The organism is Streptomyces sp. NPDC048671 (assembly GCF_055587045.1).
The window spans coordinates 227,998-413,984 of record NZ_JBVJHB010000006.1 but is presented as its reverse complement, the minus strand read 5'-3'; the positions used below and the strand labels follow the sequence as shown (position 1 = coordinate 413,984).

Below are 185,987 nucleotides of genomic sequence, written 5' to 3'. Positions count from 1 at the left end.
CCACCGGGGACGAGTACGTCTTCTGAGACCACCGGGGACGAGTACGTCTTCTGAGACCACCGGGGACGAGTACGTCTTCTGAGACCACCGGGGACGAGTACGTCTTCTGAGACCACCGGGGACGACTGAACTCTGCTTCGTACACTTTCTGCATGCCGCAGAAGTCCTCCGACCCCCGTCGCACCGCGATGCTCGCCGAGCTCTCGGTCGTGTCGCGCCGCTACATGGCCGCGTACGCCCTGTTCAACCAGGCCGTCGCCGACCGGCTGCGGCTCCACCCCACCGATCTCCAGTGCCTCAACCTGCTCAGCCTGGAGGCGGCTCCCGTCACCACGGGGCGGATCGCGGAGCTGACCGGGCTCACCACGGGGTCCGCGACCCGGCTGGTCGACCGGCTGGAGCGGGCCGGTTACGTCACGCGCGCCCGGGACACGGTGGACCGGCGGCGGGTGCTCGTCGCGACGGTGCCCGCGCGGATGGCGGAGTTCGGGGCGGTCTGGGAGCAGCTGAACGGCGGCTGGGCGGCCATGTTCGATGCCTACGGCGACGACGAGGTCGCGCTGCTCATCGCCCATATGCGGCGGACCGTGGAGCTGAGCGCGGTGCAGATCGCGGGGCTGCGGGAGGGCGACAGCGGGCCGGGGTGAGAACGGGACCGGGTGAGGGCGACAGCGGGCCGGAGGTGAGAACGGGATCGGGTGAGGTTTGGGTGCCGCGTCGCGCTCAGTCGCCGGACGGGTCCGGGGGCCCGGCGGGGGAGCCGCCGAAGTCGCGGACCGCTTCGGTGACGATCGCCTCCAGCCGGGCGTGGTGGGCGCCGCGCCAGTACACCCGGTCGCACTCCGTGCACTGCGCGAAGACGTCGTACGAGCGCTGCGTGCCGTCCTCAAGGCGTGCGCCCACGGTGTCCTTGTCGGCCGCCGCCAGCCGTCCGTTGCACGCGGTGCACCGGCTCCACGGGGCGAGTACGGGCGCGAACCGCTCCAGTACGTCTCGCAGTTGCTCCTCGGGCCGGTCGCTGTAGACGTACGCCCCCGCCCAGATCTCCCGCCGGTGGAGCAGCCCCCGGTCCCGGGAGAGCAGGACGCGCCGCTCCTGCGCCGAGCGCGTGGCCAGTGCGGGGTCGCCGATGTCCTCGTACTCGTAGGCGGCGTCCACGCCGAGCAGCCGCAGCCGTCGCGCGAGGGTGCCGAGGTGGACGTCGAGGAGGAAGCGCAGGGGCGCGCCCGGCACCTGCTGCGGGCGCCGCACCGCGTGGACGTCGACCACTTCGCCCGCGACGGGAATGTGTGACACCGGGACCGGGCGGCCGTCGACGAGGAGTTGTCCGGCCTCGGTGAGCGGGACCCCGAGCGACTCGACGACATGGCCGAGGGTGGACGAGCCGTCGGTGGTCACGGCCGTCCGCCCGCTGCGGCGTTCGTGGGCGACGAAGAGCCTTAGTTCAGGGGCGACTTCGAGGTGGATCTGCGGTCCGTTCACCTGGTCAGGATGCCATTGGGCCGGGTGCGTGGGCCACGGGTTTCGGCCGGGGCGGGGGTGCGGTGGGTGCCGGTGGCTGCCGTGCGGCTCAGGCGCGGAAGGCGGCGGCGTGCTCTGTGGCCCAGGCGCCGAACGTGCGAGCCGGGCGGCCGGTGAGCTTCTCTGTGTCGCCGGTGACCTCGGCCGGTGAACCGTCGGTGGTGGCCCAGTAGCTGAGCAGCCCCTCGGCGATCTCCGCCGGTACGAAGGGGGAGACGGACTCCTTCCAGGCGTCCCGGCTCACGGCGTTGACGGTCACGGGGGTGCCGGAGGACGCGGCCAGCAGCTCGACCTGCTCGGTGGCGGTGAGCGACTCGGGGCCGGTCAGGTGGTACGCCGCGCCCTGGAACCGGGTGTCGGTGAGAACGGTCAGGGCCGCCTCCGCGATATCGGTCTCGTCGATCGGGCTGGTCTGGCTGAGGGGGTAGGGCAGGTCCACCGGGTGCCCGCTCCGGAAGGCGCCCGACCACTGGTACGCGTTGCCCGCGAAGGCGCCGGGCCGCAGGAGCGTCGCGGTGAGGGGCGAGGCGGTCAGGGCCTCTTCCACCGCGTGGTGCGAGGCGGCGATCGGGTTGGTGGCGGCATCCGGGGTGAGTACCGCGCTGGACGAGAGCAGCACGATGTGCCCGACCCCGGCGGCCCGTGCGGCGGCGAGGAAGTCGTCGACGCGGGAGGGCTCGGCGTACAGGAAGACGGAGTCGACGCCTTCCAGCGCGGCCGCGAAGGTCGCCGGGTCCCCGAGATCGCAGGCCGCGGCCGGGATGCCGGCCGGGAGCGAGAGCTCGGCGGGGTTGCGGGACGCGGCACGGACTGCGTGGCCGCCGCGGTGCAGGAGCGAGACGAGCGTGGAGCCGACGCGGCCGCGGCATCCGGTGACGAGCGTGAGCATGGCGGTGGGTCTCCTCGGTGTCTGGCTGTGGTGCGCATAAACTGCGCGACGCAGCTGAATATCCAGGAGGCGGGCCCGGCCGTCAAACGCTTTGCGCGCGGGGCGCGAGCGCCGCGGCCGGGTCAGCGGTCAGTAATCCGAGTGGAGGCCCGGTTGGAGGTCCAGCCGCCAGTCGTTCGTCAGCAGCGGATGGCCCGGCGGGTACTCGACCTCGCACTCGCCGAGCAGGGTGAACCCCGCCTTGCGGCACACCCCGTTCGACGCGCCGTTGGCCACGGACGGGTATGCGTGCAGATAGCGGTGCCGGTGCTCGGCGCGCGCCTGCTCGGCCACGGCCGCGGTCGCGGCGGACGCGATGCCCCGCCCCTGGAACCCCGCGAGAACGGCCCACCCCGTCTCGTACACCTCCTGGCCCCGCCAGGTGCGCTCCCAGAACCCGATGGTGCCCACGGCCTCGTCCTCGCCGGTCAGCGCGATGCGGAACATCCTGCCCCGGCCCGTCCGGTCCGCGCTCAGCGTCACGTAGCGGCCGTGACGCCCTATGAGCTGCTCCTCCGACTCGGGGCCGCCCAGATGGCCCATCAGCTCCGGTGCGTTGGCACGGCGGAGCAGCTCCAGGTCGCTCTTTGACCAGGGCTCGATCCGTACGGACGATGCTGTGGTGCGCTCCATGCCAGAACTGTAGGACGGGGCACTGACAGTCAGCGGGAGTTCGGCGGGCAGCCCTGGCCGGTAAGCGGCCGGTAAGTGGCCGGTGAACAGGCGGTCAGTGGGCGGGTCAGCGGCCGGTCAGCGCGGTCGGCGGCACGCCCACCGTCGCCGTGAAGTCCCTGATCAGGTGCGCCTGGTCGCTGTAGCCGAGATCCGCGGCGAGCGCCGCCCAGTCCACGTCCGGCTCCGATTCGGCGCGTTCCAGCGCCTCGTGGATGCGATAGCGGAGGATGACCCACTTGGGGCCCACACCGACGTACGTGGCGAACAGCCGCTGGAGCGAGCGCACCGACACCCCCTCGGCACGGGCGAGTCCGCTGACGCGGCGGACCGTGCGGTCGGTGCGGATCAGCTCGGCCAGGGCCATCGCCCGGTCGGCCTGCGGATCCGGTTCGGGGCCGAGCGCCAGCAGGTACGCGTCGAGCGCCGCGATCCGCTCGTCCTCCGGGCCGGGGTCCAGGACGGCGGACGGCGCGGCGGGCGGCACGAACACCTCGGCCGCCGGAACCCGGCGCCCCGTCCACTCCGCCACCGGCCGGTCCGGTGCGAACGGGTGGAAGCCACCGGGCCGGAACTGCACCCCGCAGACCCGCCCGCGCCCCTCCAGCTTCTGGGTGAACAGCTCCAGGCCGATGCCCGAGACCTCGGCGAATCCGGCCTCGTCGTCGCCGCAGCCCGCGTACCGCTCGAAGACCAGGTTGACGCTGGGGTGGGGGACCAGGTGGGAGGTGTAGGGCTCGGGCAGATCCCAGTCGATCAGCCAGTAGTGCTCCAGGTACGGACGCAGCGCGGGGGCGGGTTCGCGCCGCCGGAACCGTACGTTCGTGAACAGTTCGGAGGCGTCGACGATGCCGCGGGTGTCACGCCGGGGACCTCGGTGGCCAGCCATGACGGCCGATCCTATGCCGCGGCCGACCCCGTGTCCGCCTGTCCGGTCCGCCTGTCGCGTCCGCAGGTCCGGTCCGCTGTCGTATCCGCAGGTCCGGTCCGCTGTCGTGTTTCTTCAAGACCCGGGCCGCCGCCGCGCGCATGGTCGAACCATGAAGAAGATCAGTGAATTGCTGGATGCGGCGGCCGGCGGCGCGCTGCCCGTGGTCCGTGGGATCGACGACAGCCGGCTGGGCGGTCCCACACCTTGCGCGCAGTACGACGTCCGCGCCCTGGTCAGCCACCTCACCCAGGTGGTCGTCAACTTCACGGCCCTGGCGTTCCGGCAGGACGTGGAGTTCGGTGAGGCCCCGGACGCGGTCACCGGGGACTGGCGCGACCGCTTCGGCGAGCAGACGGCCGCGCTGGTCGAAGCGTGGGCCCGGCCCGGCGCGGAGGACGGGACCGCGGGTTCCATGGGGTTCCCGGCCCGGACCGTCGGCCACATGGTGCTCGTCGACCTGACCGTCCACGTGTGGGACCTGGCCCGCGCGACCGGTCAGGAATTCGTGCCGGACCCGGACGTGGTGAACGAGCTCGCCCCGGCCATGGCCGCGATGGCGCCGAAGGCCCGGGAGGCGAAGATGTTCGGCGAGCCGTTCCCCGTACCGGAGGGGGCTAGCCCCTTCGTGCGGGTGCTGGCACTGACCGGTCGCGACCCTGGCTGGCAGCCGCCCCTGGGGTGACGCCCGTGGCCGGAAAGCGTGCGCCCGGCGTACTCGGTCCGTCGTACAGCGCGCCGACGGACTCGTACGCGCTGTCCACGATCCTCTCGGCGTCCACCAGCATCGCGCGCTCGGCGAGCCGGGCCGCCTGATGGGTGTACGGGGACGGCGGCGCCGGGTGCCGGCGCCGCCACCAGCTCTCACCCGCGGCGTAGATGCCGCCGGCGAAGACCAGCACGGGGATGGACAGGGCAAGCAGAGTGTCGCCCATGGCAGGCCTCCCTCAGGTTCCGTGCCTCCTGCATCGGCAGGTTCGACAGGTCAGCTGAAGATCACTCTTCGGCCAATGAATGGCCGGATAGGACTGGCCGAGAGGCGCCCGCCGTGCAGGCGGGCGTCCGGGGGCGAACGGGCCGGGCCGTGTGTTCTGCACGGTGACCGCGACGAGCAGGTGAATAATAGCTCCGGTTTGTCCTTTGGAGTCCGATACGCATAGATTCCTGTCGCGCTGCCTGCGAACTGCGAACTGCGAGCCCTCGAAGCACAGTTGAGCGACGACGCGATCCCTCACCCATCGGCTGGGAGGACCCGCCCACATGTCCGGAACCGTCAACCGGTGGACCGCCGCGCTGCGCAGAGGCTGGCAGGACGGCACGCTGTGGCCGTGGTGCCTGGCGGCCCTCGCGGCGGCCTGCGGATACGCCGTGGCCACCGTCTTTCACCCCGGGTACCTCAGTGCGGACAGCAACACCCAGCTGTGGCAGGCGCTGGGGGACGAACCGGTGAACGACTGGCATCCACCCGTGATGGCACTCGCGTGGCGGCTGCTCATCCGGATCACGGGGGACTTCTCGGCCATGGCCGCCCTCCAGGCCGCCGTGCTGTGGGGGACGCTGTGGGTCCTGGCCCGGCTGGTGTGGAAGAAGACCGGCAGCCGCGCGCTCTCCCTCGCGGTGCTGGCCGTCGGCTTCGCGCCGCACATCATGAACCTCACGGGAGTGGTGTGGAAGGACGTGCACCTCGCGTACGCGCTCCTCGCGGTCTTCGCGATCGCGCTCACCGTGCGTGACCTGCCACGGGACCGGACCAGGACCCGCTGGGCCCTGCTGGTGCTGGGCACGCTGTTCCTCGTGTACGCCGCCCTCGTGCGGAAGAACGGTATCCCCGCCGCGATCCCGGTCTTCGCCCTGCTGGTCCTCGCGGCATGGCCCGCCCCGGGCCGACGCCGCTGGCTGGCCGCCACCGGTGTCTTCACCGTGGCCGTGATCGCCGGCAGCGCCGGGGTGTCCGCCGTCACGGCCCCCTTGGCCACCCGGGTGTACGCGGTGATCCCGGTGGACGATCTCGCCCATGTGCTCACCCCGGCCCAGATGCGCACCGCCGCCGAACAGGCCGGCGCGAGCGCGGACTTGCGCGACCGCCTGGTCACCACCGCCACCACCTGCCAGAAGTGGCACATCACCTCCGACGCGTACCTCCAGTGCTTCCCCCGCGACCGGCCCTTCGACGTGACGTATCTGGACCGGCACGCCGACGTCGTCGTCCGGATGTGGATGCGGCAGATGCCACGGCACTGGAAGGGCTACGCCGAGTACCGGGGCCGGGTCTTCACCAAGCTGCTCTTCCAGAGCAACCAGGTCTTCTGGAACGGCACCCACGTCAATGCCGGCGCCCGGCTGCACCCCGAGGTACGCAAGGAGCCGCTGAACGACACGCTGAGATTCGCCCTGCAGAACTACGTGACCGGCTTCGCCCGCGACCTGCCGATGCTGTTCCAGGGCTGGTTCTGGCTGGCCGTCTCGCTGGTCCTCGTGCTGCGCCGCCGGTGGCCCGGCCCCTACGCCCGCGAACTCCGGCTCATCGGGGCCAGCTCACTCCTGTACATCCTCGCCTACCTGCCCACGGCGCCCGAGTCCAACTACCGTTACGTGTACTGGCCCGCGCTCTCCGGGACCGTCGCCCTCACCCTCGTCGCGACCGCCTTCGCGGCCCGTCGCCGCGCGGCGACCGACGTTTCCGACGGTACCGCCGGCACCTCCGGCACCGCCGACGAGCCGGACACCCGTCCCGCCGTGCTGCCGGCCGCCGTGCCCAGCCCGGTCAGGGCCGCACGTCCTGAGACGGCGGCAAGCATCCCGAACAGCAGCGGGCATCCGCCGTACTCGTGACATGACGTTCCTCCTGACGCGGAACGGAAGCGCCCCGGCCGGGGGTGGCCGGGGCGCGGTGGTTCAGGACCCGCAGCACCCGCCGGACGCCGTGTCCTCGGCGGCCGCGGCCGGGTCGTCGAAGAGTCCGGCGCCGCCGCAGACCCCGGTTTCGGGGAGGGCGAGTTCGACGCGGTCGGCGGCTTCGGTGTCGCCGGCGAGGGCGGCGGTGACGGAGCGGACCTGCTCGTAGCCGGTCATGGCGAGGAAGGTCGGGGCGCGGCCGTAGGACTTCATGCCGACCAGGTAGACGCCCTGCTCGGGATGGGACAGCTCGCGGTGACCGTGCGGGTAGACGGTGCCGCAGGAGTGCTGGTTCGGGTCGATGAGCGGGGCGAGCTCCACCGGCGCCTGTAGGCGCTCGTCCAGGGCGAGGCGGAGCTCCGACAGGAACGACAGGTCGGGGCGCAGGCCCGTCAGGACGATGACTTCGTCCACCGGGTCCAGGCGCCGGCCGTCCTCACCGACGAGAACCAGGCGGTCGTCGTCGGCGGGCTCGATGACCTCGGTACGGAAGCCGGTGACCGCATCGGCGTGTCCGTTGTCGACGGCGGCCTTGGCGGCCAGGCCCAGGGCGCCGCGGGCGGGAAGCTGATCGGCGGAGCCGCCCCCGAAGGTGGAGCCGCTGATGCCGCGGCGCAGGATCCACACGGAGTGGGTGCCGGGCTCCTCCTTCGCGACGTCGGCGAGGGCGGCGAGGGCGGTGAAGGCGGAGGCGCCCGAGCCGATGACGGCAGTGCGCCTGCCCGCGTACCGGGCACGGACGGCCGGGTCCTTGAGGTCGGGAACGCGGTAGGAGACGCGGGCGGACGCGGCGTGCTCGCCCAGGGCGGGGAGCCCGTCGGCACCGATCGGGCCGGGGGTTGACCAGGTACCGGACGCGTCGATCACGGCCCGGCCCAGAATCCGCTCCTCGCCGCCGCCGGCGAGCGCGACGCGGACGGTGAAGGGCTGCTGCTCCCGGTCCGCGTCCACGATCCGGTCCCGGCCCAGGCGGGAGACCCCGGTGACGGTGGCGCCGTAGCGGACCCTGTCCCCGAGGGCGTCGGCGAGCGGCTGGAGGTACCGCCCGGCCCAGTCGCCGCCCGTGGGGCAGGTGTCCGCGTCGGGCTCGGCCCAGCCGGTCGGTGCCAGGAGCTTCCTGGCGGCCGGGTCGGTCAGTTCGCCCCAGGTGGAGAACAGCCGCACGTGCGACCAGCCCCGCACCGCGGTTGCGGCCGACGGGCCGGCCTCCAGGACCAGCGGTTCGATGCCCCGCTCGACGAGATGGGCGGCGGCCGCCAGCCCGGCGGGGCCGGCGCCGATGACGACGACCGGGAGATCTGCGGTGATGGTCATGGCGGTGATGTCCTCCAGGGTGGCTGACCGTTTCCGGCCGCTGCTTCGATGGCTGTCTATGCAGGAAGCTTGCAGGCGGTATCGATGGGTGTCAACATAGACACATGTCGAAGTCAGAGGTCGTGGAGCTGCCGGACCTGGATCCCGGGACGGTGGTGCTGTGCTGCCCGCCGATCACCGCGGGGGAGCTGTCGCAGGGCGACGCGGAGAAGATGGCCGTGATGTTCAAGGCGCTGTCCGACCCGGTGCGGCTGCGCCTGTTCTCCAAGATCGCCTCCCATCCGGGCGGCGAGGCGTGCGTGTGCGACATCTCCGACGTCGGCGTCTCCCAGCCGACCGTGTCCCACCACCTGAAGAAGCTGCGCGAGGCCGGTCTGCTGACCTCCGAGCGGCGCGGGACCTGGGTCTACTACAAGGTCGCCCCGCCCGTCGTGGCGGCCATGTCCGCCATGCTCGACCTGCGCCCCTGACCCCGGGCCGGTGCCCGCGCCCCGGCCCGTCGCCGTCCCCGCCTACCCGCCGGAAGTGGGCCGGGCGGTGAACGGGCAGTCCGTGGCGCCGCTCGTAGCGCGGCCGTCGAGGCAGTGCGTCAGGCGTCCCTTCCCGGGGTGTCGAGGGCGTCGAAGGCTGCGGGGGCCGCGGAGGCGAACTTCCTGCGCCAGGCCAGCGCCACGTACACCAGCCCGATCAGGACGGGGACCTCGATGAGCGGGCCGACCACGCCGGACAGCGCCTGGCCGGAGGTGACGCCGAAGGTCGCGATGGCGACGGCGATGGCCAGTTCGAAGTTGTTGCCCGCCGCCGTGAAGGCCAGGGTCGCCGTGCGGTCGTAGGCGAGCCCGAGTGCCTTGCCGAGCAGGAAGGAGCCGAAGAACATGATCGCGAAGTACACCAGCAGCGGGAGTGCGATGCGTACGACGTCCAGCGGCTGCGAGGTGATCGTCTTCCCCTGGAGGGCGAAGAGGACGACGATCGTGAACAGCAGTCCGTACAACGCCCAGGGGCCGATCCTCGGCAGGAACTTCGCCTCGTAGGACTCACGGCCCATCCTCTGCTCGCCGATGCGGCGGGTGAGGAAGCCGGCGAGCAGCGGGACGCCGAGGAAGACGATGACGTTGAGGGCGATGTGCCACACGGGGACGTCGAGGCCCTGTCCGTCACCGAGACCGAGCCACTGGGGCAGCAGGTCCAGGTAGAACCAGCCCAGCACACCGAAGACCAGGACCTGGAAGACCGAGTTCAGGGCGACGAGGACGGCGGCGGCCTCGCGGTCGCCGCAGGCGAGGTCGTTCCAGATGATGACCATGGCGATGCAGCGGGCGAGGCCCACGATGATCAGTCCGGTGCGGTACTCGGGGAGGTCCGGCAGGAAGATCCACGCGAGGGCGAACATGACGGCGGGCCCGACGAGCCAGTTGATGACCAGCGAGGACACCATCAGCCTGCGGTCGCCGGTGACGCTGTCGAGCTTGTCGTAGCGGACCTTGGCCAGCACCGGGTACATCATGACGAGCAGGCCGAGCGCGATCGGCAGGGAGATCCCGCCGACCTCGATCCTCGCCAGCGTGTCGTTCATCCCGGGGACCATCCGCCCCAGCCCCAGGCCAACGGCCATGGCGAGCAGGATCCACACGGCGAGGTAGCGGTCGAGGGTGGAGAGCTTCCGGACGATCGAGTCGTCCCCGCCGCCGACCGGAGCGGGGGAGGCGGCGGGCTCGGTGGTGGTCACGGGCAGGCCCGCTTGCTCCCGGCTGCGGTACGGGCGGACTCGGCCAGCGCCGCGAACTGCGCCGAGAGGCCGGCGAGGACCTCGGGGCGCAGCTTGTAGTAGGTGAAGCGGCCGCACGGCTCCGTCTCCACCACGCCTGCCTCGCGCAGGACCTTCATGTGGTTGGACAGGTTGGTCTGCTTCGCCCCGGTCTCCTCGACCAGGTGCGTCGTACAGAGCGTCTCGCGCGCCAGCAGGGTCACGATCCGGAGGCGGAGCGGATCGCCCAGCACCCGGATCAGATCAGTGTCTACTGAAGTCAGCATGCACTGACACTCTCACATCATTGTCTACTGATGTCAGTGCAGGCTGAAGTCATTGATGACTGATCTCGCGGTGCGCCGAGAGGGCGATCATCATGGGAAGGGGTCCGAAAACCCCACCCATCCCCCAGAAAGCCCCAGGTCAGGGCCACACCAGGCAGTAAGCCTGATGCCCCGCGTCGTGCAGCCGGTGGCTGAAGTCCTGCCACTCGTGCAGCAGCTGGTAGACGTTGTACGCGTCACGCGGGCCGCCGCGGTCCGGGACGGTGGACCAGATGAAGGCGGCGGCACCCACCGACTCCTCGCCGACACCGCGCAGCGGGTCCACGACCGTCATCGGGAGCCTGACCACCGCGTAGTCGGGGTGCAGGACGACCAGTTCCAGCGGCGGGACCTTGTGTAGGGGTATGCCCTGTATGCCGGTGAGGACCATCGCGGCCACCGTCTCCGGCTTGATCTTGCTGAACATGCCGCCCATGCCCAGCTCGTCACCGCCGAGCTCCTCCGGGCGCATGGAAATGGGCACACGTGCGGCAGTGGCCCCGTCGGGAGCCCCGAAATACTTGTAGGTCACCCCCACCCGGCCACTACTCCTGCTTTCGGCTCCGCCGCCCACCTGCGCACCACCGGCCTGTATACCCTGCCTGCGCTCGGCCTCGCGCCGGTGCCGACCCCGCCGGGCAGGCTCGGGCCCCAGGTCGTCGGTCCCTTCGCCCACTCCGCCACCGCGATGCATATCTCATCCACCCGACTACTAACTAGGAGACACAGCCCCCGCCGCGCAACCCGATCATCGTGTCAGTGACCTCCCCCACGGGCGTGCGGTGAAACACCCGTCCGCAAGACCGTCCGTGGCTCTGACACCATGGCATGTGTGAGCTTTCCCTATGACGCCCCAGTTTCGCAGACGCTTTTCGACCGCGCGTCCCTCGTGACGCCCGGCGGCGTGAACTCTCCCGTACGTGCCTTCCGGGCCGTGGGCGGTACGCCCCGCTTCATGGTGTCCGGTACCGGTCCGTACCTCACCGATGCCGACGGGCGTGAGTACGTCGACCTCGTGTGCTCGTGGGGGCCGATGATTCTCGGCCATTCCCACCCCGAGGTCATCGCCGCAGTTCAGGAGGCTGTCGCACGCGGCACCTCGTTCGGTACGCCCGGTGAGGGCGAGGTCGCGCTCGCCGAGGAGATCGTCGCCCGGGTCGAGCCGGTGGAGCAGGTACGGCTCGTGTCGTCCGGCACCGAGGCGACCATGTCCGCGATCCGCCTCGCCCGAGGCTTCACCGGCCGGGCGAAGATCGTGAAGTTCGCCGGGTGCTACCACGGTCACGTCGACGCGCTGCTCGCCGCCGCCGGGTCCGGGGTGGCGACCTTCGGGCTGCCGGACACGCCGGGGGTCACCGGCGCCCAGGCCGGCGACACGATCGTGGTGCCGTACAACGACCTGGAAGCCGTGCGGGCCGCGTTCGCCGCGCGGCCCGGCGAGATCGCCTGTGTGATCACCGAGGCCTCGCCGGGCAACATGGGCGTCGTGCCGCCGCTGGACGGTTTCAACGCCGGGCTCAAGGAGATCTGCGCCGCCAACGGCGCGCTGTACATCTCCGACGAGGTCATGACCGGGTTCCGTACGTCGAAGGCCGGCTGGTTCGGCATCGACGGGGTACGGCCCGACCTGATGACCTTCGGCAAGGTGATGGGCGGCGGCTTCCCGGCCGCGGCCTTCGGCGGGCGCGCCGACGTGATGGCGCACCTGGCCCCGGCCGGCCCGGTCTACCAGGCCGGCACCCTCTCCGGGAACCCGGTCGCGACCGCCGCCGGTCTCGCCCAGCTGCGCCTGCTGGACGACGCCGCGTACGCGAAGGTCGACGCGGTGTCCGCGGAGATCCGGGGGCTGGTGAGCGGGGCCCTGGCCAAGGAGGGCGTCGCGCACACCGTGCAGGCGGCGAGCAACATGTTCTCCGTCTTCTTCACGGACCGGCCGGTCCGGAACTACGAGGACGCCAAGCAGCAGGAAGCCTTCCGCTTCACCTCGTTCTTCCACTCGATGCTGGCGCAGGGCGTCTATCTGCCGCCGTCGGCGTTCGAGTCGTGGTTCGTCTCCACCGCCCACGACACCCGGGCCGTCGAGCGGATCGCCGCCGCGCTGCCCGCCGCCGCCCGCGCCGCATCGGAGGCCACCGCATGAGCGAGAACAACAGCAGCAGTAGCGAGAACAACGGCAGTAGTAGCAGTAGCGAGAACAGCAACAGCAACGGCAGCGGGGCGGGGCGCAAGGACATCACCGTCGTCCACCTGATGCGCCACGGAGAGGTGCACAACCCGGACGGAGTCCTGTACGGGCGCCGCCCCGGCTACCACCTCTCCGAGCTCGGCCGGCAGATGGCCGACCGGGTCGCCGAGCACCTGGAGAAGCGCGACATCACGCATGTCGTCGCCTCCCCGCTGGAGCGGGCCCAGGAGACGGCGACGCCGATCGCCAAGACGCACGGACTGGACCTCGCCACCGACGGGCGGCTCATCGAGGCGGCCAACGTCTTCGAGGGCAAGACCTTCGGCGTCGGCGACGGGGCGCTGCGCAAGCCGGACAACTGGAAGCACCTGACGAACCCGTTCCGGCCGTCGTGGGGTGAGCCGTACATCGAGCAGGTCGTACGGATGATGGGCGCCCTGGACGCGGCGCGGGACGCGGCCCGCGGGCACGAGGCGGTGTGCGTCAGCCATCAGCTGCCGATCTGGATCGTGCGGAGCTTCGTGGAGCGGCGGCGGCTGTGGCACGACCCGCGCAAGCGGCAGTGCACGCTCGCCTCGCTGACCAGCTTCACCTACCAGGGCGACAAGATCGTGTCGGTCGGGTACTCGGAGCCGGCCCGGGATCTGGTGCCGGTGCATCTGCTCGCGGGGGCGAAGCCGGTGAAGGGGGCGTCGAAGGGGGTCGGCGCGTAGCCGGCCCCTGGGCCGGGGGCCCTGGGATCTCCAGGGTTGCCCGGCGGGCCTGATCCGGTTGGGCCGACCGGGCGGAGCTCGACCGTCCAGGGTTTCGGCATGCCCGTTCACCGTTCGCAGATCCTAGGTCTTGTGTTCGGTCATGGCTGGGGGCTGGTTACGTAAAGAATTGTGTGCTATTTCAGGGAACCCTCGTGTTGCTTCGCCCATCTAAGCCTTTGGCAGTTTGTATGGACTTGAGGCAAAACGACCGCAGATGGGAACCGCATGCGTGACATCAGCCGAAGGGGTTTGCTCGGAGCCGGACTTGGGGCCGCGGCCGCCATCGGGGTGGCGGGCTGCAGTTCGTCCGACTCCTCCGACACCGGCCGGGCGGGTCCGGGCAAGGGCGAGAAGGGTGCCGACGGGACCGCCAAGGGGACCGGGCCCGCGAAGAAGGACGTCAGGTCCATCGGGGACGGTTCCACCGCCGACACAGGAAAGCAGCCGCACCAGCCGCCCGCGCCGGTCCCGCTCGAACCCGGTCAGAAGCCGCCGCAGTTCGTGATCTTTTCCTGGGACGGCGCCGGCGAGGTCGGCAACGGCCTCTTCCCGCGCTTTCTGAAACTCGCCAAGGAACACAACGCGGGGATGACCTTCTTCCTCTCCGGGCTCTACCTCCTGCCCGAGTCGAAGAAAACGCTCTACCGCCCGCCCAACAACCCCGTCGGCGCCTCCGACATCGGTTATCTCACCGACGAACACCTCAAGGCGACGCTGACGAACGTACGCCAGGCCTGGTACGACGGTCATGAGATCGGCACCCACTTCAACGGGCATTTCTGCGCCGGTTCCGGATCCGTCGAGAACTGGTCCTCCTCCCAGTGGCAGAGCGAAATCGACCAGGCGATCTCCTTCGTCACCGAATGGCGCACCAACACCGGCTGGACCGACCAGGATCCACTGCCCTTCGACTACCGCAAGGAACTCATCGGCGGCCGCGCCCCCTGTCTGCTCGGACAGGACAATCTGCTGCCCACGGCGAAGAAGCTCGGCTGGCGCTACGACGCCAGCTCGCCCGGCGGCACCCAGGTCTGGCCCAAGAAGCGCATGGACGTCTGGGACCTGCCACTCCAGGGCATGCCGTTCCCCGGCCACACCTTCGAGGTCCTCTCGATGGACTACAACATCCTGGCCAACCAGTCGAAGAATTCGACCAAGGGAATGCCGTCCCGGTATCCGGGCTGGCGCGAACAGGCCACCCAGTCGTACATCAGCGGATTCAAGCGCGCGTACGAGACGAACCGCGCCCCGTTCTACATCGGAAACCACTTCGAGGAGTGGAACGGCGGCATCTACATGGATGCGGTCGAGGACGCGCTCAAGCACATCGCGGGGAAGCCGGATGTGCGTCTCGTCTCATTCCGGCAGTTCGTCGACTGGCTCGATGTCCAGGACCCGGCGGTGCTCGCGAAGCTCCGTACACTGGAGGTCGGACAGGCCCCCGCAGGCGGCTGGAACGCGTTCTTTAAACAAGCCTGACAACGGGCTTTACGGGCACCGAGGGGGGTGCCCAAGATCCCCGAAACCGCCATGCGAAACTTTTCACATGAGCCAAGGCCGCGCATCCCGACGCCGCTTCACCCTGCTCGCCGCTCCCGCGGCGGCCGCCGCGCTCGCACTGACGCTGAGCGCGTGCGGCACGGGCAACGAGACCAGTGGCGGCGGCGACACGAACTTCGTGACGGGCAACGGCGGAATCTCCACCGCGGCCAAGGGCGAGCGGACCGACGCCCCGAAGCTCGACGGCGAGAGCCTGGACGGCAAGCCCCTCGACCTCGCGGACTACAAGGGCAAGATCATCGTCCTCAACGCCTGGGGCTCGTGGTGCGCCCCCTGCAGACTGGAAGCGAAGTACTTCGCCAAGGTGGCCAAGGCCACCGAGGACCAGGGCGTCCAGTTCGTCGGGGTCAACACCCGCGACCCGGAGCGGAACCAGGCCGTCAGCTTCGAGAAGGACTTCGGGGTCACCTACCCGAGCTTCTACGACCCGACCGGCAAGCTCCTGCTGCGCTTCCCCAAGGGAACGTTCAAGCTGCAGTCCATCCCGTCGACCGTCGTCATCGACCGGAACGGGAAGCTGGCCGCCCGCTTCGTGGGCCCGCTCGACGACACCCGGCTGCGCGAGATGCTCGACCCCCTGATCGCGGAGAAGTGACCAGGTGATCGCCCTCGCCGCCATGCAGAACGAGACCGTCCTGAGCGGGGCCCTGCTGGCCGCCCTGCCCATCGCCCTGCTGGGCGGGCTCGTGTCCTTCTTCTCGCCCTGCGTCCTGCCGCTCGTCCCCGGCTACCTCAGTTACGTCACCGGGGTCAGCGGCGCCGATCTGGCCGAGGCCCGACGCGGGCGCATGGTCGCGGGCGCCTCGCTCTTCGTGGTCGGCTTCACCGCCGTGTTCGTCTCCGGCGGCGCGCTCTTCGGCTACTTCGGCGACACACTCCAGGAGAACAGCGGCCCGCTCACCAAGGTCCTCGGTGTGCTGATGATCCTCATGGGGGTCTTCTTCATGGGCCTGATGCCGTGGATGACCCAGCGCGAGTTCCGCATCCACAAGAAGCCGGTGACCGGCCTGGTGGGTGCCCCGCTGCTCGGCGCGCTCTTCGGGATCGGCTGGACGCCCTGCCTCGGCCCGACACTGAGCTCGGTGAGCATCCTGGCGATGGACCAGGGCACCGCCGGACGCGGAGCGATACTGACCGTCGCCTACTGCCTCGGCCTCGGCATCCCCTTCGTGCTCGCGGCCGTCGCCTTCCGCAAGGCACTCGGCGCGTTCGGCTGGGTCAAGCGCCACTACTCCTGGGTCATGCGCATCGGCGGCGGCATGATGATCGTGACCGGGCTGCTCCTGCTGACCGGCGTATGGGGCAGCATGATGCAGGAATTGCAGGGCTGGTCGTCCGGCTTCACGGTGGGGATCTGAGTTCCGATGAGCAACACCAAGTCCAACCCCTCCCAGGAGCGCGAGCACCGCGACGAGCGGGAGGTACGCGCCGAGCGGGACCGGGAGACCGCCCGTGAACTCGGCGCCGCGGGCTCCCAGCTCTCCACCGCCCCGCGCGAGGAGACCCTGGCGAACCTCCCCACCATGGGGATCATCGGCTGGGCGCGCTGGTTCTGGCGCCAGCTCACCTCCATGCGGGTCGCCCTGATCCTGCTCTTCATGCTGTCGCTCGGCGCCATTCCCGGCTCGCTGATCCCCCAGAACAGCGTCGACGAGCTCAAGGTGCAGACCTTCAAGGACCTGCACACCACCGTCACGCCGATCTACGAGAAGCTCCAGTTCTTCGACGTCTACAGCTCGGTGTGGTTCTCCGCGATCTACATCCTGCTGTTCATCTCGCTCATCGGCTGCATCGTGCCGCGCACCGGCACGTTCATCGGCCAGCTGCGCAGCCGCCCCCCGGGCGCCCCCAAGCGCCTGACCCGGCTGCCCGCGTACACCACCTGGCGCACCGAGGCCGAGCCCGAGCAGGTCCGCGAGGCCGCGCTCGGGATGATGCGCAAGCGCCGTTACCGGGCCCATGTCGACGGGGACGCGGTCGCCGCCGAGAAGGGCTATCTGCGCGAGGCCGGGAACCTGATGTTCCACATCGCGCTGATCGTGATGCTGGTGGCCTTCGCCTGGGGGCAGCTCTTCAAGTCGGAGGGCGCCAAGCTGATCGTCGAGGGCGACGGGTTCTCCAACACGATCACCCAGTACGACAACTTCAAGTCGGGCTCGCTCTTCGACAACGACTCGCTCGCCCCCTTCAGCTTCACCCTCGACGACTTCATCGGCACGTACGAGCGCAGCGGCCCGCAGATCGGCACGCCCCGCACCTACGAGGCGCACGTGACGTACTCGAAGGGCGCCTACGGCAAGCCCGAGAAGTCCGTCATCAAGGTCAACGACCCCCTCGTCGTCGACGGCACGAAGGTCTATCTCAACGCCCACGGCTACGCACCCGTCGTCTCCGTCAAGGACGGCAGGGGCAAGGAGGTCTACAAGGCCGCCGTGCCGCTGCTGCCCATGGACAACAACGTCACGTCGAGCGGTGCCATCAAGGTGCTGGACGGCTACCGCGACAAGAACGGCAAGACGGACCAACTGGGCTTCCAGGCGTTCTTCGTGCCGACCTTCGCGGGCAACGGCAAGGGCACGATGTTCTCGCAGTTCCCGGCCGCCGACATGCCGGTTCTCGCGCTCAACGGTTTCCACGGCTCGATCGGCGTCAACTCCGGGCTGGCGCAGAACGTGTACCAGCTGAACACGTCGAAGATGAAGGAGTTCAAGAACTCCGAGGGCAAGCAGCTCAAGAAGCGGCTGCTCGTCGGCGAGACGATGAAGCTGCCCGACGGCGCCGGCTCCATCACCTTCGAGGGCCTCCAGGAATGGGCCAGCTTCCAGATCTCGGAGCAGCCCGCGAGTGGCTGGGCGCTCACCGGGGCCATCGGCGCGATCGCTGGTCTCGCCGGTTCCCTCTTCATCCAGCGGCGCCGGGTCTGGGTCCGGGCCGTACGCGGCGGCGACGGCGTCACCGTCGTCGAAATGGCGGGGCTCGGCCGCAGCGAGTCCGCGAAGCTTCCCGAGGAGCTGGCCGATCTCGCGGTCACGCTCAACGCCGTGGCGCCCACAGCGCCCGGCCCTGACACCGATCCCGATCCCGATCCGGACCCCGACGTCGTCGACGCGTCCTCCGTAGAACCTTCCGAAGGGGCTGAGAAGTGACTCTCGCCGCCGCAACCAACGAGAATCTGGCACACACCAGCAATGTGCTGATCTATTCCTCGATGGCCGTCTACACGCTGGCCTTCTTCGCGCACATCGCGGAGTGGGTGTTCGGCAGCCGCAGCAAGGTCGGCCGCACCGCCGCCGCGCTGACCACCGAGGAAGCCGCCGCGCCGGCGGTGAAGGTCGAGGTCGCGCAGAAGGCCGGGGGCACCGCCGTACTGGACCGGCCGAAGATCATCACCCGGTCCGCCGCCGGATCCCGCGACGTCCCGGACGGCCCCGGAGCGGCCGGCGGCACGTTCAAGGGCGACCTCTACGGGCGGATGGCGGTCTCCATGACCGTGCTCGCCTTCCTCGTCCAGGCAAGCGGGGTCGTCGCCCGAGCCCTGTCCGTGCGGCGTGCCCCCTGGGGCAACATGTACGAGTTCTCCATCACCTTCTCCGTGGTGGCGGTCGGCGCGTACCTGACCCTGCTGGTGCTGAAGAAGAACGTCCGCTGGATGGGGCTGATCCTGGTCACCGCCGTCCTGCTGGACCTCGGCCTCGCGACCACGGTGCTCTACACCTCCAGTGACCAGCTGGTGCCCGCGCTGCACTCGTACTGGCTGTGGATCCACGTCTCCACCGCCATCATCTGCGGCGCCGTGTTCTTCATCGGCGGCATCGGCACCCTGATCTACCTCTTCCGCGACAGCTACGAGAACAAGCTGGCCAACGGGGGCCGTCCGGGCGCGTTCGCCGAGTCCGTGCTCTCCCGGATGCCGTCCGCGTCGAGCCTCGACAAGTTCTCGTACCGGATCAACGCCGCGGTCTTCCCGCTGTGGACGTTCACGATCATCGCGGGCGCGATCTGGGCGGGCGACGCCTGGGGCCGTTACTGGGGCTGGGACCCCAAGGAGGTCTGGTCCTTCATCACCTGGGTCGCGTACGCCTGCTACCTGCACGCCCGCGCCACCGCCGGCTGGAAGGGCCGCAAGGCCGCGTACCTGGCGCTGATCGCCTTCGGCTGCTGGATCTTCAACTACTACGGCGTGAACATCTTCGTCACCGGCAAGCACTCCTACGCCGGCGTCTGAGGCCACCGGGGGGCTTCCGCGCCACGGGTGCGGAACGCTCCCTGCCGGGTCACGCTGGAACCATGACCGATGCGACGACCACGATCGAGCCCGGTACCAGCGAGACCCATGGTGACCTGCACGTTCTGCGGTTCACCCTCCGGCTGCCCCACCCCGTTCCTGGGGTGTGGGCAGCCGTCGCCAGTTCCGGGGGACTGCCGGACTGGCTGGCCGCCGCCGATCCGTTCGAAGCGCGCGTCGGCGGGGCGGTCACGCTGCACTGGCTGAACACCGCACCGGACGGGCAGGCCACGGTCGCCTCCGGCACCGTCACCGCATGGGACGTGGAGCGGATCGCCGAGTACACGGTGGACGGCCTCCACGGCCGGATGCGCTTCCACCTGGAACCACCGCGCGGCGACCACGTGCTGCTGCGGTTCACCAACGAGTTCCGCGGTGACGACGCCCTGCGGCTCGACTGCCTCGCCGGGTGGCACGACCACTTCGGCTACCTCGTGGACGCGCTCGCGGGCCGGCCCGCCGACTGGACGAAATGGACGCCGGTGCGGTGGGCGGGGCTGCGGGAGGAGTACGCGGCACGGGGGTGAGCGAAGCGCTCACCCCGGAAGAGCGCACAGCGCCGCTGCCCCTGCTCGACCGGCTGGGGCAGCTGCTGTACGCGTGATCCGCCGTACGTTACGAAGCGGGCGGCGCCGACTCCTCCGGACCCGCCCCGCTGTCACGCCGCTTGAGCTCGTCCTCCCGGCGGCGCAGGTCCGCCTCCCAGTCCTCGAGACGGGAGTCGTCCTTCTTGTCCTTCTTGCCCTCGTCCTTCAGTGACTTGAGGAAGTCGGGATTGTCGTCCGGCGCCACCCACTGGGTGCGCCGGTGGCCGCGCCACTCGCCGGGCGCACGGCCCCCGGCGGGCATCTCGCGCACCTTGCCCGCGGCCAGCCACACGATCGGGCCGACGATCCAGAACAGCAGGATGATGAAGACCCAGGCGATCTTCGGCAGGTGCTTGGCCTCGTCCTCCGGGGTGTTCAGGCAGTCGATGAACGCGAAGATCGTCAGCGCCAGCGGCAGGAGATAGATCAGGGCCCGGAGCATGGTGGAAGAGTCCCCCCGAAGAGAGTTGGCGGGGCATGTGCCCCGACCTGGTGACGAGGCCCAAGGGTAGCGGGTGTCGTTTACGTCCCACGGCGAGCGGGCGGCAATCGTCATCCCGGGCGTCGAACGCCTTCGCCCAGGCAGTCGGCGAATGCCGCCCCGTTGACCCATTCATCCGCTTCTCAGTGACAATCGACATACGATCCAAAGGCCAGAACGCCGGTCTTGGTGTGATTGATTGGTCAGCACGGCTTGCTTTCTGTGATCCGTTCCGCCTGGGTGTTCCCAACCCGGGCGTCCGAGCCCAACGGGATTACAGGAAGGGAATCGCGTCATGGATGCCACGGTGACCGACTTCCACTACGGCGCGGTGACTCCCGTCGCCGCCTATCTGATGGCCTGTCTGGGGTCCGCACTGGGCCTGCGCTGCACCGTGCGGTCCATGCGCCGGGGGTCGCGCCGCCAGAAGAACGGCTGGCTCTCCCTGGCCGCGGTGTCCCTCGGCTGCGGAATCTGGACCATGCACTTCATCGCGATGATGGGGTTTCGCGCCGACGGTTCGGACATCTCGTACGACACCCGGCTGACCCTGCTGAGCCTCGCGGTCGCCGTCGCCGTCACCGCCCTGGGAGTGTTCCTCGTCGGGCACCTGGGATCGGGAGCGAAGGTCCTGGCGACGGCCGGACTGCTCATGGGCCTGGGGGTCGCGGCCATGCACTACATCGGAATGTCCGCGATGCAGGTGCACGGCGGTATGCGCTACGACACGATGACCGTGGCCCTGTCCGTGCTGATCGCCGTGGTCGCCGCCACCGCGGCCCTGTGGGCGGCGGTCACCGTCCGGAACCTGTGGTCGAGCCTCGGGGCCAGCCTCGTCATGGGCGTCGCCGTCAGCGGCATGCACTACACCGGCATGGCCGCTGTGAGCGTCCATGTCGACCCCACGGGCGCCACGTCCGTCCAGTCCTCGATCGACCAGCTCTCCTTCCTGCTCGCCATGATCGCCGGACCGGTGGTCATGCTCATCGTCGCGGCGACCATCGTGATGTTCGACCCCGACCTGGTGCTCGGAGACGAAGCGCGTCCCGCGTCCCGCCGACACGCGGCGCGCTCGTCGACGCCGACCGCCACCGGGCAGCGGGGACCGCACGGGCAGTACTACGAGGACACCCGGCCGGAATCACGCTGAACCCGGCCGGCGCCCATCGCGGCGGGCAGGCGGGCAGGCCCTGAGACCTGCCCGCCTGCGCGTTGCCCCCTTCTCCCGGTCTCCCGGGAAGGGGGCAACGGCGTTGACGGCTGCGGAACCCCGCGCGGGGAGCGTCCCGCGCGCACCCGGGCGCCCGGGTGCCACCCCATAGGGAAACCCCTCGGCATTGGCCCGGTGCCTGGCAGCCGTGCACACCGGTTCTCCACACTCGTGCGTCGGCACCGTTCCGGCCAGGAGCGGTGCTCTCAAGCCCCCGCACCTGCCGGCCGCCCTCCCCACCACCCCGCAGTTCAGCGGCCGGCTCCCCGCACGAGGTGAAAGGAATCCCCCGGTCCCATGTACACACGAAGAACCGCACGGCTCCTGACGGCCGCACTGGCATGTGTGTCCGCTTCCGCCATCGCCCTCCCCGGGGCGTCGGCCGCTCCGGCTCCCCCCTCGCCCTCACCGTCCGCCGGCCCCCACGCGTTCGCCGCGGCCCCGTACACCACCAGCCCGTCGGCCCTCGTCCGCAAGGGCGTCGAGGCCGACGCGAAGAAGGCGCTGGCGGCCCACGGGAGCGCCGCGCACCGGACCGGCTCGGACACCTTCTCGGTCAGGAACCTGGTCGTCGACCGGGACGGCTCCGCCTCCGTGCGGTTCGACCGGAAGTACAAGGGCCTGCCGGCCTACGGCGCCGACGTCATCGTGCACCTGAAGAAGGACGGCACGTACGAGTCGCTGACCACCGGGTCGAGCACCTCCGCCGCGGTGTCCACCGAACCCGAACTGACCGCCTCCCGTGCCACCCAGGCGTCGAAGAAGGCCTTCTCGGGCTCCATCGACTCGGTATCCACGCCCCGGCTCGCCGTACAGATGGACGGCGACGACGCGATCCTGGTGTGGGAGACCGTGGTCAGCGGGGTGGGCGAGGACCAGACGCCGAGCCGGCTGCACGTCCTGGTGGACGCGCGCTCCGGCAAGGTCGTACGCACCAGCGACGAGGTGAGCACCTTCGCGGCCTCGGGCGACACCCACCCGGCCGGGCCGGCCGCCACCGCGAAGCCCGCGGACACCGCGAAGGCCGCCGCCACCGCGGGCACCGGCCGGTCGCTCTACAGCGGACAGGTCTCCCTCGACGTCACGCCGTCCGGCGGCGGTTACTCCATGCAGGACCCGTCGCACGGCAACGGCTACACGACCAACCTCAACCACGCCACCAGCGGTACCGGCAGCATCTACACGAGTTCGAGCGGGAGCTTCGGCAACGGGTCCACCAGCGACCCCGCGTCGGCCGGCGCCGACGCCCACTACGGCGCCGCGATGACGTACGACTACTTCAAGAGCGCCCACGGCCGCAACGGCATCTTCGGCGACGGACGGGGCGTGCCCTCGCGGACCCACTACGGCAACGCGTACGTGAACGCCTTCTGGGACGGCAGCCAGATGACGTACGGGGACGGCCAGGGCAACCAGCGCCCGCTGGTCGAACTCGACGTCGCCGGACACGAGATGGCCCACGGCGTGAGCGGCGCGCTCACCGGCTGGGACGAGACCGGTGAGACCGGCGGCATGAACGAGGGCACCAGCGACATCTTCGGCACGCTGGTCGAGTTCTACGCCAACAGCCCGGTGGACACGCCCGACTACACCATGGGCGAGCTCATCAACATCAGCGGCAACAACCAGCCGCTGCGCTGGATGAACCAGCCGTCGCTCGACGGCGCGTCGCCCGACTGCTGGAACAGCAGCAACGGCAGCCTCGACCCGCACTACTCCATGGGCCCCCTGAACCACTGGTTCTTCCTCGCCGCGGTCGGCAGTGGCAACCACGGCTACGGCAACAGCCCGACCTGTGACAACTCCACCGTCACCGGCATCGGCAACGACAAGGTCGGCAAGATCTGGTACAAGGCGCTGGCGTCCTACGCCAACAGCAGGGAGAACTACCACCAGGCCCGCATCGACTCGCTGAAGGCGGCGGCCGACCTCTACGGCGCCCACTGCACCGAGTACAACACCATCGCCGCGGCCTGGGCCGCGGTCAGCGTCACCGGCGCCGACCCGGTCCCCGGCACCTGCGACGGCCAGCCGGGCTCTCCCGCGGTGACCAACCCGGGCAACCAGACGGGCACCGTCGGCACCGCGGTCTCCCTGCAGATCCAGGCGAGCGACCCCGGCGGCCAGGCCCTCACCTACAGCGCGACCGGCCTGCCCGCGGGACTGGCGATCAGCTCCTCCACCGGTCGCATCACCGGCACGCCGACGACCGCCGGCACCGCGTCCGTGACCGTCACGGCGAAGAACACCGGCAACGCCACCGGCACGGCCGCCTTCACCTGGACCGTCACCGGCGGTGGCACACCGCCGGAGGGCTGCGGCAACCTGCCGGCCTGGACCGCGACCACCAGTTACGCACCCGGTGACCAGGTCTCCTACAACGGTCACACCTGGGCATCACAGTGGTACTCGACCGGCGCCGAACCGGACGCCCCGGGATCCTGGGCGGTCTGGACGGACCAGGGAGCCTGCTAGTACCTCCCGCAGTACCCCTCCCGGCACCAGCCCCTGATGCCGGAAGGACCGGCACCGTCCTGACCCGGTGACCACCGGTCACGGCGCGCACCGCCGCGCCGTGACCGGCCGGCCCGTGTCCGGACGAACGGGTGGACCGGGCGGGAAGCGTTGACCTCCGTCCCGGACGGTCCTACATTCGGCGACACCTATGGCCACCAGGGCGGGGTCGTCATGGGCAGGTTCCCGCTCCGCGCCGGTGCAGGGACAAGGCTGCGCGCGGAGGAGCCCCGATGACCGAGCCGTCCACCCTGCCGGACCCGTTCCCGGCGGGAACCCGGACTTCCCGTCCCCGCACCGCCCGCCCCCGCACCGCCGGGAGGGACGCCCTGCGCGAAACGGCCCGCGCCCACCTGGAGGGCGGGGACGGCGTCCTGCTCACCGGTCCCGCGGGCATCGGCCGGAGCACCACGGTGTCCCAGCTCGTGGAGGAGTTCGGGGCGCGCGGGCACCGGGTCCTGAGGTGTTCGCCGTCCTCGTCCGACCGGGACAGCCCCTTCCTCGGCCTCATCGACCTGCTGGCCACCGTCGGCGACGACACGCTCGCCGTCCTGGACACCCGGGAACGGGCCGTGCTCGAAGGCGCCCTCCTGCGCGCTACGCCCCACCCCGGGGCCGACCCCACCACCGGCCGTGACGCGCTCGTCCTGCGCTTCGCCGTACGCAAGGTGTTCGCCGCGCTGGGCGGAGCCGGCCCGCTGCTGCTGGCCGTCGACGACGTGCAGTGGCTCGACGAGCCGACAGCACGGGTTCTCATGTTCCTCGCCAGGCGCGCCGGTCCAGGGCCGGCCGTGCTCGCCGCCCTGCGCATGCCCGCCACGGACGACGACGCCGGTGCCGGGCCGGACCACCTGGCGGACCGGCTCCCGGAGAGGGGGAGCGCGGCGGCCCAGGAGATGTGCACGCAGCCCGTACACGTGGTGCCGGTGCCGCCCCTGACCGTCCGCGAAGCCGCCGAGGTGCTCGACGCGCACGGCATGCGTGGTGAGCCGCCCTGGCCGCAGCAGCTCATCGCGCGCCTGCACCGGGCCGGCGGCGGGAACCCCCGCACGATCCTGGAACTCGGCTCCGCCCTCGACGAACGGACCGGCACCGGCGCGGCCCTGCCCGACTCCGCGGAGCCCCTGCCCGTCCCCGACTCCCTGCGCCGGCCGATCCTCGGCCGGCTGGACGCCCTGCCGGTCAGGGCCCAGCAGGTGCTGCTCACCGCGAGCGCCGCGCTCCGTCCCACGGTGGAACTGCTGCGGCGGGCGGGCTGCCGCCACGCGTCGGCCGATGTCGACACCTGCGTACGCCGGGGCGTCCTCCAGGCGCCGGACGACGGGACGATCAGATTCCTGGACCCCCTGACGCCGATGGTGGTGCTGGCGCGGACCCCGTACGCGCTCCGGGTGGACGCCCACCGGGCCCTGGCCGACGCGACCGACGACGCGGTCGAGCGCGCGCACCATCTCGCCCGGCTGACGGCCGGCCCGGACTCCGCGGTGGCGGCCCGGCTCGTCGAGGCCGCGTCGGCGGCCCGTCGCCGCGGCGCGCCGGGAACCGCGGCCCGCTTCGGGCGGCTGGCAGCGCAGTACACGCCGGCCGACGGGGGCAGCACCGGCATCCACCGCCGGCTCACCGCGGCGGAGGACGGGCTCGACGCGGGAGACTTCGGCTTCGCCCGGCAGCTCGCCTACGAGGTGCTGGAGGACGCCGACCGGCCGGCCGACCGCGTGCGGGCCTGGAACGTGGTCGTCGACTCGTCGGGCCAGGCCATGTCCGAGGTCGCGGACGTCCTTCCCGAGGCGGTACGCGACGCGGGGCGGGACCCCGGGCTGCTGGCCCAGCTCCACTACCGCATGAGCTGGCACGCCTGGATGGTGGGCGGATCGGCGGCCCGCGCCCGCGACCACGCCGCCCGCGCCGCCGGGCTCGCCGCACGGGCGGGCGACCGGCGGACCGAACTGCTGGCGCTGACCCAGCAGGCGTCCCTGGAACTCTTCCTGGGGCTGCCCGAAGCGGAGTCGACGCTCGTCTCCGCTCTCGCGCCGCCCCACGACCCGTACGTGATGAGCCACCACAACGGGCCCATCTACCTGAAGCACCGGTTCCATCTGGTGCACGACCAGCTGGACGAGGCCAGGGCCGAGCTGCGCACGCTCGTGTACACCCTGCGCCAGCGCGGGTCGGCGGACTGTCTGAGCCAGTGCCTGATCGGCCTCGCCCAGCTGGAGATCCAACGCGGCCGCTGCCGGCAGGCACTGACCATGGCCCGCCAGAGCCTGCGCATCGCCGAGCAGTCCGGGCTGAGCCAGGGGCCCGCCTGGTACGCGGTCGCCCTCGCCGAGACCGCGGGCGGAAGCCTGAGCCAGGCCCTGGCCGCGGCCGAGGCGGCCAGGCGCCACAGCGAGGACGACGACGACCGGCTCTTCCTCCCGCGAGCGCTGCACGCCGAGGGGCGGATCAGGCTGTTCAGCGGCCAGAGCGCCCTGGCGGCCCAACTGCTGCGGCAGACCGGGGAGATGGAGAGCGCCCAGGGGCAGGGGGACCCGGCGACCCGCCGCTGGCACGCCGATCTCGCGGAGGCCCTGGCCCGCAGCGGAGCGACGGACGAGGCGGAAGCGGTCATCGACCGGGCCCGGTCGCAGGCCGTCCGGCTCGGCCGGGCCGGTGTCCTCGCCACCCTGGACAGGGCGGCGGCGGCCGTCAGCGAGGAGTGCGGCCGGCTCGCTCAGGCGGCCGCGGGGTTCGAGGGGGCCGCGACGCGCCTGCGTGCGGCCGGCTACGCGCTGGAGGAGGCCCGCACCGCGGTGGCGCTGGGCAGGGTCCGCCGTCGCCTCGGAGACGAGGACGCGGCCCATGCGGCCTTCTCGCAGGCGTTGCGCGTCTTCACCGCGGCGGGCGCCAGGGCGTGGGTCGCCACCGTCCGGGCCGAGCGGGACCGGGCCGAGGACAGCCTGATGCACCTCTTCAAGGGCAACTTCTGGGCCGAGTGCCTCAGTTCGACCGAGCGCAGCGTGGTCACGCGCGTCGCCCAGGGGGCCACCAACCGCGAGATCGCCGTCGGGCTGAAGCTCAGCGTGAAGACGGTGGAGGCGGCGCTCACCCGCGCCTACCGCAAGCTGGGCGCGAAGTCGCGGGTCGAGATCACCCGCATCGTCATGGCGCGTCCGGCCGGGTGACGGCGCCGGCCGCGACGCGTCCGGCCGTCGCGGGTGAGGCCGTACGGGCGCACCCGGGAAAGCAGTCAGGTGCGGGCCAACTGGCGTAAGCGGCAAGGGGTATGACAGAACGGCGCCTCGGCGGGACACCATGCGATTCGGGGTGGCTCGTTCTCTTGACGGAGGCCCGGCCGTGAGTATGGTCTAGACCTAAGGTGAGCCCCGGTCGCCCAGTTCGCAACCGACGGCGCGCGAAGGGATTGCGGGCGGCGTCCCCCTCGCCACCGGCCCTGCCCGCATGTTCTACGCGCCCAGCACTTCACCGTGTCACGAGACCGTACCGGTGCGGGCGCGCTCCCGACGCTGCCGTTCCCCTCGGCAGCTCCCAGTCAAGGAGTTGGCATGAACGCTAAGCGAAGACTGGCCGTCGTGATCGGTATGGGGGTCGCCCCCCTCCTCGCGATCGCCCTCCCCGCCACCACCGCCAGTGCGCACGGATACGTCTCCTCGCCCCCGAGCCGCCAGGCCCAGTGCGCCGAGGGCGTGGTCGACTGCGGCCCCATCAAGTACGAGCCGCAGAGCGTCGAGGGACCGAAGGGACTGCAGAGCTGCAGCGGCGGCAACGCGGACTACGCCGAGCTCAATGACGACTCCAAGAACTGGAAGGCCACCCCGGTGGGCAGCTCGGCCGCCTTCTCCTGGCGCCTGACCGCCCGGCACGCCACGAGCAGCTGGCAGTACTTCGTCGGGGGTACGAAGGTGGCGCAGTTCAACGACGGCGGCGCCCAGCCCGGCGCCACGGTGACCCACCAGGTGGACTTCGGCGGCATCACCGGCCGGCAGAAGGTGCTCGCCGTCTGGAACATCTCCGACACGGCCAACGCGTTCTACGCCTGCATAGACGTGCAGATCGGCGGCGGCGGAGGCGGGGACGACGGCGGGGACGACGGCGGGGAGCCGGGCGACTGCGTGGCGTCGGCCTGGGACGCCGGGAGGGTCTACAACGGCGGCGACACCGCCTCCTGGAACGACCACACCTGGCGCGCCAAGTGGTGGGTGCAGGGCGAGCAGCCCGGCACCACCGGCGAGTGGGGCGTCTGGGAGGACCTCGGCGTCTGCTGACGGCGGGCCGCCTGAGCGGACACACGCGGCCGCCTCCGCGCGGGAGTGACCCTCCCGTGCGGGGGCGGCCCTGGTGCGAGCCGGGGCCGGGGGAGGCCCGGTGTGGGGGGAGCCCTGACGGCTGACGCCAGGGAGGATGACAAACTTGTCCCATGGCTTACGACGATCTTCGATCCCTCCTCCGGGCTCTGGAGCGCGAGGGCGAGCTCAAGCGCATCAAGGCCGAGGTCGACCCCTACCTGGAGGTCGGTGAGATCGTCGACCGGGTGAACAAGGCCGGCGGGCCCGCGCTGCTCTTCGAGAACGTCAAGGGCTCCTCGATGCCCCTGGCCATGAACGTGTTCGGCACCGACAAACGGCTGCTCAAGGCGCTCGGGCTGAAGTCCTACTCCGAGATCAGCGACAAGATCGGCGGGCTGCTCAAGCCGGAGCTGCCGCACGGCTTCGTCGGGGTCCGGGAGGCCTTCGGCAAGCTCGGGACGATGGTCCACGTACCGCCGAAGAAGGTGAAGGCGGAGAACGCGCCCGTGCAGGAGGTCGTCCTCACCGGCGACGACGTGGACCTGGACCTGCTGCCCGCGCTGTTCACCTGGCCCAAGGACGGCGGCTCGTTCTTCAACCTGGGGCTCACGCACACCAAGCACCCCGAGACCGGCGTACGGAACCTGGGGCTCTACCGGCTCCAGCGCCACGACCGGCGCACCATCGGGATGCACTGGCAGATCCACAAGGACAGCCGCAACCACTACCAGGTCGCCGCCAGGCGCGGCGAGCGGCTGCCGGTCGCCATCGCCTTCGGGGCGCCGCCCGCGGTGACGTACGCCTCCACCGCGCCGCTGCCCGGAGACATCGACGAGTACCTGTTCGCCGGGTTCATCCAGGGCAAGCGCATCGAGATGGTCGACTGCAAGACCGTCCCGCTCCAAGTCCCGGCCAACGCCGAGGTCGTCATCGAGGGCTGGCTGGAGCCCGGCCAGACGCTGCCCGAGGGGCCGTTCGGCGACCACACCGGCTTCTACACGCCGCAGGAACCGTTCCCCGCGCTGACGATCGACTGCGTGACGATGCGCAGGCGTCCGCTGCTCCAGTCGATCGTGGTAGGCCGGCCGCCGACCGAGGACGGGCCGCTGGGGCGGGCCACCGAGCGGTTCTTCCTGCCGCTGCTCAAGATCATCGTGCCGGACATCGTGGACTACCACCTGCCCGAGTCCGGCGGTTTCCACAACTGTGCGATCGTCTCGATCGACAAGAAGTACCCGAAGCACGCCCAGAAGGTGATGAGCGCCATCTGGGGCGCGCACATGATGTCGCTGACCAAGCTGATCGTCGTGGTGGACTCCGACTGCGACGTCCACGATCTGCACGAGGTGTCCTGGCGGGCGCTCGGCAACACGGACTACGCGCGGGACCTGACCGTCGCCGAAGGGCCCGTCGACCATCTCGACCATGCCTCCTACCAGCAGTTCTGGGGCGGCAAGGCCGGGATCGACGCGACGAGGAAGTGGCCCGAGGAGGGCTACACCCGGGACGGGGGCTGGCCGGACATGGTCGAGTCCGACCCGGACACGGCGGCGAAGGTCGACCGCCGGTGGAAGGAATACGGACTGTGAGCGCCGCCGAAGCGACCCTGGGCTCCGGCCCCGCGCAACCGAGCAGCAAGGTCAAGGCGTTCCTGCGGCTCGTGATGATCGAGCACTCGGTCTTCGCGCTGCCCTTCGCGTTCATCGCCGCCCTGACCGCGATGTTCCGGGACGACGAGTCGATCCACTGGGTCACCCTGCTGCTCGTCACCGTCGCCATGGTCGGGCTGCGCACCTTCGCGATGGCCGCGAACCGGATCATCGACCGGGAGATCGACGCCCGTAACCCCCGTACCGCCGGGCGTGAGCTGGTGACGGGTGCGGTGTCGGTGCGCTCGGCGTGGACGGGGGCGCTCGTCGCCCTCGTCGTCTTCCTCGGTGCGGCGGCGCTGCTCAACCCGCTCTGTCTGGCGCTCGCGCCGCTCGCGGTGATCCCGATGGTCGTCTATCCGTACGGGAAGCGGTTCACGCACTACCCGCACGCGATCCTGGGGATCGCCCAGGCCATGGGGCCGGTCGGTGCCTGGCTGGCGGTGACCGGGAGCTGGTCGTGGGACGCGGTGATCCTGGGTCTCGCCGTCGGCATCTGGATCGGCGGTTTCGACCTGATCTTCGCCTGCCAGGACGTGCAGGCGGACCGGGCCCACGGGGTGTTCTCGGTCCCGGCCCGGTTCGGCGTGCCGGCCGCGCTCTGGGGCGCGCGGGTCTGCCACGTGGTGACGACGGGCCTGCTGGCCTGGTTCGGACTGGCCACCGGGGCGGGGCTCTTCTACTGGATCGGCATGGTGGTCGTCGCCGTGGCCTTCGTGTACGAGCACCGGGTGGTGCGGCCGCACGATCTGTCGCGGCTGAACCGGGCGTTCTTCTCGGTGAACGGGTTCATCGGAATCGCCCTGTTCGCGTGTGCGCTGCTGGACCTGCTGGTGCGGGGCCTGACGGTCTGAGCGGCCGGGCGCCGCGGCGCAGGGTGAACGCGGCCACCGCTCCGCCGATCAGGCCGAAGAGGTGGCCCTGCCAGCTGACGCCCGGGTCGGTCGGCAGGACGCCCTGGAGCAGCGAGCCGTACACCGCGGCGACGACCACGCCGACGACCACGTCCAGCGGGCGGCGGTCCACGAAGCCGCGGACCAGCAGATAGCCGAAGAGGCCGAAGACCACGCCCGAAGCGCCGAGCGTGACCGTGTTCGCCGGGGCGGTGAGCCAGACGCCGAGGCCGCCGATCACGATCACGGTGAGCACCACGCCGGCGAAGCGGCGAAGGCCGCCCAGCGCGGCGATGAAGCCCAGTACCAGCAGTGGGACGCTGTTCGACGCGACGTGCGCCCAGCCGCTGTGCAGAAAGGCGGCGGGCACGATGTCGAGCAGCTCGCCCGGCTCGCGCGGGCTGATCCCGTGGCTGTCCAGGCTGTGGCCCGTCGCGAGGTCGATGCCCTCCAGCACCCAGAGCAGCCCGACCCAGCCCAGCATGGCCGCGCCCGCCATGAGGGCACGGGCTCCGGTCGTCGTGCGCATGGCGTTCATGGAACACACCCCCCTCATCCGTCGGAACGTACGGAGCCCCTGGCTGGGTTCCGGGTGGCGGGTGCCGGATAGGCTCGGTTCTGTGGATTCCGGGATTTCAGTGAGTCAGCAGCAGCGACAGCCTTGGATTGTCGGGGTTTCGGGCGCTTCGGGCACACCATTCGCCGCTGCGGTGCTGCGGGGTCTGCTCGCCGCGGGGGAGAGCGTGGACCTGGTGGTGAGCCGGGCGTCGCGGCTGACCCTGCTGGACGAGACCGGGATCGCCTTCCGCGACGCGCACTGGCAGGAGGACCTGCGCGGCTGGCTGGCGCGGGGCGCGGACGGGAAGCCGCACACCTTCGAGGCGGATGTGTCCGGTGTACGGCACTGGGCGGCCGGTGATCTGGCCGCCGGGCCGTCCTCGGGGTCGTACCCGGTGAAGGGGATGCTGATCGTCCCGGCCTCGACGGCGTGTGTGGCCGGGGTGGCGCTCGGGCTCTCGAAGGATCTGTTGCAGCGGGCCGCGAGCGTGACGCTCAAGGAGCGGCGGAAGCTGGTCGTCGCGGTGCGCGAGACCCCGCTCAACGGGCAGACGCTGAAGCATCTGGTGACCCTGGACGAGGCGGGCGCGGTCGTGCTGCCCGCCTCTCCGGCGTTCTACGCGGGTGCGACGCATATCCAGGATCTGGTGGATTTCGTCGCGGGGCGGGTGCTGGACGCGGCAGGGGTGCCGCATCGGCTGTACCGCCGCTGGGAGGGAGAGCTCGGTGGCGGCTCCCGTGGCTGATCCGGGTGGGGTCAGCGCTTCTTGGGTGCGCGCGGGGTGCGGGCCCGGTCGATCCGGTGGGCGGCGGCGGGCTGATGGGCACGCGAGCGGTTGGCCAGGTCCTGTAGCTCGCGCATCCGGGCGTAGGCCATCTCGATCGTGTACACGGTGTTTTCACTCCTGAAGATTCGAAAGCATTTTTTGGATGTTCGGGAAGATTTGCAGGCCGTGAAGCCTGCATGCCTTAGATTCTACACGTAGACTTGCGATACTGCTGAATAATGGAAGGTTCCAGTCACATGGACGCGGTGGACAGGCAGCTCATCCAGGCCCTCAGGGAGAACGGCAGGGCCTCGTACGCCGAGCTGGGCCGGCTCGTGGGGCTCTCCGGGCCAAGCGTCACCGACCGCATCAACCGGCTGGAGACCGCCGGTGTGATCACCGGCTACCGCGCCACCGTCGACGCGGCCTCGCTCGGGCTCGGGGTCACGGCCCTGATCGGCATCTCGCTCTCCGACGCCGCGGACCACGAGGACGTCGCGCACCGGCTGAAGGACCTCGCCGAGATCGAGGACGCCTGGTTCATCGCGGGCGCCGACTCCTACATGCTCAAGGTGCGCGTCGGTGACGTGGACGGCCTGGAGAAGACCATCCGCCGGCTCAGCGGCACCAGGGGCGTCTCGCGGACCCGTACCACCGTCGTGCTGTCCACCAAGTGGGAGAACCGGGTCGGTGAACTGCCCGAGGAGGGCTGACGGGGCGGGCCGACGGGGAGGGCCGAGGGGGTCCCCGGGCCGCTCCGGGCGGGGGAGTACGGTGAGCGAAGTCTGTTACGTAGAGAAATGGGAGGCGCCCTAGTGGACGCGGGACTCAAGCGCGAGCTGGAGCAGAAGGTCCGGGCCGGCGAGCGGCTGACCCGCGAGGACGGGATCGCGCTCTACGAGTCCGACGACCTGGCGTGGCTCGGCGGTCTGGCCCATGAGGTGCGTACGCGCAAGAACGGTGACGTCGTCCACTTCAACGTCAACCGCCACCTCAACATGACCAACGTGTGCACCGCGTCGTGCGCGTACTGCTCGTTCCAGCGCAAGCCGGGCGAGAAGGACGCGTACACGATGCGCATCGAGGAGGCCGTCCGCCTCGCGAAGGCGATGCAGGGCGAGAACCTCACCGAGCTGCACATCGTCAACGGGCTGCACCCCACCCTGCCGTGGCGCTACTACCCGCGTTCGCTGAGCGCGCTGAAGGAAGCGCTGCCCGAGGTCTCCCTCAAGGCGTTCACCGCCACCGAGATCCACCACTTCGAGACCATCTCCGGGCTCTCCGCCTCCGAGATCCTCGACGAGCTGATCGAGGCCGGTCTGGAGTCGCTGACCGGCGGCGGCGCGGAGATCTTCGACTGGGAGGTCCGTCAGCACATCGTCGACCACGCCACCCACTGGGAGGACTGGTCGCGGATCCACCGGCTCGCGCACGAGAAGGGTCTCAAGACCCCGGCGACGATGCTGTACGGGCACATCGAGGAGCCCCGTCACCGCGTCGACCACGTGCTGCGGCTGCGTGAGCTCCAGGACGAGACCGGCGGCTTCCAGGTCTTCATCCCGCTGCGCTACCAGCACGACTTCGTGGACATGAAGGACGGCAAGATCCGCAACAAGCTCCAGGCGCGGACGACGATGGCGACCGGCGCGGAGGCGCTCAAGACCTTCGCGGTCTCCCGGCTGCTCTTCGACAACGTCCCGCACGTCAAGGTCTTCTGGGTGATGCACGGCGTGCAGACCGCTCAGCTCGCGCTCCAGCACGGCGCGGACGACATGGACGGCTCGGTCGTCGAGTACAAGATCACGCACGACGCGGACAACTACGGCACGCCCAACAAGCTGGGCCGTGAGGATCTGCTCGACCTGATCCGCGACGCGGGCTTCCGGCCCGTCGAGCGCAACACCCGGTACGAGATCCTCCGCGAGTACCCGGGCCCTGACGCGGATCGGCGCGAGTCGCCGCAGCCCATGCGGGTCTGACCCGGCGCGCGCTCCGAGCGCGCGCAGCGCTGTACGAAAGCTCCGGCCCGCCGTCCCCGGCCGGAGCTTTCTCGCGTTTCGGACGGGGTTTGAGGGCGGAGCTCGTAATGGTTAATCTGCCTCTATGGCACTTACTTTCGAGCTGGACCCCACCTTCGACCGGCCCCTGCGGGACGGCATCGCCGCGCTCTGGGCCGATGTCTCCAACGCGGGCGGCGCGGTGGGCTTCGTACCGCCCGTCACGGTCGAGGACGTCCGGCCCGATCTGGTCAAGCACCTCATCGCCATGGCCGAGGACCGCGCCCGGCTGCTCGTCGGCTTCGACGAGGAGGGCGCCGTCGCGGCCACGGCCTTCCTCACCCGCAACACGCACCGGCTGATGGCGCACTGGGTCTGGCTCTACACGGTGATGGTCCACCCCCGTCACCAGGGCCGCGGATACGGGCGCGCCCTGATGGCCGCCACCGCCGACGCCGCGCGCACCATCGGGGGCGTCGAGGCCATCCGGCTCACCTGCCGGGGCGGTACGGGCGCCGACCGGTTCTACGCCTCCTGCGGCTACAAGGAGGTCGGGCGGGTGCCGGGGGCGATCCGGGTGGCCGACGGGGACGACCGCGACGACATCATCATGCTGCTGCCGCTCGGCTGAGAAGGGCCGGCCGGGGCCCCGGCGGTGAGGAGTCCGGAGCCTTTCACGGAGCCCTCCGAACTGATCGATTATGGGGCATGCTTCACTGGACGGGCAGGACTGTCACGTAGAGAGAAGGCGAGCTGTGTCCGCTGCAAAGCCGAGCGCAATGATCCGGTACACCGCGATGCGTCTCAGTATCTTCGTCGGCTGCTTCGCGCTCGCCGCCGTGGCCGTCAACTTCGGGCTGCTGCCCTCCGGGGCGGGGGGCTCGAACATCATCTGGGTCATCCTGCTCGCCCTCGTGCTCTCCGCGCCGCTCAGCTACGTGCTGCTGCGCAAGCAACGCGACGAGATGTCCGAGCAGATCATCTCCACGGTCGACCGGACCAAGGCACGCCTTGAGGAGAACCGGACCCGCGAGGACAGCGTCACCCAGTGAGTGCCGGGGTAAGGGAAATGTAAGCTCCCTCACACCCGCCCCCTTCTTTTCGAAACCCCAGCGCCGGAGCCATCGCTCCTGTACTGGGGTTTTCGCGTTCTCCGGGCCGGTTGGGGGCCGTTCGCCCGGGATCCTGCCCCAAAGAAGACCTTTGAGGTTCTCAAAGTTCAAGTGTTAACGTGTTCGACATGACGACAGCTGTGCGCCTTCGAGCTGCCGCGAGCAACCCGCTCGTGGCGCGCCTGCACGTCGATCTCTGCCGCTGTATGTCCGCGGTCTGTTGCCGCAAGGTCTGAACGGCATCATGCAGCGGCGTCGCTCCTGACGCGGGCGCCGCAACCCCTGTCCCCCGCACGCAGTCCCCGTGCGCCCCGATGCGTCACTTCTGGAGTGTTCCGTGTCCGCGAACCCCGCGTCCACCACGACCGATGAGCCCTCCGGCTCCGGTTTCCGCATACCCAAGGTCCCGTTCTGGGCGCAGATCGTCGCCGGTCTCGTCCTCGGCGTCCTGCTCGGCTGGCTCGCCCGCAGCCAGGACATCGACTGGCTCTACACCACGCTCGACAAGGTCGGCCACATCTTCATCCAGCTGCTGAAGCTGGCCGTCGCGCCCCTCGTCTTCTTCGCGATCCTGGTGTCGATCACCAACCTGCGCAAGGTCAACAACGCCGCCCGGCTGGCCGGCCGCACCGTCCTCTGGTTCATGATCACCTCGCTGATCGCGGTCGCCATCGGCCTCGCGATCGGCCTGATCACCAACCCGGGCACCGGCACCGGCCTCACGCCGAAGGACGGCAAGCTCTCCGAGACCAAGGGCTCCTGGCTCGACTTCCTGACCGGCATCATCCCGGACAACGTCATCACGCCGTTCACCGAGCTGAACGTCCTTCAGATCGTCTTCATGGCCGCCGTCGCGGGCATCGCCGCGATCCAGCTCGGAGACAGGGCCAAGCCGATCCTCACCCTCAGCGAGTCGATCCTGGAGCTCCTCCAGAAGGCCCTGTGGTGGGTCATCCGCCTCGCCCCCATCGGCACCATCGGCCTCATCGGCTACGCGATCGCCGACTACGGCTGGGACCTGCTCGGCAAGTACGCGACGTTCACCGCCGACGTCTACATCGGCTGCGCCCTGGTGATGTTCGGCGTCTACCCGCTGCTCCTCGCCACCGTCGCCAAGGTCAGCCCGCTCCAGTTCTTCAAGGGCGCCTGGCCCGCGATCCAGCTGGGCTTCGTCTCGCGCTCCTCGGTCGGCACCATGCCGGTCACCCAGCAGGTCACCGAGCGCCTCGGCGTCCCGAAGGAGTACGCCTCCTTCGCCGTCCCGTTCGGTGCGACGACCAAGATGGACGGCTGCGCCGCGATCTACCCGGCGCTGGCCGCGATCTTCATCGCCCAGATCTTCGACGTCCAGCTGGGTGTCGGTGACTACATCCTGATCGCGTTCGTCTCGGTGATCGGCTCCGCGGCCACCGCCGGCCTCACCGGCGCCACGGTCATGCTGACCCTCACCCTGTCGACGCTCGGCCTCCCACTGGAGGGCGTCGGCCTGCTGATGGCCATCGACCCGATCCTGGACATGATGCGGACGGCGACGAACGTCGCGGGCCAGGCGCTGGTCCCGGTGCTCGTGTCGGCCCGCGAGAAGATCCTCGACCACGACGCGTACAACTCGGCCTCGGGCTCCCTGGTCGACGACGCCGAGGTCCGCGACAACGAGCCGGCGAAGGTGCCCGTCCCCGCCTGATCCCCCGGAGTCACGCGGCCTCCTCCCGGTTCTTCGGAGGCTTCCGATTCCCGCGGCTGTGCCCCGTACCCTCACGCCTGGGTACGGGGCACAGCCGTTTTGCGAATGCGTCGTTCACCGGCCACCCCGGCGTCGCGGAACCCGGTCCGCACCACGGGGCCGGGCCCCGCGCCGTACTCTTGCCGGGGAGTAGTGCAGCGGGGGCGGGAGGAAGTCGACGTGGGTGCTGTGAAGGGCAAACGGATGCCGCGTGCCGTGCGCGAGCAGCAGATGATGGACGCCGCGGTGCGGACCTTCGGGCAGCGCGGCTACCGGGCCGCCTCGATGGACGAGATCGCCGAGTTGGCCGGGGTGTCCAAGCCGTTGGTGTATTTGTACCTGAATTCCAAGGACGAGCTGTTCACCGCGTGCATCCGGCGCGAGGCGCAGGCGCTGCTGGCGGCGGTGCGGGCGGGGGCGGAGCCGGGCCTGCCCGCCGACCGGCAACTGTGGTCCGGGCTGCGGGCGTTCTTCACGCACACCGCGCAGAACCCGGACGGCTGGGCGGTGTTGTACCGGCAGGCGCGTACGCACGGGGAACCGTTCGCCACCGAGGTGAGCGTGATGCGCGACGAGGTCGTTGCGTTCGTGACGGGTCTGATCGGGGCCGCGGCGCGCGAGGCGCACCACGATCCGGCGCTCCCCGACCGTGATGTGGCGGGTCTCGCACAGGCGTTGGTGGGTGCCGCGGAGTCGCTCGCCGGCTGGGCGAACGAGACTCCTGGCGTCTCGGCCAAGGAGGCCGCGGCCACCTTGATGAACTTCTCCTGGGCCGGTCTGGAGAACCTCATGCACGGCCGTACCTGGCAGCCTCCGGAGCTGTCCGCGCCGTCGTCCCGGTGAGGTGGACGCGGTTGCCGCCGCGCAGCTGGAAGCCGGTGCCGTCGGACGCGTAGGTGACGGTGCCGGGCAGCAGGACGGGTGCCTTGAAGTCGGCCCGCACGGTGTGGATCAGGTGCGGCTGCGGGGCCTCGGCGAGGCAGCGGGCCACGGTCCACATGCCGTGCGCGATGGCCCGCGGAAAGCCGAACAGCCTGGCCGTCAGCGGGTACAGGTGGATGGGGTTGCGGTCGCCCGACGCGGCTCCGTAGCGCCGGCCCAGGTCGGCCGGCAGCCGCCACTCGGCGACGGCGGGCAGCGCCATGGATTCCCCGGCGGGTGCGGCCGTGGCGGGTTCCGGGGTACCCGGGTGCGTCGCGTGACGGGACAGATAGCCGCTGCGGGACTCCCACACCAGCTCGCCCGACAGCCGCGCCTCGGTGACCACGGTGACCTCCGTGCCGCGCCGGTGCGGCGTCAACGCAGCGGCGTACACGGCCAGTTCGAGTGCGTCCGTGGGGTGTGGCATGTGGTGCGCGGTGATCTCGATCCAGGTGTGGACGAGTCCGGTGACCGGCAGCGGGAAGCGCCGCCGGGTCATCAGCCGCATCGCGAGCGGGAAGGCCAGGACGTGGGGGTAGGTGACCGGCAGGGCGCCCGAGTCGCTGAAGCCGCAGATCCTGCGGTACGCGGCCAGCGGTCCGGGGGCGACGGCTGCCGCCGGGCGGGTCGGACGGTCGGCCGGCAGCGTGGCGTCCGGCCGGCCGGGCCGTTTGAACGGGGAGGTGGCGGCTCCGCGCGCCAGCGACAGGATCAGGCTCGGCACCGGGTCACGCCCCCAGCAGGCTCTGGCCGCAGACCCGGACGATCTGGCCGTTGACGGCGCTCGACGCGGGCTGGGCGAACCAGGCGGTCGTCTCGGCCACATCGACCGGGAGTCCGCCCTGCGAGAGGGAGTTCATCCGGCGGCCCGCCTCGCGGATGAGGAGCGGGACGGCGGCGGTCATCTTCGTCTCGATGAAGCCGGGGGCGACCGCGTTGACCGTGACGCCGTGATCGGCGGCGGCGCGCGGGGCGAGCGAGCGGACCAGGCCGATGATCCCGGCCTTGCCGGCCGCGTAGTTGGTCTGGCCGTTGTTGCCGGCGATGCCCGCGATGGAGGCGGTGGCGACGATCCGGCCGCCGCGGTTGACGGTGCCGCTCTTCAGCAGCGCGTCCGTGGTGCGCAGCACGCTGTCGAGGTTGACGTCGATGACCGAGGCCCAGCGGTCGGCGGCCATGTTGGCGAGTCGCCGGTCACGGGTGATGCCGGCGTTGTGGACGAGGATGTCGAGGCCGTCCGGGGCGGCGTCGGAGATCAGGGCCGCCGCGTCGTCGGCGGTGATGTCCAGCGGCAGCGCGGTGGCGCCGAGCCGCTCGGCGGTGCGCACCAGGTCCTCGCGGGCCTGCGGGATGTCCAGGCAGATGACGTGGGCGCCGTCCCGGGCCAGCACCGAGGCGACCGAGGCGCCGATGCCGCGGGCCGCGCCGGTGACCAGCGCGGTGCGCCCGGCGAGCGGGGCGGCCCAGTCGGCGACCGGGCCGGGGGCGGCCGAGGTCACCTCGATGACCTGGCCGCTGATGTACGCGGACCGGGGCGACAGCAGGAAGCGCAGGGTGGATTCGGCACCGGCGACCGCGCCGGGCGCGAGGCGCACCAGCTGCACGGTGGAGCCCTTGCCGATCTCCTTGCCGAGTGAGCGCACGAAGCCTTCGAGGGCCTGCTGAGCCGCGGCCTGGTGGTGGTCGTCCGGGGACGGGCGCACTCCGAGGACGACGACGCGGCCGCCCGGTGCGAGGGAACGGACGACGGGGTGCAGCGCGGCGTGCACGTCCCCGAGCCCGGCGGCGCTGTGGACGGCCGTGGCGTCCAGGACGATCGCGGCGGGCCGGTCGGCGCTCGCCGTCACCTCCAGGCCGGTCGCGGCGAGGAGCGCGCCCAGCTCGTCGGTGACGGTGGAGTCCCCGGCGGTGAGGTGGAGGACGGGGCCGGTCAGCGACGGGGTCGCGGGCGACCAGCGGCGCAGCGGTGCGGGCTGCGGCAGGCCGATTCTCCGGGTCAGGAATCGGCCGGTTGCTGTGCCGGTGAAGTGCAGATAGCGGTCGGCCATTGTCCAGACTCCCTGCTCGGTCTTAGATTTACTCAAGAGTAAGGTTACTTAAGAGTCAGGAGTTGGTCGAGATGAGTTGGTCGAGTTGATCCCCCTCGCACTCCCGCGGCCCCGCAGGGTCGCGGTCATCGGCGGCAGCCGTATCCCCTTCGCACGCTCGGACGGGCCCTACGCGCAGGCCTCCAACCAGCAGATGCTGACCGCCGCACTGGACGGTCTGGTCGAGCGGTTCGGGCTCCAGGGGCAGCGGGTCGGCGAGTTCGTCGCGGGCGCGGTCCTCAAGCACAGCCGGGACTTCAACCTGGCCCGCGAGACCGTGCTCGGCTCACGGCTCGACCCGCGCACCCCCGCGTACGACATCCAGCAGGCCTGCGGCACCGGCCTCCAGGCCGTCATCGCCGCCGCCGGCAAGATCATGCTCGGTACGGTCGACTCCGCGGTCGCGGGCGGCGCGGACACCACGAGCGACGCGCCCCTCGGCGTCAACGACGAACTGCGCAGGCTCCTGCTGTCGGCCCGGCGGGCGAAGTCGGCGGGGGGCCGGGTCAAGGCGTTCGCGGGGGTACGTCCCCGGCATCTCGTCCCGGACATCCCGCGCAACGCCGAACCCCGCACCGGCCTCTCGATGGGCGACCACGCGGCGGTCACCGCCCGGCAGTGGGACATCGCCCGCGCGGACCAGGACCTGCTCGCCGCCACCAGCCACCAGCGCCTCGCCGCCGCGTACGAGCGGGGGTTCCTGGACGACCTCGTCGTCCCGTACCTCGGCCTGGACCGCGACCAGAACCTGCGCCCCGGCTCCACGGTGGAGAAACTCGCCACGCTGAAGCCGGTGTTCGGCGCGGACCACCCGGACGCGACGATGACCGCGGGCAACTCCACCCCGCTCACCGACGGCGCCGCGACGGTACTGCTGGCGAGCGAGGAGTGGGCGGAGCGGCACGGGCTGGAACCACTGGCCTACCTCTCCCTCCACGAGACCGCGGCCGTCGACTACGTGGGCGGTGCGGACGGTCTGCTGATGGCGCCCGCGTACGCCGTGCCGAGGCTGCTGGAGCGGGCCGGTCTCACGGTCGAGGACTTCGACCTCTTCGAGGTCCACGAGGCCTTCGCCTCCCAGGTGCTCGCCACGCTGGCCGCCTGGGAGAAGGCGGGGCTCGCCCCGGTCGACCGGGAGAAGCTCAACGTGGCGGGCTCCTCACTGGCCACCGGGCACCCGTTCGCCGCGACGGGCGCCCGGATCGTCGCCACCCTCGCCAAGCTCCTCGCGGAGCGGGGCACCCCGGGACGCGGGCTGATCTCGATCTGCGCGGCCGGCGGCCAGGGCGTCACGGCGATCCTGGAACGCGCCTGACCCGTACACGTAGACACGTCCCGACCCGTTCCGACCCCGCCCGACCCCGATGCCCGAGGAGCCGCACGTGTCCACGCCACCCGCCACACCCACCGCGCCCGTCCTGGTCGAGCCCGCCAAGGTCAGGGCGGCCGACGGCAGCGTCCAGCAGGTCTCCGTGCCGGCGTTCGCCCCGCCCGTCCGCCGCGGCTCGCTCGCCGAGATCCCCTTCGACAACGCCCGCGAGGCACCCGCCGACGCCGTCCTCAGCCGCAAGCAGCCCGACGGCAGCTGGCAGGACGTGACGGCGGCGGACTTCGCGGGCGAGGTGCTCGCCGTCGCCAAGGGCCTCATCGCGGAAGGGCTGCGGGGCGGCGACCGCATCGCGATCATGGCCCGTACGACGTACGAGTGGACGCTGCTCGACTTCGCGGCCTGGGCCGCCGGTCTGGTCACCGTCCCCATCTACCCGACCTCCTCCGCCTTCCAGGCCCGCTGGATACTCCAGGACTCGGGCGCGGTCGCCTGCGCCGTCGAGACGGCCGAACAGAGCCGCGTCATCAGCCAGGAACGCAAGCAGCTCGGCGACCTCGCCCACCTCTGGCAGTTGGACACGGGCGTGCTGGGCCGGCTGAAGAAGAGCGGCCGGGACATCCCCGACGACGCCGTCGCGGCCCGGCGCGCCACGCTGGAACCGGAGACCCCCGCCACCCTCATCTACACCTCGGGCACCACCGGCCGCCCCAAGGGCTGTGTGCTGAGCCACGGCAACTTCTTCGCCGAGGTCGACAACGCCATCGAGCTGCTGCACCCGGTCTTCAAATCGGTCAGCAAGTACCCCGCGTCCACCCTGCTGTTCCTGCCGCTGTCGCACGTCTTCGGGCGGATGGTCGCGATCGGCTGCCTGCGCGCCCGGGTCCGCCTGGGCCACGCCCCGTCCATCCGGACGGAGGACCTGCTCGCCGATCTGGCCGGGTTCAGACCGTCGTTCCTGCTGGCCATCCCGTACGTACTGGAGAAGGTGTACAACACCGGCCGGGCCACCGCCGAGAAGATGGGCCGCGCCTCGTCCTTCGACCGGGCCGCCCGGATCGCCCAGCGGTACGGGCAGGCCGTCGAGGCCGCCGAACACGGCACCGGACCCGGACCCGGACTGGGGCTGCGGGCGGCCCGCGCGCTCTACGACCCGCTGGTCTACCGCCGCATCCGGGCGGCGCTCGGCGGCCAGGTCCGGTACGCGATCTGCGGCGGCTCCCCACTGGGCAGCCGGCTCGCCGCCTTCTACGCGGGCGCCGGCATCGAGATCTTCGAGGGCTACGGCCTGACGGAGACCACCGCGGCCGCCACCGTGACCCCGCCCCTCAGACCGCGTCTGGGCACGGTCGGCTGGCCGATGCCGGGCAGCGCCGTCCGCATCGCGCCGGACGGCGAGGTGCTGCTCAGCGGCGGCCAGGTGTTCCAGGGCTACTGGGACACCGAACGCGGCGAGGCCGTTCCCGCGCTGGACGGCGGCTGGTTCGCCACCGGCGACCTGGGCGCGCTCGACGAGGACGGCTACCTCACGATCACCGGCCGCAAGAAGGACATCATCATCACGTCCGGCGGCAAGAACGTCACCCCGGCCCCGCTGGAGGACTGGCTGCGCGCCCATCCGCTGGTCAGCCAGTGCATGGTGGTCGGCGACAACCGCTCGTTCATCACCGCCCTGATCACCCTGGAGCCGGACGGGCTGTCCCACTGGCGCCGGATGAAGAAGAAGGAGGACGTCCCGGTGCGCGAACTCGTCCACGACGAGGAACTGCACACCGCGCTGCAACGCGCGGTCGACGAGGCCAACCGGCTGGTCTCGCGCGCCGAGTCGATCCGCAAGTTCACCGTCCTGCCGGTGGACTTCACCGAGGAGGGCGGCCACCTGACGCCGTCGCTGAAGCTGAAGCGGGACGCGATCACACGGGACTTCGAGGCGGAGATCGAGGAGCTGTACCGGAAGTAGGGCGGGCCCGCGCCCGGACGGGGAGCCTGCGCTCTCCGCCCTGGGCGGGGGCTCCCGGGCGGGGGTCCTGTGACGGGTATGACGTGGACGCCGCCCGCCCGGCCCGCATCGCCGACACTGGGGTGGTGCTGATCGTCGATGCCGTCCTGGAAACCGCCGACGCGGCGAACGCGGTGCCCTGGCCCGTGACCGCCCTGCCGCCCTACACCTTCCTGGCCCTCTCGGGCCGCATGCCGGAGTCCGACGTCGGCGCCGCGATGGCGCTGCTCACCGACTGGTTCGCGACGGATCCCGACGACAGAGGCCGCGTACCGGACGCCGCCGAGCGCGTGCGACGGCTGATCGCCTGCGACCGGGTCGTGGCCTCGGGAGGTCTGCGCGTCCGGGACGCGGCGACCGGCGTGACGGTGAACCCGGGGTGCTGCTGCGGTCTGGAGGACTGGCGCGAGTGGCTCCGGCTGCTGGACGGCGATCCGGTGTACCTCGGGCACGATCCGACGCCGAGGGTCGAACTCGACGGCCAGGTCGTCCGCGTATGGCCCGACGGCGGCGACGACGCGGAGCGTCCCGAGGGGCAGCCGGTCCGGCTGCCCCTGTCCGGCCTGCCCGGCGTGCTGGATTTGGTCCGCAGGGATCTGCTGGGGTTCCGCGCTCTCGCCGCCGGCTGGGCGGGCCGTCACGTCCCCTCGCAGGCGGCCGAGCTCATCGCCAGGCTCGATGCGGACCTGGAGATCGGTGCTCCGCTGACGACCTCCTGAGCCCCTTCTCCCCGACCACCCCTTGCCTGATGATGCGTCAGGTACGACGATGACTCCGCTCGCAATATGACGAGCCGTCAGATTCGTGCCAGGGGAAGGAGGCCGTTCGGTGCCGATACTGCCCGCCGGACCGCTGTCGTACGGGATGCAGCTCCCGATCCAGTCGCAGAGCGCCATCTACGCGGAGCCGTGGGAGGCCGGGGCCACGCCTTCGGACCTCGTCGAGATCGCCCGCACCGCCGACCGTTCCGGGTTCGCCTATCTGGCGAGCTGTGACCATGTCGCCATCCCCCGCCGGCTCGCGGAGGGGATGAGTACCGTCTGGTACGACCCGGTGGCCACGCTCGGCTTCCTCGCCGGGGTCACCGAGCGCGTGCTGCTGATGAGCCATGTCGCCGTCGTCGGGCTGCGGCATCCGCTGGCCACCGCCAAGCAGTACGCGACCCTCGACCACCTCAGCGGCGGCCGGCTGATCCTCGGGGTCGGGGCTGGGCATGTGCGCGAGGAGTTCGACGCGCTCGGGGTCGACTTCGACGGGCGGGGCGCCGTGCTCGACGAGACCGTCGACGCGCTGAGGGCCGCGCTCGGGCCGCAGGAGTACCCGGAGTTCGCGGGGGAGCGGTTCTCCTTCAGCGGGCTCGGCCAGCTGCCCCGGCCCGCCCAGGAGCGGGTTCCGATCTGGGTGGGCGGCTCCTCGCCCGCCGCGGTGCGCAGGGCCGCCGTGCGGGGGGACGGCTGGCTGCCGCAGGGTGATCCGCGAGGGAAGCTGCCGGAGCAGATCGCCCGGCTGCACGCCCTGCGGGAGGCGGCAGGGGTGGAGGAGCCGGTCGTCGTCGGGGCCATCACCGAGCCGCTGTACGTGGGCGAGCCGGACTGGTCCGTGGGGCGGCGCACCCTCAGCGGGAAGCCGGAGGCGCTCGCGGAGTCGCTGCGGGAGTACGCGGCGATGGGCGTGCACCAGATCCAGGTGCGGTTCCGCAGCCGCAGCAGGGCCGAACTGACCGATCAGATGGCGGCGTTCGCCGCCGATGTCGCACCTCACCTCGACAGGTAGGAGTCAGGCCATGGGAAAGCTGGACGGGCGGACCGTGCTGATCAGCGGCGCGGCGCGCGGGCAGGGCGAGCAGGAGGCGCGGCTCTTCGCCGCCGAGGGCGCGCGGGTGGTGATCGCCGATGTGCTCGACGAGCAGGGCGAGGCGCTCGCGAAGGAGCTGGGGCAGGAGACCGCGCTGTTCGTGCACCTGGACGTGAGCCGGGAGGCGGACTGGCAGGCGGCGGTCGCCGCGGCGAAGGGTGCCTTCGGGCGGATCGACGGGCTGGTCAACAACGCGGGGATCCTGCGGTTCAACGAGCTGGTGGCCACGCCGCTGGAGGAGTTCCAGCAGGTGGTCCAGGTCAATCAGGTGGGGGCCTTCCTGGGGATCAAGACCGTGGCGCCGGAGATCGAGGCCGCGGGGGGCGGGACCATCGTCAACACGGCCTCGTACACCGGGCTGACCGGTATGGCGTTCGTGGGCGCGTACGCCGCGACCAAGCACGCGGTGCTCGGTCTGACCAAGGTGGCGGCGGTGGAGCTGGCGGCGAAGGGCATCCGGGTCAACGCCGTCTGCCCCGGCGCCGTGGACACCGCGATGACCAATCCCGCGGCGCTCGACCCGTCCGCGGACCCCGAGGAGTCGAAGGCCGCGGTGGACCAGCTCTACCGCAAGCTCGTCCCGCTCGGGCGGATCGGCCGGCCCGAGGAGGTCGCCGCGCTCGCGCTCTTCCTGACCTCGGACGACTCCTCGTACATCACCGGGCAGCCGTTCGTCATCGACGGCGGGTGGCTGGCCGGGGTCAGTCTGTTCTGACCGCGCCGCCCCGCCATCTCACCTGACGGAGCGTCAGGTATTGACGGGTCGGGGTGTCGGTGGAACAGTCGGACGCATCAGAATCTGACGGTGTGTCAGAAAAGATTGAGGACGGTGAACCCCCTTGGAATTCGGGCTCTTTGTACAGGGGTATGTGCCCGCCGCGCGGGCCAAGGCGGACCCCGGGGCAGAGCACAAGGCGCTGATCGAGGAGACCGAGTACGTCATCCAGGCGGACAAGTCCGGCTTCAAGTACGCCTGGGCCTCCGAGCACCACTTCCTGGAGGAGTACTCGCACATCTCGGCCAACGACGTGTACCTGGGCTACCTCGCCCACGCCACCGACCGCATCCACCTCGGGTCCGGCATCTTCAACCCGCTCGCCCCGGTCAACCACCCGGTGAAGGTGGCCGAGAAGGTCGCCATGATGGACCACCTCTCCGAGGGGCGCTTCGAATTCGGCACCGGGCGCGGGGCGGGCAGCCACGAGATCCTCGGGTTCATGCCGGGCATCACCGACATGAACCACACCAAGGACCTCTGGGAGGAGACCATCGGGGAGTTCCCCAAGATGTGGCTCCAGGACGAGTACGTCGGCTTCCAGGGCAAGAGCTGGTCGCTGCCGCCGCGCAAGATCCTGCCCAAGCCGTACGGGAAGTCGCACCCGGCGATGTGGTACGCGGCCGGCTCGCCGTCCTCGTACGCCATGGCGGGCAAGAAGGGGCTCGGCGTGCTGGGCTTCAGCGTGCAGAAGGTCTCCGACATGGAGTGGGTCGTCGAGTCCTACAAGACGGCCGTCAAGGACGCCGAGCCGATCGGTGACTTCGTCAACGACAACGTCATGGTCACCTCGACGGCGATCTGCGCCGAGACCCACAAGAAGGCCGTCGAGATCGCGGTGGGCGGCGGGCTGAACTACCTCCAGTCGCTGCTGTTCCGCTACCACGACACGTTCCCCCGCCCGGAGGGCATCCCGGAGTGGCCGGAGCTGCTGCCGGAGTACTCCGAGGAGATCATCGAACTCCTCATCGCCGAGGAGCTGATGATCTGCGGCGATCCGGACGAGGTGCTGGCCCAGTGCCGGCGGTGGGAGCGGGCGGGCGCGGACCAGCTGAGCTTCGGGATGCCGATCGGGATCAGCCGGGAGGACACGCTGAACTCGATCAAGCTGATCGGCGAGCACGTGATCCCGGAGATCGACACGGACCCGGTCCACCGGACCACCCGGTTCCGCGACGCGGCGTAGGCCGCGGGGGCTCTGCCCCCGTAACCCCGCTCCTCGATCTCCGGAGGGGCCCGGTTTCGCGGGCGGCGTCTTCCCGGACCGCCGCCCCGCGAGCCGGGGTGCGTACCGCGGCCGTACGCACCCCGGCGCACATCCACGTTTGGCACATCACGGAAGGGACCCCTCATGCTCGACCACCTCATCCGCGGAGCGACCGTCGTGGACGGCACCGGCGGACCCTCCTACCGTGCGGACATCGGTATCCGCGACGGCCGTATCGCCGTCATCGCGGAACCCGGCACGGCCCCCGGGCCCGCCGCGACCACCGAGGACGCCACCGGTCTCGTGCTCGCGCCCGGTTTCGTCGACCCGCACACCCACTACGACGCGCAGCTCTTCTGGGACCCGTACGCCACCCCGTCGATGAACCACGGCGTGACCACCGTCGCCGGCGGCAACTGCGGGTTCACCCTCGCCCCGCTCCACCCGGACCGGCCCGAGGACGCCGACTACACCCGGCGCATGATGTCGCGGGTCGAGGGCATGGCGCTCAAGGCGCTGGAGGAGGGCGTCGACTGGACCTGGTCCAGCTTCCGCGAGTACCTCGACGCGCTCGACGGGCGGATCGCCGTCAACGCCGGGTTCATGGTCGGGCACTGCGCGCTGCGCCGGCACGTCATGGGCGCCGACGCGGTCGGCGGACAGCCCACCCCGGCCCAACTGGACGCCATGCTGGCCCTGTTCCACGACGCGATGGACGCCGGGGCGTGGGGCCTGTCCACCACCCAGTCCTCCACCCACGCCGACGGCGACGGGCAGCCGGTCGCCTCCCGGCACGCGCGCCCCGAGGAACTCCTCGCACTCTCCCGCGCGGTCGGCGAGCACGAGGGCACCCAGATCGAGGCGATCGTCGCGGGCTGCCTCGACCAGTTCTCCGACGAGGAGATCGACCTCTTCGTCGACATGACCGCGGCCGCCGGACGCCCGCTCAACTGGAACGTCCTGACCATCGACGCCGCCGTCCCCGAGCGGGTCCCGCGCCAGCTGGTCCCCAGTGAGCGCGCCCGCCGCGCGGGCGGCCGGATCGTCGCGCTCACGATGCCGATCCTGACCCCGATGAACATGTCGCTCGGCACGTTCTGCGCCCTCAACCTGATTCCCGGCTGGGGCGACATCCTGTCCCTGCCCGTCCCCGAGCGCATCGAACGGCTCCGCGACGCGGACACCAGGACCGAGATGCTGCGCCGCGCCAACAGCAAGGAGGCCGGTGTGTTCCGCCGCCTCGCGAACTTCGGCCGGTACGTCATCGGGGACACCTACAGCGAGGCCAACGAGGGCCTCGGCGGCCGGGTCGTCAACGACATCGCCGCCGAGCGAGGGCAGGACCCCTTCCACTGCCTCGTCGAGATATGCGCGGCCGACGAGCTGCGTACGGTGCTGTGGCCGATGCCCACCGACAACGACCCCGACTCCTGGGCGCTGCGGCAGCGGACCTGGGAGCACGAGGACGTCATGCTCGGCGGCTCCGACGCCGGCGCCCACCTGGACCGGATGTGCGGCGCCCCGTACACCACACGCTTCATCGGCGACTGCCTGCGCGGCCGGAAGCTCGTCCCCCTCGAAGCGGCCGTGAAGATGCTCACGGACGACCCCGCGCGCCTCTTCGGCCTGCGCGACCGCGGCCGCATCGCGGAGGGCTTCCACGCCGACCTCGTACTCTTCGACCCCGAACGCATCGACGCGGGCCCCGCCACCCTCGTCCACGACCTGCCCGGCGACAGCCCCCGGCTCGACTCCAAGGCCCTCGGCATCGTGTCGGTCCGCGTCAACGGGGTGGAGACGCTGCGCGACGACAAGGTGACCGGCGCGGTCCCCGGCACGGTCCTGCGCTCCGGACGCGACACCCGGACGGTGAGCACGCAATGACCACCCCCCAGCGCCTCTTCATCGGCGGCGAGTGGACCGAGCCGGCGAGCGGCCACTACGAGGTGATCAACCCGGCCACCGAGGACGTCGTCGGCCTCGCCCCCGAGGCGAGCCGCGCGCAGGTGTACGAGGCGGCCGCGGCGGCCCGTGAGGCCTTCTCCACCTGGTCCCGGACCCGCCCCGAGGAACGCGCCGCGATCCTCGACCGCGCCGCCGACCTGATGCAACGCGACTTCACGGCCAACGCCGCCCTGGCCCAGGCGGAGAGCGGCGCCACCACCGGCACCGCCCGCGGGATGCAGGTGGCCGTCGGCGCCGCCCGGTTCCGGCGGTACGCGAAGGGCGCGCTGGAACCGGTGGAGGAGGCGGTCCCGCCGCAGATCAACGAGGCCGGGCCGATGGGCCGGGCCGGAATCTTCGGGGCGCTCGCCGTCCGCCAGCCGGTGGGCGTCGTCACCTGCATCACCTCGTACAACAACCCCTGGGCCAACCCGGCCGGCAAGATCGCCCCCGCGCTCGCGATGGGCAACACGGTCGTCGTGAAGCCCGCCCCGCAGGACCCGCTCTCCGTCTACCGGATGGCCGAGGCACTCGCGGAGGCGGGCGTACCGGCGGGCGTCGTCAACGTCATCAGCGGTGCGGGCGCCGAGGCGGGCGAGGCCGCCGTGGACTCGCCCGACGTCGACATGGTCAGCTTCACCGGCTCCACCACGGTCGGGCAGCGCATCGCGGAGGTGTGCGGCCGGTCCATGAAACGGCAGCTGATGGAGCTGGGCGGCAAGGGCGCCGCCGTGGTGCTCGACGACGCCGACCTCGACTCGGCGGTGGCCGGCATCGGCACCACGTTCTCCTTCTACAGCGGTCAGATCTGTACGGCTCCGACCCGCGTCCTGGTCCAACGGGCCGCCCACGACGCCCTGATCGAGAAGCTCGCGGGGTACGCCGGGTATCTGACGGTCGGCGATCCGACGGCCAAGGGCACGGTGGTCGGCCCGGTCGTCTCCGCCGCCCACCGCGACCGCGTCGAGTCGTACGTCGAACTGGGCCGCAAGGAAGGGGCCCGGATCGTCACGGGCGGCGAACGCCCCGACCCGACCGGCCGCGGCTTCTACGTCGCGCCCACGCTGCTGGCCGACTGCACACCGGACATGCGGGTCGTGCGGGAGGAGATCTTCGGCCCGGTCGTGGTGGTCGTCCCCTTCGACGACGAGGAGGAGGGCATCGCGCTCGCCAACGACAGCGACTACGGGCTGATCGACTACGTCTGGTCCGGCGATGTCGCCCGCGCCTTCCGCGTCGCCCGCAGGCTGCGGGCGGGCGGGGTCGGCGTGAACACCATCGGCCGGAACATGGAGGCCCCGTTCGGCGGGTTCAAGCGGAGCGGTGTCGGCCGCGATGTCGGCTCGTACGCCCTGCACGCGTACAGCGAACTCCAGGCGATCGTCTGGCCGGGCTGAGGCGGAGGGCGGGGAGGGGCCGGGCCGTTGAACCACAGGGCTCAGGCGGGCGGGGTCTCGTGGACGGCCTCGAAACGGGACCACACGACCTTTCCGTACGGGGCGCGGTCCTCCACTCCCCAGTCGTCGGCGAGCGCCCCGACGATGCACAGTCCGCGCCCCGTGGTGTCCGTGTCGGAGGCGGGGCGCACCCATGGGCGGGACTCGGGGGAGGCGTCGCGGCTGTCGTGGACCTCCAGGCGTACGCCGTTCTCGTCGGCACAGAGGCGCACCAGGAAGCCGTGACCGCGTCGGGTGCCGTGGCCCAGGGCGTTGGTGGCCAACTCCGAGACGCACAGGCGGATGTCTTCGGCCGGCTCGCCGGTGACGTCCCACGACGCCAGGGTGGCGAGCACGAACCGGCGGGCCTGGCCGACCGACCGACGCCTGGCGTCGAAGTACTTGTGCAGCGCTTTCGTCATGGCACACCTCGTTCATGGAGACCGACAGCCGGCCCCTCCGGAGACCCGGGAGAGGCGGCCCCTTGAGCCTGGTCTCTCCGGCCGTGCCTTGGAATCAACCGCTGTTCCACTTCTGTCCCACTTCCGCCCCTCCTCCCGCTACGGCCGTGCTTCCATGACCACGGGAGAGGAGCGAGATGTGGAGACCGTGCACCACTGGACCGGCCTGGAAGCCAGAGCTCTGCGGCTGGCCCTGCGCAAGAGTGTCCGGGGCTTCGCCGAGCACCTGGGGGTCGCGGTCAACACCGTCTCCAAATGGGAGAAGCTGCTGGGCGGTACGACGCCGCAGGCCGACAGTCAGGCCATGCTCGACACCGTGCTCGCCCGCGCGGACGCCGCCGCCACGGAGCGTTTCGTGCACCGGCTGGGTGAACAGGGGGCCGCGTCGCGCAACCTCGGTCCTGCGGCGCCGAACGTCGCGGAGTACGAGACGTGGGCGGAGGACCTGGAACGCGCGGCAGTCTGCCTGAGCCGCCAGGACTTCTGCTTCGCGGGCACGTTGATCGACCGTTGGCTGCGCCGTGTCCCACCGCGCGATCTGGACGACAGGGGGCTGTACCTCTACGCGCGGTCGCTCACGCTCAACGGTGACATGCGACGGCTGCAGGGCACGGTCCGCGACCTCCTCACCGCGTCCTCGCTCTACGGCGAGGCGCACAGCATGTTCGTCACGCTGGGCGTCCCGCGCCGGGCAGCTCAGCTCGAACTCTCGCTCGCCGTCGTCGCCGAGATGTCGGGCCGGCTCGCGCCCGCTGCCTCCCGGTACGAATCGCTCGCCGCTGACGAGCGGCTGAACCGACGCGACCGGGTGCGGGCCCGGCTCTGGATCGGCACCGCGCTGGCGAAACAGGGCCGCAATCACTCGGCCATCGAGCTCATGCACGTGGCCGCGCGGGACTTCTACGATTTAGTGGAGCCCGAGGACTGGGCAGTGTCCCAGCAGAAACTCGCCCTCGCCCATCGCGGTGCGGGAGACCTCACAGGCGCGCTGCGCCACATCGCGGCCGCCCGATCCGCGGGACTTCCGAGTTCTCCTCTGGAGCACGTACAACTCGACACCGCGCAGGCACACATCCTGCTGTCCGATCCCGCGACGGCGGACGAGGGCCGGGCAGGCCTTGCCCGAGCCGCTGTCACCGCAGGCAGGCACGGGCTCAAACACCAACTGCGCAGCATCACCAGCATCAGCGACAGCGAGGACCACGCATGAACCCGATCACCGACGTCGACCGGGATGACGCCCGGAGACTGTGGGACTTCAACCTCATGCACCATCCTGTCCGCCCCGTCTCGGCCGCCGTGGCCCTGGGCGGCTGCGACCTCGGCGTCGTCAGTGCCGTGGCGGGGCTCTACCGTGCGCGCCTCTTTCCCACAGTGGTCTTCACCGGAGGCATCACACCCGCTACCCGTGGACGCTTCCCGCACGGCGAGGCCGTTCACTTCCGGGCGGAAGCGCTCGCCCTGGGGATGCCGGATCAGGCGATCCTGCTGGAGACCCGGGCAACCAATACCGGGCAGAACATCAACTTCGCCCGCGAAGTACTGGAGGACACGGGCCAGGAGCTGCTCTCCGTCCTGCTGGTGTCCATGCCCTACATGCAGCGGCGGGCGTACGCCACCTGCCGTCAACAGTGGCCCGAGGTGGAACCCGTCTGTGCCTCGGAGACGTTGACCTTCGACGAGTACGCCAAGGCACAGGACGACGAAGCCGAGTTCATCGCCATGATGATGGGCGACACCCACCGCGTCATGGAGTACCCGCGTCGAGGCTTCGCCATCGAGCAGGAGGTTCCGGAGCATGTCCGCGACTCCTTTGAGCGGCTACGTGAACGAGGCTACGACGCCTGGCTGCTCCACGACTGACCGCCCACCCGAGCCAGGGAAGGGCGGCCTCTGCGCCATCCACCAGCCCAACCTCTTCCCTCGGCTCTCGACCCTTGCCAAGCTTTACGCGGCGGACTGCTGGGTCGTCCTGGACGACGTGCAGTTCGCTCGCCGCGACTACCAGCACCGAGCCCGTCTCGGCTCGCTCCCGGACCCGCGGCAACGACAGTGGCTCACGCTTCCGACGCACCTGCCGCACGGTCGGCCGACACTCATCCACGAGGCTCGGCTCGTCGACCCCGCGAAGTCACGGCGGAAGGTGGCCCTGCTCCTTGAGCAGTACTACGGGTCGAGCCCGTACTGGCCCTGCTTCCGCGAAGCGCTGCAACCACTTCTCGAACTCATGCAGGAGACAGATCACGCAGACGTGATTGCCGAGACGTCCACGCGGTTGCTCCTCGATCTGCTCGACTGGCGCGGCCGCGTGGTCCGCAGCAGCACGCTCCCCTCGCGCTCCGGGCGTTCGGAGAGACTCGCCGACCTCGCGGACGCGACCGGGGCGGCCACGTATCTGTGCGGGACCGGCGGAATGCGCTACCTGCGACCCGAGGTGTTCCGGCAACGCGCCATCAAGGTGGCGTCCTTCCGTACCCCGACCGGTGGCGGGCCGTGGAGCGGCGCCCGTGAGATCAGTTCTCTGTGGGCCTTGATGACCTACGGCCCCGGCAAGGTCTCCTCGTACCTGCGCGTCTGAGCGTCGGCACGGCAGCGGTCCTTGTCCAGGTCGTCGAGGGGCTTCCGGAGGCAGCTCCCGGGGTCCCTGCCCGATTCGTTCCCACGACCTGCCGCGCGTGAGGCGCCAGGAAAGTATCTCGGCATCAAGTATCTTGACATCGAGAATAACCCCCGGCAGGCTTTCCCGGGTCCATCGGTCTGTTCATGTCGAGGTATCCGGGGGTGGGTGGTGCGACGCACCAGGAGGAGCGAGGGCGAGCGGGCAGCCACGCGCGGGCCGGGGCTCCTGGCCCAGTTGCGTAATCCGCCGGGCGGCCGGAACGCCCGGAGTGGCGGGCATCGTCGGTTCGCCGCTGGCCGGACGGCTGGCCGGCCGCTTCCCGCTGCGGCCGCTGCTGATCGGCTGCCATCTGCTCCGGCTGGTGACCCTGACCCTGGTGCTCATGTGCTCGGGCTTCGAGGCGCTGCTGCCCGTCGTCGCCGTCACCTACCTGGGGGACCGGGCGGCGAAGACGCTGGAGATGCTGTTCGCCACCCGCGCGGCGGGCGAACGGCGCGTGGCCTACCAGGCGTTGTCCCGCAGCGCGGCCAACGCGGGCTACGGGGTCGGCGCCGGGATCGCGGCCATCGGGCTGGCCGTGGGCACCACGGACGCCTACCGCGCCCTGATCCTCGGCAACGCGCTGTCCTTCGCCGTCGCCGCGGTGCTGGTGTGGCGCACGGGCGAGCTGCGGGAGACGACGACGGTCGAGGTGGCGCGGGCGACGGGGGTCGCGGTCGCCGGGGCCGCGTCGCCGGAGGCCGTCACGGTGCGCGACTCCGCCCGGCCGAGGAGCCCTTGGCGGGACCGGGGCTATCTCCGGTTCGTCCTGCTCGACATCCCGATGAACCTCGACGACTCCGTGCTGGGCGTCGGCCTGCCGCTGTGGCTGGTGAACCGCACGTCCGCGCCGCACGCCCTCGTACCGGCCTTCCTGGTCATCAACACCGTGCTGGTCGTGGTGCTGCAACTGGCCGTGTCGAAGCGGGCCGAGGGCCCGCGCCGGACGGTCCGGACGCTGCTGCTGTACGGCGGCCTGATGTTCGTGTGCTGCGCGCTCCTGGCCGGGGCCACCCGGTGCGGGACCTGGACGGCCGCGGCGGTCCTGCTCGCCGCGGCGGTGCTGGTCACCCTGGCGGAGCTGATGCGGTCGGTGAGCTCGTGGGAGCTGGCCGTCCTGCTGGCGCCCCCGGACGCGAGGGCCGCCTACCTCGGGGTCGCGGGCATGTCGCAGTCCATCCAGAAGTCCGCCGGGCCCCCGCTGCTGACCGGCGTGGTGATGGCCGCGGGGCCGGCGGGGTGGCTGGTGCTCGGCACGGCGGTCGCGGGGCTGGCGGTGGTGCAACGACGCGGCTGCGCGCAGCGGTTCCGTACCCTCGCCGCATCCGCCCCGGCCCTGGACGCGGGCGCGGCGCCGCCCCGGGCGGTGGCCGAGAAGTGCAGCAACGGTGCCCCCTGACCGCCCCGGAAGCCCATTGGCCGGCCGGGCGCGACGCGCTATCAATGGGAGGGACCGATGGCTGGAGGCACCGTGCCGGAGCACGAGCAGGAACGCCGCACCACCCGCGCCCACCGTCCACGACCGCAGGACCACGCGTCGGACCGCCCTCCCGGCCCGGTCGCGGCACCGGGATCCGCGGCGGAGATGGCGGTGTTGCAGCGGACCGTGGGCAACGCGGCCGTCGCACGTATGGTCGCGGACCGCCCCGTACAGAGATCGGCGGTGCACGACGTGCTGGGCACGGCGGGCCGCCCGCTCGAACAGCCGGTGCGCGAGGACATGGAGGCCAGGTTCGGCACGGACTTCTCCGACGTCCGGCTGCACAACGACGCCACCGCCCAGCGCTCCGCCGCCGAGATCGGTGCCCGCGCGTACACGTCCGGGAACCACATCGTCCTGGGCGGCGCGAAGACCGACGAGCACACGCTCGCCCACGAACTGACCCACGTGGTCCAGCAGCGTTCGGGCCCCGTGGCGGGCACGGACGACGGGACCGGGCTGAAGGTCTCGGACCCCTCCGACCGCTTCGAGCGGGCGGCGGAGGCCAACGCGCACCGCGTGATGGCCGGACCGCATCAGCACGACACCGACCACGCCGGGGTGCAGCGCAGCAGCGTGACCTCGGCACGGGACCACGCCGTGCAGCGGGCCCCGGCTGTCGGCGGGCCCGCACCGACTCTCGGCACGACCCGGTCCGGTGGGGACGAGGAAGGGCTCTGCGGCAACTTCTCCCGGAGGCGGGACTGGGTGATCGGCAACCCGCGGCAGGGGGTGATCATTCAGCAGGTGACCAGGCGCTTTGCCGTGGAGCGTCATACCGGCCAGGGCTGGTCCCCGATCCCTGGACCGGCGCTGGACGCCTACGTGCAGAACGGCGGGACGGTCAACGGGGGCGAACGCCAGTACTGGGAGCTGTGGCAGGTCAACGCGGACGGCACGGTCAGCGACGGTGGCGACGACACCTTCGGCATGACCTCGCTGATCGAGAGCGCGAGCCAGATCCACAACACCACCCGGGGTTCCTACACCATCAGCGGCGAGGCGTACTTCTTCGCCACGGACCAGACCCCGACGGCCATGGGGTTCCAGCCCGACGGGGCGGTCTCGGCGGGCGGTCTGTACAGCCGTACCACCGATCCGCGGTCGGATCTGGCCGCCCTCAACCTGACCCCGGCGGCCGGACCGCTCGGGTACACCGCTCACGTCACCTGGGACAGCACGGACCTGCGGACCCCTACAGCGGCTGCCAGGCCCAGGACCACCGTCTACACCCCGAGGGCGGCGTGGTCCAGGGTCGAGGAGAGCACGGCCTGATCCGCGAGCCCGCCAGGAGCTGTCCCTGCTGATCCGCGAGCCCGGCGCGATCCGGCCGGAAAGGCCCTACCCCGCCAGGAACACCGGATTGGTCAGCGCCGCCGGCGCTCCGGGCAGCCCCGGCAGCGCGGCAGGGTGCCGGACCTCGGCCCGCACGTACGTGGCGTACGCGGGCGTCGTACGCCACTCCACCGTCCCCGTACCCGACTTCGGGAGCGCCGAGGTGAACAGCGTCCCTTGGTCGGTGACGAAATGCGCGGTGCAGTCCGGGGCCCCGGTGACCTCCAGCCGTACGGTGACGGGGGCGTCGTCCCTCTCGGTCCGCAGCCGCTCACCGATCCCGGCATGGTGCCCCCGCCCGTCCGAGACACCGAAGGACAGGCTGACGGCGGACGACTCGGCGATGTAGGAGCGACCGGCGCGGATGCCCGCCACGATCGCCCCGCGCGACAGGTCGTCGGCCAGGACGACGGTCTGCGGGAGCCCGATCCGGTCCGGCTCCCGGTGCGCGTCGCTGTTGCCCATGGCCGGAATCCACGGCGTCGACGAACGGGTCGCTGCCACAAGGGAGTTGTCCCACTCGGCCAGGGCGAACTCGTCCTGCGGGGTGTACGCCCCGTTCCACACCTCCACCGCGTCCGCCTCGCCCAGGCCGAACTTCCAGTGGCAGCCGATGCAGGTGGCGTGCGGATGGGCGGGCACGACCAGGCCGCCGGCCCGGCGGACGGCCTTCGCGTAGCGCCCGAACCGGTTGTCCCGGGCCCGGTAGCGCCAGTCGACGAACGTCCCCGGGTCGGTGGCGAGCGCGATCACGTGCCCGTTGCGGGTGGTGACCTCCACACCCGTGAGGACCAGCAGATCGTCGCCCCACAGCCCTTCCCACGCACCGTGCGCGGACGTGGTGTTGTGCTCACTGCTGTTGATGAAGTCGAGCCCGGCGGCGCGGGCCGCGGCCGCGATCCCGGCCGGGGTCCGCTTGCCGTCCGAGTGGACGGAGTGCAGGTGGCAGTCCCCGCGGTACCAGGCGCGCCCGCGCCCCTTCGCGCGCTCCGGCGGATACACGGGCCGCCAAGTGGGCTCGGTGGGCCCGGTGCGCAGGGTGACCGTCACCTCGTACGGCAGCCCCTCCGGGGCGACGGTGTACGGGCCGAGGGCGATGTGCCAGGTCCCGGCCAGGACCGGCCCCGCGAGATAGCCGGGGGTCGCCGCGTCGGCCCGGATGAAGAAGCTGCCGCGCGCGCCGCCGGACCACCCCCGGAACCCCGGCCCGCCCAGCTCCGTGCCGCGCTCGTCGAAGATGCCGATGTCCAGGGCGTTGCCCTGCGTCCCGGCCGGGACGGGCGTCTTCTCGTACGTGTACGAGACCGCGATCTCGGCGACCCCGCGCGGGACGTCGACCGGCAGATACACGTAGTCGGGCGACCCGGCAGGCAGGACGCCCCGCACGGTGCGGGTCCGGAGGCCGCCCTCGTCGGCGGCGGCGAGGCTCACGGTTCCCCACGTTAGGGCGGTGGCGGCCGCCCCGACGAGAAGGCCACGCCTGGCGATCGGGCGGTGTGCGGGACGCGGTACGGGACGCGGTGCGAGAACCGGTTCGGGCATCGGTGCGGGCATGGGCGCTCGGGCCCGGCCGGTCGTCGAGCCCGGCCGCCGGCGTCGCCCGGTCGGTACTGTGGCCGCCGGCCTCGCCGGCACCCACGACCCGCTCCCGCGCGGGGCGGGGCGGAAGGAGAAATGATGGGCGATCAGACCGGGATTCCCGCACGCCTGGTGCCGCTCCTGGACCAGTTCGACTTCGGCTGCGCGCGCCTGCTCGGCCGTATCGACGGGCCGGTGGTGGACAGCGGCAACGGAGTGGAGGTCGAAGCCACCCCGATGACCGACGCGGAGTACCTCTGGGAGCCGGTGCCCGGCTGCTGGTCGGTCCGCCGCCGGGCGGACGGGCCGGGAGCCCGCGCCACCCTGCTGGTGGGGGCGGGCGACTGGGGCCGGGACTCGGCGGACTCGCCGCACCCCGTGCCGCCGCCCCTCACCACCATCGCCTGGAGGCTGGCGCACCTCAGCGAGATGCTGGCCGTCCGCGCCGACCACGCCAACGGCACCCACGCCCTCACCAAGGACGACTACCGGGCAGGCCCCGACGCCGCCGGGGCCATCGCGGGCTTCTCGGCCGCCGCCGCGGCCTGGCGCCAAGCACTGCTCGCCGCCGACGAAACCGCGCTCGACAGGGTCGGCCACTGCACCTACCCGCACGGCAGCGACCCGGAGGAGCCGTTCATCGACGTCATCTGGTGGGTGAACCAGGAACTTCTGCACCACGGAGCCGAGATCGCCCTGCTCCGCGACCTCTACCGGGACGGGCTGTTCGCGGCCGGGACTGCCGGGACTGCCGGGCCGGCCGCGAGGAACCACGACGGTTGACCTCCCCCCGGAGGCGCCGAACGCTCGGTTTTGCGCACCGGACGGCATACGTTTGGGCGGTCACCCGACAACGACGGAGGTGTCCTCGCATGCGGATCGCCACAACGATCTTCCTCACCGACGAGACGATCACACCGGTACGGCTCGCGCACCAGCTCGAGCAGCGGGGATTCTCCGGGCTCTACCTCCCGGAGCACACCCACATCCCGGTGAGCAGGCGGACCCCGTACCCGGCGGGCGGCGAACTGCCGCCCGAGTACGGCCGCACCCTGGACCCCTTCGTGGCGCTCGGGCAGGCCGCCGCGGTCACCGAGCGCCTGGCGCTCGGCACCGGCATCACCCTGATCGCCCAGCACGACCCGATCGACCTCGCCAAGCAGATCGCCACCCTCGACCACCTCTCCGGCGGCCGCTTCACCCTGGGGCTCGGCTTCGGCTGGAACGTCGAGGAGGCCGCCGACCACGGCGTGGACTGGCGCACCCGCCGCGACCTCGGCCGGGACCGCATGGCGCTGATGCGCGCCCTGTGGACCGATGAACCGACGGCGTACGAGGGAGAGTTCGGCTCGGTGCAGGCCAGCCACGCCTACCCGAAGCCGTTCCAGCAGCCCCGCGGCCCGGTCGTCGGACCGCGCACCCTGATCGGCGGTGCGGCCGGACCGAAACTGTTCGCGCACATCGCGGAGTACGCGGACGGCTGGCTCCCCATCGGCGGCCGGGGCCTGACGGAGTCGGTGCCGCAGCTCCGTACCGCCTGGGAATCGGCGGGCCGCGACCCGAAGGACCTCCAGGTGGTCCCGTACGCGGTCCTGCCGGACGCGGGCAAGCTGGCGCACTACGCGGACCTGGGCATCGAGGAGGTCGTGCTCCAACTGCCCCCGGCGGGCGAGGCGGAAGTGCTGCGGACGCTGGACGCGTACGCGGAATACCTCTGAAGCGGCTCGCCTCACGACAGGCCGTGGGGCCGGTGGAAACCGGGTGGAGTGCCGTCGGCCGCGGTGATGGAATGACGCGATGCGACATGATGCGTCAGCGGCGGCCGTGGAGCGTGGGCAGTACCCGGACGCGGTGACCCCCTGGGAGGACCCGGCCTGGCGGGAGGCCGCCCTCGGCTGGGCGGAGCACGGCCTCGCCGCCCACGGCCTGCGCACGACGAGACGGCTCGCGGTGCGGCTGCGGCCGTGGTCGGTGCTGGTACGGATGACGGCCGAGGACGAACCCGACGTGTGGTTCAAGGCGGGCCCCGCAGGCCCCGCCGGTGGCGCCTTCGAGGCGGGACTGGCCGAGGCGCTGGCCCGCTGGGTCCCCGGTCACGTACTGAAGCCGCTCGCCGTGGACGCCGCCCGCGGCTGGTCGCTCCTCCCGCACGGCGGCACGCTCTTCCGGGACGCGCTCCGCCAGGACTCCTCCGGCGAACGGGCGTGGGAGGAACCGCTGCGCCAGTACGCGGCCGTGCAACGCGCGCTCGGCCCCCGAGCCGGGGAGATGGTCCGACTCGGCGTCCCCGACGCCCGGACGGCGGTACTCCCCAGCACCTTCGACCGGCTCGTAGAGGAGAACGCCGCCCTGGACCCCGCCACCCGCACGGCACTGCGCGAACTGCGCCCCCGCTTCCAGGGCTGGTGCGACGAACTCGCGGCGACCGGCATCCCCGACTCGCTCGACCACTGCGACCTGCACGACGGACAGTTCTTCGCCCCCGGACCGGGCCGCTTCACCTTCTTCGACTGGGGAGACGCCGCGGTCTCCCACCCCTTCTGCAGCCTGCTCGTCCCGCTGCGCACGGCAGCCGCACGGTACGGGCCGCAGGCACTGCCGAGACTGCGTGACGCCTACCTGGACCCGTGGACGGACACCGGCCTCACCCCTGCTGAACTGCGCCGCGCGGTGAGCCTGGCCTGCCGCCTGGGCGCCGTGGGCAGGGCGTGCTCCTGGGGCCGGCTCTTCCCCGGGACGGGTGAGACGCCGGGGGCCGCGGAGGGCGCGCGGTGGCTGCGCGAGCTGCTCGCGGAGCCGGTGCTCCGCTGAGGGCTGTCCCGCGCCTCACTCCGCGCGCATCAGCAGATGGCCCCGGCGGAACCGCTCCCCGTCGAGGGGCTCGCGCAGCATCCGGCCGACCTCGACGAACCCGGCCTCGCGGGCCAGTCCGGCGAGTTCGTCGATCGGCCACCGGTAGGCCGTCGTCACCTTGTGGTCGAACGCCTCCACCGGCCCGCCCCCGGCCTCGAAGAAGGCGAACAGGAGGACGCCGCCCGGAGGCAGGAGGCGGCGGAACTCGGTGAAGTACGGGGGCAGTTCCTTCGGCGGGGTGTGGATGACCGAATACCAGGACACGATGCCGCCCAGCTCGCCGTCGGCCAGGTCCAGCGCGTCCATCGAGCCGACCTCGAACCGCAGGTCCGGGAACGCCTCGCGGGCGAGGCCGATCATCACCGGTGACAGGTCGATGCCGAAAACGTCCAGCCCCAGGCCGCGCAGGTGCGCCGTGAGGTGTCCGGGCCCGCATCCCAGCTCTGCGACCGGCCCGGCACCGGCCGTCCGCGCGAGCTCGGCGAAGGCGGCGAGCAGCGCGCGGTCCAGCGGGACGACGTCGAGGCTGTCACGGGCGAAGTCGGCGTAGACGACGGCCATGGCGTCGTAGGCATCCGCCGTCGCGCGGAGGTATGCGGGGGATTCGGTCATGGGGAATGACCCTAGGACGTTCTCCGCTGTCCCGCCCGTGGAAAGAAGTGGAAAGAAGTGGAAAGAGGAGGAGAGGGAGGGAGAGGGGAAGCCCGCGCCGGCGAGTGCGGTGCCGCGCGGCCGGCAGGGGAAGAATGCGGCTTTCGGGCGTCTGGTGAAGCTTGTCGTGACTTGCCGGAAGTTACGGAACGGGCCGTCAGGTCATCGCTACACGTCGTGTGATGTGACCAAAATAAGTACCCCGTGTGCAGAGATTATTCCTGCCCCGATTGAACTGATTACGAGATGGTCACTATGGTTGGGCCTCGAACCTTCGCACGGTTGATCACCCATCCGGGGTGGCAGCGAAGGAACCGCCGATTCCGTGACATGCACGGAGCCGGGGATTCCCGTCCCCCCATAGCCCGGTAGGCGGCTCGAGGAAGAAGGAGCTCGCCTTCGTGGCGTCCCACCGTCGTCCCAAGAACCCGAGCCGCGCCCGTGTGACCGTGCTCACCGCGACCGCCGCCGCGGCCGTGGCCCTGACCTCCCAGGCCGCTCACGCCGACCCCAAGCCGACCAAGAGCGAGGTCAAGGCGGAGGTCGACAAGCTCTACCACGAGGCAGAGGTGGCCAGCGAGCAGTACAGCGGGGCCAAGGAGAAGCAGGAGAAGCTCGAAAAGCAGGTCGGCGCGCTGCAGGACAAGGTGGCGCGTGGCCAGCAGGAGCTCAACACCCTGCGCTCCGGCCTCGGTTCGCTCGCCGCAGCCCAGTACCGCTCCGGCGGCATCGACCCCTCCGTGCAGCTCTTCCTCGCCTCGGACCCGGACAGCTTCCTCGACCAGGCCTCCGCGCTGGACCAGCTCACGGCCAGGCAGGCCGATGCGCTGACGAAGATCCAGGGCAAGCAGCGGACCCTCGCGCAGCAGCGCAAGGAGGCCCAGAACAAGCTGAACGACCTCGCGGACGTCCGCAAGACGCTCGGTGAGAAGAAGAAGAAGCAGCAGGGCAAGCTCGCCGAGGCGCAGAAGGTGCTCAACACCCTGACCGCCGCCGAGCGCCAGAAGATACGCGACGACGACGCACGCGCCAGCACGGACGCCAGCAACAAGGCGCGAGCCAGCCGCGGCACCGGTGACCGCGTCGAACTCGGCAACGAGGTCCCCGCGTCCGCACTCGGCGCCGCAGCCCTCCAGGCCGCCAACTCGCGCGTGGGCATGCCGTATCAGGCGACCGCCACCGGCCCCAACTCCTTCGACTGCTCGGGCCTGACCCAGTGGGCGTACGCCCAGGCCGGTGCTCAGATCACCCGCACCACGTACACCCAGATCAACCAGGGCACCCGCATCTCGCAGAGCCAGCTGAAGCCGGGCGACCTGGTCTTCTTCAACGGCAACACGCACGTGGGGCTCTACGCGGGCAACAACACCGTGCTGCACGCCCCGTATCCGGGCGCCTTCGTCCGTTACGAGTCGATGAGCACCATCGGATCCATCGTGGGCGCGGTGCGCATCTGATCACGCGTTGACGGGCGAACTTCCGCGCCCCGCAATGACTTACCTGCCCGCCGGCGACCACAGGTCACCGGCGGGCAGTCGCGTCCGGGCGGCGAGCCCGTGCGGCCGGCTTCACGCCGGCGGGACCGGGCGCTGCTAGCTTGCCGACGTGGACCCTTTCTCACGCTCTTGGACAGCACTGCTCGCGGCGGTGGCCGGACTCCCCGACGAGGACTTCGCGAGGCCGTCCGGCTGCGCCGGGTGGCTTGTGCGGGACCTGGTGTGCCATCTGGTCATCGACGCCCAGGACGTCCTGATCACCCTCGCCACCCCCGCCGCGACGGAACCGACCCGGAACGCGGCGACGTACTGGGACGTCACCGCGACGCCGCCGACCGGCGAGGACCCGCTCGACGCGCTGACCGTCCGGCTGGCCGCCGCGTACGAGGAGCCGGGGTTGCTCAGGTTCCACCTCGACGACGTCGGCTCCGCGGCGGGCCGTGCGGCCGGACTCGCCGGTCCGGGCCTGCGGGTCGGTACCCGCGACGAGGTGCTCACGGTGGCCGACTACCTCTCCGCGTACGTCCTGGAAAGCACGCTCCACCACCTCGACCTGATCGCCCACCTCCCGGAAGCGGCGCAGCCGCCCGCGGAGGGCCTGGCCCGGTCGCGCGAGCTTCTGGACGCGATCGCCGGTACGTCGTTTCCGTCGTCGCTATCCGACAGGGACGCCCTGCTCATCGGCACCGGACGACGCGCCCCGACGAAGTCGGAGAAGGCGGAACTGGGCGAACTCACCGCCAGGCTGCCCCTGTTCCTCGGCTGACCGGCCGGCTCCGCCCTTTCGCTACCGCCCTCTCACCACCGTCCTCTCACCACCGTCCTCTCGCTACCGCCGTCGCGTGACGCGGGCCGGTCGAGGGGAGCAGCGCCTTTCCGGGCGGGGCCGTGCTGCCCGGTTGACCGGAAAGCCCCCTGGACCGTGGAATACCGGTGCCCGTCCCGGTTCCGGGGCGGCACCGAGCGGAGGATGCGTATGTACGACGTCAGCGGCTTCGGCTTCAGCGATATCTCACCGACCACGCTCGCGGACATTCTCGGGCGCGGCCAGGTCATGGACATCGGCATCCGCCCGCTGTGGCCGTCGAAGCAGCGGGTCGCCGGGCCGGCGTTCACCGTGCGGTGCCCTCCGGGGGACAACCTCATGCTGCACGCGGCCATTCATCGCGCCGAGCCCGGATCGGTCATCGTCGTCGAGGCCGGGGACGTGGACTACGCGCTGGCCGGCGGGAACGTGTGCGCCGTCGCGCAGCGCCGGGGGATCGCGGCGTTCGTGACGGACGGGGTGATCAGGGACCTCGCAGAGGTGCGGGAGCTGGGCTTCCCCGTGTTCGCCCGGGGCGTCATCCCCGTGCCGGGGACCAAGAAGGCCGTGACGCCGCTCAACGGGCCCGTGCGGTGCGGCGGGGTGACCGTACATGCCGGGGACATCGTGGTCGCGGACGAGGAGGGCGTCGTCGTCACGCCGGGGGCCCGGCAGGAGAACGTACTGCTCGACGCCCGTGCGAAGGCGGCCAGGGAAGCGGCCGAGACCCTCGACGCGTGGGAGGCGGCGCACCGCGCCCGTATCGACGAGATTCTCGCCGCCAACGGCTACGAGGGCTGACGGGCCAGGGGGAGGGGGCCCGGCCTCCGGTGGGTGGACCGTCGCGCTACCCCCGTACGGCCCGAGAGGCGTCACATGGGCTTGATGGTGGAGAGCTGGGCCAGCAGCAGGGTCAGCCGGTAGGCCTCCGCGAAGTCGCCGGCCGTGAAGGCGACCGTGCGGCCGCCCCCGGCGCGTGAGACGCCCGGCACGAGCAGGGCCAGATCGACCGAGGACCCGCTGTAGAGGTCGACCTCCACCGCGATCGGCCCGTCGAGCGTCAGCGGGGAGACCTGGGCGCGCCGCGTCACCGCCTCGGCGGCCGCCCGGCGCAGCCGCTCCCGGGCCTCCTCGGGGTGCAGGGCGATGGAGGCACCCTGGCCGAGTGCCTGTTTGACCGCGACGGTGGCCGCCGAGGGAATCAGGTCGAGCAGTTCGGCGCAGGCGGCGTCGTCGCCACTCAGCAGGACCACCGGCACGCCGAGGTGCCCGGCCATGGCGGCGTTGAGGCCGGTCTCGCCCATGGACCGCCCGGCCACCCGCACGTCCAGGATCTCGCCGTTCATGGTGTGCGCCAGCACGGCGGGGCCGCCGCCGGACCGTGCGTGGTAGCCGATCAGCAGCACGGCGTCGGTGTCCTCGTCGAGTCCGCCGAGCATGCCCAGCGGGCGCGGCTTGCCGCGTACCAGGTGTGCCCGGCGGTCGAGTTCCTCCGGCAGCAGATTGCGGAACGGGCCGTGCGCGTCGGCGACCAGCACCGTCGCGGTGGGCTCGGCGTCCAGGACCCCGGCGATCACGGCGTTCGCCTCGGCCGTCATCAACGCCCTGCTGCGCGCGTAGTCGTAACCGTCGGGGCGCGTCTCGGTGGAATGCACGATCCCCGAGATGCCCTCCATGTCGACTGAGATCAGAACCTTCATGGGACAGGGAGTCTAAGGGCTGTCCCGGAGTCCGGTCCGTGAGGAGCCACGGGCTGCCGGCCGTGCGAACGGCCTCATTCCGGTCGCGGGCTGTCAGTGCTCTTTCGGCTACAGAGCCCGCAGGGCCCTCGGGCGGGGCGGGTCCGGCACCTTGTCCAGGAGGGCCGGGAGGTCCGTCAGCGCGTTGAGGCGGAAGTCCGCGGTGTCCACGACATCGGGGTGGTCCGCCCACCAGTACCCGCACGCACCCCGCCGGATGTGCGCGGCGAGCAGCCCGCACGACTTGGCCGGGAACAGATCGTTCGCCGGGTGGTCGCCCACGTACAGCGTCGACCCCGGTTCCGCCCCGGACACCTCCAGCACCCGGGCGAAGAACTCGGGATCCGGCTTGGACACGCCCCACTCGTCCGAGGACACGACGAGATCCGCGGGCAGGTCCAGCGCCCGCAGGAGTTCGCCCGCCCGCACCGTCCCGTTGCCCGCGACCACCACCCGTACGCCCAGCGCGCGCAGCTCCGCCAGCGCCGGCCGTACGTCCGGGTAGAGGTCCGACTCGGCCAGGTGCTCGCCGCGCCCGGCCGCCGTCCGGGCGAGCGAGGCCTCGTTGATGTCCATGTCGGGGCGCAGGATGCTCAGCGCGTCGGCGCTGTCCCGCCCCTGGGCGACCGCGGCCCCGACCAGCGCACTCAGCGTGTGCGGCGGGACGCCGAGCCAGTTGGCCCAGGAGGCCCAGTAGCGGTCGTCGCGGATGAGTGTCTCGCCGATGTCGAAGACGATCGTTTCCATCACCGTGCCGACCCTACGGGGCGCGGACCGCTGCGCGGCCGAGGCGCCAGGGGCGGGCGCGACCTGCGGCAGATCCGGCGCCGGGCGCGTGCGGCCTGTGGCGGACGGGATGCCGGGGGCGGGTGCGACGTGCGGGAGATCCGGCCGGTCACCGGCCGGCTACTCGCTCGTATGCTCGGTTCATGACCGATCCTCAGCGCGGACGCCCCACCACCAATTCCATGCGACGTGCCCTCAGGCGTGCCCGTGACGGTGTCGCCCTCGATGTGACCGAGGCCGCCGTCCTGCTCCAGGCGCGCGGCGACGATCTGACGGATCTCGCCGCCTCCGCGGCCCGGGTGCGGGACGCGGGCCTGGAGGACGCGGGCCGGCCGGGTGTCATCACGTACTCCCGCAAGGTCTTCATCCCACTCACCCGGCTCTGCCGCGACAAGTGCCACTACTGCACCTTCGTCACCGTGCCCGGCAAGCTCCGGCGCGAGGGCCACGGCATGTTCCTGTCGCCCGACGAGGTCCTCGACATCGCCCGCGAGGGTGCCGCGGCGGGCTGCAAGGAAGCGCTGTTCACGCTGGGCGACCGGCCCGAGGACCGCTGGCCGGAGGCGCGGGAGTGGCTGGAGGCCGAGGGGTACGACGACACCCTCGCGTACGTCCGCGCCATGGCGATCCGCGTACTGGAGGAGACCGGCCTCCTCCCGCACCTCAACCCCGGCGTGCTGACCTGGACCGACCTCCAGCGTCTCAAGCCGGTAGCGCCCTCCATGGGCATGATGCTGGAGACGACCGCGACCCGCCTGTGGTCCGAGCCGGGCGGCCCGCACCACGGCTCACCGGACAAGGAACCGGCCGTACGGCTGCGCGTCCTGGAGGACGCCGGGCGCTCCAACGTCCCGTTCACCACCGGCATCCTCATCGGCATCGGCGAGTCCTGCGAGGAGCGCGCCGACTCCCTCTTCGAGCTGCGCAAGACCGCCCGTGCCTACCACGGCATCCAGGAAGTCATCGTCCAGAACTTCCGCGCCAAGCCCGACACCGCGATGCGCGGGATGCCGGACGCGGAGCTGGAGGAGCTGGCCGCGGCCGTCGCCGTCGCCCGTCACATCCTCGGCCCGTCCGCCCGCATCCAGGCCCCGCCGAACCTCGTCGACGCCGAGTACGCGCTGCTCATCGGCGCGGGGATCGACGACTGGGGCGGGGTCTCGCCGCTCACGCCCGACCATGTGAACCCCGAGCGCCCCTGGCCGCACATCGACGAGCTGGCGGCCAGGACCGCCGAGAGCGGCTTCGCGCTGCGCGAACGGCTCACCGTCTACCCGGAGTTCATCCAGCGCGGCGAACCCTGGCTCGACCCCCGCCTGCTCCCGCACGTCCGTGCGCTCGCCGACCCGGAGACCGGGCTCGCCAAGGAGGGGGCGATGCCCGTCGGGCTGCCCTGGCAGGAGCCCGACGAGGGCTTCAACGCCTCCGGCCGCACCGATCTGCACCACACCATCGACACCGAGGGCCGCACCACCGACCGCCGCGACGACTTCGACGAGGTGTACGGGGACTGGGAGGCGCTCCGCGAGGCCGCGGCCCCCGGCATGGTCCCGTCCCGCATCGACGGCGACGTGAAGTCCGCCCTGAGCCAGGCCGCCGACGACCCGACGAAGCTCACCGACGACCAGGCCCTCGTCCTGCTGCACGCGGACGGTCCGGCGCTCGACGAGCTGTGCCGGATCGCGGACGCCCTGCGCCGGGACGTGGTCGGTGACGACGTCACGTACATCGTCACGCGCAACATCAACTTCACCAACGTCTGCTACACCGGCTGCCGTTTCTGCGCCTTCGCCCAGCGGCGCACGGACGCCGACGCGTACACCCTCTCCCTGGACCAGGTCGCGGACCGGGCGGCGCAGGCGTGGGACGTCGGCGCGGTCGAGGTCTGCATGCAGGGCGGCATCCACCCGGACCTGCCGGGAACGGCGTACTTCGACATCGCGCGGGCCGTGAAGGAACGCGTGCCGGGCATGCACGTCCACGCGTTCTCACCGATGGAGGTCGTCAACGGCGCGACCCGCACCGGCATGTCCATCCGCGACTGGCTGGTCGCGGCGAAGAAGGCCGGGCTCGACTCGATCCCCGGCACCGCCGCCGAGATCCTGGACGACGAGGTCCGCTGGGTCCTCACCAAGGGCAAGCTGCCCACGGCGACCTGGCTGGAGGTCATCAGGACCGCCCACGAGGTGGGCCTGCGCTCCTCGTCCACGATGATGTACGGCCATGTCGACCAGCCCCGCCACTGGCTGGGCCACCTGCGGACGCTGGCCGCCCTCCAGCAGGAGACCGGCGGCCTCACCGAGTTCGTGACCCTGCCCTTCATCCACACCAACGCGCCCGTCTACCTGGCCGGCATCGCCCGCCCCGGCCCGACCGACCGCGACAACCGGGCCGTCACCGCGATGGCCCGACTCCTCCTCCACCCGCACATCACCAACATCCAGACCAGCTGGGTGAAGCTGGGCACGGAGGGCGCGGCCGAGATGCTCCGCTCGGGCGCGAACGACCTGGGCGGCACGCTGATGGAGGAGACCATCTCCCGGATGGCGGGGTCGAGTTACGGCTCGTACCGGTCCGTCCAGGACCTGGTGGCCATCGCGGAGCTCGCGGGCCGTCCGGCGAAGCCGCGTACGACGCTGTACGGAGAGGTGCCCGAGGAGCGGGTCACGGCGGCCGCCGCCTCGGACGGCCACCTGCCCGAGCTGCTGCCGGTGCTGCCTTAGGCCGAATCGGCGGGATGGCGGGATGACGGTAGGGCGGGATGGCGGGGGACCGTCGGTCGGACCGCTCGGAACTGGCTCGGTCCGCCGCCTCGCCACCGCCCCCAGGGCTCCGCGCCCGTCGCCTTCCGGGCGGTGAATGGCGCTGCCAGACTGGGGAGATGTCCGCAACGACCGACCCGCGCCGGCTGTCGCTCCAGCAGATCGCCGAGGCCCACCTCAGCGCCGCCTTCGTTGGGCGTACGGCCGAACTCGACCTGTTCCGGGGCAACTTCGACGTACCGCCGGAGGATCCCCGGCACCGTTTCGTGTTCCACGTGCACGGCCATGCCGGGGTCGGCAAGACCTCGCTCGTACGGCAGTGGGGGCGCGGGGCCGACGCGCGCGGGGCGTTGACCGCGTGGGTCGACGAGACGGCCGAGTCCGTACCCGAGGTACTGGCTTCGGTGGCCGCGCAGTTCGCCGGCCGGCGGCAGCCGCTGAAGGCGCTGGACCGGCTCCTCGGCGTCCACCAGCGGGCCCTGCACGCCACCGCCGGGGAGTCCGGGGACGGGGAGCCCTCGCCCGGCGCACTGGCCGCCGCACAGGCCGGGCTGCTCGCGGCGGGCACCGTCCCGGTGGTCGGCGCGCTGGCGGGGGGCATCGATCCGGCCGCGGTGGCGCGGGGCGCGGGCGGGCTGCGGGCGGTGCTCGGGGGCCGGGCGCGGCAGCGGGAGGAGGCCAGGCTGCTCGCGGAACCGGTGCGGACCCTCACGCCCGTGTTCGTCACCGAACTGGCCCGGATCGCGGACACCGTGCCCTGGATCGTGCTCTTCTGCGACACGTACGAGCGCGCAGCCCCGCTGCTGGACGGCTGGCTGACGGACCTGCTCACACCACGGCGATACGGCGAACTCCCCGCCAACCTCGTCCTGGTCCTCGCGGGCCGGAGCCGCCTCGACCCCGTGCACTGGGCGGCCCACTCCCGGCTGACCGCGGACGTCGCGCTGGCCCCGTTCACGGAGCCGGAGTCCCGCCGGCTGCTCCACGGGCAGGGCGTGGTGGACGAGCACGTCGTACGCGAGGTGCTGCGGCTCTCCGGCGGGCTGCCCGTCCTCGTCTCCACGCTCGCGGCCAATCCGGGCGCGGCCGGGGACGCGAGCGCGACGGCCGTGGAGCGGTTCCTCTCCGGGGAGACCGATCCGGAACGCCGCGCCGCTGCCCTCGCCTGCGCGCTGCCCCGGCGCCTGGACAGGGACCTGGTGGCGGTGGCCGTACCGGACGGCGGACCCGGGCTCCACGACTGGCTGATCGAGCTGCCGTTCGTCGCGGGGCGGCACTCCGGGCGGGCCGGGTACCACGAGGTGGTCCGCGCCCCGATGCTGCGGCTCCAGCGCCTGGCGTCCCCGCGGACGTGGTGCGCGGCCCACGACCGCCTCGCCGACGCCTTCGCCGCCCGCCGGGACGCGGCGGCCGAGGGCGGCGACCCGGACCGGCTGTGGACCGAGGACGCCTGGCGCGACGTGGCCCTGGACGCGCTGTACCACCGGCTGTGCGCGCACCCCCGCGCCGCGCTCCCCGAGGCCCTGCGCGCCGGGACCGACGCCTGCCGGCAGGACCCGGTCGCCGCCCGGCACTGGGCGCGCACCCTCGCGGAGGCCGGTGAGGACACCGACAGTGCCGTGCTGCGCGACTGGGGCCGGGACCTGCTGACCGCTCTCACCGACCACGCGCCCCGCGCCACCGCCGCGTTCGGGCTGCTGCTGACCCGCGCCGGGCTCGACGACACCGGCAGGGCGGCCGTCCTGGTGGCGCGGGGCTGGGACCACTTCCGGGCGGTCGAGTCGGACGCGGCGCTCGCCGACCACGGACGGGCCCTCGCGCTCGACCCCCGGAGCGCGCGGGCACATCAGGGGCGGGCGGTCGTGCTGCGGGCCATGGGCGCGTACGAAGAGGCCCTGGCCGACCTGGACCGGGCCGACGGGATCGCCCCCGACCAGGCCTGGGCGGTGCGCGAACGCGGGGAGACCTACCGCCGGATGGGCCGCGCGCGGGAGGCGCTGGCCGCCCTGGACCGGGCACACGTCCTGGACCCGGCCGACCCGGTGACCCTCGCCAGCCGGGGGCTCGTACGTGAACGGCTCGGGAACCCCGAGGGCGCCCTCGACGACTTCGACCGGGCCATCGCCCTGTGGCCCGAGTACCACTGGGCTCTGGTGCGGCGCGCGCATCTGCGCTCCGTGCGCGGGGACCCGGCCGGGGCCCTGGCCGACCTGGACCGCGCGGCGGAACTGGCGCCCCGGGCCGCGGGGATCGCGGGGGAGCGGGGCGATGTGTACCGGACCGCCGGCCGGTTCGAGGAGGCCGTCGCGGAGTACGGACGGGCGCTGGCCCTCGACCCGGACTACGCCTGGGCGCACGGCAGCCGGGCTATGGCGTACGAGGCGCTGGGCCGCCGGGACGAGGCGCTGGACGACCTGGACCGGGCGCTGGCCCTCGACCCGCAGTACGCGTGGGCCCGGCAGCAGCGGGAACGGCTCGCGGGGGATGGGGGAGGCCATCCGGACGCGCCCTGAGGAGGGGTCCTGAAAGCCGGTGCCGGGCTGCGGGCCCGTCGAGCCACCCGGTTTCCCATCCGCTTCCCACCCGGCTTCCTTCCCACCCACCTTCCCATCCACTTGCCCAGCAAGGTATCTTGCATCGCATGGAACCAGGTGATTCGGCCAAGCAGGCTCGGGCAGCCGCCCAACTGCGCAAGGGGGTCCTGGAGTACTGCGTACTCGCCCTGATGCGGGACCGCCCCCGCTACGGCGTGGAACTCCTCCGCGCCCTGGAGGACTCCGGCGCCCTCGCCACCAGCCAGGGCACGGTCTACCCGCTGCTCTCGCGGCTCCGCCGCGACGACCTGGTCACCACCACCTGGCAGGAATCCGTCTCCGGGCCACCCCGTCGCTACTACGCGCTCACCGACAGCGGCCGGGCCGCGCTCGACGAGTTCACCCGTGTCTGGCCCGGCTTCCGCAATGCCGTCGATGCCTTCCTGACCACCCCGCACCCCCCCACCGGAGACCTCGCATGAAGACCTCTGCCGACCCCGTACGCGACTATCTCTCGGCCGTCGAGCGCGAGGGCTCCGCGCTTCCGGCCGACCGTCGCCAGGAACTCATCGCCGACCTCACCGAGCACATCGAGGTGACGCGGACCGAGCGCCCCGGCACCGCGATCGGCGAGATACTCGCGGAGCTGGGCGACCCCCGCACGATCGCGGCGACGGCGCTGGCCGAGGCGGGCGCCGGGTCCGCCGGGGCCCCGGTCCGGAGCGGTGCCGGCGCACCCGTCCGGCGCGGCAAGGTGCACCCCCTGGTCCCGCTCCTGATGCTCACCCTCTCGCTGCCCTTCATGATGGTCTTCCCCGACCTCCCCGGGCCGCTGTTCGGCGTTCTGTTCCGCATCACCGGCGCGGTGCTCCTGTGCACCTCGGTGCACTGGGTCGCCGTCCAGAAGACCACCGGCGTCCTGCTGACCGCCGTCCTGCCGAGCGCCGTCATCGCCACCTGGAACCTGACGGACGGCCCGTCCGGCACCCCGGCCCTCGTGGCCAACCTGGTGACGCTCGCCCTGCTGGCCGGCACGTCGGCATGGCTCTGGCGGGTCCGCCGCGCCTGAGAAGCCGTCTCCGGTGCCGTGGCCGTGGGGGTACGGGGGGATGCGGGGCCGCCGCCCCCCGTACCCCCCCACGGCCACGGCACCGGCAAGAGGCTCCCTCAGCCGAACCGCTCGTGGTCGGCCAGTACCGCGTCGATCACCCGCAGTTCGCCGGCGGCCCGCCCGGGGTCCGTACCGACGTATCCCGTCAGGTTCAGCAGCGCCTTCCACAGCGCCCACCCGCGAGCCCGCGCCCAGGTGCCGGCGTCCTGGCCGGCCCTGTGCCGGAACGCCTCCCGGCTGTCGCCGGAGAACATCCCCCACGCGATCACCAGATCACAGGCGGGGTCGCCGATCCCCGACGTACCGAAGTCGATGACAGCCGTCAGTTCGCCGTCGGCGACGAGCAGGTTGCCGGGGGCGATGTCGCCGTGGAACCACACCGGTTCCCCGCGCCACGGCGCGGCGAGCGCCGCCTCCCAGACGGTGCGGGCCCGGTCCGTGTCCACGTGGCCCTTCAGCGCGGTCAGACAGCGCCGGGTCTCCTCGTCGTAGTGGGCGGGCGAGGCGCCCCGGTACCAGCTGTGCTCCCCGGCGAGCGGCCCGCCGGACGCGTCGCAGCGCTGGAGGGCGAGGAGGAAGTCCGCCACGGAGAGCGCGAACCGGGGAAGGTCGTCGACGCGGTCGAGGCCTGCCGTCTCGCCGCGCAGCCAGCGGCGGACCGACCACGGATAGGGATAGCCCTCGCCCGGAGCGCCCAGAGCCAGCACCGGGGGCACGGCGACCGGCAGTGACGGGGCGAGGCGCGGCAGCCAGTGGTGCTCCTTCGTCACCGCGGGGACGTAACCGGCGGCCGTGGGCAGGCGCACCGTCATCGCGTCGCCGAGGCGGTACGTCCGGTTGTCCCAGCCGTCGACCTCCACCGGTGTCACCGGCAGCCCCCTCCAGTGCGGGAACTGGGCGTCGATCAGGCGCTGCACGAGCGCGGCGTCGATTCCGGCGCGGCCGTCGGGGTGGGGGGATGCCATCCGGCGATCATCGCGCCGGTGGCCGGGCCGCGCAACGAGATATCGGCGGTGCGGTGGTGCGCGGATACGGGGGGAATCCCCGGAGAATGCCGCGCAAAACTGAACCGAACCCCCACTTCGTACATACGGTTCCGCCCCCTTGGGCGCGTGGTCGTTCGATTACAGTGCTGCGCAGTTACCGCACAGTCACCGCGCGGTCGCACATGGGCGGACCGAGGGGGAGGGGCACGGTGAGCACAGGGACCACAGCTGTCTGGGGCCGTGCCGAACAGCAGGACTTCCGCAGCCGGGTACGCGGCGCGCTGCTGGGCGGCGCCATCGGTGACGCGCTCGGCGCGGGCGTCAGCGGGCTCTCGCTGGAGGAGATCCGCGAGGCCCACGGCGCCGACGCCGTCACCGACTTCGTCCCCGCGCACGGCGGACGCGGCTGTGTCACCGCCGTCACCCAGCTCAACCTGTTCACGGTGGACGGGCTGATCCGCGCCCAGGTCCGCCGCGACACCGGCGCCTGGCACCCGCCCACCGACGTGCACCGGGCGCATCTGCGGTGGGCCGCCACCCAGCACGACTGGGGGCCCGACGAACGCCGCAAGGACAACGGCTGGCTCGCCGGGCAGGAATGGCTCTACACCCGCCGCGCCCCCACCCGGGAATGCCTGAACGGCTTCGGCGACACCACCATGGGCACCCTCGACCGGCCCAAGAACCCCGACGCACACGACTCGGCAGCGCTCACCCGCTCCGCGCCCTTCGGGCTGCTGGTCGGCTGGGAGCCCCAACTCGTCCTCCAGCTGGCCGTCGAGTGCGCAGCCCAGACCCACGGCCACCCCACCGCCCTGCTCTCCTCGGGCGCCCTCGCCGTGATGGTGCACGGGCTGGCGCGCGGCGAGACGCTGGACGGCTCCGTGCAGCACGCCCTCGCCCTGCTCGCCGGGCGTCCGGGCCACGAACCCGTCACCGAGGCGCTCCAGCAGGCCCTCGGCACCGTCCGGCAGGGGATACCCGGCCCCGCCCTCATCGAGTCCCTGGGTGCCACGGACTCCGCGGAGGAGGTGCTCGCGGTGGCCGTGTACTGCGCGCTGGTGGGCGAGGACGTCCGGCACGGCTTGCGGCTGGCCGTGAACCACGGCGGGCCGTCCTCGGCGACCGGAGCCCTGTGCGGGGCGCTGCTCGGCGCGCTGCACGGCGAGACCGCGCTGCCGCCGGCCTGGCTCGCCGAACTGGAGGGCCGGGCGACACTGCTCGAACTCGCCGACGACTTCGCCATGGAGATGACCCAGGGCCCCGCCCTGCACAGCCCGGCGGCCGTCGCGGCGGGCTGGCTGGCGCGCTACCCGCGCGGCTGAACGCCGGGGAGCCCGCCGGGGAGCCCGCCGGGGTCCGGCCGCGTACGCCCGTCAAGCGGTGGGGGCGGGTTACGGGACGCCGCCGCATCCCGTAACCCGCCCCCACCGCACCGTCAGTCGGTCACGCCCTTCGCGCCCTGCACGCCCTCGGCCTCCCTCGTGCCCTCGGTGGCCTCCACGTTCCCGGGGCCGCCCTGCGCCGGTACGGTCGCGCCGATGCCGGGACCGTCACCGTCCGAGTTGATCTGCTCGATGATCGCGTCGCGCTCCGGGGTGTCCTCCGGCTTGATGAAGCCGATGACGATGTAGAGCACCAGCGAGATCGCCAGCGGCAGTGCCACCTGGTACTGCAACGCCACGTCCGTCTTCACCGAACCGTCGAAGTTGTAGTTGGTGAAGTAGAACGCCAGCAGACCCGCCGCCCAGCTGGTGAGCGCCGCGGTCGGTCCCGACTTACGGAAGCGCCGCAGCAGGCCCAGCATGAACGGGATCGCGATCGGACCCATCAGACCGGCGACCCACTTGATGACGACGGAAATGATGTCCTTGAACGTCGGCGAGTTGATCTGCGTCGCGAGCGCCATCGACAGCCCCAGGAAGCCGAGCGTGGAGAGCCGCGCGGCCAGCAGCCCGGCCCGGCTGCTCCAGTTGCGGGCCGCCTTGGAGAAGACCGGGGCGATGTCGCGGGTGAAGACCGCCGAGATGGCGTTGGCGTCCGAGGAGCACATGGCCATCGTGTGCGAGAAGAAGCCGACGACGACCAGGCCCAGCAGACCGTGCGGCAGCAGCTGTTCGGTCATCAGCGCGTAGCTGTCGGAGGCGTCCGGCTTCTGCGCGTGGACCAGCAGCGGTGCGCACCACATCGGGAAGAACAGGACCGTCGGCCAGACCAGCCACAGGACGGCGGAGAGCCGGGCCGAGCGGGTCGCGGAGGCGGCGGAGTCCGTGGCCATGTAGCGCTGGGCCTGGTTCCACATGCCGCCGTTGTACTCGAAGGTCTTGATGAACAGGTACGCCAGCAGGAAGGTCACGGTGTACGGACCGGCCGTCGGGTCCGTGTGGCCCTCGGGCAGCTTGTCCCAGACCGTCCACAGGGTGCTGAAGCCGTCCAGCTTGCTCATCGCGGTGACCAGCATCGCCACCCCGGCGAACAGCTGGATGATGAACTGCCCCAGCTCGGTGAGCGCGTCGGCCCACAGACCGCCGACCGTGCAGTAGACGGCCGTGATGATGCCGGTGATGAAGATGCCCTGGGTCAGGCTGATGCCGGTGAAGACGGAGAGCAGGGTGGCGATGGCGGCCCACTTGGCGCCGACGTCCACGATCTTCAGCAGCAGACCGGACCAGGCGAGCGCCTGCTGGGTCTGGATGTTGTAGCGGTTCTTCAGGTATTCGAGCGGCGAGGCGACGTGCAGCCGCGAGCGCAGCCTGTTGAGCCGGGGGGCGAAGAGCTTGGCGCCGAGCCCGACACCGATGGCGATCGGCAGCGACCACGTCACGAAGGACGTGACTCCGTACTGGTAGGCGATACCGGCGTAGCCGGTGAACATCACGGCGCTGTAGCCGGACATGTGGTGCGAGATGCCGGACAGCCACCACGGCATCTTGCCGCCGGCCGTGAAGAAGTCGCTGACGTTGTCGACACGCTTGTGGGACCAGAGCCCGATCGCGATCATCACGCCGAAGTAGCCGATGAGCACGACCCAGTCGAGACTGTTCATGTGTCCCCTCCGGGGGTCCGCCTTGTGAACGGGTACGCACTTCGCCAGTACGGCCGCTCAGCGGGGCCCCCGTGCGGGAGCGGGGACATCGGGGATTGAACCGCCTGTGCGGTCCCCCGGTCAAGGTCCCCTCCGGTCAGAAATGTGAACGTGGATCAGCAAGCCGAACGATTTTAGGCGTTCTTGACCCACGAAGGCGTTGTCGTGAACGTGACGACGGCCACACCATGAGCAGGCACTTCGTCAGGCTGTGCAGAGAACGACGGAACCACAGAACGTCGGAACGACAGAACGACGGATCGAGAAGACCGAGGACACGTCCAGGAGCGCCGAGAGCACAGAAAGACCGCACGGGATGCGGGTCCCGTGCGGCCGAGAAGGAGGAGAACTGACTCTGCCCGACCGCCTGTTGAAGTCGGTGTCCGTTCCGCCTCCGGGCGGGTCGGTGCCTCGGCGCCTCAGCGCATCAGCTCGCCGGCGTTGACCAGCAGGGACTGCCCGGTGATCGCCCGCGCCCGGTCGGAGGCCAGGAACACCACGGCCTCCGCCACATCGCCGTCCGTGGCCAGCTCCGGAAGCGCCATGCGCTCGGAGAGCCTGCCCAGCACCTCGGCCTCGGGCACCCCCTCGGTGTGGGCCGTGAACTGTACGTAGGCCTGCACAGGCGGTCCCCACATCCAGCCCGGCAGCACCGTGTTCACCCGGATCCGGTGCGGCCCGAACTCCTGGGCCATGGAGTACATCGCGGAGGTGAGCGCGCCCTTGGAGGCCGCGTACGCCGCCTGTCGCACCTGGGACGGCGCGGCCACCGCGGACTGCGTGCCGATGACGACGACCGATCCGCCCCGCTCCTTCAGGGCGGGCAGGCAGGCGCGCGTCATCCGCAGGGTGCCGAGCAGATTGACGTCGATGACCGACTTCCAGGTGTCGAGGTCGGCGTCCTCGACGCCCCCGAAGTAGCTGTCCCAGGCGGCGACATGGACCACCGCGTCGACCCGCCCGAACCGCTCGACGGCCAGCGCCGCGAGCGCATCGCACTGCGCCTCGTCGGTGATGTCGGTGGGCAGGTGCGCGGTGTGGAGCCCCTCGGGATCGATCTCGGCGGCCGACTTGGCGAGATTGGCCGCGGTGCGCGCCCCGAGGACCGCGTTGCCGCCGTCCCGTACGACGGTGGAGGCGATCCGGTGCCCGAGCCCGGCGCCCACTCCGGAAACGATGACGGTCTTCCCCGCGAGCAACATCGGCGCCTCCCGGCTCTGGCAGTTCTTCTGACGGGGCGTCAGAGTAGGTGCCTCCGGCGGAGTACGGAAGGGGAACGGCATGAGCGAGGAAACACGGGACGAGGCGGCGCGGGGCGAGGCAGCGCGGGACAGCGGGACGCGGAGCGACACCTACGCCGAACTGGCCGCGCTGGGACCGTACGGGGTCCGCCCCGGCCACGCGCTGATCACCATGGTGGAACCGCACCCGGGCCACGAGTACGCGTACAACCGCTGGTACGAGGACGACCACTACTACGCGGGCGCGATGGCGATGCCCTGGATGGCGGCGGGGCGGCGCTGGGTGGCCACCCGGGAACTCCAGGGGCTGCGGTACCCGGAGAAGTCCGCGATCGCGACGCCGGTCGGTGCCGGCTGCTACCTGTCCACGTACTGGGTGACGGAGGGGCGCTACGACGACCACATGAAGTGGACCGTGGGGATCAACAAGCGGCTGAACCGGGACGGCCGGGTCTACCAGGACCGCACCCATGTCTTCACGGCGTTCCAGGACCACGAGGCGACGGTCTACCGGGACGGCGCCGCGGGACCCCGTGACTTCCACGCCCTCGACCACCCGTACCGCGGGCTGGTCCTGGAGGTAATCGACGCCGAAGGGCCCGAGCAGCGGGCCGAGTTGCTGGAGTGGCTGCGCTCACGGCACCTGCCGAAGCGGCTGAGCGGGTCGCCCGCGGCGATGGTGACGGTGTTCCGTCCCACCCCGTTGCCGGGCGACCGGATGACGTATGTGAAGCAGGTCGAGGGCGTCGACACCCGGCTGACCCTGCTCTGGTTCCTCCAGGAGGATCCGAGGGAATGCTGGGACGAGCATTTCACCGGGCTCGACGTGTCGGTGGCGGAATCAGGCCTGGGGCGGGTGGGGCTGGTGGCGCCGTTCATTCCGACCGTGCCGGGCACGGACCGTTACGTGGATCAGCTGCGCTGACGCCGCTGCCGATCGCGGGTGAGGTCGATACTCCCTCCGGGCCCCCGGTCTCGCGGGGAGCCCCCTCGGCCAGGACGGCGAACCGGGCGAGAGGGCTTCCGGCAGCACCTGAATCGGTGCGGCGACAATGCGTGGGAATTCATCGGTCAGGCGTCGACGGCGCCCTTGGCGACATCGCGCACGAACGTGTTCCAGGCGCCCGGGACGAAACCGATCGAAGGACCTTCGGGGACCTTCGAGTCACGTACGGCAATCGCCTGTACGAGAGGGGACCTGACTTCGACGCAGGCGCCGTTGCCCCCGGAATACGACGACTTCGTCCACTTGTCCGTAGCACCCTGACGAATGGCCATGTTCACTCCGGTTCAGAGAGTTGTGTGAGTGGTGCCAACGATGTGTTGTTGGCGTGATCGACGCTACTCGCCAAGCTCCCCGAGTGAAGGGGCCGTTCACTCGACCGGATGGCATATACCATGCGGGTCTTCCATTACGAGGTGGCGACGGTGTACCGTGCCGCCGCCCCACCCGTAACATCACTTCTTTTCTCGCATTCCGGACTTCGCGGGCTGGCTGGTTTAAGCGCCCGTTCGGCCGTGTCTCACGCCGGCTTGAGGCGCGTGTACTCCTTCACGATCTCGTCGATGAAATGCCGGGTCTGCTCCACATTCAGGGACTGCGCCCGCAGATGCTCGTACATGACGCTGTACCGCTGCACGTCGTTCGCCTTCTCCAGATAGAGGTCGCTGGTGACTCCCTCGATGTAGACGACGCTGGAATCCGCGGCATCCGGGAATTCCAGGATGGCGTACTGCCCGTTGATTCCCGGGTGGGCACCCATCTCGAACGGCAGCACCTGGACGGTCACGTGCGGCAGGTGCGACAGCTCCACCAGGCGCTCCAACTGCTCGATCATCACCTGCTTGCCGCCGACCATCCGGCGCAGCGCGGCCTCGTCGATCACGGCCCACAGCCGCAGCGGGTGCTCCGGGGCGTTGATCCGGTCCTGGCGGCGCGAACGGACGCTGACGCGCTTGTCGATGTCGGTCTGCGGCGCCTCCGGCAGCGCGCCGTTGATCAGCGCCTCGGCGTACTGCCGGGTCTGCAGCAGGCCCGGGATCACCTGGGGTTCGTACACCCGCAGCGACTCGGCGTCGGTCTCCAGACCGATGTAGACGCTGTACGGGATGTCGCCGAAGGCATGCCACCAGCCCTGCTGGCGGGAGTCCTTGGCCATCTGCATGAGCGAGTCGACGATCCGGTGGTCCTCGACCTCGTACACCCCGCAGAGATCGCGGACATCGCGTTGGCTGATGGAGCGGCGGCCGTTCTCCAGGCGGCTGATCTTCGACTGCGAGACCAGCAGGCGCTCTGCCACCTCCTCGGCCGTCATGCCCTTGATCTCGCGCAGTCGGCGCAATTCCTGACCCAACCGTCGTCGTCTGACGGTGGGATTGACGTTGGGCGGCACGGAAACGGCACCTCCGGCTATGTAGCTGTGCGTATCTACTGCTCAGCAGATTGCCACCCGCGCCCCCGGCCGCGCTGGGAAATGGCCACACGCAGCGGCGCGGGGCAGCCGGTGGTACCGGCTGCCCCGCGCTTGGTGCGGCTCCCGGACCGGGTCTTTGGGGACGTCGGTGCGGCGGTATTCGGTTGTTGCCGTGATGCGTTGTTGCGGTGCTGCGGTGTGTGGATGGTGCGGATGATGCCTCGGCGTCCGTGCCGCCCTAGTGGGCCGCGGTGTGCGCCATGCTGTCGCGGCGTGACTGCGACTGCCCTTGCGGTTGCAACGGCACGCCGGCCGCCTGATTGCGGCGCGGTTGTGCGACCGCCCCGTTCTGGACGTCCATCACGGCATGCGCCACGAGACCGCCCATCGGGTCGTGTCTGATCAGGTCCCGGAGCCGGGAGCGCGAAGAGCGCCCCTCGTTCCCGGGGTACAGGTGCTTGCCGAGTCCGACCGCGTGGGCCAGTGCGGCGAGCGCCGCGGTCCGCGGGTCCGGCGGTACGCCGGTGCGGATCGCACTGTCCAGCCGGGCCTTGATGTCCCGGCTGATTGCCGTGTCCGTCGCCTGGTAGCGAGTCGTCGGCAGCACTCCGCACATCTGGCCCGCCACGGCATGCACCATGCCGCACCGCTCCAGATGAGCGAGGTAGATCTGGCGAAGCCCCAGTCGGGGTCCGCCTATCCAGTGGACGGCCCGGACCGGGCTGCCGCGTCTGCGCAGCAGTTCCAGTGCGGAGTCCAGAGTCGGATCTCCTGTCGGCCGTGGCATCACCACGGCGATACGATCCCCGTCAGGGGCTATCCGTCCTGCCAGGGCCAGCTCTACAAGCTGGGCTCCGGCGAGGCCGAGGTCGAGCGACTGCGGCTGCGCTGTGGTACCCGTGGTCGGGTCCAGAGCGAGCAACAGAAGCTCCTCCGGAATTGTTCTGCGGCTCCTGCCCATCCATGCCTCCCCGCGTGGATGAGTGACAGGGTGACCCCTCTCACATCTGTCTGTCGAGGGTGCCTGGGTGCTTTGTACTGGAACCAGTAGGTATGTCGTTCTCGTCTAGCAGCCCAACCGAGGGTTCACACGGGACACTGGTAGATGGTTCGGACAGCGCGGGGATGTCCCCGTGCCGCATGGAGGAGGCATCGGTGGCGGGCGAGTCCCCCGACAAGTCGGAGCAGCAGAAGTCGTCGGGAACGGCTCGGAGCGAGCACGATCCGCGGCTCGCGGTGTTCCGCGAACCCGACTCCCCGGCGGAGTCCGGCGGCAGGGCGGACACGGCGACGGCCGTTTTCAGCACGCGGCGGTCCGAGTCGGAGGCCGAAGACGAGCCCGCGGCCGTGAAGGCTGGGCCCGTGGCCGCGAAGGAGACCCCTGAAGGCTCTGAGAGCCCGGTGGAGGCCCCTGGGGCCGAGCCGGGTGCCACGGAGGCGACCGGGGAGCCCGAGGAGCCTGCGGAGGGCGTCGAGCCCGCTGGGGCGACCGGCACGGCGGAGGCCGCTGCGGTGGATCCGGCGGACGAGCCGGACGAGCCGGAGAGCGCGGCTGCCGACCCCGGGGCGGGGGATGCGCGGCTGCGTGCGGCCGTTGCCGCCTGGGTGACGACGGACGACGGTGACGCGCCGGAGGGCGAGGCCGGTGACGGCCGGGCTGCCGACGAGCGGTCCGACGACGCCCCGTCCGACGACGAGCCGGAGCCTGTGGCGGAAGCCGAGGAGCCGGCCGGGCGCTCGGATGCGACCGCGGAGAGCGAGGCCCGTGTGCCCCGCACCCGCGAGGAATCCGGCGCGGATTCCAGTCCGGAGCCCAACGAGGACTCCGAGCGGCGGGCAGAAGAGAAGCCTGACGAGAAGTCCGAAGCGAAGCCCGAAGAGAAGCCCGAAGAGAAGCCGGGCGGGAAGTCCGACGAAGAATCGAAGTCCGACGGAAAATCCGAGCGGCGGCCTGACACGAAGGGCGACGAGGAGTCCGACAAGGCGTCTGACGAGGAGGCCGACGAGAAGGCCCCCGTCGGCGAAGGTGCGCAGGTCACCGGCGCGGAGCGCGGGATCGACCAGGCGACCGCCGTCTTCAAGGCGCCCCGGCTGCCCCGCGTCGATCAGCCGACGACCGCGCTGAAGATCACACCGCCGTCCACCGGGAAGCCGAAGCCCGGGTCCGGTCCGGATTCCGCCCGGAAGTCCGAGCCCGAGTCCCCCGCCGAGCGGACCAGCAAGTTCGTACCGCTGCGCGCCGACGACGTACGGCCGGCCCGCGCGCCGCGCGGCCCCGAGGCCCCCGCGCCGGAGTCCGGCACCGGCCGGTCCGGGCCGGACTCCGGTCCCTCATGGGCCGCTCAGCTGCCGCCCGACGCGTCGCTCAGCGGCGCCGAGCGGACCCGGCAGCAGCCGATGCCGCCCCGACCGCCGCTCGACCTGCTGGCCGAGCTGACGAACACCCCGCCGCCGCCGGAGACCACGGTCCGCACGGCCGTGCGGAGGGTCAAGATCTGGACGCCGCTGGTCCTTCTGCTGCTGATCGCGTTTGCGATCGCGCAGATGGTGCGGCCGCTGCCCGATCCCGCGCTCGTGATGTCGGCGAAGCCGACGTACACCTTCAAGGGCGCCGGCCTGAAGCTCGACTGGCCCGCGCAGGGGCAGTCGGCGGTCAGCGTGGACGGTGTCGGTTCGCTCGGTTCGGCGGGAGCGCAGAAGCCGGCGCCGATCGCCAGTGTCGCCAAGATCATGACGGCGTACGTGATCCTCCAGGGTCACCCCCTCGCCGGCAAGGAGCAGGGCGAGAAGATCACCGTCGACCAGCAGGCCGAGGACGAGTCCAAGGCCGAGGACGAGTCCAAGGTGCCGATCACCGAGGGGCAGCAGTTCACGGAGAGGCAGATGCTGCAGCTCCTGATGATCCCCTCGGGCAACAACGTGGCCCGGCTCCTCGCCCGCTGGGACGCCTCCTCCGAGGCCGCCTTCGTCTCGAAGATGAATGACGCGGCCAAGAAGCTCGGCATGAGCCACACCACGTACACGGACCCGAGCGGTTTGAAGAAGACGACCGTCTCCACCGCCGACGATCAGCTCAAGCTGGCCGCCGCCGTCATGAAGAACGAGGTGTTCCAGGGGATCGTCGACACCCCGCAGATCAAGGTCGACGGCATCGACACGACGATCTACAACAACAACACCATCCTGCTCGAGCCGGGTGTGAGCGGTATCAAGACCGGTTCCTCCACCCCGGCCGGCGGCAATCTGGTCTGGTCGGCCAACACCGTCGTGGACGGCAAGAAGCTGTGGATCTACGGCGCCGTCATGGGGCAGCAGGCAGGCACGGGTCAGCCGTACGACAGCCTTGTGATGTCGCTGACCAACAGCCTCAAGCTGATCAAGGGCGCACAGGAGGCCGTGACGTCCGCCAAGGTGGTCCGCAAGGGCGATGTCGTCGGGTATGTGGATGACGGATTCGGTGGCCAGACGCCGCTGGTCGCGACCGCCGACCTGAAGGCGAAGGGCTGGCCGGGCCTGGACGTGAAGCTCTCCGTGGCGGGCAACGGCAAGGAGATCTCGCGCACCATGACGGCAGGCACCAAGGTCGGGGTGGTGACCGTGGGAACGGGCAGCGCCAAGGTCAGTGCTCCCGTTGCCCTTCAGCAGGATCTGTCGGAACCGGGCCTCGGCCAGAAGCTGACCCGTATCAGCTGATCCATTTGATCCATATCGGCGAGCCGCAGCAGCCGACCCGCAGCAGCCGATGCGGGTCGGCTTCCGTCCAAACCGCCGAACGTCCAAACCGCCGAGCGTCCGAGCGTCCGAGCGTCCGAGTGCCCGAATATCCGAATGTCCGAATGTCCGAAGGCGACGTGCTCATGGCGCCCCCGAGGCCCTTTCCGGACGGCCTCAGAAGCTGCGTGCTAGCGTCCCAGAAGCAACGCGTGTATCCCGGAACGCGTTTTCTGGCAATTGACGCCCACGCTGCGAGCGAGTCGGCGGATTCACCGCGTCCGGGGAGGGACGGGGAGAGTCGCAGTGACCACTGCTGAGCCGACACGGGCGAAGCGCGACGAGGACGGGGTACGGGGCCCGGACGGCGAATCCGCGCCGGAAGGCGCCGGCCGGCTCGACGCGTTCAAGCGGGGCTGCGTTCGTCATCCGGTCCTGCTGACGACCGCGGTGGCCGCGGCGGTCCACATTCTCTGGTTCTTCTTCTTCGCGAACAGCGGCGGCGACATCGCGGCCCAGGACGCCTGGGCCGAGTTCGTGGGCCAGCACCCCGGTACCGCGTACAACCTGGCCTGGTACGGGGGCATGCACCCCGTCTCGTACAGCGTCGTGTCGCCGTATCTGATGTCGGTGCTCGGTGTCCGTACGACGATGATGATCGCCGGTACGGTCTCGGCGGGGCTGACCGCGCTGATCCTGGTCAGGGTGCGGGCCGTCCGCAATCCGATCGCCTGCGCGATGGCCGGCGTCTTCGCGTACCTGTGCAACGCGCTGTCGGGCCGGGTGACGTTCGGGCTCGGCATGATGTTCGCGCTCGGTGCGGTGGCGGCGGTGTTCTGCTGGCCGCACCGCTGGCGGTACAAGCGGTGGGCGAAGGCGGTCGTGGCCGCGCCCCTCGCCGGACTCGCGACGGCCGGCAGTCCCGTGGCGGGGCTCTTCCTCGGTGTGGTCGCCGCCGCCCTGTTCCTGAACAAGCGCCGCCCCGGGGCGTACGCGCTGGGGCTGGCTCCCGTCGTGGTGGTGGCGCTGTCCGCGTGGCTGTTCCCGTTCTCCGGTACCCAGCCGATGTCGATCGCGACGCTGTCCCTGCCGTTCGTCTTCGCGGCCCTGGTCTTCCTCCTGGTGCCGCGTGACTGGCGGACGGTACGGACCGCGGCCGCGGTGTACGGCATAGGGACGCTGCTGACGTATGTGGTGGACTCGCAGATCGGCTCGAACGTGTCGCGGATGGCGATGCTGTTCGCCGGCGTGGTGCTGCTGGCCGCCCTGCCGTACGCGGAGCCCCGCTCCCGGCGGTGGTACGCGCTGGTCCTCGCGTTCGTCGGGCTGAACTTCTGGATCGGGTTCAAGGGCGTCGACGACATCGTCCGGACCGCGCCCACCGCGTCCTGGACACGCGAGCTGGCTCCGCTGGTCAACCAGCTCCAGAAGGTCGGCGCCGAGCGGGGCCGGGTCGAGGTGGTCCCCCCGAGCAGCCACCGGGAGGCGTCCGCGCTGGCCCCGCTGGTGAACCTGGCCCGCGGCTGGAACCGGCAGGCCGACATGGAGCGCAACCCGATCTTCTACGACGACACCCTGGACTCCATCAACTACCGGCAGTGGCTCGACCGCTGGGCCGTGCACTACGTAGTGCTGCCGCAGGGCTCCCCGGACTCCAGCGGCGCGGTGCAGGAGGCCGAGCTGGTCAGCAAGGGGCAGCCGTACCTCAAGCCCATCTGGTCCGACTCCAACTGGCGGCTCTACTCCGTGGACAGCCCGGTGCCCCTGGCCGACCCGCCGGCGACGGTGGACGAGGCCGGTGCCGGTGAGCTGACCATCCATGTGAAGAAGGCGGGCCGGGTGCTGATCCGTATCCCGTACTCGCGCTGGCTCGCCGTGGTCGACGAGGAGGGCCGGAACGTGGAGCGGCCCCAGGAGACCGAGGAGTCCAAGCAGCGTGAGGACAAGGACCTCCCCAAGGACTTCGTCAACAAGAACGGCTGCCTGATCAAGCTGGACGAGGACCAGTACGGCGACGAGTGGACGGAACTGCTGGCACCGCGCCCCGGCGTGTACCGGCTCGGCGCGCCCTACCACCTTCCGCCGGGGACGCCGTGCCCGGACGAACTGCGCTGACGCCGGAGAGGGACGGGACACCGGCGTCGCCATCGCGTCGCCCTCGCATCTCCATAGCGTCGCTATCGCGTCGACATCCGACGTGGCAAGTATTTTCCACACTGGAAAGTCAATGCCATGATGGGACCTGTCGGCAGCCGTCGGGCTGCTCGTGTGCTCTCAGGAAGGATTCGGTGTGCTCATGACGTCGCAGAAGAACAAGTCCGCGCCCCTGGAGGGTGAGGACGGGCCGGCGGCGCACGCCGAGGACGCGCTGAAGGGCGTGGAGACGGCCAGGGAGCGGGCCCGCCTCAAGTCCGGGCTGGTTCCGGCGTGGTACGGCCCGGCCGTGGCGGTGACTCTGGTACTGCCGAGCGCGGTGCAGGCCTGGAGCCGGGGCAGGGGCGGCTGGACGACGGCGGCGGCGCTGCTCGTGTCGCTCCTGGGGCTCGCCGCCGTGTTCGCGCTCGTTCGGGGCGCGCGGCGGGGCACGGGGGTACTGGTCACGCGGCCCTTGTCCGCGCGCCTGCGCCGGGGTCGGATCGCACTTCCCGCTGTCCTCGCGGCGGGCCTTCTGGCGGGAGGGTGCTGCTGGGTGTCGGGGGCCGGGGAGGCCACGACCCGGATCACGGCGTTCGCCGTATGGGGGCTCGGCGTGTGGGGTGTGTGCATCGCCCGTAACGCGGCGATCGACCGGGCGCTACGGGAACTCGCGTGAGGGGCGATCCGCCAGGACGGGAGCGGGCCGCCCTGGACGAGACCATCCACCATCCGACCCGGCTGGCCGTGGTCGCCTTCCTCTCCGCGTGCGACGAGGCGGAGTTCGCCACCGTTCGTGAGGGCTGCCAGGTTTCCGACTCGGTTCTCAGCAAGACGGCGTCGGCACTGGAGGCCGCCGGCTACCTGAACGTCCGCAAGGGGCACGTGGGCAAGCGTCCTCGGACCTGGCTGTCTCTGACGCCCGCCGGCCGACAGGCCCTGGCCGGGCACATCGCGGCGCTCCAGGACATCGTGGCCACGGCCCGGAGCGCGGGCGCGGGGACCGGGGCGGCGGCCGCCCCGGCGGCCATCGACGCCGCACCGGACCGCCCGGCGCCGCTGATGTGAGCGGGCTACGCCTTCACGGCCTGCGATGTTGACGCCCGGAACCGCATCGAGGCAGACACCAGGTCAGGGGCCGGGTCAGGGGCCGGGTCAGACACCAGGCCAGGCACCAGGTGAGGGGCCGGGTCAGGGACTGGGTCAGGGGCTGGGGATCTCCTCGACGCGGTGACGGTTGAGCAGGAACCGGGGCAGGTGTGGCTGGACGGGATCGACGGGGAACCCGTAGTCGAAGGCGAGGCTCGCAATCGCCAGCGGCCCCAGGGCCACCTGGGCACGCGGTGCCGTCGACTCGCCCCAGTAGAGGCCGTGTTCCGTCAGGGCTTCGCCGAGTGTCTTGGCGAACGTGTCGTGGTCCCGGGCGATGAGGCGGTGGAAGAGCGCGATCGGCTGGTAGTCGATCGAGTTCACGAACTCCATCGGTGCGCGGGTCACGGCGTCGGGTCCGGACGCCTCCATGGTGGCGAGGAGTTTCTCCACCACCTCGTCCATGGAGACGCTTTCGGAGAAGTAGGCCTGGAGGGTGTCGATCCAGTGCGGCACGTACGCGTCGACGGAGTCGTCCTGCCGCAGCGTCTCCAGCGGTACCTGGCAGAGCCGGTGGATCCGGTTCCTCTCCCGGCACGCGATCGCCAGGTAGAGGGCGTCGAGCCAGGCACGGGCGTCCGCGGGCGGTGCGGCGGGGGTGGCCGGCACCTGCGGAACGAGGTCGTCGCCGAGTCGGCAGTCCTGCGGCCGCCCACCGGTGAACAGGGCGGAGCCGAGCTGTACGGCGGTGGCCCAGGCGTCCCACGTACCGATCCGATCCACCTCGGGATCGGTGGCGCACCGGGAAAGGGCGTGCGCGACGGCGGTGGCGAAGGCGTCGCCGAGGCCGGCGTTTCCCGGGTCCTGGGAGAGACCCGCTATCGACTCGGCCGTGGCGCGGGCGAGCCCGTCGAGGTCGGGAGCGGGCGCCTCCGCGGTGGCACGGGTGGCGAGCCGGCCGGCACGGTCGAGGCGCACCAGGCTCTTCATCAGGCCGAGCAGCTCAGGCGGCGGCTGGATGGACAGGGAGCGGGTTTCCTCGTCGAACACAGTGAGCGGCTTCAGGCCGCCCCGGTGCCACCAGTAGACCCGCGGGGACAGGGCGCCCGGCCCGTCCTCGAAAGCGCCCAGCGCGTAGCTGGCGAGGACGTTGACGGCGTCGACGACTGTGCCGTCGGCGATCGGGTGGTACACGAGGTTGTGGCGGCTCGGCATGACGACAAGGGCCCCGGCGTGCGGAAGCGACTCACCAGTGACCCGCCCGACCGCCGCCGACAGGAACAGGGCCTGGCTGCCGACGAAGTGCGAGTCTCCGTAGAAGGAGTGCAGGATCGTCCCCTCGATGGGGATCTCCTCGTGTGTGACGGGGACACGCATCAGATTCCCGTACGCGGCCTGCCCCAGCTCCTGAAGGCCGACGCGCTCCACGTCCCGGTCGGTGAGGATCCGTACGTCGGTGGGCCGGTCGAGGGCGTAGACGAAGACGAGGTCGTCGGCCACCAGCCGCGCATAGCGCAGGGAGCCGGCGACCTCAGGGGGGATCGAGTCGGTGGGCAGCAGCCGTGCGTACGTACCGCGCAGCAGTTCGCCGGTGTCGGGAGTGTGGTCCGTGTTCATTGCCCTGACTCTACGAAAACGGCGCGCGGCCGGGTGACGCGACCCGCCCTCCGATTCAGCCCCGCCGGGAACCCAAGTGGACGCGCGGGTACGCCCCTTGGGCCCTTGGGCCAGGAAGATCCTCGGCATGTAAACGTCCGCACATTCACAGGTGAGCTGAAAATGAGCAATGGCTATCTACTGGTACCGAACGGGTTGGGAGCCGTCTGACGCCGAGGTACTCGTGCGGTCCCTTGCCTTCGTGATCGACCGGCTGGGCACAGCCGAGGGCGTTGACTGGGACGCGGTCGTCACCCTTGGAGCAGCCAAACTGGACGGTCGGCCGGACACCCTCGCGCTGCGACCTGAAGCCGTGGCACGAATCCCTGAACTTTCCGGGGCGGAGCACCGGAAAGAACTGCCGCTTCACGTCTTTGGACGGTCTTTGAACGACCCGCCTTCTCCGCCCGACGGGGCCAAGCCGTCGCGGCCCGGCCGCTCTCCGGACCGGGGTCGTTCCTTCGGCGAGTCCGCGGCGCGACGGAATCACCGCCTGCGCAGCCGCAGCCTCCGTCGCACCAGCACGCCGGCTCCCGCGAGGACCACGCAGCCGACGACCACGCTGACAACTACGACACCGACACTTGCCTTCGGTCCGGAGCCGGCCTCGTCGGGCACCGGCCCGAACAGGTCGAAGGTACGCGTGTTGTTCGTGGCGTCGGGATCGGCGTGGTCCATCTCGGCGTCGCCGGGCTTGAGTGCGGCCTTCGCCTCTCCGCTCCCCATGCCCTCGCCCTTGCGTACCTCGTCACCGCGCGGCACTCCCCCGGTCGTAGTTGATGAGGAGGTGCTTCTCACGGTCGGGACCCCCGGATCCCGTACGACAGGCCCGTTACGCCCGAGCCCTCGCCGCGGTGCGGCACGAATACGGCGGCCGTATCGCGCCGATCGGCGAACGGGGGGCGGCCGCCTCCCTCGCCATCCACAAGACGCTCAAGGCCACCGGCGCCAGCATCGATCCGCCGGACGCACTGATCGCCGCCACCGCGAACGCCCACAGAGCGAGCGGGCGGGGAACAGAACTACCGGCTGACTCACTGTACGAAGCTTCGTGCCGGACAGTCCGCTCATGCATCGCGCACGCACGGTGCCAGTGCCCTGGAGGCGGTGCGTGCGTTTCGCCGACTTGGCCGACGACGCTGTGCAGGACACCGGGGCAGGCGGAGTCCAGGAGGCTGGAGCGCACGGCCCCGGGGGTGGTTGTCCGCTGTCGTCCAATCGAGGCGCTTGGCAGCGAACCCAGTCACTCGGCTTCTGTGGCAGGTGACCGGCTCGCGACGCTGCCCGTGTTGATCCACCTGCCGCAGCAGCAGGAGTTTTCCAGGCCGCGGGTGCCGCCGCCGTGGCGCAGGGCATTGATGACGAGCTCCGAGACAACAAGGGCCACTGTGTCGGCTTGCCTCAACCGCGCTGGCCGGCGGCTGTGGTGTTCGCGGCATCGAGCTGGCGTAACGGCCCTGGTCAGCGGGGGCGAGCCGGCTGGAGCGGGACCACCGCGCACCCGGTCGGTGGCCAAGACTGACTATCTCTCAACCTGACCCACGGAAATCTATGTCGGCCAGAGTAGACATTGGGTGGTGGTGTGGCTATGGTTTCTCTCGTAGCCCAGAGAGACAGCAGGCGCGGCAGAGACGAACTGCCGGGCAGCAGTAACCGCAGGACGGTGCGGTGGTGGAGTTTCGAAGCCAGGGTTGTTGCAGGACGGCGACGGGACTGACGACCGGACCGGGTGGCCCGCAGTGATCAGGGGCTGCCGTCAGCAGGACCGCAGTTCACGCAGTAGTAGTTCGGCAAGTGCAGTACCCAGCAGTGAAGTCAGTGAGCGGTACCTCGGTGAAGGCGTCGGCTGCGGGCGCGCGTACCGGGAAGTTCGGCAGTGGGGTTCCAAGCCAGAGCAGACGCAGGACGGGCAACGGGGCTGGCTGCCGAAGGGTGGCGCTGTCGCAGGCCACAGAGCAGTTCGCATCACCAGCAGTACCAAGGAAAGCAGTACCAGCAGCAGGCAAGTGATTGATCCCAGAGGGAAGAAACGGAGGACCAGGCGCCATCAGGATCGCCCGGACGGAAGTCTTGAGTCCGGGTACCGCAGGACATCGATAGTGAGGTGGTCTCCGGTCAAGCAACCGCGATCCCCGCAATCCCGACGCCTTCCAGGTCGGGTCAGCGGAAACAGAACGCCGGCGCAGTATCAAGGCCGGCAGATGGTGTAGCAGTTCCTTCGGGGCCCGGGTGCCATACGGCACCCGGGCCCCTCCACGCGTTCCACAGAGAGGTGCAAATGACAGCAGACGACTCGTTCGGCCGTCTCGACGACGACGACTACCCCGCCTACACCATGGGCCGGGCAGCCGACATGCTCGGCACCACCCAGGGCTTCCTCCGCGCCATCGGCGAAGCCCGCCTCATCACCCCGCTGCGATCCGAAGGCGGCCACCGCCGCTACTCCCGCTACCAGCTGCGCATCGCAGCCCGCGCCCGGGAACTCGTCGACCAGGGCACCCCCATCGAAGCCGCCTGCCGCATCGTCATCCTGGAAGACCAGCTCGAAGAAGCACAGCGCATCAACGCCCAATACCGCCGCGCCGCCGAATCAGAGAACCAGGCGACCGCGAGTTGAGGTGGCGCGTGCCCGCCGGGTACCGCACACACCTGGCGGCGCCCCGGGCCAACACATCAACCCCGCCCGACCTGACAGCCCCGCTCCAACTGGCTCGCACGAACAGTGGGCGTCGACCTTCAGTTGATGGTGCTGGGAGCACAAGTGACAGGGCCGCTCAGCAGCAGCGCTGCGCGGCCCTGATCTGCGTCGGGACCGATATACGGGCTGACTGACGCGGGCGTCGCAAGTCGATGCCGCCGCAGTAGTTGCGCCCTCCGGGCCGCAAACAGCGACTGCTCCTGGTCCAAGCGGTGACGTCGGCGATCGCCACGCGGTACATCCCGCCCGTCTCCGGGATCCCCACCGTGCCCTGCAGAAGCCGCCCCCCGTCCGCTCACGCAAACGGCCCCGGACGGGAAGTCCGAGGCCGAGTAAGACCCTTACCTGGGAGAGAAACCCCAGGTCAGTGGGGTAGTGCGTTGTGCCCCGGCAGGATTCGAACCTGCGACACCTGTTAGGAGCGAGGTGGGGCGACCCTGCGGCTGGCCTGCAAAGCAGCACTCTGGCTGACGTGGGGCACGCGGCCCACTGGCGCCTGCTGTTCCCCGTGAGTCCCCGCTCCATCTGGCACGGTTGTGGCACGACGCCCTTCTGGTCACAACTTAAACAGACAATCGAAAGTCCTCGATTTTCTGTCGGATTAGCTCCGCTGGGTCCTTTTCTTGCTTATTGTCCAAAAGCATTTGTCGTACTTCCTCGTCGTGAAGAGTTAGGATCAATTTATCATGAAGGATCCATTGCTCCCGCAAGACGTATGTCAGTTTATGGTCGACCTCCGTGCGGCAAAATATAAGCGCGAATAGGCCGACCCCGTGCCTCTGGAGGTAATTGGCGATCTGGAGAATTTCTTCCTTCTTAATGGATCCGGCATAGTTCTTGGCGTCAATCACAATATAGTCAGCTCGGTACGCCTTTCGGAAGAACTCCCACAGGTCACCCGAGGTTGAATAATTAGGCATAATAATGTCACGCTTGTTCGTGAAGTCGAGGTTCCTTCGTTCCCAGATTGGGAGGGCCAGTGGAGGGCAGAAAAGCTCGGTCGCAATATCTTGCACCAGCTTCTGGTAGGCGGACCATGCTTCCTTCCCGGGAGGAGTGTCAGTCAATCGCGAGAGTAGCGAATCTGTAGCGCGCTGCTGCGGGCCGTCTTGCCGCTGTGGTCCGATGAAACGTTCAGCCTCCTCCAACAAGTTGACGGAAATGGCACGCTGACGAATCCAGCTAGCATCCCATAGCTCAATCCCCCTTTCTTTCAAAAGTTCCCTATTTCGCTCCGGGATCTGGCTAGGTACTACGAGAGCAAGGATCGGGATCGCTCCGTTATCTGCTTGGTAATTCGTTCCTCCTTCTCGTAGGCGGTCGGCGGCCGAAAGTACTCGACGGGCCGTCTGGGGTGTCGTCATCTTACATTCTACGAGTGTTGGGGTACGGGCGTTCCGAGGCTGGACTTCGAAATCCCACTTATCCTTTCTCTCGTCGCCACGGCGCACGGAACTTCCATCGGCCGACAGGAGGCGTTGGATGAGTCGTTCGAAATCAACATAATCGCTGAGACTTGTCATGAGACGCTCCTGACTGCAAAGCATTTAATTTCGATGTGATGTGCGGGCACGATGAATCCGTTCGACAACTACGGTGGACATTAGCTGCCCGGGACCTCTCAGAGGGCTTTCGTTGAGTATGGCCGGTATCGAGTCGCCTAGGGCGGGAACTGCTGTATCGGGAGGTAGGAATTCATCGAGATCGGACTCGGTGGCCCATCTTGCGATGCGCGCCCACTCACTAGTACCACCCAGGCTTCTTCCCACCACTGTACGAACGACCTTGACGCCCTGAACCACGACCGCTCGGCTTTGCCTGGGTCGGAGGTGGTCGGGATGGGAGCCCCACGACGCTCACCACGAATCCGCCGGCACTCGCGAACGGCGCCCCATCCATCCCGGTGCCGTAGCGCCCCCGCCGGAGGCATGTCTTTGGCCCGCGGATCGGTCTCGACTCATGCCCTCCGGGCCTATCCACTGCGGGCGCGCGTCGGCGGCGGCAGCGACGAGCGGGCCGGAGGCAGAAGCGCGGGAGCGGCCAGAGCCGGGTGCCTTGATGAGGTAGAGAGACCTGTAACAACTCCAGGCGACGCGAGCAGTCAGATGCTCGGCCGGGGGCTGATCGCCTGGGCGATGGCTTGCATGGAGTCGGTAACCGCTTCGGCCCCTGCATCGACGAAGAGTTGGCTCTTGTGTGGTTTGTTGGCGAAGCCGATGGCGGTGCTTCCGACCGCGTGAGCAGCCTGGACGTCAGTCAGTGAGTCGCTTGAATCCGCCGGCCTCCGGGTGATCCGTCTGCATGATGCTCGGCACGGCTGCGCCACGCTCCTTACCGCGGCGTGCCTGGCTCCTCGCGTCGTGACGGAGATCCTCGGCCACAGCCAGATCAGCATCACGATGGACGTGTACACGCATGTCGCCAAGGACACGCAGCGCGAGGCGATCAGTCACATGGACCGGCTGCTCAAGAGGCGGCCCGGTCGTGAGTGACCACTGCCGTTGATGTCAGCAGTAGATGTCAAAGGCCACCTGGGAACGTTCCTAGGCGGCCTTTGGCTTGTGCCCCCGGCAGGATTCGAACCTGCGACACCCGCTTTAGGAGAGCGGTGCTCTATCCCCTGAGCTACGAAGGCGCGGGCTTGGAGGAACCTTGCTGAAAGCCCGGTGAACGGGTCATCGGCAAGGGCTGCAGGCCCACTGGACGGTCGAGGTGTGGCGCTTTCTGCGATCTTGCTGGGGCAGGCAGCGGGACATACCAATGAACGACCAGGGACAGCGTAGCGGATCCGTCCCCGCGAAGGGCTTCCCCATGGGGTTAGCGGCAGCGGGCGCAGGGTGTCTGCTTCTGACCTGCCATTTCTGTGAGTCTGTGGGGCTGTGGGTCTGGGGTTCTTCGGGAGGGGTGCTCCCGGCCGGGCAGTGCGGATGACGGCTCTGTGGTCTCGTCGCCGCCGTCCTCTCTCACCAGCGGCACACGACGAGTTGATGACGCGTCACGGGCACTCGGGGTGTGACTCGGGTCGTTGGGATCTGTGACGGTGGGCGGACGCGGGGCCGGGCCGGGTCCTCTTGACGGGGTTCGGGCGCGGGCATAGCGTCGCGAAAGCCCTGAGCAAGCGCTTAGAAAGGTCGTTCGTGCCGCACACCGAACCGACGCCGGCCACATCCGCTCCCGAGCCCACCGCCGGAGCTGCCGCCGAGGCGGCTGCCCGGGTGGAGGCCGCGTTGACCGGGCCAGGGGGTCCGTTCGCCGTTGTACGTGCCGAGGACGGGCCGCAGGCGGGCTCACTCGTGTACGCCGACGGGCCCAGGACCCTTCGTGAGTTCGTGGAGACCACCTGGGCGTTCGGCGACCAGCCGTTCCTGATCGCGGGGGATCGCAGCTATTCGTACGGGGAGTTCTTCGCCGCGGCCTCCGCGCTGGCGTGCCGGCTGGGCGAGACGTACGGGCTCCGGCCGGGTGACCGGGCCGTGGTGGCGATGCGCAACCACCCGGAGTGGCAGATCGCGTTCTGGGCCGTCCAGTTGGCCGGGCTGGTCGCCGTCCCGCTGAACGCCTGGTGGACCGAGAGCGAGTTCACGTACGCGCTCGACGACTCCGGGCCGCGGGTGCTCCTGGTCGACGGGGAGCGGCTGCCTCGGGTCGCGGCCTGGGCCCGTGGGTCCGGGGCTCGCGTGATCGTCTTTCACGACGAGGAGCGCGAGAAGCCCGAGGCCGGTGGAGCGGGTGGGGCGGAGTCGTCGGGCGGGGTCGAGTGGTACGTGGACCTGCCCGCGCCCGATCCGTTCGCCGCGCCGCCCGACGTCGAGATCCGGCCCGAGGACGACGCGACGATCATCTATACCTCCGGTACCACCGGCAGGCCCAAGGGTGCCGTCGCCACCCATCTCGCCCAGGCGGGTGCCGCGCGCAACCCCCGGTTCCACGCGGCGGCCTCCGCGCTCGGCCGGGGCGTCATCCCGGGGCAGGGGCCGGCGCCCGTTTCGCTGCTGACGTTCCCGTTCTTCCACGTCGCCGCGTTCACCAGCTTCTACGCCGCGATGTCGGCGGGTGGCGCCCTCGTCCTGATGCGCAAGTGGGACGCGGAGGAAGCGCTGCGGCTGATCCGCGAGCACGGGGTGACGCACTACGCCGGAGTGCCGGCCACCGCGCTCGACCTGCTCGCCGCGGCCACCCGGGACGGGGACGGGCTGGAGAGCCTCCGGATGCTCAACACCGGCGGGGCCGCCGCCCCGCCGGATCTGGTCGCTCGGCTGACCGCCCGCTACGGCGAGCGGATCGAGCCGCGCAACGGGTACGGGCTGACCGAGACCAGCGGTGGCGTCCTGGCGAATTTCGGCGCTGACTACCGGCTGCACCCGGGCAGCGTCGGCCGTCCGACCCCCACCACGGAGGTGCGTATCGCCGATCCGGCGGGGGAGGCGCTCCCCGAGGGGGAGGTCGGCGAGCTGTGGCTGCGCGGACAGGCGCTGGTCCGGGGCTACTGGCGGGACGAGGCGGCGACGGCGCAGGCATTCACCGGTGGCTGGTTGCGCACCGGGGACCTGGCGGTGGTCCGCGAAGGGCGGATCAGCGTCGTCGACCGGATCAAGGACATGGTGATCCGCGGCGGTGAGAACGTGTACTGCGCCGAGGTCGAGGCCGTGCTGCACGACCACCCGGACGTCGAGGACGCGGCGGTCCTGGGAGTGGCCCACCCGGTGCTGGGCGAGGAGGTCGCCGCCGTCGTCCGGCTCCGCCCGGGTGCCGCTGCCACGGCCGATGACCTGCGGGCGCACGTGGGGCGGAGCCTGGCCGCGTTCAAGGTTCCGGCCCATGTGGTGATGTCCGGGGAGCCACTGCCCCGCAACGCCACCGGGAAGATCCTCAAGCGGGAGCTGCGCGGGCCGGTGGAGCAGGAGGTACGGGAGGCGCGAGAGGCACGGGAGGTACGGGAGGCGCGGGAGGTAGGGGTGGAGCGGGAGGTACGGGAGGTCAGGGGCGGGTGACCCTTACCCGGTAGTCCCCCTTGGCGTCCTTGTCGACCACCGATATGCGTATCCCGGTGGCCCGGTCGGTGAAGGTCTGGCCGGGCTGGAACGGGGCGTCGGAGAGTTCGGCGTGCACATTGGGGAGCCGGGTGCAGCCACTGCTGTCCTTGGTGCTGTCCGTGACGGAGATGGGCCCCTGGCCGGTGTCGACGTCCGAGCTGACCTTGTAGATCAGTACGCCGGGCCGGCAGACCGCCTGGTCGTTGCCCGCCTGGGTCCGTACCTCCACCGCGTAGCCGGACTCCGCGGTCAGCGGCACGAACGCCAGCTTCGTGCCGCCGCGGGTGGCCAGCGGTTCGAGGACGTGGTCGCTGGTGCCGGTCCGCGACGCGCAGCTGATCTGGCTGTTGTCCAGCCAGCCGAGCTTCCACTTGTGCCAGCCGAGCATGTCGTTGTTGGCGCCCCAGTCCTCGGACATGATGTCCCAGTGCCCGACGGAGCCGCCGCCCTCCATCGTGTAGAGGTCGGGCAGGCCGAAGACGTGGCCGTTCTCGTGCGGCAGGACGCGGTACCCGGTCTGGGCGTACGACCCCGAGCCGTCGTCCTGCCGGCTGTAGACGAAGGACGTGTTGGCGAGCGGCACGCCGTCCGCGTACGGGGCGTCGTCGTTGCCCGAGAAGGTCACGGACAGCACGGTGTCCAGGGCGGAGGGTCCGGCGTTCGGGCTGATGAGAATGTTGACCAGGTCGTACGCGCTGAAGTCCACCTTCGGGTCGGCGGCGGCGACGATGTCCTGGACGAGGTGGCGGTAGCCCGGTTCGTACGGTGATCCGCGCTCGATCCCGTAACCCGAGAACGGCAGTGGCATCCGCAGCCAGGACTTCACCGGGGCTTCCGGCACATAGGTGAGCCGCCCGTACGAGCTGGTGCGGAACCAGTCGGTGGTCTGCGGGAAGAATTCGGCGAGCCGGTCCATGGCCGGCTCCGTCCCCGGCGCGTCCGAGAAGTCGACCATCAGGTTGAGCGCGTGGATCTGACCGGTGGAGCGGGCGTAGCCCGGCTGCGTCGGCATGCCCTCCGACATCTGTACGCCCATGGTCGCCGATATCCGGCACGGGCCGAGCCCGGCCGATCCGGTGCTGGAGACCGGGCCGGCGGAGGCCCGGCTGGGGAGCGGGAGCGTGTTGCTGGCCGAGGCCAGCGCCGAGATGACCAGGGCTGTTGCCGCGCCAAGGGCGACCGGGTGGCGGTGCTTGCGTATCCGGCGGCGGGGCTGCTGCATGGAGGCGCCTTCGGGGCCGCGGCAGCCGGCCGACCCTGGCTGCGCTCTGCGGATCAGCCTGTGTCGGGTGGTGCGGCGCCGCGCGTTGGGTGCGCCGAAGGGGTGGGATTTTCCCGCTCCGGGGTGACGTGACTCAGGTCACTCCGAGTGGCGAAATAACCGGGGACCACTTCCCCGTTTGCACCGGTGTCCCTGCGAAACGGGGAGGCACTCCCCGGTTACGCGGAGGGGTCGCCCTGGTGACGCGGGTACGAACAGCACGGACGAATACCGGCCGGAAGGCCAGGAAGAGAAGGAGCGCCGTCGTGGACACCGTCGCCCGTACCGCCGCCGGAACCGCGCAGCCGCGTACGCCCCGCCCGCGGGCCGACGCACTGCGCAACCGGGAGCGGATCGTGACGGCGGCGCGCGAGATGTTCGTCGAGTTCGGGCCTGATGTGCCGCTCGACGAGGTCGCCCGTCGCGCAGGCGTCGGCAACGCCACGCTCTACCGGAACTTCCCCGACCGGGCCGCGCTGACCCGGGAGGTCGTCCTCGCGGTCACCTCCCGCACCACCGATCGCGCCGAGGAAGCCGCGAACGAAGGGGGAGACCCCTTCGTCGCGCTCAGCCGCTTCGTGCACGCGGCGGCCGACGAGCGGATCGGGGCGCTGTGCCCGATGCTGTCCGGCGGCTTCGACAAGGATCACCCCGAACTGCTCGCCGAGCTGCGGCGCCTCGAAGAGGCCGTCGAAGGACTCGTCGGGCGTGCCATGTCCGCGGGGCGCCTGCGTACCGACATCGCCGTCGGTGACGTACTGGTCGCCCTCTCCCAGCTCACCCGGCCGCTGCCAGGCGTCGCCTGTATGAACATCGACCGGTTCACCCACCGCCACATCCAGCTGTTCCTGGACGGACTGGAGGCCCCGGCCCGGTCCCGACTGCCCGGAACGGCGGCGACCTTGGAGGACCTGCGGCGCCGGACATGACCATCGTGCCGGGCTCCTGAGACGGCTGCCCGGCCGCACGTCCGCCACGCCTCGACCACCCCTTTCTTCCCGATCCGCGCCCCACCCTCGCCCCACCCTCGTACGTACCGAGCCTTCTCCGCATTCGCGGTTCCTCGCCGCTTCCACGGCTCACGACCGCTTTCAAGGTTCACGACTTCGCGCGCCCGAGCGCGCCCTTAGGTGGCTACTCCCATGTCAAAAACAGCCGATATCCGACTCCCTGATCCGAGTCGCTGGAAGGCGCTGGCGTTCATCGCGCTGGCTCAGCTGATGGTCGTGCTCGATGCCACGATCGTGAACATCGCCCTGCCGCACGCCCAGACGGACCTGGGCATCACGGATGCCAACAAGCAGTGGGTCATCACGGCCTACGCCCTCGCCTTCGGCGGGCTGCTGCTCTTCGGAGGCCGGATCGCCGACCTCTGGGGCCGCAAGCGCACCTTCGTCGTTGGTCTGATCGGCTTCGCACTGGCCTCCGCGCTCGGCGGAGCGGCCCAGAACCAGGGCATGCTCTTCGGCTCGCGCGCACTCCAGGGTGTGTTCGGCGCGCTGCTCGCCCCCGCGGCCCTCTCGCTGCTCGCGGTGATGTTCACCGACGCCAAGGAGCGCGCCAAGGCGTTCGGCATCTACGGTGCGATCGCCGGTGGCGGTGGTGCCGTCGGCCTGATCCTCGGCGGCTTCCTCACTCAGACGCTGAACTGGCGCTGGACGTTCTTCGTCAACATCCCGTTCGCGATCGTCGCGGCCCTGGGCGCGTACTTCGTGATCCGCGAGCCGGCCGGCAGCCGTAACCGCTCGTCGCTCGACATTCCGGGCGTCGTCCTGTCCGCGCTGGGTCTGGTCTCGCTGGTGTACGGATTCACCCGCGCCGAGTCCAGCGGCTGGTCGGACCCGATGACCATCGGTACGTTCGTCGCCGCGGGCGTGCTGCTGCTCGCCTTCGTCCTGACCGAGTCCAAGGTCAAGTCGCCGCTGCTCCCGCTGCGCGTCCTGATGGACCGCAACCGCGGCGGCGTCTACCTCTCGCTGGGCCTCGGCGTCATCGCGATGTTCGGCCTGTTCCTCTTCCTGACGTACTACTTGCAGGTCGTCCAGGGCTTCTCGCCGATCAAGACGGGCTTCGCCTTCCTCCCGATGATCGCGGGAATGATCACCGGTTCGACGCAGATCGGTGCCCGGCTGATGACCCGGGTTCCGGCCCGGATGCTGATGGGCCCCGGCTTCCTGACCGCCGCCGTCGGCATGCTGGTGCTCACGCAGCTGCAGGTCGACTCGTCCTACGCGGCGGTCATCCTGCCTGGGCAGCTCCTGATGGGCCTGGGCATGGGTACGGCGTTCATGCCCGCCATGTCGCTGGCCACGCACGGTATCGAGCCGCGTGACGCGGGTGTCGCCTCCGCGATGATCAACACCTCGCAGCAGGTCGGCGGTGCGATCGGTACGGCGCTGCTCAACACCATCGCCGCCTCGGCCGCCACGGCGTACGCCACCTCGCACGCCGCGCTCGGTGCCACCGACCCGGAGATGCTGAAGCTCCAGTCGATGGTGCACGGCTTCACCGGCGCCATCTGGTGGGCCGTCGGCATCCTGGTGGTGGCCTCCGCGATCGCGGTGACCTTCATCAACGCCGGCCGTCCCTCGTCGGTCACGACATCCGGTGGTACCGGCTCCGGTCCGGGTTCCGCCGACAGTGTCGAGGACGAGCTCCGGATCCCGGTCGTCGCTCACTGACCCGTCTCACAGGCCTCTGCCCCGGTTCCGTCCGACGGAACCGGGGCAGAGGCCTGTGCGGTGGGTGGCGTGTGCGCCGGGTCAGCGGAGCCAGGGGAGGTCGGCGTTCGGGCCCTCCGGCTGCAGTCCGGCCGCGATGACCCGCATGATCTCGCCGAGCGAGCGCACCTGCTCGGGGGTGAGCCGTTCGAACATGGCCTGGCGTACGGCGCTGACGTGGCCCGGTGCCGAGCGGTGGAGCATCTCGTGGCCCTCGTCGGTGAGGACCGCGTTCTGGCCGCGCTTGTCGGACGGGCAGTCCTCGCGGCGCACCCATCCGCTCTTCTCCAGCCGGGCGACGGCGTGCGAGAGCCGGGAGCGGGTGATCTTGGCGTCCTTGGCCAGCTCGGTCATCCGCTTCTGGCGGCGGGGCGCCTGGGAGAGCTGGACGAGCAGTCCGTAATAGATGTGCGGCATACCGGCATCGCGCTGCAACTGGCGATCGAGATGATCCTCCAGCAGCGTGGTGGCGTGGAGGTACGCCCGCCACACACTCTGTTCTTCGTCGGTGAGCCAGCGCGGCGCACCGGTGGATGCCGTGGTCATGTACTCCACTGTACGACCTTTTCTTGAAAGTTGAACTAGATAGAGCTAAGGTCTCCGAAGGTAGGAACTTGAAGGTTAAAGCAGTGTTCCTTCCGAAGGCCCAGTAGAAGACTTACCTTGAGCAGCAGTGGATGGGGAGTGCCATGACAGTCACCGCGGAGCGCATGCCCGCCCTCTATCTCTCCCACGGCGCCCCGCCGCTGGCCGACGACCCGGTCTGGCCCGGCGAGCTGGCCGCCTGGTCCGCCGGTCTGCCGCGGCCCGCCGCCGTCCTGATGGTCTCGGCCCACTGGGAGGAGGCCCCGCTCGCTCTCGGCGCCACCGAGACGATTCCGCTCGTCTACGACTTCTGGGGCTTCCCCGAGCACTACTACCAGGTGCGGTACGCCGCGCCGGGTGCCCCGCGACTGGCCGAGAGCGTCCGCAAGCTGCTGCGCGGAGCCGGTACGCCGGTCCAGGACATCCCGGACCGCGGGCTCGACCACGGGGCGTACGTACCGCTGGTGGAGATGTTCCCGGAGGCCGACATCCCGGTGCTGCAGATCTCCATGCCGACGCTGGACCCGCAGAAGCTGATGGACATCGGACGCAAGCTCGCCCCGCTGCGCGACGAGGGCGTCCTGATCGTCGGCAGCGGCTTCTTCACCCACAACCTGGCCGCTCTGCGGCATCCGGGCGGCGGCACCCCCGGCTGGTCGGCGGAGTTCGACGACTGGGGGAGCCGCGCACTGCGGGCGCAGGACATCGACGCGCTGCTGGACTTCGAGAACAAGTCCCCGGCGGGCCGGCTCGCCCATCCGCGCACCGAGCACTTCGCCCCGCTCTTCGTGACGCTCGGCGCCGCCGAGCAGGAGCTCGACCAGGGGCGCAGCGTGATCGACGGGTTCTGGATGGGACTGGCCAAGCGCTCGCTGCAGTACGGCTAGGACGGCCCCGGCGCAGTCCGGGGAAACGCCCGAGGCCCGCAGCCGGCCGGGGCCTGTCGGGTCGGCCGCTCGCTCGCCGGCCCGGCAGGCCCCGGTTCATGGCAGGGGTCAGAGCACCGGAGGGTTCAGCTCGATCGACCGGAGCGCGGCGGCCAGCGCGGTCGGGTCGCCGACGTCCAGCGCGGTGTCGGTGAACTTGATGGTGTGGTCGTCACCGTGCGCGGCCGCCCGCGCGAAGATCTCCTCGGGGGTCAGGCCGTCGGGCGCGGCCGGGCAGTCGGCCGGCCGCGCCGGGGAGTACGCGGCGGTGACCGCCGCGCCGGCCGCCCACGCGGCGTCCAGGCTCGGCGCCCACAGGTCCCGGGGGAGCGCCGGCAGCGTACGCAGCACGGCGTTGGGCGCGGTGGCGGCGTGCACCAGCATGACCGGCGAGCCGTGCGCGTATGCCGCGTAGCGGTGGGTCGCGGCCCGTACGAGCTCCTCCAGGCGGGCTCGGGCGGCGTCGGGGTCCGTCACGGGCTGCCGCGGCCACAGCGGGAACGCGGTGAGCTGTCCCAGCCGTTCCCGGATGCCGCCGCTCTGGTCCGGCACCCGGTCGACCGCGTCCAGCGCGGCAGCGGCGCCGGCCGCGGGGGCGAGTGAGGTCAGCGGCGGCAGCGGCTGGTGGCGGGCGGCCCAGTAGCCGAGGCCGTGGGCGAGTTCCGCGACGCGGGGCGCGTTCTCCCCGGAGGCCAGCAGGGTGCGTACGCAGTGGCCGACCCGGATCACCGGGTGGGTGGCGCCGGCCGCGATGCCGGGGAGCAGCCGGGGCCACCACTCGGCGAGGACCTCGCGCCACGGCCGGCCGGCCGTCTCCCGTTCGAAGTACGCCGTCCAGTCGGCGATGCGGCACGGGTCGCCCAGGGCCTCGCGCCAGTTCGCCGGGGTCACCTCGGTGAACCGGTCCGGCATGTCCTCCAGCTTCGCGCGGTAGTGGTCCAGCCATCGGTGCACACCGGGTGCCTGGCCGTGGTGCACCAGCGCCTCCACGGCCATCGGAGCGTGATTGCTCAGCCACCCCTCGCGTTCGGGGCCGAAGGAGTGAAGCCGTTCCAGTGCTTCGTCGAGCGTTCCGGAGGTGTCGGGTGTCCTGCGTGTCGTGTCGTCCATGCGGCATCACGCTAGGCACCGCACCGGCGCTCCGTAACGGGCTCTGGTCCTAGGGAGGCAAGGGGCTGTGGTCCTAGGGAGGTGACGGGCCGTGGACCTAGGGAACGCGGCGGCCGGGCGTAGGTCGCGTCCGCGAAGTCCCGCCCGGCCCGGCCTCGCGGGCGCGGGATCCGGGGAGCCGGTCCGTCGACAATACGGACATCCTGAGCAACCAGAAGCCGGTGCGGGCCGTCTTCAGGGGTGGAGTGGGAGCGCGGCCGGGGCGGGTGCCGGTCCGGGGTGAAGGGAATCGTGGCGCGTGTGAGGGCGGTCTCACGTACGTAATAGTCGTAGATGTCCGCCAGGGCCTCCCGTTCGCTCTTGATACCCGGTCTGACCTGCGGGTTCGTTCCGAACGCGCCATGTGTCCCGCGTCGGTGGCGCGACAGGGTACTGCATGATCGCGAAAACGAATGCCAGGCATGGGAATTCTGTCCGGATTCCAGTCGTTGTTTCCATCGGAAGCTGGGCATCCGAAAGGGTGTCGCGACCTACTCAGCAAGGAGCACGCATGGCAACCCGTGCCGTCGCCCGTCGTTCGTCCGCCACCGGCGGGGCCAACCGGGCAAGCAGTGTTCGCGCCGTGGGCGGGGAGATCGCCGATCGCGACCTGGTCGGCATGTACCTGGACGAGATCGCGCGCACGCCGCTGCTCGATGCCGCCAAGGAAGTCGAGCTGTCACAGATCGTCGAAGCGGGCGTTTTCGCGCAGCGGATACTCGACGGCGTGGTGGAGAGCGATGCCGGCGGGGCCTCGCGCGAGGAGCTCGAGGCGCTGGTCGCCGAGGGCGAGCGCGCCAAGGACGTATTCATCCGTTCCAACCTCCGACTCGTGGTGGCCGTCGCCCGCCGGTATCCGCGGGCCGGGCTGCCCCTCCTCGACCTGATCCAGGAGGGCAACGCGGGCCTGGTGCGCGCGGTCGAGAAGTTCGACTACGCCAAGGGCTTCAAGTTCTCCACGTATGCGACGTGGTGGATCCGGCAGGCCATCACCCGCTCCATAGCGGACCAGTCGCGCACGATCCGGCTCCCCGTCCACCTGGTGGAGGAGCTCGGCCGCATCCGCCGGGTGCAGCGCGAGTTCAACCGCGAGCACGGGCGCGACCCGGAGCACGCGGAGATCGCCGCCGAGCTGGACTCCACGACGTCGCGGGTCGGTGACGTGCTGGACTGGGCCCGTGACCCGGTCAGCCTGAACATGTCGGTGGACGACGCCGGTGACACGCAGTTCGGCGACCTCCTGGAGGACACCTCGGCGGTGTCTCCCGAGCAGTCGGTGATGACGCTGCTGCGCAGCGAGGAGCTGGAGGAGCTGGTCGGCAGGCTCGACAATCGCACCGCCTCCATCATCCGGATGCGGTACGGCATCGAGGACGGCCGTGAGCGGACGCTGACCGAGGTGGGCAAGCAGCACGGGCTGACCCGGGAGCGAATCCGCCAGATCGAGAAGCACGCACTGCTCGAACTGAAGCGAATGGCTCACGACACGGGCTTTGACGCTGCGGCGTGAGCCGAAGTCCAGTAACCTCCGAATTGGGCCGCTTCACATCGGCCCCCTGAGCTGAGTCCCGGCGCCCACCCCCCCCTGGCGCCGGGGCTCATCCTTTTTTCCGGGGCCCGGCCTTGTGCTTTTCCGGGGTCCGGCCTTGTGCCAGTGCCCCCAGTGCCCCGTGCCCCCAGTGCTCAGACTTGTGCGGGTGCTCGGCCTTTCGCCGGTGCTCAGCCTTTCCGGGCCGCCGGGGATGCCGCACGGGTGAGCCTGCCGCCCAGGTCGTTCAGATACGCCACCAGCTGCGGCGGCCGGTGCGCGGTGAATTCGCAGTCGACCAGTGCCAGCCGCACCGCCACCCACTCCAGCGAGTCCGCCAGCACCGTACGCAGCAGGCAGCTGTGCTCGCCGGTCGGCTCCAGCGGTCCGATCGCGGCGGGGAGCCGCGCGGCGACGAACTCCGCCGGGGCCGCGAAGCTCACCTCGACCGCCATTTGCGGCTGGATGCGCGACATGGAGCGGCTCAGGAACTCCGCCGCATCGCCGGTGGGCAGCTCGCGGGGTGCGAAGCGGGCCCCGGTCGCCAGTGGATCGCTCACCCGGTCCACCCGGAAGGTGCGCCAGTCCTCCCGCTCCAGGTCGTACGCGACCAGATACCAGCGCCACCCGGTGCTGACCAGGCGATACGGCTCGACCTGCCGCCGCGTCTCGGCGCCGTCCCCCGCGCGGTACGCGAACCGCAGCCGCTCCCGGCCGGTGACCGCCGACGCCATCACGGTCAGCGTCTGCGGGTCGATCGTGGCACCGTCACCGCGGGTCAGCGGCACCGTCGCGTTCTGGAGGGTGGAGACCCGGTGGCGCAGCCGCGACGGCAGTACCTGCTCCAGTTTGGCCAGCGCCCTGACGGAGGCCTCGTCGACGCCCTCGATGGCGTGACCGGCCCCGGCCCGCAGCCCCACCGCGATGGCTACCGCCTCCTCGTCGTCCAGCAGCAGCGGCGGCATGGCCGTGCCGGCGACGAGCCGGTAGCCGCCGACCGAACCGCGCGACGCCTCGACCGGGTATCCCAGGTCGCGGAGGCGGTCGACGTCCCGGCGGATGGTGCGCGGGCTGACGTCGAGGCGCTCGGCGAGTTCACTGCCCGGCCACTCGCGCGGCGTCTGGAGCAGTGACAGCAGATTCAGCAGTCGTGCCGGGGTGTCGGTCATGTCACCCAGGATGCCCGCCCATTGGGTCACGACCTGACCTAATAGGCCCTTAACTTCTTCATATGACTTCTTCCGCACCCCAGCCGTCCGGGGCGGCCGCCCCCGCGGTGTCCTCGGACGCTTCGGACCGCCGCCGGTGGTTCGCGCTGGCCATCGTGATGACCGCGGCCTTCATGGACCTGGTCGACGTCACGATCGTCAACATCGCCATCCCGAGCATCCAGCGGGACACCGGCGCCACGTTCAGCTCGATCCAGTGGATCACCGCCGGTTACGCCCTGGCCTTCGCGGCCGGGCTGATCACCGGTGGCCGGCTCGGCGACATCTACGGCCGCAAGCGGCTGTTCCTCATCGGCATCGCCGGCTTCACCGTGGCCTCCGCGCTCTGCGGCTTCGCCGCCAGTCCGGAGATGCTGGTCGCCTCCCGCATCCTCCAGGGCGCCACGGCCGCGCTGATGGTCCCGCAGGTGCTGTCGATCGTGCACGCCACCTTCCCGGCGCACGAGCGCGGCAAGGTCTTCGGCCTCTTCGGTGCGATCGTCGGCCTGGGTGCGGTCTCCGGTCCGCTGCTGGGCGCGCTGCTCACCGAGTGGAACATCGCCGGTCTCGAATGGCGCCCGATCTTCCTGATCAACCTGCCGGTCGGTATCGCGGGCCTGATCCTGGGGAGCAAGTTCATCACCGAGTCCAAGGCGCCGAAGGCGCTGCGCCTCGACCTGATCGGGGTGGCGCTGGTGACGGCGGGGATGCTCATGCTGATCTACCCGCTGACCCGCGGCGAGGAGCTGGGCTGGCCGCTCTGGGGTTACCTCTCGATGGCCGGCAGCCTCGCACTGTTCGTGGTCCTCGTGCTCTTCGAGCGGTCGAAGGCGCGCCGGGACGGTTCGCCGCTGGTCGAACTGTCGCTGTTCCGGGTCAAGAGCTTCGCCGCGGGCATCGCCGTGCAGTTGACCTTCGGTGTCGGACTCGGCATCTTCTTCCTGGTCTGGACGCTGTACATGCAGCAGGGACTCGGCTGGAGTGCGCTGCGGGCCGGTACGACCGGTATCCCGTTCTCGGTCGCCGTCTCGGTCGCCGCCGGGATCTCCGTACAGAAGCTGGTGCCGCGCTTCGGCCGAAAGGTCCTCCAGGCGGGGGCGCTGCTGATGGTCGCCGGGCTGCTGCTCTACATCTGGGAGTCCGACCGCTACGGCATGGGGATCACGTCCTGGCAGATGGCGTTGCCGCTGGTGGTCATGGGCATCGGCATGGGGCTGATCGTGGCGCCGCTGGCCGACGCGGTGCTGTCGGAGGTGCCCAAGGAACACTCCGGCTCCGCCTCCGGGCTGTTCAACACCGTGCAGCAGATGGGCAACGCGCTGGGGCTCGCGCTCGTCTCGGTCATCTTCTTCGGGGCGATCGGTGACAGGCTCACGCCCGCACAGGTGGGTCCGGCGTTCGCCGACGCCTTCGAGCACTCGCTGTGGTGGGTGGCCGGGGTGCTCGTGGCCATCTTCCTGCTGATGTTCGCGCTCCCGGCCCGGCAGAAGCAGCACGTGGACGGTGGCGGGGCGGCCGACGACTCCACCGCGGAACCCGTCGCCGAGCCCGCCCACGGGCCCGCCGACGAGCCCGTGCTCACGCACTGAGCGGACGGAGAACGTGACGGTGCCCGCACCCCTCGGGGTGCGGGCACCGTCACGTCCGGCCCCACGGGCACCGGCCGGCGCTTCCGCCGCGTAGTCGTGCCTTCGTGCCTTCGCGCCGTCGTGCCGTCGTGCCCCGTGCGGGCCCTGCGGAGCGGTCAGCAGATGCGCGTACGGCTCTCCATCGCACCGCGCGCGGTCTCCTCGTCGCCATACACCTCGCACATGTGGCGGCCGTCGGGCGTCGCCGTGTGCTCGACCTCCCACAGGCTCGTCTCGCTGCCGTCCAGGAGCAGGAACGCGTGCTCGTACAGCGTGAAGCCGGCGTCCCGCCCGTCCACGTGGCACTGCCGGCCGAAGATCTGCGTGATGTGGTGGGCGAAGGCGGCCCGCAGCAGGTGGGCGGTCTCCTCGCCCGGGACGTCCCCGTTCTCCGCGCGGCGCAGCACGCGGCGGGCGTGGTCCGCGGAGTTGTCCGGGGCGTACATCCGGGGGAGCGGTGCCGGGGGCGCGGCCATCAGGGCCGTGAGGATCTCCAGGTCGGCCTGCGGCCCGTCGTCCCCGAAGACCGGGGCGTCGCAGAACCCGCCGGTGAGCCGGGCCGCGGCGATGTGCACGTCGGCCTCGTCGTCGTACAGCTCGTGCTGCCGGACAACGGGCTGCGAGCCGTGGCGGGGGTCCCCGGTTTCGCGCTGACCGCAGTGCACCAGCTCCCAGAGGGCGAACGGGCTGCCGTCGGCCAGCAGATACGTATGCCGGTACGTCTCGCGGTGCAGGGTCGAACTGTGGTGCGAGGAATGCAGGGAGCTGCTGTGGGCGAGGGCTGTGCCGAGCCGTTCCACCGTGCTGTCGGTCAGGTCGAACGAGTTGAGAGCCCGTCGCAGGAGTCGCTCGAGGTGCTGCTCGGTTGTCTCGTACGGATCGCTCAAGGTGCTTCTCCAGGCCGTCGCCGCGTGTTACCCGATGCGTGCTTAACGTAGTCCCTGGGTCTGACATCGCGACCGGGCTTCCGGAAAACGTACGACGCACGCAGAAGGTTCCCGGCGTTTTGCCCGAACTTCCTTACGCGGGGGCCGAGTCGGTCGCGGGGCCGCCGCCGTCCGCCGGCCGCCGTGGATGGCGCGGTGTGCCGTAGAGATCGCTGTACGAGAGATACGTGGCGCCGCCCTCGCGGCCGTTGACGCCCGCCGCCGCCCGCACGGCCTTCACTATGGCGCGGGCCACGGCCTCCGCACCCGCTGCCAGCAGGTCGTTGAGCGCGATCGGGTTCGCCGGGTCCAGCGCCCGTCCGCCGGTGGCCAGGGCGAAAACGGTGTCCCCGTCGGTCAGCAGATGCACGGGCCGGATGGCGCGCGCCAGCCCGTCGTGCGCCGTGCCCGCGAGCTTCTGCGCCTGCGCCGGGCTGAGGTCGGCGTCCGTGGCGACGACCGCGAGCGTGGTGTTGAGTGGGGGGCGCGCGTTCGCGTCGTGCGCCTGCGCCAGGCGCTGTTGCGCCGCTCGGTGGATCTCCGGCGCGGGGGCGACGGCCGGTTCGGCGGCGCCGTACTCCCCGTACAGCACCCCGGTACGGGGGTCGAGCACCGAGCCTGCCGCGTTCACCACGGCCAGCGCGCCCACCGTGATCCCGGACGGCAGCAGGGCGCTCGCCGTCCCCACCCCGCCCTTCAACTGCCCCGCGACCGCGCCGGTGCCCGCGCCGACGCACCCCTCCTCGACCGCCGCCCCCGGCTCCGTACGCGCGGCGTCCTCCACGGCGGCCCGGCCGGTCGACGCGTCCGGGCGGGCCCGCCAGTCGCCGCCCCGGCCCAGGTCGAAGAGGCACGCTGCCGGGACCACCGGAACGACCTGCGCCGGATCGGCGCCGACCCGCACGCCGCGCCCCTGCTCCTCCAGCCAGGCCATCACGCCGGACGCCGCGTCCAGCCCGTACGCGCTGCCGCCGGTGAGGACCACGGCGTCGATGCGCTGCACCAGATTGCGCGGGTCGAGCGCGTCCGTCTCCCGGGTGCCGGGGCCGCCGCCGCGCACATCGACGGCGGCGACCGCGCCGCCCTCGGGGGCGAGGACCACGGTGGTACCGCTGAGCGCCCCCTCGCCCACGAGCCGCGCATGACCGACCCGCACTCCGGCGACATCGGTCAGCGCGTCCAGCCGGCGGTGCGCCGGTCGCGGCGACTGCGAAGGGCGGTTCAGCGGGTCCGCGCTGTCTTGGCCGGTCATCCGGGTGCTCCTCGTGTTCAGGGCCGTGTTCAGGGTCGTGCTTGAGGTCGTGCTCGGGGTCGTGCTCGCGATCTCAGGGGTGTGATCCCGAGCGTGGTGGTGAACGTGGTGGTGGTGGCGGTGGCGGTGATCGAGCAGTCCGCCGCTGGGCAGTGCAAGGCGAACGTACCTGCTGGAGCGCGACGAGCAGGCGAGGCCGGAATATGGGGACCGTGTGGGAGCCGTACGCCCGTCCGAGCGGGACTTCTCCTCTGCCTGTCGTTTCTCGTCGGGCTCGGCCTCTGCCCGCTGCCGCCCCGCTGCCCGCAGCCGCCCCGCTGCCCGCGGCCGCACCGCTCACCACAGCCGTACCCCGGAGCGGCCGTATCCTGGGGGTATGAGTACCGCCCCCGCCCCCGGACCGCGTGATCCGAAGCCGGATCCGTCGGACCGGCCCAAGCCTGAGCCCAAACCGGCGCTGATCTTCGACGATCCGCTGGACCAGCAGTCGGCGGACGACACGGACCGGGGATGGGGAGAGCGGGGCACCTCCGGCGGCAGCGCCGCCGATCTGGCCCGGTTCCTCGACGAGAAGCCGCCGCACCACATCTGACTCAGCACAGAATCACCGCAAGTCCGGCTGAGACTCCCGCACCCGCCAGCGCCGTCGCCGTGGCTCGCGGCACGGACAGTACGATGAGCGCCCCGTTCTCCATCGAGCCCTCGGTGGACGGCTGCGGCACCTGGGCCACTCGCGCGCTCTTCGCCAGCACCCGGGCCTCGGTCCCGGATCCCGCGGACGCGATCACATCGACGCGGTCTCCGGGCCGCAGCAGCCGCACGGTCGCCGCATCCGTGATCCGCACCGGCGCCGATACGAGCCGGAGCGGCGGCGATGCCCGCTCCGGCGCCGCCCCGGCCGTGCTTGCCGCGCCCGCTGCCGTCCCGGCCGCTCCATGTCCCGTGTCACCGCCCCCGCTCTCGCTCCCTCCGAACCCCGAGGCGGCCAGCGCGGCAGCTGTCAGTGCCAGCCCGGCAGCCATCGCCCGCCGCCGGCGCCACGCGGCCCGCCACAGCCGGTGCCCGCCACCCCCGCGCACCCGCAGCGGCGGGAACGCGGGCACCCCGCAGGGTGCGGGCGCCGGCGCACACAGCAACGGAGCGCCGGACGGGGCAGCGGACTGCGGAGAAACGGGTGAACCGGGTGAGCGTGCCGAGATGGGTGAACCGGGTGAGCGTGCCGAGATGGGTGAACCGGGCGATCGGGTTGAGACGGGGGAACCGGTTGAGCGCATGTCGAACACCGCCTGGGACGAGGGATGAGGGGAAGTCGGGAACCGAGTGGCCCCGGATGAACAGACCTCACGATCCGGCATCCGAGAGATTCCCGCTGCGCCCTGTGGACGCCCCAGCCGATGTGGAGAACTCCCTCACCCTCCCTCACCCGCCGCCCCGCCTCACCCCGCCCCACCCCGTACGCCCTACGGCAGCGCGATCCCCGTATCGATCCCGTCCAGAGCATGCGCGCACGGGCAGTCGCGGTCCGCCTCCGCGGGCAGCGCGGCCACCGCGTCGAAGAGGACCGAGCGCAGCCGGTCGACGTTGGCCGCGAACACCTTGAGCACTTCGCCGTGGGAGACGCCCTCGCCGGTCTCCGCACCCGCGTCCAGGTCCGTCACCAGCGTCATCGTCGTGTAGCAGAGCCCCAGTTCGCGGGCGAGGACGGCCTCCGGGTGCCCGGTCATGCCGACCACCGACCAGCCCATCGCCGCGTGCCAGCGCGATTCCGCCCGGGTCGAGAAGCGCGGCCCCTCGACGACCACCAGCGTCCCGCCGTCCACGGGCTCCCAGTCCCTGCCCCGGGCCGCCGCCAGCGCGGTCTTGCGGCCCTTGGGGCAGTAGGGGTCGGCGAAGCCCAGGTGCACCACGTTCGGCGCCACCCCGTCCGCGCGGGTCTCCCCGTCGTAGAAGGTCTGGACGCGGGTCTTCGTACGGTCCACCAGCTGGTCCGGCACGAGCAGCGTTCCCGGCCCGTAGTCCGGCCGCAGCCCGCCGACCGCGCACGGGCCGAGCACCTGGCGCACCCCGACCGAGCGCAGCGCCCACAGGTTGGCGCGGTAGTTGATGCGGTGCGGCGGCACATGGTGGCCGCGTCCGTGCCGGGGGAGGAAGGCGACCCGGCGGCCGCCGATCTCGCCGAGGAAGACGGAGTCGCTGGGCTCTCCGTAAGGGGTCTCCACGCGAACCTCGGTGACGTCCTCCAGGAAGGAGTACAGCCCCGAGCCGCCGATCACACCGATCTCTGCGTTCACCATGCGGTCACACTAGCGGGGCCGAAAACGCCGGTACCCCGCCGAGTGGATCAGCGGGGTACCGGTCGAAGCAGGTGGGCCGGCGGCTCAGGCGGCCGACGTACCGCTCGACGAAGACGAGGACGAAGTCGACGACGAAGACGAGGAACCCGAAGAGGAGGACGCCGACGAGGACGACGAGGCCGCGGACTTGGTGTCCGACCCCGTCGAGGACGACGATCCGGAATCGGAGGTCTTCGCGGCGGCCGGTGCGGGCGTGCTGCTCGACGACGAGCCGCGGCTGTCGTTCCGGTAGAAGCCGGAGCCCTTGAAGACAATGCCGACCGCCGAGAACACCTTCTTCAGGCGTCCTTCGCAGCTCGGGCACACCGTCAGGGCGTCATCGGTGAACTTCTGCACCGCTTCGAGGCCCTCGCCACACTCGGTGCACTGGTACTGATAGGTCGGCACTTGTTCCTCCTGGCACTCTCACTCGATGAGTGCTAACGACGCTCCATAGTGACGTATTCCGCTGGATCAGTCCACCGTGACCGGCCCGCGGTGACCGATGCCACGTGCCACGGTCCGTCCCGAAGTGCTCGGCACGAGCCTGGAACGCAGGGCCAGCAGGGTCGCCAGCGCCAGCGCCGTACCCACCAGCGGCACCAGGAATCCGGTGCTCGCGCCATGGGCGTCGGCGAGTTGGCCCGCGACCGTGACGGCCGCAGCCTGCCCGAGCGCGACCGCACCCGTCAGCCAGGTGAACGCCTCGGTCCGGGCAGACGCCGGGACCAGTGCCTCGACCAGGGTGTAGCCGCTGATCAGCGCGGGGGCGATGCAGAGCCCGACCAGCAGGCCGAGCCCGGCCAGCAGGGGCACGGAGTGCACCGCCCACAGGCCCGACGCGGTCAGGGTCAGTGCCGCGTATCCGGCGATCAGCCGGCGCCGCGGCCCGGTCTTCCAGGCGATGGCGCCGCAGGCGATCCCGGCCAGCATGTTGCCGGCCGCGAAGATTCCGTACAGCACCCCGTTCGAGCCGGGGCTGCCGATCTCCTCGGCGAAGGCGGTCAGCGAGACCTGCATGCCGCCGAAGACCGCGCCGATCCCCAGGAAGGCGACCGCGAGCACACGTACGCCGGGTACCGACAGGGCGGAGGCGTGGCGAGGGGAGCCGGCGGGTCCGGCGGCGCGCACGGCCGGCTGGGTGGCGCGCTGCGCGGCGAAGAACAGCCCGCCGGTCAGTGTCAGCGCGGCTTCCGCGATGAGTCCGGCCGCCGGATGCACCCCGGTGCACAGGGCGGTGGCGATGACCGGGCCGATGACGAAGGTGAACTCGTCCGTCACCGACTCGAAGGCGGCGGCGGTGGACATCAGGGGCGAGGCCTCACGGCCGGGCGCCGCCCCGAGCATGGCCGCCCACCGGGCCCGCACCATGGGGCCGACCTGCGGGATGGAGGCACCCGTCGGCACGGCCGCCAGGAACAGTGCCCAGATCGGCGCGTCCGAGAGCGCGAGCACCGTCAGGACCGACACGGAGACCGCGTGCACCAGGACACCGGGCAGCAGTACGGCCCGCTGTCCGATGCGGTCGGCGAGCTTGCCGGTCTGCGGCGCGAACAGGGCCATGGAGACGCCGCTCACGGCCGCGACGGCGCCCGCGCTGCCGTAGGAGCCGGTGGTGTGCTGGACCAGCAGGACGATGCCGATGGTCAGCATGGCGAAGGGCTGCCGTGCGGCGAAGCCCGGCAGGAGGAAGGTCCACGCACCTGGAGTGCGCAGCAACTGCCCGTATCCGGGGCGGTCGGAGACCGTGGACACCACGGTCCATGCCTTTCTGCCGCCTGGTGGCCGTGCTCCTGCGGGACGGTCCCGCACCTGGGTGCGGGCCCGGTCAGGAGCTGCCGAGAGCTGTCCTCTTCGCGCGGGACTGCGGTAGATGCCGGGCGCTCACAGCAGAGGCGGAGGACGCCACGACCGCCATACGGTCGCGCCAGCTCTGCGTCAGGCAGAGTTGGTCGATCAAGATCGTTGAGTATCGGTGAAGATGAATTCGGTGACGATGAATTCGGGTGGATCAGTCACTGCCGGACACGTGCGGCACGGCGATGCGGCACCGGAGCGCGTCACAGCTGTGCGGAGCGTGGGCAGGTTTCCTTCATGGTACAGGCAGGGTTCCGGTCGCACCTGCGATTGTGCGCCAGTCACCCTCTGTGACCTGAGAACACGGGCGCCTTCTCACTGGTGTGCCTTTGCCTCACGGGCTTTCTCTTCACGGGTCCTGGCTTCGCGGGCCTTCGCCTCACGGGCTTTCGCCTCGCGGGTCTTCATCTCCCGGGGCGTCGTCCCGGGCGCCTTCGTCTCGTCCGGCATACGGCCCAGCTTCTTCACGGCCTTGAGCGCATTGGAGACATGCGGTCCGGTGAAGGGCTCCACGCCGGGATTCCCGTCCGTCCCCAGCCAGCCGGCCAGCTTGCCGCCCTCGCCGACCGCGTGCAGCCGCGCCTCGGTCGCGTCGCGCACCGGATCGGTCGTGATCACCAGCAGTTCGTCGCCGCGGCGCAGCACGGTCGCCGGGTTGGGGACGAAGCTCGTGTCGTCCCGTACGACGAGGGTGACCGCGGCCCCCGAGGGCAGCCGCAGTTCGCCGACCTCGACGCCGTGCATCTTCGACTTGGCGGGGATGGCCACCGACAGCAGATGTCCGCGCAGCCGCTCCAGGGGCGCCGACTCGATGCCCAGGTCGGCCGCCTCGGACGGGTCGTCGGCGATCTTGAGGGCCTTGGCGAGCCAGGGCAGCGTCGGGCCCTGGATGAGGGTGTAGACGATGACGAGTACGAAGACGATGTTGAAGACCCGGGTGGAACCCTCGATACCCGACACCATCGGGATGGTCGCCAGGATGATGGGCACGGCGCCGCGCAGCCCGGCCCAGGACATGAGGGCCTTCTCCTGCCACGGCAATCGGAACGGGGCCAGCGAGAGGAAGACCTCCAGTGGCCGGGCCACCATGGTGAGCACCAGGCCCACGACGACGGCGGGCCAGAAGTCGTCGAGCAGATCGTGCGGAGTGACCAGCAGGCCGAGCAGTACGAACATGCCGATCTGGGCCAGCCAGCCGAGTCCGTCGGCGAAGCCGCGGGTGGCGGGCCAGTGCGGCAGCTTCGCGTTGCCGAGGATCATCGCCGCGAGGTAGACGGCGAGGAAGCCACTGCCGTGGACCATGGCGCCCGCCGCGTAGGCGGTCACCGCGATGGCCATCACGGCGATCGGGTAGAGGCCCGAGGCGGGCAGTGCCACATGCCGCAGACCGAACGAGCCCAGCCAGCCGACCGCGATGCCGATGGCAGCGCCGATCGCCAGCTCCAGTGCTATCTCGCCGACCAGTACGTACCAGTGGTCCACCGGACCGACGGTCGAGAAGGCCACCACCAGGATCACCACGGGGGCGTCGTTGAAGCCGGATTCGGCCTCCAGGACACCGGTGATCCGGGCGGGCAGCGGCACCTTGCGCAGGACGGAGAAGACGGCGGCGGCGTCCGTGGAGGAGACCACCGCGCCGATGATCAGTGCCTGCCGCCAGTCCAGGCCGACCAGGTAGTGCGCTCCGGCGGCGGTCACGCCCACGCTCACCGCGACGCCGACGGTGGAGAGCAGCGCCGCCGCGGGCAGTGCGGGTCTGACCTCTTTCCACTTCGTGCCGAGGCCGCCCTCGGCGAGGATCACGACCAGGGCCGCGTACCCGATGACCTGCGTCAGTTCCGCGTTGTCGAACTTGACGTCGAAGAGCCCGTCCTGCCCCATGACGACCCCGATGCCGAGGTACAGGAGCAGGCTGGGAAGCCCGCTGCGCGACGAGATCCGTACCGCCGCCACCGCGACGAGCAGGACAAGTGAGCAGACGAGCAGGAGCTCGTTGAGCGCGTGGACAGTCAGTGGCCGGTCCTTCCCTGCGAGCGCCTGCCGGATCGTGTTCCGGCGGCCGGTACTTCGTTACCTTACCTAATCTTTAACGCTTTCTTGATGCGTTCGAGTACTCGTGCGACCGCTACGCAATTCGAACCATCCCGATACCGCGTCAGAGGGGCTCCGGCGCTGCGCCTATGGTTGCTCCTGCACTCCCAGGACCACCCTGCCCCTCGAAGGACAGCGATGCCCGCCAACACAACCGCCTCTTCCGGCTCCACCGGTTCCGCCGGTGGCAGGCCGCGCAAGAAGAAGGGGCGACGCGCCCGCCTGATCGTGATCGTCCTGGTGCTGGCGCTTGTCGCGGGTATCGGATACGGCACGTACTGGTCCGTATCCACCGTGCGGGCCTCGTACCCGCAGACCAACGGGACCGCCGAGCTCGCCGGCCTCGACAGCGATGTCGAGGTGAAGCGCGACAGCTACGGCATTCCGCAGATCTACGCGGACTCCGACGCCGACCTGTTCCGCGCCCAGGGATTCGTCCAGGCGCAGGACCGCTTCTGGGAGATGGACGTCCGCCGTCACATGACGGCCGGCCGGCTCTCCGAGATGTTCGGGTCCGGCCAGGTCGAGACGGACTCCTTCCTGCGCACGCTGGGCTGGCGCAAGGTCGCACAGGAGGAGTACGACCACGTCCTGTCCGCCGAGACGAAGAAGAACCTCCAGTCGTACGCGGACGGGGTGAACGCCTACCTCAAGGGCCGCGACGGCAAGGACATCTCCGTCGAGTACGCGGCGCTGGGCCTCACCAACGACTACAAGCCGACGAAGTGGACCCCGGTCGACTCGGTCGCCTGGCTGAAGGCCATGGCCTGGGACCTCCGCGGCAACATGCAGGACGAGATCGACCGCTCGCTGATGACCAGCAGGCTGGACGCGAAGCAGATCGAGGACCTGTACCCGCCGTACCCGTACGACAAGCACAAGCCGATCGTCGCCGAGGGTGCGATCTCCTCGGAAACCGGGAAGTTCGACCCGCAGGCGACGCCGTCCGACGGCCTCGGCTCGTCCACCGCGCAGGGTGCCACCGAGGGCCTGAACACCCAGCTCGGCGCGCTCTCCGACACCCTCGACAAGATCCCCTCCCTGCTGGGCCCGAACGGCACCGGCATCGGGTCGAACTCCTGGGTGGTCTCGGGCAAGTACACGACGACCGACAAGCCGCTGCTCGCCAACGACCCGCACCTGGCGCCCCAGCTGCCCTCGCTCTGGTACCAGATGGGGCTGCACTGCCGCACGGTCTCGGCGACCTGCAAGTACGACGCCGCCGGCTACACGTTCTCCGGGATGCCGGGCGTGATCATCGGCCACAACCAGAACATCGCCTGGGGCTTCACCAACCTGGGCGCGGACGTCACCGACCTCTTCCTTGAGAAGGTCTCGTCGGACGGCTACCAGTACGACGGCAAGGTGAAGCCCTTCACCACCCGCGAGGAGACCATCAAGGTCGCCGGCGGCCGGGACCGGCACATCACCGTCCGTGAGACCAACAACGGTCCGCTGGTCTCCGACCGCAGCAGCGAGCTGGAGAAGGTCGGCCAGAAGGCGCCGGTCACCAACGCCGCCCCGGACCGTGCGGACGGCTACGGGGTGGCGCTGAAATGGACCGCGCTGGAGCCCGGCAAGTCCATGGACGCGGTCTTCGAGCTGAACCGCGCCAAGGACTTCACGACCTTCCGCGCGGCGGCCGAGCACTTCGAGGTTCCCTCGCAGAACCTCATCTACGCCGACACCAAGGGCCACATCGGGTACCAGGCCCCCGGCAAGATCCCGGTCCGCAAGTCCGGCGACGGCACGATGCCCAGCCCCGGCTGGTCCTCGGCCTACGGCTGGAAGAAGGACCCGATCCCGTTCGACGAGCTGCCGTACGAGTACGACCCGGAGCGCGGGTACATCGTCACCGCCAACCAGGCGGTCATCGACGAGGAAAAGTACCCGTACATGCTCACCAAGGACTGGGGTTACGGCACCCGCAGCCAGCGGATCAACGACCTCATCGAGTCGAAGATCAAGGGCGGCGGGAAGATCTCGACCGACGACATGCAGAAGATGCAGATGGACAACACCAGCGAGATCGCCACGCTGCTGGTGCCCGAGCTGATGAAGATCAACATCTCGGACAAGGACGTCCGGCAGGCGCAGAAGCTGCTGGAGGGCTGGGACTACACCCAGGAGTCCGACTCGGCGGCGGCCGCGTACTTCAACGCCGTCTGGCGCAACATCCTCAAGCTGGCCTTCGGCGACAAGCTGCCCAAGGAGATGCGGGTCGAGGGCGAATGCCTGAACGTCCCCCCGGCCAAGAGCTCCGGCCCGGTCGACGAGCAGGACAGGCTGGTACGCGAATGCGGCCAGCGCGCCCCCGACTCGGCGCAGCCGGACGGCGGTGACCGCTGGTACCAGGTCGTCGAGAGCCTCATGGACAAGCCGGACAGCGACTGGTGGAAGGCGCCGGCGAACCGCAAGGACAAGGCGACCGGGAACCGCGAGGAGCTCTTCGCCCGCGCCATGGAGGACGCCCGCTGGGAGCTGACGGCCAAGCTCGGCAAGGACATCACCACCTGGAACTGGGGCCGGCTGCACCAGCTGACCCTGAAAAACCAGACCCTCGGTACGGAAGGGCCCGGACTGCTCCAGCGGGCGCTCAACCGCGGGCCGTGGAACCTCGGCGGCGGTGAGGCCGCGGTGGACGCCACCGGCTGGAACGCGGCCGGCGGCTACGAGGTCGTCTGGGTTCCGTCGATGCGGATGGTCGTCAACGTGGGGGACTGGGACAAGTCCCGCTGGATCAACCTCACCGGCGCCTCCGGGCACGCGTTCAGCGCGCACTACACCGACCAGACGGACAAGTGGGTCAACGGCGAACTGCTCGACTGGTCCTACGGGACGAACGCCGTGGCCGGGTCGACGAAGGACACGCTGACCTTGAAGCCATAGGGCACGCGCCGCCCCTGAAGCCGTAGGTACGGGCCCGCTCCTGGAGTGTCAGGGGCGGGCCCGTGGTTGTTCAGCCGCCGCTGAAGCGCCGCGAGCCCGCCGGTGTCACCACCGCGTCCACGGGGTGGTCGTGCGGTTCCTCCGGGACCCGCGCGGTCACCTCGCCGTCGTACAGCAGGACGATCAGCGCCGGGTGCGCCCCGGCCGCCGAGAGCCGGGCCAGCACCCGGTCGTAGCTGCCGCCGCCGCGGCCGAGCCGCATCCCGCGCCCGTCCACGGCGAGGCCCGGCAGCAGCACCGCGTCGGCGGCCAGGACGGCGTCGGGCCCGAGCCGCTCCCCGTCCGGCTCCAGCAGTCCGCGACCGGCCTTCGCGAGGCTCCCGGCGCCCTCGTACGGCGCCCAGTCCAGGTCGTTGTCCGCCAGGAGCACCGGCAGCAGCACCCGGACGCCCCGCGCGCGCAGCGCGTCCAGCAGGGCGCGGGTGCCCGGTTCGCGCCCCACCGAGACGTACGCGGCGACGGTACGGGCCCCGGAGAGCTCGGGGAGGGCGAGTGCGTGACGGGCCAGAACCGCGGCGGCCCGTTCGGCGTCCTCCCCGGTCAGGAGGCGTCGTGCGGCGAGCAGTTCACGCCGCAGCAGTGCCTTTGCGGACATGTCGTCGTTCAACGGGGCACCCACGGATCTCTCGTACTGGCATATATGAGTACAAAGTTAACCGGAGGCTCATCTTCCGCCCATGTGCGCCGGTTAAGGTTCTGCGCATGACTCAGTCGAACCCCAGGATCAGCAAGGCTGTCATTCCGGCGGCGGGCCTCGGCACCCGCTTCCTGCCGGCCACCAAAGCCACTCCCAAAGAGATGCTGCCTGTCGTCGACAAGCCTGCCATCCAGTACGTCGTCGAGGAGGCGGTGGCCGCCGGACTCTCCGACGTACTGATGATCACCGGCCGCAACAAGCGTCCCTTGGAGGACCACTTCGACCGCAATTACGAGCTGGAGTCCGCGCTCACCCGTAAGGGCGACGCCGAACGGCTGCGCAAGGTCCAGGAGTCGAGCGACCTCGCCACCATGCACTACGTCCGCCAGGGCGACCCGCGCGGCCTCGGCCACGCGGTCCTGTGCGCGGCGCCGCACGTCGGTGACCAGCCGTTCGCCGTGCTCCTGGGCGACGACCTGATCGACCCGCGCGACCCGCTGCTGGCCCGCATGGTGGAGGTCCAGGAGCGCGAGGGCGGCAGCGTCGTCGCGCTCATGGAGGTCCCGCGCGAGCTGATCCACCAGTACGGCTGCGTGGCCGTCGAGCCCACCGCGGAGGGCGATGTGATGCGGATCACCGGCCTGGTGGAGAAGCCGGAACCGGCCGACGCGCCCAGCAACCTGGCCATCATCGGCCGCTACGTCCTGGACCCCGCGGTCTTCGAGATACTGCGCCGGACCGAGCCCGGCCGCGGTGACGAGATCCAGCTGACCGACGCCCTGCAACTGCTGGCCGAGGACGAGAAGACCGGCGGCCCGGTGCACGGCGTCGTCTTCAAGGGCCGCCGCTATGACACCGGTGACCGGAGCGACTACCTCCGTGCCATTGTCAGACTCGCGTGCGAACGTGAAGATCTGGGCCCGGAGTTCCGGACCTGGCTCCGCAGTTACGTCACCGAGGAGATGTAAGACCTTGAGCAGCACGATCTGGTCGGTGGACGAGCACCTGGAAGACATTCTCGCCGCGGTGAAGCCGCTCGAACCCATCGAGCTGCAACTGCACGACGCACAGGGCTGCGTGCTGGTCGAGGACGTCGTGGTGGAGATCGCCCTGCCTCCCTTCGACAACAGCTCGATGGACGGTTACGCGGTCCGCGTCGCCGATGTGGAGGGTGCCACCGAGGAGTTCCCCGCGGTCCTCACCGTCATCGGTGACGTCGCGGCGGGCGACGCCGGACTCCTCGGCGACCAGCGGGTGGGGCCGGGCGAGGCCGCCCGCATCATGACCGGCGCCCCGCTGCCGGCCGGTGCGGAGGCCGTGATCCCGGTCGAGTGGACCGACGGCGGCACGGGCGAGGGCCCCGCCGCCGCGATGCGCGCCCACAGCGACGCCCCGGAGGGCGCGGGCGGCGAGGTCCGCGTCCACCGCCCGGTCGAGGCCCGCGCCCATGTGAGGGACCGCGGCAGCGACGTCCGGCCGGGCGATCTGGCCCTGCGGGCCGGTTCGGTGGTCGGGCCGCCGCAGATCGGGCTGCTCGCGGCGATCGGCCGCTCGACGGTGAAGGTGCGGCCCCGGCCGCGCGTCGTCGTCATCTCCACCGGCAGCGAACTGGTCCAGCCCGGCGTGGAACTGACCGGCGGCCAGATCTACGACTCCAACAGCTTCGCGCTGACGGCCGCCGCGCGCGACGCCGGAGCGATCTCCTACCGGGTCGGTGCCGTCACCGACGACGCCGAGACGCTGCGCGCCACGATCGAGGACCAGCTGATCCGCGCCGACATCGTCGTCACCACCGGCGGCGTCAGCGTCGGCGCGTACGACGTGGTCAAGGAGGCCCTGTCCTCGGTGGGCGACGAGGACGAGCCGGGGAGCGGCATCGACTTCCGCAGGCTCGCCATGCAGCCCGGCAAGCCGCAGGGCTTCGGCTCCATCGGCCCCGACCACACCCCGCTGCTGGCGCTGCCCGGCAACCCGGTCTCCAGTTACGTCTCCTTCGAGCTGTTCGTACGGCCCGCGATCCGTGCCCTGATGGGCCTTCAGGACGTGAACCGCCCCACCGTCAGGGCGACCCTGGCCTGCGACAAGGCACTGTCCTCGCCCGCCGGCAGACGGCAGTTCCTGCGCGGCACGTACGACGCCGAGGCGGGCACCGTCACACCCGTGGGCGGCTCCGGATCGCATCTGATCGCCGCTCTCGCCCAGGCGGACGCGCTGATCGTGCTGCCCGAGGACGTCACCTCCGCCGAGCCCGGCACGGACGCCGAGGTGATCCTGATCCGCTGACGGGCGCCGGGTGGCGGTACGGTATCTGCCGCTGTGCCTTCCGGGGGACACCCCCCGGACCCCGGGCCCGCACCCCGGTGCGGCCCAGGGGCAACCGGCGCCCTACCGCTAGGCGGAGTTAGTTGAGTACGCAGAACAGGCTGACGCATATCGACGAGGCGGGCGCCGCCCGCATGGTCGACGTCTCCGAGAAGGACGTCACCGCGCGCGTCGCCCGTGCCAGCGGCCGGGTCCTCGTCTCGCCGCGTGTCATCGAACTGCTCCGGGGTGAAGGAGTCCCCAAGGGCGACGCCCTCGCCACCGCGCGCATCGCCGGGATCATGGGGGCCAAGCGCACCCCCGACCTGATCCCCCTCTGTCACCCGCTCGCCGTCTCCGGCGTCAAGGTCGACCTGAGCGTGGCCGACGACGCGGTGGAGATCCTCGCCACGGTCAGGACCACGGACCGCACGGGCGTGGAGATGGAGGCCCTGACCGCGGTGTCGGTCGCCGCGCTCACCGTCGTCGACATGATCAAGGCGGTCGACAAGGCCGCGGTCATCACCGACATCCGGGTCGAGGCGAAGTCGGGCGGCAAGTCCGGAGACTACCGGCGCACCGCGCCCGGCGGAGCGGACGCATGACGACGCCGGGGACATCATCACCGTCCGGGTACCGCGCCCTCGTGGTGACCGCGTCCAACCGCGCCGCCGCCGGGGTCTACGCCGACAAGGGCGGCCCGCTGATCGCCGAGGCGCTGACCGGGCTCGGCTTCTGGGTCGACGGACCGCGGGTCGTCCCCGACGGCGACCCGGTCGAGCAGGCGCTGCGGGCCGGCGTGGCCGCCGCGTACGACGTCATCGTGACCACCGGCGGTACGGGCGTCTCGCCCACCGACCGCACCCCCGAGGCGACCGGGCGTGTCCTGGAGCGGGAGATTCCCGGTATCCCCGAGGCGATCCGCGCCGAGGGCCGGGACAAGGTCCCCACGGCCGCGCTCTCGCGCGGTCTGGCAGGCGTGGCCGGCCGCACCCTCGTCGTCAATCTGCCCGGTTCCACCGGCGGGGTGCGCGACGGGCTGGCGGTCCTGACCCGACTCCTGGTGCACGCCGTCGACCAGCTCCGCGGCGGCGATCACCCCCGACCCGGGAGCCCGAGCTGAACGTCCCGACCTGGCCGGTGACCCTGGTGGACGGCGATGTCACCCTCCGGCCGATAAAGCTGCGCGACCAGGCCATGTGGCGCGAGGTCAACCGGCGCAACCGGGACTGGCTGCGCCCCTGGGAGGCGACCGTGCCGCCGCCCGCCCCCGGTGGTCCGGTGTCCCAGCGCCCCACGTACCGGCAGATGATCCGCCATCTGCGGGCCGAGGCCAACGCGGGCCGGATGCTGCCCTTCGCCATCGAGTACCGGGGCCGGCTGGTCGGCCAGCTGACCGTCGCCGGGATCACCTGGGGCTCGATGTGCTCGGGCCATGTCGGCTACTGGGTCGACCAGGAGGTGGCGGGCCGCGGGGTGATGCCCACCGCGGTCGCCCTCGCCGTCGACCATTGTTTCCGCGCGGTCGGGCTGCACCGGATCGAGGTGTGCATTCGCCCGGAGAACGCGCCCAGCCGGCGGGTGGCGGCGAAACTCGGATTCCGCGAGGAAGGGATCCGGCCCCGCTATCTGCACATCGACGGGGCCTGGCGGGACCATCTGATCTACGCGCTCACCGCCGAGGAGGTGCCCGACGGTCTCCTCCGGAGGTGGCAGCGGGCCCGGCCGGAGCATCCTGAACATCACACTAAATGAAATGTATGTTCGAAATTGATCGCTGTTTGACTGCTAACGAACACACAAACACCGACTGTTGATCCGAACAATCACAAAAAAAGTCCGTGATATCAGCTGGATCGTGCGACACACCGCGCCAATTGGCGGATGCCTCCAGGCAAACCCCTCTACGGTGTGAGATGTGAGCAGCAGTGGCCTCATCTACGCAGTCATCGTCGGGGCCTGGGCCGCCTACTTGGTGCCGATGTGGCTCCGCAGGCAGGACGAGCTCAACGAAGCCCGTCCGACGGAACGCTTCAGCACCGCCATCCGGCTGCTGTCCGGACGGGCGGCGATGGAGCGCCGGTATGCCAAGGGCCTGCAAGAGCGCACCGACGATGAGGCGGCGCCCGACGCCGAGCCGGACGTGAGCACGGATCGAATGGATTCCGTCGACGTCCGGAACTTCTCCGCGCCTCCGGCGCACACCGAGGCCCGGGTGTACGACCCGGCTCGTACGCCGGAGCGCACACCGAAGGAGCGCCCGGCCCGGGAACGGCCGGCATCCCCCTCCGACCCCGTGCCCGCATCCGCGCCCGCCCGGCGCCCGCGTTCGCGCCCCGGCGGGATCGACGCCGAACGAGCCCGGCGCGCGCAGCGCACGCAGGTCCTCGCACGCCGTCGGCGTACCACCGTCGTCCTCTTCCTCGCCTTCACGCTCGGCGCGGTCGTCGCAGCGGTCGGCGGCCTCGGCTTCCTCTGGGCCCCCGCGGTTCCGGCGGTGCTGCTGAGCACGTACATCGTGCATCTGCGCGCCCAGGAGCGGCGCAGGTTCGCCTTCACCATGGACCGGCGACGGGCCGAGGTGGCGGCACAGCGGCTCCGCGAGAACCGCCCGCGCAGGCACCAGCCCGCCGCGACGGCCCCCGCGGAGTCCGACGAGGACCCCGAAGCGCGCCACCCCGTCCCCGAGCCCACCCCCACGGTCTCCCCGCAGGAGGCCGGCCGCCGCGCCCTGGTCGAGCAGACGGACCACGCGGAGTGGGTGGACCAGCAGCGCGAACGCGGCCGGGTCCAGGGCGACAGCTGGGAGCCGGTCCCGGTCCCGCTGCCGACCTACGTCACCGCCCCGGTCGCCCCGCGCGCCACGGGCGGCGTCGAGGTCGGCAACCCGGAGACCTGGAGCGCGGCCCGCTCCAGCACCGCGGAGCCCACCCAGCCGGCCGCGGCGCCCCCCGTGGACCCGGCGCCACGCCAGCGCACCAACCAGTCCCGCCGCTCCCGCGACCGGGGCCGGACCCCCCTCTTCGACCAGTACGACGAGGACGACCGCCCCCGCGCGGCCAACGAGTGAGGCCTCCGCCCGCGCCACGACACCGACTCGGCTGACCAGCGCGGAACGGATTTCCGAGCACCCCGGTGAGGGTGCTAAAGTTTCACTCGTTGCAAGGGCCTGTGGCGCAGTCTGGTAGCGCACCTCGTTCGCATCGAGGGGGTCTGGGGTTCAAATCCCCACAGGTCCACGCACGGGCCGTCCACGATTTACCTCGTGGACGGTTCACGAAATCCCGTCCGATCACTTCGATCGGACGGGATTTCGTCGTTTCTGGGCTCGTCGGGAGGTCTGGGCGCGTACGTCGGGCCGGCTTGGTGGGCGCCGAGCAGAACCAACCGGTTCCACGGCCTGGACCAGCGCTGCTGGTGCGTCCTCGGTGACCGCGCGCGCCTGGACGCAGTGGTGGCGCAGGAACAGCGGCACCTCGGACTGCTCTTCCCGGCCGAGGCCGTCGAACCATTCGATGCCCTCTGACATCGGGCGCAGCCCCCGCGCGAACTCGTTGAGCAGGACATCGCGTTCGTTCATGGCTGTCTCCCGTGGGACAGATGCCGCTCCGCAACGGTGATCAGGATTCCGAGCAGCACCGCCAGATCGGCCGCACCTTCGGCGTCGTCGGCCCAGCGAGTGGTCTGAAGCGGGTGAACCTGATCGAGGGAGACGCCTTCCCGTGCCAGGACGAAGGCCAACGCCAACATCGCCGCACGAGCGTTGCCGTCCTCGAACGGATGGAAGAAGAGGATGTCGAGGTAGGTCCGGGCAGCGCGTGAGGGGAGGGGCAGATCCGGTTGAGCGCTCTCGGACAGACAGCGCCCGAATCGCGCCCGCGTATCGGGTGCAAGGCCGTACCGCTCCCGTCCGCCCTTCGCGAAGGCCGGCATCGTGCGGAAACCGACGAGGTCGTGGCCCAGCACGGTCCGCTGCCACTTCGTCATGAGGGCGAAGGTCAGCGGCGGGCCCTGCTCAGCGTCGGCGAAGGCCAAGTCGAGAGCGGTCAGGACACGTGCGGTTCCCTCGCTGTCACGTCCGCCTCGCGTTGCCATGAAGAAGCTTCGGAAGCCGTGGCCGGCTGGTGCTCCAGAGATCGGGCGTGCGCCGCGCCAGGATGGCCAGGAGATCTTCGCCCGGATGCGCAGCCAGTCAGCAAGGCCGTCCTTCGGTTGGCCGGGCCCGGAGGTCATCTGATTGCGCCCACGCCTCTGGCGAACCGCGAGCTCACCGCGTCGACCACCGGAACGTCGGGTGCGATCCAACTGCCGAACCGGCCGCCGACCGCGTTCGTGACGATCTCCTGAGCCTGTTCCTCGTCGATGCCGTTGTAGGCGAGGAACCATTGGAGGACCTGCATGCAGTGCCCGTACCAGCCGCTCTCGGCCTGGGTGCGGTCGGCCACCGCGGTGACCAGGCGGGTGCATGCTCGCTCCCAGTACCAGTGGTCCGTCGAAGTCGCCGGGGTGTTCCCCTGCGGAGTCAGGGCCGCGAACCGCTCCGCCAGGTCCTCCAGCCAGTCACGCCATTCCCGAAGGGCCTCAACAACCAGCGGGGCAGTGGCATCTGGGGTCGTCACGGAGTCGGATGAACAACACCAGACCTCGACGACGCCTCCGTCGACGTCACCCTCACCGACCGACCAGTTCCATCCGCAGGCCCATCGGCCGTACCGGCCCGCCAGGAACTCGGTGACGGGATCCAGCGAATGCCAGCGATCCTCGCGAGTGACTTCAGCGCTGGGCAGCAAGGACGCGACAAGGCTCGCCAACTCTTCCGCCGCATCGTCGTCCATCTCGAACGGATGTCGAGCCGGATCCACATCTGCCCACGCCAGGGTGTGTGCCCACAGTTCACTCACCGTCCCACTCTGCCTTGCGTAACCGTCCCAACTCCACTCGATATCGAGTGGCCGCCCCATCAGCGGGAAGCGATCTCCGGTCAACTGGGAAAGCGATCTTCAATCGCTTCCTTCCCGCCTGTTCGGGGCGGTGGCTGGTGGCGCATCGGGTCCGGCAGACCTACTCAGCAGGTGCCTGGCCGCTGCCGAGGTATTCGACCGCTCCCGCGTCGCTGGGGGCCGGTGAGGGTGCTGTGGGGCTGTGACGGTGCCCGATCAGAGGTTCACTGACGGATGTCGTCTCACGCCGACCGGTGTGGGGATGCTGGTCTGGTTGCGGCCTGGGGCAGCTGGGACGGACTCGAAGCCGGCGTCGGAGAGTGGGTCGCCGGTGGGCTCGTAGAGTCAGGATTCCAGGATGTCCAGGTTTCCGATGGTCACCGTGAACGCGATGAGGATCGTCTGCCACTTCACTGCGTCGGCTGATCACCCAGCGCGCCACTTGGAAGAAGCTGCCGGCTCGATGTCCGATGCTCGTCCGGACCGCCGAGCATGTTCGTGTGTTCGCCGAGCTGATGAGACGCAGTAGGGCAGAGATCCAGCCCACCGTGCACGACCCCGTTACTCTGGACCACGAGGAGACGTCACGTCACACACGGGGGCAACGTGGGCGAAGAGACAACGCACGGGGTCAAGTTGGCTGTGCACCCTCAGAACGAGTTGAGCTCGCTACGAAAGTGGTTGACGCTCATTCCGGGAGTAGAGGTTCACCAGGAGGCCGGTGCCCCGGGCTCAGGCGAGCAAGGAGCCTTCGACACGCTGAGCGTGGTGGCCGGAAGTGCCGGACTCGTCGCCGCGATCAGGGTGTTGCCACAGTACCTTCGTGCCAAGCGGAGCGACGTGGCCGTGACCGTCGAGGTCCGGGGCAAGAAGCTGACCGTCGACGCCAAGAATGTCGAGGAGATCATGCCGATACTGGAGCGATTCCTCGATGACTGACCAGCCATTAGGACACGATTTCTCGCGTTCGCGAGCTGTGTTGATGGGCACGTGGGACTACTCCCACCTCCCCTCGGTCGATGCCGCACGACACAGTCTGGATCGCATGTATGGTCTGCTCACCGGTCCGTGGTGCGGATGGCCCGAGGAGCAGGTGACCCTGCTGTCCAACGAGCGCGGCCCCGGTGATCTCGCCGACCAGATGTTTGAGCTCTTCGAGGATGCCACCGACGTGGCACTGTTCTATTACGTCGGGCATGGGCAGATGGATGACGAGGACCAGTTGTGTCTGGGGCTTGTGGATTCTCGGACAGAGCCGCACCGCCGGGCGGCCACCAGCCTGCCCTTTGCCGCCATCCGCCGCGTACTTCGCCGGAGCCGCGCCACCACGAAGGTGGTCATCCTCGACTGTTGCTTCTCCGGCATCGTCACGGGCGACCCTGACCACACACTCGCCGGGCCGGACGAGCACATGCTGTCGCAGGCCGCTGCCAGGGCCGGGGCCTACACCATGACCGCCAGCAGTGCCGATACCACGGCATGGTTCGAGACCGATCCTCAACTGCCGGAGCCGCAGACCTACTTCACCAAGTACTTGGCCGACTTGGTCGAGTCCGGGATTCCGGGCCAGCCCGTCGAGCTGAAGCTGCACTCGTTGTTCACCTGGTTGCACGACAACCTTGCTCGCGACGGGCGGCCGATCCCACAGCAGCGCAGCATCGACGCTGCCCGGAACTTCGTGTTCGCCCGCAACGCCGCGCCGCCGGAGTCGATCACCGACCCCGACGCGGAAATCGCCCGGTTACAGAGAAGGGTCGCCGACACCGAGGCGCGGGAAGCCGCCCTGTGGGCGGAAGTGCGCACGTGGGCCCGCCAAGTGGAAGGACTGCAGTCGGCGGGACCTCGTAACCGAACCGGCCCGGAGGCCGAACGTCTCCGGGTCGCGGAGAGACGGCTGGTTGAAGCCGCTGCCGCGCAGGACGAAGCCCAGTCAGCCCGTCAGCGAGCTGCCGCGACCCTGCTGAGGCGCGCCGCTGTTCGATCCGCATCCACTGTCGCGGGTTTCGACCTTTCAGAGCACCGACTGGCCAATGGCCTGAGGGTTATGCTCTCCGAAGACCACAATGTCCCCGTCGCCGCTGTGAATGTCTGGTATGACGCCGGCTCCCGTCATGATCCTCCTGGACGCAGTGGCCTCGCACACCTCTTCTGCATGCTGATGTTCCAGGGATCCGCTCAGGTCGAAGGTAATGACCACTTCAATCTGGTGCAGCGCAGTGGTGGGACGCTCAATGGCTCCACCAGCTTCGAGCGTGCCAACTATTTCCAGACCGTACCTGCTCACCATCTGGAGCTCGTGCTCTGGCTGGAGGCCGATCGTATGGGTTCATTGCTCACCGCGATGAGTAATTACGATATGCAAAACTGCGGCGACATCGTCAAGAATGAGCGGCGTCAAAGGTATGACGCCGTCCAATACGGTAACGCATTCGAACAACTCGTCGCTATGGTGTACCCGGAAGGCAGCGCCTACCATCACACCCCCATCGGCTCGAATTCCGATCGGGACGGAATCACGCTGAAAGAGGCGCAAGAGTTCTTCCGTACCTACTACACGCCGAACAATACCGTGATGGCAGTTGTCGGCGACATCGATCCGGAGCAGACCCTGGCCTGGGTCGACAAGTATTTTGGGTCCATTCCTGCCAACTATGCTCTGCCAGCCCTGCCCACCAGCGGCATCACGGAAGAGATCATGATGGGTGAGCGGCGCGAGCACGTTGTCGCGGACGTGTCGCAAAGCGCGTTCATGGCGGCGTTTCGGCTGCCTCGTGACGGAAGCCGCGAATGTGATGCTGCTGACTTGGCCCTCACGATCCTCGGTGGTGGAGAATCCAGCCGTCTCTATAATCGCCTGGTGCGCCAAGAGGGTTTGGCGGCCTCGGCCGGATTCGGTCTGATGCGGCTCGCCGGAGCGCCTTCACTCGGCTGGCTGGACGTCAAGTCCATCGACAGCACCACCGAGAAACTCGGCGCCATTGAAAATGTGATCGATGAGGAAATGGACCGCTTCGCCATTGAAGGCCCGACGCCCGACGAGCTGGAACGTGCCCAGGCGACGCTGGAACGTGAGTGGCTGGACCGACTGGGAACTGTTGCCGGCCGAGCCGACGAATTCTGCCGCTACGCCGTACTTTTCGGTGACGCCCAACTCGCCCTCAGCTCGTTGGGTAACGTCCTCGACGTCTCGGCCGACGAGGTCCGTGCCGTTGCCGCGCGCCACTTGCGCCGAGGCAACCGGGCGGTCGTTACCTACGAACCCTCCATGGCCCGAGATTATTGAGCTTCTTCAGCGTTGCCGATCCGGCGTGAGGGTGGCCTTGGCGATTGACGCCAACCGGTCCTCTGGTCGGCGTGCTCGCCATCTGTGGTCACCGACCGGCTGACGGTGAGGAGGCGGCAATGCGCGAGGCTCTGCGTTCTCTCGATAGAGCAAGGCGAAAAGCTACCCTCGACCGGTCTCACGCGCTGGTCGAGCGCGGCAGGACAGAAGACCAACGAGGCACCCGCGCAGCTGAGTTGAGACGTCGAACATCTCCCTCAACGGCACGGGTGCCTCGTGCGTTGTGGCCTTCCCGCCGTCGCCCGATCGGTGGCCACTTTGAAAACGCTCAATCACCCGAAGGCACGACACTCAAAATATTGGGATACTCGGAATCCCCGTTATTGCGGCGCCCGTCGAACAAAATGGTGACTTTCCGTCCCGAATTTTTGTAACCTCGAAGTTCGGTTTGAATGTTGGACGTCCGCGTCTTTCCGGCTTTCGCCTCGCCCTCGCCCTTGCTGTCGATTAGTTTGTTGACATCGATTAGCTTGTTGACCTGGTCAACATTTTTGAATTCCGCACTGCATGTTGGGTTGCAGGAGTCCAGGCCATCGTCCCCGAGCAAGTTCTTGATCCCCATTTTGCATTCGACGGCGCAGGGGTTCGGTTTAGGGAAAATCACCGTCACCCGATAAATCTCACTGGGCTGCGCGGTGCCATCCGACTCTTTCTTTCCGGCGTTGTTGTTTCCCTGTTTGGGTGGAACGTCATCGATGGTGACGCCAGAGATGATTCCAAAAGTCAGGGAATCCTTTTCCATTTTAAGGGTACCCAGCTCTACTGCCGAGATGATCGTCGTGGGCTTCGATGCCTCGAAAACATGATTGGCTGCCGCACCGCTTCCCGCAGAGACCATCACCACCAAGAGCAGTATTACATGCCCTTTCCTTATTTTATCCGTGATGCGCCGCCCCAAGGAATTGAGGGCAGCGAAGGCGCTCTCTACCGCCCGCACAAGACTTTGATCCTGTGAAGCTTCATCGGGTTGGCGTTCGCGGCCTCGATCCGGCATTCCCTCTCCCGTTCTGATGCTTATATCTTCACCTTGCGCACTCTTGGGGCCGTAGCCATGCGAAACCGATATGACGGCCGGTGGTTCCGTTGGCACGCAGGGAGGTGAGCGAGAACCCAGGTGTGGCTTCCCTTGAATCCGGCTGGAGGCAACTGCGCTTCTTGAGCCCTCGGTTGGCACATGGTACGTGCGGGGGTGACGTGGCGTATCGGGTTTGCCAAAGGAAGCCGCGCACATGTGGTCTCCCCGCTGAACAAACTGCGGCGGGCGGGTGCCGTCGGCCCCAATGCCGATTAGACAAGGTGAAGTTTGAAGGGTGAGCGCAGCCCTCGCACGGAACGGGCGAGCCAGCCCGGGGAGTCCAGCCGGATCGCATGGTCGCCCACGAGCGACCGGAGCGCCTCCTCGAGTACGGAGAGCGCCTCCGTACCCACCTGTTCCTCCCACTGCTCACGCAGCTCGTCGAAGATCGCTTCGCCCTGTCCCAGCAGTGCGAGTCCGCGTTCTGTGACGCGAAGTCGCGTCCGTCGACGGTCGGCCGGGTCGGGTTGGCGTGCTACGTAATCGCGTTCCTCCAGTACGGCGATCGTCTTCGCGGCGGCCTGTCTCGTCACCGACATCCTGCGGGCGAGCTCGGAGACGCTGTCGGCGCCGGACAGGATCGAGTGGAGGGCGAAGTCGTGCACCGTCCGTACGTCCTCGTACCCGCGCCCGGCGAGCTCGGTGGTGGCTCGGTCCGCCAGGGTGCGGAAGCCGGCGAGTATGTCGGATTCCTCGGCGCTCCGGGCATCCCCGGAATGCTCCTTCCGGGCCATGAGCGCGAGCTCCTCGCCGACTGGGCCTACCCGCTGATGAACGGGACGGAGGGTTCCATGGAGCAAAGCGATGTCGACGAGTTCGTCCGAACCTACGCACGCCCGAACGCCTGGCGGGGTACGGAGGGGCTTTACCGCGGCGTCTTCTCCAACGGGGACGCCACCAGGGCTCTCGCCGAGTCGCACCCGATCACCGTGCCGGTACTCACCGTTGAGGGCGCCGGCCACGGAATCACCGAGACGACCTTCCGCCAGGTGTCCGCCGGCGAGTTCACCGCGGTGCGCCTTGAAGGCGTCGGCCACCTCATCGCGCAGGAAGCGCCCGAAGCACTCGCGGCGGCCGTCCTCGAGTTCACCGGAGGAGTCGACAACAGGCGGGCCTGAATGTCGTCGGGGTCGTGACTGGAGCCGCAAGCGATGCTTCGTGGAACCGGCCGATGACGGGGGCGGGCCCGGAACGCCGTCCATCCGGGCGGCATCCGCCGGGGAGCCTCCCGTCCGGGGCGCTGCCGCACCTGTCGCCTACGCTGAAAGCGTTTACCCGGCAGCGAAGTTGTGCGCGCAGAGGAGCGTCCTGTGACCGCAGGCATACCCAACCCCCCGATCGACACCAGCAAGCCTCATCCCGCGCGCGTCTACGACTGGCTGTTGGGCGGCAAGGACAACTATCCGGTCGATCAGCAGGTGGCGGAGAAGCTGCCCGAGGCGGCGCGGGGCAACGCGGCGCGCAACAGGGCGTTCATGCACCGGGCGTCGGCCTGGCTGGCGCGCGATGGGGTCGATCAGTTTCTCGACATCGGCACCGGGATTCCCACGGAGCCCAATCTCCATCAGATCGTCCAGGCGATCACGCCCACGGCCCGGATCGTGTACGCGGACAACGACCCGATCGTGCTGCGGCACGCGGAGGCGCTGCTCGTCAGCAGCCCCGAAGGGGCCACGGACTACCTGCACGCCGATGTGCGGGAGCCGGAGGCGATCCTCGAACGGGCGCGCGAGCTGCTGGACTTCGACCGGCCCATCGCCCTGTCGCTCATCGCGCTGATGCACTTCCTGCCGGACGGTCAGGACCCGTACGGCATCACCCGCACCCTGGTCGACGCGCTGGCTCCGGGCAGCTTCCTGGTGCTCTCGCACGGCACCGCCGATCAGCATCCGGAGCTCAGGCAGGAGACCGAGACGGCGTACCGGAAGGGCGCCATCGCGCTGCGGATGCGTACGCGCGCCGAGGTGGAGCGGTTCTTCGACGGGCTGGAACTCGTCGAACCCGGGCTCGTCCCGGCGACCGAGTGGTACCGGGAGGGGCCGGCGCCGGTCGTGGAGCGCAGCGGGTTCTACGTGGGCGTCGGGCGGGTCCGGTAAGCACCCGGAGCCGGGGGTGCCGGGCGTGACGTCCTACCGCAGCGGCTTGGCGTAGCACTGGCTGTTCTCGTGGTTCCGGTAGTGGCCGAACTTCGCGCAGGGCTCGTAGCCGCTGGAGGCGTACAGGGCGATCGCCTCGGGCTGCTTGTCGCCGGTCTCCAGGATCATGCGCTGGCGGCCGGCCGCGCGGGCGTCGGCCTCCAGGGCGGCCAGGATGCGGCGGGCCAGGCCGTTGCCGCGGCCCTCGGGTATCACGTACATCCGCTTCAGCTCGGCGTCCCCGTCCGAGTACCCCTCGGCGTTGCGCTCCTGCGAGCGCCAGCCGCCGGTGGCGACCGGGCTGTCCGAGGTGTCGTAGGCGATCAGGTACAGGCCGTGCGGCGGCTCGAACATCGTGGCGTCCAGCGGTGTGACATCGCCCTCGTCCCCGTAGCGCTCGGCGTATTCGAGCTGCACGCGATCGTTGAGTTTGACGGCGTCGGGGTGATCGAAGGCGCGGGTGTGGATATTCATGCGAATCATGGTACATGTATGCGGCACCCGGATGTCGGTATCGTGCCGGGATGCTCACTGTGACCTCCGTGAATGTAAACGGTCTCCGCGCCGCCGCCAAGAAGGGCTTCGTCGAGTGGCTGGCGCAGACCGACGCCGATGTGATCTGCCTCCAGGAAGTGCGGGCCGAGCCGGAGCAGCTGCCCGAGGACGTGCGTGAGCCCGAGGGCTGGCACACCGTCCACGCGCCCGCTGCCGCCAAGGGGCGGGCCGGGGTCTCGCTCTACTCCCGCCGGGCGCCCGAGCGGGTGCAGACCGGCTTCGGCGCCTTCGGCGACGCCGGGAGCGAGGAGTTCGACGCGAGCGGCCGGTACGTCGAGATCGACCTGCCGGGCGTCACGGTCGCGAGCCTGTATCTGCCCTCCGGCGAGGTCGGCACGGAGAAGCAGGAGGAGAAGGAGCGCTTCATGGCGGCCTTCCTGCCCTATCTGACCGGGCTGAGGGCGCGGTCCGCCGCCGAGGGCCGCGAGGTGGTGGTGTGCGGTGACTGGAACATCGCCCACCAGGAGGCCGACCTCAAGAACTGGAAGGGCAACAAGAAGAACTCCGGCTTCCTCCCCGAGGAGCGGGAGTGGCTGACCCGCGTCTTCGAGGAGGCCGCGTACGTAGACGTCGTACGGGCCCTGCACCCGGACGTCGAGGGGCCGTACTCGTGGTGGTCCTACCGTGGGCGCGCCTTCGACAACGACACGGGCTGGCGCATCGACTACCAGGTGGCCACCCCGGCGCTGGCCGCCCGCGCCGCGAAGGCGTGGGTCGAGCGGGCCGCCACGCACGCCGAGCGCTGGAGCGACCACGCGCCGGTGACGGTGGTGTACGAGCAGTAGGGGCGGGGTCTACGGGGCCGGCGGCTGCGCCGCCTCCGCGTCGCGGCGCAGCCGCCGGTCCAGGGCCATGGAGAGTTCCGCGTCCACCACCGCGCGTGCCAGCGGCCGCAGCTGGGGAGGTTCCTCCCGCGTGCTGTGGTCGCGCAGGGTCGCGACGAAGAGGTCGGCGAGGGCGTCCGCGTGTTCGCGGACCCGGCGGCCGGAGGCGAGGACCGTGGCGAGCGGGACCCCCTCCCGCACCAGTTCGGCCGACACCTCCAGGAGGCGGCGGCTGATGTGCACGATCTCGTCGCCGTCCGTGCCGAGATAGCCCAGTTCCATGGCGGCCGCCAGGTTCTCCGGGGTGGACTCGCCCTCGAAGTAGTCCGCGAGCTGCTCGGGCGTGAGCCGGACCGGGGTCTCCTCGGTCGGTTCGCCCAGGCCCAGCACCTCGGCGACATCGCGGCCGCTCTCGAAGGTGCGGGCGAGGTCGGCGATGCCGTTGAGGGTGTGGCCGCGCTCCAGCAGGCCCGTGATGGTGCGCAGCCGGGCCAGGTGGTGGTCGTCGTACCAGGCGATGCGGCCCTCGCGGCGCGGCGGTGAGATCAGGCCGCGTTCCCGGTAGAAGCGCAGGGTCCGGACGGGGATGCCGGCCTCCTTGGCCAGTTCCGCCATGCGGTATTCGCGGTGCTCGCGTCCGTCAGCCACCCCCGCACCCTACCGGCCTGCCCTGCTGGGGACCCCGCATGTTGTACCGCCGGTAACTTTCCCTCGTCGCACCCCTACCCATCAGTACGGGGCTGCTCTAGTCTCCCAACTGTGCCAGTAATTGCTGGCGCAGTCGTGGGACGTACCGCGGGGAGGCGGCAGCATGGCCCAGCACGAACATGTACGAGTGGCGGTGATCGGATCCGGATTCGGGGGCCTCGGGGCCGCGGCCCGGCTCCGCCGCGAAGGCATCACCGATTTCGTGATCCTGGAACGCGCGGGTTCGGTCGGTGGCACCTGGCGCGACAACAGCTATCCGGGCTGCGCCTGCGACGTACCGTCCCACCTCTACTCGTTCTCGTTCGCCCCCAACCCCGAGTGGCCGCGCACCTTCTCCGGACAGGAGCACATCCGCGCCTATCTGGAGCATGTCGCGGACGTCTTCGGACTCCGTCCGCACCTCAGGCTGAACCATGAGGTGACGAAGACGCGCTGGGACGGGGACGAGCTGCACTGGGTCATCGAGAGCGCGAACGGCACGACGGTCCTCGCCGATGTCGTCGTCTCCGCGACCGGCCCGCTCTCCGACCCGAAGACGCCCGACATCCCCGGGCTCGCGGACTTCCCCGGCAAGGTCTTCCACTCCGCCCGCTGGGACCACGACGCGGACCTGGCCGGCAAGCGCGTCGCGGTGATCGGCACCGGCGCCTCCGCGATCCAGATCGTGCCGTCGATCCAGCCGAAGGCCGCGAAGCTCACGCTGTTCCAGCGCACCCCGCCGTGGGTCATGCCCCGGATGGACCGGCAGATCAGCGGCGCCGAGCGCTGGCTGCACCGCACCCTGCCCTTCACCGGCACCGCCCGCCGCGGACTGCTCTGGGGCATACGGGAGTTGCAGGTCAGCGCCTTCACCAAGCACCCGGACCAGCTGGGCCTGGTCGAGCAGATAGCCAAGTCCAACATGGCGCGCTCCATCAAGGACCCGGTGCTGCGCGCCAAGCTGACCCCCTCGTACCGCATCGGCTGCAAGCGCATCCTGCTCTCCAGCGCCTACTACCCCGCGCTCGCCCAGCCCAATGTGGACGTCGTCGCCTCCGGTCTGAGCGAGGTGCGCGGCTCGACCGTCGTCGCCTCCGACGGTACGGAGGCCGAGGTCGACGCCATCGTCTTCGGCACCGGCTTCCACGTCACCGACATACCGATCGCCGAACGGGTGGTGGGCGCGGGAGGCGAGACGCTCGCCGAGTCGTGGAAGGGCGGCATGCAGGCGCTGCGAGGCACGAGCGTGGCCGGCTTCCCCAACTGGATGACGATCATCGGCCCCAACACGGGCCTGGGCAACTCCTCGATGATCCTGATGATCGAGGCCCAGCTGAACTACCTGGCCGACTACCTGCGCCAACTGGACGCACTGGGCGGCCGCGTCGCACTGGACGCGCGTCCCTCCGCCGTCGGGTCCTGGAACCGCCGCGTCCAGGAACGGATGAAGCGCACCGTCTGGAACACCGGCGGCTGCACCAGCTGGTACCTGGACGCCAACGGGCGCAACACCACCGTCTGGCCCGGCACCACCGCCGAGTTCCGCAAGGCGACGCGGACGGTCTACATCTCGGAGTACCAGGTCGTACGGGTGCCCGCACAGCGGGACGCGAAGCAGGCCGTCGCCGAGGAGGTCGCCGGATGAGCCACCCCCTGAGCGGTCGGAACCCCCGGCCGCTGCCCGTGCGCGAACTCATGGCCGTCTCCGCCGACGGCTCCCGCCTCCACGTCGAGGTGCACGGACAGGACGGCGCCCCCGCGGTGGTCCTGTCCCACGGCTGGACCTGCAACACCGGTTTCTGGGACGCCCAGATCCGGGACCTGGCCGTGGACCACCGGGTCATCGCCTACGACCAGCGCGGCCACGGCACCTCGCCCGCGGCCGGCCCCGGCGGATACACCACCGACGCGCTGGCCGACGACCTCGAAGCGGTGCTGGCCGCCACGCTGGAACCGGGCGAGAAAGCCGTGCTCGTGGGGCACTCCATGGGCGGCATGACGATGATGGCCGCCTCGCGCCGGGCCGGGCTGCGCGAACACGCGGCCGCCGTACTGCTGTGCAGCACCGGCAGCTCGCGGCTGATCTCCGAATCACGGGTCGTGCCCCTGCGGGCCGGCGCGGTCCGCACCCGGCTGACCCGTGCGGTCCTCGGCGCGCGGGCGCCGCTCGGGCCGGTCACTCCGCTCTCCCGCCGCATCCTCAAGTACGCGACGATGGGCGCTGGTTCGGCTCCGGACCGGGTCGACACCTGCGCCCGGATCGTGCACGCCTGCCCCCGCGGCCCCCGGGTCGCCTGGGGCCACGTCCTCGCGGACCTCGATCTCGACGAGGCCGTACGGGAGCTGCGGGTGCCCACCGCGGTGATCGCGGGTACGGAGGACCGGCTGACGCCCCCCGTCCACGCCCGCGCCGTCGCGGCGGCGCTCCCCGACTGCCTCGGGCTCACCGAGCTGGCGGGGCTGGGACACATGACACCGGTGGAGGCGCCGGAAGCGGTCACGGCGAAAATAAGAGAATTGGTGACCGCGTGCCTCCCGGTGCGCGGAACGGCCGAGGCCGAGGGCAACGAAGAGGAGGTCGCGTGAGCGGCAGGCACAGTCTCCAAGGACAGGTCGTCGTCGTCACGGGCGCGGCGCGCGGCGTGGGCGAGCTGCTGGCCCGCAAGCTCTCGGCGCGCGGCGCGACCCTCGCGCTGGTCGGCCTGGAGCCGGACGAGCTGAAGAAGGTCTCCGAGCGGCTGCACGGCGACAGCGACCACTGGTACGCGGACGTCACCGACCACGAGGCGATGGCCCGGGTCGCGCAGGAGGTCAAGGCCCGGTTCGGCAAGATCGACGTCGTCGTCGCCAACGCGGGCGTCGCCTCGGGCGGCCCGTTCCTCGACTCCGACCCGGTGGCCTGGCGACGGGTCATCGAGGTCAACCTGATCGGCGGCGCGGTCACCGGCCGCGCGTTCCTGCCGATCCTGATGGAGAGCCGCGGCTACTTCCTCCAGATCGCCTCGCTGGCCGCGATCACCCCGGCGCCGATGATGACCGCGTACTGCGCGTCCAAGTCGGGCGTCGAGGCGTTCGCGCACAGCCTGCGCGCGGAGGTCGGCTACCGGGGGGTGAAGGTCGGCGTCGGCTACCTCTCCTGGACCGATACGGACATGGTGCGCGGCGCCGACGAGGACGACGTCATGCGCGAGCTGCGGCAGCGCCTGCCCTGGCCCTCGAACCGGACCTACCCGCTCGGCCCGGCCGTCGACCGGATAGTGGCCGGCATCGAGCGCCGCTCCGCCCATGTGTACGCACAGTGGTGGCTGCGCGGCATGCAGTCCGTACGCGGCTACCTGCCGACGCTGATCGGCGTCGTCGGCCAGCGCGAGATGCAGAGGTTCGGCTCGCGGCTGGAGGGTGTCGGCACGGGGCTCGTCGGTGCGGGCGGCGCCGCTGACCAGCACGAACGGGCGGCGCGCACGCAGCGTGAATGATCGAAATGCGATGAATGCCCGGTCGTGTAAGTCTGGTCGAGGCCCTTACGGGGCCACCCCCACGCACCCCACCGAGGAGTGAACAGCATGGGCATCGCCGACCAGTTCAAGGACAAGGCGCAGGACCTCGCCGACCAGGCGCAGAAGAAGATGAAGGACGGCAAGGGCGACGGCCAGGACCGCTCGCAGGACGCGTCCGAGCGGGCCTCCGACGCGTCCGAGCAGGGTCGCGACAAGGCCAAGGGTGCGGCGGACGACGTTCGCGAGAAGTTCGACCGCTGACGGCGGCGGTCGGTCGCGTGTGAGTGACGTGTGCTGAGGGGCGCGCCCGGGTTTGTTCCGGGTGCGCCCCCTTCGCGTGCGCAGCCGGAATTCGGAGCGCTGTTCGCGGCGGTCGTGGGACTGGGCTGTACGGGGTGGGGAGGGCGGACCCCGCACGGGCCGCTCCGGTCGCCGGAGTCCGCCCGGAGGATCAGTCCCCCTTGACGCCGTCGGCGGCGCCGGAAGTGGAGCACTCCCGTGCGGCCCGCTCGATCTGGTGTGCAGCGTCGATGAACGCTTGCGGTGGCTGCTTGTACGGGTCGGCGACTCCGCCGGCCAGCACGTGAACCGGCCGGCCGGGGGCCCGCTCGGCGAGCGCGCGCGCGGTTTCGTCGTCCACGGCCACCAGGTCGTCAGCCCACTCGATCAGCTCGGGGGTGAGTTCGGCGCCCCGGTGCCGCGTCAAGTCGTAGCCGAGGTCCGCCGCTGTTGTGATCATGAGCGGATGGGCGGCCTCGCCGATGTGCCAGTCCCGGAGCCCGGCGGACTTCGCCTCGATCGTCCCGTCCGACGTCGCGCCGATCAGCAGTGCGGCGAGGGGGCTCCGGCAGTAGTTCCCCATGCAGACGACCAGTACGCGCCGGGGCTCACCCATGGACCAACTCCAGTTCGAACGTGAGCACGCCCAAGGCTTCCTTTGTGGGCGGGAAGATGGCTTGAATCGCCATGAGCTGTTCGACCTCCGTGGCGTTCGGGTTGATCGCCTGCACGGACTCGGTGCCGAACATCTCCTTGAACGTCCGGTACGTGCCCACACGGGTCACGCGGGTAAGGCACGACAGGTCACGGCATGTGAAGTTGAGCAGATCACCGACCTTGATCCGCTTCATGGAGTCGTAGGCAACGCGAACTTCGACGGTCTTCGAGCCGTCGGCGATCAGGTCGAAGTACTCCCGATAGATCTGAATGTTGCGGGGGCGACCATGCGCCTGAGTCCGGCTTCGCGCGGGCTGACGGGTACTCATGGTGAGTCGTTCCATCTCAGTTGTCGTGTAGGACCGGAAGAAGTTCCGGGGGTCGGAGAGCAGCAGCTCACCGAGCTCGGTCAACGTCCTTACGTAGTCCTCGGGGGTGCCCGTCCACAGCGAGGGATTGAGAATCCACCCGAAGGGATTGCCATCGGCGGGTCCGGCCCCGGCCTCGCGCAACAGGCTCTTGGAGAGCTTGCCGCCGTCGGGGCCGAGGATCTGCGGGGTGAAGATCCGCACCGGTGCCGTAGCGGTCATGCCGATGGCGCTCTGTGCTCCGTCGACCAGTTGGCAGCCGAAAGCCCAGTCGCCGCCCTTCACCATGACGTGCAACGTGCCGTCGGCGCGGTAGGACCGTTCCTTGACGACGTTGCGGTACAGGGTCGACAGGTCGAGATACCCGCCACCGAGCGGCGTGATATCGGACTCGTATCGGCCGTGGTGGAGGCACACGGACTCGAACAGGCCTCCGCTGCCGTCGAGTTCGAGCAGGCGAGTACGTTCGGCGTACTTCTCTGCCCACCCGCATTCGGGGCACGGCAGTCGGATGTGCGCCGAGCCTGCCGAGGGGTCGAGCCAGTAGCGGATGGCGTCGAGGTGTTCCAGCGTCCGCAGGAATTCGGCGCGGAACTCCGGAGTGTTCTGCTGGACGGTGTAGGTCGTCAGGTCGTACGGAACCCCGGTGCGCAGAGTGAGGGCGTCGAACAGCGGCGTGTAGTGCTCGGTCACCAGGTCCGCAATGGCGTGGGGGCCGAGCCGGTGCCGGTACGTCCGCTGGTACCGGTGTCCGCTCGCGGTGTCTCGGACGGTGTCCGCAGGGGCGTTGTCGAGCGCGTGGAACTCAACGGCGGTGTCGATGCCGTAGTCGTCCCGGGCCGCCTCGGCGACCAGGAACGCGAGGGACTGCACCAGGTGCGTTCCGATGTGCGGGTGCCCGTTGATCTGCGTCCCGACCGTGAACCGGATTCTCTCGGTGCTATCGGCGAGGATGCGCGGGCGGAGCACGTCAAGGGCGTAGTCGATGGCGTTCGCCAACACGGTGTTCGGGGAACGAAGGTGGACCGTCTCCGCCGTCATCCTGTGCTCTCCCTGTGATCGTTGATCGGGGCAGTGCGATCTGGTGGTGCCCCGCTCCGACGGGCGACGCCCTTTCCGGCCGCCGGGACGGAGTTCATAGGCTGCGCCAGAACACGTCCGGCCGAAGAAGCCTTCTCCCGGCGACCGGACGGGGGCCGACTCCGGGCTCGTCGGGCTACTCCCTCGGACTGGTCGGAACCGGTGACCAGCACGCTAGGCGAGCGAGATTCGCTGATGAGTAGAAGATTCGCGAATATTCCAGCGGACGCGGCTGAGGCTCGCGTTGATTCTCAAACGGTCCCGAGCGCCCGGCGGCACCGCGCGATGACCTTGTGTGCATCTGAGCCGTAGACGGCTGCGCCGGCCAGCGACTCCCACACACGCAGATACAGCGCCACGTTGTCCGGCTGATCCAACCAGAGCTCGGCGTGCCAGTCCTCCACGATGGCAAGCCGCTCGTCGTACAGCCAAAACCCGTTGGCCGGAGGCAACGGGAGCGCGGCGCCGCATGGCACGATGCCCAGGCGAACACTGTCCAGCCCCATCACGCCGCTCAGCCGGTCGAGTTGTGCGGCCAGCACGGCCGGCGGACAGACCATGGCCCGTAGCGCGGGCTCCCACATGATGATTTCGTAGCGCTTGCCAGGCTGGTACAAGCTCTCTTGCCGTCGAACGCGAGACCGTACGGCATCTTCGACGTCACGCGGCGACTGGTGGAGATCAACGTACGCGCTGAACACGTGCCGGGCGTAGTCGGCCGTCTGGAGCATGCCGACGACCATGGAGCCTTCCCAGGCGCGCATGACGGTCGAACGCTCGTACTCGACCGTCAGCCTGTCCTGTACGGGCCTGTGCCCGGCCGCGAGTTGCCGACGCCAGGAACGCGACTGCGACTCGAACGCCCTCAGTCTGCTCCCCAGTTCAGGTGCGACCTGGGGTTGACCGACGCCCAGGGCCCACGCGTTGAGGTCGTCGTGGGTGGCCGTCTGCCGACCGGTCTCCAGCTTGCTTACCTTGGACTGTGTCCAGCCCAGGTGGCCGGCCAGTTGCCGACCCGTAAGGCCACCCTCGGTACGGAGCTCGCGAAGCCGCATACCGAGGGCCACCCGCGCCTGTTGGAAGTCGGTGCTCACACGCCGGACGGTACCTCAGCGCTGAACGCCCGATGCGGTGCGGCGAAGTGCCAAGCGGCGTCCCGAACCTGGCAGGCGCGAGCCACCTGCGTCGGGTCGGTGATCAGCTCCACGCCGGTCAGCTCGTCGTCGACGTCGAAGTGCAGCAGCGCGATCACCCGCGAGTCGAACAGCCAGGCGTCCTCGCAAGGAAGGCCCAGACGGTCGGCGTCCGCACGCCAGAGGTACCGGATGTCTTCACCGACGGCACAGTTTCGCTCAGCGTTGTCGAGCAGATACCGCTGCCCCGTAGTGGGCGGGTTGTCCATGATTCTGACCCGCTCGAACCGTTTGCCCATGGCGACCTGCTCACGTCGCGAACGGCACCACGGGTCCTCCAAGTCCCAACCGGCTGACTGCCCAGCGTTGAAACGACGATAGGTCTCCGTCTGCTCGTCGGAGTGGTACCGGCGACGGGTCTCCAGGCGGAAGGCCGTGTGCTGGAAGCTCTCGAACATCCCGTCGAACTCATCGAAGCCGATCATGACCGGCTCCCGGTCCACGTCGCGCGGCGAGAAGTCAGCGAGCAGCACGCGCGGCACGATGACGAACCCTTCGCCGGGCTTGATGTTCCGGAGTTGGGCCACTTCGTCGGGATCGGTGACCGCAACGCCCTGCACCACGACATCCCCGGTCTCCACGTCCTCGTAGAGCGTTGGGCATCCGTTGTTCCCCGAGTTGCTTCCGATGTACCGCAGTTGTCGGCTCACAGCCGCTCCTCTCACCGTCGGACAGGCCGGATCAGGATGCCTTGATGTCGCCCCACAGCGAGCGCGTATTCTCGAATATTCTCCTGAGGCAACGAAAGCCCCCTTTTACGCGATGAGATGTTCAGATGGGCCAGCCGATGGCCGGTACGACAGGCCCTAGCCCAGCAGCCCGAGCAGCCGCCCCACCGCCTCCGCGGCGGGCCGGCCCACCTCGCCGACCGTGGCCGCGATCTGCGCGACGGACGCCAGGACGATGCCGCGCTCACGCAGGGTGCTCAGGTCAGGAGTGAGCTCGGGCAACGCGTCCTCGACGGTCCGGGCCTGGTCCGGGGCGAGGTGGGGGCGCAGCTCCCGCAGGACGCGGGTGAGATCCGCGACAGCGGCACGGAGCTCGACGTTCTGGGCGGCGCCGCCGGCGGTGCCGTTGTTGATGCCGATGTTCTCGCGGCCGCCGTTCATGTTGACCACGGGGCCGTAGTAGTTCGACGCGTCACTCACAGTTTGAACCCCGTGTTTCCCCGGCCGTTGCTCATGTTGACGACAGGGCCGTAGTTGTTCGTGCTGGTGTTGCGGACTTGCTGCACCAGCGTGGTGAACTCGGCTTCCGGGTTGTCGATCGCGTGCACGATCCGTCCGGCGATCTCCCGCAGCTCGTCCATGCTCGGCAAGGTCACGACCACCTTGGAGCCGCTGTTCATCTCGACCACCAGCACCGGCTTCGCCGACGCGATCAGTCCCTTGATGACGACGGCCAGGCAGATCGCGATGAAGACGAGCCAGAGCCTGCCGGTCGCGGTCTCCCTGACGTCCCCCTCCTCCCTGCTCGCGGAGTTGAACGCGGCATAGACCAGGACGGCGATGCCCAGCCATTGCAGGAGGCGGCCGAAGGCCCGGCCCCAGTTGTGCTTGAGCCGGAACGCGTCGACCCAGGCGATGTTGTGCAGCGGTATGGCCGCCGACCCCACCCACAGCATTCGGCGGCTGACCTTGAGGACCAGGGGGTCTCCCTTGCGGGGAGGCTGATTGCTCTTGCCGGGGTTCTGGAGGCGTCCGGGTACCGCCGAACCGGGCTGGACGGGCCGTGCCTGTGGCGGCCTCGGGGGCATCGGCGGCCGTGAGGGAGGTGGGGGCGGCGGCGGCTCGGGCTGTGGTGCGCCGATGGTTCCGGTGTCGTCCATGGCTCCCCCTTGTGGTCATCAGTCCCACCCGCATACCGCAGGAGCACCATTAAGCGCCCGGAGGGAGCTGTGAGGCAGGGAGGAAGCAGCCAAATCGCCGTACGTTGGCCGGTAGTTGACCTGTCGGGGCCCCCTTGCGAGCGGCGGGGGCCCGCTGCGGTCCACCAGGGCGCTCAGGATGCCTTGAAGGACTCCACGAAGGGCGCCCAGGCGGCCGCGTGCACGATGAGCGCGGGTCCGTCGGGGCGCTTGGAGTCGCGTACGGGGACGACGCCGGGGAGGCCGGCGGCGACTTCGAGGCAGTCGCCGCCGCTGCCGTTGCTGTAGCTGCTCTTGAGCCAGGTCGCAGTGCTGAGGTCAAGGTCGGTGCTGGCCATGCCGGTACTCCTCAGCCGCCTTTTCGATCAGGGCGAGGGACACCTCTGGCGGCAATGCGGCGGCCCTCAGCCGATCGTATGTCTTGCAGTACTGCATCAGGAGTGCAGGATCGTCGATGGTCTGGCCGTGGTACGGGCCCTCCGTGTAGAGCAGCGGCGGCTCGCTGTCGAAATCCATCAGCAGAAGCGGCAGTTCGGTAAGAGGACGGGTCGGGCCGTTCCACGGAAGGATCTGCACAACGATGCGGCCGCGCTTCACCAGGGCGGTGATGTGGTCCAACTGCCCAGCCATCTCCACAGACGGGACGATGGAGTGGCGCACCAGGGACTCGTGCAGGACTACCCAGTACTCGGGCGTCTTGGGGTTGTCGAAGAGCGTGGCCCGCTTTAGCCGGACATCGATCTTGGCTTCGACTTCCTCCGGTGTGTCCAGCGTGTGCGTGGAGCGGATGACGGCATGGGCGTAGGCCCTGGTCTGGAGCAGTCCCGGGATGAGGGTGCCGGACCACTGGTTGATCGTTCGGGCCCGTGTCTCCGCCTCCGCGACTCCCGCGAAGAACGCAGCGTGAGCTCCCTGCTTGGCCTTCCGCACGTCCTCGCAGCGCCGTTGGAAGAACCCGTCCGTCCCCAGCACCCGGTCCACATGCCGGGCCAGCTCCACCGGCATGCGCCGATGCCCGTGCTCGATCTCGCTCAGGTACGTGATGCCGAAGAAGCTGCCGTCCACCAGCTTCTCCAGGGTCAGGCCCGCCTGCTCCCGTTTGAAGCGGAGCTCATTGCCGTAGAACTGCGGGATCCCCGCCGAGCCGTCGATCTCCTTGCGTGTGGCCACCGCTGACCGCCTTTCGCGCTGTCCTCTGTCGAGCGGTAATGCCTTCCACGGTAGAGGTCCGCGCGGCAGCGTGTGAGGCGTTCGTCACAGTCAGCAACGAAAGGTGTACGCCTCCTCATGGACGAGATCAGGGACGAGATCAGGGACGACTCACCCACGTACGACATCGTCGAGGACATCGACGCACTGCGCGCCGCGCTCGCCGCGCACGGCATCACCCTGCCGTCCCTCGGCGTCGATCCGCTGACCCTCGCCGGGTGGACGAACCATCCGCCGCTGGTCGCGCTCGGTAACTGCACGGTGGTGACCGCCCGCTGGCTGGCCGACGCGCTGCGCGCGGCGGCCGGGGGATGACGCCGCTGCCCTTCACGGTGGATCTGTTCGCCGTGCCGGAGGCCGTACCGGAGATGCGGCGCATGCTGCGGTGGCGGTTCGGGGACGTGGACGTGCCCGATCTGGCGCTCTGCGTCAGCGGTACGAGCGCCGGGCGTGTCCGCGTCGAGCTGAGCGATCCCGCGCCCGGCCTCTGGCCGGCCATACGCATCGCGGCGAGCGGAGACGAATCCGGGCGCGGGCTGTTTGCTGTTGGACGCGTTCGCGCTGCGGTGGGGCGTGGAGCAGGGGCCGTACACGAAGGCGGTCTGGTGCGAGCTGCGCGCGCCCGTCCGCTCGCGCCCGCACGCGCACCAACACCCGGCATCTGTGGGGAGTTGAGAGTCAAGTGGGCGCGACGGATCCGGCCGGGGCGGCCCCGGCCGGGTGGGAAGCGCCCAGATCACTCTCAACTCCGGCTTGAGCGGCCGGCTCGGCCGGATTCGGTGGGGCCGATGACGTCAAGTGCCGGGCGGACAGGGCCGGCCAGATAGCTCACTTCTTCTGCCGGCGCGAAACGATCTCCGCTACGTCGTTGAGCCACTGTCGGAGACCGACTCCTGACGGCGGTGATACGTCCATACCCAAGTTTGAGGTGGTCTGTTTGAGGTCTCTGTCTGTGGTGGCCATGGTGAGCAGTTCCGTGATGTCTCGAAGAAGTTGGTCCAGGTCGGGTTCCGACGCTCCGGACAAATAGTCGTCGATGGCCTCACTGTAGGACGTGTACTCATCAGAGAAGTCTTGATGGAAATAGGCGCCAAGGAACTGATTCAGTTCTGGGAAACGCTCTCGGCACTCCCACGTGCTTTGTGGCAGCGTCCGGCTTTTCTGCGCGGCGTTTTGGAGTTGGCGGACCAAGTGCCCGCGGATGATGCCGAGGCAGTCCTCAACGCTGCGGCCCGACGATGGTTCGATCTTCGGGAACAGTTCGATCTCGTCCGCGATCTCAGGTGAGAACAGGCCGGTCCGCAGGATGTCGTCAAGTTGATCTACCGCAGTAGCCGCCCTCTGCGGGTCCGCAGAAGCGATCCTGAGGTACGCGGACAGTGCCTGTCCAGGGATCTCAGAGGTGTCGGTGAAGGCGTAGGAGTGCGCCGCGTACGCCGCCAAGAGTTCCTGGACCTCGTGGAAGCGAAATCCAGGGCTGGGGGACGATGCCATGTGAGAGCTCCGTTCAGGTCTCGCGTCAGGGTGTGGGGTACGAGGTCAGGATCCGGAAACGCGCTGGTGCATTGAGGTCCCGCTTCAGAATGACACGAACTGACCGCACTTCTTGGGGCGAGTGGCCGTGCTTGAAACCCGAGCGTGTCAGGTGGAGTCCTGTGGTCTCGTCGAAGGAGGCCTCCAACTCAAGTTTGGACTTCTTACCGTGCAGCCAGTTGTCAATTTTCCTCTGGTTGCGCAGCAAGGTCTCGTCCGCGAAGCGTTGGGCGTCCGCTTCACTCAGGAATCGGGAGTCGGCGTCGAGTCGGGGTTCGTTTCGCAGGCGGTTGCGCATGTCCCGGGTTGTCTTCTCGACATGCCGCTCAAGGGTGTGGGATCCGTTCTTGCCCTCATCCCCCTTGACGTCAGCCCGGTGCTTGGGCTTGACCGGTCCCTTCCGCTTGCTGCGCGGCCACGCGTTCTGGGTCGGCGTCTCTGGAGAACCGACGACGCCGGAAAAGCCGCCGCTCGCGCCTGCGGTCATGAGGACGATACCGGCGGTGCCGAGGAGAGCGGCATTGACGGCGGCTTCGGCCGTGACTGCGCCGACTACTCCGACTCCGGCGAGTGCGAGACCGCCGGGCGGGAATAAGGCGAGGAGGGAGAACAGGAGGAGGGCGAAGCCGAGGTAGACCAGAAAGTTGTCGAGGGCGTCGATCAGGTGGAGCGTGGGGATGGCCTTGCCATCGGGGCCGGCCTCGCCGAGTCCTCGGTAGAGGAGAAGGAGGCCGGTGGTGGCCCCTCCCAGAGCGGTGGCGATGCGGAAGCGGTGGGCGGCCAGGGGCTCGCCGTGGGGCTGGATTGACGTCGGCTGCCAGGTGCGGAGCAGGGTGATCAGCTGCCAGGCGATCCAAGCCAGGGCCGCGACTCCGAAGCCCATAAGGATCTTCGGGCCGTCGCCGGTGGTGAAGTACCCCTGGAGTTCGGCGGTGGACTTGAATGAACCGACACCCAGGAAGAGCAGCCCGGGGAGCATGAGTACGCACGGTATGAGCAGCAGCCACTTGCGCCCGGGATTGCCGGTTCTCGCGGCTTCGAGGTGGGTTCGTATCTCGTCAGGGCGCCAGGCGCCCTGACGGTCGGTGGCGTCCATCTGCGCGGTGATCCGGGCGACCGCCCGGTGCAGTGGCTCGATCTCACGCGGAGGTGAGAGGGCGGTGGCGTACAGCAGGGAGCGGCGCAGCCGGATGTAGCGCAGCGCGATGAGCAGAGTCCATCGCGGACGCCAGGAGACATAGCGGAGCATTGCAGCCGTCGTGTCGCCGTCGGTGCGCTCGGTGGCCAGCAGCACTCCCGGGACGGTGCGTTTGCCGCTGTGCAGTTGGTACACGTCGATGGTCATGGCGATCGCCAGGCACACCAGGGGCACGGTCCAGGCGTGGTCGTTCAGAGTGCCCAGCCATTGCTCGGCCTGTTCTGTGGACTTCTCGGCGGCGTAGTTGTTCACCGCGTGGTGCCCGGACGCGGCCGCTACCGGTACCGCAGCCAGCACGCGCACCCAGCCCCGGGTCCGCCACAGCAAGCCGACGCCCAGCCCTGCCAAGGCTGTCCACACGAGATGGGAGAAGGTTTCGGCGACCTGTGGCCCGACGATGGTCGACTGGCCGGTGGGGCCGGGCAGCCAGGCGGTGAACACCTGCTTCAGGCCTGGGATGTACGGCGGGAAGAGGCTGTCCGGGATGACCCACCCGCCGCCTTCGCGCGGGATCGCCCTGTTCGTTTCCAGGCCGTACCGGAGTACCGCCCCCCGACGCCCCGAAGCCATGCGTGATTCGCAAAAGCGAACGCCATGCTAGGGGGGTGACTCGGCGGTGGGTAAGACGGTGTGTGGACCCAACTGTCCATCCAGAGGTGGGCCTAAAGCGAGGGCATGTGGTAGGGCATCCTCATGAACGATGGCTTCCTGGATGTTGAGGTCCGGGGGCTTGAAGCCCTGGATCTCTCGAACCTTGGGACGTTCATCGTTCAGGCCCGGGTGCCTCACTGACGACAGCCGCCACGAAGGGCGCCCAGGCGGACGCGCGCACGATGAGCGCGGGTCCGTCGGGGCGCTTGGAGTCGCGTACGGGGACGATGCCGGGGAGGCCTGCGGCGACTTCGAGGCAGTTACCGCCGCTGCCGTTGCTGTAGGTGCTCTTGCGCCAGTGGGCGAAGTCCTGTGCCACTTCGAGGCAGTTGCCGCCAGATGAGTTGCTGTAACTGCTCTTACGCCAGGTGGCGGCGGTCAAGTCGTACTGGCTGAACGCCATTTCGGTAGTCCTCTGCCGCTTCCTGGATCATGGCTAGGGACGCATCCGGCGGCGAGGCGGCGGCCCTCAAGAGATCGTACGACCTCCGATACTGCTTCACGAGGCCCGGATCGTCGACGGTATTTCCGTGGTGCTGGCCTTCCATGTAGACCAGCGGAGGAGCGTCCGCGAAGTCCAGCACCATGGCGTTGCTCAGCATGAGCGGGTGCGGCCCCGCGTTCCACGGAATGATCTGCGTAAGGATTCGGCCGCGTTTGATGAGGGCGGCGATGTGGTCGAGCTGCTCTGCCATGTGCTGCGACGACACGATCGGTTGCCGTAACAGCGTCTCCGGCAGAATCGCCCAGTACTGCGGTGTCCGATGGCTCGTTTCGAAGAGCTGCGCCCGCGCCAGCCGCGCGTTGACCTTCTCGTCGGTCTCCTCCGGGAGTTCAGGCATGCGCTCGGCGCAGATCACGGCCCTGGCGTACGGTGCCGTCTGGAGCAGGCCCGGGAAGACACCCGGTGACCACTCCTCGATGGACGCGGCGTGCTTCTCCGCCTCCAGTACGCGCTCGAAGTAGTCCGCGTGACCCTTGCGCCTCGCCTTCCGTACGTCTTCACAACGTCGCTTGAAGAACCCGTCCGTCTTCAGCACCCGGTCCACGTGCTGCGCCAGCTCCACCGGCATGCGCCGATGCCCGTGTTCGATCTCGCTCAGGTACGTGATGCCGAAGAAGCTGCCGGCCACCAGTTTCTCCAGCGTCAGGCCCGCTTCCTCCCGTTTGAAGCGGAGCTCGTTCCCGTAGAACTGCGGGACTCCCGCCGAGCCGTCGATTTCCTTGCGTGTGGCCATCGGTGACCGCCTTTCGCGCCGCGCTCTGTGGAGCGGTAATGCCTTCCACCGTAGAGGCCCGTGCGGCAGCGTGTGAGGCGTTCGTCACAGTCAGCAACGAAAGGTGTACGCCTCCTCATGGACGAGATCACGGACGAGATCAGGGACGACTCACCCACGTACGACATCGTCGAGGACATCGACGCACTGCGCGCCGCGCTCGCCGCGCACGGCATCACCCTGCCGTCCCTCGGCGTCGATCCGCTGACGCTCGCCGGGTGGACGAACCATCCGCCGCTGGTCGCGCTCGGTAACTGCACGGTGGTGACCGCCCGCCGGCTGGCCGAGGCGCTGCGCGTGGGGGCGGGGGGATGACGCCGCTGCCGTTCGCGGTGGATCTGTTCGCCGTGCCGGAGGCCGTACCGGAGATGCGGCGCATGCTGCGGTGGCGGTTCGGGGACGCGGACGTAGCCGATCTGGTGCTCTGCGTCAGTGAGTTGCTGACCAACGTGATCGTGCATGTCGGTGAGGGGACCCCGGTCACGCTCCGCGTCAGCGGTACGGGCGCCGGACGTGTCCGCGTCGAGCTGAGCGATCCCGCGCCCGGCCTCTGGCCGGCCATACGCATCGCGGGGAGCGGTGACGAGTGCGGGCGGGGGCTGCTGCTGGTGGACGCGTTCGCGCTGCGGTGGGGCGTGGAGCAGGGGCCGTACGGGAAGACGGTGTGGTGCGAGCTGCGGGCACCGGCGGGCGGGGCCCGGTCGCGGTATGACGGGTGCCGGGACCGGGGCGGGGTCGATGCGGCCGATGCGTTCCGGGCCGGGGACGGCCAGGAGCGGTGCGTCACCCCTGCCTCAGCGCAGCCTCCAGCGCGTCGAACGCCGCGCACACCCGTGCCCTGTGGTCGTCCGCCAGCATCGCCGCAGCCTCCCCCGCGAGCAGGCGGCGGGCGGTGGTGACGTAGACCGAGCGGTAGGCGGCGACGGTCAGGGCCGCCGCGAAGGCCGGGTCGGCGCATCCCGGGTCGGTCTCGGCGAGGGCGAGCGCCAAGGCCTCCTCCAGTTCCTCGACGCCCTCGCGGGCGCGGGTGCGCAGGGCCGGCGACGCGATGACGATCCGCCAGAAGTGGGGGTAGCCGTCGCCCACCGCGGACAGCGGGTGGCGCTGATCCAGGAGTTCGAGCGCCAGGTGGCGCAGCGCGTTCAGTGGGGGCTCGCCCGGTCCTCGTCGCCGCACGGCGCCGGTGAGCAGTTCGATCGCCTGGGGGATGCGGTCGAGGAAGAGGTCCTCCTTGCGCGGGAAGTAGTTGAAGACCGTCATGGCGGAGACCTCGGCGGCTCGGGCGATCTGCGCGACCGTCACATTGTCGAAGCCGTTCGCGACGAACAGTCCCGTCGCCACATCCGAGATCCGCTGCCGCGTCGCCCGCTTCTTGCGCTCCCGCAGGGGCAGTGCGGCTGCTTCCTGGGCTTCCCGTTTTTTCGTCATGCCGGAACTGTAGCGGGAACCTATAGCGAATACATGTTTTGAGTGACTATAGTTATCTGTCATGGATCTCATGACGCAATACGACGTGGTGGTCTCCGGGGCCGGCCCCGTCGGCCTGATGCTCGGCTGCGAACTGCGACTCGGCGGGGTGGCCCGCGTGCTGGTCGTCGAGCGCCTGACCGAAGTGGACGAGACGATCAAGGCGGGGGCCGTCAACATCCCCACCGCCGTGGCCCTCGACCGGCGGGGGTTCCTGCCCGCGCTGGTGGAGGTCCAGCGGAAGGCGATGGACCGGTTCCAGGAGTTCCAGCGGGCGCGCGGCGGGGACGGTGACACCCCGTTGCCCCCGAAGTTCGCCGGGCACTTCGCCGGGATCCCGCTGGACGCGGGCCTGCTGGACGCGGCGGATCCGGCCTTCGCCGACGTCGGTCCGGCAGGTGACGTGGGCCTGATACCGCAGTCCTCGCTGGAGCGGCTGCTCGCCGGCCGCGCCGGGGAACTTGGCGTCGAGCTGCGCCGGGGGGTCGAGCTGACCGGTTTCGAGCAGGATGACGACGGGGTGACCGTGCACTTGGCCCCCGTCGACGGCTCGGCGCCCGAGTCCGTACGCGCGGGCCGGCTGGTCGGCTGCGACGGCGGCCGCAGCGCCGTGCGCAAGCTCGCCGGATTCGACTTCCCGGGGACGCCGCCGGAGATCACCGGCCACCAGGCGTTGGCCGGTCTGACCGGCACCGAAGGGCTCGGGGCCGGCTGGACCGCGACGGACACCGGCGTGTACGCCCACGGCCCGATGCCCGGTCGCGTCCTCACCGTCGAGTTCGACGGACCGCCCGTCGACCGCACAGCGCCCGTCACCGCCGAGGATTTGCAGGGCAGCCTGCGCCGGGTGTCCGGCGTGGACGTCACCGTGACCGAGGTGCACACGGCGACGCGGTTCACCGACAACTGCCGTCAGGTCACGAGCTACCGGGCCGGCCGGGTGCTGCTCGCGGGTGACGCGGCCCACGTGCACTCACCGTTCGGCGGGCAGGGGCTGAACCTCGGCATCGGGGACGCGATGAACCTGGGCTGGAAGCTCGCCGCCGTGGTGCGCGGCCGGGCACCGGAGAGCCTCCTCGACTCGTACACGAGCGAACGGCATCCGATCGGCGCGTGGGTGCTGGACTGGACGCGCGCCCAGATCGCCCTGATGCGGCCGGAGTCGCACGCGCGCGAACTGCGCGCGGTGTTCACCGATCTGACGCGTACCGTCGACGGCACCACGCATCTGGTCAAGAAGATCTCCGGCGTCTGGCAGCACTACGACCTGCCGGGCGGCCATCCGCTGGTCGGCCGCAGCGCACCCGATCTGGAACTCGCTGACGGCACCCGGCTCGCCGACCACCTTCACGGTGGCCGCGCCCTGCTTCTCGACCTGGCCGACGACCCGGAGCTGCGGGCCCTGGCCGAGGGCTACGGCGACCGGGTGGACGTCCGGACCACCGTCTGCCCCGGCCGCCCGGAACTGTCCGGACTGCTGGTGCGTCCGGACGGGTTCACGGCCTGGGCCGCGGACCACCGCCGGGCGGACGGCTCGGTGGCGCAGGCGCTGGAGCGCTGGTTCGGAGCACCCGCGGGGCGCCGTCCGGGGGCCCTGCCCCCGGACGCCCGCTCCTCGATCGCGCGCCGGCGCGGCCGGGAGGGACGTCGGCGTTGACGCGGATGCGGCGGGGTGAGTTCGAGCGCGAGGGCGAGATCATGGACCTGTGCGACGCGTGCCTGGCCGCGGTGCGGGGCTGACCCGCGAGGGTCAGTCGGTCCGGGGGGTGGTCCGGCGGCCGGCAGGCGGCCAGACGGTCAGCTGTGCCCCGTCGCAACTGACCGTCCGGCCCGGGTACATGGCCTGGACGGCGGCCCGGTCCAGGCCGTCTATGTCGCCGCGGAGGATGACCGCGCCCGGCTGGTGGGAGACCCACACCGTGCCGACCGGCCACACCACGATCGTGTTCCCGCACCGGGTGACGTGCCGCCAGGGGTACGCCTCGCGCAGGGCTGCCAGCGCACTGTCGCCGCGGCCGTCGGCGTAGTCCCCCTCCAGGCATACGAGCGTGTGGTGGCGGCTCGCCCGGACGGTGCCGTCGGGCCACGGCCGGTCGTAGGAGTGGGCGCCCAGTGCGTCGGCGCCGTTGCGGCCGAACATTAAGTGTTCCGGAGAGCGAACGTGTTCACGTGAATCGGACACCGGGAAACCCCCCAAATCGCTTCGCACCTCGCAGGATTGCTGAACCCCCGAGGCTTTGCGTGAGGAAATCTATAAGATTGCTTCCGCGAATTGCAAGCGATATTGGTGAGCCGGGTCCCGGAGGGGCGGGCGTTCAGGGGGTCTGCGGTGACGGGCTCTCGGCGGCGGTGCCGGAGCCGCGCGGCGGCAGCGGCGGCCGCCTGAGGTCCGGGGCGCCCTCGTACGTCGGCGGGGTCGCCGGGGGGCTGGCGGCCAGGAGGTCCAGCGCCATCCAGACCGCGTCGTCCAGCACCGCGTGGCGGCCCTCCGCCCAGTCCAGCGGCGTGCGCAGGGCCTCCACATCGGGGGAGACGCCGTGGTTCTCCACCGACCAGCCGTAGGCGTCGAACCACGCGGCGTTCATCGGGACCGTGATCACCGTGCCGTCGCCCAGCCGGTGGCGGCCGGTCATGCCGACCACGCCGCCCCAGGTGCGCTGGCCCACCACCGGGCCCAGCTTCAGCAGGCGGAACGCGGCGGTGATCATGTCGCCGTCGGACGAGGTCGCCTCGTCGGCCAGGGCGACCACCGGGCCGCGGGGGGCGTTGGAGGCGTAACTCACCGGCTGGGCGTTACGGGTGAGGTCCCAGCCGAGGATCGTGCGGGTGAGTTTCTCGACGACGAGTTCGCTGATGTGACCGCCCGCGTTGCCGCGTACGTCCACGATCAGGGCCGGGCGGGAGACCTCCAGGCGCAGGTCCCGGTTGAACTGGGCCCAGCCGGAGCCGCCCATGTCGGGGATGTGGAGGTAGCCGCAGCGGCCGCCGCTCACCTCCCGTACGACCTCGCGGCGCTTGGCCACCCAGTCCTGGTAGCGCAGCGGGCGTTCGTCGACCAGCGGGACGACCGCGACCCGGCGGGAGCGGCCCTCGCCCTCGGCCGGTCTGAAGGTCAGCTCCACCGTGGTGCCGCCCGCGGCGGACAGGAGGGGGTAGGGGCCGGCGACCGGGTCCACCGGGCGGCCGTCGACATGGGTGAGGGCCGCGCCCTCCCTGATGCCCGTACCGGCCAGCGGGGAGCGGGCCTTGGAGTCCGAGGAGTCGCCGGGCAGGATGCGTTGGACGGTCCAGTCGCCGTCCCGGCACACCAGGTTCGCGCCGAGCAGGCCCATCGCCCGCTGGTAGTGCGGCGGGCCCTCGTTGCGGCGGGCGGGAGCGACGTAGGCGTGCGAGGTGCCCAGTTCGCCCAGGACCTCGCGCAGGAGATCGGCGAACTCGTCCGGGGTGGCGACCCGTTCGACCAGCGGGCGGTACTGGTCCAGGATCGCGTCCCAGTCGATGCCGCACATGTCCGGCTCCCAGAAGTAGGAGCGGATGATGCGCCCCGCCTCGCCGTACGCGCCCCGCCACTCCGCCGCCGGGTCGACGTCGTGCAGGATGCGGCGCAGGTCCAGGTAGACCGTGGAGTCGTTGTCGCCCGGCTCGGTCGCGGGGACGGCACGCAGCTCGCCGTCGTCCATCACGACCAGCCGGGAGGCGTCACCGCTGACGGCGAACCAGTCGAGGTGGTCGACGAGTTCGGTCTTCTTCGCCTTGGCGATGCTGAAGTGCTCCAGCGTCGGCCGGCCCGACATGTCCGCCGGGTTGGCGAACGTCTCGCCGAGCGCGCCGGAGATCGGCCAGCGCAGCCAGACCAGGCCGCCGCCGCTGACCGGGTACAGCGCCGAGTACTTGGAGGCGGAGACCGGGAACGGCGTGACCCGGCTCTCCAGGCCCTCGAACTCGACGGTGGCCGTGGACCCCTCGGCCGTACCCGCCTCCGCGGTGTCCACCGGGTCGAGGCCGCCCGCGGCCGGCCGGCCGTCGGGGGAGAGCGCGAAGGGGGAGGGGGTCGCGGAGGAGAGCGGGACCAGGTACGGGCGGCAGCCGAGCGGGAAGGAGAGGTCGCCGGTGTGCACGTCGTACACCGGGTCGAAGCCGCGCCAGGACAGGAACGCGAGGTAGCGGCCGTCGCCCGTGAAGACGGGGTTCTCGTCCTCGAAGCGGCCGTTGGTGACATCGACGATCACGGGGGAGCCGGCACCCATGATCCGGGCGAGTTTGATCTGGCGCAGCGAGCGGCCGATGCCGGGGTGCGACCAGGTCAGCCAGGCCCCGTCCGGGGAGAACGCCAGATCGCGGACCGGTCCGTTGACGGAGCGGATCAGTTCGACGGGTTCGCCGGTGGCGTCCTCGGCGGTGTCCAGGAGGAGCAGCCGGCCGTCGTGCGAGGCCATCGCGAGCGTCTCGCCGTCCGGGTCCGCGATCAGCTCCTGGACCCGGCCGACCAGGCCGGAGGCGAGTCGGCGCGGGGCGCGGTCGCCGCTGGCGCGCGGCAGATAGGCGATCTCGATCGCGTCCTCGCCCGCCGCGTCCGTCACGTACGCCACCTGGCCGCCGCTGCCGAGCATCTCCGGCAGCCGGACCCGTACGCCGGGGGTGTCGGCGATGGTGCGGGCGGGCCCGTCGCGGTGGGTGAGCCAGTACAGGCTGCCGCGTACCGATACGGCGCTGGCCCGGCCGGTCTCGTCCACGGAGAGCGAGTCGACATGGCTGGCGGCCGGCACCTGGTAGGTGCGCCGGCCGGCGCGCGGACCGCCGAGCCGTACCTCCAGCCTGCGGGGGACCGCGCCGGGTGTGGCCAGGTCGTCGGCCAGCCACAGCTCGCCCGCGCACTGGTAGACGACCCGCCGCCCGTCGCTGGAGGCGTGCCGGGCGTAGAAGGCGTCGTGGTCGCTGTGGCGGCGCAGATCGGTGCCGTCGGGCAGGCAGGAGTAGAGGTTGCCGACGCCCTCGTGGTCGGAGAGGAAGGCGATCCGGCCGGCGACGAACATCGGCGAGCCGAGGTGTCCGCCGATGTCCGGGAGCAGCCGCTCGCCGTGCAGCCACAGGCGTCCCGTCGCCCCGCCCCGGTAACGCTTCCAGGCGGCCGGCTCGTGTGGCGGGGTGCCGGAGAGCAGCAGGGTGCGGCGCTCGCCCCCGATGTCCGCGACGGCGATGTCGGAGACCGGGCCCCAGGGCAGCCTGCCGCCGGGGCTGCCGTCCGTGGGCACGCTGTAGGCCCAGGAGAAGTACGAGAACGGCTGCCGGTGCGAGGAGACGGCGAGGATCTGCGCGGCGTCGCCGTCGTCCGGGGTCCAGCCGCAGACCCGCGCGTCCGTCGAACCCCAGTAGGTGAGCCGGCGGGCCGGGCCGCCGGTGACCGGCGCGAGATGGATCTCGGGGTCGAGGCTGCGCCAGGTCGTGTACGCGATCCGGGTCCCGTCGGGGGAGAAGCGCGGATGGCTGACTCTGGTGCGGTCGACGGTCACCCGCCAGGCGCGTCCGGGCCGGTCGCCCTCGGGGACGAGGGGGGCGACCCAGAGATCGTCCTCCGCGGCGAAGCAGAGCAGATCCTCGTGGAGGTGCGGGAACCGGAGATACGAGACGTCGTCACTCACCCCCCAATGCTTTCCGTGCACGGGGGCGGCGGCAACTTGTGGTGCGGAACACAAGCGAAACGATTCCGTTTCGCTGGATGGCGGGAGTACCGTCGATGTGTACGAAACAGTTTCGTTCGATTGGCTGACGTTCGGTTGGCTGACGTTCGGTTGACCGGCGTTCGGTTGACTGGCATTCGGTCGAGCGGCATTCGATCGAGTGGCGTACACATCGCACGAGCTGAGGAACGGGGGGTCGACACATGGCGCGCACACGGCTCACGCCCGAACGTGAGAGCGAGCTGTACGCCGCCGTGCTCGACCTGCTCCGCGAGGTCGGCTACGACGCCCTGACCATGGACGCCGTCGCCGCGCGCACCCGTTCCAGCAAGGCCACCCTCTACCGCCAGTGGGGGAGCAAGCCCGAGCTCGTCGTCACGGCTCTGCGGCACAACAAGCCCGTTTCCCTCGGCGAAGTCGACACCGGCTCGCTGCGCGGTGACTTCCACGCCGTCCTGAGCCGTACCGATGACTGTCAGATGGAGAAGGACGCCGCGCTGATGCGGGGTCTGAGCCATGCCGTCCACAACAACCCCGACCTCCTCCAGGCCCTGCGCGAACTGCTGATCGAGCCGGAACTGACCGGTCTCGAAGTGCTGCTGAGCCGAGCCCTGGACCGGGGTGAGCTGCGCCCGGACAACCCGGCGCTGAAGTACGTACCTCACATGCTGATCGGTGCGTTCACCGCTCGGCAGATGATCGAGGACCGTGCTGTCGATCACGCGTTCCTCACCGATTACGTCGACTCCGTGATTCTCCCCGCTCTCGGAGTCTGACCCCCGTCCCTCGCACGGCCCTCTCCCCAAGCCCCACCTGACACGCCGCTCTCGTCGTCGGGCTGGTTCCTCACGCCTTTTTCCACTCAACGACCTGACCGGGAGTACGCCCGCGTGGCCACATTCCTCTACAAAATCGGACGGCTCGCCTTCCGGCGCCGCCGCTATGTCGCCCTGATGTGGGTGGCACTGCTGGCACTCGCCGGATTCGGCGCGGCCTCCGCGTCCACCCCCACCTCCAGCTCCTTCTCGATCCCGGGTACGGAGGCGCAGCAGGCCTTCGACCTGCTGGAGCAGCGGTTCCCCGCTGCCAGCGCCGACGGCGCGACCGCGCGCATCGTCTTCCAGGCCCCCGCCGACGAGAAGATGACGGACCCGGCCAACAAGGCCGACGTCAAGAAGATCACCGCCCAGCTGAAGTCCGGCTCGGAGCAGGTGGCCTCGGTCGTCGACCCGTACGACGGCAAGGCCGTCTCCAAGGACGGCTCGACCGCGTACGTCTCGGTCACCTACAAGGTCAACTCGATGGAGCTGACCGACGCGACCAGGGACGCCCTGGAGGACGCGGGCGAGGCGGCGCAGAAGACCGGGATGACCGTGGAGATCGGCGGTGACGCGCTCCAGGTGATGCCGGAGACCGGAGCCACCGAGATCATCGGTGTCGCCCTGGCCGCGGTGGTCCTCGTCATCACCTTCGGATCGCTCATCGCGGCGGGGCTGCCCCTGCTGACCGCGCTGATCGGCGTCGGCATCGGCGTCGCGTCGATCACCGCGCTGGCCAATGTGCTGGACCTCGGTTCCACCACCTCGACCCTCGCGATGATGATCGGCCTCGCGGTCGGCATCGACTACGCGCTGTTCATCGTCTCCCGCTACCGCGCCGAACTGGCCGAGGGCCGGGAGCGCGAGGAGGCGGCGGGACGCGCGGTCGGCACGGCCGGTTCCGCGGTCGTCTTCGCCGGGCTCACCGTGGTCATCGCCCTGGTCGGCCTGGCCGTCGTCAACATCCCGATGCTGTCGAAGATGGGCTTCGCCGCGGCCGGTACGGTCGCCATCGCCGTCCTCATCGCGCTCACCCTCGTCCCGGCCCTGCTGGGCTTCGCGGGCAAGCGGGTCATGGGGCGCAAGGCGCGCAGGGCCGCCGAGGCGGAGAACAGGCCCGAGGCCAAGCCGAACATGGGTACCCGCTGGGCACGGTTCGTGCTCCGCAAGCCCGTGTGGGTGCTGCTCGTCGGCGTCCTCGGCCTGGGCGCGATCGCGATCCCGGCCGCGTCCCTGGAGATGGGCCTGCCGGACGACGGCTCCCAGCCCACCAGCACCACCCAGCGCCGCGCCTACGACCTGCTCTCCGAGGGCTTCGGCCCCGGCTTCAACGGCCCGCTGATGGTCGTCGTCGACACCGAGAACAGCTCCGACGGCAAGACCGCCGCCAAGCGGGTCGGCGACGAGATCTCCGACATGCCCGGCGTCGTCGCCGTCACCCCGGCCAACTTCAACAAGGCCGGCGACGCGGCGATGATCACCGTCGTCCCGAAGGACCGGCCGAGCTCGGTCGAGACCGAGAACGTGGTCCACGCGATCCGCGACGCGGGCAAGGACATCAAGTCCGACACCGGCGCCGAGATCCTGGTCACCGGTTCCACCGCGATGAACATCGACTTCTCGCAGAAGATGAACGACGCGCTGCTGCCGTACCTGGCGCTCGTCGTCGGCCTCGCCTTCCTGCTGCTGATGCTGGTCTTCCGGTCGGTGCTGGTGCCGCTGAAGGCGGCGCTCGGCTTCCTGCTCTCGGTCGTCGCGGCCCTGGGCGCGGTCGTCGCGGTCTTCCAGTGGGGCTGGCTCGGCTCGCTCTTCGGGGTCGAGCAGACCGGTCCGATCATGTCGATGATGCCGATCTTCATGGTGGGCGTGGTCTTCGGTCTCGCGATGGACTACGAGGTCTTCCTCGTCACCCGGATGCGTGAGGCGTACGTCCACGGCGAGGAGCCCGGCCAGGCGATCGTCACCGGCTTCAAGCACGGCGCCCGGGTGGTCACGGCCGCGGCCGTGATCATGATGGCGGTCTTCTCCGGCTTCATCGGCTCCAGCGAGTCGATGATCAAGATGATCGGCTTCTCGCTGGCCATCGCCGTCTTCTTCGACGCGTTCGTCGTCCGGATGGCGATCGTGCCCGCGGTCCTCGCCCTGCTCGGCAAGCGGGCCTGGTGGCTGCCGCGCTGGCTGGACCGGGTGCTGCCCAACGTGGACGTGGAGGGCGAGGGGCTCCGCAAGGAGCTCGGCGCCTCCGCCGAGGACGGCGCCGGTCCTGACCACGGCGGCGAGCGCGAGCTGACCCGCGTCTGACCCGGCCGCTGAGAGCCGCAGACCTCCGGAGCCGCGCCTGAGCGGAGCGCGGCCCCGGATGCGCCGGTTACCTGTGGGGACGGGGGACCGGAGCGACGAGAGCCCCCGTGCACCTGGTGTGCACGGGGGCTCTCGGCATGACGCGGGCCGTCTTGCTGCTGCGACGGGATCTCGGGCGCGGGCGGCTTCGTGGGGGACGGATCTCAGGCGCGGGCGGTCTCGGTCCTGGCCTCGGTGTGGGTGCGCCGCAGGAAGCGGATCAAGGGGGCGCTGTCGAACTGCACCACCTCGACACCGGTCGGCGCGTGGAGCTCGACGACGAGCTGGGCCCGGCCGCACGGCCAGATCCGGTAGCCGTCGTGCTCGACCGGGGCGCGCAGCCCGCGCTCCAGGAGTTCGCGTTCGACGGCCCACTCCGCGCCGCCGGGAAAGGCGACATGGATCGTATGCGGATCGGCGGCGGTGTCGTAACGCAGCTCGACCGGGACCGTGGGCAGGTCGCGGGCGTCGGTGACGAGCCGGGCTCGGGCATGTTCTTTGATCACGGGGGACATGGGCCGGCTCCTCCTGTTTATATGTCTTCGTCATCCAATGTCCCATATTTTACGTAAAGAGCACTGTGGGAACTCTGAGTAGTTGTGACGGAGGCGCTCTTGCGAATCGTTCGCAACAAGGTTCTATTATTGAGAGGTTCATGACCCCGCGCAGTCACGCAGTAACGCAGGAAGCGGAGCCGCCCCCATGCATGTACCCGACGGATTCATCAACGCGCCCGTCTCCGCCGTGGCCGGAGTCGTGGCCGCCGGTGCCGTAGCGGTCAGCCTGAAGGGGGCCCGCAGGGAACTGGACGAGAAGACCGCGCCGCTGGCCGGGCTGGTCGCCGCCTTCATCTTCGCCGTGCAGATGCTGAACTTCCCGGTCGCCGCAGGTACCAGCGGCCATCTGCTGGGCGGGGCGCTGGCCGCGATCCTGGTCGGGCCCTACACCGGGATCCTCTGCGTGTCCGTCGTCCTGCTGATGCAGGGCATCCTGTTCGCCGACGGCGGGCTGACCGCGCTCGGCGTGAACATCCTCGACATGGGCATCGTGACCACCGTCGTCGCGTACGCCCTCTTCCGCGGACTGGTCGGCCTGCTGCCGCGCACCCGCCGCTCCATGACCGCCGCCGCCTTCGTCGCCGCACTCGTCTCCGTACCGGCCGCGGCCTGCGCCTTCACGCTGATGTACTGGATCGGCGGCACCACCGACATCCCGATCGGCAAGGTCTTCACCGCGATGGTCGGGGTCCACGTCCTGATCGGCATCGGTGAGGCCGTGATCACCGCGCTGACCGTCGGCGCCGTCATCGCCGTACGCCCCGACCTGGTCCACGGCGCCCGCGGGCTCACCGCCCCGCTCAAGCTCCGGATCGACGGCGAACTCGTCGACGCGCCCGCCCGGGAGCCCGTCGCCCCGGTCCCGGCCCCGGCCGCCCGCTCCAACCGGGGCCTGTGGGCCACCGGCCTGATCACCGCGCTGGTGCTCGCCGGCTTCGTCTCCTTCTACGCCTCCGCCAACCCCGACGGCCTGGAGAAGGTCGCCACCGACCAGGGCATCGACAAGAAGGCCGAGGAGCACGCCGCCAAGGACTCCCCGCTCGCCGACTACGGCGTCAAGGACATCTCCGACGCCCGGATCTCCGGCGGACTGGCCGGAGTGATCGGCGTCGGCGCCACCCTCGTCGTCGGCAGCGGCGCCTTCTACGTCGTCACCCGCCGCCGCCGTACGAGGGACGAGCCCGCGGGCGGCGGCACCCGTACCGGCGAGAAGGTCTGATGGGCGCGGGACACGCCCACAAGCTCTTCCGGCACGGGCACTCACCCGTCCACGACCTGCCCCCGCACTGCAAACTCGCCGCCGTCTTCTGCTTCGTCGTGGTCGTCGTCTCCACCCCCCGCGAGGCGGTGTGGGCCTTCGGGCTGTACGCGCTGCTGATCGCGGGCGCCGCCGCGCTCGCCCGCGTCCCGGCCGGCTTCCTCCTCAAACGGCTGCTGATCGAGGTGCCGTTCGTCGCGTTCGCGCTGCTCATGCCGTTCGTGGTGCCCGGCGAGCAGACCCACGTCCTCGGCCTCTCCGTCAGCGTCCCCGGCCTCTGGGGCGCCTGGAACGTCCTGGCCAAGGGCACCCTCGGCGTCGCCGCCTCCGTGCTCCTGGCCTCCACCACCGAACTGCGCTCCCTGCTCCTGGGCCTCCAGCGGCTGAAACTGCCGCCGCTGCTCGTCCAGATCGCCTCCTTCATGATCCGGTACGGCGATGTGATCACCGACGAGATGCGCCGGATGTCCATCGCCCGCCGCTCGCGCGGCTTCGAGGCGCGCGGGGTACGGCAGTGGGGCGTGCTGGCGAAATCCGCCGGCGCGCTCTTCATCAGGTCCTACGAGCGCGGCGAACGCGTCCACCTCGCCATGGTCAGCCGCGGCTACACCGGCACCATGCCGGTCATCGACGAGGTGACCGCCTCGCGCACCCAATGGGCGTACGCCTCGTCACTCCCCCTGCTCGCCCTCGCCGTGTGTCTGCTGGGATGGACCGTATGAGCCAGTCCGCCGTCGTCCCCGTACCGCCCACGCCGCCGCCCTCCCTGGAGGTCGGCGGTCTCGCCTACGCCTACCCCGACGGCCACCAGGCGCTGTTCGGCGTCGATCTGACCGTCGCGCGCGGTGAGCGCGTCGCCCTGCTCGGCCCGAACGGGGCCGGCAAGACCACCCTCGTCCTGCACCTCAACGGCATCCTCGACGCGGGCGCCGGCACCGTCCGGGTCGCCGGGCTCCCGGTGGAGAAGCGCAACCTCGCCGAGATCCGCCGCCGCGTCGGCATCGTCTTCCAGGACCCCGACGACCAGCTCTTCATGCCCACCGTCCGCGAGGACGTCGCCTTCGGGCCCGCGTCGGGCGGGCTGCGCGGCGCCGAACTGGAGGAGCGGGTCACCGACGCGCTCAAGCAGGTCGGCATGGAGGAGTACCTCAACCGGCCGCCGCACCACCTCTCCTTCGGCCAGCGCCGCCGCGTCGCCGTCGCCACGGTCCTCGCGATGCGGCCGGAGATCCTCGTCCTGGACGAGCCCTCCTCCAACCTGGACCCGGCCTCCCGCCGCGAACTCGCCGACATCCTGCGGTCCTTGGACGTCACCGTGCTGATGGTCACGCACGACCTGCCGTACGCCCTGGAGCTGTGCGGCCGCGCGGTCATCCTCAGCGACGGGGTCATCGTCGCCGACGACCGCACCCAGGACCTCCTCTGCGACGAGCAACTGATGCGCGCCCACCGCCTGGAGCTCCCCTTCGGATTCGACCCAGGCTCCGTCAAGGTGAACATGAGGTAACCCGCCCCACGCCCCACCTGCGGCGCAATGCACCATGGGGGGATGAGCGGGAGCGCGGGAACAGGCGTGGACGTACGGGGCACGGCGGCGCCCGGATTCGAACCGGTCCGGGATGCCTTCATCCGTAACTTCGAGCAGCGAGGCGACCGCGGGGCAGCGGTCACCGTCTACCGGCACGGACGCAAGGTCGTCGATCTGTGGGCCGGGACCAGAGACGTCGACGGCGTCGAACCATGGGCCGTCGACACCGTGCAGGTCGTCCGCTCGGCCGGCAAGGGCATCGCCGCCGCCGTCCCGCTGCTGCTGCACCAGCGCGGCCAGATCGATCTGCACGCGCCGGTCGGCACCTACTGGCCGGAGTTCAAGGCCAACGGCAAGGACCGCGTACTCGTGCGCCACCTCCTCGCCCACCGGGCCGGGGTCCCGGCCCTGGACCGGCCGCTGACCCCCGAGGAGGCGGCCGACGGGGTGAGCGGGCCGCGGGCCGTCGCCGCCCAGCGCCCCCAGTGGGAGCCCGGCACCGAGCACGGCTACCACGCGCAGACCTACAGCTGGCTCGTCGGCGAACTGGTGCGACGCGTCACCGGACGCACCGTCGGCCGCTGGGTCGCCGAGGAGATCGCCCGCCCGCTCGGCCTGGACTTCTGGTTCGGCATCCCGGCGGACGAGGCGCACCGGGTGGGCCGGATCGGCCCGGTCGAGACACCCGAGGGCGACGGCGCCGGCGCGCTGCGGATGCGCCCCAAGCGGTCCGTCGTCGACGCCTACCGAGACCCGGACTCGCTGACCCGCCGGGCGTTCGGCGCGATCGACCCGTTCCCCGACGAGAACGACCCCGGCTACCGGGCCGCCGAACTCCCCGCGTCCAACGGCACCGCCACCGCGCGGGGCCTGGCCCGCTGCTACGCCGCGATGATCGGACCGGTCGACGGCCACCGGCTGTTCGCCCCCGCCACGCTGACGCTGGCCCGCACCGAGGAGTCCGCGGGCCCCGACCGGGTGCTGGTCGTCAACACCCGTTTCGGGCTCGGCTACATGCTGCACGGGCCGGCCTCCCCGCTGCTCGCCCCGGGCTCCTTCGGACACCCCGGCCGCGGCGGTTCGCTCGGATTCGCCGACCCCGAATCGGGCATCGCGCTCGGCTATGTGACGAACGGTCTGCAGAAGGGAGTCACCGCCGACCCCCGTGCCCAGGCACTGGTCCGCGCAGTACGGTCGGCGCTATGACTACTGCTGCGCTCGCGCGATTCGACGGATACGGCGTTCTCATCACCGGTGCGGGCCAGGGCATCGGCGCCGCCACGGCCCGCCGGCTGGCGGCCGAGGGCGCGCGGGTCCTGGTCACCGACCTGGACCCGGACCGGGCCGCGCGGGTGGCGGCGGAGATCGTGGCGGCCGGTGGCGGGGCCGAGCCGCTGGGCTGCGACGTGACCGACCGGGCGGCGGTCGAGGCGGCGGTGGCCCACGCCGTCGCGTCGTTCGGCGCGCTCGACGTACTGGTGAACAACGCCTACGCGTGCACCCCGGACACCGCGCTCTTCGAGGACGAGCCGGACGAGGTCTGGGAGCGCGACCTCGACGTCACCCTCAGCGGCGCCTACCGGTGCGCGCGGGCCGCGCTGCCCCACCTCGCGGCGTCCGGCCGGGGCGCGATCGTCAGCATCGGATCGGTCAACGGCGTGCAGGACTTCGGCAACCACGCCTACAGCGCCGCCAAGGCGGGCCTGGGCAGCCTCACCCGTACGCTCGCGGGCCACGCGGGACCGCGCGGGGTGCGGGTCAACCTGGTCACCCCCGGCACGATCCGCACCGACGCCTGGGCCGGCCGCGAGGCCGAAATCTCCCGGATCAGCGGCCTCTACCCGCTCGGCCGGGTCGGCGAGCCGGAGGACATCGCGGCCGCCGTCGCCTTCCTCGCCTCCCGCGACGCGGCCTGGGTCACCGGGACGACGCTGTGCGTGGACGGCGGGCTGACCGCGGTGAACACGGGCTTCCGGCAGGCCGTCGCGAAGGAGTAGCGGGCCGCCGGGAACGCTTGCTCCGATCCTGTGCAAGTACAGGGTGAGACCGCCATCCGGGCGGGATCGGACAGGAGATCCCATGGATTCGGACGAGGACCTGCTCACTCGCGCCGCACGCGAGCCGACGGCCTTCGAGCCACTGGTCGCCCGGCACTCCGCCGCCCTGCACAGCTATCTCGTACGCCGGGCGCCCGAGGTCGCCGACGACCTGCTCTCCGAGCTTTGGCTCCAGGCCTACGCCCACCGCGGCAACTACGACGCGGCGCGCGGCTCCGCCAAGGGCTGGCTGTTCGGCGTCGCCAGGAACGTCCTGGCCCGGCACCGGCAGTCCACGGCCCGCGCCGCCGACCGCCCGCAGGTGCCTGCCGACGCCGTCGTGGGCGACCCGTGGCAGGCCGTCGACCTGCGGCTCGACGCCGCCGCCGTGGGCCCGCAGCTGCGCAGCAGACTCGCCGAACTGCCCGAAGGGGAAAGGGAGCTGCTGCTGCTCGTGGTCTGGGAGCAGCTGACCCCGGCTGAGGCGGCAGCCGCCCTGGGGATACCCGCCGGCACCGCCCGCTCCCGACTGCACCGGGCCCGCGCCCGGCTGCGCGACGGACTCTCCGGCCCCGCCCGTACGACCCTCACGGGAGACTTCGCATGACGAACGACGGCCAGTACACCGACCTGCTCGACTTTCCCGGCGGCGCCGCCCTCGAACGCGCGGGCCGGACCGAACCACTCGACCCCGCCGTCCAGGAGCGGGCCCACTCCCTCGTCCTCGGGGCGATCGGCGCGGACACCGAGGCGGCCGCCGCCGGCACGGCGGACACCGGGGCGGCGGCCGTGCCGGCACCCGCGATGCGGCCCCGCTCCGGCCGGCGTCGGCTGCTCGTCGCCGCCGCGGTCGCGACCGTCGCGGCGGGCGCCGCCGTCCTCCCGGTCACCGACATCGGCGGCGGGCCCGCCGCCGGCGCCTCGGCGGCCGATGTGTTCGGCGCCATGGCGGACCGGGCGGCCGCGGGGAACCCGAGCGCCGCCCCGTACTGGAAGACGACCGTGAAGACGTGGGTGGAGGGCCGGCGGGCCTACACCGACGACATCCTTCTGGGCCGGGACACGGTGGTCGTCAAGGCCGCGGACGGCCGGACCGTCACCAAGAGGATTCCGGGGGGCACCAGTTGGCCCGTCGGCAAGGGCGAGGTGAGCTGGGACGGCCTCGGCGATCTGCCCTCGGAGCCGGACGCGCTGCGCCGTGCCCTGTCGGCCGGGGCCGACGGGCCGGACGCCGCCGCCGAGCAGACCGTCCAGCAGGCCGGACAACTGCTCACCGACGCGCCCCTCCCGCCGCGTCTGCGGTCCGCGCTCTTGCGCGTACTGGCGAAGACGCCCGGGGCCACCGTGACGGAGGGGGTGAAGGACGGCAACGGCCGTTCCGGCACCCGGATCTCCTGGAAGTGGGAGGCGCGTCCCACCGAGAGCAACAAGGAGGACTGGGGCTGGGCGCCGGCGCGGGCCGCGGGCGAGGAGGACAAGGGCGGCTGGAAGATGGCCACGGCTGCGACGCTGCGACCGAACTGGATCGTGTCCCCGTCCGACGGCCGCCTCCTGGAGGTCGGCCTCGACCCGGACGACAGGCCGGGTCACGTCGTCCAGCGGCAGACGTATCTGTACGCGGGCCCGGCGAACAGCACGCGCTGAGGTCCCGTACAGCACCGGCCTCCCAGGGTCACTCCCGGGAGGCCGGTGCGGGGGATGTCCCGTGTGGCGCCGGGAACCTGGCCCCGGTCAGCGGTCGGTCGCGTCGTCGTACACGCCCACGATCCGTTCCAGGAAGGCCGCCACGACGGCCTGTTCGTCCGGCGAGAGCTCCGAGGCGGCGTCGGTGACGCCCTCGATGACCGGCGCCACATGCTCGTACGCCGTGGCGCCCCAGTGCTCGGCCGGGGTGACGATCACCTTGCGGCGGTCGGTGGGGTGCGGCTCGCGGGTGGCGTGGCCGCCCGCGACGAGCCGGTCGATCACCAGGGTCGTCGCCGCCGTCGAGGCGTCCAGCCTGCGGGCGAGATCGGTGGGCGTCGTCGGCCCGACGTTGACGAGATGGTCCATCACGGCGAGACCCGCCGCGTCCACCCGCAACCGGCGCCCCAGGTAGCGCTCGAACCGCTGCTGCCGGAGCGTCAGGTTCCGTAGCTGCTCGCGGATGGCACCACCGGTCGTCGCGGAGCCTGCGGGCGCCGGGGCGGTCTCGGCGGGGTCGGTGGGGCCGGCGGCGGGCGGTTTGACATCCATGCGGCTCAGGATACTCTCGATATTGCTAATAATATTGGTAATCAATGATCTGAGGTAAAATGAGCGCGACGGAGCCGATCGCCGCACCGGGCGCCGACCCGGACGGCCCGGGGAGGGTTCCCGGGTCGGCCAGGTCATCCGGGTCATCCGGGTCGGCCGGGTCGGCCGGGTCGGCCGGGTCATCCGGGTCGGCCGGGTCGGCCGGGGAAACGCCCTACCGGTGGCGCTGGCTGATCCTGGCGGTGATGCTCGTCGCGGAGATCATGGATCTGCTGGACGCGTCCATCGTCAACGTGGCCGGACCCGAACTGGAGAGGTCCCTCGGGGCGGGCCCGGTCGGCCTCCAGTGGGTGATCGGCGGCTACGCGCTCACCCTGGGCGCGGGCCTGATCCTCGGCGGCAGACTGGGTGACCGGTACGGGCGCCGCCGGATGTTCCTGCTGGGCCTGGCCGCCTTCACGCTCACCTCGCTGCTCTGCGCGTGCGCGCCGACCATCGAGTCGCTGATCGTCTTCCGGCTGCTCCAGGGCACCGCGGGCGCGATGCTCCTGCCGCAGGGCCTCGGGCTGCTGCGGGAGAACTTCTCCGGCGCCGAACTCACCAAGGTCTTCGGCATCTTCGGCCCCGTTCTCGGTCTCGGCGGCATCGTCGGGCCGGTCCTGGGCGGCGGGCTGATCCAGAGCGACTTGCTGGGCCTGGGCTGGCGGCTGGTCTTCCTGGTCAACCTGCCCATCGGCATCGTGGCCCTGATCGTCGCCGCGAAGGCCGTACCGAAGAAACCGGGCGACCGCACGGTGGTCGTCGACGGCGTGGGAGCGGCCCTGGTGGCCCTGTCCTGCGCGCTGCTGGTCCTGCCGCTGAACCAGGGCCAGGACGCCGGCTGGCCGCTGTGGACCTGGCTGTGCATGGCCGCGTCCGCCCTCGGCTTCGCCGCCTTCGGGCTCCAGCAGCGCCGCACCGCAGCGCGGGGGCGTCAGCCGCTGGTGACACCCGCGCTGCTGCGCAAGCCCGCGTTCACCGTGGGGCTCGGCGGGATCGCGCTGTTCTTCGGCGGACTGGTCGGCAGCCAGCTCGTACTGACCCTCTACCTCCAGATCGGGCAGCACTTCACCGCCGGTGAGGCCGGTCTCGGCAATCTGCCGCTCGCCGTGGGGACCGCGATCGGCGGCGCGGTCAGCGGCGCGTTCCTCGCCGAGCGGATCGGCCGGGCGGTCCTGCAGATCGGCCCGCTCGTGCAGCTCGCCGGCGCCGGACTGCTCTGGTACGAGCTCGGCACCACCGGCTCGTTCTCCGTCTGGGACATCGCGCCGGGCGTGGCCGTCTCCGGTGTCGGGGCGGGCATGGTGATCGCCGCCCTGTTCAGCTTCATCCTCGCGGCCGTGGACGACAGCGAGATCGGCTCCGCCTCCGGGGTGCTCACGGCGGTGCAGTCCATCGGCGGCTCGATCGGGGTGGCCGTCTTCGGCTCGGTGTTCTTCGACCGGGCCGGAGCCGGTGAGTTCACCGCCGGCTACCGCCACGCACTGATCGCGCAGGCCTGCCTGCTGGTGGCCTTCCTGGCCATCACCCTGCTGCTGCCGAAGGAGGCACGGCCCGAGGGCGAGGAGTACGCGGGGGCGGGGGAGGGGGCCGGGGCGTGACGCGCGCGGCACCGGCCTCCCGGGGGCAGTCCCGGGAGGCCGGTGCGCGGGGTACCCGTCCCCTCAGGCGGGTACCCGCAGGCGCTGCTTCCGCCGGACCTCCGTGTCCTCCCCGGTGGCTCCGCGGGAGGTGAACAGCCGGTCCGCGGCCAGTGCGCCCGGTCCCGAGAAGACGATCAGCAGCAACGTCCAGCAGAAGAAGACCGCGGCCTCGCCGCCGTTCTCCATCGGGAGCAGGCCCCGCTGCTGGTGCACGTCGAAGTACGCGAACGCCATGGAGCCGGAGCCCACCAGAGCGGCCGTTCTCGTACCGAGGCCGAGGAGCACCAGGGTGCCCCCGGCCAACTGGATGACAGCGGCGTACCAGCTCGGCCACGTGCCCGCCGGTACCGGTTCATCGCCGAGGACGCCGAACAGCGAGGCGATCCCGTGGCAGGTGAAGAGCAACCCGATGACGATGCGGAACAGGCTGAGCGCGTAGGGCTGTGCCCGCCCCAGGCGATTGATCATCATGAGGGCCCGTCTCCTGTCAGCTGTAGACGCCGAACTCGTAGAGCGAGTAGCCGTAGCCGGAGCCGCGTTCCGTGCCGTTGATCCGCACGTAGCGGCCCGTGCCGTTGACGTCGATGTCGTCGATGTCGCCGTCGCCGTCGGTCACCGACTTCACCGTCGTCCAGTTCTGTCCGTCCTCGGACGTCTGGATGTCGTACGCCTTGCCGTACGCCGGGTCCCAGGCGAGCTGCACGTGCTTGAAGCTCGTCGAGGCGCCGAGGTCGACCTGGAGCCACTGCGGGTCGCTCCAGTCGCTGGCCCAGCGGGTGTCGAACTTCCCGTCCACCGCGTTGGCCGCACCGCATGGGCAGCCGCCGGTCGGGTCGGTCTGGAACGAGGACGCCGTGGCCGTCTTGCCCTGGGACACGTTCGTCCCGTCCACCTTCGGCGGGATCACCTTGATGGACTTGGTCTCGATGCCCTCGTTGCCCTTGCCGTCCGTGGCCTTCACGTAGACCTTGTAGACGCCCGTCTTGTTCGGCGCCTTCGCGGTCAGCGTGCCGTCGCCGTTGTCCTTGGTCTCGGCGGGGACGAGCGCCTTATTCTCGTCGATGTAGTTGCTGCTGAACAGCACCTGGTAGCTGATCGCGTCGCCGTCCGGGTCGGACGTCCTGGTGCTGATCCGCACGTCACCGCCGGTGGGAACGCCGGAGGTGGCGTCGTCCACCGCCATGTCCGTGATCACCGGCGGGGTGTTGTCACCCGAGGTGTCGGCGCCGTACGCCTTCTTCACGGCGTAGTACGAGAGCCGCTTCTCGCCGCCCGGCAGCAGGTTGAACCAGACGCCGCCGAAGTCGTCCTCGACGCCGTAGTGGAACATCGTGGCGCCGAGCGCGACCCCGGTGTGGCCGGTGACGCAGCCCCACGCCTTGGTGTAGCCCTCGGCCTTTGCGACATCGGTCGGCTCGGTCGGGACGCCGTTCGCGTCGTCGTCGACCTCCCACTCACCGGCCGGGCCCGTCTCGGTGACGATGTAGGGCTTGTCGTAACCGCCCTGCTCCCAGTCGGACTTGATGTCGCACACCGCGTTGTAGGCGTTGACGGCGTACAGGTCGAGATCGGGGGCGTTCTTCTTGTAGTACGGCCAGGCGCCGGTCCAGGCGTCGGTGGAGGTGACCGGGTGGTTGGGGTCGACGTCGTGGATCTTCTTCGCGATGTCGTTGACGAAGGTGGTGTACGCGTTGCGCTGGGCCTCCAGCTCGTCACCGCCGTAACAGTTCTGCAGGCCGAGCGTGGACTCGTTGCCGACGTTCCACATCAGCACGCCGGGGTTGCCCTTGTAGGTGTCGACCCACTTGGGGAACTCGGCGAGCATGTCGTTCTTGTACTGGGTGTCCGTCAGGTAGTTCACGCAGCCCCCGCTTCCGGGGCCGCCGCCCGGCTGGAGCCAGAAGCCGGCGATCACCTTGACGCCGTTGGCCGCCGCGGTGTCGAAGAGCGGCTTGCTGGTGGCGTCGGTGCCCCAGGTGCGGATGGTGTTGACGCCCATGGACGCCACGTCCGGCATGTACTTCTCGGCGTCGGCGACCGAGGGGCCCCAGGTCAGACCCTTGACCGTGTACGGCGAACCGTCCACGGTCAGCTGCCAGGCACCCTGCGAACCGGTGACCTTGACGACGCTGCCGGCCGCCTGGGCGGCGGGCGCCTGAAGGGCCACCAGGGCGCCGGCCAGCAGAGCCGCCGCCGCGAAGGGGGCTACGAGGCGTTTGGCCGTTCGGGTGGGGGGATGGTGCATGTCACTCTCCTTGCGGGTGGGGGGAGGCAGGTGGGGGAGGGGAGGGGGAGGAGGAGGCGGTCGGGGGGAGGGGTGACCCCGGGTGATCTTGGAGAGCGCTCTCCAAGATGGGCCGAAAAAAGGCCCGTGACCCGGGGTGCGGGTGTGCGGGTGTGCGTCCGTACGCCTGTACGCCCGCACGCCTGTACGGGCTACGGGAGTTCGTAGTCCCCGTTGAGCACGGGGCCCGCCTCGGGGTGGTTCTCGTCGTAGCCGTGCGGGTCGCACTGGAGCCCGCCCTTGACGCAGTGGGTGACCATCGCGTCGAGCGTGGCGGCGTCCCACCCGTTCATGAAGTCGTAGTGGAAGGAGAAGCCGGCGCCGCTCGCCAGTTTCACCTGCGACATGTCACCGTTGACCGGCCAGGCCATCTTGAACTCGATCATCGGCAGCGCGACGGGGTGGTCGGCCGGGCAGGAGTTGTAGTTGGCGCCCCCCGCCACCGGGTAGGCCATGTGGCTCGTGTGGTCGGGCGTGTCCAGGTGGATGCCGTCCCAGCAACTCGGCGCCTGGAGACGCAGGTTGAGGTAGGTGTCCCGACTGGTCGGGCAGGTGGCCGGGAAGTCGTAGTTCTTGAACGACTCACCGCACTCCCAGCCCTCGACGGTGCCCTTGAGGTTCTTGAACTCGTCCTGAGACTGCATCGGGCTGCCGACGACGTACCGCAGTCCCCTCGGGAAGGGGCGGACGCTTCGGTAGTCGGTGACCCCCGACTTGTAGTAGATGGTCTGGACGCCCTCGGGGAGGATCTTCGTGTCCCCGTTGAACAGGCTCGGCATCCAGTACCCGGACTTGTCGCCGGGGGCCAGGCAGGTGGTGTCGCCCGCCTCCAGCGAGGCGGTGGTGGTGTTGGCGTTCGTCGTGGTGTTGCCCATGAACGTGTGGTCATGGGACTTGCCGGGCTGCCCCGGATAGACGATCGGGTCGTCCGGAGCGGTGTGCGTGGGGGCGCACTTGGCCTGGAACTCGTGGAAGTACGCCGGCGGCGGGACCTCCATCGAGGGGGTGACCCCGGTGACCGGCGGGTCGGCCATGATGTAGCCGTCCCCGTCCGGGTCGTCGCCCGAGGCCTGGGTGGAAGCCTCCATGCCGGGCATGCCCGGCATGGAGTACGCGGCGTGCCCGGCGTGCGCGCCCGCCGCGGCAGCGGTCGGCGTTTCGGTGGACGCGTTCGCCGTCGCGGCGATCCCGGCGATCCCTGCCGTGGTCAGGGTCAGCGAGGTGAACAAGAGCAGTCCGGTGAGTGTTCTCGACCTCCGTGGCATGGAGACCTCCTGCTGCGTGGGTGGGGGTGCATGAGGGTGGGAGAGCGCTCTCCCATTCCGGAGTGTTCCGCTCCTGACAAGAGCGTGTCAATAGTTGGTTAACGACGGCCGCGATACGCGGAGTTGGCGCGGCGAGGCGGTTGGGTGGCGGCGGGGGCGGGTGACCTGCGCGGATGCCCGCGGGGTGCTCAACTCGCGTGCAGCGTGCACGTGTTACCTGTTACCTGATACGCGTTACCTACAGGCAGGCGGGCGGGCGGACTGCCGATGGGGTGGCCTATGCGGAAGGTGGGACCGTCGCCCGTCTGGCGGACTCCTTCCGCGCGGTCCTTTGACTGCACCGTCCGTACCGTCCGTACCGTCTGCACCGTCCGCACCGACCTCGACGGCTGGGGGCCAAGGGGCAGCTGAGTGCGGGGTCGGCCTTCCGGCCGCGGTCGTCAATCCCGCACGTAGCGAGTGAGCGCCTCGGCCAAGTCGCGGTGCCACGCCTTGGCGCGGGCGGCGCGACGGGCCTTGATCTCGCTCTCGACCGTCGAGCCGTCGAGCAGCGTGACCGTGATGTGTAGCCAGGTTCGGTGGGTGACGCGGTGGGTGACGTCGGCAATCTCCGTCCAGGAGAAGTCGAGCTCAACGTCGTCCTGGTCGAGGTCCTCGTCGTTCTCCACCTGGTCGAGCGGCGGTCCGCCTCCGTGGAGTGTCAGCAGTACCCCGTCGGCGTCGAGCACGATGCTGGACTCCGTGTCCGCGGCGATGAACGCTTCGCTGTCCGAAGCCACCCCCCGTCCGGGGCGGGCGTCCGCCGGTGCGCCGACGATCGTGGGCAGGAGAGGGCGAACGTGCGGTGGCAGAGGCACGGTCGGGCGCGGGGGCGTGAGGGGGTACGACGTCGCTGCCTCCGCATTCGCCAACGCGTCGAAAAGGTCGAGGAGTTGGTCTGGGCTCGGGCGTCGGGCCGGTTCCTTGGCCAGGCAGGACGCGACCACCTCACGCATCACCGGCGGGACGGCGCTCAGGTCGGGCGGTTCGTGCACCGACCGATACATCAGCCCCATCGGCGTGCCTGCCCCGAATGCGCTGCCGCCCGCCGCAGCTACGAGGACCACGCCCAGCGCGAACACGTCCGCCGCCCCTGTGACATCGGTGCCCATCGCCTGCTCAGGCGCGAGGAAGCCCGGCGTACCGAAGGCGTGGCCCGTCGCTGTGAGGCGTGTGAGCTCAACCGCCCTTGCGATCCCGAAGTCCAGGACGCGGGGCCCGTCCTCGGCCATGATGATGTTGCCGGGCTTCAGATCGCGGTGGACCAGACCGCAGCGGTGAATGGCCGCCAGCGCCTCAGCGAGCGCCGCGCCGAGCGCCTTTAGTCTCCCGGCGTCCATGGGGCCTTGGGACTGGATGCACTCGGCGAGTGTCGGCCCCGGTACGTACGCCGTCGCCAGCCAGGGTGGGTTCGCATCAGGGTCCGCGTCGACAACCGGCGCCGTATGGAAGCCGCCGACGGCGCGCGCCGCGGTCACCTCGGCACGGAATCGGGCGCGGAAGCCGGGGTCGGAGGCGAGTTCGCCCCGCGCGACCTTCACGGCAACGGCACGCCCACCGCGCGAGCGGGCCAGGTACACGGTCCCCATGCCGCCCTCGCCGATTCTCCCCTCGATGGCGTACGGCCCGATGCGTTTCTCGGGCTCCGTGTGCCCCCCGTTCCCCTGCCATCCGTCCGCGCCCACTCGATCCCCCGAGTCCGTTCGATCGACTGTTCATCGACGGGGATCATCTCACTCGCGGATCGCAACCGGGGCGCGTGCGGGGTCTTGACCATTCGGCCTCATGGAGGCTCTGAGGGCGTCGCTCGTCACAAATGGCTCGGCTTGATCCATGCCAAGCCGTGTGTCGGCGATGGGCGAATCGTGATTCAGCCGCCGCCGGCACCTTGTTCATAGCTATAAAGACGCTCTGTGAAACCAGTAGCCCCGAGGCGTGTTCCGCACCAGAGCTATCACCCGGTTCACAGCGTTAAACAGCGGTACGGATGCGGTCCCCGTCTACGCCGGCCACGAAGGCTGACCAGGTATCGACGCCAAAGATCAGGACCGGACCACCTGCAACCTTGCTATCCCACACAGGCACCGCGCCGTGGGCGTCGGCAACCTCGACGCACTGACCGTTACCACTGCTGTAGCTACTCGTCCGCCACACCAGCTCGGTGGGTTCGTACTGCACATCAAACACCTTCTCTAGCGAGTGAGGAGCAGCGCTCCTATCCGGCCTGCAGCCAGCTTTCGAGAAGAGCCTCCCGATGCCGTGATGCCAATACTGTGGAGGGCTGCTGGTTTCCGAGGTACCAGTCGGACAGGACGGCGGGTGAGGATTCACCGCGGACGAAGCGTGCGAGCAGTCCCAGCGAGAGATCGACTTCTCGTTGCGTGTAGGCGATTGATGCGCCTGAGAACACCGGCGTTTTGTACTCGTCTCCACCGGCGGCGATCACTACGGTCATCTCGGTCGGGCTGCCCGGAACCCATGCGTTCAGAGCTGCAGCGGCAACGCTCGCGGCGCGGGCTGCCCATCGGGCGGCGGTTGACCGTACCGGCGCCTCGGTCACCCGTAGGTCTGCCACGTCGGACCAGGACCACTGCCGCGGGTCGGGCCCGACGACCTGCGGACCGACGGGTGAGAGAAGCACGCCAGGTGCTGGTGGGGTGGGGGGCACACCCAGGTATGTCTCCTCCGACTGGATCCAGAAGAGACCGACCATGGTGCCAAGGTCCTGCTGCTGAGGCGGCGTCGATTCCAATGTCAGCTCCTTGCTCATCGGTCGGCCGCCGGAGGCGGCCGGTGCCGGAGCTACCGAACCTATGTGGCCCTTGACCGGTGCTGTTCTGTTTGAGCCACATCGAGCACGGGACGGGGCGCGGCGGCACAGTGCCGGCGTGCTGTGCCGCTGCGCGACGGACGTGTCCGCACCTGCCCCGTACACGGCCGACTCGCGAAGGGTCTTCCAGACCTTGGTGTGCGGGTGACGTTGTCGGGGTCGTCCAACCACATCTCGGCGTGCCGGTCCTCCGTGACGACCACGCGGTTGTCCAGGAGCCGGAAACCAGCACCGAGCACCCCACCGCCCAGTCGGCAACGCTGTCAAACGCGCCGAATCAATCAAGGAACACCGACGTCGGACTCGTCGAACGCCAAGCCTAGGCCGACTCCTTCCGGGCCGTCACCCACGCGGCGAAGTCCTCGATGCCGTCGATGAGCGCCTCGAACCGGAAGGAGTGGAAGAGGTCGAAGGCATGGTGCGCGCCAGGCAGTTCGACGTACACGACTGGCGAGGTGGAGACGGAGCGCAGAGCGGTGACAAGGGCCTTGGGGTTCTCGGTGTCCACCAGCTCGTCCAGGTCCCCGTGCGCGATGAGGAACGGTGGTGCGTCCGCCCGGACGAGGTTCACCGGCGAGGTGGCCGGGTCTCCGTCGAAGTACTCCGCGAGAAAGCCGTTGAGTGCGACGGCACCGGTCACAGAGGTGTCCGCCTCTTCGAACCCGGGCTGGTAGGCCGGTTCATTGGGGGTGAGCGCGGCCTGCGCCGCCATGTGCCCGCCCGCAGAGCTCCCCGCCACGAACACGGCCGCCCCGGACGCCGCGCCGTACTCCGCCGCGTGTTCGCGCGCCCAGGCGATGACCTTCTTCGCGTCGATCAGATGGGCGGGATGCGGGAAGTCGGGCCGCAGCCGGTAGTTGGCGCTGATGCAGACCCAGCCCTGGCCGGCGAGCCGGTAGAGCAGGGGCAGCGACTGGGTGCTCTTCCGGCCCTGGTCGTAGTGGCCGCCATGGAAGTGGATCATTATGGAGCCGCCCTCGGGGCGCGAGCGGTGGTGGTAGACGTCGAGGAGGTTGCGGCGGCCGCCGTCCCCGTAGCTGAGGTTGCCCACCCGCTTGACGTCATGGCGGCGGCGGAAGACGGGCCTGAGCAGGATGCGGGCCAGCGGCGGCCGGCGGCGCGTCCCCGTACCGGCGCCGAGCGCGTCGTCCAGGGCGACCCGCACCACGGACGCCGTCCGCATCCCGCGCAGGGTGACCACCACGAGCCCGGCAGCCGCGACCGCTGCCATCCCGACGTTCACCCGGTCGGGGGTCGTGGCGATGTCGCCCTCCGAGAAGGCCAGCGCCGTCGATGCCACCAGCGCGTAGAGAGCGACGTGCGGGATCTCGTTGAAGACCAGGCCGAGCCGGTAGCTGAAGTAGAAGAGCGGTTTCGGCCCGCGTATTCGAACCAGGCTGAACACCACGATCAGCAAGGCCAACACCACGGTCACCAGATAGCCCACAGCCACCACAACACCCCGTTCGACACTCGGCCTGACAAACCCCGTCTGTGGTACCACGGTTGGAGTGATGGGGGCAGGTGAATTGCCGCTTGCGACATGGGTCCGCGTCGGCGAGGAAGCACCGCAGCCGTGGCCTCCCGTGGTCGCCGATCTCGGGTTCGCGCCGAGCGTCTGGGTACGGCTTTCGCAGACCGTCCACCGTGCCACCCATGACTACTCCCAGGAGTGATGCCGAGCCCGTGACGCCACCGTGGCACTGCGTTCGTTGACGTGGATCGGACCGTCGTGCTCGTCGGCCTCGACCGTTCACGGGCCTCCGTCGGGCCCTGTCCTACCGGCCGTCGGGCCGGGAGCGCGCGAAGAGGATTCCTCCGAGCTTGCTCTCGGCCGAGCTGAGAGTCGTCTGTGCCTCGACCGTGAATCCGGCGGCATCGAGCCGGGCGGCCAAGTGACCGGGCGTGCGCAGATGGACGTGAACCCTCATCGGCAGGCCGCCGTAGCCCTGCGTTTTCAGCCGTGACCCGTCACCGACGTGGAAGCCGAGTAGCAGGGGGCCGCCGGGCCGCAGTACGCGCCGGAAGTGCGCGAGCACCGGGCCGACCTCGTCGTCGGGGACGTGGATCAGCGAGTACCAGGCGACCAGACCGGCCATCGAGGCATCGGCGAGGTCGAGGTCCGTCATGGAGCCCACCTCGAACCGCAGACCCGGGTGATCGCGCCGAGCCACCTCGATCATCGCGGGCGACAGGTCGATCCCGAACGCGTCCGTGCCCAGTCCACGCAGATGGGCCGTGATCCGCCCCGGCCCGCATCCCACGTCCGCGACCGGTCCTCCGCCGCCGGTTCGCACCAGTTCGGCGAAGAGCGCCAGGGCCGCGCGTTCGTGAGGCGTCTCGTCCAGGAGGTCGCGCACATGGTCCGCGTAGTCGGCGGCGACGGTGTCGTAGGAGGTTCTGGTGTCTGCCAGCCAGCCTTCGGAATCCATGTCCGGACAGGGTAGTGCCGCATCAGGAAACGTTTGCCCTGTCCACGAGGGCGCGTAGGTGCTGGTCATCGGCGTGGTGGTTTCGCCGGATGATGTAGTGGCGGATCATGCTGCCCTGTTCCTTATGGTTGGCGCCCGCCGTTCCGCAGATGGGGATCGGTTCGGCTACGCAGCGAGGGCCGCAATGACCTTGTCCGTCATACGGGCGAGGAGGTCCGGGTCGGTGGGGGCCTGCCGGATTACGGTGGCCCAGTACAGCGGGCCCGCCAGGAAGTCGAGGCCGAGGTCCAGGTCGGTGTCGGCGGGCAGCTCGCCGCGTTCGACGGCCCGGCGCAGGATCGTACCGACCTTTTCGCGGCGCTCTTCGCCGATGCGGTCGCCCAGCGTGGCGGCGATGCCCGGGTGGTAGGCACGGGCGGCGAGCAGGTCGGGCAGGATGCGGGAGACCAGCGGGTGGCGCAGTAGCTCGTCGGTCTTGGTGAGGTAGGCCAGTACGTCGCCGCGCAGGCTGCCGGTGTCGGGGGTGTCGGCGGCGGCCACCGAGACCTGGACGACGAGGTCGACGGCCGTGGCTTCCTTGGACGGCCAGCGCCGGTAGATGGCCGCCTTACCCGTGCCGGCGCGGCGGGCGACGGCCTCCAAGGACAGTTTCCCGTAGCCGACTTCGGCGAGTTCCTCGAAGAAGGCGGTGCGGAGTGCGTCGGTAACGGCGTCCTGTAGGACCGGGCCGCCCGGGGGGCGGGCTGGGGCTGATCGGCTCATGACCGAGAGCATACCCAAGACGGAACGGTTGCGTCTCGGGTAATCGAGGGGTACGGTCGCACTCGAAGCGAGACGGAACCGTACCGTCTCGGCAATGGATGATGGGAGACAGCCATGAAGTTCCTCTTCGACGACGAGTCCTTCGCTTTCGAGACCCTGCGCACCGCCTGCTTCGCCCCCTATGGCGGCGCCGATCTCGGGGAAATCATCGTCACTGCCCGTGCCATCCCCGACGGCGATGAGGACGCCTGGTACCAGCAGTGGCGCGCTACCGCCGCCCGCGTCCACGCTCTGGGCGAGAAGGCGCTGGCCGCCGGCCACCGAGTCAGCGCTCGCGAAGCCCTGTTGAGGGCCTCGAACTACTACCGCACCGCCGAGTTCTACCTCCGCGACAACCCCTTCGACGATGACCGGGCCAAAGAGCTCTCGCGCCTGGCACGCAGCACGTTCGCCACGGCCGCCACCCACCTGGACACCCCGGTCGAGCCAGTCTCGATCCCTTACGAGAACACGGCCCTGCCCGGCTACCTCTTCCTGGTCGACGACTCCGCGACCCCGCGCCCAACCGTCATCTTCACCAGCGGTTTCGACTCGATCCTGGAAGAGTCGTACTTCGCCGTCGCGGCGGCCGCCCTGCGCCGCGGCTACAACTGCCTCGCCTATGACGGCCCCGGACAGGGCGCCGCCCTGCGCGAGCAGCGCCTGTTCTTCCGCCCCGACTGGGAGGCAGTCCTCACCCCGGTCGTCGACTACGCCCTCACCCGACCGGAGGTCGATCCCGACCGCGTCGCGCTGCACGGCTACAGCTTCGGCGGCCACCTGACCGCCCGCGCCGCCGCCTTCGAGCACCGCGCCGCGGCCCTCGTACTGGACGGCGGCATCTACAGCTACTACGACGCCACCACCCGGCTGGTCCCGTCGTGGCTGCTGCAGTGGGTCCTGGACGGCCGGGACGAAGAAGTCGAGCAGGTCCTGCCGCTGGCCCTTGCACACAGCACATCCCTGCGCTGGGCTCTACGCAACGGCGTCTGGACCTTCGGCGCCGACTCCATCCCTGATTACGTGCGCCGCTCCCGCTCCTACACCCTTGAGGGCGTCGCCCAGCAGATCACCACCCAGGCCCTCGTCTTCGACCCGGACAACGACTTCGCCTTCAACGGCGAACCACTCCGCGTGCACCAGGCCCTCAAGAGCCCGAGCACCCTCATCTCCCTCCCCGAGACGGAGGGCGCCGGTGAACACTGCAGCTACGGCGGCCGCTCCACCCTCCACCAGCACATGTACGACTGGCTCGACGAGACCCTCCGAGCCCACGTCTAGTGCCATCAGGCAGCGTTCGCCCTGGGCGGTCTGTGACGACGGATGTCGTCCCCGTCTATGCCGGCCACGAAGGCTGACCAGGTGCCGAGGCCAAAGATCAGGACCGGACCACCTACAGCTTTGCCATCCCGCACAGGCACCGCGCCCTGGGCGTCAGCAACCTCGACGCACTGACCGTTACCACTGCTGTAGCTGCTCGTCCGCCACACCAGCTCGGTGGGGTCGTACCGCACATCGAACACCTTCTCTCAGTCACTCCACATCTGCCTGATCGCCTGGGCGCCCCCCTTCCGACTGGAGGATCAGCGCCTCCCGATGCCGCGACAACGCGGCGACGGGATCGCCGTTGACGTCGCGGGCGGGTTCCGCGGGGGCCGTGATCAGCGGGTGCGGCGATCCGCGTGCTGCCCTTGAGCCGTCAGCTCGCCATCACCATTTGAGGCCGTGACCGTGCCCCCGGCTGTGTCCCCGACCGGGGTCGTGCCGGGGGCCGTTGTCGGCAGCAGCCTGTGAGGCGCATGCCTGGGGGCTACTTCTGGGTGGAGCAGGGGTCGCAGCAGGAGGGGGCCGGTTCGACGCAGATGGTCGCGGTGTCGGTGTTGTTGGTGGTGTCGGGGTCCTTTTCGTTGCTGGTGGCGGTTGCGGCGTTGCTGGTCCGGCCCGCCTTGGTGGCCTTGGCCCTCAGGACGAGGGTGGCGGTGGCGCCGTCGGCCAGGTCGCCCACGGCCCACTGCCCGGTGGCCGGGTCATAGCTTCCGGGTGTGCCGTCGGCGGACAGGAAGGTGAGGCCGTCGGGGAGCTGGTCGGTGACGGTGACGCCGGTGGCCTGGTTCGGGCCGGTGTTGTGGACGGTGATGCGGTAGGTCACGGTCTGGCCGACGGTGACGGTAGTCGCGTCGGCTGCCTTTGTCACGGTCAGGTCGGCAGCCGGTTTGACCTGCGTGACCTGCTGGTTGGAGGTGGACGTCAATGGCTCTGGCTTGTCGCCGAGCCTGTTCTCGTAGGAGGCGGTTGCGGTGTTGCTGATCTGATTGCCGCCGCTGGCCCGGCCGATGGTGACCCGGTACTCCACCGTGGTCCCTGACGGCAGGGACTCGGTGTTGGGCAGGCTGCCCCCCGCCGCGCCGGAAGCGCCGTTGCCGAGATGGAAGACGACCTTGTTCGCCTGAGCGTCGTAGTACGCCTGGTCGTCACCTTGCGTATCACTCTTCGCTCCGGCATTCGGGCCGTCGACGACACGCAGGGAACCGGGCAGATACGTTGTTCCCTGCGGGATGACGTCGGTCAGGATGAGGTTCTCGGCCCCGCCGCCGCCCTCGTTCTTGGCGGTGACGCGGTAGGTGACGACGTCGCCCACCTCCAGCGGCCCCGCGGGAACAGCGGTCTTGGCGAGCACCACGTAGGGGGCGGTGCCGAAGAAGATGCCGTCCAGGAAGTTGCCGATGCTGGGATTGCCGCCGGCGGCAGAGATGGAACGGAAGGCGAAGCGCGTCAGCGTCTGGCCCGCGGGGACGGTGTAGGTGCCTGTGTAGTAACCCCAGGCGGTGTTGCCGTCGGTGAAGCGCCTCTGCTGCACCGTGGAGCCCGGCGCGCCGATGTCCAGCGCCATGGTGTCATCCCCCTGGCGGCCACGGTGATACAGCCGCCAGTACAGCTTCGTACCGGGCGTAGTCGGCAGGTCCTGGTAGAGCGTGGAGACCTGGTACGCGTTGAGCTCGGCGAACTGGGCGCCCTCAGCCGCCGGCACACCGTTGAAACCCGAATGCCACAGCTCGATCATGTGGTCGGAGGCGGTGGTGAGCCAGCCCGGGACCCGCTTGGCCGCCTGCATCTGTGAGGAGTCCGGCAGGATCTCCACACCGGTCACAGCGGGTTGTTCGAAGCTGCCGTTGACCAGGGCAACCCGGAGCGGAGCAGCAGGAGGTGTAGTCATGGTTCTTCCCTTCGAGACGACACTGCTGGAGTGCACCGCCGACCGGCCGCACATCTGCGCACCGTGGCGGAGCCGAAACCACCAGAAGCGCACCGCATTCGCGTGAACACGTAAAGTGATGCTCGAATGGGGTCAGCCAACCCCGCGCGGAAAGTTTGCGAAGCCGGCCCCGGGGCACCCCCCGCCGTCGGCACACCGCTCCCGCCACACACGCCTCCCATCTCTCTCGTGCCACCACTGTCTTGACCGAAAGCCCCTATTGCACCTCTTACGCCCACCCTTGCTCAGGGTGAATCAGCTACCGCGAAGTTGACGCTCCCGGCACAGTGGCGGCGGCCGCGTAGGAACCAAAGGCTCGGCACTCAACCTGGCCGGGTATTCGGTCCAGGACCGGATCGGTGAGTCGGGCGCGAACGCCGTCTTCGGCTCGGCGCGGGCATTGCGCCAGCGGATGTAGGCGGCGATGGCCGCGTTCTGCTCGCCGTGGCTTCGATGGTCGGTGCCGTTCAGGGCGAAGTAGCGCAGTGCCGCGAACTCGGCCTCGATCCAGTTCAGCCAGGAGCCGTAGGTCGGCGACGGCCGTGTACGGGGCCGACGCGCACAGCCTCCTCAACTCGTATGCAGCATCAACCCGATACCCACCACCATCAGCCCGGCCGCCGCGATACGCGGGGCGCCGAAGCGTTCCTTGAAGAACACCGTGCCGATGGCCGCGCCGACGATGATCGAGGATTCGCGCAAGGCCGCCACCGGGGCCAGGGCCGCTCGGGTCTGGGCCCACAGGACGAGTCCGTACGCGGTGACCGACAGGGCCGCGCCGAGCAGGCCGCGCAGCGCGTACGGGCGGAGCTGGGCGGTCAGGGCGGAGCGGCGGCGGTGCAGGGCGTAGAGGGGGATCACTACGCCTTCCAGGATCATCAGCCAGGCGATGTACCCGAGCGAGCTGCCCGAGGCGCGTACGCCCACGCCGTCGACCGTCGTGTAGCCGGCGATGGCCAGGCCCGTCGCCAGCGCGGCCAGGATCGCGGGCCAGTGGGGGCGCTTGCCGGAGCCTCGGATGCCCCACAGGGCCAGCCCGACCAGTCCCGCCGAGGCCACCGCGACGCCGGCCGTGGCCCAGCCGTCCGGGCGCTCGCCCACGAAGACGGCGGCGAGGACGGTGACCACCAGCGGGGCGGTGCCGCGGGCGATCGGGTACATCTGGCCGAAGTCGCCCAGGGTGAACGAGCGCATCAGCAGCAGCATGTACGCCACGTGCAGGGCGGCGGAGAAGGCCAGGTACGGCCAGGCGTCCGCCGCCGGGAACGGGACGAAGAAGGCGGCGGCCGCGCCGATCAGCAGCCCGCCGCCGGAGATCAGGGTGAACGAGATCAGCTGGTCCTTGATCGCGTGCGCGATCGCGTTCCAGCCGGCGTGCGTGAACGCGGCGATCAGGACGGCTGTGGCGACGAGCGGTGTCACGTGGTACCTGGTTCCGGTCAGCGGGGGCGGCGGCCGGTGAGCGCGTGCCAGCGCGCATGGGCGCCGTCGAGATCCTGGCGCGCTCGGGGGATACGGGGATCGCCGCTCTGGTGGGCGGTGAGCGCGTCGAGACGGAGACCCGTCTCTGAGCGTCCGGTGGTGTCGTTCCGGACGCGTCTCGGCTCGCGCAGGTAGGCGACGTCCGCCTCGGCGCTGCGTACCCGGCGGCGGTGGGTGGCTTCGGCCTTCCGGGCGGCTGTCCGTGCGCCGGACAGTTCCTTCTGTGCCGCCCGCTCCCCCGCTCACGGCCCCGCGCGCAGGACCTCCGCGACGACCGGGCCGGCCGCGGTGCCGCCGTGGCCGCCGGACTGGACGAGGGCCGCTGCCGCCAGGTCGTTGCTGAAGCCGGTGAACCAGCTGTCGGACGTGGCGTGGCCGTCGATCTCCGCCGAGCCCGTCTTGCCGCCCTTGTCGCCGCCCACGTTCGCCATGGCGGCGGTGGCGGTGCCCTCCTGGGCCGTCGCGGTGTAGCGCAGCATCTGTTTCAGCTGCGCCGAGACCCCGTTCGGCAGTGGGTTCGCGACGGCGAAGACCCGGTTGTCCAGGTCCTTCGCGACGATGTAGGGCTGCCGGAACTGGCCGGTCACGGCGGTCGCGGTGATCGACGCCATGTTCAGCGGGTTCATCTGCACCTTGCCCTGGCCTATGTACGACGCCGCCGTCTCCGCGCCTTCCGACGCCGGCACGCTGCCGTCGACGGTCACCACGCCGGTCCGCCACTCCTGGCCGATCCCGAAGTACTGCCCGGCCTCCTCGCGGAGCGCCGTGTCGGCCTTGTCGCCCAGCGGGCTCACGGGCTTGATGAACGCGGTGTTGCAGGAGCGTGCGAAGGCGCTCTGCAAGGTGGGGTTCGGCATCGAGAAGTTGTCCAGGTTGTGGAAGGGCACGCCCATCCACGTCACCTGGGACGGGCACTCGACCGGTGAGTTCGCGCCGCCGAGGCCGTTCTGCATGATCATCGCGGCCGTCACGATCTTCATCGTCGAGCCGGGGGCCACCGAGCCCTTCCGCGCGGCGTCGAAGCCGTCCGCGCGGTTGTTGGCGAGCGCCCGGATCGCGCCGGTCGACGGTTCGACGGCCACCACCGACGACTCCTCGAACTGCTTCACCGCGTGCTCGGCCGCCGCCTGGACCCGTGCGTCCAGGGTGGTCGGGACCCTGCCCGGCTTCCCCTTGGCCAGGGTCAGCAGCGTCCTGTCCGCGCCGTCCGCGTTCGCGCTGTTGATCCAGGTCTCGATGCCGGTGGTGCCGCCGGCCTTCTCGCCGTACTTCTTGCGCAGCTCGTCCAGGATGCCGCCCAGCGAGGGGTACTTCTCCTTGCTGAGCACCTGGCCGTTGCGGTCGACCGCCTCGATCGACGCGGTCGACGCCTCGCCCGTCTCCAGTGTCTCGTCGGCCCGCAGTTCCGGGTGGACGACGGAGGGTTTCCAGTCGACGAGCGCGTGGCCGGTGGTCAGTCCGCGCACCACGGTCAGGTCGGAGTCGTACGACCAGGGCTTCGTCTTCCCCTTGTACGAGACGGTCGCCCTGACCGTGTACGGGAC

170 protein-coding genes, 2 tRNA genes and 4 pseudogenes (1 of these 176 running past the window's edge) are annotated in these 185,987 nt (G+C 70.3%); 96 read left to right on the top strand and 80 right to left on the bottom strand.

Annotated features, from left to right (window positions below):
- Positions 1-152: 152 nt before the first annotated feature.
- A complete protein-coding gene (locus ACZ6S6_RS15100) occupies positions 153-647 on the top strand; it encodes a MarR family winged helix-turn-helix transcriptional regulator (RefSeq protein WP_362963421.1) in 495 nt (164 codons plus the stop codon).
- Positions 648-723: 76 nt separating this feature from the next.
- Here ACZ6S6_RS15100 and ACZ6S6_RS15095 read toward each other — a convergent pair whose 3' ends face one another.
- The 4 genes from ACZ6S6_RS15095 to ACZ6S6_RS15080 form a co-directional block, all read right to left on the bottom strand.
- A complete protein-coding gene (locus tag ACZ6S6_RS15095; protein WP_469705905.1) occupies positions 724-1,482 on the bottom strand; it encodes a Mut7-C RNAse domain-containing protein in 759 nt (252 codons plus the stop codon).
- 88 nt (positions 1,483-1,570) lie between these two features.
- Positions 1,571-2,410 (bottom strand): NAD(P)H-binding protein, encoded by an 840-nt coding sequence (locus ACZ6S6_RS15090; RefSeq protein WP_362963417.1) that lies wholly within the window; start codon positions 2,408-2,410, stop codon positions 1,571-1,573.
- Between the two features lie 129 nt (positions 2,411-2,539).
- On the bottom strand, positions 2,540-3,082 hold the full coding sequence (locus ACZ6S6_RS15085; protein WP_469705904.1) for a GNAT family N-acetyltransferase: 543 nt from the start codon (positions 3,080-3,082) through the stop codon (positions 2,540-2,542).
- Between the two features lie 106 nt (positions 3,083-3,188).
- A complete protein-coding gene (locus ACZ6S6_RS15080) occupies positions 3,189-4,010 on the bottom strand; it encodes a DUF6597 domain-containing transcriptional factor (protein WP_469705903.1) in 822 nt (273 codons plus the stop codon).
- 151 nt (positions 4,011-4,161) lie between these two features.
- Between ACZ6S6_RS15080 and ACZ6S6_RS15075 the strand changes: the two genes are divergently transcribed.
- Positions 4,162-4,734 (top strand): TIGR03086 family metal-binding protein, encoded by a 573-nt coding sequence (locus tag ACZ6S6_RS15075; protein ID WP_469705902.1) that lies wholly within the window; start codon positions 4,162-4,164, stop codon positions 4,732-4,734.
- On the opposite strand, the gene ACZ6S6_RS15070 is transcribed toward ACZ6S6_RS15075, so the two are convergent.
- Positions 4,667-4,984: a hypothetical protein gene (locus ACZ6S6_RS15070; protein ID WP_469705901.1), complete on the bottom strand. Its 318-nt coding sequence runs from the start codon at positions 4,982-4,984 to the stop codon at positions 4,667-4,669. The genes ACZ6S6_RS15075 and ACZ6S6_RS15070 overlap by 68 nt on opposite strands.
- A 325-nt stretch (positions 4,985-5,309) precedes the next feature.
- On the opposite strand from ACZ6S6_RS15070, the gene ACZ6S6_RS15065 reads away from it, so the two are divergent.
- Positions 5,310-6,881: a hypothetical protein gene (locus ACZ6S6_RS15065; protein WP_469705900.1), complete on the top strand. Its 1,572-nt coding sequence runs from the start codon at positions 5,310-5,312 to the stop codon at positions 6,879-6,881.
- Between the two features lie 63 nt (positions 6,882-6,944).
- Here ACZ6S6_RS15065 and ACZ6S6_RS15060 read toward each other — a convergent pair whose 3' ends face one another.
- Positions 6,945-8,258 (bottom strand): NAD(P)-binding domain-containing protein, encoded by a 1,314-nt coding sequence (locus tag ACZ6S6_RS15060; protein WP_469705899.1) that lies wholly within the window; start codon positions 8,256-8,258, stop codon positions 6,945-6,947.
- Positions 8,259-8,362: 104 nt separating this feature from the next.
- On the opposite strand from ACZ6S6_RS15060, the gene ACZ6S6_RS15055 reads away from it, so the two are divergent.
- Positions 8,363-8,728 carry an ArsR/SmtB family transcription factor gene (locus ACZ6S6_RS15055; RefSeq protein ID WP_469705898.1) on the top strand — a complete coding sequence of 122 codons (366 nt, stop codon included), beginning with the start codon at positions 8,363-8,365 and terminating at the stop codon, positions 8,726-8,728.
- Positions 8,729-8,847: 119 nt separating this feature from the next.
- On the opposite strand, the gene arsB is transcribed toward ACZ6S6_RS15055, so the two are convergent.
- From arsB to ACZ6S6_RS15040, 3 genes are all read right to left on the bottom strand, one after another.
- The gene (gene arsB / locus ACZ6S6_RS15050; RefSeq protein ID WP_469705897.1) at positions 8,848-9,987 is read right to left on the bottom strand and encodes an ACR3 family arsenite efflux transporter; all 1,140 of its coding nucleotides are present in this window, start codon (positions 9,985-9,987) and stop codon (positions 8,848-8,850) included.
- Positions 9,984-10,292, bottom strand: a complete 309-nt coding sequence (locus ACZ6S6_RS15045) for an ArsR/SmtB family transcription factor (RefSeq protein ID WP_469705896.1) — start codon at positions 10,290-10,292, stop codon at positions 9,984-9,986. The genes arsB and ACZ6S6_RS15045 overlap by 4 nt, the downstream gene beginning before the upstream one ends.
- Before the next feature lie 139 nt (positions 10,293-10,431).
- Positions 10,432-11,025: a hypothetical protein gene (locus ACZ6S6_RS15040; protein ID WP_362963397.1), complete on the bottom strand. Its 594-nt coding sequence runs from the start codon at positions 11,023-11,025 to the stop codon at positions 10,432-10,434.
- A gap of 129 nt (positions 11,026-11,154) precedes the next feature.
- Here ACZ6S6_RS15040 and hemL point away from each other — a divergent pair, with 129 nt between their 5' ends.
- The 8 genes from hemL (at position 11,155) to ACZ6S6_RS15000 (ending at position 19,643) form a co-directional block, all read left to right on the top strand.
- On the top strand, positions 11,155-12,471 hold the full coding sequence (gene hemL, locus ACZ6S6_RS15035) for a glutamate-1-semialdehyde 2,1-aminomutase (RefSeq protein WP_362963395.1): 1,317 nt from the start codon (positions 11,155-11,157) through the stop codon (positions 12,469-12,471).
- Between the two features lie 110 nt (positions 12,472-12,581).
- Positions 12,582-13,229: a histidine phosphatase family protein gene (locus tag ACZ6S6_RS15030; protein ID WP_362963499.1), complete on the top strand. Its 648-nt coding sequence runs from the start codon at positions 12,582-12,584 to the stop codon at positions 13,227-13,229.
- A gap of 267 nt (positions 13,230-13,496) precedes the next feature.
- Complete coding sequence (locus ACZ6S6_RS15025; protein ID WP_362963393.1) at positions 13,497-14,750, top strand: polysaccharide deacetylase family protein; 1,254 nt, start codon at positions 13,497-13,499, stop codon at positions 14,748-14,750.
- Positions 14,751-14,817: 67 nt separating this feature from the next.
- The gene (locus ACZ6S6_RS15020) at positions 14,818-15,426 is read left to right on the top strand and encodes a TlpA family protein disulfide reductase (RefSeq protein ID WP_362963391.1); all 609 of its coding nucleotides are present in this window, start codon (positions 14,818-14,820) and stop codon (positions 15,424-15,426) included.
- A 22-nt stretch (positions 15,427-15,448) separates the two neighbouring features.
- Positions 15,449-16,189, top strand: a complete 741-nt coding sequence (locus ACZ6S6_RS15015) for a cytochrome c biogenesis CcdA family protein (RefSeq protein WP_362963497.1) — start codon at positions 15,449-15,451, stop codon at positions 16,187-16,189.
- A gap of 6 nt (positions 16,190-16,195) precedes the next feature.
- Positions 16,196-17,977, top strand: a complete 1,782-nt coding sequence (gene resB / locus ACZ6S6_RS15010) for a cytochrome c biogenesis protein ResB (protein ID WP_469705895.1) — start codon at positions 16,196-16,198, stop codon at positions 17,975-17,977.
- On the top strand, positions 17,974-19,056 hold the full coding sequence (gene ccsB / locus ACZ6S6_RS15005) for a c-type cytochrome biogenesis protein CcsB (RefSeq protein ID WP_362963387.1): 1,083 nt from the start codon (positions 17,974-17,976) through the stop codon (positions 19,054-19,056). The genes resB and ccsB overlap by 4 nt, the downstream gene beginning before the upstream one ends.
- Positions 19,057-19,118: 62 nt before the next feature.
- On the top strand, positions 19,119-19,643 hold the full coding sequence (locus tag ACZ6S6_RS15000; protein ID WP_469705894.1) for an SRPBCC family protein: 525 nt from the start codon (positions 19,119-19,121) through the stop codon (positions 19,641-19,643).
- Between the two features lie 88 nt (positions 19,644-19,731).
- Here the strand turns inward: ACZ6S6_RS15000 and ACZ6S6_RS14995 are convergent, their stop codons facing one another.
- A complete protein-coding gene (locus ACZ6S6_RS14995) occupies positions 19,732-20,145 on the bottom strand; it encodes a PLD nuclease N-terminal domain-containing protein (protein WP_469705893.1) in 414 nt (137 codons plus the stop codon).
- 334 nt (positions 20,146-20,479) lie between these two features.
- Here ACZ6S6_RS14995 and ACZ6S6_RS14990 point away from each other — a divergent pair, with 334 nt between their 5' ends.
- From ACZ6S6_RS14990 to mqnP, 6 genes are all read left to right on the top strand, one after another.
- Entirely contained in the window at positions 20,480-21,334 is an 855-nt protein-coding gene (locus tag ACZ6S6_RS14990) for an MHYT domain-containing protein (RefSeq protein WP_362963382.1), read from the top strand.
- A 357-nt stretch (positions 21,335-21,691) separates the two neighbouring features.
- On the top strand, positions 21,692-23,869 hold the full coding sequence (locus ACZ6S6_RS14985) for a M4 family metallopeptidase (RefSeq protein ID WP_469705892.1): 2,178 nt from the start codon (positions 21,692-21,694) through the stop codon (positions 23,867-23,869).
- A 272-nt stretch (positions 23,870-24,141) separates the two neighbouring features.
- On the top strand, positions 24,142-27,072 hold the full coding sequence (locus ACZ6S6_RS14980) for a helix-turn-helix transcriptional regulator (protein WP_469705891.1): 2,931 nt from the start codon (positions 24,142-24,144) through the stop codon (positions 27,070-27,072).
- Positions 27,073-27,453: 381 nt separating this feature from the next.
- Positions 27,454-28,173, top strand: coding sequence for a lytic polysaccharide monooxygenase (locus ACZ6S6_RS14975; RefSeq protein WP_469705890.1), 720 nt, complete (start codon positions 27,454-27,456; stop codon positions 28,171-28,173).
- 152 nt (positions 28,174-28,325) lie between these two features.
- Entirely contained in the window at positions 28,326-29,783 is a 1,458-nt protein-coding gene (locus tag ACZ6S6_RS14970) for a menaquinone biosynthesis decarboxylase (RefSeq protein ID WP_469705889.1), read from the top strand.
- Positions 29,780-30,697, top strand: a complete 918-nt coding sequence (mqnP, locus tag ACZ6S6_RS14965) for a menaquinone biosynthesis prenyltransferase MqnP (RefSeq protein ID WP_362963925.1) — start codon at positions 29,780-29,782, stop codon at positions 30,695-30,697. Before ACZ6S6_RS14970 ends, mqnP begins: the two co-directional genes overlap by 4 nt.
- On the opposite strand, the gene ACZ6S6_RS14960 is transcribed toward mqnP, so the two are convergent.
- On the bottom strand, positions 30,633-31,274 hold the full coding sequence (locus ACZ6S6_RS14960) for a rhomboid family intramembrane serine protease (protein WP_469705888.1): 642 nt from the start codon (positions 31,272-31,274) through the stop codon (positions 30,633-30,635). The two genes, mqnP and ACZ6S6_RS14960, sit on opposite strands and share 65 nt — an antisense overlap.
- A 100-nt stretch (positions 31,275-31,374) precedes the next feature.
- Between ACZ6S6_RS14960 and ACZ6S6_RS14955 the strand changes: the two genes are divergently transcribed.
- Positions 31,375-32,040, top strand: coding sequence for a UbiX family flavin prenyltransferase (locus ACZ6S6_RS14955; protein WP_362963921.1), 666 nt, complete (start codon positions 31,375-31,377; stop codon positions 32,038-32,040).
- A gap of 11 nt (positions 32,041-32,051) precedes the next feature.
- Here the strand turns inward: ACZ6S6_RS14955 and ACZ6S6_RS14950 are convergent, their stop codons facing one another.
- Positions 32,052-32,186, bottom strand: coding sequence for a hypothetical protein (locus tag ACZ6S6_RS14950; protein ID WP_362963919.1), 135 nt, complete (start codon positions 32,184-32,186; stop codon positions 32,052-32,054).
- A 132-nt stretch (positions 32,187-32,318) separates the two neighbouring features.
- Between ACZ6S6_RS14950 and ACZ6S6_RS14945 the strand changes: the two genes are divergently transcribed.
- The 6 genes from ACZ6S6_RS14945 (at position 32,319) to ACZ6S6_RS14920 (ending at position 37,736) form a co-directional block, all read left to right on the top strand.
- Positions 32,319-32,774: an Lrp/AsnC family transcriptional regulator gene (locus ACZ6S6_RS14945; RefSeq protein ID WP_362963937.1), complete on the top strand. Its 456-nt coding sequence runs from the start codon at positions 32,319-32,321 to the stop codon at positions 32,772-32,774.
- Between the two features lie 102 nt (positions 32,775-32,876).
- A complete protein-coding gene (gene mqnE, locus ACZ6S6_RS14940) occupies positions 32,877-34,040 on the top strand; it encodes an aminofutalosine synthase MqnE (protein WP_469705945.1) in 1,164 nt (387 codons plus the stop codon).
- Positions 34,041-34,164: 124 nt separating this feature from the next.
- Positions 34,165-34,689 carry a GNAT family N-acetyltransferase gene (locus ACZ6S6_RS14935; protein ID WP_362963917.1) on the top strand — a complete coding sequence of 175 codons (525 nt, stop codon included), beginning with the start codon at positions 34,165-34,167 and terminating at the stop codon, positions 34,687-34,689.
- A gap of 166 nt (positions 34,690-34,855) precedes the next feature.
- The gene (locus ACZ6S6_RS14930; RefSeq protein WP_362963915.1) at positions 34,856-35,110 is read left to right on the top strand and encodes a DUF4229 domain-containing protein; all 255 of its coding nucleotides are present in this window, start codon (positions 34,856-34,858) and stop codon (positions 35,108-35,110) included.
- Positions 35,111-35,507: 397 nt separating this feature from the next.
- Entirely contained in the window at positions 35,508-36,854 is a 1,347-nt protein-coding gene (locus ACZ6S6_RS14925; RefSeq protein ID WP_469705887.1) for a dicarboxylate/amino acid:cation symporter, read from the top strand.
- 243 nt (positions 36,855-37,097) lie between these two features.
- Positions 37,098-37,736, top strand: coding sequence for a TetR/AcrR family transcriptional regulator (locus ACZ6S6_RS14920; RefSeq protein WP_362963933.1), 639 nt, complete (start codon positions 37,098-37,100; stop codon positions 37,734-37,736).
- On the opposite strand, the gene ACZ6S6_RS14915 is transcribed toward ACZ6S6_RS14920, so the two are convergent.
- Together ACZ6S6_RS14915 and ACZ6S6_RS14910 are read right to left on the bottom strand one after the other, a co-directional pair.
- Complete coding sequence (locus ACZ6S6_RS14915) at positions 37,681-38,538, bottom strand: MaoC family dehydratase (RefSeq protein WP_469705886.1); 858 nt, start codon at positions 38,536-38,538, stop codon at positions 37,681-37,683. The genes ACZ6S6_RS14920 and ACZ6S6_RS14915 overlap by 56 nt on opposite strands.
- A gap of 4 nt (positions 38,539-38,542) precedes the next feature.
- On the bottom strand, positions 38,543-39,862 hold the full coding sequence (locus ACZ6S6_RS14910; protein WP_469705944.1) for a 3-oxoacyl-ACP reductase: 1,320 nt from the start codon (positions 39,860-39,862) through the stop codon (positions 38,543-38,545).
- A gap of 76 nt (positions 39,863-39,938) precedes the next feature.
- Between ACZ6S6_RS14910 and ACZ6S6_RS14905 the strand changes: the two genes are divergently transcribed.
- From ACZ6S6_RS14905 to ACZ6S6_RS14870, 8 genes are all read left to right on the top strand, one after another.
- Entirely contained in the window at positions 39,939-41,216 is a 1,278-nt protein-coding gene (locus tag ACZ6S6_RS14905) for an acetyl-CoA C-acetyltransferase (protein WP_362963907.1), read from the top strand.
- 67 nt (positions 41,217-41,283) lie between these two features.
- Positions 41,284-43,188, top strand: a complete 1,905-nt coding sequence (locus ACZ6S6_RS14900) for an AMP-dependent synthetase/ligase (protein WP_469705885.1) — start codon at positions 41,284-41,286, stop codon at positions 43,186-43,188.
- Positions 43,189-43,271: 83 nt separating this feature from the next.
- Positions 43,272-43,946 carry a hypothetical protein gene (locus ACZ6S6_RS14895; RefSeq protein WP_469705884.1) on the top strand — a complete coding sequence of 225 codons (675 nt, stop codon included), beginning with the start codon at positions 43,272-43,274 and terminating at the stop codon, positions 43,944-43,946.
- A 109-nt stretch (positions 43,947-44,055) separates the two neighbouring features.
- On the top strand, positions 44,056-45,000 hold the full coding sequence (locus ACZ6S6_RS14890) for an LLM class F420-dependent oxidoreductase (protein WP_469705883.1): 945 nt from the start codon (positions 44,056-44,058) through the stop codon (positions 44,998-45,000).
- 10 nt (positions 45,001-45,010) lie between these two features.
- Positions 45,011-45,796, top strand: a complete 786-nt coding sequence (locus ACZ6S6_RS14885; RefSeq protein WP_362963897.1) for an SDR family NAD(P)-dependent oxidoreductase — start codon at positions 45,011-45,013, stop codon at positions 45,794-45,796.
- Positions 45,797-45,920: 124 nt separating this feature from the next.
- Positions 45,921-47,042: an LLM class flavin-dependent oxidoreductase gene (locus tag ACZ6S6_RS14880; RefSeq protein WP_469705882.1), complete on the top strand. Its 1,122-nt coding sequence runs from the start codon at positions 45,921-45,923 to the stop codon at positions 47,040-47,042.
- A gap of 165 nt (positions 47,043-47,207) precedes the next feature.
- Complete coding sequence (locus tag ACZ6S6_RS14875; protein WP_469705881.1) at positions 47,208-48,947, top strand: N-acyl-D-amino-acid deacylase family protein; 1,740 nt, start codon at positions 47,208-47,210, stop codon at positions 48,945-48,947.
- Positions 48,944-50,404, top strand: a complete 1,461-nt coding sequence (locus ACZ6S6_RS14870) for an aldehyde dehydrogenase family protein (RefSeq protein ID WP_469705880.1) — start codon at positions 48,944-48,946, stop codon at positions 50,402-50,404. The genes ACZ6S6_RS14875 and ACZ6S6_RS14870 overlap by 4 nt, the downstream gene beginning before the upstream one ends.
- A gap of 41 nt (positions 50,405-50,445) precedes the next feature.
- Here ACZ6S6_RS14870 and ACZ6S6_RS14865 read toward each other — a convergent pair whose 3' ends face one another.
- A complete protein-coding gene (locus tag ACZ6S6_RS14865) occupies positions 50,446-50,865 on the bottom strand; it encodes an ATP-binding protein (RefSeq protein ID WP_362963888.1) in 420 nt (139 codons plus the stop codon).
- A 178-nt stretch (positions 50,866-51,043) separates the two neighbouring features.
- Here ACZ6S6_RS14865 and ACZ6S6_RS14860 point away from each other — a divergent pair, with 178 nt between their 5' ends.
- The 5 genes from ACZ6S6_RS14860 (at position 51,044) to ACZ6S6_RS14840 (ending at position 56,318) form a co-directional block, all read left to right on the top strand.
- A complete protein-coding gene (locus tag ACZ6S6_RS14860) occupies positions 51,044-52,114 on the top strand; it encodes a helix-turn-helix domain-containing protein (RefSeq protein ID WP_469705879.1) in 1,071 nt (356 codons plus the stop codon).
- Positions 52,111-52,767: a YdcF family protein gene (locus tag ACZ6S6_RS14855; protein ID WP_362963885.1), complete on the top strand. Its 657-nt coding sequence runs from the start codon at positions 52,111-52,113 to the stop codon at positions 52,765-52,767. The genes ACZ6S6_RS14860 and ACZ6S6_RS14855 overlap by 4 nt, the downstream gene beginning before the upstream one ends.
- Positions 52,703-53,482, top strand: coding sequence for a WbqC family protein (locus ACZ6S6_RS14850; protein ID WP_469705878.1), 780 nt, complete (start codon positions 52,703-52,705; stop codon positions 53,480-53,482). The genes ACZ6S6_RS14855 and ACZ6S6_RS14850 overlap by 65 nt, the downstream gene beginning before the upstream one ends.
- Before the next feature lie 310 nt (positions 53,483-53,792).
- Complete coding sequence (locus ACZ6S6_RS14845; protein WP_469705877.1) at positions 53,793-54,962, top strand: MFS transporter; 1,170 nt, start codon at positions 53,793-53,795, stop codon at positions 54,960-54,962.
- A gap of 57 nt (positions 54,963-55,019) precedes the next feature.
- Positions 55,020-56,318 carry an eCIS core domain-containing protein gene (locus ACZ6S6_RS14840; RefSeq protein ID WP_362963879.1) on the top strand — a complete coding sequence of 433 codons (1,299 nt, stop codon included), beginning with the start codon at positions 55,020-55,022 and terminating at the stop codon, positions 56,316-56,318.
- Positions 56,319-56,384: 66 nt separating this feature from the next.
- Here ACZ6S6_RS14840 and ACZ6S6_RS14835 read toward each other — a convergent pair whose 3' ends face one another.
- Positions 56,385-57,920, bottom strand: a complete 1,536-nt coding sequence (locus tag ACZ6S6_RS14835; RefSeq protein WP_469705876.1) for a CehA/McbA family metallohydrolase — start codon at positions 57,918-57,920, stop codon at positions 56,385-56,387.
- A gap of 135 nt (positions 57,921-58,055) precedes the next feature.
- On the opposite strand from ACZ6S6_RS14835, the gene ACZ6S6_RS14830 reads away from it, so the two are divergent.
- From ACZ6S6_RS14830 to ACZ6S6_RS14820, 3 genes are all read left to right on the top strand, one after another.
- The gene (locus ACZ6S6_RS14830) at positions 58,056-58,739 is read left to right on the top strand and encodes a DinB family protein (RefSeq protein ID WP_469705875.1); all 684 of its coding nucleotides are present in this window, start codon (positions 58,056-58,058) and stop codon (positions 58,737-58,739) included.
- Positions 58,740-58,828: 89 nt separating this feature from the next.
- Positions 58,829-59,674: an LLM class F420-dependent oxidoreductase gene (locus tag ACZ6S6_RS14825; protein WP_469705874.1), complete on the top strand. Its 846-nt coding sequence runs from the start codon at positions 58,829-58,831 to the stop codon at positions 59,672-59,674.
- A gap of 79 nt (positions 59,675-59,753) precedes the next feature.
- Positions 59,754-60,767, top strand: coding sequence for a phosphotransferase (locus ACZ6S6_RS14820; RefSeq protein WP_469705873.1), 1,014 nt, complete (start codon positions 59,754-59,756; stop codon positions 60,765-60,767).
- Between the two features lie 15 nt (positions 60,768-60,782).
- On the opposite strand, the gene ACZ6S6_RS14815 is transcribed toward ACZ6S6_RS14820, so the two are convergent.
- Positions 60,783-61,421, bottom strand: coding sequence for a class I SAM-dependent DNA methyltransferase (locus ACZ6S6_RS14815; RefSeq protein ID WP_469705872.1), 639 nt, complete (start codon positions 61,419-61,421; stop codon positions 60,783-60,785).
- Positions 61,422-61,861: 440 nt separating this feature from the next.
- Here ACZ6S6_RS14815 and ACZ6S6_RS14810 point away from each other — a divergent pair, with 440 nt between their 5' ends.
- From ACZ6S6_RS14810 to ACZ6S6_RS14800, 3 genes are all read left to right on the top strand, one after another.
- The gene (locus ACZ6S6_RS14810; RefSeq protein ID WP_362963866.1) at positions 61,862-62,917 is read left to right on the top strand and encodes a C40 family peptidase; all 1,056 of its coding nucleotides are present in this window, start codon (positions 61,862-61,864) and stop codon (positions 62,915-62,917) included.
- A 148-nt stretch (positions 62,918-63,065) separates the two neighbouring features.
- Positions 63,066-63,722, top strand: coding sequence for a maleylpyruvate isomerase N-terminal domain-containing protein (locus tag ACZ6S6_RS14805; RefSeq protein ID WP_469705871.1), 657 nt, complete (start codon positions 63,066-63,068; stop codon positions 63,720-63,722).
- 210 nt (positions 63,723-63,932) lie between these two features.
- Complete coding sequence (locus tag ACZ6S6_RS14800) at positions 63,933-64,562, top strand: RraA family protein (protein WP_362963862.1); 630 nt, start codon at positions 63,933-63,935, stop codon at positions 64,560-64,562.
- Between the two features lie 71 nt (positions 64,563-64,633).
- Here the strand turns inward: ACZ6S6_RS14800 and ACZ6S6_RS14795 are convergent, their stop codons facing one another.
- Together ACZ6S6_RS14795 and ACZ6S6_RS14790 are read right to left on the bottom strand one after the other, a co-directional pair.
- Positions 64,634-65,461 carry a M55 family metallopeptidase gene (locus ACZ6S6_RS14795; protein ID WP_469705870.1) on the bottom strand — a complete coding sequence of 276 codons (828 nt, stop codon included), beginning with the start codon at positions 65,459-65,461 and terminating at the stop codon, positions 64,634-64,636.
- A 108-nt stretch (positions 65,462-65,569) separates the two neighbouring features.
- Positions 65,570-66,247 (bottom strand): HAD family hydrolase, encoded by a 678-nt coding sequence (locus ACZ6S6_RS14790; RefSeq protein WP_469705943.1) that lies wholly within the window; start codon positions 66,245-66,247, stop codon positions 65,570-65,572.
- Positions 66,248-66,429: 182 nt separating this feature from the next.
- Between ACZ6S6_RS14790 and ACZ6S6_RS14785 the strand changes: the two genes are divergently transcribed.
- The 4 genes from ACZ6S6_RS14785 to ACZ6S6_RS14770 all read left to right on the top strand — a co-directional run bounded on the left by ACZ6S6_RS14785 (position 66,430) and on the right by ACZ6S6_RS14770 (position 72,651).
- Complete coding sequence (locus tag ACZ6S6_RS14785) at positions 66,430-69,009, top strand: bifunctional FO biosynthesis protein CofGH (protein WP_469705869.1); 2,580 nt, start codon at positions 66,430-66,432, stop codon at positions 69,007-69,009.
- Between the two features lie 158 nt (positions 69,010-69,167).
- On the top strand, positions 69,168-71,561 hold the full coding sequence (locus ACZ6S6_RS14780) for a tetratricopeptide repeat protein (RefSeq protein ID WP_469705868.1): 2,394 nt from the start codon (positions 69,168-69,170) through the stop codon (positions 71,559-71,561).
- 128 nt (positions 71,562-71,689) lie between these two features.
- Positions 71,690-72,064: a PadR family transcriptional regulator gene (locus ACZ6S6_RS14775; protein ID WP_362963854.1), complete on the top strand. Its 375-nt coding sequence runs from the start codon at positions 71,690-71,692 to the stop codon at positions 72,062-72,064.
- Positions 72,061-72,651, top strand: a complete 591-nt coding sequence (locus tag ACZ6S6_RS14770) for an HAAS signaling domain-containing protein (protein ID WP_469705867.1) — start codon at positions 72,061-72,063, stop codon at positions 72,649-72,651. The genes ACZ6S6_RS14775 and ACZ6S6_RS14770 overlap by 4 nt, the downstream gene beginning before the upstream one ends.
- Before the next feature lie 98 nt (positions 72,652-72,749).
- Here ACZ6S6_RS14770 and ACZ6S6_RS14765 read toward each other — a convergent pair whose 3' ends face one another.
- A complete protein-coding gene (locus ACZ6S6_RS14765; RefSeq protein ID WP_469705866.1) occupies positions 72,750-73,658 on the bottom strand; it encodes an aminoglycoside phosphotransferase family protein in 909 nt (302 codons plus the stop codon).
- Positions 73,659-73,888: 230 nt separating this feature from the next.
- Here ACZ6S6_RS14765 and ACZ6S6_RS14760 point away from each other — a divergent pair, with 230 nt between their 5' ends.
- A complete protein-coding gene (locus tag ACZ6S6_RS14760; protein ID WP_362963848.1) occupies positions 73,889-75,004 on the top strand; it encodes an ADP-ribosylglycohydrolase family protein in 1,116 nt (371 codons plus the stop codon).
- A gap of 113 nt (positions 75,005-75,117) precedes the next feature.
- On the opposite strand, the gene ACZ6S6_RS14755 is transcribed toward ACZ6S6_RS14760, so the two are convergent.
- Both ACZ6S6_RS14755 and ACZ6S6_RS14750 read right to left on the bottom strand, forming a co-directional pair.
- Positions 75,118-76,725: a sodium:solute symporter family protein gene (locus ACZ6S6_RS14755; RefSeq protein WP_469705865.1), complete on the bottom strand. Its 1,608-nt coding sequence runs from the start codon at positions 76,723-76,725 to the stop codon at positions 75,118-75,120.
- Positions 76,726-77,183: 458 nt separating this feature from the next.
- Positions 77,184-77,966 (bottom strand): SDR family oxidoreductase, encoded by a 783-nt coding sequence (locus ACZ6S6_RS14750; protein WP_469705864.1) that lies wholly within the window; start codon positions 77,964-77,966, stop codon positions 77,184-77,186.
- A 79-nt stretch (positions 77,967-78,045) separates the two neighbouring features.
- Between ACZ6S6_RS14750 and ACZ6S6_RS14745 the strand changes: the two genes are divergently transcribed.
- Positions 78,046-78,930, top strand: coding sequence for a hypothetical protein (locus ACZ6S6_RS14745; RefSeq protein ID WP_469705863.1), 885 nt, complete (start codon positions 78,046-78,048; stop codon positions 78,928-78,930).
- A gap of 146 nt (positions 78,931-79,076) precedes the next feature.
- Here the strand turns inward: ACZ6S6_RS14745 and ACZ6S6_RS14740 are convergent, their stop codons facing one another.
- The 3 genes from ACZ6S6_RS14740 to ACZ6S6_RS14730 all read right to left on the bottom strand — a co-directional run bounded on the left by ACZ6S6_RS14740 (position 79,077) and on the right by ACZ6S6_RS14730 (position 81,380).
- Positions 79,077-79,283 (bottom strand): DUF397 domain-containing protein, encoded by a 207-nt coding sequence (locus tag ACZ6S6_RS14740; protein WP_363070652.1) that lies wholly within the window; start codon positions 79,281-79,283, stop codon positions 79,077-79,079.
- A gap of 245 nt (positions 79,284-79,528) precedes the next feature.
- Positions 79,529-80,398, bottom strand: a complete 870-nt coding sequence (locus ACZ6S6_RS14735; protein ID WP_362963834.1) for a helix-turn-helix domain-containing protein — start codon at positions 80,396-80,398, stop codon at positions 79,529-79,531.
- A 259-nt stretch (positions 80,399-80,657) separates the two neighbouring features.
- Entirely contained in the window at positions 80,658-81,380 is a 723-nt protein-coding gene (locus tag ACZ6S6_RS14730) for a GOLPH3/VPS74 family protein (RefSeq protein ID WP_362963832.1), read from the bottom strand.
- Between the two features lie 194 nt (positions 81,381-81,574).
- On the opposite strand from ACZ6S6_RS14730, the gene ACZ6S6_RS14725 reads away from it, so the two are divergent.
- The 4 genes from ACZ6S6_RS14725 (at position 81,575) to ACZ6S6_RS14710 (ending at position 87,331) form a co-directional block, all read left to right on the top strand.
- The gene (locus ACZ6S6_RS14725) at positions 81,575-84,112 is read left to right on the top strand and encodes a D-alanyl-D-alanine carboxypeptidase family protein (RefSeq protein ID WP_469705862.1); all 2,538 of its coding nucleotides are present in this window, start codon (positions 81,575-81,577) and stop codon (positions 84,110-84,112) included.
- Positions 84,113-84,436: 324 nt separating this feature from the next.
- On the top strand, positions 84,437-86,245 hold the full coding sequence (locus ACZ6S6_RS14720; RefSeq protein WP_362963830.1) for a DUF2339 domain-containing protein: 1,809 nt from the start codon (positions 84,437-84,439) through the stop codon (positions 86,243-86,245).
- A 181-nt stretch (positions 86,246-86,426) separates the two neighbouring features.
- The gene (locus ACZ6S6_RS14715) at positions 86,427-86,942 is read left to right on the top strand and encodes a hypothetical protein (protein ID WP_469705861.1); all 516 of its coding nucleotides are present in this window, start codon (positions 86,427-86,429) and stop codon (positions 86,940-86,942) included.
- Positions 86,939-87,331 carry a winged helix-turn-helix domain-containing protein gene (locus ACZ6S6_RS14710; protein ID WP_469705860.1) on the top strand — a complete coding sequence of 131 codons (393 nt, stop codon included), beginning with the start codon at positions 86,939-86,941 and terminating at the stop codon, positions 87,329-87,331. Before ACZ6S6_RS14715 ends, ACZ6S6_RS14710 begins: the two co-directional genes overlap by 4 nt.
- 135 nt (positions 87,332-87,466) lie before the next feature.
- Here the strand turns inward: ACZ6S6_RS14710 and ACZ6S6_RS14705 are convergent, their stop codons facing one another.
- The 3 genes and pseudogenes from ACZ6S6_RS14705 to ACZ6S6_RS14695 all read right to left on the bottom strand — a co-directional run.
- Positions 87,467-88,969 carry an immunity 49 family protein gene (locus ACZ6S6_RS14705; protein WP_469705859.1) on the bottom strand — a complete coding sequence of 501 codons (1,503 nt, stop codon included), beginning with the start codon at positions 88,967-88,969 and terminating at the stop codon, positions 87,467-87,469.
- 525 nt (positions 88,970-89,494) lie between these two features.
- Positions 89,495-89,806, bottom strand: a complete 312-nt coding sequence (locus ACZ6S6_RS14700; protein ID WP_469705858.1) for a hypothetical protein — start codon at positions 89,804-89,806, stop codon at positions 89,495-89,497.
- Positions 89,807-90,329: 523 nt separating this feature from the next.
- Positions 90,330-90,407 (bottom strand): annotated as a pseudogene (locus ACZ6S6_RS14695) (ATP-binding protein); the annotation flags it as partial.
- 879 nt (positions 90,408-91,286) lie between these two features.
- Between ACZ6S6_RS14695 and ACZ6S6_RS14690 the strand changes: the two are divergent.
- Positions 91,287-91,625, top strand: a complete 339-nt coding sequence (locus tag ACZ6S6_RS14690; protein WP_362963815.1) for a MerR family transcriptional regulator — start codon at positions 91,287-91,289, stop codon at positions 91,623-91,625.
- Positions 91,626-92,269: 644 nt separating this feature from the next.
- Here ACZ6S6_RS14690 and ACZ6S6_RS14685 read toward each other — a convergent pair.
- The gene (locus ACZ6S6_RS14685; protein WP_469705857.1) at positions 92,270-93,229 is read right to left on the bottom strand and encodes a hypothetical protein; all 960 of its coding nucleotides are present in this window, start codon (positions 93,227-93,229) and stop codon (positions 92,270-92,272) included.
- A 747-nt stretch (positions 93,230-93,976) separates the two neighbouring features.
- Here ACZ6S6_RS14685 and ACZ6S6_RS14680 point away from each other — a divergent pair.
- Positions 93,977-94,198 (top strand): annotated as a pseudogene (locus ACZ6S6_RS14680) (tyrosine-type recombinase/integrase); the annotation flags it as partial.
- A gap of 70 nt (positions 94,199-94,268) precedes the next feature.
- On the opposite strand, the gene ACZ6S6_RS14675 reads toward ACZ6S6_RS14680, so the two are convergent.
- Positions 94,269-94,341, bottom strand: a tRNA-Arg gene (locus tag ACZ6S6_RS14675).
- A gap of 502 nt (positions 94,342-94,843) precedes the next feature.
- On the opposite strand from ACZ6S6_RS14675, the gene ACZ6S6_RS14670 reads away from it, so the two are divergent.
- Positions 94,844-96,697, top strand: coding sequence for a class I adenylate-forming enzyme family protein (locus tag ACZ6S6_RS14670; RefSeq protein WP_469705856.1), 1,854 nt, complete (start codon positions 94,844-94,846; stop codon positions 96,695-96,697).
- Here the strand turns inward: ACZ6S6_RS14670 and ACZ6S6_RS14665 are convergent.
- Positions 96,684-97,961: a M6 family metalloprotease domain-containing protein gene (locus ACZ6S6_RS14665; protein ID WP_362965139.1), complete on the bottom strand. Its 1,278-nt coding sequence runs from the start codon at positions 97,959-97,961 to the stop codon at positions 96,684-96,686. The genes ACZ6S6_RS14670 and ACZ6S6_RS14665 overlap by 14 nt on opposite strands.
- Positions 97,962-98,266: 305 nt before the next feature.
- Here ACZ6S6_RS14665 and ACZ6S6_RS14660 point away from each other — a divergent pair, with 305 nt between their 5' ends.
- Together ACZ6S6_RS14660 and ACZ6S6_RS14655 are read left to right on the top strand one after the other, a co-directional pair.
- Positions 98,267-98,929: a TetR/AcrR family transcriptional regulator gene (locus ACZ6S6_RS14660; RefSeq protein WP_362965137.1), complete on the top strand. Its 663-nt coding sequence runs from the start codon at positions 98,267-98,269 to the stop codon at positions 98,927-98,929.
- Positions 98,930-99,142: 213 nt separating this feature from the next.
- The gene (locus ACZ6S6_RS14655; protein WP_469705855.1) at positions 99,143-100,681 is read left to right on the top strand and encodes an MFS transporter; all 1,539 of its coding nucleotides are present in this window, start codon (positions 99,143-99,145) and stop codon (positions 100,679-100,681) included.
- 81 nt (positions 100,682-100,762) lie between these two features.
- On the opposite strand, the gene ACZ6S6_RS14650 is transcribed toward ACZ6S6_RS14655, so the two are convergent.
- On the bottom strand, positions 100,763-101,275 hold the full coding sequence (locus ACZ6S6_RS14650; RefSeq protein WP_362965133.1) for a MarR family winged helix-turn-helix transcriptional regulator: 513 nt from the start codon (positions 101,273-101,275) through the stop codon (positions 100,763-100,765).
- 134 nt (positions 101,276-101,409) lie between these two features.
- Between ACZ6S6_RS14650 and ACZ6S6_RS14645 the strand changes: the two genes are divergently transcribed.
- On the top strand, positions 101,410-102,192 hold the full coding sequence (locus ACZ6S6_RS14645) for a dioxygenase family protein (RefSeq protein WP_469705854.1): 783 nt from the start codon (positions 101,410-101,412) through the stop codon (positions 102,190-102,192).
- A gap of 108 nt (positions 102,193-102,300) precedes the next feature.
- Here the strand turns inward: ACZ6S6_RS14645 and ACZ6S6_RS14640 are convergent, their stop codons facing one another.
- A complete protein-coding gene (locus tag ACZ6S6_RS14640) occupies positions 102,301-103,341 on the bottom strand; it encodes a questin oxidase family protein (protein ID WP_469705853.1) in 1,041 nt (346 codons plus the stop codon).
- A gap of 550 nt (positions 103,342-103,891) precedes the next feature.
- Here ACZ6S6_RS14640 and ACZ6S6_RS14635 point away from each other — a divergent pair.
- Positions 103,892-104,890: a sigma-70 family RNA polymerase sigma factor gene (locus ACZ6S6_RS14635; RefSeq protein ID WP_362965127.1), complete on the top strand. Its 999-nt coding sequence runs from the start codon at positions 103,892-103,894 to the stop codon at positions 104,888-104,890.
- A gap of 209 nt (positions 104,891-105,099) precedes the next feature.
- Here the strand turns inward: ACZ6S6_RS14635 and ACZ6S6_RS14630 are convergent, their stop codons facing one another.
- Positions 105,100-106,077 (bottom strand): helix-turn-helix transcriptional regulator, encoded by a 978-nt coding sequence (locus ACZ6S6_RS14630; RefSeq protein ID WP_362965125.1) that lies wholly within the window; start codon positions 106,075-106,077, stop codon positions 105,100-105,102.
- Between the two features lie 62 nt (positions 106,078-106,139).
- Between ACZ6S6_RS14630 and ACZ6S6_RS14625 the strand changes: the two genes are divergently transcribed.
- The gene (locus ACZ6S6_RS14625) at positions 106,140-107,705 is read left to right on the top strand and encodes an MFS transporter (RefSeq protein ID WP_469705852.1); all 1,566 of its coding nucleotides are present in this window, start codon (positions 106,140-106,142) and stop codon (positions 107,703-107,705) included.
- Between the two features lie 155 nt (positions 107,706-107,860).
- On the opposite strand, the gene ACZ6S6_RS14620 is transcribed toward ACZ6S6_RS14625, so the two are convergent.
- Positions 107,861-108,631 carry a DUF6227 family protein gene (locus ACZ6S6_RS14620; RefSeq protein ID WP_362965121.1) on the bottom strand — a complete coding sequence of 257 codons (771 nt, stop codon included), beginning with the start codon at positions 108,629-108,631 and terminating at the stop codon, positions 107,861-107,863.
- 133 nt (positions 108,632-108,764) lie between these two features.
- Complete coding sequence (locus ACZ6S6_RS14615) at positions 108,765-109,922, bottom strand: P1 family peptidase (protein ID WP_469705851.1); 1,158 nt, start codon at positions 109,920-109,922, stop codon at positions 108,765-108,767.
- Positions 109,923-110,298: 376 nt separating this feature from the next.
- Here ACZ6S6_RS14615 and ACZ6S6_RS14610 point away from each other — a divergent pair, with 376 nt between their 5' ends.
- A complete protein-coding gene (locus ACZ6S6_RS14610; RefSeq protein ID WP_362965117.1) occupies positions 110,299-110,514 on the top strand; it encodes a hypothetical protein in 216 nt (71 codons plus the stop codon).
- A gap of 1 nt (position 110,515) precedes the next feature.
- On the opposite strand, the gene ACZ6S6_RS14605 is transcribed toward ACZ6S6_RS14610, so the two are convergent.
- From ACZ6S6_RS14605 to ACZ6S6_RS14585, 5 genes are all read right to left on the bottom strand, one after another.
- A complete protein-coding gene (locus ACZ6S6_RS14605; protein ID WP_469705850.1) occupies positions 110,516-111,196 on the bottom strand; it encodes a hypothetical protein in 681 nt (226 codons plus the stop codon).
- Positions 111,197-111,382: 186 nt separating this feature from the next.
- A complete protein-coding gene (locus ACZ6S6_RS14600) occupies positions 111,383-112,216 on the bottom strand; it encodes an S-methyl-5'-thioadenosine phosphorylase (protein ID WP_469705849.1) in 834 nt (277 codons plus the stop codon).
- Positions 112,217-112,300: 84 nt separating this feature from the next.
- The gene (locus ACZ6S6_RS14595; protein ID WP_469705848.1) at positions 112,301-112,663 is read right to left on the bottom strand and encodes an FmdB family zinc ribbon protein; all 363 of its coding nucleotides are present in this window, start codon (positions 112,661-112,663) and stop codon (positions 112,301-112,303) included.
- A 66-nt stretch (positions 112,664-112,729) separates the two neighbouring features.
- Positions 112,730-114,013, bottom strand: a complete 1,284-nt coding sequence (locus ACZ6S6_RS14590; RefSeq protein WP_469705847.1) for an MFS transporter — start codon at positions 114,011-114,013, stop codon at positions 112,730-112,732.
- Between the two features lie 414 nt (positions 114,014-114,427).
- Complete coding sequence (locus ACZ6S6_RS14585) at positions 114,428-116,065, bottom strand: potassium/proton antiporter (protein WP_469705846.1); 1,638 nt, start codon at positions 116,063-116,065, stop codon at positions 114,428-114,430.
- A 276-nt stretch (positions 116,066-116,341) separates the two neighbouring features.
- Here ACZ6S6_RS14585 and ACZ6S6_RS14580 point away from each other — a divergent pair, with 276 nt between their 5' ends.
- Complete coding sequence (locus tag ACZ6S6_RS14580) at positions 116,342-119,092, top strand: penicillin acylase family protein (protein ID WP_362965105.1); 2,751 nt, start codon at positions 116,342-116,344, stop codon at positions 119,090-119,092.
- Between the two features lie 70 nt (positions 119,093-119,162).
- Here ACZ6S6_RS14580 and ACZ6S6_RS14575 read toward each other — a convergent pair whose 3' ends face one another.
- A complete protein-coding gene (locus ACZ6S6_RS14575) occupies positions 119,163-119,747 on the bottom strand; it encodes a 5-formyltetrahydrofolate cyclo-ligase (RefSeq protein ID WP_362965103.1) in 585 nt (194 codons plus the stop codon).
- Positions 119,748-119,854: 107 nt separating this feature from the next.
- On the opposite strand from ACZ6S6_RS14575, the gene galU reads away from it, so the two are divergent.
- The 7 genes from galU (at position 119,855) to ACZ6S6_RS14540 (ending at position 125,329) form a co-directional block, all read left to right on the top strand.
- On the top strand, positions 119,855-120,757 hold the full coding sequence (gene galU / locus ACZ6S6_RS14570; RefSeq protein ID WP_469705845.1) for a UTP--glucose-1-phosphate uridylyltransferase GalU: 903 nt from the start codon (positions 119,855-119,857) through the stop codon (positions 120,755-120,757).
- A gap of 4 nt (positions 120,758-120,761) precedes the next feature.
- Positions 120,762-122,072, top strand: a complete 1,311-nt coding sequence (gene glp / locus ACZ6S6_RS14565) for a molybdotransferase-like divisome protein Glp (protein ID WP_469705844.1) — start codon at positions 120,762-120,764, stop codon at positions 122,070-122,072.
- A 122-nt stretch (positions 122,073-122,194) separates the two neighbouring features.
- The gene (gene moaC, locus ACZ6S6_RS14560; protein ID WP_362965097.1) at positions 122,195-122,695 is read left to right on the top strand and encodes a cyclic pyranopterin monophosphate synthase MoaC; all 501 of its coding nucleotides are present in this window, start codon (positions 122,195-122,197) and stop codon (positions 122,693-122,695) included.
- Entirely contained in the window at positions 122,692-123,213 is a 522-nt protein-coding gene (locus ACZ6S6_RS14555; RefSeq protein ID WP_362965094.1) for a MogA/MoaB family molybdenum cofactor biosynthesis protein, read from the top strand. Before moaC ends, ACZ6S6_RS14555 begins: the two co-directional genes overlap by 4 nt.
- Before the next feature lie 17 nt (positions 123,214-123,230).
- On the top strand, positions 123,231-123,845 hold the full coding sequence (locus ACZ6S6_RS14550) for a GNAT family N-acetyltransferase (protein ID WP_362965092.1): 615 nt from the start codon (positions 123,231-123,233) through the stop codon (positions 123,843-123,845).
- Positions 123,846-124,008: 163 nt separating this feature from the next.
- Entirely contained in the window at positions 124,009-125,160 is a 1,152-nt protein-coding gene (sepX, locus tag ACZ6S6_RS14545; RefSeq protein ID WP_469705843.1) for a divisome protein SepX/GlpR, read from the top strand.
- 95 nt (positions 125,161-125,255) lie between these two features.
- A tRNA-Ala gene (locus ACZ6S6_RS14540) sits at positions 125,256-125,329 on the top strand.
- 53 nt (positions 125,330-125,382) lie between these two features.
- Here the strand turns inward: ACZ6S6_RS14540 and ACZ6S6_RS14535 are convergent.
- From ACZ6S6_RS14535 to ACZ6S6_RS14525, 3 genes are all read right to left on the bottom strand, one after another.
- A complete protein-coding gene (locus tag ACZ6S6_RS14535; RefSeq protein ID WP_469705842.1) occupies positions 125,383-125,670 on the bottom strand; it encodes a DUF5958 family protein in 288 nt (95 codons plus the stop codon).
- Positions 125,667-126,125 (bottom strand): Fic family protein, encoded by a 459-nt coding sequence (locus tag ACZ6S6_RS14530; RefSeq protein ID WP_469705841.1) that lies wholly within the window; start codon positions 126,123-126,125, stop codon positions 125,667-125,669. The genes ACZ6S6_RS14535 and ACZ6S6_RS14530 overlap by 4 nt, the downstream gene beginning before the upstream one ends.
- 194 nt (positions 126,126-126,319) lie before the next feature.
- Positions 126,320-126,991 carry a hypothetical protein gene (locus ACZ6S6_RS14525; protein WP_362965084.1) on the bottom strand — a complete coding sequence of 224 codons (672 nt, stop codon included), beginning with the start codon at positions 126,989-126,991 and terminating at the stop codon, positions 126,320-126,322.
- Between the two features lie 645 nt (positions 126,992-127,636).
- On the opposite strand from ACZ6S6_RS14525, the gene ACZ6S6_RS14520 reads away from it, so the two are divergent.
- From ACZ6S6_RS14520 to ACZ6S6_RS14510, 3 genes and pseudogenes are all read left to right on the top strand, one after another.
- Positions 127,637-127,969, top strand: coding sequence for an effector-associated constant component EACC1 (locus ACZ6S6_RS14520; RefSeq protein WP_362965082.1), 333 nt, complete (start codon positions 127,637-127,639; stop codon positions 127,967-127,969).
- Positions 127,923-128,687, top strand: a pseudogene (locus ACZ6S6_RS14515) (caspase family protein); the annotation flags it as partial. The gene ACZ6S6_RS14520 and the pseudogene ACZ6S6_RS14515, both read left to right, overlap by 47 nt.
- Positions 128,688-128,987: 300 nt before the next feature.
- Positions 128,988-130,313: a M16 family metallopeptidase gene (locus ACZ6S6_RS14510; RefSeq protein WP_469705942.1), complete on the top strand. Its 1,326-nt coding sequence runs from the start codon at positions 128,988-128,990 to the stop codon at positions 130,311-130,313.
- Positions 130,314-130,641: 328 nt separating this feature from the next.
- On the opposite strand, the gene ACZ6S6_RS14505 is transcribed toward ACZ6S6_RS14510, so the two are convergent.
- Together ACZ6S6_RS14505 and ACZ6S6_RS14500 are read right to left on the bottom strand one after the other, a co-directional pair.
- Positions 130,642-131,367 carry a hypothetical protein gene (locus tag ACZ6S6_RS14505; RefSeq protein ID WP_469705840.1) on the bottom strand — a complete coding sequence of 242 codons (726 nt, stop codon included), beginning with the start codon at positions 131,365-131,367 and terminating at the stop codon, positions 130,642-130,644.
- 293 nt (positions 131,368-131,660) lie between these two features.
- A complete protein-coding gene (locus tag ACZ6S6_RS14500; protein ID WP_362965078.1) occupies positions 131,661-132,182 on the bottom strand; it encodes a MarR family winged helix-turn-helix transcriptional regulator in 522 nt (173 codons plus the stop codon).
- Between the two features lie 57 nt (positions 132,183-132,239).
- Between ACZ6S6_RS14500 and ACZ6S6_RS14495 the strand changes: the two genes are divergently transcribed.
- Positions 132,240-132,566: an alpha/beta fold hydrolase gene (locus ACZ6S6_RS14495; RefSeq protein ID WP_362965076.1), complete on the top strand. Its 327-nt coding sequence runs from the start codon at positions 132,240-132,242 to the stop codon at positions 132,564-132,566.
- A 192-nt stretch (positions 132,567-132,758) separates the two neighbouring features.
- Positions 132,759-133,544, top strand: coding sequence for an SAM-dependent methyltransferase (locus ACZ6S6_RS14490; protein ID WP_362965074.1), 786 nt, complete (start codon positions 132,759-132,761; stop codon positions 133,542-133,544).
- 33 nt (positions 133,545-133,577) lie between these two features.
- Here ACZ6S6_RS14490 and ACZ6S6_RS14485 read toward each other — a convergent pair whose 3' ends face one another.
- Entirely contained in the window at positions 133,578-134,057 is a 480-nt protein-coding gene (locus tag ACZ6S6_RS14485; protein WP_469705839.1) for a GNAT family N-acetyltransferase, read from the bottom strand.
- Positions 134,058-134,107: 50 nt separating this feature from the next.
- Here ACZ6S6_RS14485 and ACZ6S6_RS14480 point away from each other — a divergent pair, with 50 nt between their 5' ends.
- Positions 134,108-134,923 carry an exodeoxyribonuclease III gene (locus tag ACZ6S6_RS14480; RefSeq protein WP_469705838.1) on the top strand — a complete coding sequence of 272 codons (816 nt, stop codon included), beginning with the start codon at positions 134,108-134,110 and terminating at the stop codon, positions 134,921-134,923.
- A gap of 9 nt (positions 134,924-134,932) precedes the next feature.
- Here the strand turns inward: ACZ6S6_RS14480 and ACZ6S6_RS14475 are convergent, their stop codons facing one another.
- Positions 134,933-135,577: a MerR family transcriptional regulator gene (locus tag ACZ6S6_RS14475; protein WP_469705941.1), complete on the bottom strand. Its 645-nt coding sequence runs from the start codon at positions 135,575-135,577 to the stop codon at positions 134,933-134,935.
- Positions 135,578-135,773: 196 nt separating this feature from the next.
- Between ACZ6S6_RS14475 and ACZ6S6_RS14470 the strand changes: the two genes are divergently transcribed.
- The 4 genes from ACZ6S6_RS14470 (at position 135,774) to ACZ6S6_RS14455 (ending at position 139,407) form a co-directional block, all read left to right on the top strand.
- Positions 135,774-137,294 (top strand): flavin-containing monooxygenase, encoded by a 1,521-nt coding sequence (locus ACZ6S6_RS14470; RefSeq protein WP_469705837.1) that lies wholly within the window; start codon positions 135,774-135,776, stop codon positions 137,292-137,294.
- Positions 137,291-138,235: an alpha/beta fold hydrolase gene (locus ACZ6S6_RS14465; protein WP_469705836.1), complete on the top strand. Its 945-nt coding sequence runs from the start codon at positions 137,291-137,293 to the stop codon at positions 138,233-138,235. The genes ACZ6S6_RS14470 and ACZ6S6_RS14465 overlap by 4 nt, the downstream gene beginning before the upstream one ends.
- Positions 138,232-139,125 carry an SDR family oxidoreductase gene (locus ACZ6S6_RS14460; protein WP_469705835.1) on the top strand — a complete coding sequence of 298 codons (894 nt, stop codon included), beginning with the start codon at positions 138,232-138,234 and terminating at the stop codon, positions 139,123-139,125. Before ACZ6S6_RS14465 ends, ACZ6S6_RS14460 begins: the two co-directional genes overlap by 4 nt.
- Before the next feature lie 87 nt (positions 139,126-139,212).
- Positions 139,213-139,407, top strand: coding sequence for a hypothetical protein (locus ACZ6S6_RS14455; RefSeq protein WP_362955224.1), 195 nt, complete (start codon positions 139,213-139,215; stop codon positions 139,405-139,407).
- Between the two features lie 190 nt (positions 139,408-139,597).
- Here the strand turns inward: ACZ6S6_RS14455 and ACZ6S6_RS14450 are convergent, their stop codons facing one another.
- The 8 genes from ACZ6S6_RS14450 to ACZ6S6_RS14415 all read right to left on the bottom strand — a co-directional run bounded on the left by ACZ6S6_RS14450 (position 139,598) and on the right by ACZ6S6_RS14415 (position 145,760).
- A complete protein-coding gene (locus tag ACZ6S6_RS14450) occupies positions 139,598-140,041 on the bottom strand; it encodes an arsenate-mycothiol transferase ArsC (protein ID WP_469705834.1) in 444 nt (147 codons plus the stop codon).
- Entirely contained in the window at positions 140,034-141,491 is a 1,458-nt protein-coding gene (locus ACZ6S6_RS14445) for an ASCH domain-containing protein (protein WP_469705833.1), read from the bottom strand. The genes ACZ6S6_RS14450 and ACZ6S6_RS14445 overlap by 8 nt, the downstream gene beginning before the upstream one ends.
- Positions 141,492-141,781: 290 nt before the next feature.
- A complete protein-coding gene (locus ACZ6S6_RS14440; protein ID WP_469705832.1) occupies positions 141,782-142,624 on the bottom strand; it encodes a helix-turn-helix domain-containing protein in 843 nt (280 codons plus the stop codon).
- Positions 142,621-143,373 carry a DUF6879 family protein gene (locus ACZ6S6_RS14435; protein WP_362955213.1) on the bottom strand — a complete coding sequence of 251 codons (753 nt, stop codon included), beginning with the start codon at positions 143,371-143,373 and terminating at the stop codon, positions 142,621-142,623. The genes ACZ6S6_RS14440 and ACZ6S6_RS14435 overlap by 4 nt, the downstream gene beginning before the upstream one ends.
- Before the next feature lie 156 nt (positions 143,374-143,529).
- Complete coding sequence (locus ACZ6S6_RS14430; protein ID WP_362955210.1) at positions 143,530-143,871, bottom strand: hypothetical protein; 342 nt, start codon at positions 143,869-143,871, stop codon at positions 143,530-143,532.
- Positions 143,868-144,551, bottom strand: a complete 684-nt coding sequence (locus tag ACZ6S6_RS14425; protein ID WP_469705831.1) for a DUF6232 family protein — start codon at positions 144,549-144,551, stop codon at positions 143,868-143,870. Before ACZ6S6_RS14425 ends, ACZ6S6_RS14430 begins: the two co-directional genes overlap by 4 nt.
- Positions 144,552-144,724: 173 nt before the next feature.
- The gene (locus ACZ6S6_RS14420; protein WP_469705830.1) at positions 144,725-144,928 is read right to left on the bottom strand and encodes a DUF397 domain-containing protein; all 204 of its coding nucleotides are present in this window, start codon (positions 144,926-144,928) and stop codon (positions 144,725-144,727) included.
- Positions 144,909-145,760 carry a helix-turn-helix domain-containing protein gene (locus ACZ6S6_RS14415; RefSeq protein ID WP_362955201.1) on the bottom strand — a complete coding sequence of 284 codons (852 nt, stop codon included), beginning with the start codon at positions 145,758-145,760 and terminating at the stop codon, positions 144,909-144,911. The genes ACZ6S6_RS14420 and ACZ6S6_RS14415 overlap by 20 nt, the downstream gene beginning before the upstream one ends.
- Before the next feature lie 117 nt (positions 145,761-145,877).
- Here ACZ6S6_RS14415 and ACZ6S6_RS14410 point away from each other — a divergent pair, with 117 nt between their 5' ends.
- A complete protein-coding gene (locus ACZ6S6_RS14410; RefSeq protein WP_362955199.1) occupies positions 145,878-146,114 on the top strand; it encodes a hypothetical protein in 237 nt (78 codons plus the stop codon).
- Positions 146,115-146,627: 513 nt separating this feature from the next.
- On the opposite strand, the gene ACZ6S6_RS14405 is transcribed toward ACZ6S6_RS14410, so the two are convergent.
- The 4 genes from ACZ6S6_RS14405 to ACZ6S6_RS14390 all read right to left on the bottom strand — a co-directional run bounded on the left by ACZ6S6_RS14405 (position 146,628) and on the right by ACZ6S6_RS14390 (position 150,419).
- Positions 146,628-147,293, bottom strand: a complete 666-nt coding sequence (locus tag ACZ6S6_RS14405) for a contact-dependent growth inhibition system immunity protein (protein WP_362955196.1) — start codon at positions 147,291-147,293, stop codon at positions 146,628-146,630.
- 25 nt (positions 147,294-147,318) lie between these two features.
- Complete coding sequence (locus ACZ6S6_RS14400; RefSeq protein WP_469705829.1) at positions 147,319-149,100, bottom strand: RNase A-like domain-containing protein; 1,782 nt, start codon at positions 149,098-149,100, stop codon at positions 147,319-147,321.
- Between the two features lie 193 nt (positions 149,101-149,293).
- Positions 149,294-149,584 carry a DUF397 domain-containing protein gene (locus tag ACZ6S6_RS14395; protein WP_469705828.1) on the bottom strand — a complete coding sequence of 97 codons (291 nt, stop codon included), beginning with the start codon at positions 149,582-149,584 and terminating at the stop codon, positions 149,294-149,296.
- Positions 149,541-150,419, bottom strand: a complete 879-nt coding sequence (locus tag ACZ6S6_RS14390) for a helix-turn-helix domain-containing protein (RefSeq protein WP_469705827.1) — start codon at positions 150,417-150,419, stop codon at positions 149,541-149,543. The genes ACZ6S6_RS14395 and ACZ6S6_RS14390 overlap by 44 nt, the downstream gene beginning before the upstream one ends.
- Before the next feature lie 117 nt (positions 150,420-150,536).
- On the opposite strand from ACZ6S6_RS14390, the gene ACZ6S6_RS14385 reads away from it, so the two are divergent.
- Together ACZ6S6_RS14385 and ACZ6S6_RS14380 are read left to right on the top strand one after the other, a co-directional pair.
- Positions 150,537-150,773: a hypothetical protein gene (locus ACZ6S6_RS14385; RefSeq protein WP_469705826.1), complete on the top strand. Its 237-nt coding sequence runs from the start codon at positions 150,537-150,539 to the stop codon at positions 150,771-150,773.
- Entirely contained in the window at positions 150,770-151,357 is a 588-nt protein-coding gene (locus ACZ6S6_RS14380; RefSeq protein WP_469705825.1) for an ATP-binding protein, read from the top strand. Before ACZ6S6_RS14385 ends, ACZ6S6_RS14380 begins: the two co-directional genes overlap by 4 nt.
- Here ACZ6S6_RS14380 and ACZ6S6_RS14375 read toward each other — a convergent pair.
- On the bottom strand, positions 151,242-151,886 hold the full coding sequence (locus ACZ6S6_RS14375) for a TetR/AcrR family transcriptional regulator (RefSeq protein WP_362955182.1): 645 nt from the start codon (positions 151,884-151,886) through the stop codon (positions 151,242-151,244). The genes ACZ6S6_RS14380 and ACZ6S6_RS14375 overlap by 116 nt on opposite strands.
- Positions 151,887-151,956: 70 nt before the next feature.
- Here ACZ6S6_RS14375 and ACZ6S6_RS14370 point away from each other — a divergent pair, with 70 nt between their 5' ends.
- Positions 151,957-153,582 (top strand): FAD-dependent monooxygenase, encoded by a 1,626-nt coding sequence (locus ACZ6S6_RS14370; protein ID WP_469705940.1) that lies wholly within the window; start codon positions 151,957-151,959, stop codon positions 153,580-153,582.
- A 93-nt stretch (positions 153,583-153,675) separates the two neighbouring features.
- Here ACZ6S6_RS14370 and ACZ6S6_RS14365 read toward each other — a convergent pair whose 3' ends face one another.
- The gene (locus ACZ6S6_RS14365) at positions 153,676-154,065 is read right to left on the bottom strand and encodes a hypothetical protein (RefSeq protein ID WP_362955179.1); all 390 of its coding nucleotides are present in this window, start codon (positions 154,063-154,065) and stop codon (positions 153,676-153,678) included.
- A 175-nt stretch (positions 154,066-154,240) separates the two neighbouring features.
- Entirely contained in the window at positions 154,241-157,564 is a 3,324-nt protein-coding gene (locus ACZ6S6_RS14360) for a S41 family peptidase (protein WP_469705824.1), read from the bottom strand.
- Between the two features lie 242 nt (positions 157,565-157,806).
- Between ACZ6S6_RS14360 and ACZ6S6_RS14355 the strand changes: the two genes are divergently transcribed.
- Positions 157,807-158,379, top strand: a complete 573-nt coding sequence (locus ACZ6S6_RS14355; protein ID WP_362955173.1) for a TetR/AcrR family transcriptional regulator — start codon at positions 157,807-157,809, stop codon at positions 158,377-158,379.
- A gap of 114 nt (positions 158,380-158,493) precedes the next feature.
- Complete coding sequence (locus tag ACZ6S6_RS14350) at positions 158,494-160,722, top strand: MMPL family transporter (protein WP_362955171.1); 2,229 nt, start codon at positions 158,494-158,496, stop codon at positions 160,720-160,722.
- Between the two features lie 203 nt (positions 160,723-160,925).
- Here ACZ6S6_RS14350 and ACZ6S6_RS14345 read toward each other — a convergent pair whose 3' ends face one another.
- On the bottom strand, positions 160,926-161,276 hold the full coding sequence (locus ACZ6S6_RS14345) for an SsgA family sporulation/cell division regulator (protein WP_362955169.1): 351 nt from the start codon (positions 161,274-161,276) through the stop codon (positions 160,926-160,928).
- 187 nt (positions 161,277-161,463) lie between these two features.
- Here ACZ6S6_RS14345 and ACZ6S6_RS14340 point away from each other — a divergent pair, with 187 nt between their 5' ends.
- From ACZ6S6_RS14340 to ACZ6S6_RS14310, 7 genes are all read left to right on the top strand, one after another.
- Positions 161,464-162,537: an energy-coupling factor ABC transporter permease gene (locus tag ACZ6S6_RS14340; RefSeq protein WP_362955167.1), complete on the top strand. Its 1,074-nt coding sequence runs from the start codon at positions 161,464-161,466 to the stop codon at positions 162,535-162,537.
- Entirely contained in the window at positions 162,537-163,298 is a 762-nt protein-coding gene (cbiQ, locus tag ACZ6S6_RS14335; protein WP_362955166.1) for a cobalt ECF transporter T component CbiQ, read from the top strand. Before ACZ6S6_RS14340 ends, cbiQ begins: the two co-directional genes overlap by 1 nt.
- Positions 163,295-164,083 carry an energy-coupling factor ABC transporter ATP-binding protein gene (locus ACZ6S6_RS14330; protein ID WP_469705823.1) on the top strand — a complete coding sequence of 263 codons (789 nt, stop codon included), beginning with the start codon at positions 163,295-163,297 and terminating at the stop codon, positions 164,081-164,083. The genes cbiQ and ACZ6S6_RS14330 overlap by 4 nt, the downstream gene beginning before the upstream one ends.
- A 66-nt stretch (positions 164,084-164,149) precedes the next feature.
- Entirely contained in the window at positions 164,150-165,310 is a 1,161-nt protein-coding gene (locus ACZ6S6_RS14325) for a serine hydrolase domain-containing protein (RefSeq protein WP_362955275.1), read from the top strand.
- Positions 165,307-166,101 carry an SDR family NAD(P)-dependent oxidoreductase gene (locus tag ACZ6S6_RS14320; RefSeq protein ID WP_469705822.1) on the top strand — a complete coding sequence of 265 codons (795 nt, stop codon included), beginning with the start codon at positions 165,307-165,309 and terminating at the stop codon, positions 166,099-166,101. The genes ACZ6S6_RS14325 and ACZ6S6_RS14320 overlap by 4 nt, the downstream gene beginning before the upstream one ends.
- An 82-nt stretch (positions 166,102-166,183) precedes the next feature.
- Complete coding sequence (locus ACZ6S6_RS14315) at positions 166,184-166,747, top strand: RNA polymerase sigma factor (protein ID WP_469705821.1); 564 nt, start codon at positions 166,184-166,186, stop codon at positions 166,745-166,747.
- Positions 166,744-167,784: a hypothetical protein gene (locus ACZ6S6_RS14310; protein ID WP_469705820.1), complete on the top strand. Its 1,041-nt coding sequence runs from the start codon at positions 166,744-166,746 to the stop codon at positions 167,782-167,784. The genes ACZ6S6_RS14315 and ACZ6S6_RS14310 overlap by 4 nt, the downstream gene beginning before the upstream one ends.
- An 87-nt stretch (positions 167,785-167,871) precedes the next feature.
- Here the strand turns inward: ACZ6S6_RS14310 and ACZ6S6_RS14305 are convergent, their stop codons facing one another.
- Entirely contained in the window at positions 167,872-168,375 is a 504-nt protein-coding gene (locus ACZ6S6_RS14305) for a MarR family winged helix-turn-helix transcriptional regulator (protein WP_469705819.1), read from the bottom strand.
- 245 nt (positions 168,376-168,620) lie between these two features.
- Here ACZ6S6_RS14305 and ACZ6S6_RS14300 point away from each other — a divergent pair, with 245 nt between their 5' ends.
- Positions 168,621-170,015, top strand: a complete 1,395-nt coding sequence (locus tag ACZ6S6_RS14300) for an MFS transporter (RefSeq protein ID WP_469705939.1) — start codon at positions 168,621-168,623, stop codon at positions 170,013-170,015.
- Positions 170,016-170,078: 63 nt separating this feature from the next.
- Here ACZ6S6_RS14300 and ACZ6S6_RS14295 read toward each other — a convergent pair whose 3' ends face one another.
- The 10 genes and pseudogenes from ACZ6S6_RS14295 to ACZ6S6_RS14250 all read right to left on the bottom strand — a co-directional run bounded on the left by ACZ6S6_RS14295 (position 170,079) and on the right by ACZ6S6_RS14250 (position 179,669).
- Positions 170,079-170,525, bottom strand: a complete 447-nt coding sequence (locus ACZ6S6_RS14295) for a DoxX family protein (RefSeq protein WP_362955272.1) — start codon at positions 170,523-170,525, stop codon at positions 170,079-170,081.
- 19 nt (positions 170,526-170,544) lie between these two features.
- The gene (locus ACZ6S6_RS14290; RefSeq protein ID WP_469705818.1) at positions 170,545-172,302 is read right to left on the bottom strand and encodes a discoidin domain-containing protein; all 1,758 of its coding nucleotides are present in this window, start codon (positions 172,300-172,302) and stop codon (positions 170,545-170,547) included.
- 191 nt (positions 172,303-172,493) lie between these two features.
- Positions 172,494-173,606, bottom strand: coding sequence for a DUF1996 domain-containing protein (locus ACZ6S6_RS14285; protein WP_362955152.1), 1,113 nt, complete (start codon positions 173,604-173,606; stop codon positions 172,494-172,496).
- A gap of 440 nt (positions 173,607-174,046) precedes the next feature.
- The gene (locus ACZ6S6_RS14280; protein ID WP_469705817.1) at positions 174,047-175,234 is read right to left on the bottom strand and encodes a serine/threonine-protein kinase; all 1,188 of its coding nucleotides are present in this window, start codon (positions 175,232-175,234) and stop codon (positions 174,047-174,049) included.
- A 382-nt stretch (positions 175,235-175,616) separates the two neighbouring features.
- Positions 175,617-175,799 (bottom strand): DUF397 domain-containing protein, encoded by a 183-nt coding sequence (locus tag ACZ6S6_RS14275; RefSeq protein ID WP_469705938.1) that lies wholly within the window; start codon positions 175,797-175,799, stop codon positions 175,617-175,619.
- A gap of 61 nt (positions 175,800-175,860) precedes the next feature.
- On the bottom strand, positions 175,861-176,415 hold the full coding sequence (locus ACZ6S6_RS14270; protein ID WP_469705816.1) for a hypothetical protein: 555 nt from the start codon (positions 176,413-176,415) through the stop codon (positions 175,861-175,863).
- 379 nt (positions 176,416-176,794) lie between these two features.
- Positions 176,795-177,928 carry an alpha/beta hydrolase gene (locus tag ACZ6S6_RS14265; protein WP_469705815.1) on the bottom strand — a complete coding sequence of 378 codons (1,134 nt, stop codon included), beginning with the start codon at positions 177,926-177,928 and terminating at the stop codon, positions 176,795-176,797.
- A 325-nt stretch (positions 177,929-178,253) separates the two neighbouring features.
- Positions 178,254-178,907, bottom strand: coding sequence for a class I SAM-dependent DNA methyltransferase (locus ACZ6S6_RS14260; protein WP_469705814.1), 654 nt, complete (start codon positions 178,905-178,907; stop codon positions 178,254-178,256).
- 22 nt (positions 178,908-178,929) lie between these two features.
- A pseudogene (locus tag ACZ6S6_RS14255) lies at positions 178,930-179,052 on the bottom strand (IS630 family transposase); the annotation flags it as partial.
- Positions 179,053-179,072: 20 nt separating this feature from the next.
- A complete protein-coding gene (locus tag ACZ6S6_RS14250; protein ID WP_469705813.1) occupies positions 179,073-179,669 on the bottom strand; it encodes a TetR/AcrR family transcriptional regulator in 597 nt (198 codons plus the stop codon).
- A gap of 114 nt (positions 179,670-179,783) precedes the next feature.
- Between ACZ6S6_RS14250 and ACZ6S6_RS14245 the strand changes: the two genes are divergently transcribed.
- The gene (locus ACZ6S6_RS14245) at positions 179,784-180,989 is read left to right on the top strand and encodes an alpha/beta hydrolase family protein (RefSeq protein ID WP_469705812.1); all 1,206 of its coding nucleotides are present in this window, start codon (positions 179,784-179,786) and stop codon (positions 180,987-180,989) included.
- Positions 180,990-180,994: 5 nt separating this feature from the next.
- On the opposite strand, the gene ACZ6S6_RS14240 is transcribed toward ACZ6S6_RS14245, so the two are convergent.
- From ACZ6S6_RS14240 to ACZ6S6_RS14225, 4 genes are all read right to left on the bottom strand, one after another.
- Positions 180,995-181,198: a DUF397 domain-containing protein gene (locus ACZ6S6_RS14240; protein WP_469705937.1), complete on the bottom strand. Its 204-nt coding sequence runs from the start codon at positions 181,196-181,198 to the stop codon at positions 180,995-180,997.
- Positions 181,199-181,518: 320 nt separating this feature from the next.
- Positions 181,519-182,922: a DUF7507 domain-containing protein gene (locus tag ACZ6S6_RS14235; RefSeq protein ID WP_469705811.1), complete on the bottom strand. Its 1,404-nt coding sequence runs from the start codon at positions 182,920-182,922 to the stop codon at positions 181,519-181,521.
- A gap of 609 nt (positions 182,923-183,531) precedes the next feature.
- Positions 183,532-184,383: an EamA family transporter gene (locus ACZ6S6_RS14230; RefSeq protein ID WP_362955129.1), complete on the bottom strand. Its 852-nt coding sequence runs from the start codon at positions 184,381-184,383 to the stop codon at positions 183,532-183,534.
- Positions 184,384-184,685: 302 nt separating this feature from the next.
- Positions 184,686-185,987: the 3' portion of a penicillin-binding transpeptidase domain-containing protein gene (locus tag ACZ6S6_RS14225; RefSeq protein WP_469705810.1), read on the bottom strand. The gene runs 348 nt beyond the window's last position; the window shows 1,302 of its 1,650 coding nt (coding positions 349-1,650); its start codon lies beyond the right edge, outside the window; it ends in the stop codon at positions 184,686-184,688.

Excerpts from the sequence above, each read along its gene's own strand:
- ACZ6S6_RS15100 (WP_362963421.1), top strand. The coding sequence starts at position 153 with ATGCCGCAGAAGTCCTCCGACCCCCGTCGCACCGCGATGCTCGCCGAG.
- ACZ6S6_RS15090 (WP_362963417.1), bottom strand. The coding sequence starts at position 2,410 with ATGCTCACGCTCGTCACCGGATGCCGCGGCCGCGTCGGCTCCACGCTC.
- ACZ6S6_RS15085 (WP_469705904.1), bottom strand. The coding sequence starts at position 3,082 with ATGGAGCGCACCACAGCATCGTCCGTACGGATCGAGCCCTGGTCAAAG.
- ACZ6S6_RS15080 (WP_469705903.1), bottom strand. The coding sequence starts at position 4,010 with ATGGCTGGCCACCGAGGTCCCCGGCGTGACACCCGCGGCATCGTCGAC.
- ACZ6S6_RS15075 (WP_469705902.1), top strand. The coding sequence starts at position 4,162 with ATGAAGAAGATCAGTGAATTGCTGGATGCGGCGGCCGGCGGCGCGCTG.
- ACZ6S6_RS15070 (WP_469705901.1), bottom strand. The coding sequence starts at position 4,984 with ATGGGCGACACTCTGCTTGCCCTGTCCATCCCCGTGCTGGTCTTCGCC.
- ACZ6S6_RS15065 (WP_469705900.1), top strand. The coding sequence starts at position 5,310 with ATGTCCGGAACCGTCAACCGGTGGACCGCCGCGCTGCGCAGAGGCTGG.
- ACZ6S6_RS15060 (WP_469705899.1), bottom strand. The coding sequence starts at position 8,258 with ATGACCATCACCGCAGATCTCCCGGTCGTCGTCATCGGCGCCGGCCCC.
- ACZ6S6_RS15055 (WP_469705898.1), top strand. The coding sequence starts at position 8,363 with ATGTCGAAGTCAGAGGTCGTGGAGCTGCCGGACCTGGATCCCGGGACG.
- ACZ6S6_RS15045 (WP_469705896.1), bottom strand. The coding sequence starts at position 10,292 with ATGCTGACTTCAGTAGACACTGATCTGATCCGGGTGCTGGGCGATCCG.
- ACZ6S6_RS15040 (WP_362963397.1), bottom strand. The coding sequence starts at position 11,025 with ATGCATCGCGGTGGCGGAGTGGGCGAAGGGACCGACGACCTGGGGCCC.
- hemL (WP_362963395.1), top strand. The coding sequence starts at position 11,155 with ATGGCATGTGTGAGCTTTCCCTATGACGCCCCAGTTTCGCAGACGCTT.
- ACZ6S6_RS15030 (WP_362963499.1), top strand. The coding sequence starts at position 12,582 with ATGCGCCACGGAGAGGTGCACAACCCGGACGGAGTCCTGTACGGGCGC.
- ACZ6S6_RS15025 (WP_362963393.1), top strand. The coding sequence starts at position 13,497 with ATGCGTGACATCAGCCGAAGGGGTTTGCTCGGAGCCGGACTTGGGGCC.
- ACZ6S6_RS15020 (WP_362963391.1), top strand. The coding sequence starts at position 14,818 with ATGAGCCAAGGCCGCGCATCCCGACGCCGCTTCACCCTGCTCGCCGCT.
- ACZ6S6_RS15015 (WP_362963497.1), top strand. The coding sequence starts at position 15,449 with ATGCAGAACGAGACCGTCCTGAGCGGGGCCCTGCTGGCCGCCCTGCCC.
- resB (WP_469705895.1), top strand. The coding sequence starts at position 16,196 with ATGAGCAACACCAAGTCCAACCCCTCCCAGGAGCGCGAGCACCGCGAC.
- ACZ6S6_RS15000 (WP_469705894.1), top strand. The coding sequence starts at position 19,119 with ATGACCGATGCGACGACCACGATCGAGCCCGGTACCAGCGAGACCCAT.
- ACZ6S6_RS14995 (WP_469705893.1), bottom strand. The coding sequence starts at position 20,145 with ATGCTCCGGGCCCTGATCTATCTCCTGCCGCTGGCGCTGACGATCTTC.
- ACZ6S6_RS14990 (WP_362963382.1), top strand. The coding sequence starts at position 20,480 with ATGGATGCCACGGTGACCGACTTCCACTACGGCGCGGTGACTCCCGTC.
- ACZ6S6_RS14985 (WP_469705892.1), top strand. The coding sequence starts at position 21,692 with ATGTACACACGAAGAACCGCACGGCTCCTGACGGCCGCACTGGCATGT.
- ACZ6S6_RS14980 (WP_469705891.1), top strand. The coding sequence starts at position 24,142 with ATGACCGAGCCGTCCACCCTGCCGGACCCGTTCCCGGCGGGAACCCGG.
- ACZ6S6_RS14975 (WP_469705890.1), top strand. The coding sequence starts at position 27,454 with ATGAACGCTAAGCGAAGACTGGCCGTCGTGATCGGTATGGGGGTCGCC.
- ACZ6S6_RS14970 (WP_469705889.1), top strand. The coding sequence starts at position 28,326 with ATGGCTTACGACGATCTTCGATCCCTCCTCCGGGCTCTGGAGCGCGAG.
- ACZ6S6_RS14960 (WP_469705888.1), bottom strand. The coding sequence starts at position 31,274 with ATGAACGCCATGCGCACGACGACCGGAGCCCGTGCCCTCATGGCGGGC.
- ACZ6S6_RS14945 (WP_362963937.1), top strand. The coding sequence starts at position 32,319 with ATGGACGCGGTGGACAGGCAGCTCATCCAGGCCCTCAGGGAGAACGGC.
- ACZ6S6_RS14935 (WP_362963917.1), top strand. The coding sequence starts at position 34,165 with ATGGCACTTACTTTCGAGCTGGACCCCACCTTCGACCGGCCCCTGCGG.
- ACZ6S6_RS14930 (WP_362963915.1), top strand. The coding sequence starts at position 34,856 with ATGCGTCTCAGTATCTTCGTCGGCTGCTTCGCGCTCGCCGCCGTGGCC.
- ACZ6S6_RS14920 (WP_362963933.1), top strand. The coding sequence starts at position 37,098 with ATGCCGCGTGCCGTGCGCGAGCAGCAGATGATGGACGCCGCGGTGCGG.
- ACZ6S6_RS14910 (WP_469705944.1), bottom strand. The coding sequence starts at position 39,862 with ATGGCCGACCGCTATCTGCACTTCACCGGCACAGCAACCGGCCGATTC.
- ACZ6S6_RS14885 (WP_362963897.1), top strand. The coding sequence starts at position 45,011 with ATGGGAAAGCTGGACGGGCGGACCGTGCTGATCAGCGGCGCGGCGCGC.
- ACZ6S6_RS14875 (WP_469705881.1), top strand. The coding sequence starts at position 47,208 with ATGCTCGACCACCTCATCCGCGGAGCGACCGTCGTGGACGGCACCGGC.
- ACZ6S6_RS14870 (WP_469705880.1), top strand. The coding sequence starts at position 48,944 with ATGACCACCCCCCAGCGCCTCTTCATCGGCGGCGAGTGGACCGAGCCG.
- ACZ6S6_RS14865 (WP_362963888.1), bottom strand. The coding sequence starts at position 50,865 with ATGACGAAAGCGCTGCACAAGTACTTCGACGCCAGGCGTCGGTCGGTC.
- ACZ6S6_RS14855 (WP_362963885.1), top strand. The coding sequence starts at position 52,111 with ATGAACCCGATCACCGACGTCGACCGGGATGACGCCCGGAGACTGTGG.
- ACZ6S6_RS14850 (WP_469705878.1), top strand. The coding sequence starts at position 52,703 with ATGTCCGCGACTCCTTTGAGCGGCTACGTGAACGAGGCTACGACGCCT.
- ACZ6S6_RS14840 (WP_362963879.1), top strand. The coding sequence starts at position 55,020 with ATGGCTGGAGGCACCGTGCCGGAGCACGAGCAGGAACGCCGCACCACC.
- ACZ6S6_RS14835 (WP_469705876.1), bottom strand. The coding sequence starts at position 57,920 with ATGCCCGAACCGGTTCTCGCACCGCGTCCCGTACCGCGTCCCGCACAC.
- ACZ6S6_RS14830 (WP_469705875.1), top strand. The coding sequence starts at position 58,056 with ATGGGCGATCAGACCGGGATTCCCGCACGCCTGGTGCCGCTCCTGGAC.
- ACZ6S6_RS14825 (WP_469705874.1), top strand. The coding sequence starts at position 58,829 with ATGCGGATCGCCACAACGATCTTCCTCACCGACGAGACGATCACACCG.
- ACZ6S6_RS14820 (WP_469705873.1), top strand. The coding sequence starts at position 59,754 with ATGCGACATGATGCGTCAGCGGCGGCCGTGGAGCGTGGGCAGTACCCG.
- ACZ6S6_RS14815 (WP_469705872.1), bottom strand. The coding sequence starts at position 61,421 with ATGACCGAATCCCCCGCATACCTCCGCGCGACGGCGGATGCCTACGAC.
- ACZ6S6_RS14800 (WP_362963862.1), top strand. The coding sequence starts at position 63,933 with ATGTACGACGTCAGCGGCTTCGGCTTCAGCGATATCTCACCGACCACG.
- ACZ6S6_RS14795 (WP_469705870.1), bottom strand. The coding sequence starts at position 65,461 with ATGAAGGTTCTGATCTCAGTCGACATGGAGGGCATCTCGGGGATCGTG.
- ACZ6S6_RS14790 (WP_469705943.1), bottom strand. The coding sequence starts at position 66,247 with ATGGAAACGATCGTCTTCGACATCGGCGAGACACTCATCCGCGACGAC.
- ACZ6S6_RS14785 (WP_469705869.1), top strand. The coding sequence starts at position 66,430 with ATGACCGATCCTCAGCGCGGACGCCCCACCACCAATTCCATGCGACGT.
- ACZ6S6_RS14780 (WP_469705868.1), top strand. The coding sequence starts at position 69,168 with ATGTCCGCAACGACCGACCCGCGCCGGCTGTCGCTCCAGCAGATCGCC.
- ACZ6S6_RS14775 (WP_362963854.1), top strand. The coding sequence starts at position 71,690 with ATGGAACCAGGTGATTCGGCCAAGCAGGCTCGGGCAGCCGCCCAACTG.
- ACZ6S6_RS14770 (WP_469705867.1), top strand. The coding sequence starts at position 72,061 with ATGAAGACCTCTGCCGACCCCGTACGCGACTATCTCTCGGCCGTCGAG.
- ACZ6S6_RS14765 (WP_469705866.1), bottom strand. The coding sequence starts at position 73,658 with ATGGCATCCCCCCACCCCGACGGCCGCGCCGGAATCGACGCCGCGCTC.
- ACZ6S6_RS14755 (WP_469705865.1), bottom strand. The coding sequence starts at position 76,725 with ATGAACAGTCTCGACTGGGTCGTGCTCATCGGCTACTTCGGCGTGATG.
- ACZ6S6_RS14750 (WP_469705864.1), bottom strand. The coding sequence starts at position 77,966 with ATGTTGCTCGCGGGGAAGACCGTCATCGTTTCCGGAGTGGGCGCCGGG.
- ACZ6S6_RS14745 (WP_469705863.1), top strand. The coding sequence starts at position 78,046 with ATGAGCGAGGAAACACGGGACGAGGCGGCGCGGGGCGAGGCAGCGCGG.
- ACZ6S6_RS14740 (WP_363070652.1), bottom strand. The coding sequence starts at position 79,283 with ATGGCCATTCGTCAGGGTGCTACGGACAAGTGGACGAAGTCGTCGTAT.
- ACZ6S6_RS14730 (WP_362963832.1), bottom strand. The coding sequence starts at position 81,380 with ATGGGCAGGAGCCGCAGAACAATTCCGGAGGAGCTTCTGTTGCTCGCT.
- ACZ6S6_RS14715 (WP_469705861.1), top strand. The coding sequence starts at position 86,427 with ATGACGTCGCAGAAGAACAAGTCCGCGCCCCTGGAGGGTGAGGACGGG.
- ACZ6S6_RS14705 (WP_469705859.1), bottom strand. The coding sequence starts at position 88,969 with ATGAACACGGACCACACTCCCGACACCGGCGAACTGCTGCGCGGTACG.
- ACZ6S6_RS14690 (WP_362963815.1), top strand. The coding sequence starts at position 91,287 with ATGACAGCAGACGACTCGTTCGGCCGTCTCGACGACGACGACTACCCC.
- ACZ6S6_RS14685 (WP_469705857.1), bottom strand. The coding sequence starts at position 93,229 with ATGACAAGTCTCAGCGATTATGTTGATTTCGAACGACTCATCCAACGC.
- ACZ6S6_RS14665 (WP_362965139.1), bottom strand. The coding sequence starts at position 97,961 with ATGCAGCAGCCCCGCCGCCGGATACGCAAGCACCGCCACCCGGTCGCC.
- ACZ6S6_RS14655 (WP_469705855.1), top strand. The coding sequence starts at position 99,143 with ATGTCAAAAACAGCCGATATCCGACTCCCTGATCCGAGTCGCTGGAAG.
- ACZ6S6_RS14645 (WP_469705854.1), top strand. The coding sequence starts at position 101,410 with ATGACAGTCACCGCGGAGCGCATGCCCGCCCTCTATCTCTCCCACGGC.
- ACZ6S6_RS14640 (WP_469705853.1), bottom strand. The coding sequence starts at position 103,341 with ATGGACGACACGACACGCAGGACACCCGACACCTCCGGAACGCTCGAC.
- ACZ6S6_RS14635 (WP_362965127.1), top strand. The coding sequence starts at position 103,892 with ATGGCAACCCGTGCCGTCGCCCGTCGTTCGTCCGCCACCGGCGGGGCC.
- ACZ6S6_RS14630 (WP_362965125.1), bottom strand. The coding sequence starts at position 106,077 with ATGACCGACACCCCGGCACGACTGCTGAATCTGCTGTCACTGCTCCAG.
- ACZ6S6_RS14625 (WP_469705852.1), top strand. The coding sequence starts at position 106,140 with ATGACTTCTTCCGCACCCCAGCCGTCCGGGGCGGCCGCCCCCGCGGTG.
- ACZ6S6_RS14615 (WP_469705851.1), bottom strand. The coding sequence starts at position 109,922 with ATGACCGGCCAAGACAGCGCGGACCCGCTGAACCGCCCTTCGCAGTCG.
- ACZ6S6_RS14610 (WP_362965117.1), top strand. The coding sequence starts at position 110,299 with ATGAGTACCGCCCCCGCCCCCGGACCGCGTGATCCGAAGCCGGATCCG.
- ACZ6S6_RS14605 (WP_469705850.1), bottom strand. The coding sequence starts at position 111,196 with ATGCGCTCAACCGGTTCCCCCGTCTCAACCCGATCGCCCGGTTCACCC.
- ACZ6S6_RS14600 (WP_469705849.1), bottom strand. The coding sequence starts at position 112,216 with ATGGTGAACGCAGAGATCGGTGTGATCGGCGGCTCGGGGCTGTACTCC.
- ACZ6S6_RS14580 (WP_362965105.1), top strand. The coding sequence starts at position 116,342 with ATGCCCGCCAACACAACCGCCTCTTCCGGCTCCACCGGTTCCGCCGGT.
- ACZ6S6_RS14575 (WP_362965103.1), bottom strand. The coding sequence starts at position 119,747 with ATGTCCGCAAAGGCACTGCTGCGGCGTGAACTGCTCGCCGCACGACGC.
- galU (WP_469705845.1), top strand. The coding sequence starts at position 119,855 with ATGACTCAGTCGAACCCCAGGATCAGCAAGGCTGTCATTCCGGCGGCG.
- ACZ6S6_RS14555 (WP_362965094.1), top strand. The coding sequence starts at position 122,692 with ATGACGACGCCGGGGACATCATCACCGTCCGGGTACCGCGCCCTCGTG.
- ACZ6S6_RS14535 (WP_469705842.1), bottom strand. The coding sequence starts at position 125,670 with ATGAACGAACGCGATGTCCTGCTCAACGAGTTCGCGCGGGGGCTGCGC.
- ACZ6S6_RS14505 (WP_469705840.1), bottom strand. The coding sequence starts at position 131,367 with ATGCCGGATCGAGGCCGCGAACGCCAACCCGATGAAGCTTCACAGGAT.
- ACZ6S6_RS14500 (WP_362965078.1), bottom strand. The coding sequence starts at position 132,182 with ATGGCCCGGAAGGAGCATTCCGGGGATGCCCGGAGCGCCGAGGAATCC.
- ACZ6S6_RS14495 (WP_362965076.1), top strand. The coding sequence starts at position 132,240 with ATGGAGCAAAGCGATGTCGACGAGTTCGTCCGAACCTACGCACGCCCG.
- ACZ6S6_RS14485 (WP_469705839.1), bottom strand. The coding sequence starts at position 134,057 with ATGAATATCCACACCCGCGCCTTCGATCACCCCGACGCCGTCAAACTC.
- ACZ6S6_RS14480 (WP_469705838.1), top strand. The coding sequence starts at position 134,108 with ATGCTCACTGTGACCTCCGTGAATGTAAACGGTCTCCGCGCCGCCGCC.
- ACZ6S6_RS14475 (WP_469705941.1), bottom strand. The coding sequence starts at position 135,577 with ATGGCGGAACTGGCCAAGGAGGCCGGCATCCCCGTCCGGACCCTGCGC.
- ACZ6S6_RS14470 (WP_469705837.1), top strand. The coding sequence starts at position 135,774 with ATGGCCCAGCACGAACATGTACGAGTGGCGGTGATCGGATCCGGATTC.
- ACZ6S6_RS14465 (WP_469705836.1), top strand. The coding sequence starts at position 137,291 with ATGAGCCACCCCCTGAGCGGTCGGAACCCCCGGCCGCTGCCCGTGCGC.
- ACZ6S6_RS14455 (WP_362955224.1), top strand. The coding sequence starts at position 139,213 with ATGGGCATCGCCGACCAGTTCAAGGACAAGGCGCAGGACCTCGCCGAC.
- ACZ6S6_RS14450 (WP_469705834.1), bottom strand. The coding sequence starts at position 140,041 with ATGGGTGAGCCCCGGCGCGTACTGGTCGTCTGCATGGGGAACTACTGC.
- ACZ6S6_RS14445 (WP_469705833.1), bottom strand. The coding sequence starts at position 141,491 with ATGACGGCGGAGACGGTCCACCTTCGTTCCCCGAACACCGTGTTGGCG.
- ACZ6S6_RS14425 (WP_469705831.1), bottom strand. The coding sequence starts at position 144,551 with ATGGACGACACCGGAACCATCGGCGCACCACAGCCCGAGCCGCCGCCG.
- ACZ6S6_RS14420 (WP_469705830.1), bottom strand. The coding sequence starts at position 144,928 with ATGGCCAGCACCGACCTTGACCTCAGCACTGCGACCTGGCTCAAGAGC.
- ACZ6S6_RS14410 (WP_362955199.1), top strand. The coding sequence starts at position 145,878 with ATGGACGAGATCAGGGACGAGATCAGGGACGACTCACCCACGTACGAC.
- ACZ6S6_RS14405 (WP_362955196.1), bottom strand. The coding sequence starts at position 147,293 with ATGGCATCGTCCCCCAGCCCTGGATTTCGCTTCCACGAGGTCCAGGAA.
- ACZ6S6_RS14400 (WP_469705829.1), bottom strand. The coding sequence starts at position 149,100 with ATGGCTTCGGGGCGTCGGGGGGCGGTACTCCGGTACGGCCTGGAAACG.
- ACZ6S6_RS14395 (WP_469705828.1), bottom strand. The coding sequence starts at position 149,584 with ATGGCGTTCAGCCAGTACGACTTGACCGCCGCCACCTGGCGTAAGAGC.
- ACZ6S6_RS14390 (WP_469705827.1), bottom strand. The coding sequence starts at position 150,419 with ATGGCCACACGCAAGGAAATCGACGGCTCGGCGGGAGTCCCGCAGTTC.
- ACZ6S6_RS14385 (WP_469705826.1), top strand. The coding sequence starts at position 150,537 with ATGGACGAGATCACGGACGAGATCAGGGACGACTCACCCACGTACGAC.
- ACZ6S6_RS14380 (WP_469705825.1), top strand. The coding sequence starts at position 150,770 with ATGACGCCGCTGCCGTTCGCGGTGGATCTGTTCGCCGTGCCGGAGGCC.
- ACZ6S6_RS14375 (WP_362955182.1), bottom strand. The coding sequence starts at position 151,886 with ATGACGAAAAAACGGGAAGCCCAGGAAGCAGCCGCACTGCCCCTGCGG.
- ACZ6S6_RS14370 (WP_469705940.1), top strand. The coding sequence starts at position 151,957 with ATGACGCAATACGACGTGGTGGTCTCCGGGGCCGGCCCCGTCGGCCTG.
- ACZ6S6_RS14365 (WP_362955179.1), bottom strand. The coding sequence starts at position 154,065 with ATGTTCGGCCGCAACGGCGCCGACGCACTGGGCGCCCACTCCTACGAC.
- ACZ6S6_RS14355 (WP_362955173.1), top strand. The coding sequence starts at position 157,807 with ATGGCGCGCACACGGCTCACGCCCGAACGTGAGAGCGAGCTGTACGCC.
- ACZ6S6_RS14345 (WP_362955169.1), bottom strand. The coding sequence starts at position 161,276 with ATGTCCCCCGTGATCAAAGAACATGCCCGAGCCCGGCTCGTCACCGAC.
- ACZ6S6_RS14340 (WP_362955167.1), top strand. The coding sequence starts at position 161,464 with ATGCATGTACCCGACGGATTCATCAACGCGCCCGTCTCCGCCGTGGCC.
- cbiQ (WP_362955166.1), top strand. The coding sequence starts at position 162,537 with ATGGGCGCGGGACACGCCCACAAGCTCTTCCGGCACGGGCACTCACCC.
- ACZ6S6_RS14330 (WP_469705823.1), top strand. The coding sequence starts at position 163,295 with ATGAGCCAGTCCGCCGTCGTCCCCGTACCGCCCACGCCGCCGCCCTCC.
- ACZ6S6_RS14320 (WP_469705822.1), top strand. The coding sequence starts at position 165,307 with ATGACTACTGCTGCGCTCGCGCGATTCGACGGATACGGCGTTCTCATC.
- ACZ6S6_RS14315 (WP_469705821.1), top strand. The coding sequence starts at position 166,184 with ATGGATTCGGACGAGGACCTGCTCACTCGCGCCGCACGCGAGCCGACG.
- ACZ6S6_RS14310 (WP_469705820.1), top strand. The coding sequence starts at position 166,744 with ATGACGAACGACGGCCAGTACACCGACCTGCTCGACTTTCCCGGCGGC.
- ACZ6S6_RS14305 (WP_469705819.1), bottom strand. The coding sequence starts at position 168,375 with ATGGATGTCAAACCGCCCGCCGCCGGCCCCACCGACCCCGCCGAGACC.
- ACZ6S6_RS14300 (WP_469705939.1), top strand. The coding sequence starts at position 168,621 with ATGCTCGTCGCGGAGATCATGGATCTGCTGGACGCGTCCATCGTCAAC.
- ACZ6S6_RS14295 (WP_362955272.1), bottom strand. The coding sequence starts at position 170,525 with ATGATCAATCGCCTGGGGCGGGCACAGCCCTACGCGCTCAGCCTGTTC.
- ACZ6S6_RS14290 (WP_469705818.1), bottom strand. The coding sequence starts at position 172,302 with ATGCACCATCCCCCCACCCGAACGGCCAAACGCCTCGTAGCCCCCTTC.
- ACZ6S6_RS14285 (WP_362955152.1), bottom strand. The coding sequence starts at position 173,606 with ATGCCACGGAGGTCGAGAACACTCACCGGACTGCTCTTGTTCACCTCG.
- ACZ6S6_RS14280 (WP_469705817.1), bottom strand. The coding sequence starts at position 175,234 with ATGGGGACCGTGTACCTGGCCCGCTCGCGCGGTGGGCGTGCCGTTGCC.
- ACZ6S6_RS14270 (WP_469705816.1), bottom strand. The coding sequence starts at position 176,415 with ATGAGCAAGGAGCTGACATTGGAATCGACGCCGCCTCAGCAGCAGGAC.
- ACZ6S6_RS14260 (WP_469705814.1), bottom strand. The coding sequence starts at position 178,907 with ATGGATTCCGAAGGCTGGCTGGCAGACACCAGAACCTCCTACGACACC.
- ACZ6S6_RS14250 (WP_469705813.1), bottom strand. The coding sequence starts at position 179,669 with ATGAGCCGATCAGCCCCAGCCCGCCCCCCGGGCGGCCCGGTCCTACAG.
- ACZ6S6_RS14245 (WP_469705812.1), top strand. The coding sequence starts at position 179,784 with ATGAAGTTCCTCTTCGACGACGAGTCCTTCGCTTTCGAGACCCTGCGC.
- ACZ6S6_RS14235 (WP_469705811.1), bottom strand. The coding sequence starts at position 182,922 with ATGACTACACCTCCTGCTGCTCCGCTCCGGGTTGCCCTGGTCAACGGC.